The following is a 165,303-nucleotide window of genomic DNA, read 5'->3' on the forward strand; positions in this document are numbered from 1 at the left end:
CGAGGGTCACCGTTTCGCGGGCATTCTCATTTGAGGCACCGAGGGTGTTTCGCGGGCACTTTAGATGAGTCTCGTCGGTCTCTTCCCAAAGAAAGCAAGCGTGCTTATGATCGTAGGCACAGGTCCATCCCGTCTTTGCCGGACCTCTGAATGAGGAGGAGCCAGACGTGTCGATCGAAGACAATGAGCCGTTGACGGCCAACGATGCCGACCGGATCGAGCAGCAGCAAACGGTCGGTGAGGATTCCACTGACGACGTGAGCGAGCAGCCGCTCGAGGCCGGAGCCCGCGAAGCGAACGAGGCCGACGTCGTCGAACAGGCGCAGTCCGTTTACGGCGAGGATGATTATCCGCGCGGACCCGTAGGAGAAGAACCCGTCTGACAGCATGCATGCGTTCGGGACTGTCGCTCCCGGGCAGGCACACAACCGACGATCCAGAAACCGGGTGGTGACAGAAGCTACTGGTGGGTAACACATGACGGTATGATGAAGTGCTCAACCGTTCCGGCCCCCGCCGGGCGCCTTCTCTCTGCACCGGCTGTCATCCTGTGATCGTCCCGGTCCATGTTCGCAAAGGATGATGGTTTTCTTGGAGGCTTTTCCCGGAGCGCACAAGCCCCTGTACGAGGTGAAGGCCAACCTCTTCAAAGGGATGGCGCATCCCGTGCGCGTGCGTGTTCTCGAGATTCTTTCCGCTTCGCCGGATGTTTCGGTGACTGATCTGATCGACGATATGGGCGTTGAGGCGTCCCGCCTTTCGCAGCATCTTTCCGTCCTGCGGACCCATCACCTCGTGGTGTCCGAGCGGCGCGGAAGCCAAGTCTTCTACAGCCTGGCGTACCCGCGCGTTGCAGACCTGCTGGCCACAGCGAAGATGCTGCTGGGCGAGGTTCTGGAGTCCACGCAGCAGCAACTGCGCACCTCTGAATGGGCTACGCCGTCAGAACCGGTCGATGAGAAAGAAGCGCAACCGGCTCCTAGGCGGTAGCGCGGCGCCGTACCTGCCGCACCCGCGGCACTCGTGCGGACGGGTCGGAGCGGTCATGAATATGCCCCATGGCTGCGTGCTCACGGACGGCGGTGATTGCTGTGACTGCCTCGCCCTTTTGCCCGTAGCCGGCAGAGGTGACGAGGACGCCGCCGCGATCATCCACGAGTCGAAAGCGGTACAGCTTGTCGGCGTCCCTGAAGATTTCGAAGTTCCCGGCCACGGTTTCCTCTCCTGGTGCTGAGGCGCAACACCGCGCCTGAGGACTTTAGGATTTCATCAATTCGTAATATAGGGAAGCCGTGTGACGCCGGGGGACGCGAGATCCCAACTTTTTTATAGGTTCAGCGCTCAGGAGTGGCCCAGCCGAGCCGGGACAGCCAGTTCGCGCAGAGGGAACTCCACTCCTCAGGTCCCGCTTCACCCCGCGCGAGTCCCAGCCCGTGTCGGCCGTGGGGGAAAACATGAACCTCCGCCGGCACGCCGTGCTTTACCAGGGCGCGGGCATAGGCAAAGGTGTTCTCAACCGGCACCGCACCGTCGTCGGCCGTGTGCCAAAGAAAAGCCGGCGGCGTAGCTTCGGTGACATTCAGTTCAGGTGACAGTGATCGAAGCATGTCCGACGACGGCGCCTGGCCCAGCAGGTTATCAATGCTTCCCTGATGAACGGCGTCCGTGAACGACACCACCGGGTAGCAGAGGATGGACAGATCCGGAACGGCGGCGCGGACGTCCAATGTCGGATCCTCGCACGACGCGGCGGTGGATAGCGTGGCGGCGAGATGCCCGCCGGCGGAAAACCCGAGCACTCCTACCCGTTCGCTGTCCACGGCAAGGCCGTGCCCGCCGTCCCGGATCCAGAGCATTGCCTCCTTGGCATCGGTCAGCGGTGCCGGGTGTTGGTGCGGCGCGACCCGATACCGCAGCACAAAGGCGTGAATGCCTAGCCCGGCCAGCCACTCACCGACCGGTTCCCCTTCATGATCCGACGTCTTGCCGTACCCGCCTCCGGGCAGAACCAGCACAGCCGGTCGCGGGGTGCTGCGGCCGGTGTCAACGGCAGGGATGACGGTCAGATTCGCGGGAGCAGGCATAGGTTCACCGTACCCATCCGGCGTTCCTGATCACCCACCCGGCGAAATATACGACGCGACGGCGCCCGCCAGCGACGCTCCGATCTCCTCGGGGCTGCGCTTGACGCCCTTGACCGCGAAAGAGTGGTCGGCGTCGGGCAGGTACTGCAGGGTTGCGCGCTTCCCGAGTTTCGCGACCACTGCGTCAAGGAGCTCCTTTTGCGCGAAAGGGTCATTGCTGCCCTGGAGGAACAGCATCGGAGCCTCGACGCGGGCGAGGTGTTCGTCGCGGATCTTCTCGGGTTTGCCCGGCGGGTGCAGCGGGTAACCAAGGAAGACGAGCCCCGCGGCGTCCATGCCTTCCGCAACGGCCATCGATGCCATCCGTCCGCCGAAGGACTTCCCGCACGCCCACACGGGTTCCCCATCGGAGCGCTCCTGTGCATGCCGGATAACTTCGCGCCAGGCTGCAATTGCTTTTGGAGGGCGGTCCGGGAAGCGCCGACCCTGCTCCATGTAGGGGAAATTGAACCGGAGCGCGGCAAATCCCATGTCATTCAGCGCATCACTGAAACCCGTGAGGAACGGGTGATTCATCCCTGCGCCCGCTCCATGGGCGATGGCGATGGTAGCGGCAGGGTTGTCCAGCCGCGTGTATGCGCAGGAGAAGCCGGCGTCGTCAACGTGCAGTGTGGAGTGCTCGGGGGAAGCCATCTGCCCATCATGCCCCAGCGGCGCCGCGCCCACTGGTCGACCATACTGGTAGCCATGGGAACGCCGATCACCCGCGACCACCTGTTGAAGCTGCGCCTGGCACACCACTTTCCCATGAACGACGACGGTGCAACCGCCAGTGTGGTTGGCACCGTCAGCAGAATGCTCGCGATGCAGGCGCAGGAATTCGGGCAGGCTCTGTGGGCCATTGGATCACGCGCTCGGAACGCATCCCGGACAGACGTTCTCGCCGTTCTGGACAGTGCCGAGGTGGTGCGCTCCTACCCCATCCGCGGCACATTGCATTTTGTCCGGCCGGCCGACCTTCGCTGGATGCTGAGCCTGACTGCCGAACGAATGATCAGGTCCGCCGCACGCCGCCTGGGCGAGCTTGAGTTGGACCAGTACACGCTGGATAGCGCGCGGGATCTGGCGCTGGAGGTCCTGGCCGGCGGCATGGCCCTGGAGCGCAACGATTTCCTCGAGACGCTCAACCGGGCAGGGATTTCGACCGCAAACCAGCGGGGCTATCACATCATCTGGTACCTCGCGCAGAAAAGCATCATCTGCTGGGGGCCGCCGCAGGGAACGCAGCAGGCACTGGTGCTCCTGGACGAGTGGGCGCCGGAAACCGGCCGGCCGGATCGGGAAGAAGCACTTCGGCGGTTTGTTCTGGGTTACTTCACCGGGCACGGCCCTGCAACGGTGCAGGATTTCGTCTGGTGGTCAAAGCTCACCGTTGCTGATGCCAAGCGGGGGTTGGCCCTTGCCCGCAGCGAACTCACGGAGTACGTCTACGACGGTGTGAGCTACTGGGCTTCACCTGCCGCGGCCGATGTGCAGCAGGTCCAGGACGGGCTGCTTCTGGCGGGGTATGACGAGTACGTGCTGGGCTACGCGGACCGGTCTCCGACCCTTCCAGCCGAATACGCCTCCCGCATCATGGTGAGCAACAATGGCGTGTTTCGGGCCGCTCTTGTGATGGACGGCCGCGTTGTGGGGACGTGGCGAAAGAACACCAGCGCGCGTACGGCCGTCATCGAGCCTTTCGCTGAGTCCGGAATCAGTGACGCCCATGCCTTCGGCAGCGCCATCCGCGCGCATGATCGATTCCTCGCTTCCTAGGTCCTTCTACTCGGAGCCGAGATTGGTAACCCGCACCAGCCGCCAGCCGTCCCAGCGGGGATCGCTACAGATATCGAAGACCAGGATGGGGGACACCGGGCCGGTCTGCGCCTGAAACCGCCAGTACTGCAGCGTCATCATGCTGCCCTGTCCAATGAACCCCGCGGGGCCGGGCTCCCACCAACTCCGCGAACTGCTCCAGTGCATGGGCTCACCCAGCACCTGCCAGATGCTTCCGTTCCAGCGGAGGGCGAGCGGCTGGCCACGGGACGTGAAGCGGACGTCCGCCTCCTCGTTGAGGGACCGAGACCCAGGCTGAACCTCGTCGATATGTTGCGCCGTCATTACCCTTCACCTTCCGCAGTGCCGGGTTTAAAGCTAGAACATATCTTCGATTAGGTCACTCCGTTAAACGAAATCCGGACCAGAGAGACGAAAGCCCTCTGGCCCGGACCGCTGTTCCTGCTGAGGCTCAGCTCTCCTGTTCGCGCCGGTTCAACTCCAGGTTGACCTCCTCGAGGCGAGCCTCGGTTTCGGGCTCCGGCAGGCCTTCCGCATACTCGGCCTCAAGCTCTCGGTGAATCCGACTGTTGAGCACTTCCACTTCGACGTCTTGCAGGGCGGTCAGGTCTTCCGGGAACGGATCTTCCGGCGAAATCTTGTGGTTGGATTCCATGGGTCACTTTCGGGCTCATTGCGGTTCTCTCCGAAGTGTAGCCGTGCAGTTGATTTTTGTGCGAGAACGTATGACGGAACCCGCAACACCCGGGTCCACCGGTAGACGCCGAGACCGGCGGGAGGGCGGCCAACCGGGTCAAAACGCGTCCTCTCGCTCTGATTCACGCTGACCGTCAACTTCCCACCGCCGTCAGCAGATCCTTCTCCTCCACGAGCGGCACGGAGAGCGACTTGTACCCGTGCTCCTCGAAGAGGACCGTGACGACGTCATTCTCGTATCCCATGACCACCCCATCGCCCCACTCATCGTGCCGGACGGTGCTTTGCAGCGGGAACGGCTGGTGTTCGGGGCTGTCGTCCTGCTCGGCAGACCTGCCGGAATCGCAGTTGTCGCAGGCATCGCACAGGCACTCCCGCTCCTCCCCGAAATAACCGAGCAGGAACTTCCGCCGGCAGCCCCGCTGCTCCGCGTACTGCCTCGCCATCTCTACACGTGACCGGTCCATTTCCTGCCGCCGCTTCTGATGGTCGACGACGTCGGCAATCACCTGGTCAGCATCGGCCGCCATGGCGCGGTACTTCCCGCCGCGCTCGCGGACGGCGCCCACCTCGAGCAACTGGTTCAGAAGCCCGGAAAGCTTCCGCTGCGTCAGCCCGGTGGCCTCCCGGACACCGGCGGCGTCCAGCGCACCGTCCGACGACCGGAAGGCAGCGAGCAACTCGCGCAAGCTGTCCTCCCGCACGCTTTTCGCGGCAAAGAACCGTCGGATACCAAGGTCCTCAGGCCGATAGTGAAGCACGACGGCGGCAGGCTCACCGTCCCGACCGGCACGCCCCACCTCCTGGTAGTAACTGTCCAGGGAGTCCGGAATGTCGGCGTGCACCACGAATCGCACGTCCGGCTTGTCGATCCCCATCCCGAACGCCGTGGTGGCGACCACTACGTCCAGTTCGCCGGCATGGAACGCTTCGTGCAGCGCCGTGCGCTCGGACTTCTTTCGCCCCGAGTGGTAGGCGTCCGCCCTCAACCCAGCCTCCCGCAACTGCTCGGCGTACAGGTCCGTCTGCTTGCGGGTTGCCGTGTATAGCAGCCCCTGGCCCTCCAGAGACATCACCTGCTCCACTACGGCGAGCTGCTTGTCCCGCTCGGATTCGTGCTGCTCGACGCTGAGGTGCAGGTTTGGCCGGTCGAAACCCTCAGCGATCACGAGGGCGTCTTTCAGCCTGAGCCGCTCCAGGATCTCCTGCCGCACCGGCGGAGAAGCAGTTGCGGTCAGCGCGATGACCGGCCGCTTCAGGCGCTCCACGAACGAGCCCAACTGAAGGTAATCGGGCCGGAAGTCGTGCCCCCACGCGGACACGCAGTGTGCCTCGTCGATCACGAGGAAGGACACGTCCAGCGCCTTGAGCCGTGCGGTCACCTCCTCCCGCGCCAGTTGCTCGGGGGCGAGGAACAGGAATTTGGCGCGGCGCTCCTCGTCGGCGTCCTCCGCGGCGGCCCAGGCCTCGTCGACCTCAGCGTCCGTAGCGGTTGAATTCAGGACGTAGGCACGGACCTCGCCGAGCGCCTCATTGATGGCCTCGACCTGGTCTCGCTGAAGGGAAATCAGCGGTGAAACGACGACGGCGACTCCCGGGGCGGCCATGGCCGCCACCTGATAGATGGCCGACTTTCCATAGCCGGTGGGAAGCACGCAGAGGAGGTTCCTGCCGTCGTCGGCCGCGTCCAGCGCCCTGCGTTGTCCGGGAAGGAGCGAGTCCCAGCCGAAAAGCTCCCGGGCGGTGGCGTCCAGCTTCGCGTTCATTCCGCGGCCGCCGTAATGAGTGCAAGCAGGGCCGAGTACAGAACCATGCCGGCCAGGAACCAGGGAAAGCTCGACCCCCGATTCGACGGCAGTTCCTCCTTGAAGACGTTCAGCAGCACTGAGCCTCCCAGTAGTGCGGTGAGAATAGCGACAACCACGGTGCTCGTCGGAGCGAACAGGGCAGACAGCAGCCAGCCGACCAAAAGCGCGCCGGCCAGGACAACGCGCCCGCTGGCGGCGAACCGGTGCGGGTAATGCTCCTCAAGATGGCGGTCAGTGAGCACGAAGTGCAGTCCCATGGCGATGGTGAACAGGACGGCGAAGAGCAGGCCGGTTTCAAGACGCAGGGCCATGGTGTAGGTGATGAGGGCGTTATAGAACGCGAACGCACCGAGGTGCACCCAGTAGACACCGCCGGAATCGGGTCGCCTGTTGGTTCGCCGGGAGGTTGCCAGGCGGTCCAGGCCGTAGAAGACGGTGAAGCCGGTGAGCGCGACGACGAAGATCCCGAGGTCGAAGAGCGGCGTGACCTCGATGGTGTCCTCGAGGAGTTCACCGATTGCCTCATTGCCCTCCGCAATTTCCGGTAGCAGGTGAAGGAAGACGTACGCGACCGCCAGTCCGCCGGCGAAGGATCCCGTTACGCTTTCCGGGACGAACGGCAGTTTCCGGATGCGCGGAGCGGCAAGATGCAGTCCCGCGAGTACAAGCGCGATCACGAGCGAACCGATCAGCGCCGTGGTCACTGCGCTACCTCGCTTCCGGCTCCGGCTTACGCTTGCCGCGGCCGGTCACCAGCGTGCTGATGAGATACAGGACGACGCCGACACCGATCAGGATCGCGGCCCGCAGCCAGATCTCGCCGGACTGCTGGGTGAGCAGCAGGATGCAGGAGGCCACGCCGAGGATGGGGATCACTATTGGAATGCGGAAGTGCTTGTGTTCCACCCGGTCCCGGCGGAGAACCAGTACGGCAACGTTGGTGCTGATGAAGACGAACAAGAGTAGCAGCACCACGGTCTCGGCCAGCGACGCCAGGGTTCCAGTGAGGGTCAGAACCATGGCGACCGCCGTCGTCACGACAATGGCCACCCACGGCGTGCGGCGGTTGGGCAGCACCTTGCCGAGCACCGGGGGAAGGAGGCCTTCCTCAGCCATGCCGAAGGTCAGCCGGCTCGCCATGATCATGGTTAGCAGCGCGCCGTTGGCGACGGCGATGAGGGCGATCAGGCTGAACAGCCACGGCGGGATGCCGAAGCCGGTGGCGGTCACCACGTCGAGCAGGGGAGCGGTGGAACCGGCGAGTTCATCCGCGGGCAGGGCGGCTGCGGATACCAGTCCGATCAGGAGGTAGACGGCGCCTGCGGTGGCAAGGGCACCGAAAAGGGCTTTCGGGTAGACGCGGGCCGGATTTTGCACTTCCTCGGCGACGTTCGCGGATACCTCGAAGCCCACGAACGAGTAATACGCAATGAGCGAGGCTCCGAGGACGGCAACGGCAGGATTCGCGTTGGGCGGGAACTGGGAGATCTGCCCGGGATTCCCGCCACCCTGGCCGAGGAACACGGCCACCAGCACGATGACGAGCACGAGTCCGGACACCTCGATGATGGTCATTACCACGTTGGAGCGAACCGACTCCTTGATACCGCGCGCGTTGAGCAGGGCAAGCAGGGCGAGGAACACCACGGCCGCCCAGGTGGGCGGTACGGCGATGAAAGCGGAGAGGTAGTCGCCGGTGAACGTGAGCGCCAGCCCGGCGGCGCTGGTGACGCCGGCCGCGAGCATGCAGAATCCCACGATGAACGAGATGAAGGGAGTCTTGTAAGCCCGCTGGGCGAAGACGGCGGCGCCGCCTGCCTTGGGATACTTGGTCACCAGTTCCGCATAGGAGCCGGCAGTCAGCAGCGCGAGCGCGAGGGCTACGATCAGCGGCACCCAGATGGCTCCGCCCACCTCGGCCGCAATCACACCTACGAGCGCGTAGATTCCCGCGCCGAGTACGTCACCGAGGATGAACAGGTAAAGCAGCTTGCCGGAGATGCCCTGCCGGAGCTTTGATTGTGGCGCAGTTTCGGTGGTCATTCTTTCCATCCTGGTGGTCGATGGCCTGCTGGGCCTGGGCGCGGAGCCGCGCTCAGGTGGGCTCGGAGCCCGCCGGTGGAAGGTCGGGGTTCAGTGGCTCAAGCCTCGGGTCCTCCGCCGTCCATACCTGCAGGACTGCCCAGGTAACGGCCGCGATCGGAACTGACAGCACTGCTCCGATGATGCCCGCGAGGATGGTTCCGGCCGTCAGTGCGAGCAGGATCACCAGTGCGTGGAGGCGCAGCGACTTGCCCATCACGATGGGCTGAAGAAGGTCGCCCTCCAGCTGATTGACTGCGACGACGACACCAACCACGATAAGCGCGACGATCGGCCCGTTGGCCACCAGTGCAACGAGGGCAGCCAGGACGCCGGCGAGGGTCGCTCCCACCAGCGGGATGAACGCGCCGATGAACACGATCATGGCGAGCGGCAGGGCAAGCGGTACGCCGAGGATGAGCAGTGCGATGCCGATGGCCACAGTGTCCACGAGGGCAACGATCGCCGTTCCGCGGACGTAGCTGCCGAGCACCTCGAGGGTCCGCGCACCTGAACGGCGAAGTTTCTGCTCGCGCTCGCCCTTGAACGGCCGGAGGAAGAATTCCCAGATCTTCTTGCCGTCCTTCAGGAAGAAGAAGAGGATCACGGCCATCAGGGTGGCGCCGGTGAGGAATTCGGCCACCACGGAGACGCCGGAAATGGCGCCCGAGCGGAACTGCGCGCTGGTTGCGTAATCGATGATGGCGGTTCGTGCCTGGTCCAGCTGCTCCGGTGCAATGGGGAAAGGTCCGCTGGTGAGGAACGCCTGCAGTTCATCGAGGCCCTCGGTGGCGGCGGTGACCAGTTCGTCAGCCTGGCTTCGGACGGAGAACACAATGATGGTGATGATGCCGCCGAGCGCAATCAACAGCGCAAGGAACGCGATGGCTGTGGCAAGCGCGCCAGGTACCCCCCGCCGTCGCAGCAGGTTCACGAACGGGCCGATGGCTGCCGCGAGGATCAGCGCGATGATGATCGGTATCACGAGCAGACGGATCTGGAGGAGCCCGTAGATCGCGACCACCGCAAGGGTGAGAATCAGGAGAATTTGTGCGGCCCGGGACGCTGTCCGGCCGAGGCCGTCCGTCCAGGGACCGGATCGGGTGCTGTGCAGGTGGGAGCCGGCCATGTGTTTCCCTTCGCCGTGGATGATCGATATGCCGTGGGCAACTAATTGCTAAGCATACTGTGCATTATTCGGCAGGTGCCCGCTGCGGTGCATCAGCTGTTCGTCCCCAGTGCTCCTGGAGAGTCGCGTGTCGACCGTTGACCTTGACGTTGCGTCAACCTATACCGTGAGGACAGCAGATCGGGAGGAGCGCATGGACAGGTCGATACAGGACGTAGCGAGGCTGGTGGGAACCACGAGCCGCACCCTGCGGCACTACGACCGGATGGGTCTGCTGCCGCCGTCCCGGTTGGGCAGCAACGGCTACCGCTATTACGACGACGGCGCCCTGGTCCGGCTGCAGCGCATCCTCCTGCTGCGTGACCTTGGGCTCGGACTGCCGGCGATTGCGGACGTGCTCAACAGGGAAATGGAGCCCGCCCGAGCGCTGCAGAAGCACCTCGAGCTGCTGAGGCAGGAGCAGGAGCGGCTGGCGCGGCAGATCGCGTCGGTTTCAATGACCATCGAACAACTGGAAGGAGGTGAACAACTCATGGCTGAAAACATGTTCGACGGCTTCGACCACACGCAATACAAGGATGAGGTGGAGCAACGGTGGGGTGCAGAGGCATACGCTTCCGGCGACCGCTGGTGGACCGGAATGACCGACACCGAACGCAGCGGGTGGAAGGCCCGCACGGCGCAGCTCGGCGCTGACTGGACCGCTGCTGCGGAGCAGGGCATCGCGGCGAACAGCGATGCCGCCCAGGAGCTGGCACGGCGTCACTACGAATGGCTGTCCGGCGTGCCCGGCCTGCCGTCGTCGGGCGGCCGGCCCTCGAAGGAGTACTTCCTGGGCCTCGGTGACATGTACGTCGCGGACGATCGTTTCGCGGCGAACTACGGCGGCCGGGAGGGCGCAGCATTTGTGCGGGACGCGATGAAGTTCTTCGCTGACCGTCACCTCTAGGAAGCGACGGTACGACGACGGCGCGCGCGTGGCGTCGTCGTCGTTCCTGGTTTTGCGGGGGAGCGGAGGCGTCAGGAGGATGTCGGCGTGTGCTGTTCGGCGACACTGAGGAAGGCGAGCGCTGCGGGCGTGAGGTCTTTCGAGCGGCTCAGCAATGCCACATCGAGTCGCCCGCACCCGCACGGTGAAAAAGGTTTCCAGCGTCACCAAGTCCAACGCCCAGCAGTACGGCATGGTCCTTTAGGACGAAACCTTCAAGCGGGTAGCGCTGGAATACCCGGACGTCGAAACCGAAAGCGTTCTGGTTGACGCAATGAGCGCCAAGTTCGCACTGCGGCCCGAGGAGCTCTCCGTTGTTGTGGCGTCGAACCTGAACGCAGACATCCTGTCCGACCTCGGGTCCGCATTGGCGGGCAGCCTTGGCCTGGCAGCGAGCGCAAACCTGAACCCCGAGCGCCGGTTTCCCTCAATGTTCGAGCCGGTACACGGCTCTGCGCCCGATATCGCCGGTGAGGGGATCAGCAACCCGATCGGTGCGATCGCCAGCGCAGCGCTGATGCTGGACCACTTCGGGCTGCACGAGGAAGCGCGCCGCGTTGAAGCTGCGATCGAGCAGACTACTGGTGCGGGGCACATCACCCGCGACATCGGTGGAAGCGCCTCCACCGACGAAGTGACCGAGGCAATAGTGAGAGCTCTTACCCGCACGCTCGCCTCCCTGTAGCTTCGGCCGATTGATGGGCGATGACTGTGGGGTGTCGTCGCCCATCCGCGTTTTTAGTGTCCGAAGAATTGCGAACGTGCAGGAGCCAAGATTGTCGACGAAAGCGCGGGTGCTCATCGCGCCTGACAAGTTCAAGGGAAGCCTCACCGCAACCGAGGTAGCAGCAGCCGTGGCAGCGGGTATCAAGGGCGGACCGGGCGGTGAATCCGTTGAGTGTACGCTTCTTCCCCTAGCGGACGGTGGAGACGGAAGCGTGGGTGCAGCTGTAGCCAGCGGATTCCGGCTGTATCGCTTCGCCGTCGCGGGACCAACTGGGGAGCCAGTCGTCGCTGACGTGGCGTTTGACGGAGAGACCGCTGTGGTCGAGGTCGCCAATTCATGCGGCATCGCGCTCCTTGACGAAGGGGAACTGGCGCCCCTGGACGCTTCAAGCCGAGGCTTCGGGGAAGCGATAGTTCAGGTATCGGCGCTCAAGCCTCGACGCATTGCGGAGGTACAGCAATTGGACGCAGGATTGACTCACTTCGTTCAAGTTTTGCGCGAGGCTGGCGTGAAGGGCGCGCATTCGCTGGCTGCTCGAGAGGGCGTAGGCAGCGCAGGAGGTATTGGATTCGCCTGCCTGCTTTTGGGAGCCGCGCAAACGTCCGGCGCGGATTTTTTCCTTGACCTGCTGAATTTCGATTCCCGGAGACCCCACAGTCTACATTTCGTCTACAATGTGGGTATGGCCACATCAGACACAACAACCGTCCGGGTTCGCAGGCCGGACTCTGAGCGCCTGCATTCCCTTGCCAAGGCCCGGCAGACTGCCGTCATCGACGTGTTGCACGCAGCAATTGATGCTCTTGAACGGCAGGAATTCCTGCGCGGGGTCAATGAGGACTATCAGCGTCTGCAAGAAGACCCTGAGCGCTGGGAAGAGTATCTGGCCGAGAGGCGCGAGTGGGACACTCTCGCTTGATCTGGCGAGGAGAGATTCACGACGTAGACCTTGGCCAACCAGTCGGCCACGAACCAGCTTTTCGCAGGCCTGCCGTCGTCGTGTCGGTTGACATCGTAAACAACGGTCCAGGCGAACTGGTCGTGGTTGTTCCGGTAACTTCGAGGGCTTTTGGCCTTCGCAGCCATGTCGAACTTGACCCTGGTCGCAGCGGACTTGAGCACACGTCCTACGCCCGATGCGACCAGTTGCGCGTTGTGTCAACCACCCGGTTATCTTCTCGCCGGGGGATGGTTGATCCCGATCGCCTGCGCTCCATCGATCAAGCCCTGCGGTTCGTTCTCGACCTGTGATCACCGCGGCACTCACCGAGCACCGTCGTCGTTCATTTGTCGTAGGCAATCCGTAAGGTGCAGGTATGACAATTTCCGCTGCCACTGACCGCAACTGGTCCGATGAGGCGATCCGCCGCGTCGAGGCTGAGGGCAACCGCTCAGCTGATACTCATCTGCTTGCGCTGCCGCTGCCAGGGGACTGGGGCATCGACGTGTACCTGAAGGACGAGTCGACGCACCGGACCGGAAGCCTGAAACACCGGCTGGCGCGCTCACTGTTTCTCTTCGGGCTGGTCAACGGCTGGATCCGCGAGGGCGCCACCATTGTGGAGGCCTCGAGCGGGTCCACTGCGGTCTCCGAGGCATACTTTGCGCAGCTGCTGGGACTGCCGTTCGTCGCGGTGATGACCAGCTCCACCAGTCCCGAGAAAATTGCCCTGATTGAGCAGTACGGCGGAACCTGCCACTTCGTTGAGGACGCCTCGGAAGTGTATGCAGCCGCTGAAAGCATCGCGGCTGAAACCGGCGGCCATTACATGGACCAGTTCACCTACGCCGAACGAGCTACGGACTGGCGCGGCAACAACAACATAGCCGAGTCAATTTTCCGGCAGATGGAGCACGAGCGGTCCCCGGTGCCGGACTGGGTGGTGGTTGGCGCAGGTACCGGCGGAACCAGCGCCACCATCGGCAGGTACCTCCGGTACAACCGGTATCCCACCCGGCTTGCCGTCGTCGATCCGGAAAACTCTGCGTTCTACCCCACGTGGGCCGGAGGTATCGCCGCCGTCGGCAAGCCGTCGCGGATCGAAGGGATAGGGCGGCCCCGCCCGGAACCCAGCTTCATTCCTTCAGTCATTGACGCCATGATCCAGGTGCCCGACGCCGCTTCGGTCGCCGCTTCCCGCCACCTCCTGTCGGTCACCGGAATCGCCGCCGGGCCCTCAACCGGAACCAATCTGTGGGGAGTGTGGCAGTTGGTCGCGCAGCTGAGGGCAGCGGGCCGGCAGGGCAGCATCGTCTCTCTCCTGTGTGACTCCGGCGAGCGGTACGCCTGTTCCTATAACGACGACGCCTGGCTGGCTGAGCGCGGACTGGATCCCGCGCCTGCGCTCGCCGTACTGGAGGAGTTCTTCGAGACGGGGGAGTGGCCGGCGGCTTGACCATTGCTGATGTGTCCGGTTGCCGGTAGTTTCTGGGTAGCTCTAGATGGGGGAGGGCGCAACGGTGAGGAGTATCAGGTGAATCAGTTACTGAGGGTCCAAAATTTCGGTGTTTCCAGCGACGGCTTCGGGTCCGGTGAGGGCCAGAGCCTGGAAAGACCGTTCGGGCACGCGGATCCGGGTGCGATGTTCGCATGGGCAGGAGCAACGGCAAGCTGGACGAACCGCACCGACCCAGGCGGAACACGCGGCCTCGATGACTACTTCACCCGTGATTTTACGAACAACATCGGGGCCGAGATCATGGGCCGCAACAAGTTCAGTCCGCACCGTGGCCCCTGGGAGAACGAGGACTGGCAGGGCTGGTGGGGTGACGAGCCACCTTTCCACACTCCTGTTTTTGTGATGACCCATCACGAGCGGCCGTCCTTCGCGCTCGCAGACACCACGTTTCACTTCATCAACGCGGACCCGGCAACCGTGCTGACCGAAGCACATAGCGGTGTCACCGATTGAACTTGGCGCGGGATCGCGTTTGTGGGGGTCACCTGAGGAGCTGCTTGACCGCTTCCACCTCGAGATTGTTCGCAGTGCCAGCGGAGTGACACATCACCTGTTCTGGCGGCGCAGAGCCGCCGGCACCCAACGCTAGTTCGTACCTCCGCCAAGCACGTCCACATGCACATGGTCGAGGTGGCGCAGAATCTCGTTACTGGGGTCCGGGGAATCGTAGTCGTGCCATTGCCCGCGGGAGGTGCGCGCTCCAGAACCGGTCGTCAAAGATGACGTATTGGATGTCGAGGTCCTCGGCCTGAGCTACGAGCCAGTGAGCCAGTATCCACCCCTCACGCCGGTTCTCCTCGATGACTGGGCGGAAGAAGACGTCAATGGCCCGGCCGTCATAGTGAGTCGAGTCCGCCCCGTGCCCCTGGCCCACTCCGCCCGGAGCGAATCCGCCCAGGCTCTGGTCACCGAACACCTCCGCCATCGCTGTACGCACCTGTTCGGCTCTCGGTGTGAGGCCGGTGGCCGTCAACTGCTGTTCCGCTAGGTCACTGGCAGCTGAGCCCCGGCAGCTCAGGCTCGGTCCAGCGTCCTCCGACGGTCCGTCAGCAAGCCGCTGCAACACCGCCTCGTCGATACCGGAGGTGTCCGGGGCCTCCAGCCCACGGGCCAGGAGCGCTACGGCCGTCGTGGCCAGCTGCGCTTCATTCCGGCTGAGCACGACTTCTCCCTCCGCGGTCTCGACCGTGCACTCCGAGAGTCCTGGCAAAGAACCGCCTCCCGCGCGCAGGGCGCCGAGCAGGCCCGGCCCGAGGAGCACCGCGGCCGACGCGAACAGCCCAAGCAACAGGAACCCCACGAGAAGTCTGCGGCGCGTGCGGCCATTCGTCTCATCCGTTGTCATCACAGAACTTAACCTGAGCTTTGGGTCGGGAGTTCCCACCCGCTGTTCGCCGGCGGCTCACAGGTTGCTCACCGTCCGCGTCTGCCGGTTCAGCCGTTCCGGTTCCGCACACCGGAACCGTTCTACGGTTGTACCCTGAAAATCTCAGGAAAACGCAGGAGCGGGAATGTCGACGGACGAAAACTCTCTGGCACGGGAGGCCGCGGATGCCGCGGAAGAGGTGTCAGACCATAAGGCGCTGGACGTCGCCGCCCGCTTCGGATTCGGCGTTCTCGCCGTGGTGCATATCCTGATCGGAATCATCGCGCTGCAGATCGCATTCGGGGGGAACGGCGAGGCCGAACCAACCGGCGCGCTGGAACGCCTTGCCGGCGGAACGGCCGGCCCATGGACCATGTGGGCGTGTGCCATCGGCTGCTTCGGACTCGCCGCCTGGCAGCTGAGCGAAGCCACGTTACGTGCACGGCACCTTCCGACCGGCGAGCAGCTATCGAAGACCATCTCCTCAGGATCGCTGAGCATCATCTACGGCAGCATGTCCTTCACGTTCGCCCGGTTCGCCTTCGGTGGGGAGGTGGATTCGAGCGAGTCCACTCGGGACTTCACTGCTTCGATGATGGGTTCCCCCTTCGGCATCTTCGTGATCCTCGCGGTGGGCGGGACTGTGTTCGGGATCGGTGTCTATTTTGTCTTCAAGGGGATGCTGCGGAAGTTCCGTCCCGAGCTACGGCACTTTGAAGACACTCACCGGGGGGCTCTCATCGAGGTTCTTGGTGTGATCGGGCATGTTGCCAAGGGGATTGCCCTCATCCTCGTGGGCGTTCTGTTCTTTGCCGCCGTGATTACGCATGACGCCACCCGCTCGACGGGACTCGACGGCAGCCTGAAGGCACTGACGGATTACCCCTTCGGTACTCCACTGCTCGTTACCGTTGCAGTGGGCCTGATCTGTTACGGAATCTTCGCGTTGGTGCGTTCCAAATTCGGGCGCATGTGAGCGGCTCTGGACAGTTGAGCGGCGCGCTATGAGGTTCGGGTGTAGGAAAGTATTCAGCAGTATAGTATTTCGCTATACATTCGAAGATTTTGTTAGATTCGAGGCTCATGGATCCGGTCTATAACCCCTATTCTCCGGGCGCCGGCCGAAAACCTGCAGCATTGGTGGGCCGGGACCAGCCCAGGTCTGATTGGAACGTCGCCTTGGACCGCGTCGAAATAGGTCGGTCAGCTCAACCTTTCGTCCTGTACGGCTTGCGTGGTGTAGGTAAGACTGTACTTCTGTCGGACTTTCGCCGGTCTGCCCAGAGGCGCGGGTGGCTGGTGGCGCAAGTGGAGGCCGGAGCGGACAAGTCGCTGCGTGAGGCTTTGGGCGAGGCGCTCCATGCGCCACTCGCTGATCTCGCTCGCCCCAATGCCGGGCGCCGTCTGCTGAAGGCGCTGAGGACGGCCTTGAGCTTCAAAGCATCGTATGACGCGACGGGGACTTGGAATTTTGGGCTCGATTTATCTGACACTGCCGGCGGAGGTGCTGATACAGGGGTTCTCGAGACGGACCTTCGGAAGCTCATACACGACCTGAGTGACGCGGCAGAAGAGGAGAACGTTGGCCTCGCGATATTGATCGATGAAGCGCAAGACCTCGAACAAGCAGAACGCGTGGCAATCTGCGCCATTGCCCACGCAGCAGCACAGGATGATTGGCCGGTTCTCTTTGCTCTAGCTGGTCTGCCAAGTCTCCCGCGTGTCTTGGCGGAAGCGAAGTCCTATGCCGAGCGCTTCAACTACGAAAAAATCGAAGAACTTCGTGGAGACGTTGCTGTGGAAGCTCTGACGAGACCTTCAGCGGACGATGGGATTGACTGGGAAAGGGCGGCCGTCGAGTTGATCGTCGACGAAAGTGCCGGGTATCCCTACTTTCTTCAGCAATTCGGTCAGGACACCTGGAACGCGGCAGAAGGCCCCAACATCACCTACGCTGATGCCCGTGTCGGTGCAGCCAGAGGTAGAGCGGCTCTTGACAGCGGATTCTTCCGCGCGCGGTGGGACCGCGCTACGAGAGCCGAACAAAGTTATCTGCGCGCAATGGCAGAGGACGGCGACGAAGGTAGCTCCTCAGGTGAGATTGCGTCGAGATTAGGGCGAAGTGCTGCAAGCTTCGGCCCCATTAGGGCTAGCCTGATCGCGAAAGGACTCGTATATGCTCCCGAGCACGGCGTCATAGCTTTCACGGTCCCCGGGATGGCTGCATTCATCACAAGGCAGGCGGCGCTGTAGCCTTCCTGATTACCTGTGTGCAAGCCAATCAGGTAGCGCTTTCACGCATGAGGCGGGGTCTGAAATTGGCTAATCGAGAACCGGAATGAGGTGAGCGGACGTAATGCGCCCCACAGGCAAGGACGTTGCCCGCCGAGCGGGAGTGTCGCCCAAGACAGTCTCCAACGTGCTCACCGGCGTCGTCTCCGTGACCCCGCGGACCCGTGCACGCGTGGAGCAGGCAATGCAGGAGCTTAACTACGTTCCCAACCACTCCGCGCGGAGCCTGCGGAACGGCCGGTCAGGGCTCATCGGCCTGGCGCTTCCGGACCTCAGCACACCCTACTCAGCGGATCTTGCGCACCACATCGTGGAAGCCGCCCATGAGCGGGGCTGGGGGGTGCAAATCGAGGAAACCGGCCACGATCCGCAGCGGGAGGTCGAGCTGATGTCGCAAGCAAGAACCAACATTATCGACGGGCTCATCCTCAACCCGGTGGTCCTCGACGAGAGCGCGGTGAAAGTGGGGGTTGCGTTGCCGCCCGTCGTGCTCCTTGGCGAGGTGAACCAGCACCTCACTGACCGCGTCTGGGTTGACGGCGTCACTGCCGCTAGTGACATGACGAAACTCCTCGCGGCCAAGGGTGCCCGCCGAATCGCAGTGCTCGGGGCTACGGGTGAGCGTAGATCCGCTACTGCCATCACGCGCACAGAGGGGTATCGCGCAGGGCTCGCCGAGCTTGGATTTCCGCGGGATACCGCCCTGGAAATCGTGTGTGATGACTGGACTCCGCGGGGAAGCGCCGAAGCGCTCGCCGCGTACCTGGACCAGCACGATCTGCCCGATGCAATCTTCTGCTTCACCGATTCGCTGGCCATCGGAGCCCTGAACGCGCTGTCCTCGAAGGGCATCCGAGTGCCGGACGACGTCATGGTGGCCGGTTTTGACGACATAGATGACGGAGAATTCGCCAACCCGCCGCTGACCACCGTCTCCTTCGACCGGAGGGAAGTGGCCGAGCGGGCCCTCGACATGCTTGCCCGCCGGATAGCCAATCGCGACCGCACGCCAGAGACTGTGACGGTGGACTACCGCATCATCGAGCGCGCCAGCACCCACGATCGCATCAGCAGGAAGAACTAGGATCCGGGCTTCTTCAGTCATGTGGTGCTGACTCCATCCGGTATCCGGCCAACCCTTGCCAACAACTTTCCATCGATGTAAATTTGTGCCTCAAGTCATCTGTATTCCATCGATGTAAACCCGAGCAGCACCCTGATCGAACCAATGGAGGATCGATTCATGCCCAATGAGATCGCCCGGATACTCCCGCCGTCGGGATGGCGCAGCCCGAACAGACGACAATTCCTGACCGGTGCCGCCCTGCTCGGTGGGGCCGCCGCCACCGGCACCCTCGCCGGTTGTGGCGGACCGGCAGCCGCCGGTGAGGAAACCCTGCGCTTCTGGCACCTGCTCTCCGGCGGGGACGGGGTCAAGATGCAGGCGATGATCGATCGCGTGAACGCAGAGAGCCCCGATTTCGACGTCGTTCCCACCGTTCTCGCCTGGGGCACGCCCTACTACACCAAGCTGGCCATGGCTTCGGCGGGCGGACGTCCCCCGGAACTGGCCATCATGCACGCCTCGCGCATCCCGGGCTACGCACCCGGCGGCCTGCTGGACGCGTGGGACCTCGATGAGCTTGCGAAGCGCGACGTCAGCAAGGAAACTTTCGCGGACCGCGTCTGGGCCAGCGGCGAGCTTGACGGCGACATCTTCTCGATCGCCCTCGACTCGCATCCGTTCATTGCCATGTACAACACGGACGTCGCCGGCGAGGCCGGGCTGCTGGGCAGCGACGGCCTTCTGACGGAGATTACCGACCCGGAGCGTTTCCTTGAAGCGATGCGCGAAATGCAGGCGGTCACCGGCGGCCACGGCCTGTCCTACGGCTACATCAACGACGGAGCGCAGATGTGGCGCCTCTTCTACACGCTCTACCGGCAGCACGGCGCCGAAATGGCGCTGAACTCCGGCCAGCCCGCGGACGTCGACCGCGACGTCGCAATCGATTGCCTGACGTACATCACCTCGCTGCTGGACGACACGATCTGCGCAAGCGGCGCCGACATCAATAACGCCATCGCTGAATTCGCGACGGGTGGCTCTGGCATGCTCTTCAGCGGTGTCTGGGAACTGCCCACCATGCAGGACGCCGGCATCGCCTTCGACGCCATGACCATTCCGACGCTCTTCGGAACGCCTGCTGCGTATGCGGACTCGCATGCCTTTGTGCTGCCGCACCAGAACGACGTCGACGAAGCGCGTCGCGCGGCCGCCTATGACTTCGTTGCCAACATCCTCAAAGGTTCACTGTCCTGGGCTGAGGCAGGTCACATCCCCGCCTACCAGCCGGTGGTGAACTCCGAGGAGTACCGCAGCCTTGAACCGCAGGTGCACTACGCCAATGCCGCAGAAATCATCAACTACGACCCGCGGGCCTGGTTCACCGGTTCCGGGTCGGACTTCCAGACCTTCTTCGCCGCGAATGTGCAGAACGTCTTCCTCGGCAGGGAAGCGCCCGACGTCGGCTGGGACGCCTTCGTTGACCGGCTGAACACCATCCTGTCCAAGCCCAATCCCGTCTGACCCGGACCGACGAAGGAGTCGAACAATGAGCACCACTGTGACCGGGCGCAGAAGCCCGAACTCCAGCAAGAACAACCTTCATGGTTGGGCGTTCTCCGCGCCTTTCCTGATCTTCTTCCTCATGTTCCTGGTGTGGCCCATCATCCATGGGCTCTACATGAGCTTCACCGGGCAGACCCTCACCGGCGCCAACAACGGCTTTGTAGGCTTCGCAAACTACGGTGAGGCTTTCGGCGATCCGGATATGTGGCGGTCGCTCGGAAACACGATCTACTTCACGGTGATCTCGACCATCCCGCTGGTGCTCATCGCGCTGGTCATGGCCGGCCTTGTCAACATGAACCTTCCCGCGCAGTGGCTGTGGCGGTTCTCGTTTTTCGTCCCGTTCCTGCTGGCCTCCACGGTGGTCTCGCAGTTCTTCCTGTGGATGTACAACCCGCAGCTCGGCCTGATCAACGACGCCCTCAGCACCTTCGGCATAGCACCGGTCCCTTGGCTGAATGATCCGAACGTTGCCATGTGGTCGATTGTCATCGCCACCGTGTGGTGGACCGTGGGGTTCAACTTCCTGCTGTACCTGGCCGCGATGCAAAACATCCCGCAGCAGCACTATGAAGCAGCGTCCCTGGACGGCGCGGGCGGATGGCGCCAGTTCTTCTCAATCACGCTGCCGCAGCTTGGCCCCACCACTGTGTTGATCGTGATCCTGCAGGTACTCGCCTCGCTGAAGGTATTCGACCAGATCTACCAGATCACCGCGGGCGGCCCGGGCGGCTCGACCCGGTCACTGGTCCAGTACGTCTTCGAGACCGGCTTCACCGGTTACCGGCTGGGTTACTCGGCAGCCATCTCCTTCATCTTCTTTGCCCTGATCCTGCTGGTCTCAGTGAGCCAGATCTTCTTCAACCGAAACAGGAGCGCGTAGTTATGGCCACTGCAGTACTCGACCACAGCTCCACCGGCGACCTCGGCAGCGAGCGGCCGCAGAACCGACGGAAGATCTCCACCGGCAAGGTGCTCGCCACTGTTGTCACCGCTGTCCTTGCCGTGATCTGGCTGATTCCCTTCGCCTGGGCCGCGGTCACAGCGCTCAAGAGCGAAACGGAAGCGGCGGCCGCGCCGATCACCTGGCTGCCGGCGTCGGGCTTCACCCTCGATGCCTTCACCGAAGTACTCAGCGCGGGAAATCTTCCCACCTGGACGTGGAACTCGCTGTTCACCTCAGCGTGCATCACTGTGATCACACTGGTGATCTCGGCGCTGTGCGCCTACGCCCTCTCACGCATCGATTTCAAGGGCCGCAAGCTGCTGATGGGCGTCATTGTCGGTTCGATCATCATCCCGCCGCCGGTCCTGATCATCCCGCTCTTCTACCAGATGCTTGCGCTGAACCTCATCGACACCTACTGGGCGATCATCCTCCCGCAGGTGCTCCACCCCGCGATGGTCTACGTCCTGAAGAAGTTTTTCGACCAGATTCCCCGCGAGCTCGAGGAAGCCGCCGTCATGGACGGCGCCGGACGGGTTCGGGTCTTCCTGCAGATTGTGCTGCCGCTTTCGAAGCCCATCATGTCCGCGGTGGCGATCTTCGTGTTCATCAACGCCTGGAACAACTTCCTCTGGCCGTTCATCGCCACCAATGAAACCTCGCTGCTCACGCTGCCCGTCGGGCTGCAGACCATCGAGAGCGCCTTCGGCATCCAGTACGCGCAGAACATGGCCTCCGCGCTGCTCGCGGCGCTTCCGCTGATCATCGTGTTCCTGTTCTTCCAGCGCCAGATCATCCGCGGCGTCGCAACCACCGGCCTGGCCGGAACCTAGACAATCCCAGCAGTCCACCCAAGAACCATCAGGAGAAAAATGTCACGCGCACGCATCGTCATCGACAGGGACTTCACCGTAGGGGAGGTGCCCCGCCGGCTGTTCGGCTCCTTCGTCGAGCACATGGGCCGGTGTGTCTACACCGGTATCTACGAGCCTGGCCACCCTGAGGCCGATGACTCCGGCTTCCGCCAGGACGTCATGAAACTCGTCAAGGAACTCGGTGCCACTGTGGTCCGTTACCCGGGCGGCAATTTCGTGTCCGGCTACAACTGGGAAGACGGCGTGGGACCGGTGGAGACCCGCCCGCGCCGGCTCGACGGCGCCTGGCACACCCTGGAGACCAACGCTTTCGGCCTGCACGAGTTTGTCGACTGGTCCCGTCAGGCCGGCGTCGAAATCATGGAGGCGATCAACCTGGGTACCCGCGGGGTGGACGCTGCCCGCGAGCTGGTGGAGTACGCCAACCACCCCGGCGGCACGTACCTGTCGGACCTGCGGGCCAAGAACGGTCACAAGGACCCCTTCGACATCAAGCTCTGGTGCCTGGGCAACGAGATGGACGGGCCGTGGCAGATCGGCCACAAGACGGCGGACGAGTACGGCCGCCTCGCGCAGGAGGCAGCAAAGGCCATGCGCTTCGTCGACCCGTCGCTTGAGCTCGTTGCCTGCGGCAGCTCCAACTCCGGCATGCCCACCTTCGGCGCGTGGGAGCAGACCGTCCTTACCCACACCTACGACGAGGTGGACTACATCTCGCTGCACGCCTACTACCAGGAGCAGGACGGCGACGCCGGCAGCTTCCTCGCCAGCGCACGGGACATGGACCACTTCATCGAGTCAGTCGTGGCCACCGCGGATGCCGTTCGCGCCAAGGGCAAGCACAGCAAGCACATCAATCTTTCCTTCGACGAGTGGAACGTCTGGTACACCCGGCCCGAGGACGTCGACAGTCCCAACCAGGTCGGCAAGCACGGCTGGCGCGAGCACCCCCGCGTGATCGAGGACGAGTACAACGTGACGGACGCCGTCGTCGTCGGTACGTTCCTCAACTCACTGCTGCGGCACGGTGACCGCGTGAAGATCGCCAACCAGGCGCAGCTGGTGAACGTGATTGCACCGATCATGAGCGAGGAGAACGGGCCGGCCTGGCGCCAGACCATCTTCTGGCCGTTCGCGCGGATGGCCGAGCTCGCGACGGGGCAGATCCTGCAGACGCGGGTCGAGTCGGACAAGTACGAGAACGCACGCTTCGGAGACACGGATCTCGTGGACGTTTCCGCGACGTGGAACGAGGAAACCGGACGTGCTGCGTTCTTCTTCGCCAACCGGTCGCTTGAGGAGGCAGCTGACGTCGAGGTGGCGCTTCGCGGGCTGGACGCGGTGCGTGTGACGCGTGCCGAGGTACTCGAGATCCCCGAGGGTTCCGACCGCTTCACCACCAACAACCTCGAGCGCGGCGAACACGTGGGGCTGAAGCCGCTCGACGACGTGAAGGCCTCCGGCGGTGAGCTGCGGCTGAACCTGCCCGCGCTGTCCTGGGCCGTCGTCGAGATCGAGACCCGCACGAGCTGACCAGGAGGCATCTTCCGTATGATCACCGCCAGTAGCCAGGACGGCACGTACCCGCGGCCGCAGCTTGTGCGCGAACACCATCATCCACTCGACGTCGCCTGCGGTTTCGCGTACGACGACGACAACCTTGGCCTGCGTGAAGGCTGGCACTCCCGGGCGGATGTCTTCGACCGGAAAATCCAGCTGCCGTTTGCGCCTGAGACGCCGGATTCAGGGATCGGAGATACCGGCTACCACCCGGTGGTCTGGTACCGCATTCCGGTGCCGTCGCTGGCGGAGGCCGGACTCCCGGTGCAGGGGGAGCGCGTGCTGCTCCACTTCGGCGCGGTGGACTATTCGGCGGATGTCTGGGTGAATGGCACCCACGTGACCCATCACGACGGCGGCCAGACGCCTTTCAGCGCGGACATTACTGAGGCGCTGGCGGGCGAGGGCGAGCAGGTGATCGTGCTGCGTGCGGAGGACGATCCGCTGGACGTGTCCATCCCGCGGGGCAAGCAGGACTGGGAACGTGAGCCCCACGACATCTGGTATCACCGGACCACGGGAATCTGGCGGACCGTCTGGTTGGAGGCGGTGCCGGAGCAACACGTGGTCTCGGTGGCCTGGATTCCGGACGTGCAGCGTGGTGCATTCGGCGTGGAGGTCGAGTTGAGCCGGCGGCCGGACGGTGCGGTTCCGCTCGAGGTGGTGCTCTCGCTGGAGGGCTCCGAACTGGCCCGGCAGACCGTGGCGGTGACGGACCGGCGCGCATCGTTCGAGGTTTCGCTGCCTGCCCAGCGCAACGGTCAGGCGCATGAGCGGCTGCTGTGGTCACCGTCGTCGCCGGTTCTCATCGACGCGACGCTGACGCTGGGAGGCGGGTCCGACGTCGTCGCCTCCTACTGCGGACTACGCTCCACCGGCGTGGGACGGGGGCAGTTCCTGTTGAATGACCGGCCCACCTACGTGCGGTCGGTGCTGGAACAGGGGTACTGGCCGACGTCGCACTTCACGGCGCCGTCGCCCGCCGCGCTGCGAGAGGAAGTGGAACTCATCCTCTCCCTCGGCTTCAACGCCGCCCGCATCCACCAGAAAGTGGAAGACCCGCGCTTCCTCTACTGGTGCGACCGGTTGGGCCTCCTGATCTGGGGCGAAACCGCCGGCGCGTATGAATTCAGTACGACGGCGGTGCAGCGCCTGGTCTCGGAGTGGACGGACATTGTGCTCCGCGACCGCTCGCACCCTTCCGTGGTGACGTGGGTGCCGCTGAACGAGTCGTGGGGCGTGCAGCACGGGGCTCATGATCCGGCGCAGCAGGCGTTCGGGTTGGCGTTGGTGAACCTGACGCGTTCCCTCGATCCGACCCGGCCGGTGATTTCCAATGACGGGTGGGAGCACACCGATTCCGATCTGTGGACGATTCACGATTACGAGGCGTCCGGTGAGGTGCTTCGTGCCCGGTATGGGTCCCGGGAAACGGTGGAGGAGTTGATCTGCGGCTTCGGGCCGGCAGGACGGCTGATCTCGGTGCTTCGGGAGGAGCCCGGGGACAAGCCCGTGATGCTGACGGAGTTCGGGGGAGTGTCCTACGCCCCGGGAACACCGTTCGAGGACAGTTGGGGGTATTCGGCGGCATCGAGCGCGGATGACTTCGCGGCGCGGGTCGGCGAGATTGTCTCCGCGGTGCGGGCGTCGCCGTCGTTGGTTGGGTTCTGTTACACCCAGTTGACCGACACGCGCCAAGAAACCAACGGGCTGTGCGATGAGGATCGTAAGCCGAAGCTGCCGGTCGAGGACCTGCGGCGGATCATTTCGGGGTCCTGACCCCCGCCAGGCGGAGGATCACGCGCAGGCCGTCGTCGTCGCCCTTCCAAAGGCGGGCAAGCAACTCCGGCCCGGTGCGCCGGATGACTGCGCGGAGAACAACGGCGACAACGATCACGTCGTCGACGTATCCCAGTACGGGGACGAAATCCGGCACGAGATCAATCGGCAGGATGAGGTACCCCAGCACCACGAGGACGAGCACTCGGGCGGAAGCGGGTACTTCGGCGCTCGTCAGCAGGGAACGGAAGAGGCGAAGCAGGTCGGGAAGCAGGCGCAGAGCGCTGCGCATGCTGACTGTTTCGGGATTCCTGCGCGCATAGAGATAGAGGAGGACAAGCGCCACCGCGTAGACGAGGAGGAGCCCTGCCAGGATCGCGACAACCGGTTCCCACCACACGCTGCCAACCCTATGCGCCACATGTCTGTTCGGCAGCATAACCACCGGTTAGGGTTAGCGAATGGGGAAATCCGGGGGACATACACCTATCCGTTTGGTTGCCGTGGCAGCGTGGGCCGTCGCGGGGCTATTGCTGAGCTCGTGCTCGGCCGTCTCCGCTGCGGTGGGCGAGGAGTCGAAGGACACCGGCGGAGGTCATCGCCAATACCCCGAAGCCCACTCCACCACCGCTTGATCTGGGGCTTGATCCTGCAGACATCATCCAGCAGGGAACCGGCGATTCAGGCAGCCTGAACACCTGGGGCTGGCCGGGCACCGTTGTGCCTCCCGGTGACTACCTTGTGCACGTTCAGTGTCGCGGGACTGAAAGCCTTACCTTCACTTTCGGCACGACCGCCGGGCACGACCTCATGACGCCCTTCGCCTGCAGCAAACCCATCCCGTTCTTGGTCTCAGCGCCGGGCGAGGGATACGGCTTCACGCTGAACACCAACCCGGCCGATGCCGCCGGCGTCGAGTACATCTTCGCGGTAACCGAACAGCAAAAGTAGCTAGCTGACACCCGGATAGAGTAGGTGGGGTGGATATAGACACTCTTCTGAATGCCCTTCTGGTGCTCGTCTTCGTGCTGATCGGCGGTGTATTCGCTGGAACCGAAATGGCAATCGTCAACCTGCGTGAAGGCCAGATCAAGCGCATCGAAGAGTCCGGAGCCAGTGGCGCCAAGACAGCAAAACTGGTCCGCAATCCGAACCTGTTCCTGTCGGCCGTCCAGATCGGCGTCACTCTGGCCGGGTTCTTTTCTTCGGCGTACGGGGCATCGACCCTCGCGCCCGACGTGGCACCGGTCCTGGAGGACATCGGAGTGCCTAGCGGGACCGCTGACACCCTCGCGCTCATCGGTATGACACTGGTCATCGCCTACCTGTCCCTGGTTCTCGGCGAGCTTGCCCCCAAACGCCTGGCGATGCAGCGCGCCGTCGGCTTCACCAAGGTGCTCGCTCCACCGCTCAACATGTTCGCCCGTCTGATGCGTCCAGTGATCTGGCTGCTGTCGGTTTCAACCAACTTCGTAGTGAAGCTGGTCGGCGGGGACCCGAATGCCACGACCGAGGAATACACCGCCGCCGAACTGCGGCAGCTCGTTCAGGACACCCCGGACCTGCACAAGGAACACCGACAGATCCTCTCGGATGCTTTCAGCGCAGGGGAGCGCCTGATTGAAGAGGTTAAGAGACCACGCACCGACGTCGAGTTCCTTCCTGAAACCATGGCATTGAGGGACGCCGCGGCGGCAGTTCGAAACCTGCCCTACACCCGCTATCCCGTGTATCGGGAGTCCATTGACGACGTCGTCGGTTTCATTCACATCCGTGACCTCCTTACCCACGAGGGGGCAGGAGGCGACTCGATTGCCGAGCTCGCGCGCCCAATCCTCGCCGTGCCCGGCTCCAACCGGATCCTGCCGACTCTCACGCGGATGCGCAGGGAAGGCCACCACATCGCGCTCGTCGTCGACGAGTACGGGGGCACCGACGGCATTGCCACGCTCGAGGACCTGCTTGAGGAACTGGTTGGTGAGATCTACGACGAGTACGACGACGACCGCACGGCAGCTTCCCCTGAGCAGACGCTTGACGGCGGTGGTGTCCTGGAGCTCGAGGGCGGCGTGATCATCGAAGAAGCTTCTGAGCGGCTCGGCGTGGAACTTCCCGACGACGGACAGTATGAGACCCTCGCCGGTCTGGTGCTTGACCGGCTTGGCCGGATGCCGATCAGGGGTGACAGCGTAGAGATCGAGGGTCTTCGCTTCGAAGTGGTAGCGATGGCGAGCCACCGGATTGAGGGTGTCCGGGTCACTCGCATCGACGGGCACAACGCCTCAGGCGACGAGGCGTAGCGGCTCGCTAAGGCACCCCCACCGCTGTGCGGACGTTGCGGCGTACCGGCACCGTGAGCACTGCGAGGCTCGCAATCACCAGCGCGACACCGATCCACCCCCACGCGGGCAACCTTTCGCCCACGATGACGACGGCAAGCATCGCCGCGACCACCGGCTCGGCCAGCGACAGTGTGGTTGCCGTGCTTGCCTTGACCCGGGCGAGGCCCAGACCGAAGAACACGTAGCCGAGGAACATCGGCACCAGCGCCATGTAAAGGCCGACGCTGAAGTTGTTCCACGACTCGAGCAGCGGCGTACCGGTCACGAAAAGTACCGGCATCAGCAGCACCCCGCCCACGCCGAAGATCGCGCCCATGGCGACCCGTGAAGGTACTCCGCGCTGCATAGGCGCTCCGCCTTGCATGGTGCGGTGCGCCGCCCACGAGTAGAGCGCATAGGTGACACCGGCGAGCAGCCCGAGCAAAACGCCGACGGCGGTATCGCCCGCCACCGCACCCCGCGCCGGCTCCACCAAGGAAAGCAGAACTACTCCCACAAGCCCGACGCCAGCGCCCACCACCCAGCGCCGGGTAAGGCGGTGTTTGTCGAGCACGCGCTCGATGACCGCCGACGCGATAGGCGCCGAGCCAATGGAAATGACGGTACCCACCGCGACCCCGGCCAGCCGCATGGAGCTGTAGAAGGCGAGCGGGTAGATCGCCACGGACAGGCCGCCGACTGCGATGGTGAGCCACCGGCGTCGTAATTCGTGGCGGGCGTGGACCAGCGCCGGTCCGGCCAGGGCTGCCTGAAGAAGGCCGCCGACTCCCATCGCGGCTGCGCCGATCGCGAGCGGCCCCACCGTCGGCGCGAAGCTGGCGACAGTTCCGGTGGTACCCCACAACACCGCGGCAATCAGCACGAAAACAGCGCCCATACCGGCGCCCGGATGGTGGGTCACAGCTGCTCGCACGGCGTCATGGAACAAGCGTATCCACGCGGACGCGGTGCCGTGCAGTGGAACCGCGCGCGCCGCTGCCGCGCACCGCGCGGTGCGGCATAAGGGAGTACCGGCTCAGCGAAAGGCAATAATGAGTCAATGACCAGTGGAACAAAACACGAACATTCGTTGTGGCGTCGTTTATGTGGAGTTCCACTCATCGTCACTGTTTCCTGCGCGCTTCTAATGGTGGTTACCGCTCTCGCAGCGGGTCTGCCTGTTCGGGATCCCGACGGTTTTCTGGGGCCCAGTTATGTGCGATTGCCCCTGATTGCCCTCGTCTTCGTAGTCATCGATGTGGTGCCGCGGGTCGCGCTCAAACGTCCGGCACCCCGGGACGTCTTTGGACTGGTGGCTAGTGTCCTCAGAGAGCGCTGGAGCGGACCCCGTGTGGCAGTCACGGCCGCGGGGCTGGCGGTGTTTTACCTGTCGTACGTCGCGTACCGGAATTTCAAGAGCTTCCTGCCGTTCCTGCAGGAGCGCAGGGAGGACGCACTGCTGCTGGGTACCGACCGCTGGCTGACCGGCGGACAGTACCCCGGGGACATCCTCCAGACGATCCTCGGAACCGGGGCCAGCGCCGCTGTCCTGTCCGCTGTGTACATGTTCTACATGCTCTTCGTTCCGCTGTCCCTCGCCGCTGCCCTGATCTGGTTCGACAACCTCTCCCTGGGCGCCTGGTACGTCACTGCCCTCAGTTTCAACTGGCTTCTCGGCGCTGTCAGCTACTACACGCTGCCCTCACTGGGACCGATCTACGTGCATCCCGAGACCTTCGCAGACCTACCCGATACTGCCGTCGAAGGTTTGCAGGAGGCATTGTGGCGCCACCGGGTTGAAGTACTGGCAGACCCGCATGCAACACACGAAGTGCACGGGATTGCCGCGTTTGCTTCGCTGCACGTCTCCGTAGTCTTCACCGCTGCATTGGTTGCGCACTTGGCGCGCCTGCCCAGGCTGGTGCGCTGGTATCTGTGGGCGTTCGTTGCACTGACGTCGATAGCTACGGTCTATTTCGGTTGGCACTACGTCATCGACGTTCCTGCGGGTCTTGCTATCGGCGCGCTCTCAGTGTGGCTGGCGGCGCTCGCCGTCGGCCGGACCAAGGCCGCACGGTTCCAACTGACCGGTTCCACGACGCTCCCGGCAGCGGCCGCGCGCCGCGGTTAGCGCCTGGCTCGTGACGAGACCTTGGCACGCAAAACGCGCCGGTAATTGACAGGATCGTTGGGACGTCCGCGTCCCCACGATCCTGCCGGTTACCGGCACTTCTGCGGATGTGACCGGTGGTTTAGCCGCGCCGGTCTGCGTCCCAGATCCCCAGCCGCCCGCACATTCCGAATGCTCGCGGCTCAGATCGCGGCACGGCGCGTACGACGGTGGCATCCCCCAGATGCGAAGCGTCACCTTCCGCGAGGGACGCCAGTTGCGAGCGGGTGATCTCGACATCCGCAAGCACTGTGTCCGTCCACAGTTTCGTCCACTCCTCGACCCGGGGCTGCACGAGCGCCGCAGCGGCAGCGTAGAAAGCCTCGAGCGGACCGCGGTCGCCGTTCTCCAGCGCAGCCAGCAGGTTCGAATAGCCCTCGATGGCCAAATCACGACGACGGCGGGCCGCCTCTCCGCGCTCCGCCTCGCTGCCCTCGGGCAACGTGACCGCGGTGCGGTACCTCTCCGGGTCCTCTACGATTTCGAGCGGAAACGTCAGCACAGCGTCGCCGGCTTCGGGTAGCCCGGAGTTCTGCATGACGGTGAGGATGTGCAGGTCGCCGGAGTTGACGAGCCGGTGCACCGTGCCCGGGCTGAACCACAGCACCGAGCCGGCACTCAACGAATCGCGCGCGTAGCCCTCCGACGAGAGCGTGTGCACCTCACCCGTTCCGCCGACCACCACATACCCCTCGTTCGACACTGTGTGCAGGTGCGGCGTTCCGCCGTGGTGCCCGTCAGCGGTCTCCCACTCGTACACCCGCAGGTCGCTCATGCCGACCGATCCCGGAAAGAGGGGGTCGCGCAACGGAACGCTCACAGGGAGGCGCCCTTCGCGATCCGCTCGACGTCGTCGCGATCGCAGATCCGGTCCACAAAGACGTACCGGTGCTGCAGCCGCAGCGACTCGCCGGGCGCGAGCGTGATCTCCTCGTCAAAGGCGGGAGAAGGGGCCAGCGCCGCGAACGGCTCGCTGCGTACGAACCACTTCAATGGAACCGACGACGACGACGACGACGTCCCGGCCAGCGCCACGATTGTGGCACCGCCGTCGAGCTCGTCATTCTGCCCGGCAAGGGCGATCCAGGGCGCAGAAGTGCCCATCATCGCTTCGCCCTCGGCGCCGTCGGGTCCGAGGATCGAGCAGCCCGTCCAGCTGCGCGGGCCGCGCCAGAAGAACCCGGTGTATCCGGCGTTGGGGCGGCCGTGGGTGGTGGGGCTGCCAAGCTCCAGCGACCGGTCGGAGATATTGGTCAGTTCGGTGGTGAAGTCCAGCTGCCAGGACTGCTCCTGCACATCAACGTTCGAAAAGACGGTCTCGCGCTGCTCCGAGAGCCAGCGTTCGCCGGCGGAGTTGCGCCAGGTCAGGGTTTCGCCCAGCGAGATCCGGTCCTGGGCTGCGGATAGTCCAGCGAAATCGTCGTGCTCGATGGTGCCGAGGTTGTCCCGCCACTGGTAGTCCGTCTCCGGGGAAAACGTTGGCCCGCCCCAGAAGTTCTGCCCCGAAACGTGCGACCACGTCATCTGCAGGCCCTTGTGCCAGCGGTGATCCCAGGGGCGGAACCCGGTGAGCGGCGCACCGCTCAGGGTTCGCAGGGGGTGCAGGTACGGCTTCGGCGCTTCCGAGCGGGTGGCCGGCGGGATGAATACATACGTCGCCAGATCAACGGCTCCGCAGGAAATCACCAGCTCGCTGTTGGAGGGACGTCTGAGCTGCAGTTCAGGCACCGACTGTCTCCTTCACGTTGGCCGATCCACCATGCTCTGAACCATCTGTCACGCCATTCATGGACCAGTAGAACGGATTGTCCCGGGTCAGCTCGCTGCGCTTCACCCGTCGGCCCGTGATCGCCGACTGGTACAGGCCCGCAACCAGTTCAAGTACGCGCCGTCCGTCATGACCGGAAGCCGCGGGGCGCTCGCCGCGCTCAAGGGAGGACACGAGTTCCTCCAGCTGCACCGCGTGGGAGCTGGCAAGGTTCTGGGTGGGCGCCCACGAGCTCACAGTGCCCGCGTCGACGTGCGGCGCGGGCGTCCACTTCCAGTGCGAATTGTCATACCCGTACAGGTGCTCGACCTCCACGGTTGCATCGGCGAAGTCGAAGCGCAGATAGCTGGTCTCGCGGGGCGAGAGAACGCTGTTCACTACGGAGACAATGGCGCCGCTTTCGAAGGTGACGTGAGCAAAGGAGACGTCCTCCGTTTCAACGTTGTGGTGCAGCGTCGACATCGTGGCGTTGATTTCGGTCCAGTTCCCCAGCAGGGATAGCAGCAGGTCCATCTGGTGGATGCCGTGACCCATGGCGGGCCCGCCGCCTTCCGTTTCCCACTTGCCCCGCCACGCGACGTCGTAATAGGCGGCGTCCCGGTACCAAAGGGTGTGGCAGATGCCCACCAACGGCGCACCCAGGTCGCCTGCCGCGATCTGCGTCCGAAGCGTGCGCGCCGCCGATCCGAAGCGGTGCTGGAAAACGTAGGACGCGAACGGGCCGTTGTCAGCCTCGTGCTCGAGGATGGCGTCGTACTCTGCCAGCGAGAGTGTCGGCGGCTTCTCGCACCAAACCGATGCTCCGGCGTCGAGCGAGCGGATCACCGCGTCAGTGTGCGATCCGGGCGGCGTGCACACCACCACGAGGTCGGGCTGCACCTCTTCGAGCATCCCGGCAATGGAGGAGCCGGAGTGCGGGGCGCCCCACTCAAGCGCTACCTCGCGCGCCCTGTCGGCGTCCATGTCAACGATCGCTGCGATGTCGACCCGGTCGCCGAGTCCGCGCAGGCCGGGCAGGTGCTGCCCCTGCGCAATGCCTCCGGCTCCAACGACGGCGGTGCGGAGAGGTTTGGTGCGAACTGTCACTGGAGATCCTTTGCTAGGTCAGTGCTGTTTCGGTTTGTCGTGCGGGTTCATAATTTTGGGTTTGTGCTGTGCTCCGAACGGCGGCGCGGAGGTCGGCGAGCGTTGCGCCGGTACCGGGTGCTCCGGCCCCGGGTGCACCGTCGGAACGCGCCTGCACCAGCACATTGCCGAGCGCCGTTGCCTCCACCGGCCCCGCCACCACGGGCAGCCCGGTTGCGTCCGCCGTGAGCTGGCACAGCAGCCGGTTCTGCGAACCGCCGCCCACAATGTGCACGACGTTGATGGGCCGGCCGCTCAGTTCGGCCGCCTGTGCGAGCGTGCGTGCGTACACCTCTGCGAGGCTGTCGAGGATGCAGCGGACAACGGCGGCCTCGGAGTCAAGCGCTTCGCCCGCCGCAGCCCGGACGCGGTCCGGCATGTTGTCGGGGGCGATGAAGTCGTCGGAATCGGCGTCGATTCGAGGACCGCCGGCAGGCAGTGCGGCAGCCTCCGCAAGAACCCGCTCGAGGGTCACGGATGGCCCCCAGACACGCAGGCACTCCTGCAGCAGCCAAAGTCCGCCGCAGTTGCGCAGGTAGCGGATGGTGCCGTCGACGCCGCGTTCGTTCGTGAAGTTTGCTGCCCTGCTCGCCGGAGTCAGGATCGGTTCGGGCAATTCCACCCCCACCAGAGACCACGTGCCGGAGGAAATGTAGGCGAAGTTGGCAACACCGGCGGGCACCGCCGCCACCGCGGACGCTGTGTCGTGGGAGCCTACGGCGACGACGCTTGTCTCCGGATCCAGCCCCGTCCGTTCAGCAATGGACGGCAGCAGCGCACCCAGCGTTTCACCCGGTTCGATCAGGGTGGGAAAGAGCTTGCGGTCAATGTCGAGGGCCTCGAAGAGCTCGCCCGAGAAGTTGCCGGTCGAAGCGTCCAAGACCCCGGTGGTCGAGGCGTTCGTGATCTCGGTCCGGCGTTCCCCGGTGAGCCAGAAGCCCAGCAGGTCCGGAATCAGCAGTGCCTGAACGTTCTCCAGGGACGGCTCGGCCGCCAGTTGGTAGACCGTGTTGAACGGGAGGAACTGCAGGCCGGTGGTTGCATACAGCCGCTCGAACGGAACGACTCCGTGCACCTGATCGACAACCCCAGCCGTGCGCGAGTCACGGTAACTGTGCGGCTGGGAGGCCAGCGCGCCGTCGTCGTGCACTAATCCGTAGTCCACAGCCCAGGTGTCCACGCCGATGCTGACCACACGCTCACCGTTCGCGTCGGCCTGTTTCCGGGCGAGGGTGAGACCATGCAGCACCTCCTCGAAGAGGGCGTCGATATCCCAGCGCAGGGCGCCGTCGATCTCCTGCACGCCGTTGGGGAAGCGGTGCACCACTTCGAGGGACGGGCCCTCGGCGCTCATCCGGCCGAGGATGACCCGGCCGGATGATGCGCCGATATCGATGGCTGCGTAGACCGCAGGCTTCGGACTCATCGGCTGGACTTAGCGGAGGAAGGCGGCGGCTACGCCGGCGTCGACGGGCACGTGCAGGCCGGTGGTGTGGGACAGTTCGGCGGAGGTGAGGACGACGGCGGCGTTGGCCACGTTCTCGGGGAGCACTTCGCGCTTGAGGAGGGTCCGCTGCGCGTAGTACTCGCCGAGCTTTTCCTCGTCGACACCGTAGACCGCGGCGCGCTTGGCTCCCCAGCCGCCGGCGAAGATGCCGGAGCCGCGGACCACGCCGTCGGGGTTGATGCCGTTGACGCGGACGCCGTGCTCGCCGAGTTCAGCGGCCAGCAGGCGCACCTGGTGGGCCTGATCGGCCTTGGTAGCGGAGTACGCGATGTTGTTCGGGCCGGCGAAGACGGAGTTCTTCGAGGAAATGTAGATGATGTCCCCGCCCATCTCCTGGTCGATGAGGACCTTCGCGGCGGCCTTGGAAACCAGGAACGAGCCCTTGGCCATGACGTTGTGCTGCAGGTCCCAATCCTTCTCAGTGGTTTCCAGCAGCGGCTTGGAGATGGACAGGCCGGCGTTGTTGACCACGAGGTCCAGCCCGCCGAAGGCCAGGACGGCGGCGTTGATTGCTTCCTGGACCTGCTCGGGGCTGGTGACGTCGGCCTGGATGCCGATGGCGATGTCGGGGCCGCCGAGTTCCTCGGCGACCTTCTCGGCGTTCTCGAGGTTCAGATCGGCGATGACCACGCACGCACCCTCCGCTGCGAGGCGGGTGGCGATGGCCTTGCCGATACCGGAGGCGGCACCGGTTACCAGCGCGATGCGGGTGGCGTGCGACTTCGGCTTGGGCATCCGCGCGAGCTTGGCCTCTTCCAGCGCCCAGTACTCGATGCGGAACTTCTCCGACTCATCGATCGGGGCGTAGGTGGAGATCGCCTCCGCACCGCGCATTACGTTGATCGCGTTGATGTAGAACTCACCGGCGACGCGGGCGGTCTGCTTGTTGGCACCGTAGGAGAACATTCCGACGCCGGGAACCAGCACGATGGCCGGGTCCGCTCCGCGCATCGCCGGGGAATCCGCGTCGGCGTGGCGCTCGTAGTAGCCGCGGTAGTCCTCGCGGTATTCCTTATGCAGTTCCTTCAGGCGGGCGATGGAGTCCTCGATGGAGGCGTCGGCGGGCAGGTCCAGCACCAGGGGCTTGACCTTGGTGCGCAGGAAATGATCCGGGCAGGAGGTTCCCAAAGCCGCCAGGCGCGGGTGTTCAGCTGCGCTCAAAAAGTCCAGGACGACGTCGTCGTCGGTGAAGTGACCGACCTGCGCGCGGTCGGTGGAGGCCAGGCCGCGGATCGCCGGGGCGAGAGCGGCGGCCTTGGCGCGGCGCTCCTCCGCCGAGAGTGCGGCGTAGCCGTCGAGGGGCTCACCGAAGGGGTTGGGGGCACCGTTCTCGGCAAGGTAACGCTCGGCGGTTTCGATGATCCACAGCGAGTTGTTCTCGGCCTCGTCGGAGGTTTCACCCCACGCGGTGATGCCGTGTCCGCCGAGGATGGTGCCCACGGCCTGCGGGTTTTCTGCCTTGATGGCGGCGATGTCCAGGCCGAGCTGGAAGCCGGGGCGGCGCCAGGGCACCCACACCACTTTGTCGCCGAAGATCTTCTCGGTGAGTGCTTCGCCGTCCACCGCTGTGGCGATCGCGATGCCGGAGTCGGGGTGGAGGTGGTCAACGTGTGCGGCGTCGACGAGGCCGTGCATGGCGGTGTCGATCGAGGGGGCAGCACCGCCCTTGCCGTGCAGCGTGTAATCGAACGCGGCGACCATCTCGTCCTCGCGGTCGAGGCCGGGGTAGACGTTGGTCAGTGCACGGAGCCGGTCCAGGCGCAGCACGGCCAGGCCCTGCTCCTTGAGGGTGCCGAGGTCACCGCCGGAGCCCTTCACCCAGAGCAGCTCGACATTCTCGCCGGTGACCGGGTCGGTGTCACTGCCCTTGGCGGACGTGTTGCCGCCGGCGTAGTTCGTGTTGCGCTTGTCCGCACCGAGCCGGTTCGACCGCTCAATGAGAGCCTGGACTGTGCTGTTTACGTTGCTCACTGCGTTCTCCATGATTATGCGCCCCATCCTGCCTGCTGCCCGCCCTCGCGGTCCGTATTGATCTTCTCCTGGTAGCCGCTGGCCGCGTAGGCAGCCATGGGGTCCGCGGGGAGTCCGCGGGATTCACGCCACTGTGCAAGTGCCGGACGGACGTCGGTGTAGAAGGCGTCCATGAAGAGCGCGTGCGCGCCGAGGACGTCGCCTGCTTCCTGGGCCTTGGTCAGAGCGTTCCGGTCAACGAGCAGCGCGCGGGCGGTCATCTCCTGCACGTTGAGGACCGAGCGGATCTGGCCGGGGATCTTCTCTTCGAGGTTGTGGCACTGGTCCAGCATGAGGGCAACGTTGCTGGCCGGGTCGAGTGCGCCGCCGCGGGCCACCTCGTACATGATGCGAAATAGCTGGAATGGATCTGCCGCCCCGACGATCAGGTCATCATCGGCGTAGAAGCGCGAGTTGAAGTCGAACGACCCGAGCTTGCCCAGGCGGATAAGCTGCGCCACGATGAACTCGATGTTGGTGCCGGGGGCATGGTGGCCGGTGTCCAGGCAGACCAGCGCCTTCTCACCGAGTGCCAGTGTGTGGGCGTAGGAGGTACCCCAGTCAGGAACGTCCGTGTGGTAGAAAGCCGGCTCGAAGAACTTGTACTCCAGCACCATGCGCTGATCATCACCCAGGCGCTCGTAGACCTTCTGCAGTGAGTCATGCAGCCAGTCCTGGCGTGAGCGCATGTCGCCCTGGCCGGGGTAGTTGGTGCCGTCAGCCAACCAGATCTTCAGGTCCTGGGAGCCGGTGACGTTCATGACGTCAATACACTCGAACATGTGATCCAGCGCCTTGTTCCGCACAGCGGCATCGCTGTGGGTGAGGGACCCGAACTTGTAGATGTCGTCCTGGAAGGTGTTGCTGTTGATCGTTCCCAGCCTGACGCCGAGGCCCTGCGCGTACTCGGACAGCTCGCCGTAGTTCTCGACCTTGTCCCAGGGAATGTGCAATGCCACCGACGGCGCCAGGCCGGTCAGTTCATTGACCTTCGCGGCATCCGCGATCTTCTCCTGCACAGTGCGCGGAGTGCCCGGAGTCTGGAACACCTTGAAACGGGTTCCGGAATTGCCGTAGGCCCAGGACGGCACCTCAATAGCGAGGTTCTCCAGGGATGGCGTAATGCGGCTCAGGTCAACCATTACTTCTCTCCATCTACCGCAACTGGCCCCAAAGCCGGCGCGCGTCGTCGTTGTTTTGCACCGACTCTTGCCGCGGCCCCGAAGGGTGGTGGCGGAGAGCCAGACATGAATCGCAAAGTTGAATCGATTCATTAGCACGTTTCAAAGGTATCCTTGGCGGATAAGTGGTGTCAAGCACTTTCAGGAAGACCGCACATTTACGGACACCCCTTGCCCAGAGCCCACCACTTCCATGAAACGAGGGTCCTCCCGGATGGTCAGTATCAAGGACGTTGCCGACCAAGCGCAGGTTGCCGTCGGCACGGTGTCCAATGTGCTCAACAATCCCGATCGCGTGGCCGAAAAGACCCGCGAGCGGGTACTCAGCGTGATCTCGGAGCTCGGTTTCGTGCGCAACGACGCTGCCCGCCAGCTGCGCGCCGGGCTCAGCCGCACCATCGGCCTGATCGTCCTCGACGTGAGCAACCCTTTCTTCTCCTCGCTGGCGCGCGCCGCCGAAGACCGGGCAGCGGAGTCGGACAGCACGGTGCTGTTGGGGGATAGCGGACACGACGCCGACCGTGAAAGCCGCTACCTCGACGTGTTCGAGCAGCAGCGGGTTAAAGGCGTCCTGATCTCTCCTGTCGGCAACGTCGATGCCAAACTCGAGCAGCTGCGTGCGCATGGCGTGCCGGTTGTTCTTGTGGACCGCGTAGATCCGCAGCGCCGCGTGAGCTCCGTGTCCGTGGACGATGTTGCGGGCGGTTACATGGCTGTGAAGCACATGCTCTCGCGTGGACGGCGCCGGATCGCGTTCGTGGGCGCATCCACCGACATCCAGCAGGTCGCGGATCGTCTGGCCGGAGCCCGGCAGGCTGTGGCGGAGTACCCGGATGCGCAGCTTGAGGTAGTCGAGTCAGCCGCAATGACGGTCCTTGCGGGGCGGGCTGCCGGGGAACTGCTCGCCGAACGCGGCCGGCAAGGGCTGCCGGACGGTATCTTTTGCGCCAATGACCTGCTGGCCATCGGCGTTATGCAGGCAGTGCTGCTCATCCGCGGCTTGCGCATCCCGGAGGATCTCGCGCTGATCGGTTATGACGACATCGACTTCGCTCAGTCCGCCGTCGTCCCGCTGTCCACAGTGCGGCGGCCAACTGAGCTGATGGGGCGAACCGCCGTCGAACTCCTGCTTGAGGCAATTGACCGGACAGCCCCGGAGAGCCGCCAGGTCATCTTCCAGCCGGAGCTGGTCAGCCGGGGGAGCACGCTCTAGGTGCATTCCCGGCAGGGCTGCGTCAACGCCTGACTATAGAACCGGCTCTCCGACCTCGTGCATCATCTGGTCGAAGCCGTCCGGGAAGGCGGCAGCGATACTCGCTGCTGCCGCCGGAACCACCCTGCACATAGGGCCCGGTTCTAGGATGCCAACATCTGCGAGATGTTGTAGCCGCTTCACAAGGTGTGGCCGGGCCATCGCCATGAAGATGTCCTCAGTTCCAGGCCCATCTTCATCCTGGAAAAAGGCCAGCGGGACAGGGTCAGGTGTCACGCCCTTTAGCAGAACGGCAATTTGGGAAGCCGAGATGAGCGGCTGGACTGGCGACCACATTTCCTCGCCCAGGACGCATACGCGGACGTATGCGGTGAGAAAGTTGCGGCGCGCCGTCACCTTTTGCTCGTCGGTCCCGAGGAACCAATTCTGTACGGCGTGGCCGGGCCGCACTGTGGCTGATCCCAAAGTCAAATAGCCGATCCCTGTGAGGGTCGCCCAGATCGCATTGAGGATCGGCACCTCATGCATTGACCTGACGGTAATGCCACCACCGGTCTGGCGATGTTCCTCCAAGCCGGGGAGGGTATTCTCACGCTTCGTGTTCTGCAAACCCCGCGCCTTTACACCCACGCAGTGAGCAGCCGACTGGATGTCCTTGAGTCGGAGCGCGCCTGTGGACGTGGCTTCCTTTGATTCCCCGAGCCAGAGCAACAGTTGCTCCGTCCGCTGAATGATCGAGACCTGAGACAGCACGGCGAGCTCCTCGCCGGAAGAGAAGCGAGGAAGGTGCTTCTCCACTTCCTGCATTGATACTGCTGGAAGTTCGTCGTCAGATTCGACCCCGTCATCTGTGCTGGAGAGAAGCGCGTGAACCTCGTCGTAGTCCTCGGGTGTGCCGGTCCAGCGACCGGTCTCGCTGAGGAAGTCAGCGTAAAGGTGCATTCCCTCCAACAACACCTCTAGCAGCGGCTCCGGCATGCCGTATTCCTCTGCCAATTTGATTACCGCCCCGATTGACTCGGCTGAAAATGAGGTGGCGTAGCAAAATCCCGAAACCTCATGGATCATCGACAGTGCGTTGCGGACGATGCCGAGAACCGGCAGGGATTGCTCGGCTGGCGAACCGACAGTTTCCTCGAACCAGTGTGCAAAGGCGGGGGTAAGAGAATCGAGTTCTCTGTCAACCCTGACCAGATCAAGCGGCGTAGGCGGCTGGGTGGTTCTGTGCTTCTTCGATGCCTTTGAAGTCTTACGTGAACGGTTCGGTCCCTTGGGCTTCCTCGTCACGTGGGGCCTCCCTGGATAATCGCGAATTGGTGATGGCTCGTGTCCCTCTAACTACCCTAGTTCTCTCCGCAGGATAAGTGGTCCAGTGGTAGCATTCATGAAACGATTCAGACCCGCTCGACGAGGAGAACCATGGAACGCGTCTGCTTCCAGCTGCAGTTGAAGCCCGACCGCATCGACGAATACAAGGAGCGCCATGCGGCTGTCTGGCCGGACATGCTCCGAGCCCTCAAGGACACCGGTTGGAACAACTACTCGCTCTTCCTCCGACCGGATGGCCTCCTGATCGGGTACGTCGAGTCGGATGACCTTGCTGCAGCCCAACGCGCCATGGCCGAGACCGAGGTCAACGCCCGCTGGCAGGCCGAGATGGGAGAGTTCTTCGTGGAGCTCGACGGCCGGCCGGACGAGGGCTTCGTGCAGATCGAAGAGGTCTTTCACCTGGAGGATCAGCTCAAGGGCCACGCCGAATGACGCGACCCCTCCGCGCCGCCATCCTCGGAACCGGCGCCGTGGCGCACCTGCATGCGGAGGCGCTGTCGAGGATCGATGGCGTCACCGCGGTCGCATCCGCTGACCCCAGCGAGGAACGGGTCCGCGACTTCAACGCCCGGCACGGCATCGCAGCCGGGTACGGCACGCTGGGGGAGCTGCTCGCGAAGGAGGCTGTCGACGTCGTGCATATCTGCACGCCGCCGGCAGGACACGCGGACCAGACCAAAGCAGCGTTCGACGCCGGTGCTCATGTCATTGCCGAGAAGCCGCCCGCGCTGTCCCTTGCTGAGGTGGATGCCATGCAGTCGGCGGCCGTTGCGGCGGACCGTCAGCTCGCAGTCGTCTTCCAGCAGCGCACCGGCACGGCCGCGACCCACATCCGGTACTTGCTGCGTTCCGGCGAGCTGGGACGACCACTGACCGCCGTCTGCCATACGCACTGGTACCGGGGCCCAGAGTACTTTGACGTGCCCTGGCGCGGGACCTGGGAGACCGAGGGCGGCGGCACCACGCTGAGCCACGGGATCCACCAGATCGACCTGCTCTCCTACCTGCTCGGCGAGTGGAGCTCTGCCTCGGGCCAGCTGTTCCGGCTTGACCGGGACGTGGAGACGGAGGACACCTCGTGCGGCCTCGTCGTTTTCGAGGGAGGAACGGTTGCCTCGGTGTTCACCACGGTGCTGGCACCGCGGGAGTCGAGCCTGATCCGCATCGATACCGAACACGCCACCATCGAGCTCGAGCACCTTTACGGCCACAACCACGCGAGCTGGAAGCTGACGCCGGCGCGGCATGTCAGCGCTGAGCGCGCGGAATCGTGGGCACTGCCGTCCTCCGAAGTGCCGAGTGGGCATGACGCGCTGCTGTCCGAGGTCTACGGATTGTTGCTGGCGGGAGCCGACGTGCCGCCGGTCGCCGCCGACCCGGCACGGGCCATCGAAATTGTTGCAGCGCTCTACGCGTCCGCCGAACGTGGCAGGCCGGTGACCCGCGGCGAACTTGCTGCCCCTGATTTCCGCGGCAGCATGCGAGCCCCGGTAACGGACCTGCGTCCCGGGCGGTGAGCGCTCCGCTACTGTCGGACCCGCTCGGCGGACCGACTGATCCGATGGTCATCCGCAACGAGCAGACCGGACAGTGGTGGATGTTCTACACCCAGCGGCGCCCGGCAGATCCGGGCGCAGGCGTCGAGTGGGTTCACGGCAGCCGGATTGGCGTCGCAGTGTCCGACGACGGCGCCCGCTGGCTCTACCGCGGCGTGGTTGACGGTCTTGATCCGGAGGATGCTCCCGGTGGGAACACCCACTGGGCGCCCGAAGTGGTCTGGGACGGCAGTCGATACTCCATGTACCTCACGTGGATCCGGGGTGTGCCCTCGAGGTGGGCCGGGCATGAGCGGCGCATCGCGCATCTGGTCAGCGATGACCTCGAGCGCTGGGAGCACCGCGGATTCCTTGAACTGAGCTCGGACTACGTGATCGACGCCGCCGTGGCACGCACGCCCGATGGTCTCCTTCGCCTCTGGTACAAGGACGAGGCGGACGGCTCCACCACCTGGGCTGGGGCCAGTGCCGACGGGCACAGCTGGACCGTCGAAGGGCAGGTCATCGGCGGTGCGCCCCACGAGGGTCCGAACGTCTTCGAGCTGGGCGGATTCTTGTGGATGATCGTGGACGAGTGGCGGGGCCAGCGCGTCTATCGGTCCGATGACGGTGTTTCCTGGTCAGCGCAGGGGTTGATCCTTGACGCGCCCGGAGCGCATCCGGAGGATCGGCAGGTAGGCAGGCATGCCGACGTCGTCGTTCGCGGGATTGAAGCCGTCGCCTTTTACTTCACGCACCCCGGATGGGACGGAAGCAACGACGTCGAAGGGCAGGCCGGCGCGCTGCGTCGGTCGGAGGTGCATCGGGCGAGGCTGTGGGTTGAGGCCGGCGTGCTGCGCTGCGACCGGGACGTGCCGCTCGACGAGCCGCTTACGGCCGGGTCGTAGCGCGCTACCGCTGCGCGTTCCCTTCCACCCCCGTTGCATCGAGTGGGCGCTGACGACGGCGTCGCACGCCGTTTGTGGTCATGCGCGCCCACTCGATGAGTGCGCGTCCGCGCTCACCCGACCGCCTCGCTGATGCCTTCAAACCCGAATCACATCAACCTTGGAAAAACCTTGACCGGTCGCGAACCTTCGCCTAGCGTTGAGAAAGCGTTTTCCGTTGAAAGGATTCAAAGATGAACCCGCGCTTTCGCGTCATCCCAGTACCCGCAACGCTGGCACTCAGTGCAGCCCTGATCGCCGGAGGTGGCGGCCTTCCCGCCGCTGCTGCTCCGGCGCCCGATGCCCAGATTGGCATCCAGCTCGAATACCTGGACCGCGGCCTCGTCGCGGCAGCAACCTCGGAGGGAACCTTCCTCAGCTGGCGCCTCCTCGCCACCGAGGTCACCGGCTCAAACGAGACCGGCCAGACCGGCGCGGACTTCGCCGTCTACCGCAACGGCGAGAAGGTCGCCACGGTCACCGACAGCACCAACTACCTCGACCCCGTCGCTACGGAAGGCGCCACCTACTCCGTTGCCGCCGTCGTCGACGGTGTGGAACTGCAGCGCAGCGCGGAAGTCAGCCCGTGGGCGCAGGGCCACACTGACATTCCCCTGCAGAAGCCGGCCAACGGCGTCACCCCGGCAGGGGAGAGCTACACGTATTCGGCCAGCGACATGAGCCTCGGCGACGCCGATGGTGACGGCGACTATGAGTACGTCGTGAAGTGGGAGCCGTCCAATTCGAAGGACGTTTCGCAGGTCGGCTACACCGGCAACACCTACATCGACACGTACACGATGGACGGCACGCTCCTGCACCGCATCGACCTCGGCGTGAATATCCGCTCCGGTGCCCACTACACGCAGTTCATGGTCTACGACTTCGACGGCGACGGCCGCACCGAGATGATGATGAAGACCGCGCCGGGCACCACAGTCACTCAGTACACCGACGGTGTAGCCGGCGAGCCAGAGTACATCACCATGCCTGCCGACGACGTGGCCGCCGGATACAGCAACGAAGATGATTACCGGAAGAGCTCGGCCGATTACTACGAGCACGTGGTGGACATGTTCGCCACTTGGCACGAGCACCCCGAGGTGGTCGCGGGCAACTGGCCCGCCACGCTGGAGGAAGCGTTCGGTATCGAGCAGCGGTTCGAGTATCCGCTCTCGGACGCAGATGCGCGCTCCATGGCTGACTACTTCATCGACGAGTACGCGCCTTCGCGCAGCACCAGGAACAATCTCCGCGCGTTCGAGGGCTTTATCCTCAGCGGCCCCGAGTACCTGACCGTGTTCGACGGCGCCACGGGCAACGAGCTCCAGACTGTGGACTACGAGCCGGGACGGCACGACGACGGCCTCATGTGGGGCGATTACGCCATGTCCCGCATTGAGCCCGGCAACCGGGTGGACCGCTTCCTCGCCGGCGTCGCGTACCTGGACGGCCAGCGCCCGTCAGCCGTCTTTGCCCGCGGCTACTACACGCGCTCCACCATCGCCGCCTACAACTGGGACGGCGAAAACCTCTCGAAGGTGTGGAACGTGGACAGCGGCTGGACTCCTATGACCAACCCGTTCAACGACGGCCCGCATGGCCGCCTCGGCACCGACCCCGAGTTCGGCTCCATCACCACGCAGGGCTTCCACTCGCTCAGCGCGGCGGACGTCGATGGCGACGGCAAGCAGGAAATCGTCTACGGCTCGGCAACAATCGACGACGACGGTTCCCTCCTCTACAGCTCCTTCGACACGATGCCCGAGGGCAGCGCAACGCCGGGCGTCGAGGCAGGTCTCGGCCACGGGGACGCCATGCACGTCACGGACATTGATCCGAACCGTCCCGGCCAGGAAATCTGGACTGTCCACGAGGGCGGACAGTGGGCGCCCTACGGCTCAGCTATGCGCGATGCCGCGACCGGTGAAGTGCTGTTCGGGGCGTACTCCGGTAAGGACACGGGCCGCGGCATGATCGGCGATGTGCGCTCCGATGTCGAAGGCATCGAGGTCTGGGCGAGCATGCCGGGTGGATCCGACGGATCTGGCCTCCTGGACTCGACGGGTGGAACCGTCGACTCCAAAACTCCCGGCACCAACATGAGCATCAAATGGGCCGCGGATATGACCACGCAGCTCGTCAACCGTTCCGGCAACGGATCACCCACCATTGACGACTGGACCCGCGGCACCCTGCTGAGCGCTGAAGGCACCCAGACCAACAACGGCACCAAGGGCAACCCTGCCCTCGTAGCAGATGCGTTCGGTGACTGGCGGGAGGAACTGTTCGTCCGCACGGCCGATAGCTCCGCCATCCGCGTGTACCTGAGTACCGAGGTTACGAGCCACAAGCTCACCACCCTGATGCATGATCCCCAGTACCGCGCGGAGGTGGCCCGCCAGAACACCGCCTACAACCAGCCGTCCTACACGAGCTACTACTTCGCCTCGGACATGAACTTCGCCGAAGTACCGGTCCCTGATGCCTGGACTCCGGGTCTCATCGGATACCTGACGGTGACGCTTGAGTCGTTCGTCGCCAGTGGTGAGGTCGCCGGACCGGTTGCGAAGCAGCTTGAGGCAGCACTCGCCCAGGCCCAGCAGGGGGTTGAGCACGGCGGCGTCGCGAAGGTCGGCAAGGCAATGGACCGCTTCACGAAATTCCTGAACCAGGGCAAGAAGCCCGACGTCGTGACGGACTCGGCACGGGCCGTGCTCGAGAACGGCGTACAGACGGTCCTCGGCATGGTCCGGTAACCGCCGGCGCCTGCGAGCTGGAGCAATCCGGACACTAGGTCGAGCAGCCCGGACAGAATGGAGCGGAATACCGAATAGTGCCCCATTTTGTCCGGGCTGCTCTGCGTCGAAGTGCCGGAGTAGGGGCTGCACCCCTCAGACGTCGTTGCGGGTGAACGCGGCGGCCCGGACGACGTCGTCATTTTCCAATCCGGCGCCCAACGCACCACCCACGGTCGCCAGCGCTGCGGTGAGGAGGCTGAGCTGCGCGTACTCGGCAAGCCCCACGGAACTGCCGATGACGGCGGCGAACACCCCCGCGTCCACGAGCATCACCGCTGCCAGGAAAGAGAGGACAAAGAGCGCCGCGAAGAAGGTGACGACGCCGATTATCACGGTCGCCGTCGTCGCAATGTTGAAAAGGGTGACCTGCTCCCGCTCAACGCGGCGCCGCGGCCGCTCCCAGAGATCGGCCCCGATCATCAGGGTCAGCGTGACGGCTCCGACCGCGAGCAGGGTGAGCAGAGTGAGCCGAACCGGACCGTAGGCCGTCGCCAGCAGCCAGAGGTCGCTCGTCGCGAGGGTCACAACGCCGGCTGCGGCCGCCGCTGTCAACGCCCGGGAGAGCGTAACCGCCAGGCGCCACGGCCGGTTGGCGAGAATGAGTCCGAGCAGCACGCGGGCGTTCCCGGCAACCACGCGGCCGGTGAACTGGATGGGGTTTTCGTCAGCAAGGTCGGGCACGTCGTCTGCCATTTCGCGGGCGCGCCGGGCGCGGTCTTCAGGCTCGTCGTCCTCGTCCCAACCGGCCAGCGGACCGACCAGCCGGGCCACCGCCGTCGTAATACTCTCCCGGCGGCCGACCGCACGGAGCGCCGGCAGCGCCACGAGCCCCACCCTGTGGACCGGGCTGATCTGCGTGAGTACCGGCTTGCGCCCGCTTCGCAGAGCAAGATCACTGACGACGACGGCGAGATCCCAGTCTTCATCCAGCAGTCGGTCGCGGGCGGTTTCCATCAGTTCTGACGGTGCGCGTCCGTCGAGGGTTTCTGTTGTCACCGACACTCGCCACGCCACTCCCGGATACGACTCGCCGAGCAGACGCGGCAGGGCGTCGGCCAGTTCCTTGACCGATGCCGGGTCGAGTGACGGGGGAATGACGACGCCGAGCGTCAGCTCAGGAACATGGCCGGGCTGCGGCGGGGGAGTATCGGGCACTGCTCAATGATCCACGTTTCGCGCGTTTCGTGCAGGTTCAGTCAGTTAGCAGGCATCCGAACCCGCCGTAGCTACCCAAGCTTTCCGGATTAGGCCGAAGCGAACACCTCGCGCTGGAACCGGATGTGCTCAGCGGCCTGGACCGCGCCGCCGTTCTCGTGCCCGTTGTAGGGGAAGACGTTCATCGATTTCGGTCCGGCGTAGGAGTTGTACGCGGCGTATACGCAGGACGGCGGGCAAACGTCGTCGAGCAGGCCCACCGAGAAGAGCGCCGGCATGGTGGCGCGGGCGGCGAAGTTGACGCCGTCGAAATAGCTGATCGTGTTGAAGATCTCCTTCTCACGCCCGCGCTGGACCCCGAGGTAGCGCACCAGCTCGCTGTACGGTGCCGTGTTGACGATCTCGGTTGCATGCCGGACGTGGGAAAGGAACGGCACGTCCACGATTGCGGCCAGCGGCGCGTGCTCGAGGAAGGTGGGGGACAGGGCTGCGGAAGCCAACGCGATCGCCCCGCCCTGGCTGCCCCCTGAAATGAGCAACCGCGACGGGTCAACGAACGGGTGCGCCTGTGCCGCCTCGACGGCGCGCACTGCATCGGCGAACAGGCGCCGGTAGTAGTAGGTTTCGGGGGAGTCGATGCCGAGCGTCAGGTGACCGCCGAAGTGGGGTCCCCCCACACCCGGATCGGGCGTGTCGCCGCTCTTGTGCCCGGCACCCTGCCCGCGAAGATCCATGACGAAATGCGCGACGCCGGTGCTTGGGATGGCAGTCCAGTCGCCGAGCAGGCTCCTGCCTCCGCCATAGCCAATGTAGGTGACGACGGTGGGCAGCGGACCTGCGGCTGAGCGGGGCCGCAACATCCACCCTTTGATTGGATGGCCACCGTAGCCAGCGAAGGTGACGTCTTCGGTGACCAGTTCGGAATAACCGGCGTCGACCTCGTCGAAACGGGCATCGAGCGCGAAGGCCGCGGTCTCAGCGAGCGTTTTCTCCCAGAACGCATCGAAATCTGCGGGTTCGGCGCGATCGGGTGCGTACTGCTCGAGTTCGCGGAGGGGGAGGTCAAACTGCGGCATTTGAGGAATTCCTTCGCTCATCGTGTCTCGGAAGTATCACAGCTCACATTATTCTAGGAGTAGGCCTTGCGCATTGAGACGATTCAATTTACTCTCGATGGAGAGCGCTTTCCCGTGATGTACACCACTGTACCAGCGGCCCAAAGAGCTTCACCTCAAATCTGAGCCGTTCCCAGGAGGACAAAGATGTTCAATAAACTCTCACGACGCGCCGGGTCCGGCGTAGCGGTCACTGTTGCAGCAGCTCTCATGCTGACTGCCTGTGGCGGCAATGGCGGCGGCGAAGCCGGCGGCACCCCTGACCCGAACGAGGAAGTCACCCTCAACTTCACCTGGTGGGGTAACGAGGACCGCGCCGAGCGTTACAACGAGGCTATTGCGCTCTTCGAAGAAGAGAACCCCAATATCGACGTCAACGGCACCTTCATGGACTTCCCCGCCTACTGGGAGAAGCGCCAGACCGAAGCAGCCGGCGGCGGCCTGCCGGACGTCATGCAGTTCGACTACAGCTACCTGCGCCAGTACGGCCAGAACGGCCTGCTTTTGGATTTGACCGAGTACGAGGGCAATGGCCTGACCACCGACAGCATCGACGAAACGCTGCTGGCCACCGGCAAGCTTGAGGACCAGACCCTCGCGGTTCCCACCGGCTACAACGCCTGGTCGCTCTTTGAGAACCCGGCAGTCATCGAGCAGGCGGGCGCAGAAGGCTACGAGGGCGGCACGTCCTGGGAGGACTACGACGCCTACATGGCTAGCGTCACCGAAGCGTCGGGCGGCGAGGTTTACGGCGGCACTGACTACACCGGTCGCATCCAGAACTTTGAGCTGCAGCTGCGCCAGGAAGGCCGCGAGCTCTTCACCGAAGAGGGCGAGATCAACTTCACCCAGGAGGAGCTCGCTGAATTCTGGAGCAGCGCGCAGGACGTTCGTGACAACGCCACGATCCCTGCCCGCCAGCTCGAGGAAGTCGCTCCGAAGTCCGGCTTCGGTGCCAACCTCACCGCAAGCGAAATGACCTGGTCAAACTTCATGGGCGGCTACCTGGCAGACACCGGTGCTGAGGACCTCACCATCCTTGCTCCGCCCACCGATGATCCCTCAGTCAAGGATCTCTACCAGAAGCCGTCCATGCTGCACGCGGTTGGCGCTCAGACCGAGCACCCTGAAGCAGCAGTCGCCTTCGTTGAGTTCCTGATCAACAGCCCGGAGGTCGGGGAGATCTTCGGCGCAACTCTGGGCGTCCCCGCCTCAGAGACCGCACTCGAAGGTGCCGCGCTCGAAGGCCCGGAGCTCGAGGTCAAGGAATACCTGGACTCGGTTGCAGACCGCATTGGTGATCCCCCCGCCGCACCGGTTGTTGGCTACGGCGCGCTGGAGAACACCTTCCTGACGTTGGGCACCTCGATCGGCCTGGGCGCCATCACTCCTGAAGATGCCGCACAGCAGTTCTTCGACGAGGTCGCCGTTACGCTCGGCAGCTGAACCAACCGCACTTATTAGGAGCAGTTCATGACCACGGGATCGGCGCACGCGCCAACACAAACCCGCACTACCGCCGAACCCGGCACCCGTCCGGCGGGCAACCGCCGGACGGGTGGGCAGCCCAAGCGCAAACGCAGCAGGGACACGCTCGCCGGTTACGCTTTCCTCTCCCCATGGCTGCTTGGGCTCTTGGCACTCACCCTGGGGCCCATGCTGTATTCGCTCTACTTGGCCTTCACGGACTACAACCTCTTCACGGCCCCCGAGTGGTCGGGGTTAGCTAACTTCGAACGCATGGCAGGCGACACCGTCTTCTGGAGTTCCGTACAGATCACGCTGATTTACGTCCTCGTCGGAACCCCCATCAAACTGGCGGCCGCTCTCGGCGTGGCCATGCTGCTCAACTTCAAGTCGCGGGGCACCGGTTTCTTCCGCTCCGCCTTCTACGCACCAAGCCTCATCGGTGCCTCCGTTTCAATCGCTATCGTCTGGCGGGCAATGTTCTCCGCCGACGGTCCGGTCGACAGCGGACTGAGCCTGTTCGGCATCAACCTCGGCGGCTGGGTCGGTGTGCCGGCCCTCATCATGCCGATGATGATCCTGCTGGCCGTCTGGCAGTTTGGTGCACCTATGGTCATCTTCCTGGCAGGTTTGAAGCAGGTCCCCACCGAGCTTTATGAAGCGGCGTCCGTTGACGGTGCTAGAGCATGGCGCAAGTTCATCAGCGTTACGCTCCCCATGCTTTCGCCGGTGATCTTCTTCAATCTGCTGCTTGAAATGATCGGCGCGTTCCAGATCTTCGCCTCGGCCTACATCATCGGCTCAGGAACCGGCGGACCTGCCGGCGCCACCAACTTCTACACCGTCTACCTCTACACCCGCGCGTTCACGAACAACCAGATGGGTTACGCCTCGGCGATGGCTTGGGTTCTCTTGATCGCCGTCGGCATCCTCGCGTTCATCCTTTTCCGCACCTCCAAGAGCTGGGTGCACTACGGAGGTGACTCAAAGTGACCACGATCGAAACAAACCCCACCGCGGTACCGCCGGTCCAGCCGACTCGAAAGCGCCGCCAACCCCGGCGAAAGACGGCGGCTACGGTGGCCTGGATCATCGGCATCGTGCTGCTGACCGCAGTCGTGCTTTATCCGCTCCTGTGGATGATCTCGGCTTCGTTGAAACCGAGCGCGGAATTCGGATCGAACCAGAGTTTCCTGCCCGAGAACCCGACCTTCGATAACTTCGTGAAGGTCATGGAGGGCGTCGCAGGTATCCCGACCTGGAGGTTCTTCTGGAACTCCACGATTTTGGGTATCGGTGCGGTGATCGGTACGGTCATCTCGTCTTCGATGGCTGCGTATGCCTTTGCCCGCCTCGACTTCAAGGGCCGGCCGCTGTTCTTCACCATGATGATCGGGACGCTCCTGCTCCCGTTCCACGTGCTGATCATCCCGCAGTACATCGTTTTCCGGAACCTCGGCATGGTGGACACGTTTCTCCCTCTGCTCGTCGGCAAATTCCTGGCCACCGAGGCATTCTTCGTGTTCCTGATGGTGCAGTTCATCCGCAACCTGCCCAAGGAACTCGACGAAGCAGCACGCATTGACGGGTGTGGTCACTGGCGGATTTTCTGGTCCATCACCATTCCGCTGATCAAACCGGCGCTCATCACCTCCTCGATCTTCGCGTTCATCTGGAGCTGGAACGACTTCCTCGGCCCGCTGCTGTACTTGAACTCGCCGGAAAACTACCCGCTGCCGCTTGCACTGCGAGTGTTCAATGACCAAACCAGCGGTTCCGACTATGGTGCCACCGTGGCCATCTCCGTTCTCGCACTACTGCCGGTGATGCTGTTCTTCATCATCTTCCAGCGCTTCCTCGTGGCCGGTGTGGCCACCCAGGGCCTCAAGGGATGACAGCCCGCAGCGTCCGCAAACGGCGTGAGCAGCGTCAGCTGCAGAACGATACTGACGGCACCCAGCTCAAGTGGCCGGGTGCCGAGGGGAAGTTCGCGCTGTTCGCGGAAGTGCTGTGGATAGGGGTTCTCACTGTCGCCGGCGGACTGCTGCTGATCACGCTGCCGGCGGCGATTGCAGCCTCCAATCGGCACCTCCACCGCTACCTGCTGGCCGAGCGTTCCACGCTCGGCCGGTGGTGGTCGGACTTCCTGTCCGCCCTCCGCACTGGTTGGGTAGTCGGATTAACGACGACGGCGCTCGCCTTGGTCCTGCTCTTCAACCTCCTTCTTGCCGGCACCCAGGTGCTGCCCGGCTGGCAGGCGGTGTTCGTCGTCGGGCTGGTGGCTCTGGCCGCCTTCGCGCTGGCGCTGCTGCAGTCAGCGGTCCGCTGGACGCCCGAGAAGGGCTGGTGGCAGGCGGTGCGGGATGGGGTGCAGGCTTTCGCCTCGGACCCGGGCGCGATTGTCCCGCTGCTCGTCGCACTGGCGCTGACCGTCATTGTGACGTGGCAGCTGCCGCCGCTGATTGTGCCCGGAATGGGCTGCCTTGTTTTTGCTGTGCTCGTTGTGAAGGAACGCGAGCGCAAGCGCTAGATTCAAAACACTCCCGAAAGGAACACCGTGCACTACGGCGGCGATTACAACCCTGAGCAGTGGCCCGAATCCGTTTGGCCCGAGGACGTTGAACGGATGAAAGAAGCCGGGGTCACCATGGTCAGCCTCGGCATCTTCGCGTGGGCGCGCATCCAGCCCGCGGAGAACGTTCACGACTTCGAGTGGCTTGACCGCGTAATCAATCTGCTGCACGGTGCCGGTATCGCCGTCGACCTCGCAACCGCGACGGCATCGCCCCCGCCGTGGATGACGGTCGCCTACCCGGACATCCTCGCCGCAGACGAAAACGGCGCACCGTACTGGCACGGCAGCCGGCAGCATTACGCGCCCTCGTCGCCGTCGTACCGCCGCCTTGCCTCCGCACTGGTGCAGCGCCTCGCCGAGCGGTACGTGGACCATCCGGCGGTAGTCCTGTGGCACGTTAACAACGAATACGGCTGCCACCTCAACCTGGACTACTCCGACTCCGCCCGCGACGCGTTCCGCGTGTGGCTGGAACGGAAGTACGGCACGCTTGAAGCCTTGAACACCGCTTGGGGCACCTGGTTCTGGGCGCAGCACTACGAGTCCTTCGACCACATCTTCCCGCCGCGCAAGGCCCCCTATAGCCACAACCCCGGCCAGCTGCTCGACTTCCGCCGCTTCACCTCGGACATGCTGCTCGAGTGCTACCGGATGGAGCGGGACATCATCCGCGCCGCCGGAGCCACCCAGCCCGTCACCACGAATTTCATGGGTGCCTTCAAGCCCGCCAATTACTGGGAATGGGCCGCGGAGATGGACGTCATCTCGGACGACTGCTACCCGGACCCCAACGAGGCCGAGAGCTTCCGCGCCGGGGCCTTCCAGCGCGACCTGATCCGCTCGTTCAAACCGGATACTCCGTGGCTGCTCATGGAACAGTCCACGAACGCGCTTAACTGGCGGCCCACCAACGCGCCGAAGGCCCCCGGGCAGATGCAGGCGCTGTCCATGCAGAGCGTCGGCCGCGGTGCCGACGGTATCCTTTTCTTCCAGTGGCGGCAGTCCCGTGCGGGCGCCGAGAAGTTCCACTCAGCGATGCTGCCGCACGCCGGCACCTCCACACGGACGTGGCGCGAGGTCGTTCAGTTGGGCGAGGAGCTTGGGTCTCTTCCCACTCTGCCTGCGGGCTCGAAGGACGCCTGCGTGGCCATCGTCTTCGACTGGGAGAACTGGTGGGCCATCGAAAACCCGGACCACCCGGTTGTCCTTGACTACGTCGAGTGCGTGCAGCGCTGGTACAACGCCATCCACCGCCAGCATGTGCAGGTCGACTTCGTGCAATCGACCTCCGATCTGGCGCAGTACGCCGTAGTCGTCGCGCCGCAGCTGTACCTGCTTAAGGAAGACGGGGCTGCGAACCTTACGGGCTTCGTCGAGGACGGCGGGCACCTGCTGGTCACTGCGTTCAGCGACGTTGTCGACGAGCATGACCGCTTCCGCGAAGGCGGGTACCTCACCCAGTTGGGTCCGGTGCTTGGTGTCACGCTGGAGGAATTCGGGGCACTGGTACCCCCTCACGCCGCCGGTCCCGGTCAGCGCACCGCCCCTATCGCGTTCGATTCTGAAACCTTTGACGGCCTGTACCTGGCGGAGGAGATCGCCGCCGTCGACGCCGAGGTGCTCGCTTCCTTCAGCGGCGGGCGGACTGAGGGTCTCCCGGCTTTGACGTCCCGTGCCGCCGGCGCGGGCCGCGCCTACTACCTCGCTACCGTGCCCGACGACGACGGCGCACGCCTCGTGAGTGCGCACGTGTTTGCAAGCGCCGGCGTCGTGCCCGTGCTCGAAGGGCTGCCCGAGATGGTGGAGGTAGCGCAGCGAGGCGACGTGGTGACGCTGATTAACCACGGTGCTGACGCCGTCGCAATCGAGGTGTCGGGGACAGATCTGCTGAGCGGTGAGGCTGTGGACAAGGTGCATCTGGAGTCATTCGGGTACGCGCTGGTGCGTCAGGCGTAGGTTTCCTGTGGATCCGTAGGGTCACCGCGGGGCTACGCTGTATCCATGTCGCGAACACGGGTTCGAGCGGGCGCCGTTGCGGCTGTCCTGCTGACGGCGGGTTGCGGCTGGATACCGCAGCCCAAGCCGGGCACTGAGTCCGGTCCAGACGGCGAACTTCTGGTGGTGTCGCGGACCGGACCTGGTGATGCGGTTATGCAGGCCCTGTTTGAAGGGACTCTCTTCCTCAACGAGAATGGCTGCGTTGCCGGCCGTACCCTCGACGGCTACGAAGTTGGCATGCTTTTCCCGCAGGGAAGCCACTTCGAGTCGGGTGACGGACTATTGATCCAATCCGAAGACCACCAGTTGGCGCTGGACGTGCCGGTGGCTCTCGGTGGCGGGTTCACCTCTTTGGATGAGGGCCGGCTCTCGGATGTACCCGACGGGTGCAAGTACGAGGAGACGTTCATGGTCCAAACGTTCGGCACGGCTGGTTCGTACATCACGCCGTCGCACTCGCCGAACTGATCACCTCACCCACTCTGCGGATCCGTTGGATCGGCGCATGCGCGACTCCCTGGACAGCTAGCCGCGATGCGGGCCCGCTGCCTGGGAGCACCTAACCTAGTGAGGACGAACACGAAGGAGTGGACTTAACCATGACGAGCGCCAGCCCCCAGGACCAGCCAGGCAATGCCCGGATGCTTCCCGACGAGGGCCATGTGTCGGCGGCCGTGGCCGATGCGGTGGCGGAGCGGGCCGGCCACCTGTTCGGGCTGATGGGCAACGGCAATGCTCACTTCATCAGCAGACTCACCCGACGCGGTTTCGCGTTCACGTCCGCGCGGCACGAATCCGCAACCGTTGCCATGGCAGACGCCTATCACCGGGCAACCGGCGGAGTGGCCGCAGCAACCACCACGTACGGCGCAGGCTTCACGAATGCCTATACAACCCTGGCCGAGGCACGTATCGCACGCATCCCCCTGGTCCTCGTCGTCGGAGATGCACCGGCGGCCGGCCGGCGAAATTTCGATGTCGATCAGACGAAGGCAGCAGAAGCGGTCGGGGTAACCACCCTGGTCGCCCACCCCGGCAACGCCGCCGAGATCACCCACCGCGCCTTTGATCTCGCGGTCCAGACGGTGCAGCCCGTCATCGTCGCCATCCCGTATGACGTCGCCACGGCGCCGCTTACCGATCCTGAGCCCCTCGAGCCGCTGCCCGGCAAGGCGGTGTGGCCGCCGGAGGAGACGGACCTTGACCGGGTGGCCGATCTGCTCGCCTCGGCCAAGCGGCCGGTCGTAATTGCCGGACGGGGGGTGGTTCTCGCCGACGCCGCGGCGCCGCTCAAGGAAATCGGCGACCGGCTCGGCGCCCTCTTCATGACCTCCGTCATGGCGATCAACGCCTTCGACAGCGAGTGGGACCTGGGAGTCGCCGGAGGCTTCACTCGCCGTCACCGTCTCGAAGTGGCCCGGCAGGCCGACGTCGTTCTGGTGGTCGGCGCCAGCATGAACATCTTCCAGACGCGCTACGGAACCCTGTTCCCAGAGGGCACCCGCATCATCCGGGTGGACAACGAGCCCGATGAGAAGCATCCAATCGTCGTGGACTATATCCGCTCCGACATCCGTCCTTTCCTCGACGGGTTGCTCAAGCGCGTGGAACCGCCTGCAAGCACCTGGCGCCAGGAGATCCCCGAGGTCGCCGAGGCGGAGTTCCGTTCCTCCCATCCCATCGAAGACCCCGTCGAGTTCGGGCCCGACGGCCGTCTCAACCCCCGGGCCGTGGTCGCTGCGCTGGAGGACATCCTCCCGGCCGAGCGCTCGGTGGTCATGGACGGCGGGCATTTCATCGGGTGGGCGCCGATGTACCTATCCGTACCCGATCCGCATGCCATGATCCTCGTCGGCACAGCGTTCCAGTCCATCGGCATGGGTTTCGGGTCCGCTGCGGGAGTCTCGGTGGCACGACCGGACCGCACCACCGTTCTGGTCAGCGGCGACGGCGGCGGCCTCATGGGCCTGGCGGACTTCGAGACCTTCCTCCGCGCCACCCGCCGCGGCGTGCTGATCGTCCTGAACGACTCCGCCTACGGCGCCGAGCTGCACCAGTATGCCGCCAAAGGCTTGCACAACCAGGCGATGCTTATCGACGAAGTGGATTTTGCCGCCGTCGGGTGTGCCCTCGGTGCCAAGGGCGCCAAGGCGCACACGCTAGCCGACCTGAAAGAACTCACAGCCTGGTTGGCAACCGGCGACGACGGCGTGTTCGTCCTCGACGTCGCGATCTCCCAGCAGGTGGTCGCCGAGTTCATGGCGGAGTCCGTGGCGATCAAGAAGTAGCCGGGTGCGTGAGCGGGCGGCTCGACCAGGGACCGCCCGCCCACTTATCCAAGGAACTACTATCTAACCAACGACGACGGCGCTCACCTCACCCTGCGCGGCGGTCACCTCGTACGTTGTCGATGAACCGTCGGGGGAGGGCACGCGCACCTTGGCGCGATGCCCCTCCTCGACTGCGAAGGCGCTGAACTCGACGTTCGCTGCCCAGTCGTAATCCGGCCGGTTCGAAACGGTGCCCATCGGCAGGACAGTTCCGGGCCGGACAAAGACCGGCGCTTCCATCACGGAGAAGGACCGGGTGTGCCAGCGGGGGCCGTCAAGGGTGTCACCGGACTCGAGATGCGTCCACGTTCCCTCCGGAAGGTAGAAGGAATGCTCGCCGCCTGGCTCAAGGACCGGTGCAACCAGCAGGTTGCCGCCGAGCATGTACTGCCTGTCCAGATGCGCGCACCCGGGATCGCCGGGAAACTCCAGGAACATGGGACGCATCACCGGGGTCCCGGAGGCATACGCTTCCTCAGCCGCGCCGGCCAGGTACGGCATCAGGCTCATCTTCAACTCGGTGAAGTGGCGCAGCACATCGACGGACTCTTCGTCCACCAGCCACGGCACCCGGTAGGAGTTGGACCCGTGCAGACGCGAGTGCGATGACAGCAGGCCGAAAGCGATCCAGCGCTTGAACATCTCCGGCTCCGGCGTGCCCTCGAACCCGCCGATGTCATGGCTCCAGAAGGCGAAGCCCGAGGACGCCAGGGAAAGTCCTCCGCGAAGGGACTCGGACATTGCGGCAAAGGTCGATTCACAGTCCCCGCCCCAGTGGACGGGCAGCTTCTGGCCGCCGGTGGTTGCCGACCTCGCGAACAGGACCGCTTCACCCTCGCCCAACTCCTTCTCGAGGAGCTGGAACACCGCTTCGTTGTACAGCTGGGTGTAGTAGTTGTGCATCCGCTGCGGGTCGGAGCCGTCATGCCAGACGACGTCGGTGGGGATGCGCTCGCCGAAGTCGGTCTTGAATGAGTCGACGCCCTGCCCGAGCAGCGTGCGGAGCTTGTCCTGGTACCAGAGGACGGCGTCGGGATTGGTGAAGTCCACCAGCCCCATACCTGCCTGCCAAAGGTCCCACTGCCACACCGAACCGTCGGCCCGCTGCACCAGATAGCCAAGCTCCTGGCCCTCGCGGAACAGATGGGACCGCTGCGCAATGTACGGGTTGATCCACACGCACACCTTGAGCCCGCGCTCGTGCAGGCGCCGGAGCATGCCCTCCGGGTCGGGGAACGTCGCCGGGTCCCAAACGAAGTCGCTCCAGTGGAAGGCGCGCATCCAGTGGCAGTCGAAGTGGAACACGGAGAGCGGCAGATTTCGCTCCGCCATCCCGTCGATGAAGGACATGACGGTGTCCTCGTCGTAATCCGTGGTGAACGAGGTGGAAAGCCACAATCCGTAGGACCACGCGGGTATCCGCGCCGGCCTTCCGGTCAGTTCCGTGTACCGGCGCAGGATGTCCTTGGGGGAGGGCCCGTAGATGACGAAGTACTGGAGCTTTTGGCCCTCCACGCTGAACTGGGCACGGGAGACAACCTCCGATCCGATCTCGAACGAAACCCGCTCGGGATGATTCACGAACACCCCGTACCCGGAGTTGGTCAGGAAGAACGGCACGTTCTTGTAGGCGAGGTCGCTGGAGGTTCCGCCGTCCTCGTTCCACACGTCCACCGACTGGCCGTTCTTCACGAACGCTCCGAAGCGCTCGCCGAGCCCGTACACATTGGTGCCCACGCCCAGGGTGAGCTGTTCGTGCACAAAGGAGCGGCCGGCGTCGTCGGTAATGAAACCGACGCTCCGCGGCACTGAACTGGTCAGCAGCTTTCCGTCACCTGTGAAATCGACCGTCCAGTCGCCGCTCAGACTGACGGACGCGGTGAGCGCACCGGAGGTCAGGGTGGCGTGCGTTTCGCCGACGGACACGTCGACGGCGGGGTGCGCGTCCTGCAGTTCGAACCGCGGCTTGGGATTGAGCGCGCCCTGGAAGTGCTCGATGGTCACGCCGATGATGCCCTCCAGCGGCGATGTGAAGGTGACCGTCAGCTGCGGGCAGTTCAGCGCGTCTCCACGGGCGTTGATTCGCTGGGTCGGCGCGTAGATTTCGAGGCCGGAATCGGTGGCCACGGCGTCGGAAATGTCCCGCGGATGCAGGGCGGTGAGGCCCTTGCGGTACATCCAGTAACCGTCAGTGAATTTCATGCTGTTCCTTCGATGTGGTGCGTGAGAGGAGTGTGTGGGTGTCGAAGCGCTTCTCTGGCTGAGGGTTGAACTTCGGGATGGACAGTGATCGAACGCTGTCGAAGCTAGGATGTAGTCCGTGGCCACCATGAATGATGTTGCCCGGGAAGCCGGGGTATCGCTGAGCACCGTCTCGTACGTGCTGAGCGGAAAGCGAACCATTTCCGACGAGACGAGGCTGGCCGTCCAGGACGCCATCCGGAAGCTGAACTACAGTCCGCATTCCGGCGCGCGAGCGCTCGCGTCCAATCGATCCAACGTGCTGGGCCTGATGGCGCCGCTGCGTGCGGACGTGAATGTCAGCGTGGTCATGCAGTTCGTCGCAGCCGTGGTCACCACCGCTCGCACCTATAACCAGGACGTTCTCCTCCTGACCCAGGACGACGCCGGCGGGTTGGAGCGCGTCACATCGCAATCCATGGTGGATGGGCTTCTGATGATGGACATCGAAGCGCGTGATCCCCGTATTCCGCTGCTTGCCAAGCTGCGCAAGCCGGCCGTCCTGATCGGTCTGCCGGATGATCCGCAGGGGCTCAGCTGCGTCGACTTTGATTTTGCGGCCGCCTCCCGCACCGCGGTGCGGCATCTGGTGGACCTGAACCACCGCAGTATCGGCTTCATCGGATCCCCCCAGGCGTCCCTCGAACGTCACGCCACCTACGCCGATCGAGCCCGCAAGGGCTTCACCGAGGCCTGCGATGCCGCCGGTGTCAGCTCCACGCTGCGTGCCTGTGAGGCATCCATGCCGGCCCTCACCGAGGCGCTCAATGCAGTGCTCGACGACGACGGCGCCCCCGGCGTGACTGCCCTCGTGGTGCATAACGAGGGGCTGCTTCCGCTGCTCCACGAGGCACTGGGCACCCGCGGGCTGCGCATTCCCGAGGACATCTCTGTGGTGGTGATCGCGCCCGAGGACGTGGCGCTCGCCGCTGCCAGGCCGTGGACCGCTGTCTCCATTCCCGCACATGACATTGGCCGCGCCGCGGTGGAGATGGTCATGGACCGGCTCAACTCGGACAAACCGGTGGAGGTGCGGCTGATCGTTCCGAAGCTGGTGCAGCGGGAGACGTCGAGTACGCGCTGAGCTGGGGACTGCCGTCATCCCTTCACCGCGCCGATCATGACGCCCTTGGTGAAGTGCTTCTGCACGAACGGGTAGACCATCAGGATCGGCACCATGGCGATCACGATGACCGCCATCTGCAGAGCGAGCGAGGGCGCCACGCCCTGGCCGACGTCGATCTGGCCCGGCACTGAGACACCCTGCAGTACGTAGGAGCGCAGGACCACCTGCAGCGGGTTCTTGGAGCTGTCATTGATGTAGAGCACCGCGTTGAAGAAGGCGTTCCAGTAGCCGACGCCGTAGAACAGCGCGATCACGGCCGTCACCGCCTTGGACATCGGGAGCACGATCTGGCCGAGAATGCGCCACTCGCTGGCGCCGTCGATCCGTGCGCTGTCCAGGATTCCGCGGTCGATGCCCATGAAGAATCCGCGCAGGATGATGATGTTGAAGACCGAGACTGCACTCGGCAGAATCAGCGCCCAGTAGGAGTTGATGAGGCCGAGGCCGGAAACCAGCAGGTAGGACGGGATCATCCCGGCGCTGAAGAACATCGTGATCAGCAGGGTGAACAGTATCGGCGTATGGGCGAAGGAGCCCGGCCGTGAGAGTCCGTAGGCGCACAGGATCGACACCACCATACTGAGCAGCGTTCCGGTGACGGTGACGCCGACACTGACCAGCACGGCACGGGTCACCACTCCGCCGTTCAGGATCTGGCGGTACGCATCGAGCGAGAATTCACCCGGGATGAGGACGAGGCCGCCCGCCTGGGTGATGGTGCCCTGAGACGAGACGCTGGTGAGCAGGATGGTGTAGAGGGGGCCGAGGACTGCGAGCACCACGAGGCACAGCAGCACGGCTTTGCCTGCCTTCGCTGCAAGTCCCGGTTCTTCTTCCCAGGCCGGTCGTGAAGGGCCTGTGCGGCGGGGCCGGGCCGGCTTGATGATTGTTGTCATGACTTGGAGTACACCCCGTTTTCACCGAAGAGATGGGCCACCTTGTTGGCGGCGAGAATGAGCCCGAGCGAGATGACGCCCTTGATGAGCCCGGCGGCAGCTGCGTAGCTCCAGTCGCCGTTCTGGATGCCGGTGTAGTAGACGAAGGTGTCCAGCACCTCGGCAGCCTCGGCGCCCACGGCGTCGCGCTGCAGGATCATCTGCTCGAACCCGACGGTCAGCGCATCGCCGAGCCGGAGGATGAGCAGCAGGACGATGACCGACCGAAGCCCGGGGAGCGTCACGTGCCACATGCGGCGCCACCGGTTGGCACCGTCGACGGCGGCGGCCTCGTACTGTTCCGGATCGATGGCAGCCAGGGCAGCGAGGAAGACGATGATTCCCCACCCGGCGTCCTTCCAGACGGCCTGCGACGTGATGAGGAACAGGAACGTGTCCGGGTTGGTCATGATGTCCATGCCGCTCCACCCGTTGGCGCGGAGCATCTGGCTCAGGAGCCCGGCGCCGCCCAGCAGCTGCTGGAAGACCGACACCACGAGTACCCACGAAAAGAAGTGCGGGAGGTAGACGATCGCCTGGATCGTGGCGCGCATCGCCGGCCGAAGCAGGGAGTTGAGCAGGAGAGCCAGCGCGATCGGAACGGGGAAGAAGAACACGAGCTGGAATCCCGTAATCACCAGGGTGTTGCGCACGGCGTTCCAGAAGTTGGGATCACCGAAAACCCGCGCGAAGTTCTCCAGGCCTACCCAGGGGCTGGCCGGGATGCCGATGAACGGCGAGTAGCTCTGGAAGGCGACCACGTTGCCGAGCAACGGGATGTAGGCGAAAACAACCAGGAGCACGACGACGGGAAGCGCCATCAGGACCAGCGAACGGTCACGGCGGAACCGGGCTTTCAGACCCTGCTTGCGCCGGACCGGCGGCGGGGCAGGCGGGCTTGCGATGTCGTCGTGCTTGTGTGCAGCCAGCTGGGCGCGGCGGATGGACTCTGTGGTGGTCATGGCCGTGCTTACGCGGTCAGGAAGCCGGCGTAAAACTCGCGGAGCTTTTCGCCGCCGTTCTGCTTCCAGGTGGCGATCTCTGAATCGAGGTCCTTCAGGCTCTTGCGGCCGCGGGCGATGTCCTTGGCGAGGTCGTCGAACGGTGCGCCGAGGGAGCCGTACTGCGGCGGCTCCTGGATCTGCATGCCGAAGAAGACGTCTTCCTGGACGAAGGGGGCCTGGCGTGCCTCCCACTCCGTCTTGGCCTGGACGAAACCGGGGTACTGGACCTGCGAGTTGACTGTGGGCGGGCTCACCAGGAACTGGTACGTGCTCGTGACTTCCGCGCGCCCGAGGTCAGTCATCTGCGGGATGTTCTGGTCATCGCGCTCGAAGTGTTTGCCCTCGACCCCGCTGGTGATGAGGAGGTTCTCCTCAGTGCCGAACGGTGCGGCCATGAAGTTTGCCAGTGCCAGCAGTTCTTCAACCCTGGCCGGGTCGTCGGTCTTCTTGATGAAACTGAAGATTCCGGCGGGCTGGCCGCTGAAGAGGACCGGATCACCGCCGTCGGGCGCGAAGAAGTCCATGGGCTGCATGTTGAAGTCAGGGTTGGTGGGCAGCACGCGGCCGAGTGCCTCGTGCCAGCCGCCGACGCCGTCGACCGTCATCAGCGTGGCGCCGGATTCGAAGCGCGGCTTTGCCTGCTGGGCGTTGCCCGCAACGGCGTCGGGGTGGACGGCTCCGGACTTGAAGAGCTTGATGATCCACTCCAGGGCGGCGCGGTATTCCTCTGTCTCGAACTTGTTCACCAGCGTGCCGTCCACGAGCTTCCATTTGGGAACGACCCCGTGCATCAGCTGGGCACCGTTCCAGACGTCCTCGGAACCCCAGCGGTTCTTCGAAGGGTCGGTGATCTCCTTGGCGATGGCGATGTACTCATCTGCTGTCTTCGGCTGTTCGAGGCCCATTTCCTCGAACAGGTCCGTGCGGTAGAAGAACGCATCATTGACCAGTGGGGTGGGCATGGGCAGTCCGTAGAGGCCGCCCTCGAAGCAGCTGTACTTCCACGCCGCCGTCGGAATGTTGGCCAGGTTGGGGTACTTCTCGACCTTGTCACCCGCAAGATAGGGGGAAAGGTCCGTGAACAGGCCCTTGGCTGCCTGCCCGAAACGCGGCGGGATGTTCCAGGACGGGATGACCACCCAGTCGGGAACGTCGCGCGGTGAGGCGAGGACGGTCTGGATCTTGTCGCCGTAGGTATTGCCGTCATTGGCCTGGAATTCGACGGTGGCGCCGAGGCGCTCGTTCACCGCCTGGTAGTACGCGTTATCCGGCAGGCCGCGGGGAATGGCCCACCACGCGGGCGACATTGCCGTGTAGGCGCCGCCGCTTCCGGGAGGCTTCGGAACGGACTTGACCAGTTTGGTGGGGATGGTCGTGAAGCCCGGCGTGGACCCGTTGACGCCCGGAATGTCGGGCTGAACCAGGTTCATCGGGATGTACTTGGGCACAAGCTTGGCGACGGCGTCCGCCAGCCCGCCGGCCGTCGTCGCCTGTGGAACGGATGCGCTTGTGCTGCACGCGGTCAGCAGTGTGGGGGAGGCGGCGAGGAAGGCGGCTCCGCCCAGCAGGCCGAGGAAAGACCGGCGGCCCAGGGGCTTGCGGCTTTCAGTAACCGGGTTGAAGCCGTGGGAATGGTTTGGCATGGTGCACTCCTTCGTGTCCAGGCGCGCCAATGGGGCGCTGTGGTGGTTTGCAATGCGAATTGGTGGCGCGTCGGCTGGGCTGAATCAGTCGAAGCGCTTCGATTGATCCAACCGTAGGGCATCTTCCGTCTCGAGACAAGAGGAAATTGTGTTGCGTATCACAGCGGTTGCTGTCAGCATGGTGGTCGAGAAGCGCTGTGCAAGCGCTTAAACAATCCTCCCAGTGATCGGAACTCCTTCGTGACCGAAACCCGTCTGGCCATCCGCACCGCGCAGGGCATACTCGCCACACTGTCCCAGGCTCAGAAGATTTCGCTGCTTCACCAGCATTCGCCCGCCGTTCCCGACGCCGGTCTGGCCTACTTCCACACGGGCGCGGAGGCAGCGCACGGCGTCGCCTGGCTCGGTGATGCGACGGTTTTTCCGCAGACCGTCGGCCTCGCAGCCACCTGGGACGAGGACCTGCTGCGGCGGGTTGGGCGGGCGGTCGGCGTCGAGATGCGGGCAAAGAAGGCCGCCGATCCGACCGTGAGCCTGAACGTCTGGGCGCCCGTGGTCAATCCGCTCCGGCACCCGCTGTGGGGCCGGAATGAGGAGGGTTTTTCGGAGGATTCCGGGCTCACCGCTTCGCTGGCCACGGCCTACTGTGAAGGGCTGAAGGGTGATTCCGCCGAGCAGTGGCTGACCGTCCCCACGCTGAAGCACTTCCTCGGCTACAACAACGAGCGCGACCGGAACGTCACTTCCAGCCAGCTGCCGCCGCGCGTCCTGCATGAATACGAACTGCCCGCCTACCGACAGCCCATCGAATCGGGTGCCGCGGGCGCGGTCATGCTGTCCTACAACCTGGTCAACGGGCGGCCCGCACACGTCTCCGATCTGGTGGCCGAACACCTGCGCACGTGGCGCAATGGCGACTCACTCGCTGTCGTGACGGACGCCGGCGCACCGTCCTCCCTGTTCTCGGCGGAGAAGTATTTCGACGACGGCGCTTCTGCCTACGCAGCTGCCCTGCGTGCCGGCGTCGACAGTTTCACGGACGACGGCGACGACTCCGCGCCGTCCATTGCCTACCTTGAGGAGGCGCTGGACCGCGGGCTCATCTCTGTCGCGGATATCGATGCAGCGGTCCTTCGCCTGCTCACGCTGCGTGAACGTACGGGCGAGTTCGAGTACGACGGCGGCGTGTATGGGTCGATCCCTGCGGATGAGCTTCTGACTCCCGAGCACGCTGCCCTTGCCCGGGAGGCGGCTCGGAAGTCCGTAGTGGTTCTCCGCAATGCCCCGGTTGATGCGTCAGTTGATGTCTCGGTTGACGCCTCAGTTCATGCGGGGCCGGTCCTTCCCTTGGGCGACGCGCCTGGAACCATCGCCGTCATTGGATCCCTAGGGTCCCACGTGCTCAGCGACTGGTACAGCGGAACACTCGTGAATCCCGTGAGTATCGCGGCCGGCATCGAGGAGCGGTACGGAAGCGTCGTCGCAGAGGAAGGTGTGGACCTCGTTGCGCTTCGGAGTACCCGCACCAACCGGTATTTAGGCGTGCCGGATGGATCGGCGGCTTTGACGGCTTCGACGGGGTCTCCGGGACCGGCCGAATCTCTGGTGCTCAAGAATTGGGGGAACGGCGAGTACACGCTGCGCTCCTCTGTGAGTGGACGCTTCATATCGGGGGAGAGCGGGTACCTCCGTGCAACGTCGGAGCGGGTCGGCGGTTGGGTGGTTCAAGAGACGTTCGCGCTGCACCCCTCGGTTGACGGCTCGGTCGCCCTGCGGCACGTCGGGTCCGGGAAATGGGTTCGGGTAGAGGAAGGAACGGGTAGCGCCGTTCTCGTTACAGGATCCGAGCAGGACGCCGACCGCTTCACTCTGCGGACCCTCCGGTCCGGTACCGAAGCGGCACGCAAGGCTGCGGCGTCGGCGGATGTCGCCGTCGTCGTTGTCGGTAATGATCCGCATCTGGGCGGGCGGGAGACGATCGACCGAACCACGCTTGACCTGCCGCAGAGCGAACAGGAGCTGATCCGGGTGGTGCGGGAGGCGAATCCGCGAACCGTGCTGGTGATCGTCTCGTCCTACCCGTATGCACTTGGCGAGCTGGCGGAGGTGCCGGCAATCGTGTGGTCTTGTCACGGAGGGCAGGAGCTCGGGCGCGGTGTGGCGGACGTGCTGAGCGGTGACCATGAGCCTTCCGGGCGGCTGCCGCAGACCTGGTGGGCGCGCGATGCAGACCTCGCGGACATCCTCGACTACGACATCATCGGCTCCCGGTCCACCTATTCCTACAGCACTGCTGAACCTCTCTATCCGCTGGGGCATGGGCTGGGGTATGCGGCGGTGGAGTACGAGTCGGCTTCGTATGGTGACGGCGTGCTTGCGGTGTCCGTGCGGAATGCCGGTGGGCGGGCGGCGCATGAAGTGGTGCAGGTGTATGGCACATCGGACCTGCCCGGCTACCCGCGGCGGCGGCTGATTGCTCATGCACGAGTGTCGCTGAAGCCGGGGGAGCGGACCGTCGTTTCGATCCCGGTGGCCGAGGAGAAACTTGCAGTCTTCAGCCCGGCTGCGGGGCGAATGCTGGTGGAGCCGGGAAGCTATGCCCTGCTAATTGGCCGTTCCGCGGAAGATTTGCCGCTTGCGGTTGCCCTCGAGGTGGGTGGATCGGGTAGTCCTGCGCGGACGCGTGGCTCCTGGATCCGGGCGGAGCTGTTCGATGAGTCCGTCAATGCCCTGCTGGTGCCGGAGTCGCCGCTACAGGGGACTGCCGTGACCGTCGCCGATTCCGCGCTTTTGCGGGCAACTCTGACGTATCGCGGATGGGGTGGCTCAGCGCCGGCGTCGGTATCGGTGCGAGTTGTGCGGCGTGCAGGTGGTGCGCTGCGGATTCAGGTACCCGGAGCGGCTGGGACCTGGCATGACTGGGGTGCTGTATCTGTTGCGGCTGGCCACGCGGGGGACCTGGAGATTCCTCTTCCCGGGCGTTTCGATGAGATGCCCGCGGTGGTCCGGCTGGTGCTTGAAGGATCGGTTACGGTCAGCGAAATTTTGGTTTCTGAGCCCTGATCCGGCTCTGGCTACTGCCTGGCTACGCTCCGGTTTCTCCAGCATCGGCTGCTTCAGCTGCGGTTACTTCAGCTGCGGTTATTTCTCCGGGCTACTTCGTCCGGTTGCTTCAATCCCGGTTACTTTTCCGCGCGCTACTTCTCCTCCGGCGCGGCCGGTCCCTCGTGTTCCTCGTTGCGGCCTTCGTTGCGTTCGGCCGAACGGCGCTGCAGGAACCGCCGTGCCGGCCCTGCCCAGGACAGAAGGAGCAGGACTGTGAAGAGGTGATTGGCGAGCCCGCCGAGCACCTGAAACGGAATGATCTGCACGAGTGCCGTGACAACCAGCACGGCCAGCAGAACGTTCTTGATGATCTTGAGTGCCTGCGGTTTCAAGGGTCGCGGCCATTCGATCATTGCCGTTACGTCGTCATGCCTGTGCGCGCGTTGCATCGGTCCCCTCTCCTGTCCCTAAGGCTATCGCGCCGGCGCACGGTGTGCTGCCCGTGCGACGTGACGCGTGACGGTGCGGCGTGTAACCCGCAGAAACTGCCCGGAGGTGCAGGATCGCCGATTCGACCCTGCACCTCCGGGCAGTTTTTCCGACGACGCCGGTTGACTCACGTCACACCCAACCCCTACTATTTCATTAGACAGAAAGTTACTTCCACAATACGGAATAACGAATAAGGCGAAAGAACATAAAGGGATCGATGATGACCTACACCGTGAACTGCTCCATCCTCCTCACCGAGCTGCCGCTGCTGGAGCGGCCGTCCGCTGCGAAGAAGGCCGGCTTCGACGCCGTCGAGTTCTGGTGGCCGTTCGATACCTCCACCCCGTCGGAAGCGGATGTCACAGCCTTCGAAAACGCGATCACCGACGCCGGCGTTCAGCTCACCGGCCTCAACTTCAACGCCGGCAACATGCCGGGCGGCGACCGCGGACTCGTGTCCTGGCCGGAGCGGCAGGATGACTTCCGGGCCAACGTTCCCGTCGTCGTCGGGATCGGTGAGCGTCTGGGCTGCAAGGCTTTCAATGCGCTGTATGGCAACCGAATTGATGGTGTGAGCCCCGAGGAACAGGACGCCGTCGCCGTCGAGAATCTGGCGTTCGCGGCTGACGCGGTAGCTGCAATCGGCGGCATTGTCCTTCTGGAGCCGGTAAGCGGCGCCGAGAGATATCCGCTGCTCACGGCACAGGACGCTTTGAACGTGATCGCGAAGACCGGCAAGAGCAACATCAAGCTCCTCGCTGACTTCTACCACCTGGCCGTCAACGGCGACGACGTAGCGCAGGTCATTGAGAACCACGCCAGGGACTTCGGCCACATCCAAATCGCCGATGCCCCCGGCCGCGGAGCTCCCGGCAGCGGGGACCTCCCGCTCGGAGAGTGGATCACCCGCAGCCGTGAACTCGGGTATGAGGGCGACATCGGGCTCGAGTACAAGGAATCGGCGGGCACCGCCTTCAACTGGACCATCCGCCAACACGCCTCCCGCTAGTCCCCACCCGCTCCCTAACCTCGCAAGCTCGGCCAGGGAACCCGGCGGGCGTGGGCCCATCACCCGCTCCCTAACCTCGCAAGCTCGGCCAGGGAACCCGGCGGGCGTGGGCCCATCACCCGCTCCCTAACCTCGCAAGCTCGGCCAGGGAACCCGCCGGGCGTGGGCCCACCCACCACTGAACAGACTTCGAAGGACATACAGAATGAGCAACGTCACAGTCATCGGACTTGGCATTATGGGCCTGCCCATGGCCATCAACCTCGTCAAGGCCGGCCACACAGTTACCGGCTTCAACCGCAGCTCCGACAAGATGGACAAGTTGGTGGCGGAGGGCGGTTCAGCGGCAACCAGCATCGCTGACGCCGTCAAGGATGCCGACGTCGTCATCACCATGGTTCCGGACTCACCTGATGTCGAGGGCGTGGTGAGCGGGGACGACGGCGTCCTCGCCAACGCGAAAAAGGGCGCCCTCTGGATCGATGCCAGCAGCATCCGCCCGGACGTCGCGGTTGAGCTCTCCAGGCAGGCGCGCGACGCCGGTCTGAAGCCGCTGGACGCACCGGTTTCCGGCGGCGAGCAGGGCGCCATCGACGCCGTCCTCTCGATCATGGTTGGCGGAGAGAAGGAAGACTTCGACGCCGCACAGGACGTGCTGACCGCCGTCGGCAAGACCATCGTCCACGTCGGCCCGTCGGGCTCCGGCCACACCGTCAAGGCTGCCAACCAGCTCATTGTCGCCGTCAACATCGGCGTCCTGTCTGAAGCGATCGTTTTCCTTGAGGCCTACGGCGTTGACACCGACGCCGCCCTCAAGGTCCTTGGCGGCGGCCTCGCCGGCTCCAAGGTGCTCGACCAGAAGGGACAGAAGATGCTCGACCGCAACTTCGACCCCGGCTTCCGACTAGCCCTCCACCACAAGGATCTCGGCATTGTCACCTCAGCCGCCCGCGAAGCAGGCGTGGCCACCCCACTGGGTGCCGTCGTCGCGCAGTTGGTTGCCTCGCTCGTCAACACGGGCGACGGCGGCCTGGATCACTCCGGCCTCTTCAAGCTGATCAACCAGCTGTCCGGCAAATAACCCACACCCTTCCCGTTCATTTGGCAGGACACGCCCCGAAAGACACCTCATAAGGGGTGTGTCCTGACAACTCAACGGATCTGAAACTCACGTAGTAGGAGCACACCATGCCTAAAATGCGCGCTGTCGACGCAGCCGTTGCGATCCTGGAGAAGGAGGGCGCCACCACGGCGTTCGGCCTGCCCGGAGCAGCAATCAACCCCTTCTATTCCGCGATGCGCACCCACGGCGGCATCCACCACATCCTTGCCCGCCACGTTGAGGGCGCCTCGCACATGGCCGAAGGTTTCACGCGTGCCAAACCGGGCAACATCGGCGTCTGCATCGGCACCTCCGGCCCCGCCGGAACCGACATGATCACCGGGCTCTATTCGGCCATGGCGGACTCCATCCCCATCCTCTGCATCACCGGCCAGGCACCCGTGGCCAAGCTGTACAAGGAAGATTTCCAGGCCGTCGACATCGCCTCAATCGCCGGACCGGTGACCAAGATGGCCGTTACCGTCATGGAAGCGGGCCAGGTTCCCGGCACGTTCCAGAAGGCGTTCTACGAAATGCGGACCGGGCGCCCCGGGCCCGTGCTGATCGACCTGCCGATCGACGTCCAGCAAACCGAGATCGAGTTCGACCCCGACACCTACGAGCCCCTCCAGGTCCACAAGCCCGCCGCCACGCGCAAGCAGCTGGAGAAGGCCCTTGACATGCTGACGGCGGCCGAAAAGCCCCTCATCGTGGCCGGCGGCGGCATCATCAACGCCAACGCCTCCGAGCAGCTGGTGGAACTCGCAGAGTTGCTGAACATCCCCGTGATCCCCACGCTCATGGGTTGGGGAACCATTCCCGACGACCACGAGCTGATGGCGGGCATGGTCGGCCTGCAGACCTCGCACCGCTACGGCAACGCCACCATGCTGGAGTCGGACTTCGTGATCGGCATCGGCAACCGCTGGGCCAACCGCCACACCGGCGCCCTCGACGTCTACACCAAGGGACGCAAGTTCGTACACATCGACATCGAGCCCACGCAGATCGGCCGCGTGTTCTCGCCCGACTTCGGCATAGTGTCCGACGCCGGTGCCGCCCTGAGCGGCCTGGTCGCCATTGCGCGCGAACGCAAGGCGCAGCAGGGCCTTCCGGACTGGAACGCCTGGGTCAAGGACTGTGCCCAGCGGAAGTCCACCATGCAGCGCAAGACCAACTTCGACAACGTGCCGGTCAAGCCGCAGCGCGTGTACCAGGAGATGAACAGCGCTTTCGGCCGGGATACCCGCTACGTGTCGACCATCGGCCTTTCCCAAATCGCCGGCGCGCAGTTCCTGCACGTCTACGAGGCCCGCAACTGGATCAACTGCGGCCAGGCCGGCCCGCTGGGTTGGACTGCACCGGCAGCTATCGGTGTGGCCCAGGCGAGTCCGGGGGAGACCGTCGTCGCGCTTTCCGGCGACTACGATTTCCAGTTCATGATCGAAGAACTGGCAGTCGGCGCGCAGTTCCAGCTGCCGTACATCCACGTGGTGGTGAACAACTCCTACCTCGGCCTGATCCGCCAGGCCCAGCGCGGGTTCGAGATGGACTACCACGTATCCCTCGCCTTCGAGAACGTGAATGCACCCGAGCTCGACGGCTACGGCGTGGACCACATCAAGGTCGCTGAGGGCCTGGGCTGCAAGGCGATCCGCGTCCGTGAGGCCGATGATCTGCAGGCTGCTTTCGAGAAGGCCCGAGCGCTCATGCAGGAGTACCGCGTGCCCGTGGTCGTGGAGGTCATCCTCGAACGCGTCACCAACATCTCCATGGGAGCAGCCGGAATCGACGCGATCAACGAGTTCGAGGACCTCGCCGAATCGTCCGACGACGCCCCCACGGCCATCTCCCTGCTCGTCTAGAGGGCTGGTTCAATAGCGTCATGCGAATCGTCATTGCACCGGACAAGTTCAAGGGATCGCTCACGGCTCCCGAGGTCGCAGAACGGCTGCGTGCCGGGCTGCTGACCGCGGACCCGGGGCTGACCGTGGATACTGTCCCAGTGGCCGACGGCGGTGAGGGCACCCTCGATGCTGCCCTCGCCGCCGGATTCGACCGCCACATCGCCACGGTCTCCGGACCGACGGGTGAACCGCTCGAGGCTCCGGTCGCCATCCGCGATTCCACGGCGGTGATCGAGATGGCCCTCGCGTCCGGGCTCGCGGTTCTTCCCGGGGGAGTGCTGCAGGCCCGCGACGCGACGAGTTCCGGCACCGGCGAACTGATCCGCTATGCACTCGATTCCGGCTGCACCAAAATTGTGCTGGGCGTCGGCGGCAGCGCGAACACAGACGGCGGCGCCGGGATGCTTACCGGCCTCGGCGCCGCTTTGCTCGATACAACAGACAGCGCGCTTCCCTCTGGCGGCGCGGCATTGACTGACCTGGCCAGGATTGACCTATCCGACCTGGACCCGCGGCTTGCGACGACGACGTTCACGCTCGCGTCCGACGTCGACAATCCCCTTCTCGGCCCCAACGGCGCTGCCGCTGTTTTCGGCCCACAGAAGGGAGCAACGCCCGACGACGTCGCTCACCTGGACGGTGCGCTGGCCCGGTTCGTTGAGGTGCTTGAGAAGGAACTCGGGTCGCGCGCCCGTGTCCCGGCCGCTGCGCCGGGCGCAGGAGCCGCGGGCGGTGTCGGCTACGCAGCCCTTGCGGTACTGAACGCAGAGCGAAGGCCGGGCATCGACGTCGTACTGGAGCACACCGGACTGGCCCGCAAGCTGGACGGTGCTGATCTGGTGATCACCGGTGAAGGCAGTCTGGATGAGCAGAGTCTCGGCGGGAAGACGCCGCTGGGCGTGGTGAAAGCGGCCGGGGACATCCCGGTGATTGCCGTGTGTGGACGAACGACGCTCACCCATGAACAGGTCACAGCGGCAGGGTTTCAGAGCGTGTACGCGCTGACCGACCTGGAGCCCGACGTCGGCAAGTGCATCGCGAACGCCGGGGAACTGCTTGAGCAGGTAGGGCAGAGTATCGCCGCCTCCATTGGTGTGGGCGTCGGACAACAGGAAGCCAAGGGGTAGGGAAACGCATGAGTAACGAAACATATGACCTCGTCATCCGCGGCGAGCGCGTCCTGACGACGGCGGGAATCGCCGCCCGGGAAGTCGGCGTCCGGAACGGCGTCATTGTGGCGATGGAGCCGCTGGGCAATGGCCTCGACGGCGCCACGGTGGTCGAACTCGGTCCCGATGAGACGCTGATCCCGGGGCTGGTTGATTCTCATGTGCACGTCAACGAACCCGGCCGGACGGAGTGGGAGGGCTTTGCCTCAGCCACGAAGGCAGCTGCGGCGGGAGGAGTCACCACCATCATCGACATGCCGCTGAACAGCATCCCACCCACGGTCAACGTGGACGCGCTTGAGCAGAAACGGGCAGTAGCGGAAACTCAGTCCTTCGTTGACGTGGGCTTTTGGGGCGGCGCGATTCCCGGCAACACAGCGGATTTGCGTCCGCTCCATGACGAGGGCGTCTTCGGGTTCAAGTGCTTCCTGCTCCACTCCGGTGTGGACGAGTTCCCACACCTCGAGGCCGATGAGATGGAAACTGACATGGCGGAGTTGAAAACCTTCGATTCCCTCATGATCGTTCACGCCGAGGACTCGCGTTCCATTGACCGTGCACCGTCCGCCGAGGGGGATCAGTACTCGAAGTTCCTCGCATCCCGCCCGCGCGGGGCGGAGAACGTCGCCATCGCCGAGGTCATCGAACGGGCCCGCTGGACCGGTGCGCGTGCGCACATCCTGCACCTGTCGTCGTCGGACGCACTGCCCATGATTGCAACGGCCAAGCGCGACGGCGTGCACCTCACTGTTGAGACGTGCCCGCACTACCTCACGCTGCTGTCGGAGGAAATCCCGAACGGTGCCACGGCGTTCAAGTGCTGCCCGCCGATACGTGAGGCGTCCAACCGCGAGCTCCTGTGGCAGGGGCTTATTGACGGGACGATCGACTGCATTGTGTCCGACCATTCGCCGTCCACCCTGGACCTCAAGGATCTCGAAAACGGCGACTTCGGCGTGGCGTGGGGCGGCGTTTCCTCGCTGCAATTGGGTCTCTCGCTGATCTGGTCGGAGGCGCGGAAGCGAGGCATCCCGCTCGAGCAGGTTGTGGAGTGGATGTCAGCCCGTCCCGCCGGATTGGCCCGCCTGCAGCGCAAAGGAAAGCTCGCACTCGGGTACGACGCCGATTTCTCCATCTTCGCGGCGGATGACACCTTCGTGGTCGACGTGAACAAGCTCCACCACAAGAACCCCATCTCGCCGTACGCGGGAAAGGCGCTCTCCGGCGTCGTCCGTTCCACCTACCTGCGCGGTGAGGTGCTGGACCTTGAGAAGCCGACGGGGCGCCTGCTCCGCCGCGGAGCCGCCTGACCCACTTACAATTCGCATCGAGTGGGCGCCTATAACCACATGTGGTGCCGGGGGCCGTTCCAGGCGCCCACTCGATGCAAACAGACTCCGGAAGGGTGCTAGCACGTCCGTCCGGGAACGAGGAAGGCCCTCCCTTTTCGCCAAGGGAGGGCCTTCTGCATCGCCGGGATGACCAAGAGTCAGACGACGCTCAGCTGCTCACGCAGGCGCGCAACGTGGCCCTTCGCGTCGACGCCGTACTCGGCATGCTGAACCCTGCCGTCCGCGCCCACGACGACGGTAGACCGGATAATGCCGACGACGGTTTCACCGTTGCGTTCCTTCTCCCCGTACGCGCCCCAGGCCTTTGCGACTTCGTTGTCGACATCCGAAAGCAGCGGGAACGCCAGACCGTGGTTGCTGCTGAAGGACGCGAGCTCCTCCGGAGTGTCAGGTGAAACGCCTACAACGCTGAAGCCGGCGCCCTGGAGCGACGCGAGGTTGTCGCGGAAGTCGCACGCCTCGGTGGTGCAGCCGGGCGTCTCCGCCTTGGGGTAGAAGTACACAACTACGCTGCGGTCGCGGAACTCGGCGAGGCCCACGGGCTGTCCGTCGGCATCGGGGAGGGTGAACGAGGGAGCCGGGTCTCCGATTGCGAGTTCGTTCTTCATGCTTTCCTCTTTCGTCTGGGTTGACAGTTTCGTCTAGTGATAATTCGCTACTGTATTGTGGAAAGCTTAGTAACCGGGACGGCGCCGGTCAAAAGCCTATTTTGGTCGTAGTGTTTACTGATCCACATGGCCGGGCGGTGGATTACGACGACGCCGGTTGCGTAAGGTTCTAGGTATGGCCCCCCTTCGTAATAGCCGCGCTGCTGCGCTTCCCGCCAAGTTGTCCCGTTCCTGGCTGCTCGCCTCTGCGGCGTCGGAGGAAAACTTTGCGCCGGCGCTCGCCTCGGAGGCGGATTCGGTTGTCTTCGATATCGAGGATGCGGTGCCCGCCGAGTCCAAGCCTGAAGCGCGCGAACGGGTTGTCGAAGCACTCTCCACCGGCATGACGGCCTGGGTGCGGGTCAACGGTATCGAAACGGATTACTGGGCTGACGATCTTGCTGCCCTCTCCAAGGCGCCGGGCCTGCGCGGTGTCATGCTTGCCATGACCGAGAAGCCGGAGCAGGTCACCCACACCGCCATGCGCCTGCAGGCGGGTACGCCGGTGCTCGCGCTGGTCGAATCCGCGCTCGGCATCGAGAATGCAACGGCGATTGCCAGCGCTCCCGGTACGTTCCGGTTGGCCTTCGGTGTCGGCGACTTCCGCCGCGACACCGGCGCCTCTGACGATCCGATGGCGCTCGCCTACGCCCGCGCCAAGCTCGTGGTCGCTTCCCGCGTGGGGCAACTGCCCGGCCCGATCGACGGACCGACGGTGGGCGCCCTGGGCGACGATCTGTTGGAGGCGTGCAAGGTCACCGCCTCGATGGGTATGACCGGGAAGCTCTGCCTGCGGCCCGACGCCGCCGACACCATCAATCATGGCCTCTCGCCGAGCGAGTCCGAGATCCAGTGGGCTCACGAACTCCTCGACGCCCACGCGTCCGGCGCAGTCGTGGGCGACGGCTCCTACCTGCCGCGCCTTGCCCGTGCCCAGAAGATTTCCTCGTTGGCCGACTCCTACGGACTCTGGAACGCCTGACCCACCCCGCACCAAGTCCCTCCAGCACAAAGAGCGACGGCGACCGCTCGCCGAATGGTGAGGGTCGCCGTCGTCGTAATGGCAGTTTGAGATCAGCGCCGGCGGTACCGGTTGACCATGGGGCAATCGAAGGGATCGCGCGCGGCGAGCCCTACCCGGTTGAGGTAGGAGACAACCGCACCGTAGGACGCCGCGACACCAACCTCGGTGTAGGGGACCTTGAGGCGTTCGCAGTGTTCGCGCACGATTACCGCTGCCTTGCGCAGGTGTGGGCGCGGCATGTCCGGGAAGAGGTGGTGCTCAATCTGGTAGTTCAGGCCGCCGAAAGCGTTGTTGACGAAGTTGCCGCCGCGGATGTTGCGTGAGGTGAGAACCTGCTTCTGGAAAAAGTCCAGCTTGCTGTCGCGCGGGATGACCGGCATGCCCTTGTGGTTCGGCGCGAACGAGGCGCCCATGTAGATACCGAAGACCGCCATCTGCACGCCGATAAACGCAAACGCCATGCCGACGGGCAGGAACCAGAACAGCACGCCGAGGTAGAGGCCGAAACGCACCGCGAGGAGCGCAAGCTCAACCCAGCGGCCCTGGACGGCACCGGGGCGGAACAGTGTGGCGATGGAACGGGCGTGAAGGTTCAGGCCCTCGAACGTGAGGAGCGGGAAGAACAGGTAGCCCTGGCGGCGGGTGATCCATGCCTGGATGCCCTTGGCCTTGGCTGCATCTTCCTCGATGAAGGAGATCGTGTCGATTTCAATATCCGGGTCCTTGCCCACCACGTTCGGGTCATTGTGGTGGCGCGAGTGCTTGTTCATCCACCACTGGTAGCTGATTCCGACGACGCCGGCAGCCAGGATGCGCCCGGACCAGTCGTTGGCGCCGCGGGAGGCGAAGATCTGGCGGTGGGATGCCTCGTGTGCCAGGAACGCGATCTGCGTCAGGACAATGCCCAGGACGCCCGCGATCAGGAGCTGAAACCAGGTGTCACCGAGGAGGGCGAAGCCTGTCCAGGCGGCGCCCAGCGCGAGCCCGAGGAGCACCATGACTGAGATATAGAAGCCGCGCTTACGCGTCAGCAGGCCTTCTTTGCGCACCTGCTTGAGGAGCGTGGAGTAGGAGGCAACGACGTCGTTCGGTTTGGAAACACGGACGGAGCGTGCGGGTGAAGTGATGGTCATAAAAATCCCTGAGTCGAAATCGACTTCCCAGCCGCGAAAGGGTCCCCATTTCCCCGAAGATCCTCCAATGCTACAGGCGCTGCCTGATGGTGCGCTGAAAGTATGCAGTCTGCTGACTATTTCATCGGCGAGATAAAAAAGCCGGCTTGCTCCCTGACCTACCGAAACCGACGGTGGCCAGGCAGCAAGCCGGCGAATCTGTGGGAGGGCTACTCCACTACGGGGATGGACTGTGCCTTCAGGGCGTCAACCGTCTGGTCTTCACCGCGCTGGAGCGCCTCCATCAGGGTGGACTCTCCGCCGATCGCAGCACCGAAGCCGTCCGAGACGTCCGTGTAGGTCTGGGTCATGGTGGGTCCCCAGGTGAATTCGGGGTCAACGTTCTCGGAGGCTTCGGCGAAAACGTCATAGACAGCCTGTCCGCCGAAGAACTCGGACGCACCGGCGAAGGCCTCCAGGTCGGCACCCGCGCTCGCTGCCGGGTACAGTCCGCCGAGCTCGTTCGCCAGCGCCAGCGCCTCAGGATCGGTATTTAGCCACAGTGCGAACTGTGAGGCTTCGTATGGGTGGTCGGATCCCTTCAGGACCGCTGTGGAGGAGCCGCCCCAGTTGCCGGCAGCGCTCTGGCCTGCGTCCCACTGCGGCATGGGAGCAACAGCCCAGTTGCCGGCGGTATCCGGCGCGCCGCTCTGCAGCGTCGAGGTGCCCCAGACCGCGGAAACCCAGGTCCACTGGTCGCCCTCGTTGAAGGACGCGTTCCATTCGTCGGAGAACGAGGGGAGGGTGGACACGAGGTCATCCTCGAGCAGCCCCTGCCAGTACTCGGCCACCTGCGTCGACTCTTCGCCGGTGAGGTTGACCTCCCAGCCGTCGTCCTCGCTGCTGAACCACTCGCCACCAGCCTGCCAGACGAGGCCGGCGAACCAGTTCACGTCCGAGCGAGGGAAGTTGGTGATGTAGGCGCCTTCCTCCCGAATCTGCTCGGCGGCGGTTGCGTACTCTTCCCAGGTGGTCGGAACCTCTATCCCGGCCTGCTCGAAGAGGTCCGCCCGGTAGAAGAGCGCCATGGGTCCGCTGTCCTGCGGGATGGCGTAGACCGCGTCCTCCTCACCGAAGGTCACCTGGTTCCAGGTCCAGTCGATGAACTGGTCGCCGGCGTCGCCGATACCTTCACAGGCCGCGATGTTCTCGAGCCCGTCCTGGACACGGAAGTTGGGGAGGGCGTCGTACTCGATCTGGCCGAGGTCCGGCGCGTTGCCTGCCTGCAGCTGGTTGAAGAAGTTCTGGTACGTGCCGGAGTTGCCGTTGGGGCCGGTCTGGACGGTCACCTGGACGTCCGGATTCTCCTCGTTCCATAGCTCCACCACCTGGTCCATGCCCGGAACCCACGTGGTGAAGGTCAGCTCCACGGGCTCGGTGGAGGGCTCGCACGCTGCTGCCTCGGGAGCGCCGGAGCTGTCGCCTCCGCCGGCGCAGCCCGCGAGGGCCAGAGCGGAGACCATGACGACGGCGGCGGTGGTCTTTCCGTGATGCATACGCATTCTGTTTTTCCTTTGTGTATGGACGGTGCCGGTGACGGGCGTCTCCGGCAGTTTCTTGGGGTCTGGGTTACTTGACGCTTCCCGCACCGAGTCCGCTGCTCCAGAAGCGTTGCAGCCCGAGGAAAGCGATGATGAGGGGAAGGATGGAGACGAGTGCGCCGATGATCACGAACGTGCGCAGCTCCGGGATCTGGCTGATCTGGCTGTTCCACGCGTACAGACCGAGCGTCACCGGGAAGAGGGCCTGGTCACGCAGCATGATCAGCGGGAGGAAGAAGTTGTTCCAGATGGTGACGAACTGGAACAGGAAGATGGTCACCAGCGCCGGCGCCATCAGGCGGCTGGAAACGGTGAAGAAGGTCCGCACTTCACCGGAGCCGTCCAGCCGGGCTGCCTCGAGGAGTTCCCCGGGAACCGAGGCTGCGGCATAGATCCGCGCGAGGTAGACACCGAAGGGGCTGACGAGGCTGGGCAGGAAGACCGCCCAGTAGGTGTTGGTCAAGTTCACTTCGCTGAAGATCAGGAACAGCGGCAGGGCCAGCGCTGTGGCCGGTACCAGTACTCCGCTGAGGACCACGTTGAAGATGGCTTCCCGGCCCTTGAACTCGTACTTGGACAGCGCGTAGCCGCACATCGCCGCAATGATGGTGCCGAGGAACGCGCCGACCCCCGCGTAAAGGGCGCTGTTCAGGAGCCACTTGACGAAGAGCCCGTTCTCATACTGGAACAATCCGGTGATGTTGCTGAAGAACGTGGTGAAGGAGTCCGGAGTGAACCACAGTGCGGCTGATCCGGTGATGTCACCGCCGGACTTCGTGGAGGTGACCAGCAGCCACCAGATCGGGGTCAGGAAGTAGAGGGTGAAGACGCCCATGATGAGCATGGCGGCGCTGCGGGACATGATGCTTTGCCGCGGTCCCCGGGAACGGGACTTCTCCGGAGCGGACAGGGGAACGGCTGCCGTGGTCATTGGGATACCTTCCGCTGGGTTGCCTTCAGGAAGACGAAGGAGAGGATGAAGGTGGCGATTGCGAGGACAACCGAGAACGCAGCGGCCAGGTTGTAGTTGGGGATCGACGCCGTGGTGTAGACCGCGAGGTTCGGTGTGTAGGTGCTGCTGATTGCCGAGCTGAAGCTGCGCAGGGTCTGCGGTTCCGCGAGGAGCTGCAGCGTGCCGATGATGGAGAACACGCCCGTGAGGATGATCGCCGGAGTCACCAGCGGGATCTTGATCCGCCAGGCGATCTGGGCATTCGAGGCGCCGTCAAGCCGCGCGGCCTCATAGATTTCGGTGGGGATGGCGAGCAGCGATGCGTAGATGATGAGCATGTTGTAGCCCACGTACACCCAGGTCACGATGTTGGCGATGGACCACAGGACCAGGGAGCCGTCGAGGAAGTTGATTTCCGAGGTGACCGCACTGAACGGTGAGAGCGAAGGCGAGTACAGGAATCCCCACATGATCGCCGCGATGACGCCCGGCACCGCGTACGGGGCGAAGAACGCCAGCCGGAAGAACTTCTTGCCCTTGAGCAGCGGCGAATCGAGCAGGAGCGCAAACAGCAGCGCCATGCCCAGCATGATGGGTACCTGCACCACACCGAAGAGCAGTACCCGGCCCACGGAGGCCCAGAACGCCTGGTCCTGGAACACGATCGCGTACTGGCTGAGCCCGCCGAAAACCTGCTGGGGTGCGCCGAACGTGCCCTCGCGTTCGACGGTGAGGAGCGACTGGATGATCGCGAAGATGATCGGCGCCGCGTAGAAGAGGACAAAGAGCACGGCGAACGGCGCCACGAAGACGACTACCGCCTTGCGCGTGCTTCGCCGCTTGTTCGAAATGTGCCGCGAACTTCCGGCGGTGCCGGGCGGCGTCTGGGCCTGGTCCAGGGTAGCCATCAGGAGGCCTCCTTGCCTGTTGATACGGTGCTGCCTGTTGATACGGTGCTGCCTGTTGAATGGGTGCGTACAACGCGGACGGTGCCCGCCGGAACGACGACGACGTCGGCAACTTCCGTGCCGATAACCAGTTCAGTTCCGGTGATCCGGTGCTTGTAGTCCTGCGTGGTGTGGTTGAGAACGAAGAGATAGCGCTGGTCTTCGGAAACCCGCTCGACGATCTCCACGCCGCGCGTCCCGGAGGCCGGAATCCCGGCGGCGCGGGCGGCGTCGCTGATCACTTCCAGCAGGGTTTCCTTGCCGAGCGACGTACCCAGGTACCAGGCGGTGCCGTTCCCGAAGGAGTTGCGGGTGACGGCGGCGGTCCCGGCGAGGTGGCCGTCGGTGATGGTTAGAACGGCTTCAGCGCCCGTGGTGCGAAGGGCTTCGCTCCAAAGTGCCGCCGTCGTGCCGTTTGAAAGCTGCAGTTTCTCGCCGGCGGCCAGCGGGTGGAACTCCTCGACCGAGATACCGAGCAGGTCCCGGAAGGCGCCGGGGTAGCCTCCGGGCCGCACCCTCTCGTTCTCGTCGACGATGCCGCTGAAGAAGGAGACGACGGCGGTGCCGCCCCGGCGGACGTAATCGGTGAGCCGGCGGGCGTCGTCGTCGGTAACGAGGTAGAGCGCAGGGACGAGCACGAGGTCGTAACCGGTGAAGTCGCCGTCCGGCGGCAGGAAATCGGCGGTGATGCCGGCGTCCCACAGGGCGCCGTAGAGCGCATGCACCTGGTCCAGGTAGCGGAGGTCGGAGGAAGGGTGGGAGTCGGAATCGCAGGCCCACCAGGCCTCCCAGCTGAAGACCACGGCTGCTTTCGCTGTAACGGTGCTGCCGGCGACTTCACGCAACCGGCCCAGTGTCTGGCCCAGTTCGGTTACTTCGCGCCAGATTTTTGAGTCGGTTCCGGCGTGGGGAAGCATTGCCGAGTGGAACTTCTCGCTTCCCTGCAGGGACGCGCGCCACTGGAAGAAGCACAGGCCGTCGGCACCGCGGGCGAGGTGGGAAAGGGAGTTGCGCAGCAGCTCGCCGGGCACCTTGGCAATGTTCCTGGGCTGCCAGTTGACCGCGCTGGTGGCGTGTTCCATCAGGATCCAGGGCCGGTTCTGTGCCAGGCCGCGGGTGAGGTCGGCGGCGAGTGCGATCTCCTGCACCGGGTCATCGAGCCGGTGATCCGGGTAGTGGTCGTTGGCGATGAGGTCCATTTCCGGTGCCCACTGCCAGTAGTTCTGGGTGCGGATGTGCGCTGTGACCATGAAGTTGGTCGTGACGGGGAGGGTGCTGTGTGCGCGGAGAGTGTCGGCCTCGGCCCGGTAGTACCCGAGGAGCTCGTCGGAGCTGAAGCGGTTAAAGTCCACGACCTGCGTGGGGTTGGGGGTGGCGTGCGGGGTGCGCGGTGGGAGCACCTGTTCCCATGCCGAGTACCGCTGGCTCCAGAATGCGGTGCCCCACGCGGCGTTGAGTGCATCCAGCGTGGGGTAGCGGGCCTGCAGCCAGCGCCGGAAAGACGTGGCCGAAGCGTCGCAGTAGCACAGCGCATTGTGGCAGCCGAGTTCGTTGGACACGTGCCAGAGGCGTACCGCGGGGTGCGCGCCGTACCTTCGGGCGACTTCCTCAACCAGCCTCAGTGCGTGAGACCGGAAGGCAGGGGAGCTGGGGCACCAGGCCTGGCGCCCGCCCGGCCAACGGGTGTCGCCATCCACGGTGACAGGCAGGATTTCGGGGTGGGCGCTGGTGAGCCACGGCGGTGGGGAAGCGGTGCCGGTTCCCAGGTTGACGCCGATGCCGTTCTTGTGGAGAAGGTCCAGAACGGCGTCGAGCCGGTCGAACTGGAAAGTCTCGGCGTCGGGCTGAAGCTCTGCCCAACCGAAGATGTTCACGGCCACCAGATTGACCCCGACCTCGCGCATCAGCAGCACGTCTTCGGCCCACGTGGCCTCATCCCACTGCTCCGGGTTGTAATCGCAGCCGAATACCAGGCCGCCCTCGGGGGCTAACTGGGCGATCGGCGAGGTGTTGGTCGGCACGTAAGGTCCTTGACTGTTTGTCGTTACTTCTGTGAACGTTCCCAGAAAGCGTGAAACGCGATATTCTGCGCAATCTGGGAACGTTCACAGAGTAGTCTGCGTCACACGGGCATGTCAACGTTTAGTTCGGATTCGCCGGTTCGTCAGCTCCGTTACAGTATCGGTATGGACTCCACTCGCGTGCGCCGTCGGCGGGCGACAATCAATGATGTTGCCTCCGCGGCGGGTCTGTCCCGGGGGACGGTTTCACGGGTTGTGAACGGAGAAAAGTACGTCTCGCCCGAGGCAAAAATGGCGGTGGAGTCGGCTATTGCTCAGGTGGGTTACGTGCGCAATTCGGCGGCGCGGAACCTCGTGCGGCAGGAGTCCCGGGCAATCGGCCTCATCATCCACGAGCCGCACTCCCTGTTGTTCGAAGACCCCAACATCGGGTCGATCCTCCTCGGTGCCAACTCCGTGCTTTCTGCCGCGGACTATCAACTGGTTTCCCTGATCATCGACACGGCACGTGACAGTCAGCGGGTGGCGGACTATCTACGCGGGGGACTGGTGGACGGGGCCGTCATCATCTCTGCACGGACCTCCGATCCCATTGCGACGGCGGTGCGCAACCTGAAGATTCCGGCCGCCTTCGTCGGCCATCCGCCGGGAACACCCGACATCCCGTACGTGGGAATCGACAACGTGGCAGCCGCCCGGGCAATTGTTCACCGGTTGCTGGACACCGGCCGGACCAGGGTGGGCATGATCGCGTGCGCGCTGGACCGCGACTCCGGCCAGGATCGGCTTGAGGGCTTCCGGACTGCGCTTGGGCCGGCATTCGACCCGGACCTCGTTCTCGAGTTCCCGCTTTACACCTATGCTGCCGGTGCTGACGGCATGGCCGAACTCCTGCGTAGACGGCCGGATCTCGACGGCGTTTTTGCCGCCTCTGACGCGGTGGCCGCCGGTGCCATGGCCACCCTGCAGGAGCAGGGCAGGCGGGTGCCGGACGACGTCGGGATAGTGGGCTTCGATGACAGCAGCTGGGCACTGCGCTGCAAGCCACAGCTGTCCACAGTCAAGCAACCGGCAGACCTGCTGGGACGCGCGGCGGCAGAGCTTGTCCTCGCCCAGATCGAGGGCAAGGAGGCCGAGGTGCGGATGTTGAGCACCTCGGTGGTGTGGCGCGAATCGGCATAAAAAAGGCAGCCTCCGCCAGCTGCGCCAGATAACCTTCCGACAACAGCGCCAGCTCCGCAGTTCCAACCGCTCTCCGGCTGTGTGATGCTATGTCTCAGCGGCTGGGCAAAGGTGCCCACCGTGTGGAAGGGGACCGGATCGTGTTGGTGGGCGTGAAGCGGGAAACCCGTGCGGGCGAGCGCCGCGTGGCGGCGACTCCCGCCTCAGTTCGCCAACTCGCCAAGCTCGGCCTGAATGTTGCCGTTGAGTCTGGTGCCGGTATTTCCGCAGGGCACGACGACGACGCCTACCGGGAAGCCGGCGCGGAAGTCCTTCCTCAGCTCATCGATGCCGATGTCCTGTGCCATGTCGCGCCACTGACCCCGGATGAAGCCCGCGCCCTCAAGCCGGGCACGATCACCGTCGGTTTCGCGTCCCCTGCCGCCGAATTGCCGACGGTGAAGGCGCTTGCGGAAGCAGGAGTCACCGCGTTCGCACTCGAGCTCATCCCGAGAATTTCCCGTGCGCAGTCGATGGATGCGCTATCTTCCCAGTCCCTCGTTGCCGGCTATCGTGCTGTCCTTGAGGCGGCGATCCGGTTCCCCCGCTTCTTCCCCCTCTACATGACTGCTGCGGGCACCGTACCGCCTGCCCGCGTGCTGGTCCTCGGTGCCGGAGTGGCCGGGCTGCAGGCAATCGGGACGGCAAAGCGGCTGGGCGCCCGGGTATCCGCGTACGACGTCCGCCCCGCCTCCGCGGATGAGGTGACCTCGCTCGGCGGGACCTTCGTTCACCTCGACCTTGACGCCATCGAAGGCTCCGGTGGATATGCCCGGGAGATGAGTGCTGACCGGGCTACACGCCAGCGTGAACTCCTCGCGCCTTATGTTGCCGCAGCGGATGTCCTGATCACCACGGCGGCAGTACCCGGACGGCCGGCGCCGCTGCTGGTGACCACCGCCATGGTTCGGGCGATGCAGGGCGGCGCCGTCGTCGTCGACCTGGCCGCCGAAACCGGTGGAAATGTGGAGGGCGTCAGGGCAGGGCATGACGTTCCGGTACAGGGCGCCGGCGGGACGGTCACCCTGGTGGGCATGAAGGACGCCGCGTCGGCGATGGCGGCCGATGCCTCCCGGCTGTTCGCCGCCAACGTCGCGAACCTCGTCGAGCTCATGACCGCCGACGGGCGCGTGCTCCCTGACTTCACCGACGACGTCGTTGCCGGAGCCTGCCTTACGCACGAGGGCAAAGTGATGCACCAGCCCACAGCGGCTGCGCTGGAAGGAGTCTCCTGATGGACCTGCCATCGCTGCTCACAGTTGTGGTGCTCGCCGTGTTTGTTGGCTTCGAAGTGGTCTCCAAGGTGACGAGCACCCTTCACACACCGCTCATGTCCGGCGCCAACGCGATCCACGGAATCATCCTCATCGGCGCGATTCTCGTTGCCGGTCAGGCCACCGAGCTCCTGCCGCTGGGTCTGGCACTGTTCGCGGTGCTGCTCGCCACGGTCAACCTTGTGGGTGGATTCGTGGTGACCGACCGCATGCTGCACATGTTCCGTGGCCGCAACCAGCCCGGCACGTCCGACCGGAAGCACGACGCATGAACCTCCTTCCGGCGGAAGCCACCGCGCTGCTGTACCTGGTTGTGGCCGTGTGCTTCATCCTTGCGCTCAAGGGCCTGAGCTCCCCACGCACTGCCCGCCGCGGCAACCTTATCGGCGCCGCTGGAGCTGCGCTCGCCGTCGTCACCGTCTTTCTCTCCGTCCGCCTGGAGAACGTGCTCGCCATTCTTGTTGCCGTTGTCGTGGGGGCGCTGATTGCCGCGCCCATTGCGCGGCGCGTCCAGATGACGCAGATGCCCCAGCTCGTTGCGCTGTTCAACGGCGTCGGCGGTGGTGCGGCAGCGTTGGTGGCCATCCTTGAACTGACAGCGCACGACGACGCGTGGGTGCGCGCCGCCGTCGTCTTCACTCTCGTGGTGGGCGCGGTGTCATTCGCCGGCTCGGGGGTGACGGTGGCGAAGTTGCAGGAGTTGATGACGACGCGACCGGTCATCTTTGGCGGCATGCGCTGGGTGATGACGGCCGTCGTCGTACTTCTCCTGGTTGCGGCCGCACTGGTGACGGTGACGGGGGACCTGGTGTGGGCGACCGTCCTGCTGCTGCTCGGACTGGCGGGCGGCGTGCTGCTGGTCCTGCCGGTGGGCGGGGCGGATGTGCCGATCGTGATTTCCCTGCTCAACGCATTCACCGGGCTCGCTGTGGCGGCGTCCGGCGTGGTACTCGACAACGTGCTGTTGCTGGTGGCGGGAACGCTGGTCGGCGCGAGCGGCACCATCCTGACCCGTGCGATGGCCGCGGCGATGGGTCGGGGTGTCGCGGGAATCCTGTTCGGCGCGTTCCGTGGGGGTTCCACGGCCGGGGCAGGGACCGTGAGCGAGCGCCCGGTGCGCTCCTCCGGGCCGGAGGATGTGGCGGTCATGCTCGGGTTTGCTCAGCGTGTGGTGATCGTCCCGGGCTATGGCCTGGCGGTCTCGCAGGGGCAGCACACGATCGCCGAGCTTGCGGATGCGCTGGAAGCCCGGGGAGTGGAGGTGTCTTTCGCAATCCACCCGGTGGCCGGGCGCATGCCGGGGCACATGAACGTGCTGCTGGCGGAGGCCAACGTGCCGTATGAGTCGCTGCGGGAGATGGCCGAGGTGAATCCGGAGTTGCGGAACATGGACGTGGCCCTGGTGGTGGGCGCAAATGATGTCGTGAATCCGGCAGCCAAGACCTCACCGGGCTCGCCAATCTACGGGATGCCGATTCTCGAGGTCGCTGATTCCCAGCAGGTGGTGTTCCTCAAGCGGTCAATGCGGCCGGGGTTCGCGGGGATCGAGAATGAGTTGCTGTACTCGCCGAAGACCACCCTGCTGTTCGGCGATGCGAAGGATTCGCTGACCCGTGTCCTCGGGGCAGTGAAGGCGTTGTGACGGTAGCGGCTCGCGAAGCGGCCGCGGCACTCGCGCCCGGCACCCGGCCCGCGCACGCTCCCGGCCCGGCACTGCGCACACGGCCCGGCACTGGGCACACGGTCCGGCACACGGCACAGAAACGGCCCCTAGGTGCAGGACCGCCGATTCGAATCGGCGGCCCCGCACTTCCGGGCCGTTTCTGTGCGGGGGTGAACGCCCCGCGTCGTGCTTGAGTTACCGGCGCACGCTGCGGTTGCGGCGGCCGGACATGCTCTCGGCAACACCGATCAGCAGTACGGATGCAATAACCGCCACGACGAAACCGAGAATGTTCAGCTCGAAGATGTCGCCGGTGCCGAGCAGGTTGGCGATGACGCCGCCAATCACCGAGCCGGCAAGCCCCAGCAGCAGGGTCGCGAGCAGTCCGAGGTTTTGCTTGCCCGGCTTGATGAGCCGGGCGAGTGCCCCGATGATCAATCCGGCGATGATGAAACCAATCATGATGCCTCCTATAAGTGAGTGTTTCCTCCGAGAACACTAAGCCTGCTTTGTAGTGGGAGCAACTCGCAGCGGTTGCACGGTCGGCCATCGCAGAGAAACTGCCCGGAGGCGCAGGGTCGCCGGTTCGAACCGGCGAGCCTGCACCCAGGGGCAGTTTCTGTGCGAGGCAGGACGCCCTACCGCTAACCCGCCGCCGGACCCGTACTTCCGCGCCGCCGAACCTCCGGCTGGAACGTGGTGTGCGAAGGTTCCAAGTCGCCGTCCCCCAGGAGCCGCCGCATCTCATGCCAGGCCTGCTCGCCGATGTCGTTGATCGGCACCGCCGCCGTGGTGAGCGGGGGAGTGGTGTAGTTGGCGAACGGGATGTCATCGAACCCGGTGACGCTGATTTCCCCGGGAACGTCGATGCCCCGCTCGTGCAGGCCGCTCAGCAGCCCCATGGCAACGAGATCGTTGAAGGCCAGTACTCCAGTCGCGCCGCTCTCGAGGACACCGTCCACCGAGCCATGCCCGGCCTCGAAACTGGAACCCGCCGGGAGGATGGAAAGTTCAACTTCCGGATGGTCCACCCGAAATTTCTCGAGCCCCTGCAGACGGGCCTGGTTGGATGCGCTTCGCTCCGGCCCTTCGAGGAACGCAAGCTTCGTGTGCCCGAACTCGACAAGATGCGCAGCCAGGTCCTGCACTCCCTGCCCGTAATCGACCACCAGGCTGGGAGTCTGGGTGTCCGCCGTCGAACGGTTGACGAGCACCAGCGGACGCAGTGACGGAAGAAGCGCTTCCAGCTCAGCCTCATTCATGCGCGGTGCGCAGAGCACGACGCCGTCACACCGCCGTCGTGCTTCGCCCGCCAAAATTGATTCTTCGCTGGAAACCTCCGACGAGTCGGCGATGAGGACGCGATAGCCGTCCTGCGCGGCGGCGCGGCTGACGCCACGGAGCATGCCTTGAAAGGTTGGGTTGGCGAGATCCGGCACGACGACGCCGATCGTGTCGGTCTTGCCCAGCGCGAGGCTGCGGCCCACCGCGTTGGGCTGGTAGTTCAGCTCAGCAGCCGCGGTGCGCACCCTGGCCGCAATTTCCGGGTCCACCGAGAAGTTGCCGTTCATGACGCGGGATACCGAAGCCAGTGAGACTCCTGCCCGCTGTGCGACGTCGGTGATGCCTACCCTGCGGTTGGCTGCTTTCCTGGCCATAGGTTTCCTCATCCGGGTGGGAATCGGCGTCCCCGCAGCAAATGGTTGACGGGTGTGCCGGTGTGTTGATACAAAGCATATAACCTATTTCAGAAAACGTTTTCTCACAGCGACGGTGCAGCATCTTCCGCTGATGCCGCATCCGAAGGAGCCCCATGAGCACCGCCCCCAATACTCTTCCTGCAGAGCAGCAGGCCGATTCGAAGCCGGAGCAACGCGAACGCGCCCGAGTGGTTCTGATCGGTACCGGATCGCGTGCCGAGATGTACGTGCAGGCAGCGCTCGGCGATCACTCGTCCTCGGTGGAGCTCGTGGCCATCAGCGACACCAATCCGGGGCGGGTTCAGTACTACCTCGCCCGTGCCGTCGAACTCTCACCGGCGACGGCGGTGACGCAGTTCCAGCCTCAAGACCTGACCCGGTTCATCCGCGACAACCGCATTGACCGCGTCATCGTGACCACGCCCGATTACACGCACGCCGATTACATCGTTGAGGCGCTGGAAGCAGGTGCCGATGTCGTCGTAGAGAAGCCGCTCACCATCGACGCGGAGGGCTGCCACCGGATCTCCGACGCGATCGACCGCACCGGCCGCGACGTCGTCGTCACCTTCAACTACCGGTATTCGCCCCGTAACAGCGCGCTGAAGGAGATCATCCAGAGCGGCGCGATCGGTTCGGTCACTTCGATCGACTTCAGCTGGATGCTCGACACCGTCCACGGCGCCGACTACTTCCGCCGCTGGCACCGGCAGAAGGAGAACTCCGGCGGGCTCCTGATCCACAAGGCGTCCCACCACTTTGACCTGGTCAACTGGTGGATCGACGACGTCCCCGAACGCGTCTTCGCCAGCGGCGGGCTCCGTTTTTACGGCGACCGCAACGCTGCGGGCCGAGGGCTGACGGACCGGCCGGAGCGCGGAACCACCGACTCCGCCGCGGGGGATCCGTTTGCCCTTGACCTGCGCGAGGATGAGCGGCTCAACGCGCTCTACTACGCCAACGAACACCACGACGGCTACCAGCGCGACCAGGACGTTTTCGCCCCGGGCATCACCATCGAGGACAACCTTGCCCTCGTGGTTGACTACGCCGGCGGCCCGACTCTCAGCTACTCCCTCAACGCGCACAGCCCTTGGGAGGGCTACCGCGTGGCAGTGAACGGCACACAGGGCCGCGTGGAGCTCGAAGTCGTGGAACGCGCCGCGGTGTCCAACAGCACCGAACAGAAGAACGTCGTCGATCCCAGTGCCACCCCGGTGGAGGAAGACGACGCCGTCCGCGTCAACGGAGAACGCCTCATCCTGCAGCGCCACTGGGAAGCTGCCGTGGAAGTGCCGATCGTGAACGGAGAGGGCGGCCACGGCGGCGGTGATGCGCTGCTGCTTACCGACCTGTTCGAAGGGCCGGGGGAGGACCCATTGGGAAGGCCGTCGGGATACCTGGACGGACTACGCGCCGTCGCTGTCGGCATTGCGGGGAACGCCTCGCTCGAATCGTCGCTCCCGGTTCGCATCAGCGAACTCGGCCTCGGCGCGGATCTCACCGAACGCACCGAACTCACCGACCGCGCCGAAAGCAACGACCGCACCGAAAGCAAGGAGAATCGCCGTGGCTGAGCGGGCGCAGACCACAGTCCTCATCACGGGCGGATCCGGCAGGCTGGGCCGCAGTGTGGTGACCGGCCTCGCAGAGGCAGGGTACGACGTCGTCTCCGTGGACCGCGCGCCGGTTCCCGACGGTGTGTTTCCCCACCAGGTGCGTCAGGAGTCGGTTGACCTGTTGGAACCGGGCGTTGCCCGCCGTGTGATTGAGGAGCACCGGCCCGACGTCGTCATTCACCTTGCCGCGATTGCCGTTCCGTTCAGTGCGCCGGAGGATGTCATCCTGCAGACCAACGGTCAGTTGGCGCTGCAGGTGATGGGTGCGGCCACCGACCTCGGGGTCGGCAGGATCATCACCGCTTCCAGCCCAACGGTGCTCGGCTACGGATCCCCGGCCGGCTGGATGCCGGAGGCCTTCCCCCTCGACGAGCAGACGACGCCGAAACCGTGGCACGCGTACGCCCTTTCCAAACTTCTCGCCGAGCAGACAATGCGTATGTTCGCCGCAGCGCAGGGTGAGCGGATCCGCTACGCCGCGTTTCGGCCCTGCTACGTTATTTCGCCGGAGGAATGGGCGGGGGCGCCGACGCAGCAGGGGAACACCGTCGTCGAACGGCTGGACGATCCGTCGCTGGCCGCGTCGGCAATCTTCAACTACGTTGACGCCCGCGATGTGGCGGATTTCCTGGACGTGCTGATGCAGTCCATGGATCGGATCCCCAACGCCGAGACCTTCTTTGTGGGCGCAGCCGACGCGATGGCCCGCGAACCGCTGTCCGAACTCATTCCGCGCTATCTGCCAGCGGTGGGTGCGCTCGCCGCCGGTCTGCACGGCACCAGCCCGGCGTTTTCGATTGAGAAGGCGCGGAGGCTGCTCGGGTGGGAGCCGAAGCGCAGCTGGCGCACCGAACTTCCCGAGGAAGATTCCCGCGACCAGCAGTTAGCCTCCGCAATCCAGGAAGCCAGGTAGATCATGCAGTTCAATGGAGTGCTGTTTTTTCCCGTTACGCCGTTCACGCCGTCCGGCTCGGTCGACACCGCGAAACTTCGCGAACACATCGAGTCGCGGCTGAGTTTCGGGCCCGGGGGTGTCTTTCCGGCCTGCGGTACCGGAGAGTTCCACGCGCTCGATATCGACGAGATCCGCGCCGTCGTCACCACTGCGGTGAGCGCAGTCAACGGGCAGGTCCCGGTGGTAGCCGGCGCGGGCGGCCCGCTGGGCCACGCCCGTGCCGCGGCGCGAGTCGCAGAGGAGGCGGGGGCTGATGCCCTGCTCGTGCTGCCGCCCTACCTCGTCAAGGGCCCGGCCGACGGACTGGTGGCGTATGTCGAGGAGGTGGCTGCGGCATCCAGCCTACCGGTCATCATCTACCACCGGGCCAACGGCGCCTTCACCGCCGACGCCGTTGCCCGCCTGGCGGCGAATCCGAAGGTGGTCGGGTTCAAGGACGGCGTGGGCGACGTCGGGCTTGCGCAGGAAATCGTGTCAGCCGTAGCCGCCACAGGCCGCACCGACTTCCTGTTCTTCAACGGGTTGCTCACGGCCGAGCTCAGCCAGGGCGCATACCGGGGGCTCGGGATTCCGCTCTACTCCTCCGCCGCGTTCGCCATGGCGCCCGAGATCGCCATCGCGTACTACCGGGCCTATATCGACAACGACGAGGCAGCACGGCACCGCCTGCTCGAGGGCTTCTACGCACCGCTCGTGCGGTTGCGCGACCAGACGCCGGGCTTCGGTGTCTCGCTGATCAAGGCCGGCCTGCGGCTGGACGGGCTCGACGTCGGCTCTGTCCGCCCGCCGTTGGTCGATCCGACCGAGAGCCAGTTGGTGGAACTCAAAGCCATCCTTGCTGCCGGCCGTGAGCTTGTGGGCGAATGACCGCGAAAATCACCGGCCTTTCCGCGCGCCTTATTACGGTGCCGCTGCAGCGCCCCTGGGGCCCCGACGTACCGGAAAACCATTTCATTGCGACGACGGTGACAACCGATGACGGCGGTATGGGCTACGGCTTCTCGTGGACACCGACCATTGGGCCGCAGGCAGTGCTGGCGCTGCTGGAGAATGACATCGCGCCGTTCGTGGCAGGACTGCCGGCGCGAGCGGAAGAAATCTGGGACGCACTGTGGGTTCGGCTTCACGAAGCGGGCGGGGGAGGGCTGACCACCATCGCGATGGCCGGCGTCGACCTTGCCCTCTGGGATTTGGCCGGACGGCAGGCGGGTTGCTCGGTACCGGACCTGTTGGGCCGGCGTCGTGAGACTGTGCCTGTATACGGGTCCGGGGTGAACCTGCACTACAGCCTTGATGAACTCATTGAGCAGACCCAGCGCTGGGTCGCCGAGGGCAGGCAGGCCGTCAAAGTGAAGGTGGGGAAACCCGATCTCCGCGAGGACGCCGAGCGGATCGCCGCCGTGCGGGAGGTAATCGGCCCCGACCGTGCGCTCATGATCGACGCCAACCAGCGGTGGGACCTGCCCACCACCCTGCGCGCTCTCGACCGGCTCGGCGAATACGGCCTGCACTGGCTCGAGGAGCCCATCCGTGCTGATGATTTGTCCGCTTACCGGCGGTTGCGGCGCTCCTCTCCGGTGCCGATCGCACTGGGCGAGAACGTGCACACCATCTACCGGTTCCGGGACTTCATCGAAGCCGACGCGGTGGACATCATCCAGCCCAACATTGTCCGTGTCGGCGGGATCACGCCGTTCCGGCGCATCGTTGAGCTGGCGCGGGCCAACAGCATCGCGGTGGCGCCGCACCTGCTTCCGGAACTTTCGGGGCAGCTTGCCTCCACGCTCGCCGAGACCGCCTGGGTGGAAGCGGTCGACGGCGCCACCCTGGCTGAGCTGGGCGTCCTCGCCGGACCGTCACCGGTGAGCATCACGGAGCACGGGCTCACGGTGACCGGTCAGCCGGGGCTGGGGTTGGAGCTCCGCGCCCCCCGTTGAGTTGGCAGGACACGCCCCTAATGAAGAGTCTTTCGGGGCGTGTCCTGCCAACTCACGGGGCGTGGCGGAGTGCCCGGTCGGCTGATGCGAGGAGCAGGTCCACCAGGGCGATGAGTTCGTCCAGAGCCGCTGCCGGGTCCTCGTCCGGGAGGCTTCCTCGCCGTGGCGGCTGACCCCTTTCAATGCCGGCGACGACGTCGGCCGCAAGCTTCCAGCGCAGCGCGATCGCGGCGTCGAACCCCAGACGCACCTCCTCGAACGTGATATTGCCCGCCTCTGCCCGGAGGGCTTCGGCATAGGTCACCAGGGCATCGTCGACGATCGGCATCACGACGCCGGCCAGAGCGTCACCCCGCCGGACGGAGGCGAAGAGAAGTGACGCCAGGTCCGCTCCAACCGGACCGGCGCCGACGGATTCCCAGTCGATCAGCACGGTCCGACCGGCCGAGGAGAAAACGTTCGCGCCAACCGCATCATGGTGGCAGAGGGTATGCGGAAGAGTCTTAAGGATTTCGCGGTAGCGGGACTGCCTGAAGACGAGTTGCTCGGCGGCGGCCATCCGGTCACCGAGGCGGGAGACCGCGCCGGGGTCGCCGCGACGCAGCGTGGCCAGACCCTGTTCGACGGCTTCGGGCTGGCTATGGCGGTCGATCCATCCAGTGAAGTGCCAGGGCTCGGAGAGTTCGCGGCCGGCCCACCGGCCTCCCATGCCGCCCAGGTTACGCGCAGCGGCGAGGATCGTCTCCGCGTCCAGCGGCCGGGATCCCTCATGGCGAATCTCCTCAAGCCACAGGGTCATCCCTCCATCCGGATCGAGTAGCTTCCCGTGGAGTCGCGGTGTGCCGATCCCGAGAGCGACATCGTCGAGCACTCCGGAGGCGTACGCATCAAACTCGCGCCTGCCGTTATCCAGCAAGTATGGGGAGGCCAGAAGAGGTCCTTCAGTACGCTTCTCGATCATGGACCACTGAATGCGCTTGCCGTCGACGATTGCGGTCCCCTGAAGCCGGCTCACCGTCCGGTGCGCGAGGAAAGCGTCGTAATCCAGATCGGTCCGTTTTACATCGGCCAGTTCGGTAACGCGGCCGCCCACAGCGTCGGCGACGGCTGATTGCAGCGATTCGTGCAGCACATCGTTCACGTTCCACAGACTAGCGTTGGGCGTTGGGTATGAAGTGCAGGGGTCAGGCCCACCCTTCCAAATTCAGCGGCAAGCGAGGCTCGATGGTGCCGCTATCCAGCGTCACGATGCTGGTGTGCGCTGAAGTAAGCCAAGACCCTAGGGGATGAGATTCTCGGCACGATAACGGTCGAAGAGGGAGACGAACGCCTCGAGCGTCCGCCGGTAGCCGGTGAAGCCGGCGTCCCGGCTCTTGCCCATGTCGGTGACCACCTCGATATCGCGGCCCAGATCACCGTCCGTGTGCCACCACGAGGCCATGCGGTCCAACCGTGGTTCTGCCAGTCCATGCAGCCGGGCGAGCTCTGACCACTGATCCTCCCGGCCCGCCATAGCCTCCTCAAGGGGCCGTGGTGCCTGGCTATACCCTTCCCACTCGACGCCGAAGTAGGCCGCGAGCTTCGGCCACATCCACCGCCACCGGAAGACGTCCCCATTGACGATGTTGAAGGCCTCGTCTGCCGCGCCGGGCGTGGTGGCGGCCCACACCATGTGCTCTGCGAGGAGCCCGGCATCGGTCATGTCGGTCAAGCCGTTCCACTGGGTTTCTGAACCCGGAAAGACGAACGGTTCACCTCGTTCCCTGCAGAGCGTCGCCTGCGTCGCGAGCGTCAGTCCCATGTTCATGGCATTGCCCACGGCATGACCAATCACGGTGTGTGCACGGTGCACGGACCAGGTGAACCCCTGCTTCGCGGCCGCCGCGAACAGTTCATCCTCCTGCGCATAGTAGAAGTTCCGGACGGGCAGGCGGGGTTCCTCCTCATGGAACGGCGTGTCTGCCATCTGCCCCGCAGCGTAGGCCTCGAAGGGGCCGAGGTAGTGCTTGAGGCCGGTCATCAGGGCCACGTGCGCCACGTCCTTGTCCTGAAGCGCACTCAGCAGGTCACGCACCATCCCGGCGTTGACCGCGATGTTCTCCTCTTCGGTATCCTGCCTCGACCAAGCGGTGAAAAAGACATGCGTGGGCTGCTCCGGAACGAGAACCGCAGACAGGGACTCGAGCGAAGTCAGGTCCGCTGACAGCCAGCGCACGCCCTCGCGATCAGCTCCTGGCCTTCGGGACAGTGCCAGGACAGACCATCCCTCGCTCGTAAGCTTCTCGACAAGCGCCGAGCCGGCGATGCCCGTCGCGCCCACCACCAGTGCCGTCCGGGCTGCGCTGTCTGCTGTCTGGTCCTCGGGGAATGTCATACAGGCGACAAGACCCGGCGCCGGATGAATATTCCTAGATCTCCAGCGTCATTGGCCTCAGCAGGCCGTTCACCTCGACCGTCGGCCAGCGCTCGTCGACACTCAGCACCCGGATCCCTTCGGCAGTCAGCAGTACCGTGTCCTCAATCTTCACGCCCGGACCCGATGGGTTCCAGGTGAACGCCTGATTCAGGACCACCTCGTCGTCCGTGGACCCAGTCACGCGGGGATCCCTGCCCGCATATCCCGCGGGGCCGCCCTGATGGTGCAGCCGCCACTGATCCGCGCCGAACCCATGCGCTTCGTAGGAACCGCGGATAACGTCGAAGATACCGTCGAGCCGGGCGCCAGGAACGGTCGCTCGGAAGATGTCGGCCTCGACCGCCGCGATCCGCGCCTCGGCATCGCGCTCGGCAGCCGTCGATCCGTCAAAACGAACCCACCGCGTAACGTTCGCCACCATGCCGTTACGCCGGGCGCACACCACGGCCATGGCGCGCCGCCCCAGCGGAGCCGACGTCGGCAGCGGGTGGCGGAAGGCCGAGCGTTCCCGGCCGTTGCAGAGCAGGACCAGCGGCTCCGCGCCCATCGCAACCACCCGTGCGGCCAGCTCGGCGGCAACATTGCGCTCGGTTGTATGCGGCCGCGCAGCCGACAGCACATCGGTCATCGCCCTCGCCACCTCGCGGTTGAGCTCCGTGTACTGCTCCGTCTCCACCGGAAGAAGGGCCTGCCGTGCTTCGCGCAGCTCCCGCCGCACGCTTGCCTCGTCGAGTGGCTCGGAGGGGGAGAGCCGGCGGGCCACGTCGTGCATCGATCCGTGCCAGGCGACGGGATGAACGACGACGTCGGCAGGCAGCTCCTCGCGGATCAGCCGGTCCGCTTCGTTATTGAAGGTGACCAGGTGGTCGCGTTCGCGGTCGACCAGCAGCATCGCAACCGGATCGCCGGCGAGACTGATGTGCAGGCGGCTTCCGCCCAGGTACCAGGTCATCGCTGTGTTTGTGGTCAGCAGCAGCGAATCGCGGCCGGCGCGGTCGAGGATGTCCAGGACCCGGTTGCGCTTGATGGCGCGTTCGTCAGCGAGATCCGCTACCGGATCCGCAAGGGACTCGAGTCCGGGGGCTGAAGTGGTGGTCATGGGTGCCTTTCTTGTGCCGCGAAGGCGCGGATGGCGTCGGGTGTCAGAGTGCCGTCGGCAATGAGGACGGTGACTGAGCGGGTCAGGGGAGCGTCCCGGGTGGTTGCTGCGGGACGGTCCCAGGCAAGTGCCAATCCAACACCCGGGTAGCCTTCGGAGCGTACAAACCAGGGATCGATCGCGTTGTCATTGGGTAGGAAGAGCAGCGTAGCTGGCCGGCCGCCGAAGCTGCCCTGCCAGCACAGCCAGTCAGACACGGTGCCGTGAACGCCCGCCTCACCGGAAGCGTCCGCCGTCGTAATAGAGGCGCCGTCACACGTGGGAAGGCGCCAGAAGAAGCCGCCGTAACCGCCGCCTGCCCGCCCGTTCGATCCGGGGCTTCCGATGAGAACTTCACCGTCACCTACGGGTGTCAGGGAGAAGTCGACGGTGAGTGCCCAAACGGCGTCATTCACCGTGCCCCAGCTGATACGGCGGACTTCATCGAGCAGAGCGGCGCCGTCGGGGCCGGTCCAGCGCAGCGTCTCGTTCAGGGAGTCGCCATGCTGCGTGATTCCGGTCCGGGAGATCCGGCCGTGGTCGGGGCGCCAGACGTAGCCCTGCTCCTCGCGGCGGTAGGTCCGGCCGCCCCAGATGTTCACGCCGTCGACGTCCTGTACCGCAACACCTGCGCCGAGGTGCCAGACGTGGTCAGCCGGGAAATGGTCGGTCACGGCCACGCCGGCGAGCGTTGTGACCGGGTGCAGGTAGGGGCGCGGTGAGAGGAAGGGGGAGACGGCGGTGCCGTCCCGATAGGAGCCGACCTCACGGCCGTCCAGTACAAGCGGTAACGACGACGACGCCGGCCGCGCCCAGCCCGGGTCCAGTTCAGACAGGGTCGCCTGGGCGAGGCAGGCCCGCTGCAGGAGGTCCTCGATGCCGTTCACTATGGGGTGGGCTTCGTCGCCGTCGCCGATCCAGGTGACGTACGAGGGATCAATGGGATGTGGCGGCGGGGCCAGCCGGACGGCGTCGAGCACCCGCATGAATGCGCCGGCGGAGGAAAGGGGGCTGAGCAGCGGAGTGCCGGTCGTGCGGTGTTCGAGCAGATTCTCGAGCAGGTTGGCGCGGCCGAAACGCTCGGTGTCTGTGCCCTGTGCCGTGGTGACGGCCAACTCGTCCTCGGTGTAGTACAGGACGGCCGCTCCCTGTGTGCCGTGGAGGGTGACGCTGGGTCGCGTCTGCTCCGCGGCACACAGGGTGAGTGCGAGTGTCACCACCGTGCCGGATGCTGTGTGCACCCGGATGGTGGACGTGTCATCGCACTCGATGTCGTGGGCCCGGTAGAGGTCCGTTTCGACGGTAGCCACGTCGGACGCCTTCCTTGCACCGGCCACACGAAGGGCGGTTGCAACCGCATGGGCGAGCGGATTGGTGGCCACGCCGTCGACCACGTCCACTCCGTCCAGCGTCCGCTTCCCCGCCCAGCGGGAGCGTCCGAAGTAGCCCCGGGTCCGCACCCACGTACCCAGCGCACTGACGCCCCTAACCGAACCCAGCGTTCCCGATGCCACGAGATCGTCGAGCCGGTCAAGCGCTGCCGAGCCCAGGCTTTGAAACCCGGTCTGCACGGCAACGCCTGCCTTGTCTGCGGCGGCTAGGAGCGAGTGGTACTGCTCCATCGACGCCACCGGAGGTTTCTCCACGTACACATCCGCCCCGGCCGCGATCGCCGCGTGGGCGAGCGGGGCATGGGCCTGGATGGGGGTGGCAATAACGACGACGTCGGGCGTCGTCCCCGCTGCGAGCAGGTCCTCCAGATTCGCGAACACGCCCACCCCGGCACCCAGCGTCCCGTCCTCGGGCGGACGGGGGTCCGCCACGGCAACCAGCCGTGCGGCGCCGTCGTCCTCCAACCGGCGAAGGTTGTCGAGGTGCCGGGCACCATACCCATGGACACCGACCAGGGCCACGCGGGCAACGCGGACGGAGCCCTCGCGATCGGAATCAACGCGGGATTGGTCGTTGCCTTCCGGAAGATCGAATGGGTGCGGTGCGGGGTCGAGCATGTTCATTTCCGTTTCTGGATGATCAGCCTGCGCTGATCATCCCTTCGATTTCTGCGGTCATTTGTTCGGTGGCCTGCTCGGGAGTCAGCTTGTCGAACAGGACCTCGGAAACGTAGCGCTTGACCATGTCCTGGACGCCGCCGGCTCCCACGGGGGAGGGCAGCGGCGGTTCGGCCATGTCGGGACGGATCTCGTCGAGGAAATCCACCACTGTCTGGTCGTTCTCGTCCAGTTCCGGGGCGATTGCCGCAGCCATGTCCGGGTTGGCGGGTACTCCGCGGTCAACGAGCATCTTCTTGGCGGCATCCGGGTTGTTTGCCAGGTAGTTCACGAACTCCGCGGCGGCTTCCTGGTCATCGGACTGGCTTGAGATCGACCAGTACATTGATGCCTTGTAGTACATGCCGTTCTCGTCGGCCGACCCGCTGTCCGACGGTACGCGCAGCATGGTCACGTCACTGCCGCTGGCGGTGCGGAGGGCCGAAAGCTGGTTGGACCAGTACCAGCCCATCGCTGCCCGGTTGGTGGCGAAACCGCCGGCTTCGAAGGAGCCTGACATTTCCTCGGTGTAGCGGGCGGCGCTCGGGCCGCCGCCGTCGCGTACCTCGAGGAGATGCTCAAACCACGCTGTGGCGTTCTCCGGCGAGTAGCCTACGGTGCCCGGTTCGTCGTCGTTATACAGGTTTTCACCGTGCTGGCGGAGCCAGATTCTCAGGTCGACGTCCTGTGCGCCGTAGTCGGTGCCGACAATGTCGCCGCCCAACTTCTCGCTCAGCTCGGCGGAAATGCGGTAGTAGTCGTCCCAGGTCCAGGTGCTGTCATCCGGGAGTTCCATCCCGGCCTGCTCGAAGAGGTCCCTGTTGGCCATGAGCACGTAGGCATTCTGCCCGGTGCTGAGGCCGTACAGGCCCTCCTCGTAGCGGCCAAGGTTCAGGGAGGCGTCGTCGAACTTGGAGGTGTCAAGGCCTTCGAGTGTGCTGAGGTCGGCAAGCGCGCCGCGGCCGGCATATTCCTGGAGATACTTTTCGTCCATGGTGATGACGTCCGGGGCGTCGCGACCGGCGGTGGTGGTTGCGAGCTTGTCCCAGTAGCCGCCGAAGTCGGAGTACTCACCCTCGATGGTGATGCCCTCGTTCTCCGCTTCGAACATGTCGATGATATCCTGGTTCGCCACATGGCGGGGATCAGAGCCCCACCAGGAGAAGCGGAGGTTTCCGTCACCGGCAGCGGCGCTGTCACCGCCGCCGCCGTTCCCGCAGGCCCCCAGTGACACGGTGAGCACTACGGCGGCAGCCGCAGCCGTAAGAGTTCGCGTGGAGCGAGAGAAGTTCTTCATTGAATCTCTTTCTGTCTTATCGGATGGATATCTGTTCGCTTGAATGGTGCGTGGTCAACCTGCGCTGATCATGCCTTCGATTTCAGCGGTCAGCTGCTCGGTTGCTTCCTCGGGGGTGAGGTTGTCGAACAGGACCTCACCGACGTAGCGGACGATGGTCTCCTGGACGGTTCCTGCGCCGATGGGCGAGGGCTTCGGCGAGTCGGAAACCTCGGGCTCGATCTCCTCGAGGAAGGAGACAACCGTCTGCTGGGACTCATCGAGCTTCGGTTCGATGGCCGCAGCCATGTCCGGGTTGGCAGGAACACCGCGGTCCACGAGCATCTTCTCGGCGGCGGCCGGATCGTTGGCCAGGAAGTTCACGAAGTCGGCTGCGGCTGCCTGGTCATCAGACTGGCTGGAGACGGACCAGTACATGGAGGCCTTGTAGTACATGCCGTTGTCCTCGGCATTGCCGGACGGGGACGGTACCCGGAGGATGCGGATGTCGTCTCCGGTGGCGGCGCGCAGGGCGCCGAGCTGGTTGGACCAGTACCATCCCATGGCGGTCTTCTTCGTCGGGAAGTTCTCTGCCTCGAAGGTTCCGGCAGCGGCTTCGGTGAATTGCGCCGCGCTGACTCCGCCGCCGGTGTCACGGACATGGAGCAGATGCTCGAACCAGGAGAGCAGGTTCTCCGGCGAGTAGCCCACGGTGCCCGGCTCATCCTCGCTGTACAGCTTCTCGCCGTTCTGGCGCAGCCAGATGCGCAGGTCACCGTCGAGTGCGCCGTAGTCGGTTCCCGCAACCTCGCCCAGGTTCTCGCTGATCGTGGCCGAGATTTCGTAGTAGTCATCCCAGGTCCAGGTGCTGTCATCCGGGATTTCCACGCCGGCTTCGGCGAAGAGGTCCGCGTTGACCATGACCGAGTAGGCGTTCTGGCCGGTGCTCAGCCCGTACACGCCGTCCTCGTAACGCCCGAGGTCAAGCGCCGCTTCGGGGAACTTGGACAGGTCGAGATTCTCGAGTTCGGTGAGGTCCGTCAGCGCGCCGCGGCCCGCATACTCCATGATGTATTTCTCGTCCATGGTGATGACGTCCGGCGCATCCCGGCCCGCCGTCGTCGTCGCCAGCTTGTCCCAGTAACCGGAGAAGTCGGAGAATTCGCCGGCTACGGTGACGCCCTCGTTGTTCGACTCGTAGATGTCGATGATTTCCTGAGTTGCCTCGTGGCGTGGGTCCGAGCCCCACCAGGAGAAACGGAGGTTGCCGTCGCCGGCAGATTCACTGCCGCCGTTTCCGCAGGCTCCCATCGACAAGCCAAGGACGACGGCGAGGGAGGCTGCGGTAAGGGTGCGGGCAGGACGCGAGAACTTCTTCATTGAATCTCTTTCCAATCTTTTAGCTGTTGTCTGGTGACGTGAGCGGTCTATTTGATGCCTGTGGTGGCGATGCCCTTGACCAGGTACTTCTGGCCGAACAGGAAGACCAGGAAGACGGGCAGGAGGGAAACGATGGACATGGCAAACATCGAGCCCCAGGAGGAGGTGGCGGTGCTGTCCACGAAGGAGCGCAAGGCAACCGGCACCGTGTACATCTCGGGGTCGGTCAGGTAGATCAGCTGGCTGAAGAAGTCGTTCCAGGTCCAGATGAAGGTGAAGATGGTGGTGGTTGCGAGTGCGGGCATCATCAGCGGAAGGATGATTCTGGTGAAGATCCGCACATGGCCGCAGCCGTCAATGCGCGCGGCTTCATCCAGTTCCTTCGGCAAACCGCGGATGAACTGCACCATGAGGAACACGAAGAACGCGTCCGTGGCGAGCAGCTTGGGGAGCACCAGCGGAATGAAGGTGTTCACCCAGCCCAGCTCGGAGAAGATGATGTACTGCGGCACGATGATCACGTGGATCGGCAGCATGATCGTCATGAGCATGATCGCGAACAGCAGATTACGACGGCGGAACTTCAGCCGGGCAAACGCGTAGGCCGCCATGGAGCAGGACACGAGGTTTCCGATGATCGAGCCGATCACCACGATCATCGAGTTGATCATGTAGTGCCCGAACGGTGACTGGAGTGCGTTCCAGCCTTCCGTGTAGTTGCTGACCTCGAAGCTGGTGAGCCAGAGGCCGGCCTCGCGGAAAATTACGTCATTCGGCCGCAGCGAACTCACCAGCATCCACAGCAGCGGGTAGAGCATGATGATGCCGAAGGCGATGAGCACGAGGTGCTTGAGCAGCCGGCGCCCGGCGCTTCCGCCCAACTCCTCGCTGTTCCGGTTCTTTCGGCGGGTCGGCGGCGCGGCAGGGGTCTGCTTCAACCCCGCGGCGGGGGCTGTGCTGGTCTGGGGCGCGATATTAGTCGTCATAGAACACCCACCATTTCGAGGCGATGAAGTTGATGAAGGTGAAGGCCGCGATGATGAGCAGCAGCAGCCAGGCCATGGCCGAGGCGTAGCCCATATTGAAGTTGCCGAAGCCTTGCTGGTAGAGGTACAGCGTGAAGAACATGGTCGAGTCCGCGGGTCCGCCGGTGCCGCCAGAGACGACGAACGCCTGGGTGAAGGACTGGAACGCTCCGATGATCTGCAACACCAGGTTGAAGAAGATGATCGGGGTGAGCAGCGGGGCCGTGATGGTGGTGAACTGCCGCACCTTCGAGGCGCCGTCCATGGCCGCTGCCTCGTAGTACATGGTGGGAATCTGGCGGAGACCGGCCAGGAAGATCACCATCGGTGCGCCGAACGTCCAGACATTGAGCACCATCAGCGTGCCCAGCGCCGTGGACGGGTCAGCGATCCAGCCCATGCCCTCGATGCCCACCAGCGCCAGGAGCTGGTTGATGAGCCCGGAGGTGCCGAAGATCTGCCGCCACAGCACCGCGATGGCAACGGAGCCACCGAGCAGGGAGGGCAGGTAGTAGATGGAGCGGTAAAAGCTGAGGCCGCGCATCCCGCGGTCCAGGATCAGTGCAAGCGCCAGTGCCGCAATGAGCTGGAGAGGGACCGAGACAAAGACGTAGAGGAAGGTGACACCGAGTGAGTTCTGGAGACGGGTGTCCTCGAACATCCGGGAATAGTTCTCCAGGCCGGTCCATTCGGGCGGCTGGAGCAGGTTGTAATCCGTGAAGGAAAGGTAGAGCGACGCCGCCATGGGGCCAATGGTGATGAGCACCAGACCCACCAGCCAGGGAGCGAGGAACAGGTAGGAGACCCGCTCCTCCTTCTTCTCCGCAGCGGTGAGCTTCCGCTTCTTTCCTCGCGGCTCTTTCTTCAGCCGCGACACTTCAGTCAAAGCTGACATCGCCGGTCCTTTCCGCGGAGTGGCGGGGGCGTTCCGGCGCCGCCGCGTGCGCGTCGTTCGGAAGCTTCATGGGGAACCTTCTGTCGGGTTGTAGGGCATCTGTCTCGGGTGCGAGAAAACGCTTTCTCGGGATTCCACTTGACCCTAGTGTGTGATGCGCCACACGTCAAGGAAAACGTTTTCTGGCGGGAAACTCGGGCGTCATATCACCCCGACGTGTCGGGTTAGTGCTGCAGCGAAACCGCCAGATAGCTAATAAACTCGCGCAGCATTTCCGGGGTAACCACATGGCCGGCGTCGTACCAGGATCCGGTGTAGCGACCCGGTTCAGAAGTGGTCAGCGCCGCGAGCAACGCGTCGGCGTCGTGCATGCCGTCGCTGGTGAACAGCGGATCGTGACGGCCGTACTGCACGAGGTAGCGGCACGCGGTGTTGATCGCCGCAAGCTCCGGCCAGTCGAACGTCCCCGCAAGCCCCGGAGTGGCGAGCAGCCACGAGTGGGTATCGGCGTGGGAGGGAAAGAGGCCCTCGAAGGTGGTCATCATGCAGCAGACGACGGCGGCACGCACCTCCGGTGCCAGCGCGGACAGTACCAGCGCCCTGCCTCCTCCACCGGAGAAACCGCCGACGCCGACCCTTCCGTTCTCGACGCCGGGCAGGTTACGCAGGACTTCCAGCGCCGCCAGATCCTCGAGAGCCACCATTCCGGCGTAACTCGTGCCGAGGAGGCCTGCGATCTTGGCAAGAGTGTGTTCGTGAAGGGCCGCAGCGGCGTTGTACTCCATGGCGGGTGTTGGTTGCGCACCTTCTTCCCGCCACAGCGCTCGCCGTGCTGCCAGTCCCTCGGCTACGCGGGCGGGCGGCGGGTCCAGGACGAATCTCCTGCTGCCCCAGGTGAAGGAATCGTGTACCAGGACTGCGAAACCGGCGCGCGCCAGGTCGTTGGCGACGGCGTGGCCCGAGTAGAGGTTCTGCTGGACGGCTGTTACCTCGGCGCTGGTTTCGCCGTTGTTTTCGTCACCGGCATCGATCAGCCGTTCAGCTCCGAGCCACTTGTTGCCGCCGTGGCAGTGGAGCCAAAGCACGCCGGGGAGCTCATGCTGGGCCCTCACGGGCTTCAGCAGGTAACCCTTGGTGGGCGGGCCGTACGGCAGCTCCCACCCAAGCTCCTGCAGTTCGACGCCGTCGATCACGCTTGTGCGGTGCACAGTGACGGGCGGTGTAGGGACGGGCCCGGGTACGCCGAGGGCCTGAGCCAGTTCCGCGCTCGCAGCATTGTGCCCCGGATGCTTGCCGAGGCGCCGGACGGCATCGGGCCAGTCCTCGAAGCCGGCGATCGGGTTGGGCAGAGACGTCATGCGCTATCCGCCGAGAAGGATCCGGGCCAGTCCTGCAGGCGAATCCGGTCGATCTGTCGAACGTCGCCCAGCGTCCCCCACTCGTTCCGGCCCAGTCGCGACAGCGGCTTGAGGAGGTCCGCCCGGGGGTGGTCGCCGTCGAGCACGTGTTCAGAGATAGCGGCGTGCACCACCTCGCCCAGGACCAGTGTGCAGTTGCCGACAGGAACGAGACTGCGCAGGCGGCATTCCAAGGCGATGGGCGATTCATGGACGCGTGGAGTGTTGATAAAAGTGCTCGGCTCGCGCTGCAGGCCGGCGGCGTCGAACTCGCTGACCTCGGGTCCGAAGGCGGTGGCCGTAGCGTTGATGCGCTCGAAGAGATTTTCAGGAGTGAAGTTCACGGTGAACTCGCGGGTCGCCCGGATGTTGCGGAGGCTGTCCTTTTCGCCCACGGAGGTGAACTGGATGATCGGCGGGTCAGTCGACGCAACCGTGAAGAACGAGTGCGGGGCGAGGTTATCCACGCCGTCTCCTGACGTGGAGGCCACCCAGGCGATGGGGCGAGGCACCACCGTGGCGGTCAACAGTTTGTAGAACGCGGCGGCCGGATGTTGGTCGCGATAAAAGTCCCTGCGCATGTATCGAGCGTAAGGTGCGCCGGCGTCACACCGCGAAGCATCCCACCGGATCGGGGCTTCCGCTGGCAGGCGGGCTCAACTGGGAAAGCCCGCTCCATCGGGAAGGGGTTGTTCACTGGGAAGGCGGGTTCCACTGGGAAGGTCGGGATCCAAGGAACGTCGGACCTTCCCAGCGGAACCTGTCTTTGAAAGAGAGGTGCGGTTGCCGTCGGCTTTGTGCCGACCTACTGCCGCGAAGCGAGTAGCTCGTCGAGGCGCTCGTACCCCTCGGACATCCCATCTTCCATGCCGGATTGAGCCATGCCGTCACGTGCTTCCTGGGTGGGATACACCGAGTGGCCGATCAGCTTGCAACGCCCACCGCCCAGGTCCTCGAAGGTCAGGGACTCAATGCTGACAACGTCGGGATAGCCGAGAAACTCGAAGGTCTGGATGGCGAACTCGTTGTCCCGCACGGTGTGAAAGACGCCGCTGAAGTCGTAGCGCTCACCGTCCGGTCCGATATGGGTGTAGCGGTAGCTGCCGCCGGTGCGGAAATCATAGTGGTCGATTTCGGCCTTCATTCCACGCGGGCCGAGCCAATTCGCGATCATCGCGGGGTCTCTGTGCGCCTCGAAGACGGCCTCAACCGGGAAGTCGAACTCCCGCTCGACGTCGATGTACGGTACGCCTTCCGGCACGGAAAGCTTGAGTGGGTTGCTCATGATTGATCCTTGGGTGCGCGGCCACTGCTGGCCTTGAATTCGAGTAAATCATCGAGTGCGCGGAACTGGCTTTCACGGACGAGCCTGTACTGGTCAATCCACGCGGTGAGCGCCTCCAGCCGTGCAGGGTTCAAGTGCACTGGGCGGCGCTGTGCATCACGTGAGCGGGTCACCAGTTCAGCCTGTTCAAGAACCTGAATGTGCCTGGAGACTGCCTGCTTGGTGATGTTGAACGGTGCAGCCAATTCGTTGACCGTTGCCGGGCCACGGCTGAGTTGAGCGATGATGCTGCGGCGCGCGGGGTCTGCCAGGGCCATGAAGGCCCGGTCAAGCCCTTCGGCATCCGCACTCATTGTCAATCAGACCCTTTATCAACGAATTGGTTGATAACAACTCTAGGCTCGGTGTTTCGGGGAGTCAAGGATTTGCTTCTACACATTCAGAGGGCGACGAAGGGCGCGGTGCCGGTACTCAAGTCAGTCGGGCCCCTGCAACTCCACCTTGGGAAGTTCCTAGAATGGTGGTGGGGGTTCGGGCAGGGTTGTGTAGGTTTGCTCGCCGGGTGAGGTGACGTTGGGTGTGCCCTCGTCGTCGTGTCCGACTGGCCAGATGCCTTCGGTTTTGAGCATGTGGTGGAGTTTGCATCTGGGTTTGAGGTTATCCAGTGCGGTTTTCCCGCCGTGTGCCCAGGGTGTGACGTGGTCGATTTCGCAGGACCAGGATGATCGGTTGCAGCCGGGATGGATGCAGGTGGGGTTGGTGATCCGGACCCAGTCCTGCAGGTGTTTGGGTGGCCGGTATTTGTTCCTGCCGACACTGAGTACTGCACCGGTTTCGGGGTGGACCAGGATTCGGGTGAAACTCGGGGCGTGTGCGGCGAGGTTCCGGGCGGTTTCAGGGTCGATCGGACCGTACCCTTCCAACAACCCGTTCTCGCAACCCGCCAAATTCGGTGCGTTACTGTCTGGGTTAGGCGCCATCCCAGCGGGTTCCGCCATGCCGGCGTCCTCGCGCTGCTGTTGCCAGTCTTTTCGTTGGTGTCCGAGGAGGGTCATGACGGGGACGGTGATGAACACGGAAGCGCCGACCCCGCGGTACCCGGTGCCCCGCTTGGGGTTGCCGGTGCAGGTGTGGGTGAGGACATCAGCGAACACATCGGCACGGAGTTGGGACAGGGTGCGTCCCTCGTCCGGGCCCTGAAGCGAACGTGCCGCTGCGTCGACCCGGTTGAAGATCCCGTGCGCCTGCTCCGCGGGCAGGTACGCGCTGAGCCAGGCCATGCCGTCCTGCTCGGGCTGAACCTCAACATGGCGGTCTTTCACCGCCCGGGCTTTGCGGTCGATGATCGACTCCGGGTGCAATTCCTCCCGCAACCGGCGGCAGCGGCGGGTGAGCTTCGGGCGGGTCAGGTCACCGGCGGTTTCCAGGACCGTCTCTTCAAACCCGGCGACAGCCTCTGCCGGGATGGATACGGACTCGTCCACGATCACTGAGGCCTGGGTCGGGCTGATCCTGCCCGCATCGAGTGCTTCCCACGTTTCGGGTAGTTCCCCGGTGAGCCGCAGCGCTTCATCGAGCATCCGCTGCGCGGTCCGTCCAGGTACACGCAGTACTGGGGCGATTTCCTGTGCCGCCAACATGAGGGACAGCTGCGGGTCGGACCCACGATGCCCAGGATTGGCTTGGGCGTCGCCGTTCCACTCGTGGATGCGGTGGAAGACCTCGGCGATCAGCAGGGCCTGCCTGGAGGCAACCCAGGACGCCAGACGGTCAGCAGCACGGAGTAGCTCGAGGGTGTCAGGAAGGATCCGATACGACTCCGTGGACGGCACATCCTGCAAACGCCTCGCAAGGTCCGCAGCCGTGACGGCTGCCCACGCAGCACGGGCGCGCTCAGCGGCTTCGGGATCATCAAACTCGTCATCCCACTCCAGGCAGAACAGCTCGGTCAGCGGCCGCTCCATCACCGGCAGATCCGCCCCAGCATAAGCGGCAGCAAGGACCCGCTCATACTCATCCGCAGCACTCAACCCACCAGCAACCCCACCAATCTGCACAGTCTCCGCGGCCCCGATTCCCATACAAAACACTCAACCACCCGCGTCTGACATTTTCGGATCGAGGACATATTCGGGGAGGGTTTCAGCGCCTGAGCAGTGCTTCGAGATTCAGCGGAGCTGTTCCAGTCAGGTCCTGCACCGCCGTCGTCGTGCGTTCCAACTGACCGGAGGCGATCGCCGTGTAGGTGCTCACCCAGGCGTCCAGCTGCCAGGCCGGCACGCCGTAATGGGCGCGTGAGGCATAGGCCTCCTCCACGGTCTCTTCCTCGTACCGTGTTTCGCGACCGGTCACACGCGTGATGACCGCAGCGGCCTCACCGAGAGAGAGGGCTTCGGGGCCGGTAAGATCATAAGTGCGTCCCACGTGCGCGTGCGGATCTTGAAGCACGACGACGGCGGCGCGTGCCACATCGGCCCGCGCCACTGCTGCCACACGGCCGTTGCCTGCCGGTCCGCGCAGCACGCCTTCGTCACCTGCGAAGAGCGGCAGAACATCCAGGTAGAAGTTGTCACGAAGGAGCGTGTAGCTCATCCCGGAGTTGCGGATGTGCTCCTCCGTTGCCCAGTGATCCCGCCCCAACGTGAAGGTCGCGTCCGGCGCAGCGGCAAGGAAGGAGGTGTAGATGACGTGCTGCACGCCGGCTTCCGCTGCTGCGTCTAGAAAGGTGCGGTGCTGGTCCACGCGGTTCTCGGCTTCAGCGCCGGACACCATAAAGAGGATTTCACTCCCGCGCAGGGCGTCAACGGCCCGCGCCCGGTTCGAGTAGTCGGCGGAAGCGATGCTCGCTCCCGGAAGAATGGGCGCCCGTGCGGGATCACGCACGACGAGTTGCTGTTCGTGTCCTGCGTGGGACAGGAGGCGGGCTACTTCGCCGCCAACGTGTCCGGTTGAGCCGGTAACCGCGATTCGGGGAGTCATGCTGGGTTGAGCGCGCGGGTCGGCTCCAATATTCCAAGTTCACCGCAACTTCCCCCCGCCGACATGTGGAGGACGAGCCGGCGTCGTCCGTCATCCCTACCGTGGAGCAGTGTCCAGGCTGTTTGTCGCGATTGGCGATTCCTTCACAGAGGGAGTGGGGGACTGGGACTCCCGCTATCCCAATGGTGTGCGTGGTTGGGCCGACCGCGTGGCGAAACAGCTGAGTAAACAGGACCCCCGCTGGCGCTACGCCAACCTCGCGATCCGCAGCAAGCGGCTCCAACAGATCATTGACGAGCAGCTCCAGCCCGCGCTCGACCTTCGCCCTACCGTGGTCAGCGTCTACGCCGGCGGCAACGACATCCTCGAACTGCGCACCAGCATCACACCGCTGATGGAAAGCTACGAGGACATGGTGTCCCGCATCGCAGCCGCCGGCGCCCGACCGCTTCTCTTCACCGGATTCGACGTCCGGCTGCATCCGGTCCTTGAACCGATGCGCCGCCGGAACTGGACCTACAACGACCACGTTCGGCGGATCGCGGACACCTATGGTGCATTGCTAGTGGATTACTGGTGCTTCGATGAGTACCACGACCAGCGACTCTGGGACATTGACCGACTTCACATGTCTCCGGCAGGGCACAAGAACATGGCTGCCCACGTGCTGCGGGTATTGGGCATCGACCACACGCTCTCCGCCAAACCCCTGCGGCCCGCGCAACAGCTCACCGTGGCGGAACTCCTGCGCAAGGAGTCAGCATGGTGGGGCGAGTGGGTCATCCCGATGTTCGGACGGCGCCTGCGCAATGTCACGCTTGGCGACCACCTTGAACCCCGCTGGCCGGAGCCCATCCGGCCAGCGGACGGGCTCAAGCGCCTGGCCGCCGAGCGGTTCAACGCTTCAGCGGGTCATGCCCCCAGTTCATGAGGGAAAAGCGCCACTTCGAATGCTCGACGTCGGAAGATGGCTTCTGCGCGAGATGTCGGTGAACATAGCCAACAACTTTGCGCATGTGCTCGACGTCGGAGTCGGTCAGATCGGCCTTCTTCGTCGACAGGAGTTCGATAATGCGACGCCCGGACGCATGGCCTACAGACTCGCCGCCGTTGTCCTTTTGCCCGACCTCCTGCGACTCGTCCGTGTCCAGCCACTTCTTCAGCTCGGATGCCGTCATGTTGACGGCCTCCTTCCAGTCATCCCAGACTTCGTCAACGCCGGTGCTGTCTGCCATGCCTTCTCCTACCCTCGTACACTTGATTCACTATGGGTTTAATCAACAAGTACCGCACTCCGATCGTCTGGCTCGTCGTCATCGCCATGGTGGCCTCTATCGGAGCCGGCTTCTTCGTCACTATTTTCTAGGCGCTTTCTGCTCAATTGCAGGAGCATCAATCACCAGAGCCGGCCTGCGTCGGGCATCTGGATCCGCAACCAGCGGTAACCGTAAGCGGGCAGTTCGACCTTCATCTCGTCACCGGCCTGGATGTCCGTCATGGTGTTCTGCAGCAGGTCCGTCAGGATCCCGCCGCCGTCGGGCACATCGTTTTCCTTCAGCGTGACGGAAACTGTGGTTGGTTCATCCGCGAAATTGTGAAACAGGAACAGCGAATGGTCTTCCCAGTCACAGCGGTGCGCCAGAACAGCAGGATTCGGCGTATCGATCAGGGAGAAGGTACCCCACCCAAGTTCGGGGCACTCACGGTAACGGCGGATCAGCGTTCCCATGAAGCTCAGCAGAGACGACGGGTCACGGCGCCCATCAACCACGTTCACGTTCGTCGGACCGAATTCACCCTCCACCAAGGGCGCCACGAGCTTGTCCGGCGGCGCGGCTGAGAAGCCGGCGCTGTCCTCGTGCGTCCACTGCATGGGCGTGCGGACAGCCAGCCGGCCCTCCGCCGCGAGGTGCTCGCCCATGCCGATCTCCTCGCCGTAGAAGAGAACCGGCGTGCCCGGTAGCGAGAACAGCAGCGAATACACCATGCGGATGCGCTGCTGGTCTCCGCCCAGCATGGGAGGAAGCCGCCGCTTGAGGCCCCGGCCGTAGACCTGCATGTTCCTCTCGGGACCGAAGGCGTCGAACACCTCCTGACGCTCGGAGTCCAGCAGTTTGTCCAGGGTCAGCTCGTCATGGTTCCGGACGAAAGTAGCCCACTGGCTATCCGGATCGATCGAAGGCCTGTCAGTAAGTGTGCGGGACAACGGGCGCGCATCGCCGCGCGCCAGGGAGAGGTACATCTGCTGCATCGTCACGAAATCGAACTGCATGGTGAGTTCGTCCGCCGCATCGCCGAAGAACTCGACCTGCTGCTCGTACGGCAGGTTGACTTCTCCCAGCAGCACAGCATCTCCAGCTCGTCGTGAGAGGAACCGGCGCAGATTCTTCAGGTAGTCATGCGGGTCTCCTGCCGGGCTGTCGAGACCGCGTGTCTCCAGGAAGAAGGGCACCGCGTCAACGCGGAACCCGGATAGCCCGAGTTCGAGCCAGAAGCCGACGGCCTTGGCGATCTCGTCACGAACCATCGGGTGAGCGACGTTCAGGTCCGGCTGATGTGAGTAGAAGCGGTGCAGGTACCACTCGCCGGTGCCCTCGTCCTTGCTCCAGATGGAGTTTTCCTTGTCGGGGAACACCACTTCACTGGAGGTATCCGGAGGCGGGTCTGACCGCCAGACGTAGAAGTCGCGGTACGGATTGTCCTTCGAGGACCGCGCCTCCTTGAACCAGGGGTGCTGGTCCGACGTGTGGTTGACCACCAGGTCAGCGATGACACGCATCCCGCGGTCTTTCGCGGTCCGGATCAACTCAACGAAATCACCCAGCGTGCCAAGCCGCTCGTCCACACCGTAGAAGTCGACGATGTCGTACCCGTCGTCCCGCTGCGGGGAAGGATAGAAAGGCATGAGCCAGATGCAGGTGACTCCAAGCTCCGCCAGGTAGTCCATCCGCTGGGCTGCGCCCGCGAAGTCACCTACCCCGTCGCCGTCGGAATCACAGAACGTCTCGATGTCCAGGCAGTAGACCACTGCGTTTTTCCACCAGAGATCTGAGGTATCGGTGATGCGCATCAGCGGACCTCGGGCAGAACGTGCTCGGCGAACGCCTCGATGAACGGCTTCTGTTCGATCCCCACATAGTGCAGGTAGAGCTCATCGAATCCGAGATCCGCGAACTCCCGCAAGCGTTGGGCATGAACCGCAAGATCGGCTGAGATCTGCACGGTGCTACGAAGCTTCTCCTCGGTGAGATCTTTGGTGCTCTCCTCGAAGTCGGAGGGGCGTGCGAGGTCCCACGTCGTTGGTGGAGTCAGGCAATTCGCGCCCCACTGGGATCGCGCAACTTCAACAGCCTCCTCCTCCGTCGGAGCCCAGGAGAGGTGTACCTGCAGAATCAGCTTGCCCTGCCCGCCGTTGTCCCGGTACGCGTTGATCATTTCTGTCAGCTTCTCGTGCGGCTGGTTCACGGTCACCAGCCCGTCAGCCCAGCGGGCGCTCCGCGCAGCGGTTTCCACGCTCACCGCAGGAGCGATCAGCGGCGGCTTGACGTCCGGCACGTCCCACAGGCGGGCCTGCTCTGCGGTGACCAGACCGCGGTGGGTGACCTCCTCGCCGTCGTGCATTCGCCGGATGATGTCAACGCATTCTTCGAGGCGCTCCTGCCGGTCAGCCTTCGAAGGCCAGGGATCGCCCGTGATGTGCTCGTTGAGATTTTCTCCACTGCCGACGGCGGCCCAGAACCGGCCCGGAAACATGGACGCCAGGGTGCCGCTTGCCTGAGCGATGATGGCAGGGTGGTAGCGCTGGCCGGGAGCGGTCACGACGCCGTAGCGCAGGCTGGTGGTCGCAAGCGCAGCTCCCAGCCAGGACCAGGCGAAGCCGGAGTGGCCCTGCGTGGAAGACCACGGCTCGAAGTGGTCCGAGCACATTGCGGCGTCGAAACCAGCCTGTTCCGCCAGTTGGACATCGGCGAGGAGTTGTCCCGGCGCGATCTGTTCGTGGGAAGCGTGAAATCCGATGACGGGCATGCGCGGACCTTTCCGTGGGCGGCTCTTGAACGGCTGAGCCGGTCCGTCCTAGTGTGATCAGCAGGCTTAGCAATATGTGATGAGCCTAGCTGTACTGCAGACGGCCCCTCAAGGGTGCTACCAAACTTCCCACGTACCAGGAGGATCGCATGAGTGATCAGTACACCTTTCAGAATCCGGTGACACGGTTCCCGGAGATTTCGCCGCCGAAGCAGGACCAGTCAGAGCCGGGACTGGATCGCGATCTTGAGCCGCAAAGCGACAGGGGTGAAGAGTCGTACCGCGGCACAGGCCGCCTGGAGGGCAGGAAGGCCCTCATTACGGGTGCAGATTCCGGCATCGGCGCAGCGGTGGCAATTGCCTTCGCGCGGGAAGGCGCCGACGTCGCGCTCTCCTACCTTCCGGAGGAGGAGGCGGACGCCGATGAAATTGTCCGTTTGATCGAGGAGTGCGGTCGCACGGCGGTCAAGCTGCCCGGAGACATCAAGGACGGCGGGTTCTGCAAGGAGCTCGTGACGAAGGCGGTGGAGGGTCTGGGCGGCCTCGACATCCTCGTCAACAATGCGGGCAAGCAGATCGCGGTGGAGCGGCTTGAGGACCTGGACGATGAACAGCTTGACCACACGTTCAAGACGAACATCTACTCGTTCTTCCGTATCACCAGGGAAGCTCTCAAGCACTTGCCGGCCGGAGCGAGCATCATCAACACCACCTCAATCCAGGCGTACAACCCGTCGCCGACCCTCCTCGACTACGCGAGCACCAAGGCGGCGATCAACAACTTCACCAAGGGACTTGCGCAGCAGCTGGCACCGCGCGGTATCCGGGTGAACGCCGTCGCGCCCGGTCCGTTCTGGACGCCGCTGCAGGTGTCCGATGGGCAGCCGAAGGACGCGCTGCCGGAATTCGGTAAGTCCACGCCGCTGGGACGGGCCGGTCAGCCAACCGAACTGGCGCCCGCTTACGTGTTCCTTGCTTCGCCTGAATCGAGCTACGTGATAGGCGAAACCCTGAACGTCAACGGCGGAAGCCCGACGCCGTGATCTGCGGGTAACGGGGGTGATTGTTCACGGGCAATTACGCATCGGGAAAGCGCCCGGGTGATTCCCGGGCGGGGCCGCCTCAGTCGGGGAAACGGGGCGGTCCCGCTCGGGGGGCTCTGACATTGTCAGTGCCGGCAGGAGGAGCCCGGTGGTCTCGTCCGTCTCAGTCCTGCCCTCTGATCATGGAGGGCGGACCTTGGAGAATTCTTGTTGAATACTCCTGCACGGGATACTCCCAGTACAGCTTCCAGGCGTGGAACACCCACAGTCCCGGCAAGTACCGGGACCTGCTCTTCGGAATCGGCTCTGAAGAGTTTGGTCACGTCGAAATGCTCGCAACCATGATCGCCCAGTTGCTGGAGAAGGCGCCTCTCGGCATCACCGACGACGCCGTCCAGTCGGATCCGGCGATTGCCGCCGTCGTTGGTGGTACCGATATGCAGCAGGCGATCGTTGCGGGCGCCGGTGCCCGCCCGGTGGACAGTATGGGCAACCCCTGGCAGGGCAGTTACATCACCGCTAGCGGCAATTTGCTGGCGGACTTCACCGCCAATGCCAACGCCGAGATGCAGGGCAGGCTGCAGGTTGCCCGGCTCTATCACATGACGGATGACCACGGTGTGCGGGACATGCTCTCCTTCCTCCTTGCGCGTGACACGATGCACCAGAACCAGTGGTTGGCCGCGGCTCGCGAGCTTCAGGAAGAAGGGTCGGAGAACCTTCCCGTGCCGAGCAACTTCCCGCTCAAGAAGGAGGAGCGAAGCGTCGCGTACCAGTACCAGAACTTCTCGGACGGTAAGGCGGCATCCGAGGGTTCCTGGGCATCAGGGCCCACCCCCGACGGGCTTGGCGAGTTCTCGTACCACGAGGGTCCCACTACGTCGGCGCCCATGCCGCCGCCCACCCACCCCGATTCGCGGTTCTACGGAACAACGGAGCTGCCGAACAAGATGGAAAAGATGGCCGGCAGCGTGCAGGACAAGCTGCACAAGGAGTAGCCTCCACACCGAGTTGGAACAGGGAGACAGCCTGCCGCATTCGCCGCGGCGGGCTGTCGCCGCGTTCAACTCCCGGTTCACCTCCGCGAGACACCCGAAGGACGCCCGAGAAGAACAGTAGGCTTAGCACCATGTGGTTGATGGGCACGACGACGTCGGGCCACCGGGTAGGAGAGGGTTGCCATGAAGAGTCCTGACGCACGTGGAATTGGAAGCAAGGCGTTGCTGGAGTTGCTTCTGCAGGCGCCGAATGCCGAGGGTATCGACGCTCTGCACAGCGCAGTACGGAGCGGCCTCGACGATTCGCCCGGGATACTGGCGGATGACGATCTGCAACTGACGCTCCTATGCCTCTACGAACTCCACTACGGCGGCATCGATGGCGCTCACCCCGAGTGGGAGTGGGAGCCGGGACTGATCGCTATCCGCAGGGACATCGAGCGGAACTTCGAAGGGGCCCTGCGCGCCGTCGTCGAGCTTCCCTCACTGGAACCGCGAGACAGCGACGGCGTGGCAGCGGTTCTCTTCGAGCTCGCCGCAGCTGATACCGGTCCGAGCGTTTCACGGTTCGTTGCGAAGAGAGCCACTCTGGAGCAGGCCCAGGAATTCCTCATTCACAAGTCCATCTATCAGCTGAAGGAAGCCGACCCGCACACCTGGGCCATCCCGCGCCTGAGCGGACGGGCCAAGGCGGCGATGGTCGAGATCCAGGCTGACGAGTACGGCGGAGGTCGCCCCGACCGCATGCACTCCGCGCTGTTTGCACGCACCATGCGCGGCCTGGGTCTCGATGACAGCTACGGGCACTACGTTGACGCTGTCCCCGCCCTCACTCTCGCGTCGATCAACATGATGTCCATGTTCGGGCTGAACCGCAGGCTGCGCGGCGCCATCGTGGGCCACCTTGCTGCCTATGAGATGACGTCTTCCCAGCCCAACCGCCTGTACGGGAACGGGTTCCGGCGGCTCGGCTTCGATGAGGAGGTCACCTGGTACTTCGACGAGCATGTCGAGGCCGACGCCGTCCACGAGCAGATCGCCGGACGTGACCTGGCGGGCGGTCTGGTGGAAGCCGAGCCGGAGCTGCTGGAGGACGTCTACTTCGGAGCGGCAGCGGCGCTGACGCTGGACGGCATGCTCGGAGAGCACATCATCGCTGCGTGGGAGAAAGGTGAGTCGTCGCTGCGCGCAACTGTACCTACGCCGGCATGACCCGACCGGCGGCAACCTACATCCTGCCCCTGCGGTGGACCGAGGATGTCGGAATCGCGTCACTGGCGGAGTACCTCGCTGAGGTGGCGCAGTGGGCCGAGGTATTGGTCATCGACGGGTCACCGGACCAGCTGTTCGCAAGCCACGCAGCAGCATTGCCGCCCGCGGTGCGTCACCTGAAACCACGGTTCACCTGCCGCAACGGCAAGGTGTCGGGAGTCCTCACCGGCCTCGCCGAGGCCTCCTGCGAGCGGATCATCATCGCCGACGACGACGTCCGTTACGAGGCGGAAGCATTCCGGCGCGTGGTCAGCCTGCTGGACGGGGCCGACGTCGTCCGCCCTCAGAACTACTTCCTGTCCCTGCCCTGGCATGCTAGTTGGGACACAGGCAGGACCCTGCTGAACCGGGCGCTCCGGTCGGACTTCCCCGGCACTCTCGGCGTACGCCGCTCCATTCTGGAGGCGACGGGCGGCTACGACGGCGATGTGTTGTTCGAGAACCTCGAGCTTCTGCGCACGGTGGCTGCGGCGGGTGGGACGGAGGTGCGGGCGGATGACCTGTTCGTCGGCCGTCTTCCGCCCAGCGTTGCCCACTTCCGCCGCCAGCGGATCCGGCAGGCCTACGATGACTTCGCCCAACCGCCGCGGCTGCTGCTGGAGCTGTCGCTGCTTCCCGCTCTGATCCTGCTCGCGGGCCGCTATGGTGCGCTTGCCTTTCCGGGGGCTGCCGCCGTCGTCGTCGGTCTGGCAGAAGCAGGACGACGACGGCGGGGCGGCAGGCTGGTCTTTCCCGCTACCTCCGCGCTCTGGGCGCCGGTGTGGGTGACTGAGCGGATGCTGACCGTCTGGGTGGCGCTTGCCTACCGGATGACCGGTGGAGTCCCTTACTACGGCTCAAAGTTGGCGAAGGCAGGTAACCCGGTACGGGTGCTGAAGCGCAGGCATGGCGAAGGAAGTGCGCACAAACAGCCATAGTTGCCGACTGGATTGCCGTGCACATACGACGAGTGGGAGCAGCCATGCGGCCGCTCCCACTCGTCATGCGCAATAGCGGATTGCTCTACCGGTTGTTGTCGATAGCGTCGTAGTCCGTGCGGTCGATCTTGCGGTGGTAGCGCATGCCGGCCAGTCCGCCCAGAATTGCGCCAATCAGTGCGGCCAGCAGGGCGACGACCACGGCGATGATGCCGGCGGTAGTCAACGTGCCTTCGTTCAGCGGCAGGCGGGGGAAGCTGTTCAGGTTAGCCAGCACGTCGAACTGCGATCCGAAGATAAGGCCAAGGATGGCCACGAGGATCGCGATGATGATTGCCCAGAGCCACACGGCAACACCTTGCTTGGCTCCGTTGAAGCGCGCCATCCGTCCTGCAACATATCCGCCGCAGTAGTAGGCGAGCAGCAGGATCACGAGCAGGATGATCGCGCTTGTAATCCCCACCGTCTGTGGATCCTGCGATGCCTGGTTGGTGGCTTCGTTCAGGTCGGTGTTCGTCGAGAGGCCGAATGCTGCGCCGGCCGCGGCGACCAGTGCAGTGAGCAGGACTGCCATTCCGGTAGCTGTTAGCCAACCGAAGAAGGCGGCGCCGAACTTCATGCCGCCGAAGGTCTCCTTCTCACGCTGGTGGAGGGCATCCCGCTCGGCTCCGACCGGAACCGGCGCTACATCACGATCGCGGTCACGATCATGGTCACGATTGTCGTCAGGGTCGAGGTCGCGACCGCGCCGGCCGTGGTCATTGGAGTCGCTGGTGTGCGATACGGGAACCGCAGCAGTTCTCTGCGAGCGGTCGTCAGCGCCGTCGTTGTTGCGGTCGACATTGAGCGCGCGGGTCTCGGTGTCAGAGGGGCCTGCGTCGTTTCTTCGGAAGTTTCCGTCATCCGGTGTCGCGGAGCCGTCTGCATGCTTCGGACGGTAGTCCCGATCGTTGTTCCCTGTTTCTGGTGTACTCATGGTGCCTCCTGATTTCAGGGCCCTAAGGCGACTTAATAAGCAACCTTAGTATTCCGGTGTTGTGGGGACAAGAGCGCCACACCGTGCGGTGGCATGCTTGGAGGCATGGACTGGGAAATTATCGTGACCGTCATCTGCGGGTTGGCCATCGCCGTCGGAGTGGCGGGGGTGGTCATTCCGATCCTGCCGGGCAGCATTCTCATTATCGTTTCGCTGCTGGTGTGGGCGTTCACGGTGACGAGCGGGCCGGGTTGGACGGCGCTCGCGGTGGGTGGGGTGTGCGCATTGGCCGGGCTTCTCGCCGGCACCATCCTCACAGGGCGAAAGCTGCGTCAGCGTAAGATTCCCGGACGGTCCATCACTGTCGGCCTGGTGCTCGGCGTCGTGGGTATGTTCGTGATTCCGGTGGTGGGGCTGATCGTTGGGTTCGTCGCCGGCCTGCTGCTCAGCGAGGCTGCCCGCTTACGCGACGTCAGGGCAGCGGTGTCTTCCAGTGTTGAGGCGCTGAAGGCTCTGGGGCTGGGGATTGTGGTGGAACTGGTGCTGGCCTGTGCGGCGGGCAGCGCATGGGTTATTGCTGTGTGGGCTCACTTCGCCATGCGCTGACCCGCCTCAAGCTTTGCTTACCGCCTGTAGCCGCGGTTCTTTCCACGGTTGTACTTGGCATTGGTGCGGCCCTGCTGACGCTTTCCCAGCAGTTTGGACGCAATGACCGGTGCAAGCATCCAGAGGATCTTCTTCAACATAAGGTTCCGCCTTTCGTGGACTGAATCTCCATGGTAAGCACACTGATCAATTCTGTGTTGGTTCGAAGGTGACGAATTCCCCCAGGGCCGCCAGCTGCGCGAGCCGGCATTCCGGTTTGAGGTACATCATGTGGCCAGCCTCGTGATAGTGGTGGAAAATCCGTTCCCGTGCCTGCTCAGTGAGGGTCATGTGGGCGAACACGTACTCGGCCGCGAAGTGCGGAGTGGCGCCGTCCTGATACCCGTAATCCACGTGGACACGAAGCGCAGGATTGTGCACCATCAGCCGCTCGAGTACATCGCTGACGTCAACGGGTGCCCCTTCAAAGGTCCGGTAACTCCAGGGCTGAACCCGCGCGGTGAGGATCTCGTAGGGGAGGTCATTCTCATACCCGAGTTCGGCTCGTACGTAATGGTTGATTGCAGCCGCGAACGGCCCAGTGATTGCGCGCATGCTCGGATCGTCAGTCGAGGTGGACGATTGCAGGTTTGCAGGGGGAGCAGTGAACCGTCCGTCGATCCTGCCCACCACGAGCCCCTCGGCCCGCAGAAGTTCGGCGGCGAATTCGTGGTATGCCCAGCGCAAGTTGGTGCGGCGGATGAAACCCTCATCAAGGGTGGTGAGGGCGCTCAGGCGGCTGACGACGTCGTCGTACTCCGTGGCTGTGAGTCGGGCGCCCTGAGAGAGGGCATAACCGAAGTCCCGTGCGGCGAAGTTTTCTGCTTCCCGCACCACGTCGGCCAGTTCCCTGCCCGGATGCCGGCCGTGATAGTGGGCGATGGCCGCGTAGGTGGGCAGATGGAGCGCATACGGAGTGTCGCTGCCCGGGAAGAAGCGAAGCGTAGACATGTTCAGCACCGTCGAGATGAGGCCGAGGCCATTGACGGCCATCCCATAGGCGTCGAACAGCCGGCCCGCGACGGCGACCGCCCGAAGGGTTCCATAGGACTCGCCGACGAGGTACTTGGGGGAGAGCCACCGGTTGTTGCGCGTGGTCCAGAGGCGGATCACCTCGGCAACAAGATCGCGGTCCTCAACGAAAGCGTGGAACTCGTCGGTTTTCTCGCCCTCGATCACCCGGGAGAAACCGGTGCTTACCGGATCAATCAGGACGAGGTCGCTGTGTTCGAGCAGGGTTTCGGGGTTGTCCACGAGCCCGAAAGGCGGGGGAGTCAAGGCGCCGACGTCGCCCGAGTCCACCAATCGTGGACCGAGCAGGCCAAGGTGCAGCCAGACGGACGAGGAGCCAGGTCCGCCGTTGAACGCGAAGGTTACCGGCCGGTCCGAGGTGCTGTTGTCCTGGGTATACGCAACGACGAAGATCTCAGCCTTCGGCTTGAACCCTTCGGATTTGCCGTCTTTGGTTTCTTCGCGGCGCAGAACGAGTCGGCCGGTGGTTGTGGTGTAGGCCAGGCCGGAGGGCATGGTGTGCTGCCGGGAGACGAAGTCGTCGCTGACTTCCTTGACTGCGGCGGGCTCGGTCTTCTCGGTGGTGGTGTCTTCAGTTGCAAATTCTTCAGCCATACGTTGAGCCTAGCGGTGGTTACGCGAGGCAACTACCCCCGCTTCGAGGATTGCATGGCCGGCTCAACGTCCGCACTCCACGACTGGTGCTGCTCGGGCGGGGCGAAGAAGAGCGCGGCAATCAGACCGATCACCACGACGGTGGCGGGCAGCAGCAGGGACTGGCCCATCGCAGCCGCGTACCCGGCGGCTTGCTCTGGTGCGTTCACCGCATCATTGGCAACGAGCCGTGCCTGCATGATTGCTGCGATGCCCGCGCTGCCGATCACGGCTCCTACCTGCCGCGTGGTGTTGTAGACCCCCGAGCCGGCACCAGCGAGCGATGGCGCAAGGTTGCGGGTGGCGGTCAGCGAGACCGGAGCCCAGATCCCCGCGCTGGCCAGACCGATGAGCGCGAGCGGAAGTAGTAACAGCCAGAATGGAGTGTCCGGTGTGAGCAGCGACGCCAACCAATAGAGCGCCACAGCCATCCCGGCGAATCCGAAAATTGCCATGTACTTCGGGTTGCCGCGCTGCACGAGCTTCCCGACGAACGGAGCGAGCGCTCCGGAGATGATGGCCATGGGTGTAAGCAGCATGGCGGCCTCGGTGGGCGAGAGGTTTCGGACATTTTGCGCGTACAGCATGAGCGGCAGGCTGATGGTCGTGATGGTGAACCCCATGGCCGAGATTGCCGTGTTGGCCAAAGAGAAGTTGCGATCCCGAAAGAGCTTCAGCGGTACGAGCGGTTCCTTGCGGTTGAAGCGCTGCCAGACGAGGAAAGCGGTGAAAAGCACAGCCCCCGTGATGATGAGCGACCACACGGAGATTGGGCCGGCGATGGACCCCCAGTTGTAGCTCTCGCCTTCCTGAAGGCCGAAGACCAGGCAGAACATTCCGGCTGCGCTGAGGACCACGCCGAGCAGGTCGAAGGAGTGGTTGGTGGTGGTCAGGTTCGGAACCAGCCGGTAGGCGAGCACCAGCCCGACGACGCCGACCGGTACATTGACGAAGAAGATCCACTCCCAGCCGAGCGAGTCGACAAGAACCCCGCCGAGGATGGGGCCGACGAGCGTTGCGATACCCGCAACGGAACCCCAGAGTCCCATAGCCGACCCGCGCCGGTCCGGCGGAAAGATGCGGGTGATGACGGACATGGTTTGCGGTGTCATCAGGGCTGCGCCGAGTCCCTGGAGAACACGGGCAAGAATAAGTAGCTCAATGGTGCCGGCGAGCCCGCACAGGGCGCTGGACACGGTGAAGACAGCGAGGCCGGCGAGGTAGACCCGGCGCGGGCCGAACCGGTCACCCAGCCTTCCGGTGATCAGGAGCGGCACGGCGTAGGCAAGGAGATACGCGCTGGTAACCCAGATGGCGGCGTCGATGTCCGCTTGCAACCCGGCCATGATGGCAGGCGTGGCTACAGACACGATGGTGGAGTCAACGAGGATCATGAAAAACCCGATGACGAGCGACCATAGCGCGGGCCAGGCCCGGATCTCCGGAGCGGAAGATTGCATTGTCTGAGGGTACAACCGGCCGCTGACATTTGGTTCTACGCCCGGTTGCTGCGGTATCTTGGTTGCTGCGGGGCTTTAGCTCAGTTGGTAGAGCGTTTCGTTCGCAATGAAAAGGTCAGGGGTTCGATTCCCCTAAGCTCCACTCTCCCCGCATAACGGCGCGTTTCTTCAACTTCGGCGGCTCGGTAGCCAGCTTCGCATGCCGGGAGCCGTTCGTGTTGCTGGAGTCGGCTAATAGGTTGAACGCCCGTCAGCGCGAACTCGTCCTGCACGGTCCGGGTGCTCTTGGCTGAGGACTAATCCCTAGACTACGAGGTTGCTTGTGAAGCCGATGCTTCTTGCAGCGTTGGCGACATCTGCCGCGATGGCAGGAGAATTTAATGGAACCGAGAACTCCGGACTCGAAGGCATCGCCCGGTTGTTCCACAAAGCGATGACTCGTCGTCCACCGACCATCGCGGAGGGAGCCAGCACGCCGTCGAGATCGGGCCATGCTGCATGGATGGCCCGCGCCCACGCGCCGGTCCGGCGCTTCTCCTGCAGTGCGACCTGCGCGGAGGCGCCAGCGCGGGTCAGCCAGGGGCCGGTAAGATCAGCCAAACTAACATCGGCGGCGGTCCGGATGGCCGTGACATACGGCGCATGGCGGTCGACATCGACGAAGCGGGTGAGCTGGAAGACCTCACCGAGGCAGGTGTCCACGCTCTCACCCAGGTAGGCAGCGCCCAGAGGTGCGTAATCTCCAGCTGGCTCGGGATGCGGGTCCCAGCGCGAGCTTGGTACAGGCCCCCAGGTGCGAAGGCCGTTCCACGGTGTGGGGTGGGGTGAACTCGTGAAGTGGATTCGCCACAGCACCGTTCCTTGACCGAGCGTGTGAGTCTCACAGCCGATGCGGTGGAGATCGTCTACGCCCGGCGGGTACTGACTCGGCATCAGTGTCCGGCCGCCAGGTCCTCCGCCAGATCAACCACGTGATCCACCAACCCACCCCCGAGGAGCCATTCCCGGGGCGACACTGCTGCTCCGTTCAGCACCAGATCTGGCTGCGGTGTGGTGAAGAAACCGGCCACAGATTGCGGGTGCATATCTTCTGGGAGGACTGTCAGTACCCGACCGATGGAAGGCAGTGCTGCTTGGCCGGTGAACTGCCAGAGCGGGAATCGTAGCTTGCCGCCGATGGTGACGGCATGCAGCTTGTTCTCACGGCGGTAATGCCGAACCGTGGATGCGTCGACTTTGAGGCGCTTTGCGACTTCCTCGGCTGTCAGCGCATCAGCCTCGAGCTGCACCTGCGCAACGACATTCTCAACCGAGGGCAGAGCGGACGTGCCCGAATTTGCGATGCCGGAATGCTGCTCCCAGAAGCTCTTATCCTGAGACGACAAACCGACGGTTGCCGTTGGGCGCTCCATGCGCCGCAGGGCGACCACCAGGTCCCCCTCGCTGAAGGAGGGTCGACGGGACTCCATCCACTGCGCGACCGTCGTAGGTTCGGCCGAACGACGCTTCGATTTCGAGCTGGTCTGCATGACTGCCTCCTACTTCCCACAGTCTACTCGAATCAGATTGATTGTGGCAGAGTCGCGAGTTGGGGCCCGTTGCAAAGACCCGGCCCCGCCGCCTCACTCTTCTTTCCCGCTCCAAGGAAACAGCAAGCCCAGCCTCGCATCCTTGAGGCAGGAGCAGCCGTGTGTACGAGCACGAAAGCTCCTTTGCCGGGCGGGGCCGCCCACCCCAGGAGCCGCCCCGCCCCGCTCAACCTTTCAGCGGCTGGCATCGGGGGCACCACCAGGTCCGGCGGCGTCCCGGATCGCCGGGCACTTCGGCACGCACAAGGATGGTTGTGCCACAGCGCAAGCAGGGTCTGTTTGCCCGTCCGGCCACCCAGTGCTGCTCTCCCTTGCGGGTGTTGCCGGTGGTGACCTGGTGGGCCCCAGGCTGTGTGGCGGAGAAGCGCAGGCAGCGCGCCCCGAGGGCAACCAGGGCCGGCACATCGATGGCACCGATCGCCGTATCCGGGTGAACGCCGCGCAGGAAGCAGAGTTCGCTAGCCCACAGGTTGCCGAAGCCAGCCACGTTGCGCTGGTCGAGCAGGGCCGCCGCCACGCGCTGCCCAGGATCATCGGAGAGGCGCCGGGCGGCCTCCTTGGCCGACCAATCATCCCGTAGCGGGTCGGGCCCGAGGTGACCGATGACGTCGCCCTCCGCCCGCGTGAAAAGCAAGTCGACCACTGGCAGGTTCAACCCGTACGCGGTCGGCCCATCGTCGGTCTCAAGGATGACGCGCACCTCGGGAAGAAGTCTCCGTGGAAGCCGCTTGCCAAGAGCTGTGATCGTCCACGAGCCCTGCATCTTCAGATGCGTGTGCAGGGTTAGGCCGGAATCGAGCCGGGTCAAGAGGTGCTTGCCGTGAGTGTCGTGCTCGATCACCCGCACACCGTCCAGGGCGTCTGTGGCATGTGCGGGAACTCGGAGATCGCCGCGCTTGAGTGCACGGCCGTCGAGAGCTTTCCGCAGCCGTGCCGCGAGCCGGAAGACACTGTCGCCTTCAGGCATGCCGCCCGCTCATTTCTTCGCGTCCTCCGCGGGTTCGATCAGGTGTGGCCGGGATGTCCGTCATCTGCGCCACATTCCAGGACCGACGCAGCTCGGTCCGGGCCTTTCGGATCTCAAAGGAGCTGACCAGATCGGTCTTGTTTCCTGCCAATACGGAGCGTCCGCACATGCGATCGATTGTGCCTCATCGGGCCCCAGGGTGTTCCCGGTGCATCAGGCGTCGAAGTAGGTGTTCGCTGATCCTCCGGAGACGTTTTGGACGATGCGTTCAGCGATCTCGCGTAGCTTCACGTTCTGCTGGCTGGAGGCACGATGCAGTATTTCAATTGCTTCTTCTTGGGTGCACCGGTTCTGCGCCATGATGATGCCGGCGGCCAAGTCGATGGTGGTCCGGGACCTCATGGCAGCTTCGAGGTCGTTCGCGCGGTCGGTTTGCGCGGCCACCCGAACGGCCAGCTGCAGCGCCTTCGCGGCCTGCGCGGCGTACGCTTCCGCTGTCTCCACAACGTCGGGCGTGAATGTGTTCGGCTCCTGCGCGTAGAAGTTCAGGGCTGCACCTCCTCTGGCGCCGATGAACAATGGCACTCCCAGCATGGAATAGAAGCCCTCGTCTTTCACGGCACTGAAGTAGGCCGGCCAACGGTCGTCGGTGCGCACGTCGGTGATGACTGTGGTCTGCTGCGTGGCGATGGCGTTCAGGCAGGGACCCTCGTCGTAGCCGTACTGGATCTCATCCAGCTTGCGGGCGGCCTCGCTGCTGCTGGCTACCGTGGTGGGCCTCTTCTGGCGGACGAGCGTGACACCGCAATGCACCAGGACGTCCGCGCCGAGAATCTTGGAGGAAAAGATGGCGAGATCATGCAAAAACCTGTCGGTGTCGTCGCTGCTGATGAGCAGGTCCTGCAGGTGCTCTGCCATCGGCCTACCCACGTTCACTGAGTCCATCGGTCCACTATAAAACCGGTGCAATACAGATCCGCGTTTTCGCGTGCTGGCGCACCGTCCTGGTGTTTGATGCCTGCTCGTGTCTCGTCAGTGGCTGATGAATGGCATTTCGTGAACGTAGGTACGGTCATCAATCTGGGTGAGAATGAAATCGGCGAGGTCATCCCGGCTGACCTGCGTGCTCGCATTCACTCCGACCCAGCCCACACGGTAGGAACCGGTGCCCGGCGACTCGGTCAGGCGGGGGCCTCGTACTACCGTCCAGTCCAGTCCGCTCGCTTCGAGCACCTTCAGATGGCCTTCAGCATCGGCAAGCACCCGCCCGGACAGTACCTTCAACAGTAGCCGGATGACCCGATCCGGGAGTTTCGGCTCGTCCTTGCCTACCGCTTTAAGCCCTCCACCGGACAAGCTGATAATGCGCCGGACACCGTGGCGTTGCATCGCCTCCACAACGTTTCGGGTTCCGTCGGTCTGCAGTGTCGCCGGTGAACCTTTCACCTGCCCGAACAGGCTCAGTACCGCGTCTGATCCCTGCACGGTCGCTTCGACGCCACGTGTGTCGAGGACGTCGCCTTCAATTATGGTCAGCCGTTCGTTGTGCACGTCGATCTTGCTGGGATTCCTAGCAAGCGCCCGCACCGTATATCCAGCCTCGAGGGCTCGGTGTAGTACACGGCGGCCGGTCTTGCCGGTACCACCGAACAGCGCGATAGTCGTCATTACCGGTACTTTAGTCGGCAATGCGTGGTCGTCCTAGGGACAGAATTCGGGCAGCGATCCTGCAGCGGCCACAGGGACCCGACCATCGCTCCCGCCTTTGCGGCACTCGTGCGGGAACTACTTGCCAGCATTTAGCCAGTTGGGGGAGCAGCCGAACAAGCATCATCGTGAGTCTCTGAATCGTACTCAAGCTTCAGGAAGAGCCAGCCCTCGGAGCTTGGGTGCGCCTCGTCGGTGGATCGCCTCGGAACGATGGAGACATCGAAGATGGTCGGCGGCTCGTGAAAGAATTGGCTGCCGTGACGGACCTCCCATTTTCCACTGCGCCAGCAGGAGCCGATGGCGCGTCGGATAGCTACGGCCCCTTCGCCTACCTCAGCGCGCCCAACGCGCAGCTGTACCGGCGTGTGATGCGTGTGTTGATGTCCGAGAAGGAGCGGTTTACTGTTCACGTGCGCCCGGAACAAATATGGAAGGCACTCGGAAACGATGGCGGAGAACCAGTCGAGGAAAGTGCGGTCACCGAAGCGCTGGAGCGGCTGTCCCAGTCCACCTGGGCCAACGTGCTCGCCTTTCCCGACTCGACCAGGGTCACGGCGCTGGAGGACTTCTACCGACGCCGGATGCTCTATCAGCTGTCGCGGCAGGGCGAGGCCGCGGAGCGGGCATTGGCTCAGTACGACGCGGCGTTGGGCACCCGAGGCGCGCTCCAGTCGGTGGCCCTTGAGGACATCGCGGTGCTGCTCACCAACCTTCGGGACGTCGTTGCTAACCAGAGGGCGGACGAGGCGGTAGATGCGGCGCTGACCCACCAGACCCTGCGCAGTCTTCGCGAGCGTTTCGTCGAACTGGCGGAGAACGCCGTGGCGTTCATGGGCTCGATGCAGCGCACCATTGACCTCCACGACGCAGACGTGGAGGCATTCCTGGCGTACAAAGAGGAGCTTATCGCCTACCTGGAGCGGTTCATTCACGATCTACTCACCCGCGGCGCCTTGATCGTCGAGCTGCTGGGCAGCATCCCGGAGGAGGGGGTGCGGTTCCTCGCGGACACCGCCGCCGAACGTGAGGCTATCGATGCGGCACCGGCCGAAGTCGACACGGCACGTGCCGCGGCGCGGGAGACCTGGTTGCGGCAGTGGTCGGGGCTGAGCGACTGGTTCATCGGCACACCCATGCGGGAGAGCGAGGCCAAGCTGCTGCGGGCTCGTGCGCGGGCGTCCATCCCGGCACTGCTCGCGGTGGTGCGCGCCCTGCACGAGAAGTCCGGCGGGCGAACCGACCGGACCCAGGACTTCCTGACCCTGGCGAGGTGGTTCGCTACCCTTCCCACCGACGCGGACCGTCACCGGTTGTGGCGCTCGGCCTTCGCCCTGACCCCTGTGCGCCACCTCAGCGTCACGGCAGCGACCGAGGACGCCTGGGCTGCTGCGGAGCTGGGAAGCACAACGCCATGGGCGGACGCGCCGGCACTGGAGATCAGCCCCCAGCTGCGCCGGAGCGGATCGTACGAGCGCCGGGGAAAGGCCGTCCGGGTCACCGATCGAACCGAAGCAAAGCGGATGCTGGTTGAAAACGCCCGGCACGAGGCGGAGCAGACGGCGGCTGCGCGTCGCCGGATCCTCACCGACGGCCCCAGGCCCCTCTCTGCCTTCGGGGAATTGGACCCCGATGCCTTCCGGTTGTTCCTCGGGCTGCTCGGTGACGCACTGGCCGCGATGGGTCCCGAGACGAGCACGGCACAGGTCCATACCTCCGACGGTGAGCTCACGGTCACGCTCACCAGGATCGCGGGAGCGGGGTCCATGGTGATCAACACACCCGACGGGGAGCTGTCCGGACCCGATTATCTCGTCGACATCGCATCCGCGGTCGATGTCCCGGAGCCGCTCCCTGAACTCGATCAGCCGGCGGAGGCCTACGCATGAGCCGGGTCGTCCTCGCTCCGCACATTTCGGGGGCATTGGAAGTCCGGGAGGCGGAGGGGCGCGCCCGGGTCCTGCGGGCGCTGCTGACGCGCCCGGTCCTGCGGGCACAGGCCGACGGCGAGCTTTTCCGGCTGGCTCGGCGCCATGCCGACACCCTCCGGGTGTGGTTCGACCGGGAGGCGGGCTGGCGTCTGATCGTCGAGTCGCAGACCGTGCGGCTGCTGACCTCTTACGTCCCCCAAGGCACGACGGCGATCGCCGTCGCCGAGCGGCATCCGGCCCGCGGACGCAAAGGAGACCCGCCGTTCACCCGGCGCCGGTACGTCTTGCTCTGTCTGGCGCTGGCTGTGCTGGAGCGGTCCGATCCGCAGATCTCGCTTGGTCGGTTGGCGGAGGATGTCGTTCTAACCGCCCGTCAGCCGGGCCTAAACGGGGTGGCGTTCACCCTGAGCGGCCGCGAGGAGCGATCCGACCTCGTTGCGGCGATCCGCCTGCTGCTGGGCCACGGGGTGCTGGTGCGGGTAGCAGGCGACGAGGAGTCGTACGTCTCGGCGGGCGGGGATGCCCTGTACGACGTCGATCGTCGGGTTCTGGCCACCATGCTGTCCACCAGCCACGGACCCGGTCTGGTCGGTGCTGCATTGGGTCCGGCCCCGGCGATCCACCAGATCGAGGAAGCGCTGCACGAGCCGCCACCGGCTTATACCGATGAGGAGTCCATCAGGCGTCTGCGTCACGCGGTCTCGCGGCGCCTGCTGTGCGATCCCGTGGTCTACTACGACGAGCTTCCCGACGACGAGCGCAGCTACCTCATCGGCCAGCGTGTCCAGCTGACCCGGCGCCTGGCCGACGCCACTGGGCTGGTGCCCGAACTGCGGGCCGAAGGTGTTGCCCTCGTGGACCCGGACGATCAGCTCAGCGATGTGCGTATGCCTGAGCAGGGAACCGACGGCCATGCCACGCTGCTGCTCGCCGAGCAGCTGGCCGCAACCGGCGCCGCCGACGTGGCAACATTGCGTCAGCGGGTAGTAACGCTTGCCAGGGACCATGCTGCTTTCTGGCGCAGGACAGCCCAGGAGCCGGGCGCGGAGAACGCAATCGTCACGGACGCACTCAACCGTCTGGTCGGTCTCGGCCTGGTGCGGGTCGACGGCGAAGGTCCGGCTGCCGTCGTCCACCCGTTGCCGGCGCTGCGACGGTTCGCCGTGGCCGCCCCTACCATCAGAACAGGAGAGCCCGATGAGCAGCCTCAACGAAGTCGAGGAGCACCCCTGCGCGCACGGTGCCGAGGCTGAGCAGAAGGAGGAGTTCGACGGCGCGCTGCCGCGTCCCACCAATGAGCGCTGGCAACCCCTGCGGCTCGGCCTGGTTGACCTGTTCTATTACGACGACGAACAGTTCTGGTTCCACGACGGGCGGCTGCTCCTGCGGGGCAACAACGGGACGGGGAAATCGAAGGTACTGGCGCTGACGTTGCCCTTCCTGTTGGACGGCTCGATTGCGCCGCGGCGCGTGGAACCGGACGCAGACCCAAAGAAGCGCATGGAGTGGAACCTGCTGTTGGGTGGCGCCCATCAGAACGCGGAGCGGACCGGCTACTCGTGGGTCGAATTCGGGCGCGTGGACGCCGACGGCACTGAGTACTTCACTACGCTGGGTATTGGCCTCAAAGCTGCGGCAGGCCGCGGCATCGTCAAGACCTGGTACTTCACTAGCACGCGGCGTATCGGAGACCTCCGTCTGCTGGATGGCAACCGTGCGGTGTTAAGCCAGGAGCGACTGCGGGACGAGCTGACGTCTACCGCGTCCGGTCACGTCCACTCCACACGGGAGGCTTACCGGCGGGCGGTGGATGAGGCGATGTTCAGGCTGGGGGAGGAGCGGTACGCCGCCCTGATCGACCTGCTGATCCAGTTGCGCCAGCCGCAGCTGTCCAAGAAGCCGGATGAGAAGGCCCTCTCGACGGCGCTGACCGAAGCCCTCGCACCGCTGGACCAGGCCGTCGTTGCCGATGTCGCCGAATCCTTCCGGTCGCTGGAGGACGAACGCGCCGGGATCTCAGAGGCCAAGGAGACGCTCGGCGCGGCGCAGGGTTTCCTACGGCACTACCGAATCTACGCTCAGGTTTCGTCCCGGCGACACACCACGGCGGTGCGGCTGGCCAACTCGGCGTACGAGCAGACCGGTCGTGACCTGCGCGAGGCGGAGGAAGGGCTGGCTGCCGCCGGGAACGAGGTCGAGCGGCTCGCCGGACTTCAGGAAAAGACCGAGGAACTGCAGAGTACGCTGCAGGGGCAGGAGGAGGCGCTGCGGACCAGTCCGGAAATGCGCGACGCCGACCGCCTCGATACCGCGTCCCGTGAAGCAACGGACAGGGAGCGCCGGGCCGCCGACGCCGGGAAAGAGGCGGAACGAGCTGCCACCACGGCCACAAAAGACACCGAGGCCGAGATCGTCGCGCTTCGCCGGTATGAGGAGGCGGCTGCCGAGGCCGGGCGGCATGAGTCCCGGGCGGCCGGACTGGCGGCAGCGGCAGGACTCCAGGCGGAGCACCCGAGACTCATGAGCGATGCCGACGCGGCGGGCCGGGCGCTGAGTCGTCGGCGGGAGCAGGTGAAGCATGTCCGTCGCCTGCTGGACGCGGCCGCGCGGGCGGAGGCAGCAGCCGAGCGTGAGCGACAGCTGCTCGACCGAGCTCAGACTGACGCCGCAGGCAGGGCGGAGGAGCTGGGTGCCGCGCACGAAACCGTCGAGACCTCCGTGGCCGCCTATCGCGACGGGATACGGGAGCACCTGGCGGCTCTGACAGCCGTCGTACTGGACCGCGGGGCAGATGAGCTGACCGAACTCGCCGAGGGCTGGGGCCATAGCATGTCCGGCGAATCGCCCGTTCGGTCGGCGGTTGAGGCCGCGGCCTCAACCGCGCTCGACCGGCTTGCCGCCGAGCGCGCTGGGGCTGATCACGAGGCGATGCGGCTGGCCGAGGAGGTTAGAGAGATCGGCGATGAGATCGTCGATCTGGAGGCGGGCCGCGATCCAGTGCCACCGCCGGCGCCGGGTCGGGATCACAAGGGCCGGGAAGGCCGCAAGGGCGCGCCGCTGTGGTGGCTGATGGACTTCGCTGATTCGTTGCCGGACACCGAGCGGGCCGGGGTCGAGGCGGCCTTGCAATCAGCCGGACTGCTGGACGCCTGGATCTTCCCGGACGGCACCGTGGCGACCGACAACGACGTCGTACTCGGCGCCACGGGACCGGAGGTGGCCGACTCCCTGGCGGCGGTGCTGATCCCGGCCGGAGCAGATAGTCCGGTCGGTGCCGATGCGGTGCGGGCCGTCCTCGGCCGGATAGGGTGGGGCGAGGACTCGGGGGCCTCGGTCTGGCTGGACGGCAGTGGACGTTGGGGAGCCGGGCCGGTTCGAGGCTCCTGGTCCAAGCAGCGTGCCGAGTTTCTCGGCGCCAGTGCGCGCGAGGCCCACCGCCGAGAGATGATTGCGCGGCTTCACGCACGGGCGGAGGAGCTCGATGGCGAACTCGGGACGGCACAGGCACGGATCGCGGCCGCTGATGCTCGGGCCCAGCGAGTGCGTGAGGAGCGTACCGGCTACCCGACCCTGCTTGAGCGGGACCTTAACACCGCGCACGATCGCGTCGCCACGGCGCAGCAGGAGCTGGAGCGCGCAGAGCGCAAAGCCGCAGCGGCGCAGGAGAGCTGGGAGCGTGCTGCCGACGCGGCCAATGACGCTGTCCAGGAGCTCACCGATCAGAGTGCGGAGCTCGGGGTGGGCGCGGCGGCCGGCGAGACCGACGACGCCTTGGCCACCATTACATCCTACGAGGTGGCACTGGTGGAGACCCGGCGCGCAGCGCGCGCCGTAGACGATGCGGTGGACGCCCGCGATCAGGCGGCCGAGCGCGCCGCCGAGGCGATCGAGCTGCGGAAACGGCGCGAGTCCGAGCACCGGGAGCTACGAACGCAGGCGGCTGGTCTTCGGGCGAGGTACGAGGCGCTGTACGCCACAGTCGGTGCCTCGGTAGCCGAGCTTCAAACCCGACTGGGCGAGACTACAAATGCGCTGGGCCGAGTGGTGAAGGAGCTTAAGGAGATCGCGAAGCTCCAGCTCGCTGCGGCGGCGAGTCACGGGAGCATGGAGGAGAGCGTGCGTGACCTTCGGCGGCGACGCGGGGAGGACTCGGCGGCTCGCGAAGAGCGGATCGATGCCCTACGCGAGTTCGTCCGGACGGGACTGCTGCGGGTTGCACTTCCGGATCTCGCCGTTCCAGCCGAAAATGTGCCCGAGGAGTGGAACCTCACCACGGCGCTGAGCTTGTCTCGGAGCGCTGAGCAGCAGCTGAACGAGGTCGATGAGTCCCCCGAAGCCTGGGCACGCGCCCAGCAGCGGGTGTCCAGCGCATCAACGGAGCTGAGTGCCCAGATGAGCCGACACGGGCACACCGCATTCGTCGAGCAGCGCGGCGATGTGCTGGTGGTGAGAGTGCGTTACCTCCACGATGAGGTCGATATCGACCGGTTGGCGGACCGATTGTCCGAAGACGTCGCGGACCGCGAGCGGCTGCTCAATGCACGGGAGCGCGAGATCCTCGAGAACCACCTCGTCAGCGAGGTGGCCGGCCATCTACACGAGTTGCTGCACACCGCTGAGGAGCAGATCGACCGGATGAATCGCGAGCTGGCCCAACGCAAGACCTCTACGGGTATGCAGTTGCGTGTCAGGTGGCGTGAGCGCGGCGACGGGCCGGCCGGCCTTGCAGCGGCCAGGGCTCTGATGGTCCGTTCCGACGCCACCTGGACGCCGGATGACCGTTCCGCGATCGGCGACTTCCTGCAGGCGCAGATCGCGGACGTCCGTCAGAGCGACCCGACCGGTGGTTGGCAGGAGCACCTGGAGCAGGCCCTCGATTACCGGCAGTGGCACAGCTTTGTCGTCGAGCGGTGGCAGAACGGACAGTGGCGATCGGCGTCCGGTCCGGCATCGGGCGGGGAGAGGGCGCTGGCGGTGTCGATACCGCTCTTCGCCGCCGCTTCGGCGCACTACAACTCCGCTGGCCCGCACGCACCGCGTCTCATCCTGCTCGACGAGGCCTTCGCCGGCGTGGATGACGACTCTCGGGCGAAGTCGCTGGGGCTTCTGGCGACCTTCGACCTCGACGTCGTGATGACCAGCGAACGCGAATGGGGCTGCTATCCCCAGGTGCCCGGACTCGCGATCGCGCAACTGTCCCGGGTGGAGGGAGTCGACGCCGTCGGTGTCACCCGTTGGCGATGGGACGGCCGACGGAGGCAACGTGGTGCAGAGGTTGACGCAGGGGCACGGGCCGGCGGCGATTCCCCGGTCTCTTCGGATGATGCGACGTTGTTTGAATGATCGAGCGACAATCGTCAGGTCGGCTGGCGGACGGAGACAGGGAAGCGCTGAACCGGCTGTTGGGCGTTCCCGGAATGGCGTGGTTCGTCGCGAGGGTCCGAGGGCGGATTCTCGCCGCCGGGGACGAGCCCCTCAGCGGCGTCGTTCAGTTGAACGAGCCGACCGCCGAGCAGCGAGCCGGGGCCATGCGACTTGTGGGGCGGGCCAAGCGAGCCGGTTCGACGCTGCGGGTGGATCTCGCGGACGCCGAGGAAATCCTACGCCGCGGTCCGTGGCCCGCCGGCCTCGCCGACGCCGTCGAGACCCTGACCGGTCCGGTCGTGGATCGCAGGGCCGAACGGGCGCGGGAAGCTGCAGAGTGGGTCGCGGCTCGAGATGGCCTCGCCCCCGTGGCTGTCCGGTTCCCGGGGCTTATCGATTGGTGGAATGAGTGGTGCGCAGCCGGTGGACTCAAGCGAGCCGCACGGGCAGAGGCTGTCCGCAACTCCGGTACTCCATCGCCTGTGGTCGGCGCTGACCTGGTGAGCAAGTTGGCCGCCGTGCTGGAGATCCTGCCGGCGTCCGGGGAGCCAATTGCCCTCCTTTCCCGGCGGGCGGTGGGTGATGCTCATGGTTTGGACGCTTCCCGGCCGCTCGGCCGGCTCGCAGCCACCGTGGCCCGGGCAGCCTTCATGCCGGACGTGGCGATCGCCGATGGAGAGTTCGCGCCGCCCCGCGATGCCTGGGCTGCCGCGGGTGTGGTGCTTTCTAACCTGGCATCGACCGTCTTGTGCCTGGGAGTCCCTGGAATATCTCCGACGGGTGCCGGGACATGCGGTCAGTCACCGCGAGCTGCGACTGCGACCTCATTGGAGGCTATGCGGGCTGCCCGCATGCCCGTGCTCCTGACTCTCGAACAAGTGCGCTCCGGCGGGGTACGCGCCGCCCCGCGCGGCAGCGTCATCCACATCTGTGAGAATCCGACCGTCGTCGAAGTTGTAGCCGGGCGCTGGGCGCAAAGCACGGCAGGTGCGTCCGGTGTGGACAGTCCCGTGCTTGTGTGCACCTCGGGCCAACCGAGCACGGCGGTAGTTGAACTGTTGAAAAGACTTGCCGGGGACGGCGCGGAGTGTCGATACCACGGTGACTTCGACTGGGCGGGCCTGCGGATAGCACGATATCTGAGCGAACAAGTGGCATGGGTGCCGTGGCGCTTTTCGGCCGCCGACTATCGTGAGGCTGCTGAAAGCGGAATGCCCTCGCGACGCTTGTTGGGAAATTCAGCTGAATCTCCGTGGGATCCGGAGCTGGCAATCGCCATGACCGAATGTGGCCTCGCCGTGGAGGAGGAGGCAGTGACGAACCTGTTGGCACAGGACGTGTTGGTTGAAAAGGTCTCCTGACTATGGCCAGCGACCGGCGGATGCCGTCTCACCCCAGCAGCATCGGCTGATCAAACTGAACTTTTCGACGATCAAGAAAAAGAACAAAACACCGCTGGCGCTGCACGAACCTCGTGCAGCGCCAGCGGTGTTTGTGGAGCAGTTACGGTGTGTTTGAGCTGTCCTGCACATTGGACTTGGCGTCCTGTGCGCGGCCCTTGACGTCCGATGCTGCGCTGGTGCCTTCTTCCTTGACCGTGTTGGCCGAGTCAGTTGCGGTCTCCTTGACGGAGTCCATAGCCTCCTGCGCCGGCTCCTTCATGTCCTGAGCAACCTGCTTGGCGGCGTCGGTCGCTTCCGAGACGAGAGGCTGCGCTTTCTCCTTGACGGCCTGCGCTGCTTCCTTTTCCTTCTCGCTCGCCGGAATGAGCGACGATACGAGAAGGCCGGCGCCGAACGCGATCAACCCGGCGGCGAGGGGGTTGCCCTGCGTTTTCGAGGTGACGCGCTGCGGTGCGTCATGAAGGGCGTCGCCCGCCTGGTGCGCGGAGTCCTTCATCGACTGGGTAGCGCCGTGTGCGCCGCCCTTCGCGGAGTGGCCGGCGTCGTGCGCCGAACCCATCACGCTGTCCTTTGCCGAATGAGCTGATCCCATCACGCTGTCCTTCACGTCGCTGAGCTTGCTCTTGACCTTGTCCGTCTGCCGGTGGGCGATGTTTGACGGGCTCACCTTGTCGGCGACGGCGTCAACATCGGTGCCCAACTCGCGACGGGTGCGTTCAATGTCCGCGCGGATTTCATCAGGTGTCTGGTTCATGGCGTGTGCTCTCCTGGTTTCAACGTAGGCGGAATTTCCTTGGCTGTCTCAGCTGTCTGCGGCATGCCCTTGATCGACTTCATCTCCTTCTTGCCCTTCAGCGCGAGGACTGCGGCGATGATGCCCCAGATCACGGCAACGATCACCGATGCCCAACCGAGGCTTTCAATGAGATCCGCAAGACCCCACATCAGTGCAAGGGAGAGAAAGAGAAGTAGGAAGTGCCCGGCAACGGCTGCGCCGCCGAACATCCCCGCACCCTTGCCGGCGCGCGTTCCTGACTCACGCAGTTCCGCCTTGGCGAGTTCAAGCTCCTGGCGTATCAGTGTCGACAGGTCGCTGGTGACCTCGCTGAGCAGTTGCCCGAGGGACGCGCTGGAACCGGTGTCATTATCCGGGCCAGGCGGCGGCGGTTGCGCCGCATGCGATCCGTGGAGGTTTTGTTCAGTCATTAGCGGAAGTCCCTCCCTGATTCAGTGCCGGTTCCGCCAGGCCCACTGAGCGGAGTGGTGGGGGTGACGGTCGGCGTCGTTGTTGGAGGGGCCACCGGCGGGGTGTCGATGCCGGCGCCGTACGGAGGCACATCGGTTCCGTATTCATCCGGAACCGGCGGGTAGGTTGCTACGTGCTGTCCACCTGTGCCGGACCCTGCGGGGCTGCCTGTCGACGGCGAACCGCTCGTTTCCGAACCGCCCTGCAGTCCGCGGGCCAACCGACCGGCGAGGAGGCCGGCGCCGGCTGCGACCAGCAGAAAGGTGCCGGGGCGACGTCGGGCGAAGCCGGTGACCTCGTCGAGCAGCGATCCCGGATCCCGGCCCTCAAGCCACGAAGCTGCGCTACCGGTTCGGTCTGACACCTGCTGCACCAGTTGCTGTGCGGTGCCGCCCTCGGAATTGTTCGCCATCGAGCGAAGTTCGTCACTGAGGGAGCGCAACCCTTCGGTAACGCGCTGCTGCTGGGTGTTGGCCTGGCTCTTCAGGTTGGATCCGACCTCGCCGACCAGGTTCTTGGCCTGCGTGCCGGCCTCGTGGGCCACGTTCTTCGCTTCCGACCCTGCAGTATGTGCAACGCCCTTGGCTGCGTCCGCGCCCTGCCGCCCTACATCCTTGGCTTCATCCTTTGCAGCAGACTTAGTGGACTGTCCGGAGGACGAGGTGCTCGGCGCGCCCGGCGTTGAAGTAACCAGCGGGTCTTCTGACCAGTTCTGTGTGCTCATAATGACTCCTTTATTGATGTGGAGGACTTCTGGAAGGTAAGCCATCGCATCTACACAATAAGCATGCTTAGCATATGATCACAAGACCGCAACGAAAACTCTCGTTCAACTATCTCGCTCGCTGGGACCTGCGTAGACAGCCAGCTTAGTATCTCCGGGCGAGAGTCGGCTAGGGCCTCAAGCGCAACCAGGGAGACGCAATGACTTCATCATCGGCATCAGCACGGAACGACGACGTCAGTATCGTCGTCTGCCCGGATGGCCCCCTGCTGGTGAGGGGGGAAGTTCCAATCGTGACTCCAGCGGGGGAACCGGTACCCCGTCGTCGTAAGACTGTTGCGCTGTGCCGCTGTGGCGCCTCGATCATCAAGCCGTACTGCGACGGCACCCACAAACTCATTAACTTTCGCACTGAACCGGAGGAGCCGGACGCGCCGGAGGGCCAGTAGTAGGACAAACGGAAAAGCCGCCGGTACCGCTTGTTGAGCGGTACCGGCGGCCTTTCCAGTGGTACGTAGTTAGATCACTGCCCCAAGGGGAGCGGTGTCAGCAACCGCCATTGCGGTCGACATATGAGTCGATTCGCTTGACGAAGGCAGCCATCGCTTCTCGGGTGATCGGTTCAAGCGGACGGAACGTGCCATCCGGCCAACCGGTTGAGATATTCATCTGCTTCATCCAGGACATCTCAAGCGCAAAGGAATCTGCGCGGGTGACGTCGGTGAAGCTTCTGGTTGAAGGCATGCTGTAGGAGGCAGCCGAGCCGATGGCGCAGAACTGGCTCGCATAGCGGTGGAGGAATGCTGCCATCGCATCGCGGTTGATCGGCTGGTCAGGCCGGTATCTGCCATCTGTCCATCCGGTGGAAAGCCCGGAGGACTCCATCCAGGCAATCTGGGGGTAGAAGGGGTGCGAGGTCGGTACGTCCCTGAACGGGCTCTTCGCAGGTGGCTTGTAGCCCTTCACCCCGGCGAGGCGGTACAGGAATGCTGCCATCGCGTCACGATTCATCGCTGTGAAGGGGCGGTAGGTGCCGTCCGGCCAGCCGGTTGTCAGCTTGTTCGCCGCCAGCCATTCAATGTCTGCCCGGAAGCCCGAGCCGCGGAGATCGGTGAAGGGCAGTCCGGCATCAATGGTTACCGACGCTGCGGAGTTTGAAACCGAATTGATGGTCACAGTGGTACCTGAGTGTGTGCGGAAGACGCTTCCTGCCTGCCACGCGGTATTGGGGGCGTAGTAGCCGCCATAGGGTCGGGTGTTGGGCATCAGCGCTATCGAAGACGCCGGAGTAAGTCCGCCGCTCTGCACAACCTTCACACCGCGGTTGCCGCCTACAGCCAGGTTCTTGTCGAACCCAACTGGTGTGCGGAGTTCCAGGTAGTAGATTTCACGGCTACGGGGGTCAGTGAATTTCACCGCGCGCTTCGCTGCGGTTCCGGCCCACGGCCGTAATGTGTAGGTCTTCCGCCCGGTGGCCGTGCCGACATTCAAAATTTCGTCGCCGCGGCCAAAACCACCGTAGTCCCAGAAGCTTGAGCTGATGGCGGGGGTGTCGAACCAGCGGGATATGCCCATGAGGTCGGACGTGTCACCGTATTGGCGGATCGAGCAATCTGATCCGAAGTATGGCGTATCGGGTGCCCCGCTCGAGCACTGCAGCGAGTCAGCGTGCATGAGACCGAGCACGTGGCCAAACTCGTGGGTGACGACGTTCGTGCTGAAGTTGGTGATCTGCGGCATAAGAATGCGCCCGCTGGTTCCGTTGCTGCTCCAGCCGTATCCCAGGTAACCCTCTTTCAGGACGGAGGGAATGAAGACAACCAGGGCGGTGTACGGGCTGTAGGACCAGCGAAGCTCCGACGTCACCTTATTCATGATCTGGTCGTAGGAATCTGTGGTCCTGGCCGCTGACCTGTGATTGACGGACTCGGCGGCCACGGACATGGAGAGCCGGCCGTTGGACATGCTCTTCCAGTAGCTGCTCGACACTGCGATGGCGTTCCGAGCTGAAGAAAGAGGCACCGTAGCACTGCTGTCCGCCAGGTCGACAGTCACCAGACGGACCTTGATATCACCGCGGCGGGACAGAGTGCCGCCGGCGCCGAGCGGCGACATGGCGGCCCCGTCGGTCGTTGCGCCGTCGGAACGACCGAGGTCCAGCTCGTCGCCCTCGAACGTGTGATCGGGCTGCGTGGGGATGCCGTTCGGGAAAAGTTCGCTCAGATCAGCCGATGCAGTTTCTGTCTGACCGGTTTCAGCCGGTGCCACCTCGGCCGGTGCAACGACCTGGGGTTCCGGGCTCTGCGCCGGTTCCTGGGTTGCGACCGGAGACGGCTGAACGCTCTGCGCCGACGCCGGCTGAACTCCGACAGAGAGGCTGGCCGCCAGGAGCAGCACGCCGGTGAGCGCAGCTGTAGAACGCTGAAATGAAAGCATGAAAGTCCTTGGTGGTACGAGTGTGAGGTGGGGCCGGCGCCGCCGTGTCCCCCTACGGCGGCGCCGTGCTGTCTGAGACCGTCAGCCCTAAAGCCCCGCACCAATTATAGGTTTAGCTTTCTCCGGTAAATCGCGGGGAATTCACAAAGGATTGTCCAAGGAAGCTCAGTTTTTCCGCAGGATGACCGCAAGAAAAATAATCTGCGATGAATTGCAATCAATTTGTAATTGCCCGCTGCAATTACTCCACCAAGAATCGAACGAAATCAGGAAGCGCTGCGTGCAGTGTGGGCAGCCTCTGCGTGGCCCGGCTGGCGCGGATCCAGCCGTACGGCGACGGCGGCCTCCGACATGGCCTTCGGGCGGTTAAGCGCCATCTGGGCTAGGGCCAGCAGGAAAACGGGAAAGGAGAGTAGTACGAAGGTGAAGAGGGCGTACATGGCGATGATGGCGTGGATGGGCGAGTTGAACAGGCTGGCTACGAAGGCTGCACTGCCGAGCCAGGTCCACAGCCAAAACAGCACGACGGCGTAAATCACTGTCCGGGCGCGCCGGTATTTCAACGGATAATGCACCCGCCGCCGTTTCATTTTATTTTGACCCCCAGGTCTCACGGATCCCGCGCCCCGCGAGTTCTCTTCCTGATAATAAGCCCCCGGGAAAGTTTTTGTCGCCTGGGCGCTGCTTTGACCGAAATCAAGGCAGCGCCCAGGCGACAGGGAACTACAGGAACCGGACGTGATCCGGGGTCAGGTCCTCGACTCGTGTGACTCCGAGCAGCTGCATCGTGCGGGTGATTTCCTTCGCCAGAATCGCGATGGTGCGGTCCACGCCGGGTCGCCCTCCAGCCATGAGTCCGTACAGGTAGGCTCGGCCGATCAGCGTGAAGTCAGCTCCCAGGGCGAGGGCTGCCACGATGTCGCCACCGCTCATGATTCCCGTGTCGAGCATGATGGACGTCTTGCCCTTCAGCTCGGCAGCAACGTCGGGAAGCAGTCGGAGGGGGATAGGGGCGCGGTCGAGCTGGCGGCCGCCGTGGTTGGACAGCACTATGCCGTCGGCACCGTGGTCCACCACCTTTTTGGCGTCGTCCAGCGTCTGGATGCCCTTGACCACCAGGTTGCCCTTCCAGACCTGGCGCAGCCAGTCCAGGTCGTCGAAGGTCAGGGTGGGATCGAACATTGAATTGATCAGGTCAGCGACGGTGCCGGAATAGCGGTTGAGCGAGGCAAACGCCAGCGGCTCGTGGGTCAGGAAGTTGAACCACCAGGCCGGCCGGTAGGACGCATCGATGACCGTCTTCAAAGTCAGTGCCGGCGGAATAGTCATACCGTTGCGGACATCGCGCAGGCGCGCGCCGGCGACAGCGGTATCCACCGTGACCATCAATGTGTCATTTCCGGCCGCTGCTGCACGTTCGATGAGTTCCATCGAACGCTCCCGGTCGGTCCACAGGTACAGCTGGAACCAGTTCCGCCCCGTCGGCGCCGCCCGGGCTACGTCCTCGATGGATGCCGTTCCCATGGTGGAGAGGGTGTAGGGAATGCCGGCGGCTTCCGCAGCCTGCGAGCCCGCGTACTCGCCCTCCGACTGCATCATCCGGGTGAAGCCGGTGGGAGCAATGCCGAACGGCAGGGCGGATTCCTTGCCGAGCACCGTGACGGAAGTATCCACCTTCTCGACGTTCCGCAGGATCCCTGGCCGGAACTCAAGGTCAAGGAAAGCTTCGCGCGCCCGCCGCAGGGTGATCTCCGCTTCCGCGGCGCCGTCCGTGTAGTCGAAGGGCGCGGTTGGAGTTTTCCGCTTGGCGATGGCGCGAAGGTCACCGATGGTATTGGCGCGGTTCAGCCGGGCACCCTGGCTGAACTCCGGCTTCTTGAACTGCATGAGCGGAGCGAGATCAGCAACTTTGGGGATCCGGCGCTTCAGCGCTTCGGGCGTGTGGGACATGGGTCTGCCTTCAGTCGAGATGTGGTCTGACCACAGTACCGACTTGTGGTCAGACCACGCAAGATAAGCTTGTCTCATGCGTACCCACCAGCTCGTGCAGTCATGGCTTGAGGACCAACTCGCAGCCGGGCAGCTCGCAGTAGGAGACCGGCTCCCCGGTGAACGCACCGTAGCGGAGCAGCTCGGTATTTCCCGGGCGTCAGCCCGTGAGGGCATCCGGGTCCTTGAGGCGATGGGCATTGTTCGCGCCGGCGTCGGCTCAGGACCGGGGGCAGGCACGGTTATCACGGCCAATCCAGGTGCCGCGCTCGGTTCGGCGCTTCGCCTGCACATGGCAACATCGCACCTGCCGATTGGGGACATTGTCCAGACGCGGCTATTGCTGGAGACCTGGGCGGCCGCTCACGCCGATGCGGCGGCGCCGGCGATGAGCGACGCCGCGGCGCTGCTTGACGCCATGGACGCCTCAGCCCACGACGAAAAGGAATTCCTGCGGCTCGATGCACTCTTTCACGTGGCGCTCGCCGAGGCGGCAGGAAACGTGCTCATCGGCGCGATGATGTCATCCCTCAGGGAGTCGATTGAGGGCTACACACTACGCCTCACCCGCACCCTGCCGGATTGGACGGCCACGTCTAAGCGCCTTCGCACGGAGCATCGCAGTATCCACGATGCGATCCTGAACGACGACGGCGCCCTCGCCGCGAAAATCGTCGCCAGCCACATTGAGGGCTTCTACGACGAGGCGGGGTTCTAGCTTTCGATCCCCTGGTCCTGGACCGCGTGGAGTCCGCTTCGGTCCCGGACCTGGCGTTGGGGATCGGCCAGTTCCTCGATTGCTGCCCGAAGATGCGAGCGCAGCTCAGGAGACAGCAACGCTTCGTCGGACACGAGGGTGCGCTCTATATCGCGACCTTTTTCGAGGGTTTCGCGACCCTTCTGAGTGATCCGCACGGTCTGGCTCCGCCGGTCGTCATCGCCCCGCGTCCGTTCGATATGCCCTCTGGATTCAAGCCGATTGAGTGTCTTTCCGATCGTTTGCGCCTGCACGTGCACAAGTTCCGCGAGCTGGGCCTGCCGTAGCGGGCCATGGGCTGCCAGCACGGCCAGCGCTGTGAACCCGGCGTGGGTGATGTCCAGCTCGGCAAGACGCTGGTTCCAGGATTGTTCGACCAGCCGCGCAGCAGTTGTAAGGAGTCTGCCTGTGGACCAGGCTGCAAGATCGGGCATTCGTTTCGCCTTCCCTGTGGAACCGTTTATCCATCAAATGATCAGCTTACTTATTATCTGTATGGATCAACCGTGCAACTCGGGGATGCTACCTGTCAACCTAAGGAAGCGGAACGAAAGGCTCTCAGGACTGCTTCCGACGCATCGGCAGCATAGCGACCGGCGTCCTTCATGGCGGCTTTAATGGAGGGAGCCACGTCGGCCAGACTGCGCGCCTGCACCACTCCGTGGGCCGCCAGATCGGCCTCCGATAACGTAATGCGCCCGGCCACCGCAAGCACCGGGAGGCCGAGGCCTTTTGCGCGATCAGCCAGGCCAAGCGGGGCCTTCCCGAATTCGGATTGCGCGTCAAGCGAACCCTCGCCGGTGAGTATCAGATCGGCGCGCTGCAGCTTGTGCTCCAACCCCGTGAGATCCGCGACCAGATTGAACCCGGGTTCCAGCGAGGCGTTCGAGCAGGCGAGGAAGGCCGAGGGAAACCCGCCGGCAGCTCCGGCGCCGGGCCGCTGGACATCCACGCCGGTGGTCGCCTTCAGGAGCGCTGCCCAACGGGCAAGTGCGGCGTCGAGCGCGTCCCGCAGGCCGGCGTCAGCCCCCTTCTGGGCGCCGAAAACCTGCGCCGCGCCGTCGGGGCCGTACAGCGGATTCTGTACGTCGACCGCAATGCGAAGCTGAACGTTCTGAAGCCGCGGGTCCAGTCCGGAAAGGTCCAGTGCTGCCGCCCGGGCCAGCGCCAGTCCGCCCAGCGGAAGCCCCGCTCCGTCGTCGTCAAGGATCTTCGCTCCGAGGGCGCGCAGGGCGCCCGAGCCGCCGTCACTCATGGCGGAGCCGCCCACTCCAAGCACAATCTCGGTGGCACCGGCGTCGAGCGCGGCCTTGACGAGTTCACCACTGCCATAGCAATGCGCCCTGCCTGCCGTGTCGGGAGTCGGTGTGATGAATTCCAGCCCGCTGGCACGCGCAGTTTCGATCACGGCGGTGGATCCGGTGAGTGCCCAGGGGGCGGTCACGGTGTCGGTGAGCGGTCCGCGCACCCTTGCCTCGTGCCGGACGCCGCCGGCCGCGAGCACAGCCTCGAGCGTTCCCTCGCCGCCGTCCGCGATCGGTTGCAGCATGATGTCGGCGTCGGGCATCACACGGCGGACGCCGGCCGCCATGGCCTCGGCAGCCTCAGCGCCGGTCAGAGTGCCCTTGAACTTGTCGGGTGCAATGAGGATCCTCATGATGCTGGGTTAACCTCCTGCCGATTCACGGACGATGACCTCACCCAGGACCGGTGCCGGCAGTTCCTGGTCAGGGTTCAGGGCGAGGTTTGCGGCCTCCTCGCCCAACTGCTCGAGCGGCAGGTGGACTGTGGTCAGGGCGGGAAAGTAGTCGCGAAGCGTCGGGATGTCGTCGAATCCGGTTACGAGCGCATCCGCCGGCACCGAGGCGCCAAGGGATCGCAGGCCCGCAATGGCGCCGATTGCCATGACGTCGTTCACCGCGAGCAGGCACACCCCGCGTTCGCCTTTGAGCTCCTGCCAGCAGCGCTGGGCGGCTTCGAAGCCACCTTCCCGGTCGAAGGCGCTATTGACGACGGCGGCAGGCGCCAGCCCGGCTGCATCCAGTGCTGCGGTGAAACCCGTGACGCGGTCGCGGGCGGTGTTCAGGACTGCGGGACCTGCCAGGATGGCGAACCGTGTGACCCCGAGTGAGACAAGTTTCGTGACCAGGGCGGCCGCGCCGTCGGAATTGCCCACCGGCACGGTCAGCCCTGCGCCGGGTTGACCGCCGATGGTCACCACCCGTCCGCCGTTCTGCTGATACCGATCGAGCTCGTGTTCGAGCTCCGGGTCGGCCTGCGCACGGCGGGAGCCGGCCAGGATGATGGCGTCGGTGCGGTGGGAAGCAAAGGCGCTGACGGCGTCGTGCTCGGCGCTTTCGGAGGGATCAGTGCTGGCCAGCAGCACCTGCCGCCGGTAGTTCCGGGCCGCGTGCTGCACGCCGCGGGCGATCGAGGAAAAGTAAGGGTCGGAGATGTCATGGACAACCAGGCCCACCAGTCCGGTGGAAGAGCGGGCGAGGGCTTGCGCCTGCGCGTTCGGAACGTACCCCAGCTCGAGCGCAGCGGCACGCACGCGCTCGGAAATCTCTTCAGCCGGTCGGCGTGAGGAGCCGTTCAGCACCCGGGATGCGGTAGCCAGGGAAACGCCGGCGTGGCGGGCAACTCCGGACAGGGTTACAGCAGCCACCGGGCTCCTTCGGTTGATCGGCTCCCGTCGAGTGCGCGAATAACGGCCCTTCGAAAGGGCCGAAGCCTCATGGTGTGCGCACTCAATCGGGGAGGGGGTTGACGTGGTCTCGATCACCACTCTATATTGGAAAGCGCTTTCCACCAACATTCTTCACCCTTCGGGAGTACAACGTGACAGAGACCAAGACCATCCGCATCGCGATGAATGGCATCACCGGCCGGATGGGTTACCGGCAGCACCTGCTGCGCTCCATCCTTCCCATCCGCGAGCAGGGTGGCGTCACCCTCGCTGACGGATCGAAGGTGCAGGTTGAGCCCATCCTCGTAGGACGCAATGAAGCGAAGATCCGGGACCTCGCCCAGCAGCATAAGGTCGAGCACTGGACCACCGACCTGGAGGGGATCATCGCTGATCCCACCGTGGACGTCGTCTTCGATGCCTCCATGACCTCGCTGCGCGCCGCGACCCTCAAGAAGGCCATGGCCGCCGGCAAGCACATCTACACCGAGAAGCCGACGGCGGAGACCCTCGCCGAGGCCGTGGAGCTGGCACGCATTGCGCAGGACGCCGGCATCACCGCCGGTGTTGTCCACGACAAGCTGTACCTGCCGGGCCTCGTGAAGCTTCGCCGCCTCGTCGATGAAGGCTTCTTCGGCCGCATCCTCTCCCTGCGCGGCGAGTTCGGCTACTGGGTCTTCGAAGGCGAACACCAGGCGGCCCAGCGCCCGTCGTGGAACTACCGCAAGGAAGACGGCGGCGGCATGACCACTGACATGTTCTGCCACTGGAACTACGTGCTCGAGGGCATCATCGGCAAGGTCAAGACCGTCAACGCCAACACCGTCACCCACATCCCCGCCCGCTGGGACGAGCAGGGCAAGGAATACAAGGCAACGGCCGACGACGCCGCTTACGGCATCTTCGAACTGGAAACTTCCGCCGGCGATCCGGTGCTTGCTCAGATCAACTCGTCCTGGGCCGTGCGCGTCTACCGCGACGAGCTCGTCGAGTTCCAGATCGACGGTACGCACGGCTCCGCCGTCGCCGGGCTGAACAAGTGCGTTGCCCAGCAGCGCGCCCACACCCCCAAGCCCGTGTGGAACCCGGACCTTCCCGTCACCGAGTCCTTCCGCGACCAGTGGCAGGAAGTTCCCGCCAACGCAGAACTCGACAACGGCTTCAAGCTGCAGTGGGAAGAGTTCCTCCGCGATGTGTCGGCCGGCCGCGAGCACCGCTTCGGTCTGCTTTCCGCAGCACGCGGCGTCCAGCTCGCTGAGCTCGGCCTGCAGTCCTCCGCGGAGCGCCGTACCCTCGACATTCCGGAGATCACGCTATGACCTCGCTTTACCTCCCCACCGCAGCCGGACCGCTCGAGCGTTACGAACTTGCCGCCGCCACTGCCTGGGCTCGGCCGACGGCACCGCTCACCGCCCGGCACGCGTACGCAGCCGCGCACGTAATTCCCGAGGTCACCGCGGACAACACCCCGGGTGCGCCCGCGGTCCTCGACTGGGACACCACGCTCGCGTACCGGCGGGAGCTGTGGTCCTACGGCCTCGGTGTTGCCGACGCGATGGACACAGCCCAGCGCGGCATGGGCCTGGACTGGCCGGCCACGCAGGAACTGATCCGCCGCTCCGGTTCGGAGGCGGCCGCCGTCGTCAGCTCAAACGCTGACGCAACGCGCGGCAAGACCGTCCGTGACCTGCTCGCATGCGGTGCCGGCACTGATCAGCTGGACCTGGCAAGCCTGCCCTCGGGCAGGGCCGGGTTGAACGCCGTGGTCGAGGCCTACCGCGAGCAGATCAAGGTGGTGTCCGACGCCGGCGCAAAGGTCATCCTGATGGCCTCCCGTGCGCTCGCAGCCGTGGCGCAGAGCCCCGCCGACTACGAGTACGTCTACGGAATCCTGCTGGCGGAGGCCGACGAGCCCGTCATCCTGCACTGGCTCGGCACCATGTTCGACCCTGCGCTGGACGGCTACTGGGGCAGCAACGACGTCGACACGGCGACCGGTGTTTTCCTCAACCTCATCCGCAGCCAGCCTGACAAGGTGGACGGCGTCAAGGTGTCCCTGCTCGATGCCTCCCACGAGACCGCCCTGCGTGCAGCCCTCCCGGCGAGCGTCCGGCTCTACACCGGCGATGACTTCAACTACCCGGAACTCATCCACGGCGACGGAACGCATTTCTCGGACGCGCTGCTGGGCATCTTCGCGGCGATCTACCCCGCCGCATCGGCAGCCTTGCAGGCGTACGACGACGGCGAGGCGGACCGTGGGCGCGCCGTCCTGGATTCCACCCGGGATCTCGGAAAGCACATCTTCAGCGCGCCGACGTTCTACTACAAGACCGGGGTTGCGTTCCTGTCCTGGGTCAACGGGCACCAGCCCGGGTTCCAGATGGTGGGTGGCCTGCACTCTGGCCGATCCGTGCTGCATCTGGCCGACACGTTCCGCCTGGCGGACAAGGCCGGACTGCTCGCTGACCCGGATGTTGCCGCCCACCGGTTCGAGTGGCTGCTTGCCAGCTACGGGGTGGGCGCATGAGCCGCCTTTCGTTAAGCACAGCGACCACGAAGAACATCACGCTCGCGGAGGCGGTCACGTTGTCCGCCGACGCCGGGCTGACGCATATCGGGCTCTGGCGGGACCGCGTTGCGGAGGCCGGCCCGGACAAGGCGGCCCGGCTCGTTTCCGAAGCCGGACTGTCCGTCTCAAGTTTATGCCGCGGCGGATTCCTCACCGCCGCCGACGAAGCGGGCCAGGCAGCCGCCCTTGCCGACAACACGCAGGCGATCGTCGAAGCGGCGACGCTGGGCACGCGTGAATTGATCATGGTGGTGGGCGGACTGCCCGCAGCTGCCGGTCTCATCGGCGGCACCGCCGTCGATCCTTCGGCGCCGGGTGCCAAGGACGTTGCGGCTGCACGCCAGCGCGTTGCCGACCGCATTGCCGAGCTGGTTCCCGTCGCCCAGGAGCACAATGTGCGCCTGGTGCTCGAGCCCCTGCACCCGATGTACGCGGCGGACCGCGCGGTGCTCTCGACGCTGGGCCAGGCGCTGGACCTCGCGGCACCGTTCCCGGCGGAGACCGTCGGCGTCGTCGTCGATACCTACCATGTGTGGTGGGACCCTGCGCTGGAGTCCTCGGTCCAGCGTGCCGGTGTCGAAGGTCGTATCGCCTCCTACCAGGTGTGCGACTGGAATCTGCCGATCGCGGCCGATGCGCTGCTGTCCCGCGGGTACATGGGTGACGGTTACATCGACTTCGAGACGATCACCCGCTGGGTTGCTGCGACCGGGTATGCAGGACCCGTCGAGGTGGAGATCTTCAATCAGGAGATCTGGAATTCGCCGGCTGCTTCGGTGCTGGCGACGGTGAAGGAGCGCTACGAGTCGCTCGTGGAGCCGTACCTGTAGGCACTGGGCCTCACTGGGGGCAAACGCGCCGGAAAGGTGCACGCTCGTGGTGTCGACCCTCCACGATCCTGTACCTTTCCGGCGCTTCTGTCTGTGACTAGGCTGGGGCGCATGAGTGGAAGCGACGTGCTGGTTGAGGCCTTCGGGCGAATTCCCGATGCGGTAACCCGGGCGGTGGACGGGCTCGACGCCGGTCAGCTCGCCTACCGGCCGAGTCTCGGCGACGGCTCAGGCGGCTCAGGAGGCTCAGGCGGTTCAGGAGCGCCGGGGAACAGCGTCGCCTGGCTGGTCTGGCACCTCACCCGTGTGCTGGACAATCACCTGGCCGACGCCGCGGAGCGCGATGAGTTGTGGCTGGCCGACGGGTGGGCTGAAAAGTTCGGTCTGGATTTGCCGCGGGAGGATACCGGGTACGGCCATTCAGCGGAGGATGTCGACAAGGTCCGCGTGGACTCCGCCGAACTGCTCGTCGAGTACCACCGCGCGGTTCACGACCGCAGCATGGGCTTTGTCGAGAACCTCAACGAGACGGACCTGAATCGCATCATCGACACCTCGTGGGATCCGCCGGTCACTCTTCGGGTGCGGTTGGTCAGCGTCGTCGAGGACTGCCTGCAGCACGCGGGCCAGGCTGCCTACGTGCGCGGGCTGTTGGTGTGATCCTCAAAGACGCCGAGTAGGGGCAGGGTCGCCGGTTCGAAGCGGCGATCCTGCCCTCAACCGGCGATTCCGGAGCCAGCCAACCTCAGAGCCCCGTCACCCGCAGCGTGATGTTGAGCCGCCCGTCCAGTCCCAATGCCGGATCGGCTGTTCCCGGAAACGTCTTCATCACCCCGTGGTACGCCAGCCGCGACTCGCCGCCGAATACAAACAGGTCACCGGACTCAAGGCGAACGTCAGTCCAGGGCTTGTTCCGGCTCTCCGTGTTCCCGAACCGGAATACGCAACTGTCCCCGATGCTCAGCGACACGACCGGCGCGAGCGACTTCTCTTCCCTGTCCTGATGCATGCCCATCTTCGCCGAGGCGTCATAGAAGTTGATCAGCGCCGCGTCCGGTTCGTAGGCCGCGTCCCGCTCACCGTAGGCGGCTTCGACGGCGTCGCGCCCCAACTCGGCCAGCCACGAAGGGAACCCGGCGACCTGTCCGCCGCCGACGTCGTCCGCTGTTCTGGTGTAGCGGTAGGGCACCCAGTGCCAGCCGAGGCAGACCGTCTGGACCGACATTCGGGATCCGTTCGGCATTCGGGTGTGCCGCATGGGCACCGGTCCGGCGGCCCAGCCGCGGCATGCGGCAATAAGTTCGCGCTGGCGATCGAGGCTGAGCCAGTCGGGAACATGCACGGCTCCGGAAGCGACGACGGCGGTATCACGAGGCAGTAGGGAAGCCATGGGTTCATTCTCGCCGATTCCATTGTGCGTGTCCGTCCGAGGAGGCGTTGTCCATCTGGCGGACCCGTCCGGTGCTCCGCAGCCGCGCGGTCGGGCTACTGCTCCTCACGCAGGTAGTGCAGCTGCGCCGCCACCGACTGCTCGGCGGCACGGCGCACAGACGGATCGACCTCCGCATACACGCGGTCAGTGACAGAGCCGACGTCGGCGCTCGCCGCTGAGAGTCCCAACGTCAGCAGTGCAGCGCGGACCTGCTCAAGCCTGCCCAGACGGTGCGCCCGGTAGTCGCGGACGGCTTCCCCGAGATTTGGGAGCGTCGGTCCGTGTGCCGGCAGAACCGTTGCCTCGCCCAGCGACTCGAGCACATCGAGGGAGCGGAGATAGTCGCCGAGCGTTCCGTCGGGGTAGCTGAGCACGGTAGTGCCCCGGCCAAGAATGGTGTCTCCGGTAAGGACAGAGCCGTTGGGTCCGTCGTCGGGCAGATGGAAGCATGCCGAATCGGCGGTGTGCCCAGGAGTAGCGAGGACGTTGATTCGCACCCCGGCTGCAGAAAGAACCTCACCGTCCCGCAGCGGGTCGCCACCATGACAATAGGCAGGGTCGAAGGCGCGAACCGGTGCCCCCGTCATCTCATGAAAACGGGTGCTTGCCTCGGTGTGGTCCCGGTGATGATGGGTGATGAGCACCAGCTCCACCGGCCCGGAAGACTGCAGCGCGGCAAGGTGTGCCTCGTCGAGCGGACCGGGGTCGACCACCACGACCCCATCCGAGCCCTTCGCAGCAAGGACATAGGAGTTCGTGCCGTCCAGGCTCATCGGCCCCGGGTTTGGCGCAAGCCGGTAGCGTGTGAGCGGCCCGCTTCGGCTCAGGCCGCCGCCTTGCTGTGGCACCGGCTAGCGGACTGTCTCGCGGACCTCGCCGTAGGGAACTTCGGGGGAGACCTCGGCCTGTGTATCGGGGCCAAGGTTGGTAGTGATCAGCACGCCGTGCTCACCCCCGGCCACCGACTGCTTGAGGACGGGCATCAGCGCCGCCGCCGTGCTGTCGTCAAGGCCGGCGAGGTAGGCGCGATAGGACTCGGGGAGGTCTGAGTAATCCGTCATGGTCCCCAAGCTACGCCCACGTGCCTTCTGCAACAACCGGCGGACTTCGTCATCGGAAACCTGCGGGAAGGCCTCATAGGCGCTTCCGACGGCGGAGAGGTTGGTGCCCGGCCAGGGACTGATCAGCTCGTCCACCAGTTCGCCGACGGAATCAGCTGCGGATGACAGGAAGACCGGGGCCGCGGCGATAACCCGGTCCGCTCCCTGCGCACGGACGGCCGTGATGGCGGCGCGCATTGTTGCTCCGGTTGCGACGCCGTCGTCGACGATCACCACGCAGCGCCCTGCAACGGACAGCGGTTCCTGGCCCTCGCGGTAGAGAGCTTCGCGGCGAGCGAGCTCCTCCTCTTCGCGGGCAGCAACGGCCGCGAATGCACCCTCAGGGTCCCGGACCTCATCCAGCACATGGGGGTTGCGCACAGTCTCGATGCGCCCGCCGATGGAGGCGATGGCGCCCATGGCCAATTCGGGATAGTCGGGGACGCCGATCTTGCGCACCATGACGACGTCGAGGGGCGCCCGATGCACGTCTGCCACCACCGCAGCTACGGGAACACCGCCGCGCGGAAGCGCGAGAATAAGCGGTTCGATCGCTGCAAGAACGGGTTCCAGTGCGGCTGCAAGGGAGCGGCCGGCGTCCTCGCGGTCTGAATAACGGGCGGGTTCTTTCAGCGTGATCTGCATCTTGTTACCTTGTCAGCTGAGGGGGTCTTTTCTTCCAGCTCAGAGGATGATAGACCGTAAGTAACCTTAGCATTTCGAGTCAGACGAAACCGGCAACGACGAGAAAGAGGTACGTCATGGCAGAGCGGGGAAACACCACCCACGGTCCCCACGTGGACGATCAGATGAAACACGAAACGCAGGGACTCGTGCAGGGCGGCCATCCGACCCGGGCCGAGGATTGGCGTGAAACCGAAACCATCGACGACGGCGTGGACCTCGAAGCCGGAAACGCCCCGAATTCTGATTCCGGCAGTGAACCAGCAACCGGGGCGGACGCGTCCGGTTCGGAGGAGCCGCTCACCGAATCGGTCGAAGACAAGGTCAGCAACTACGACGAGGAGGCGCAGTGACCAGTACCCTGCACATGTTTGCAGACCTCTATCGGAAGCCCGGTCCGTGGGTGACCGTTTATACAGATGCCAGCACCGGAACCGTGGACTCGCTCCATGCCGACGACGTCCGGCCGGATAACATCGCCACCGTCCTTGAGGGGGCGGGAGCCTCCAAGGAGGACCGCAAGGCTGTCGCTGAAGCGCTCCGCCAATCGGCGAAAGGCCTGCCCGACCCCGTGGCCCGGCTGATCATCGTGGCGAACGGGGAGGTGGAACTCGATGAGTTCCTGCCCGGGCCGCTCGCCCTGCCGGAGTTCACTTCCGTGAACGAGGTGCCGAACCTGTGCCCGCTGCTGTGGCATCGCCCGGACGATTTCGCTTACGTGGTGGCCGAAGTGGGTCGCGACGGCGGTGAAATCCACCTTCGCCACGCGAACAGCCTGAACGACGACGAGATGACTCATATCGAGGGCGACACCGAGAATCTCAAGAAGGTACCGAGCGGCGGATGGTCGCAGGGCCGCTACCAGCACCGGACCGAAAACATCTGGAAGGCGAACGCCGCTGACATCGCGGGCGAGATCGACCGTGTGGTTCGGAGTTGCCGCGCCCGGCTGCTGGTAGTCGCCGGTGACATCCGCGCACGGAACCTTGTGGCCGAACAACTGAGCGAGCAGTCCAAGGAGGTCCTCTCCGTTGTTGAAAGCCACAGCCGCACGGAAGGAGCGGACAAGGAAGCCTACGCGCAGGAAATCAGCAAACGGGTCGCAGAGTGCATTGCGCGCCGCCAGACCCAATTGCTCGAGCGTCTGAACAACCAGAAGGCGCGGGCGAATCCGGAGTCGACGGAGGGCATCGGGTCAGTGGTGCACGCGCTGCAGCAGGCGCAGGTCGACACACTGCTCCTTGAGAGCGAGGGCCTCAACGGGCACCGGCTGCTGGCCCTGGGATCGGAGCCGTGGACAGCTGAGGTCGACGGCGAGACGGCGGGCGCACCTGTGCTCGGGGAGGTGCCGGCGCCGTCGTCGTTGTTGCGGGCAGCGGTGCTGACCGACGCTGAAGTGGCGCTGTTCCCCTCGGGCGCGCTCGACGGCGGGCCGGTGGCGGCCCTGCTGCGCTGGCCGGTTGGCCCTACGGTGCCTGCAGCCCGCTGATGGGGGAGCGGCTGGTAGCCGATACCGTCGTCGAGCGTTTGAGCGCGTGGGGCGTCGACCGGGTATTCGGCTACAGCGGCGACGGAATCAACCCGGTGCTCGGCGCGCTCCGGCGCGCCGGGTCGCCGGACTTCATTCAGGCGCGCCACGAGGAGAACGCCGCCTTCATGGCGGTCGGCCACGCCAAGTACACGGGGCGCGTCGGCGTCATGCTCGCCACCCAGGGGCCCGGCGCCGTGCACCTGCTCAACGGGCTGTACGACGCGCGGATGGACAGCGTTCCGGTAGTCGCCATCGTGGGGCAACAGAGCCAGACGGTACTCGGCTCCGCCTACCAGCAGGAGATTGACCTGCAGAGCCTGTTCAAGGACGTCGCCTCGGGCTTCCGGCAGCAGGTGAACAGTCCTGACCAGGCTCCCATGGTGATCGACCGGGCGTTCAAGGCCGCCCTTGCCACCCGGTCTCCCGCCGTCGTCATCCTGCCCCACGACGTGCAGCAGGAGCCGGCGCCGGAACTGGAGCATGAACACGGGGTAATCCCCTCCGCACCGCTCTGGAGCCCGGGAACAGTGGTGCCGCAGCAGCAGGACGTGCACGACGCCGCCGCCCTCCTGAATGCCGGATCGAAGCTTGCGCTGCTGGTCGGGCAGGGCGCACGGGGCGCTCAGGCAGAGGTGGCAGAGCTGGCAGAGAAGCTGGGCGCCGCCGTCGTCACCAGCCTGCTCGGGAAACCCTATGTGGACGAGACCCTGCCCTGGGCGGCGGGCACCATGGGGCATCTGGGAACGAGCGCCAGCGGCTGGGCGATGGCGAACTGCGACACGCTGCTGATCGTCGGATCGAATGACCCCTGGACGGAGTTTTACCCGCCGCCGGGGTCGGCGCGCGCGGTACAGATCGACAGTGACGCCAAGGCGATCGGAAACCGGTACCCGGTGGAAGTGGCTGTCACGGGCGACTCCGCTGAGTCGCTCCGGGCGCTCCTGCCTCTGGTTGAGCGGCGCATCGGCTGGCGTGCCGACGTCGAGCGCCATGTCGACGCCTGGCGGAGTTTAAGCGAGGCCCGCGCCATGACCGCCGCCAAACCGCTGAATCCGGAGCGCGCTGTCCGGGAGCTCAACGAACGCCTTCCGGAAAACGCCCAACTGGCTATCGACGTCGGCAGTTGCGTGTACTGGTACGCACGGCAACTGCACCTGCCGCCGGGTGTGCCGGCGCATCTGTCGAGCACGCTCGCAAGCATGGGCTGCGGGCTTCCGTACGGTCTGGCGGCGAAGCTTTCCGCGCCGGACCGACCGCTGGTGGTCCTCACGGGCGATGGCGGCATGCAGATGACAGGAATCGCTGAGCTGATCACCGTCAGCCGGCTCTGGAAGGCCTGGGAGAACCCGGTCTTCGCCATCTGCATCCTCAACAACCTCGACCTGGCCGAAGTCAGCTGGGAGCAGCGGGAAACCGAATCGGAGCCGCGTTTCGAGGACAGTCAGACATTGCCTGACGTTGATTACTCCGGGTACGCCAAACTGCTCGGCCTGGACGGGATGCGGGTGGAGAACGCGGACGACGTCGGCACCGCCTGGGATCGAGCGCTCGCCGCCGACCGCCCGTTTGTGCTCGACATCCGTACGGACGCGGACGTGCCGCTGCTTCCATTTCTCCCCGACGGACGGCTCGGATACCGGTCGCGGCATCTGCCGCACCGGCCCGACGATCCTGCCGGGGCTCACTCCTACGCCTGCGAAAGTGCTCAATGGTCCAACTCCTCAGTTCGGGACTAGGCGGTGACCGACTCAGAGGCGGCCGCCGGTGCCGGCTTGCGTACGGCGAACCGCTTCAGTGCCACTACTGCAAGTGCCGAGACAACCATGCCTACGAGGATCGATACAACAAACATAGCGACATTGCCGATCGCGAAGAATACAAAGATTCCGCCGTGCGGTGCCTGGGAGGTGACTCCCGTGCCCATGATGAGGGCGCCGGTGGCAGCGGCTCCCAGCATGCTTGCGGGGATGACGCGCAGTGGGTCGGCTGCAGCGAAGGGGATGGCGCCCTCAGAGATGAACGCGGACCCGAGGAGCCACGCCGCCTTGCCGTTTTCACGCTCGGCGAGGGAGAAACGACGCCGGTCGATAACTGTTGCCAGGGCCATGGCCAGCGGCGGGACCATTCCGGCTGCCATGACGGCCGCCATGATCTGCCACGGAGCCTGATTGTCCACCGAGCCTGCACCGAGGCCTGCCACCGCGAAGGCATAGGCCACCTTGTTGATGGGACCGCCCAGGTCGATCGCCATCATGAGACCGAGGATGATACCGAGAAGCACAGCTCCGGTGCCGGTGAGACCGGACAGCCAGTCGTTGAGAGCGACAGTGAGGGCGGCGATCGGACCGCCCAGGACCAGGATCATGAGACCGGAGGCGACGATGGACGCCACCAGCGGGATGATGACCACCGGCATCAGGCCGCGCAGCCAGCGCGGGACGGACAGCTTGCCGATCTTCATCGCGACGTAGCCGGCCAGGAGGCCGCCGACAATCGCGCCGAGGAAGCCGGCGCCCATGAAGCCGGCGACGGCACCCGCTACGAAGCCCGGCGCTATACCCGGGCGGTCAGCAAGGGCGTAGGCGATGTACCCGGCAAGGGCGGGCACCAGGAAGCCCATCGAGAGGGAGCCGATCTTGAAGAACACGGCACCGAGGTATGCACCGAGCGCACCCTGCGCCGTCTCGGGGAATTCCGCGGGAAGATTCCAGAGGCTGTTGTTGACCACCATGTCGTCGGCGAACCCGGTGATGTCGTATCCGCCGAGAAGGAAGCCCAGGGCGATGAGGAGTCCGCCGCCTGCGACGAAGGGAATCATGTAGCTGACGCCGGTGAGCAGCGCGCGCTTGAGTTGTCCTCCGACACCCTCGCTTGGGCCGTCGTCATCAGACCCCGGCGTAGAGGAATCAGCCACGCGGCGGGCATTGGGGTTGTCCGCAGCAGCGAGCGCTTCCTCGACCATGACGCCGGGTTCGTCGATGCCGCGCTTGACCGGCGCATTGATGACCGGCTTACCGGCGAAGCGGTGCTTGTCACGGACATCCACGTCGACGGCGAAGATCACGGCATCAGCCGCTGCAATCACTGACGGGTCAAGGGGGGTGGAAGCCGAAGATCCCTGGGTTTCGACCTGGAGATCGATGCCCTTCTCCTTGGCGGCCGCCACCAGCGAGTCTGCCGCCATGTAGGTGTGGGCGATGCCGGTGGGGCACGCCGTCACGGCGACCAGCCGTTTGGTTCGGGCTGCGTCCGGAGAGGTGTTGGTTCCAGCGTCGGCGGCCGGCGGCGTGACCGATGTGGCGCCACCCTCGTGCTTGGCCGGTGCCGGTTCAAGCGCTTCCTCCACCAGTGCAACGATTTCCTGCTCGGAAGCAGCTGAGCGCAGCGAGGCGGTGAAGTCCTTCTTGATCAGGGAGCGGGCGAGCTTCGACAGGAGCTTGAGGTGCTGTTGGTCGGCGCCTTCCGGAGCAGCGATGAAGAACACCAGGTCTGCCGGTCCGTCCTTGGCGCCGAAGTCGACCTTCGGTTCCAGCCTGGCCATTGCCAGCGTGGGTTCGAGTACGGCAGTTGAGCGGCAGTGCGGGATGGCGATGCCGCCGGGGATCCCCGTGGCCGTCTTCTCCTCGCGGGCCAGCGCGTCAGCGAAAAGCCCTTCCACCTGGCTGGCGCGTCCCTGCGCCACGACGAGTTCGGCGAGTCGGCGGATAACTCCGGCGCGGTCGCTGCCCAGGGACTTGTCGAGGACGACAAGTTCGGGCGTAATCATTGCGGACATGGGGATTCCTTCGGAGGTTATGGGTGGAGGGGGGTGTTCGCTGGGGAAAGTGCCCGGACGGTGACGACGTCCGGTGTGGTTTGTTGCAGGGTGGGGACTGTGGAACCGGGCAGGGAGGCGGCAGCCGAGCCGTGGGCAACCGCCTGGCGAAGGCAGTCGGGAGCGCGGGCGCCGCTGGTCTGGGCCAGGAGGTACCCCGCGAGGGCGGAATCGCCGGCGCCTACGGTTGAGATTGCGGTGATCGGTGGGTGCTGGGCGTGCCACGCGCCGTCGGCGGAAACCAGTAGGGCGCCCTTGGCGCCAAGGGTCGCAAGCACCGTACCGACGCCGCGGGCGAGCAGCCGGGTGGCTGCTTCGACGGCGAGATCCTGCTGGTCTTCGAGCTCGTCCTTCTGGCCGAGGCCGGTGAGCTGGGAGAGCTCCTCGGCGTTCGGCTTGAGCAGGTCCGGAGCCGCATTGCCGTCGATCGCGGCAATGAGCGCGGATTCGGATGCATCAAGCGCGATCCGGGGAGCGCGGTCGCCGTGGCGTGCCCGAACAGCTCGAACCACTGCTGCGTAGTAGTCCGGCGCCAGCCCCGGCGGCAGGGATCCTGCCAGAACCAGCCAGCTTGCGCTCATCGACAGGTTCACCACCAGGTCAATGAGCGAGTCGGCTTCCCGCTGGTCCAGTGCCGGGCCGGGTTCATTGATCTTGGTGGTGGTGCCGTCCGGCTCAGTAATGGTGACGTTGCTTCGCAGCGCTGCTGTGATCGGCAGGTTACGGTAGGGGACGCCGGCGGCATGGAGACCGGTGAGGACAGGGTCATCAGCATGGCCCGGGAGGATCGCGAGAGCCTCGGCTCCTCCTGCAGAAAGCGCACGGCAGACGTTGACGCCCTTGCCGCCGGATTCCTGGTGATTGGCGGTTGCGCGCTGCACCACGCCGCGGGCGAGCGGGGTGGCCAACTCGATCGTGCGGTCAAGGCTGGGGTTGGCCGTGAGCGTGATGATCATGCGACCACCAGCTCGACGTCCGCCTCGGCGAGTGCGCGAGTGAGCGCGGCGTCCGGCTGGACGTCAGTGATGAGAGCATCAATCTCGGTGAGATCCGCGAAACCGACGAGTGTTTCCGCATTGAGTTTGGATGCGTCGGCCAGCACGACGACGCGGCGCGCTGACCGAACGATTGCTGACTTCACGGAAGCCTCCTCCGGGTCCGGCGTGCTGAGTCCGAATTCGGGGTGCACTCCGTTGGTGCCGATGAAGACGACGTCGGGGCGGAGGCCGCCATACCTGCTTACGGTGCCGCTGCCAACACACGCGCTGGTCAGGCTGCGCACGCGCCCGCCGATGAACTCGAGCTGCAGGGAGGAGCCGATGAGAGTGGAAGCCACCGGTACTGAGTGCGTGATGATGAGGAGCTGGTCTAAAGACTCCTGAGCTAGGAGCGCGGCAAGGCTGCCGGTGGTGGTTCCGCCGTCGAGGACGATGGAGCCCTCAGCTGGAACCATCCCCAGGGCCGCCTTGGCAATTCGGATCTTCTCCGCCTGGTTGCGGCCTTCACGACTGGTCAGGCTGAGTTCGCTGGTGCTTGCGGTGTTGGCCGGGACCGCTCCGCCGTGGACACGGCGCAGTATTCCGTCGTTCTCCAGCAGAGCGAGGTCCCGCCGCACGGTTTCCTTCGTGATGTTGAACCGATCGGCCAGTTGAGCGACCGATACCCGACCCTCTGACGCAACCAGCGCCGCGATCCTGTTGTAGCGTTCCTCGGCAAACATCGCGCCCCTTCGCTCGTGACTGGCATCACACCAATTTCTGTTTAGGTGACTCTATCTTTGCTTGTATTTGCTTGTCAATGGGAAACGGAAGGAAAAGAAGATGTCCGTGAGTGGGGGTTAAACGGCAAAGCCACCTGACCGGAAGGGTCAGGTGGCTTTGGGGCGTGCCGGGCTGCGCGTCAGCCCGGGTGTGTAGCCAGGATTAGATGCCGCCGTCGCGGGTTTCGTTCCGTGTGATCCGCTCCCCGGTGCTGGGATCCTGGACCGTGCGTGATTCACTGACGCGCTTCTGGTTCCGCGGTGCATTCATGACGAGCGAGATGATAAGCCCGAGGACGCCGACGCCCATCAGGATGTAGCCCACCAGGGTGAGGTCTACAAAGCTGACCAGATTGTCTGCGACGGCGAAAGCCAAAATTGCACCAAGTGCAATGAGGACGATGGAGGAACCGATTCTCATACCAACTACTCCTTGATTTGACCCGCTTCAGGAAATTAGCGCGCTATGTAATGAGCATACTGGCATTGGCTTCCGGTGGTGGGAGCCGTACCGGCCGAAATGTGCCCCTTGCTTTCGTGCCCAAGCTGCTGCTGGTGAAGTTTTGATTACGGGGGGTTGCAAAGTCCCCATGCGGGAGTTTAATGGATGCACCAGCAGGACTATTGGCTATTACTAAGCGAACTTATGAAGTAGGGTGGTGTGCAGTTGCACTCCGGTGCATCGTCGGAATCGACAAACTCGTTGCGCAGTTGGAAGTTCGATAAAGGAGCACTTCATGAATTTTCTGGCATTTCTTCTTCTCGGTCTTATTGCGGGCGCCATCGCCAAACTGATCCTGCCTGGCCGGCAGGGCGGCGGTTGGATCATGACGCTTATCCTCGGCGTGATCGGCGCCCTTTTGGGAGGCTTCCTGGGTAACCTCCTCTTCAACGTCAGTGTGGATGAGTTCTTCTCTATCTCCTCGTGGCTGCTGGCCATTGGCGGCGCGATCATCGTTCTCCTCATCTACGGAGCAATCACCAAGAATCGTTCGCACGCTTAATTCGGGCGACTCGACTAAAACGCCCCGTCGGCCCTATCCGGCGGGGCGTTTTACGTGGCTGTCAGGCCCCTCACCCAGACTTGAACAACGTGACGGAAGGATCAGCAATGGGACCCTTTAATCCCGCGGGAAAATTTGCGAGCGGAGCAGTATTCGATCGCGACGGTCGGCCGAAACCGGGTATTCAACGCGCGGTGGAACGTGCCATCGACATTCAGCGGCCGTTGGTTCTCGCTAACCTGCGCAGGCTGCGCAAGAAAGACCCGTCCGCCACCGCCGCCGAGTTGAACGCGAAGCTGGAGCGGGACTATCTCGTTGCAATTACAACGGCCGGCGCTGCGGTGGGTGGCACCGCCGTCGTACCTGCAATCGGCACAGTTGTTTCGCTGGGCCTCTCGGCCGCTGCCACGATCGGTTTCCTGGAAGCCACGGCGCTCTATGCGCAGTCAGTAGCGGAGCTTCACGGCATTTCCACCGAAGACCCCGAACGGACACGCACCCTGGTCATGGCCATCCTCATGGGAGATGAAGGCTCGGCGCTGATCCAGGCAACCATCGGCTCCTCGGCGGGGGGCGTGACCCGTCACTGGGGCAACGTGGTTGGAGGATCGATGTCCTCGTCAGCAGTGCGCGGCATCGGTGCCAGCATCCGGAAGCGTTTCCTGAAGCGCATGCTCGCCCGGCAGGGCGGCGCGCTGCTCGGACGGGCGCTGCCGTTTGGAGTGGGTGCAGCCGTCGGCGGTGTAGCCAACCACAAGATGGGGCGCACGGTCATCGACGCCACCCGGGAAGCTTTCGGTCCGCCACCCACGGTCATCCCCGGCGAACTCCTCACCGAACTTGAGAAGCTCCCGGCACCGGAGAGCGACGGAAAGATCTGAGAATCAACCGAACAGTGCGTGCGCCAGCGCGAAGATTGCCAAGCCTGCCAGCGAGCCGACCACAGTGCCGTTGATCCGGATGAACTGAAGGTCCTTGCCCACCTGGAGTTCGATCTTCCGCGACGTTTCCTCGGCGTCCCAGCGCTCAACCGTCTCGGAGATGATGCCGGCAATGTCACTGCGGTAGGTCCGAACCAGGTAACCGGCGCCGTCGGAAACCCACCGGTTGATTTTCCCGGCGAGGTCCTCGTCGGTGGTAAGGCGCCGCCCGAAGTCCCGCACGGCAGCCTTGAAGTTGCGGGTCAGCTCGCTGTCCGGGTCGTTGACCGCCTCCAGCAGTGCTGTCTTGACGGTGGACCAGGCGCGCGCCGCGACGTCGTGAACGCGCGGGTCATCCAGAATGCCGGCCTTGATCTCCTCAGCCTTGGCAATGATCACCGGATCATGCTGCAGGTCCTGCGCGAGGTCCTTGAGGTACTTGTCGATGGAAAGCCGGACGTCGTGCTGGGGATCCGCCTGGACCGCGCGCACAAACTTGAGGAACTCAACATAAACCTTGTCTCCCACGAGTCCGTCCACGAAGTGGGGAACCCAGGTGGGGGAGCGCTGGGACACGACGCGGGAGACGACGTCGTAATTGGTGTCCACCCACTCGGCCGCACGGTCCACCAGCAGGTCCACGAGGCGGTGGTGATGGCCCTCCTCGAAGATGCGGGCGGCCATGCGACCAACCGGCGGGCCCCACGGAGGGTCAACCACGTGCTTGCGCACCATTGATTCGATGACCTTCTGGACGGCGTCGTCATCGAGTACCGTGAAGGCGCCGCGGATCAGGGCGGCGCCCTCCACTGCAACCCGGTCGGCGCCCTCGGGGCGGGCGAGCCAGGAGCCCGCGCGCTGTGCGAGGCCGAGGGAGGACAGCTTCTGCTGCACTACGGACTCCGAGAGGAAGTTCTCCTCGACGAACTGCCCGAGCGACGTGCCGATCTGATCCTTCTTGCGGGGAATGATCGCCGTATGGGGAATCTTCAGACCCATCGGGTACTTGAACAGGGCCGTCACCGCGAACCAGTCCGCCAGTGCACCCACCATTCCGCCCTCTGCGGCTGCACGCACATACTGCAGCCACGGATACTGGTCCTGCAGCGCGAACGCAACCAGGAAGATCACCGCCATGAGGGCAAGCAGGCCCGTAGCAACGGTCTTCATCCGCCTCAGACCCGCCGCGCGCTCCGTATCGGTCAACGCAATGCTCACTTAGTCCTCCGCATCGATGCTGAATTTCCCATCTAACCAGCCGTCCCTTAGGACAGTCACCCCGCCGATTCGCTAGCGTAAGGCCTGTGGCAGAACAACAAGCGGTGAAGCACGTGGTTTTCGCACATCGCGGCGCAAGCGGGCAGTACGCCGAACACACGCGCGCCGCCTTTCTGCAGGCGCTCGCCGAGGGAACAGACGGCGTCGAATGCGATGTCCACCTCACCGAAGATCTTGAACTGGTGTGCATTCATGACACCACACTCGACCGCACCTCCAGTGGAACGGGCGATGTGGGAGACCACACGATGCGTCAGTTGCGCGAGCTGGACTTCGCGTCGTGGAAGGGAGCCAATATCCCGCCCGAGTATGGCGGTGTGGCCGACCAGCTCCTGACCCTCGAGGACCTGGTGGATCTGCTGCGCGCGGATGGGCGCCAACTGGAGCTGGCGATCGAGCTGAAGCACCCAAGCCCCTTCGGTCTCAAGCTGGAGGAAAAGCTCATAGCCTTCCTGATGCGGGAGGGCTACGATCCGGAGACCTCCCGCCTGGCCAACCTGCACATCAGCTTCATGAGTTTCAATCCTGACTCGGTACGGCATCTCCTGGAGCGTGTCCCTGCCGACGTCGTCTGTCAGCTTGTGGCCGACGTCCAGCCCAAAGATGTGCGGGAGACACTCGGACCGCTCACGGCCGCCGCCGTGATGAACCTGCTCCGGCGTGCGCTGCACGAGGGTGAGCGCATCATTGCAAGCGGAGCGGTGGGAATCGCGGGGCCGGGCATCAAATACGTGCGCGCACATCCCGAGCGGGTGAAACGATGGCTGGCTGCCGGGCTGCGGCTTCGGGTGTGGACGGTCGATAACGACGACGACGTCGACCTCCTTCGCGAGCTTGGCGTCCAGGAAATCACCACCAACCGGCCGGCGCAGGTTCTTCGGCGGCTGAACAGGGCCCCCGGACCAGACCAGTGTGATTGAGTTAACGCATGGCTATGCCGATTGAGGACTATGCGCTGATTTCCGATCTCCACACCGGCGCGCTCGTTTCCCGGGGAGGAAGCGTTGACTGGCTCTGTTACCCGCGGTTCGACTCGGCGTCTGTCTTCGCAGCCCTTTTGGGCAACGAGAACCACGGGCGGTGGCTGGTAGCCCCGGCCCACGCTGCCGGTATTGCGGACCTGGTGGAGTGGAAGTACATCGACTCAACATTCGTGTTGCAGTCCCGCTGGCGGACCGAGGCGGGCGAAGTCCTCGTGACCGACTACATGCCTATCCATGATCGCCGTGCCTCCCTGGCACGCCGTATCGAGGGCGTCAGCGGATCGGTGCCGATGCGCCAGGAACTCGTGGTGCGTTTTGGATACGGCGAAGTCCTGCCATGGGTGCGGCGCACCCACGAAGAGGGCGGACCGGGCATCCTGGCAATGGCCGGTCCTGACGCCCTGCTCCTCCGCGGCACCCACCTTCCGCGAGCTGCCGACCACCGCCACGCAGGCGAATTCACCGTCGAAGCCGGTGAGACTGTGGATCTTGAGCTGGTGTGGTACCCCTCGCATCGTCCGCAGCCCACACCACTGGACTTCGACATCACGCTCAAGACAACCATCGACTACTGGCAGAACTGGGCGGAAAGCTGCGAGAAGCAGGGGGAGTACGACGAAATCGTCAAGCGCTCGCTCCTGGTGCTGCGTGCGCTGACACACGAAGATACCGGCGGCATCGTTGCGGCTCCCACGACCTCCCTGCCCGAGGCTTTCGGCGGCGAACGAAACTGGGATTACCGGTTCTGCTGGCTTCGTGATGCGGCCCTGACGCTTGAAGCCATGATGACCCACGGCTACGAGGATGAAGCTTCCGGGTGGCGGAACTGGCTCCTGCGCGCCGTCGCGGGCGATCCTGAAGATCTGCAGATCATGTACAGCGTCTCAGGGGAACGCAACCTGCCGGAAAAGGTTCTCGGCCACCTTCCCGGCTACGCCGACTCAGCCCCCGTCCGCGTGGGTAACGGGGCTGTGAGCCAGTACCAGGCCGACGTCGTCGGTGAAGTAATGGTGGCCCTGGAGAAGCTGCGTAAGCGCGGCGTGCAGGAAGACGAGTTTTCCTGGCCGCTGCAGCATGCGCTGCTGGGCTTCCTGGAGAAACACCTGAACGCCAAGGATCACGGCATCTGGGAGATGCGCGGCGAGCCCGCGTACTTCACCCATTCACGGGTGATGATGTGGGCTGCGTTCGATCGCGGCGCCCGCGCAGTCCGGGAGCATGGGCTCAAGGGTGAGGCGGACCGCTGGGAAGAGCTGCGCGATCAGCTCCGCACGGAGATCCTGGAGCAGGGGTTCGACCGCGAAACCAATTCCTTCACGCAGTTCTACGGAAGCGCGCTGGTGGATGCGTCGTTGTTGCAGTTGCCGCAGGTCGGGTTCGTTGGCTATGACGATCCAATGATGCTCGGTACGGTGTCGCGGATGGAGGAACAGCTCCTCGATGCTCACGGACTGCTGCTCCGATACCGCACCGAGTCTGCGATCGACGGTCTGGCGCCGGGGGAGCACCCGTTCCTCGCCTGCTCATTCTGGCTTGTCGAGCAGTACGCGCACACCGGCCGCCTGGATGACGCCAGAAGCCTCATGGATCAGTTGGTCGGTTACGCCAATCAGCTGGGCCTGCTGTCCGAGGAGTACGACGCCGAGAACAACCGGATGGCCGGAAACTTCCCGCAGGCGTTCTCCCACCTTGCGCTGGTGCGGGCCGCCGACGCGATCCACGAGGCCCAGCAGGTCTCCCCCGCGCGTTGAGTTGGCAGGACACGCCCCTTATGGAAGCTCATAAGGGGCGTGTCCTGACGAATGAACGATGGGTGGTTAGGGCTTGAGTACCACCTTGATGCAACCGTCCTGCTTCTTTTGGAAGGTTTCGTAAGCCGCCGGCCCCTCATCCAGAGAAACTTCGTGCGTCTTGAGGTCCATGACGCCCAAAGGATCCGAGGGGTCCTCCACGATGGGAAGCAGCTCGTCGGTCCATCGACGGACGTTGCACTGACCCATGCGCGTCTGAATCTGCTTGTCGAACATGGTCAGTAGCGGCATGGGGCTCGCGGTTCCGCCGTACACGCCGCTCAGGGACACTGTTCCGCCCCGCCGTACTGAGTCAATTGCAGCGTGAAGCACGCTGAGCCGGTCCACCCCGGCCGTTTCCATGGCCTTCCTGGCCAGCGCGTCGGGCAGTAGCCCGACGGCGTGCTGCGCGAAGGCCCCGACGGGGGAATGGTGCGCCTCCATGCCGACGGCGTCGACAACGGCGTCCGGTCCGCGGCCGCTGGTCATCTCGCGGAGGACATCGCCCACGTCCTTCGTGAAATCAATGGTCTCGATGCCATGGCGTTCGGCCATCGCGCGGCGCTCGGGCACAGGTTCAACGGCGATGACGCGCTGGCCAAGGTGCTTGCCGATCCTGCTCGCGAACTGCCCAACAGGGCCCAGGCCGAAGACGGCCAGCGTGCCGCCGCTGGGCACGTCCGCGTACTGGACACCCTGCCAGGCGGTGGGCAGGATGTCGGACAGGTAGAGATACCGCTCGTCGGGAAGTTCGGTTCCTACTTTGACCGGTCCGTAGTCGGCGTGCGGCACGCGCAGATATTCCGCCTGTCCGCCCGGGACCGAACCGTAGAGTTCGGAGAACCCGAACAGGGCGGCACCTGACCCCTGGTCATGGACCTGCGTCGTCTCACACTGCGACTGCAGCCCGCTATTGCACATCCAGCAGTGCCCGCAGGAGATATTGAAGGGGATGACCACGCGGTCGCCGGGCTTGAGGTTGGTCACGCTGCTGCCGACGGCCTCCACGATTCCCATGGGCTCGTGCCCGAGGACGTCACCCTTGTGCATGTAGGGCCCCAACACCTCATACAGGTGGAGATCCGATCCGCAGATGGCTGTCGAGGTGATGCGGACAATGGCGTCGGACGGGTCCTCAATACGTGGATCCGGGACTTCCTCAACGCTCACGGACCGCTTTCCCTGCCAGGTAAGTGCCTTCATCGATACTCCTCGGTTCGTTAAGGATGAGCTGATAAGTATGCTGACCTTCTTCAGTATTGCGGCCATGGCCCTCGAAGTGAAGCGCCCGCTGAATTCGGCATACGCTTGGCCGGTGGAGTTTTCGAGATCCCCGGCTGTGCGGGTTGGACTGTCGATTGCCGTGGCGACCGGCTTGTATGGCGTCTCTTTTGGAGCGCTTTCGGTGGCTTCCGGGCTCGATCTCCTGCAGACGATGGCCCTCAGCCTCCTGCTGTTCAGCGGGGGGTCCCAGTTCGCCTTCATCGGGGTGGTGGGCGGCGGCGGAACCGGAGCGGCGGCCATGTCGGCGGCCTCCCTGCTAGGTATCCGCAATGCTGTCTACGGGATGCAGATGAACGCGCTGCTCCGGCCGAGTGGTCTTCGCAAACTAGCGGCGGCACAGGTGACCATCGACGAGTCGACCGCTACCGCCACGGGGCAGAGCGAGCGTCAGGAGCAGACACGGGGGTTCTGGGTGGCCGGGCTCGGTACATACGTTTTGTGGAATGCTTTCACGCTGGTCGGCGCACTGTTGGGCAATGCGCTAGGAGATCCGGCGCAGTGGGGGCTGGACGGAGCAGCCGTCGCCGCATTCCTGGGCCTATTATGGCCGCGGCTGAAGGCACGCGAACCGGCCGCGATCGCCGTCGTCTGCGCGCTCGTCACGCTCCTCGCGGTTCCGTTCGCTCCGCCCGGAGTGCCGATCCTGGTGGCCGCCGCCGTGGCAGCCCTGCTCGGCTGGTTCAGCTTCGGGCCCTCCCGGGAAGGTCTTGAACCCGACCTCGAGCCCTACCCCACGAAAGGACGGCCGTGAATCTCTGGGGTTGGATCCTGATCGCCTGCGCGGTCAGCTATGTCACGAAGCTCGCCGGCTACCTGGTTCCCGCGCGCCTCATGGAGAACCCGCGGACGACCCGCGTCGCCGGAACGCTGACAATCGGGCTCCTGGCATCGCTGACCGCCGTCAATACCTTCTCCAGCGGTCAGTCGCTGGTGCTGGACGCGCGCCTTGCCGCCCTCGTGGCGGCCGCTGTGGCGCTGTTGCTCCGGGCGCCGTTCCTCGTCGTCGTACTGGTGGGGGCGGGTGCTGCGGCCCTGGCGCGACTGCTCGGCGCGTCCTGACCCCATGAGTTCGCAGGACACACCCCTTTTGAGCGCGGCAAAGTCATATGGTCGAAGCAACGCTCTGATTGATGGAGCGTTTGATGGTCAAGTTGTTTCCTGTGAATGCGCGT

The 165,303-nt window shown here is 64.7% G+C and carries 151 protein-coding genes, 1 tRNA gene and 1 pseudogene; 74 read left to right on the forward strand and 79 right to left on the reverse strand.

All coding sequences use genetic code 11. The features are described from left to right. Positions 1–167 precede the first annotated feature (167 nt). Both Q0877_RS07605 and Q0877_RS07610 read left to right on the forward strand, forming a co-directional pair. The gene (locus tag Q0877_RS07605) at positions 168–383 is read left to right on the forward strand and encodes a hypothetical protein (protein WP_299166793.1); all 216 of its coding nucleotides are present in this window, start codon (positions 168–170) and stop codon (positions 381–383) included. A 208-nt stretch (positions 384–591) separates the two neighbouring features. Continuing rightward, positions 592–990, forward strand: a complete 399-nt coding sequence (locus tag Q0877_RS07610; RefSeq protein WP_299166794.1) for a metalloregulator ArsR/SmtB family transcription factor — start codon at positions 592–594, stop codon at positions 988–990. Here the strand turns inward: Q0877_RS07610 and Q0877_RS07615 are convergent. The 3 genes from Q0877_RS07615 to Q0877_RS07625 all read right to left on the reverse strand — a co-directional run bounded on the left by Q0877_RS07615 (position 980) and on the right by Q0877_RS07625 (position 2,777). Further along, complete coding sequence (locus Q0877_RS07615; RefSeq protein ID WP_299166795.1) at positions 980–1,213, reverse strand: DUF1508 domain-containing protein; 234 nt, start codon at positions 1,211–1,213, stop codon at positions 980–982. The genes Q0877_RS07610 and Q0877_RS07615 overlap by 11 nt on opposite strands. Before the next feature lie 121 nt (positions 1,214–1,334). Further along, on the reverse strand, positions 1,335–2,084 hold the full coding sequence (locus tag Q0877_RS07620) for an alpha/beta hydrolase (protein WP_299166796.1): 750 nt from the start codon (positions 2,082–2,084) through the stop codon (positions 1,335–1,337). 30 nt (positions 2,085–2,114) lie between these two features. Continuing rightward, on the reverse strand, positions 2,115–2,777 hold the full coding sequence (locus tag Q0877_RS07625) for an alpha/beta family hydrolase (RefSeq protein ID WP_299166797.1): 663 nt from the start codon (positions 2,775–2,777) through the stop codon (positions 2,115–2,117). Positions 2,778–2,831: 54 nt separating this feature from the next. Here Q0877_RS07625 and Q0877_RS07630 point away from each other — a divergent pair, with 54 nt between their 5' ends. Next, positions 2,832–3,902: a winged helix DNA-binding domain-containing protein gene (locus tag Q0877_RS07630; RefSeq protein WP_299166798.1), complete on the forward strand. Its 1,071-nt coding sequence runs from the start codon at positions 2,832–2,834 to the stop codon at positions 3,900–3,902. Positions 3,903–3,908: 6 nt separating this feature from the next. On the opposite strand, the gene Q0877_RS07635 is transcribed toward Q0877_RS07630, so the two are convergent. From Q0877_RS07635 to Q0877_RS07660, 6 genes are all read right to left on the reverse strand, one after another. Then, entirely contained in the window at positions 3,909–4,247 is a 339-nt protein-coding gene (locus Q0877_RS07635) for a hypothetical protein (protein ID WP_299166799.1), read from the reverse strand. Between the two features lie 127 nt (positions 4,248–4,374). Further along, positions 4,375–4,578, reverse strand: coding sequence for a hypothetical protein (locus Q0877_RS07640; RefSeq protein ID WP_299166800.1), 204 nt, complete (start codon positions 4,576–4,578; stop codon positions 4,375–4,377). A gap of 175 nt (positions 4,579–4,753) precedes the next feature. Then, entirely contained in the window at positions 4,754–6,385 is a 1,632-nt protein-coding gene (locus Q0877_RS07645; protein WP_299166801.1) for an ATP-dependent DNA helicase RecQ, read from the reverse strand. Continuing rightward, a complete protein-coding gene (locus Q0877_RS07650; RefSeq protein WP_299166802.1) occupies positions 6,382–7,131 on the reverse strand; it encodes a hypothetical protein in 750 nt (249 codons plus the stop codon). The genes Q0877_RS07645 and Q0877_RS07650 overlap by 4 nt, the downstream gene beginning before the upstream one ends. Before the next feature lie 4 nt (positions 7,132–7,135). Next, positions 7,136–8,470, reverse strand: coding sequence for an APC family permease (locus Q0877_RS07655; RefSeq protein WP_299166803.1), 1,335 nt, complete (start codon positions 8,468–8,470; stop codon positions 7,136–7,138). A gap of 52 nt (positions 8,471–8,522) precedes the next feature. Further along, positions 8,523–9,638, reverse strand: a complete 1,116-nt coding sequence (locus Q0877_RS07660; RefSeq protein ID WP_299166804.1) for an AI-2E family transporter — start codon at positions 9,636–9,638, stop codon at positions 8,523–8,525. Positions 9,639–9,831: 193 nt separating this feature from the next. Between Q0877_RS07660 and Q0877_RS07665 the strand changes: the two genes are divergently transcribed. The 6 genes and pseudogenes from Q0877_RS07665 (at position 9,832) to Q0877_RS07690 (ending at position 14,265) form a co-directional block, all read left to right on the forward strand. Next, entirely contained in the window at positions 9,832–10,587 is a 756-nt protein-coding gene (locus Q0877_RS07665) for a MerR family transcriptional regulator (RefSeq protein WP_299166805.1), read from the forward strand. A gap of 166 nt (positions 10,588–10,753) precedes the next feature. Next, positions 10,754–11,311: pseudogene (locus tag Q0877_RS07670) on the forward strand (isocitrate/isopropylmalate family dehydrogenase); the annotation flags it as partial. Positions 11,312–11,402: 91 nt separating this feature from the next. After that, positions 11,403–12,272, forward strand: a complete 870-nt coding sequence (locus tag Q0877_RS07675; protein ID WP_299166806.1) for a glycerate kinase — start codon at positions 11,403–11,405, stop codon at positions 12,270–12,272. Next, complete coding sequence (locus tag Q0877_RS07680) at positions 12,254–12,604, forward strand: type II toxin-antitoxin system PemK/MazF family toxin (protein ID WP_299166807.1); 351 nt, start codon at positions 12,254–12,256, stop codon at positions 12,602–12,604. The genes Q0877_RS07675 and Q0877_RS07680 overlap by 19 nt, the downstream gene beginning before the upstream one ends. 65 nt (positions 12,605–12,669) lie before the next feature. Further along, positions 12,670–13,749, forward strand: coding sequence for a PLP-dependent cysteine synthase family protein (locus tag Q0877_RS07685; protein WP_299166808.1), 1,080 nt, complete (start codon positions 12,670–12,672; stop codon positions 13,747–13,749). A gap of 78 nt (positions 13,750–13,827) precedes the next feature. Next, entirely contained in the window at positions 13,828–14,265 is a 438-nt protein-coding gene (locus Q0877_RS07690) for a hypothetical protein (RefSeq protein ID WP_367182148.1), read from the forward strand. A gap of 193 nt (positions 14,266–14,458) precedes the next feature. Here Q0877_RS07690 and Q0877_RS07695 read toward each other — a convergent pair whose 3' ends face one another. Then, positions 14,459–15,157: a hypothetical protein gene (locus tag Q0877_RS07695; RefSeq protein ID WP_299166809.1), complete on the reverse strand. Its 699-nt coding sequence runs from the start codon at positions 15,155–15,157 to the stop codon at positions 14,459–14,461. Positions 15,158–15,323: 166 nt separating this feature from the next. Between Q0877_RS07695 and Q0877_RS07700 the strand changes: the two genes are divergently transcribed. From Q0877_RS07700 to Q0877_RS07735, 8 genes are all read left to right on the forward strand, one after another. Continuing rightward, positions 15,324–16,154, forward strand: coding sequence for a DUF1206 domain-containing protein (locus Q0877_RS07700; protein ID WP_299166810.1), 831 nt, complete (start codon positions 15,324–15,326; stop codon positions 16,152–16,154). Positions 16,155–16,261: 107 nt separating this feature from the next. Next, positions 16,262–17,431, forward strand: coding sequence for an ATP-binding protein (locus tag Q0877_RS07705; protein WP_299166811.1), 1,170 nt, complete (start codon positions 16,262–16,264; stop codon positions 17,429–17,431). A 103-nt stretch (positions 17,432–17,534) separates the two neighbouring features. Then, positions 17,535–18,554, forward strand: coding sequence for a LacI family DNA-binding transcriptional regulator (locus Q0877_RS07710; protein WP_299166812.1), 1,020 nt, complete (start codon positions 17,535–17,537; stop codon positions 18,552–18,554). 159 nt (positions 18,555–18,713) lie between these two features. Next, complete coding sequence (locus tag Q0877_RS07715) at positions 18,714–20,060, forward strand: extracellular solute-binding protein (protein WP_299166813.1); 1,347 nt, start codon at positions 18,714–18,716, stop codon at positions 20,058–20,060. Positions 20,061–20,085: 25 nt separating this feature from the next. Beyond that, positions 20,086–20,985 carry a carbohydrate ABC transporter permease gene (locus tag Q0877_RS07720; RefSeq protein ID WP_299166814.1) on the forward strand — a complete coding sequence of 300 codons (900 nt, stop codon included), beginning with the start codon at positions 20,086–20,088 and terminating at the stop codon, positions 20,983–20,985. Between the two features lie 2 nt (positions 20,986–20,987). Beyond that, positions 20,988–21,881 carry a carbohydrate ABC transporter permease gene (locus Q0877_RS07725; RefSeq protein WP_299166815.1) on the forward strand — a complete coding sequence of 298 codons (894 nt, stop codon included), beginning with the start codon at positions 20,988–20,990 and terminating at the stop codon, positions 21,879–21,881. 39 nt (positions 21,882–21,920) lie between these two features. Then, positions 21,921–23,456, forward strand: coding sequence for an alpha-N-arabinofuranosidase (locus tag Q0877_RS07730; protein WP_299166816.1), 1,536 nt, complete (start codon positions 21,921–21,923; stop codon positions 23,454–23,456). Positions 23,457–23,474: 18 nt separating this feature from the next. Further along, positions 23,475–25,262, forward strand: a complete 1,788-nt coding sequence (locus tag Q0877_RS07735; RefSeq protein WP_299166817.1) for a glycoside hydrolase family 2 protein — start codon at positions 23,475–23,477, stop codon at positions 25,260–25,262. On the opposite strand, the gene Q0877_RS07740 is transcribed toward Q0877_RS07735, so the two are convergent. Then, the gene (locus Q0877_RS07740; protein ID WP_299166818.1) at positions 25,246–25,662 is read right to left on the reverse strand and encodes a YkvA family protein; all 417 of its coding nucleotides are present in this window, start codon (positions 25,660–25,662) and stop codon (positions 25,246–25,248) included. The genes Q0877_RS07735 and Q0877_RS07740 overlap by 17 nt on opposite strands. 410 nt (positions 25,663–26,072) lie before the next feature. On the opposite strand from Q0877_RS07740, the gene Q0877_RS07745 reads away from it, so the two are divergent. Both Q0877_RS07745 and Q0877_RS07750 read left to right on the forward strand, forming a co-directional pair. Then, positions 26,073–26,213 carry a hypothetical protein gene (locus tag Q0877_RS07745; RefSeq protein WP_299166819.1) on the forward strand — a complete coding sequence of 47 codons (141 nt, stop codon included), beginning with the start codon at positions 26,073–26,075 and terminating at the stop codon, positions 26,211–26,213. Between the two features lie 29 nt (positions 26,214–26,242). Beyond that, positions 26,243–27,562: a hemolysin family protein gene (locus Q0877_RS07750; protein ID WP_299166820.1), complete on the forward strand. Its 1,320-nt coding sequence runs from the start codon at positions 26,243–26,245 to the stop codon at positions 27,560–27,562. A 7-nt stretch (positions 27,563–27,569) separates the two neighbouring features. Here the strand turns inward: Q0877_RS07750 and Q0877_RS07755 are convergent, their stop codons facing one another. After that, positions 27,570–28,517 (reverse strand): DMT family transporter, encoded by a 948-nt coding sequence (locus Q0877_RS07755; protein WP_367182149.1) that lies wholly within the window; start codon positions 28,515–28,517, stop codon positions 27,570–27,572. Positions 28,518–28,643: 126 nt separating this feature from the next. On the opposite strand from Q0877_RS07755, the gene Q0877_RS07760 reads away from it, so the two are divergent. Further along, the gene (locus Q0877_RS07760) at positions 28,644–29,714 is read left to right on the forward strand and encodes a phosphatase PAP2 family protein (protein ID WP_299166821.1); all 1,071 of its coding nucleotides are present in this window, start codon (positions 28,644–28,646) and stop codon (positions 29,712–29,714) included. 121 nt (positions 29,715–29,835) lie between these two features. On the opposite strand, the gene Q0877_RS07765 is transcribed toward Q0877_RS07760, so the two are convergent. From Q0877_RS07765 to rhaI, 6 genes are read right to left on the reverse strand one after another with little or no spacing between them, the layout of a single operon-like run. Next, positions 29,836–30,573 (reverse strand): cupin domain-containing protein, encoded by a 738-nt coding sequence (locus tag Q0877_RS07765; protein WP_299166822.1) that lies wholly within the window; start codon positions 30,571–30,573, stop codon positions 29,836–29,838. Further along, the gene (locus Q0877_RS07770; RefSeq protein WP_299166823.1) at positions 30,570–31,481 is read right to left on the reverse strand and encodes a PmoA family protein; all 912 of its coding nucleotides are present in this window, start codon (positions 31,479–31,481) and stop codon (positions 30,570–30,572) included. Before Q0877_RS07770 ends, Q0877_RS07765 begins: the two co-directional genes overlap by 4 nt. Continuing rightward, entirely contained in the window at positions 31,474–32,607 is a 1,134-nt protein-coding gene (locus tag Q0877_RS07775) for a Gfo/Idh/MocA family protein (RefSeq protein WP_299166824.1), read from the reverse strand. Before Q0877_RS07775 ends, Q0877_RS07770 begins: the two co-directional genes overlap by 8 nt. 13 nt (positions 32,608–32,620) lie before the next feature. Next, positions 32,621–34,072, reverse strand: coding sequence for a rhamnulokinase family protein (locus Q0877_RS07780; RefSeq protein ID WP_299166825.1), 1,452 nt, complete (start codon positions 34,070–34,072; stop codon positions 32,621–32,623). 9 nt (positions 34,073–34,081) lie between these two features. After that, positions 34,082–36,124, reverse strand: a complete 2,043-nt coding sequence (locus tag Q0877_RS07785) for a bifunctional aldolase/short-chain dehydrogenase (RefSeq protein ID WP_299166826.1) — start codon at positions 36,122–36,124, stop codon at positions 34,082–34,084. Between the two features lie 14 nt (positions 36,125–36,138). Continuing rightward, positions 36,139–37,305 (reverse strand): L-rhamnose isomerase, encoded by a 1,167-nt coding sequence (gene rhaI, locus Q0877_RS07790; protein ID WP_299166827.1) that lies wholly within the window; start codon positions 37,303–37,305, stop codon positions 36,139–36,141. 253 nt (positions 37,306–37,558) lie between these two features. Between rhaI and Q0877_RS07795 the strand changes: the two genes are divergently transcribed. After that, positions 37,559–38,557: a LacI family DNA-binding transcriptional regulator gene (locus Q0877_RS07795; protein ID WP_299166828.1), complete on the forward strand. Its 999-nt coding sequence runs from the start codon at positions 37,559–37,561 to the stop codon at positions 38,555–38,557. Positions 38,558–38,590: 33 nt separating this feature from the next. On the opposite strand, the gene Q0877_RS07800 is transcribed toward Q0877_RS07795, so the two are convergent. Continuing rightward, a complete protein-coding gene (locus Q0877_RS07800; RefSeq protein WP_299166829.1) occupies positions 38,591–39,844 on the reverse strand; it encodes a hypothetical protein in 1,254 nt (417 codons plus the stop codon). 132 nt (positions 39,845–39,976) lie between these two features. Here Q0877_RS07800 and Q0877_RS07805 point away from each other — a divergent pair, with 132 nt between their 5' ends. From Q0877_RS07805 to Q0877_RS07820, 4 genes are all read left to right on the forward strand, one after another. Then, complete coding sequence (locus tag Q0877_RS07805) at positions 39,977–40,318, forward strand: L-rhamnose mutarotase (RefSeq protein WP_299166831.1); 342 nt, start codon at positions 39,977–39,979, stop codon at positions 40,316–40,318. After that, the gene (locus Q0877_RS07810; RefSeq protein ID WP_299166832.1) at positions 40,315–41,403 is read left to right on the forward strand and encodes a Gfo/Idh/MocA family protein; all 1,089 of its coding nucleotides are present in this window, start codon (positions 40,315–40,317) and stop codon (positions 41,401–41,403) included. The genes Q0877_RS07805 and Q0877_RS07810 overlap by 4 nt, the downstream gene beginning before the upstream one ends. Further along, on the forward strand, positions 41,400–42,329 hold the full coding sequence (locus tag Q0877_RS07815) for a hypothetical protein (RefSeq protein ID WP_299166833.1): 930 nt from the start codon (positions 41,400–41,402) through the stop codon (positions 42,327–42,329). Before Q0877_RS07810 ends, Q0877_RS07815 begins: the two co-directional genes overlap by 4 nt. A gap of 233 nt (positions 42,330–42,562) precedes the next feature. After that, positions 42,563–45,127, forward strand: a complete 2,565-nt coding sequence (locus tag Q0877_RS07820) for a rhamnogalacturonan lyase (RefSeq protein WP_299166834.1) — start codon at positions 42,563–42,565, stop codon at positions 45,125–45,127. 135 nt (positions 45,128–45,262) lie between these two features. Here Q0877_RS07820 and Q0877_RS07825 read toward each other — a convergent pair whose 3' ends face one another. Both Q0877_RS07825 and Q0877_RS07830 read right to left on the reverse strand, forming a co-directional pair. Beyond that, the gene (locus Q0877_RS07825) at positions 45,263–46,324 is read right to left on the reverse strand and encodes a hypothetical protein (protein ID WP_299166835.1); all 1,062 of its coding nucleotides are present in this window, start codon (positions 46,322–46,324) and stop codon (positions 45,263–45,265) included. A gap of 89 nt (positions 46,325–46,413) precedes the next feature. Further along, positions 46,414–47,400: an acetylxylan esterase gene (locus Q0877_RS07830; RefSeq protein WP_299166836.1), complete on the reverse strand. Its 987-nt coding sequence runs from the start codon at positions 47,398–47,400 to the stop codon at positions 46,414–46,416. A 186-nt stretch (positions 47,401–47,586) separates the two neighbouring features. Between Q0877_RS07830 and Q0877_RS07835 the strand changes: the two genes are divergently transcribed. The 7 genes from Q0877_RS07835 to Q0877_RS07865 all read left to right on the forward strand — a co-directional run bounded on the left by Q0877_RS07835 (position 47,587) and on the right by Q0877_RS07865 (position 55,767). After that, entirely contained in the window at positions 47,587–48,885 is a 1,299-nt protein-coding gene (locus Q0877_RS07835) for an ABC transporter substrate-binding protein (RefSeq protein WP_299166837.1), read from the forward strand. A 27-nt stretch (positions 48,886–48,912) separates the two neighbouring features. Continuing rightward, on the forward strand, positions 48,913–49,899 hold the full coding sequence (locus tag Q0877_RS07840; protein ID WP_299166838.1) for a carbohydrate ABC transporter permease: 987 nt from the start codon (positions 48,913–48,915) through the stop codon (positions 49,897–49,899). Then, positions 49,896–50,801 (forward strand): carbohydrate ABC transporter permease, encoded by a 906-nt coding sequence (locus Q0877_RS07845; protein ID WP_299166839.1) that lies wholly within the window; start codon positions 49,896–49,898, stop codon positions 50,799–50,801. The genes Q0877_RS07840 and Q0877_RS07845 overlap by 4 nt, the downstream gene beginning before the upstream one ends. Continuing rightward, positions 50,798–51,436, forward strand: a complete 639-nt coding sequence (locus tag Q0877_RS07850; protein ID WP_299166840.1) for a hypothetical protein — start codon at positions 50,798–50,800, stop codon at positions 51,434–51,436. The genes Q0877_RS07845 and Q0877_RS07850 overlap by 4 nt, the downstream gene beginning before the upstream one ends. 27 nt (positions 51,437–51,463) lie before the next feature. Beyond that, positions 51,464–53,437 carry a beta-galactosidase gene (locus Q0877_RS07855; protein ID WP_299166841.1) on the forward strand — a complete coding sequence of 658 codons (1,974 nt, stop codon included), beginning with the start codon at positions 51,464–51,466 and terminating at the stop codon, positions 53,435–53,437. Positions 53,438–53,482: 45 nt separating this feature from the next. Beyond that, positions 53,483–53,947 (forward strand): hypothetical protein, encoded by a 465-nt coding sequence (locus Q0877_RS07860; protein WP_299166842.1) that lies wholly within the window; start codon positions 53,483–53,485, stop codon positions 53,945–53,947. Between the two features lie 131 nt (positions 53,948–54,078). Then, positions 54,079–55,767, forward strand: a complete 1,689-nt coding sequence (locus Q0877_RS07865; RefSeq protein ID WP_299166843.1) for a thiamine pyrophosphate-binding protein — start codon at positions 54,079–54,081, stop codon at positions 55,765–55,767. 63 nt (positions 55,768–55,830) lie between these two features. On the opposite strand, the gene yicI is transcribed toward Q0877_RS07865, so the two are convergent. Further along, the gene (yicI, locus tag Q0877_RS07870) at positions 55,831–58,011 is read right to left on the reverse strand and encodes an alpha-xylosidase (protein ID WP_299166844.1); all 2,181 of its coding nucleotides are present in this window, start codon (positions 58,009–58,011) and stop codon (positions 55,831–55,833) included. 127 nt (positions 58,012–58,138) lie between these two features. Here yicI and Q0877_RS07875 point away from each other — a divergent pair, with 127 nt between their 5' ends. Beyond that, positions 58,139–59,134, forward strand: a complete 996-nt coding sequence (locus tag Q0877_RS07875; RefSeq protein ID WP_367182156.1) for a LacI family DNA-binding transcriptional regulator — start codon at positions 58,139–58,141, stop codon at positions 59,132–59,134. 14 nt (positions 59,135–59,148) lie between these two features. Here the strand turns inward: Q0877_RS07875 and Q0877_RS07880 are convergent, their stop codons facing one another. From Q0877_RS07880 to Q0877_RS07890, 3 genes are read right to left on the reverse strand one after another with little or no spacing between them, the layout of a single operon-like run. After that, positions 59,149–60,072, reverse strand: coding sequence for a carbohydrate ABC transporter permease (locus tag Q0877_RS07880; protein ID WP_299166846.1), 924 nt, complete (start codon positions 60,070–60,072; stop codon positions 59,149–59,151). Then, positions 60,069–61,073: a sugar ABC transporter permease gene (locus Q0877_RS07885; RefSeq protein WP_299166847.1), complete on the reverse strand. Its 1,005-nt coding sequence runs from the start codon at positions 61,071–61,073 to the stop codon at positions 60,069–60,071. Before Q0877_RS07885 ends, Q0877_RS07880 begins: the two co-directional genes overlap by 4 nt. Before the next feature lie 8 nt (positions 61,074–61,081). Further along, entirely contained in the window at positions 61,082–62,758 is a 1,677-nt protein-coding gene (locus tag Q0877_RS07890) for an extracellular solute-binding protein (protein WP_299166848.1), read from the reverse strand. A gap of 240 nt (positions 62,759–62,998) precedes the next feature. On the opposite strand from Q0877_RS07890, the gene Q0877_RS07895 reads away from it, so the two are divergent. Further along, positions 62,999–65,821 (forward strand): glycoside hydrolase family 3 C-terminal domain-containing protein, encoded by a 2,823-nt coding sequence (locus Q0877_RS07895; RefSeq protein ID WP_299166849.1) that lies wholly within the window; start codon positions 62,999–63,001, stop codon positions 65,819–65,821. Positions 65,822–65,955: 134 nt separating this feature from the next. Here the strand turns inward: Q0877_RS07895 and Q0877_RS07900 are convergent, their stop codons facing one another. Further along, a complete protein-coding gene (locus tag Q0877_RS07900) occupies positions 65,956–66,252 on the reverse strand; it encodes a hypothetical protein (RefSeq protein WP_299166850.1) in 297 nt (98 codons plus the stop codon). Between the two features lie 263 nt (positions 66,253–66,515). Between Q0877_RS07900 and Q0877_RS07905 the strand changes: the two genes are divergently transcribed. From Q0877_RS07905 to allB, 5 genes are all read left to right on the forward strand, one after another. Beyond that, on the forward strand, positions 66,516–67,304 hold the full coding sequence (locus Q0877_RS07905) for a hydroxypyruvate isomerase family protein (RefSeq protein ID WP_299166945.1): 789 nt from the start codon (positions 66,516–66,518) through the stop codon (positions 67,302–67,304). 178 nt (positions 67,305–67,482) lie between these two features. Then, entirely contained in the window at positions 67,483–68,385 is a 903-nt protein-coding gene (locus Q0877_RS07910) for a 2-hydroxy-3-oxopropionate reductase (protein WP_299166946.1), read from the forward strand. Positions 68,386–68,492: 107 nt separating this feature from the next. Next, positions 68,493–70,271 (forward strand): glyoxylate carboligase, encoded by a 1,779-nt coding sequence (gene gcl / locus Q0877_RS07915; RefSeq protein WP_299166851.1) that lies wholly within the window; start codon positions 68,493–68,495, stop codon positions 70,269–70,271. 20 nt (positions 70,272–70,291) lie between these two features. After that, a complete protein-coding gene (locus tag Q0877_RS07920) occupies positions 70,292–71,440 on the forward strand; it encodes a glycerate kinase (RefSeq protein WP_299166852.1) in 1,149 nt (382 codons plus the stop codon). A gap of 8 nt (positions 71,441–71,448) precedes the next feature. Further along, a complete protein-coding gene (allB, locus tag Q0877_RS07925; RefSeq protein WP_299166853.1) occupies positions 71,449–72,792 on the forward strand; it encodes an allantoinase AllB in 1,344 nt (447 codons plus the stop codon). A gap of 179 nt (positions 72,793–72,971) precedes the next feature. On the opposite strand, the gene bcp is transcribed toward allB, so the two are convergent. Further along, on the reverse strand, positions 72,972–73,442 hold the full coding sequence (gene bcp / locus Q0877_RS07930) for a thioredoxin-dependent thiol peroxidase (protein ID WP_299166854.1): 471 nt from the start codon (positions 73,440–73,442) through the stop codon (positions 72,972–72,974). 175 nt (positions 73,443–73,617) lie between these two features. On the opposite strand from bcp, the gene Q0877_RS07935 reads away from it, so the two are divergent. After that, positions 73,618–74,463 (forward strand): CoA ester lyase, encoded by an 846-nt coding sequence (locus Q0877_RS07935; RefSeq protein WP_299166855.1) that lies wholly within the window; start codon positions 73,618–73,620, stop codon positions 74,461–74,463. A gap of 92 nt (positions 74,464–74,555) precedes the next feature. Here Q0877_RS07935 and Q0877_RS07940 read toward each other — a convergent pair whose 3' ends face one another. The 5 genes from Q0877_RS07940 to Q0877_RS07960 form a co-directional block, all read right to left on the reverse strand. Beyond that, a complete protein-coding gene (locus Q0877_RS07940; protein ID WP_299166856.1) occupies positions 74,556–75,638 on the reverse strand; it encodes an acyl-CoA desaturase in 1,083 nt (360 codons plus the stop codon). A gap of 209 nt (positions 75,639–75,847) precedes the next feature. Then, on the reverse strand, positions 75,848–77,179 hold the full coding sequence (locus Q0877_RS07945) for an ABC transporter substrate-binding protein (protein ID WP_299166857.1): 1,332 nt from the start codon (positions 77,177–77,179) through the stop codon (positions 75,848–75,850). Positions 77,180–77,246: 67 nt separating this feature from the next. Further along, entirely contained in the window at positions 77,247–78,149 is a 903-nt protein-coding gene (locus tag Q0877_RS07950; protein ID WP_299166858.1) for a carbohydrate ABC transporter permease, read from the reverse strand. Continuing rightward, on the reverse strand, positions 78,146–79,078 hold the full coding sequence (locus Q0877_RS07955; protein ID WP_299166859.1) for a carbohydrate ABC transporter permease: 933 nt from the start codon (positions 79,076–79,078) through the stop codon (positions 78,146–78,148). Before Q0877_RS07955 ends, Q0877_RS07950 begins: the two co-directional genes overlap by 4 nt. After that, positions 79,078–81,138: a beta-galactosidase gene (locus Q0877_RS07960; protein WP_299166860.1), complete on the reverse strand. Its 2,061-nt coding sequence runs from the start codon at positions 81,136–81,138 to the stop codon at positions 79,078–79,080. The genes Q0877_RS07955 and Q0877_RS07960 overlap by 1 nt, the downstream gene beginning before the upstream one ends. A gap of 165 nt (positions 81,139–81,303) precedes the next feature. On the opposite strand from Q0877_RS07960, the gene Q0877_RS07965 reads away from it, so the two are divergent. The 4 genes from Q0877_RS07965 (at position 81,304) to Q0877_RS07980 (ending at position 85,275) form a co-directional block, all read left to right on the forward strand. After that, entirely contained in the window at positions 81,304–82,320 is a 1,017-nt protein-coding gene (locus tag Q0877_RS07965) for a LacI family DNA-binding transcriptional regulator (protein WP_299166861.1), read from the forward strand. Between the two features lie 140 nt (positions 82,321–82,460). Next, a complete protein-coding gene (locus Q0877_RS07970; protein WP_299166947.1) occupies positions 82,461–83,594 on the forward strand; it encodes a Re/Si-specific NAD(P)(+) transhydrogenase subunit alpha in 1,134 nt (377 codons plus the stop codon). After that, entirely contained in the window at positions 83,594–83,905 is a 312-nt protein-coding gene (locus Q0877_RS07975; RefSeq protein ID WP_299166862.1) for an NAD(P) transhydrogenase subunit alpha, read from the forward strand. The genes Q0877_RS07970 and Q0877_RS07975 overlap by 1 nt, the downstream gene beginning before the upstream one ends. Next, entirely contained in the window at positions 83,902–85,275 is a 1,374-nt protein-coding gene (locus Q0877_RS07980; RefSeq protein WP_299166863.1) for an NAD(P)(+) transhydrogenase (Re/Si-specific) subunit beta, read from the forward strand. The genes Q0877_RS07975 and Q0877_RS07980 overlap by 4 nt, the downstream gene beginning before the upstream one ends. A 216-nt stretch (positions 85,276–85,491) precedes the next feature. Here the strand turns inward: Q0877_RS07980 and Q0877_RS07985 are convergent, their stop codons facing one another. Together Q0877_RS07985 and Q0877_RS07990 are read right to left on the reverse strand one after the other, a co-directional pair. After that, on the reverse strand, positions 85,492–85,758 hold the full coding sequence (locus tag Q0877_RS07985) for a GlsB/YeaQ/YmgE family stress response membrane protein (RefSeq protein WP_299166864.1): 267 nt from the start codon (positions 85,756–85,758) through the stop codon (positions 85,492–85,494). A 182-nt stretch (positions 85,759–85,940) separates the two neighbouring features. Further along, positions 85,941–86,954: a LacI family DNA-binding transcriptional regulator gene (locus tag Q0877_RS07990; RefSeq protein WP_299166865.1), complete on the reverse strand. Its 1,014-nt coding sequence runs from the start codon at positions 86,952–86,954 to the stop codon at positions 85,941–85,943. Positions 86,955–87,109: 155 nt separating this feature from the next. On the opposite strand from Q0877_RS07990, the gene Q0877_RS07995 reads away from it, so the two are divergent. From Q0877_RS07995 to Q0877_RS08010, 4 genes are read left to right on the forward strand one after another with little or no spacing between them, the layout of a single operon-like run. Beyond that, positions 87,110–88,573, forward strand: a complete 1,464-nt coding sequence (locus Q0877_RS07995; RefSeq protein ID WP_299166866.1) for a Gfo/Idh/MocA family protein — start codon at positions 87,110–87,112, stop codon at positions 88,571–88,573. After that, positions 88,566–89,528, forward strand: coding sequence for an NAD(P)-dependent oxidoreductase (locus Q0877_RS08000; RefSeq protein WP_299166867.1), 963 nt, complete (start codon positions 88,566–88,568; stop codon positions 89,526–89,528). Before Q0877_RS07995 ends, Q0877_RS08000 begins: the two co-directional genes overlap by 8 nt. A gap of 3 nt (positions 89,529–89,531) precedes the next feature. Beyond that, positions 89,532–90,437 (forward strand): 5-dehydro-4-deoxyglucarate dehydratase, encoded by a 906-nt coding sequence (locus tag Q0877_RS08005; RefSeq protein WP_299166868.1) that lies wholly within the window; start codon positions 89,532–89,534, stop codon positions 90,435–90,437. Further along, positions 90,434–91,507, forward strand: coding sequence for a mandelate racemase/muconate lactonizing enzyme family protein (locus tag Q0877_RS08010; RefSeq protein WP_299166869.1), 1,074 nt, complete (start codon positions 90,434–90,436; stop codon positions 91,505–91,507). Before Q0877_RS08005 ends, Q0877_RS08010 begins: the two co-directional genes overlap by 4 nt. A 52-nt stretch (positions 91,508–91,559) precedes the next feature. Here Q0877_RS08010 and Q0877_RS08015 read toward each other — a convergent pair whose 3' ends face one another. From Q0877_RS08015 to Q0877_RS08080, 14 genes are all read right to left on the reverse strand, one after another. Next, positions 91,560–92,648 carry a phosphotransferase family protein gene (locus Q0877_RS08015; protein ID WP_299166870.1) on the reverse strand — a complete coding sequence of 363 codons (1,089 nt, stop codon included), beginning with the start codon at positions 92,646–92,648 and terminating at the stop codon, positions 91,560–91,562. 138 nt (positions 92,649–92,786) lie between these two features. Further along, complete coding sequence (locus Q0877_RS08020; RefSeq protein WP_299166871.1) at positions 92,787–93,881, reverse strand: SDR family oxidoreductase; 1,095 nt, start codon at positions 93,879–93,881, stop codon at positions 92,787–92,789. A gap of 34 nt (positions 93,882–93,915) precedes the next feature. Continuing rightward, positions 93,916–95,022, reverse strand: a complete 1,107-nt coding sequence (locus tag Q0877_RS08025) for a Xaa-Pro peptidase family protein (RefSeq protein WP_299166872.1) — start codon at positions 95,020–95,022, stop codon at positions 93,916–93,918. Next, a complete protein-coding gene (locus Q0877_RS08030) occupies positions 95,019–97,070 on the reverse strand; it encodes a DUF6807 family protein (RefSeq protein WP_299166873.1) in 2,052 nt (683 codons plus the stop codon). The genes Q0877_RS08025 and Q0877_RS08030 overlap by 4 nt, the downstream gene beginning before the upstream one ends. A gap of 22 nt (positions 97,071–97,092) precedes the next feature. Next, a complete protein-coding gene (locus tag Q0877_RS08035) occupies positions 97,093–98,406 on the reverse strand; it encodes an ABC transporter substrate-binding protein (RefSeq protein WP_299166874.1) in 1,314 nt (437 codons plus the stop codon). A 54-nt stretch (positions 98,407–98,460) separates the two neighbouring features. Continuing rightward, positions 98,461–99,765, reverse strand: a complete 1,305-nt coding sequence (locus tag Q0877_RS08040) for an ABC transporter substrate-binding protein (RefSeq protein ID WP_299166875.1) — start codon at positions 99,763–99,765, stop codon at positions 98,461–98,463. Positions 99,766–99,812: 47 nt separating this feature from the next. After that, entirely contained in the window at positions 99,813–100,751 is a 939-nt protein-coding gene (locus Q0877_RS08045) for a carbohydrate ABC transporter permease (RefSeq protein ID WP_299166876.1), read from the reverse strand. Continuing rightward, positions 100,741–101,685: a carbohydrate ABC transporter permease gene (locus tag Q0877_RS08050; protein ID WP_299166877.1), complete on the reverse strand. Its 945-nt coding sequence runs from the start codon at positions 101,683–101,685 to the stop codon at positions 100,741–100,743. The genes Q0877_RS08045 and Q0877_RS08050 overlap by 11 nt, the downstream gene beginning before the upstream one ends. Before the next feature lie 224 nt (positions 101,686–101,909). Continuing rightward, a complete protein-coding gene (locus Q0877_RS08055; protein ID WP_299166878.1) occupies positions 101,910–103,043 on the reverse strand; it encodes a dienelactone hydrolase family protein in 1,134 nt (377 codons plus the stop codon). Next, positions 103,040–103,663 (reverse strand): flavin reductase family protein, encoded by a 624-nt coding sequence (locus Q0877_RS08060; RefSeq protein WP_299166879.1) that lies wholly within the window; start codon positions 103,661–103,663, stop codon positions 103,040–103,042. Before Q0877_RS08060 ends, Q0877_RS08055 begins: the two co-directional genes overlap by 4 nt. 224 nt (positions 103,664–103,887) lie before the next feature. Beyond that, positions 103,888–104,367, reverse strand: coding sequence for an SRPBCC family protein (locus Q0877_RS08065; protein WP_299166880.1), 480 nt, complete (start codon positions 104,365–104,367; stop codon positions 103,888–103,890). Continuing rightward, complete coding sequence (locus Q0877_RS08070) at positions 104,364–104,720, reverse strand: helix-turn-helix transcriptional regulator (RefSeq protein ID WP_299166881.1); 357 nt, start codon at positions 104,718–104,720, stop codon at positions 104,364–104,366. Before Q0877_RS08070 ends, Q0877_RS08065 begins: the two co-directional genes overlap by 4 nt. A 159-nt stretch (positions 104,721–104,879) precedes the next feature. Beyond that, positions 104,880–106,448, reverse strand: coding sequence for an HNH endonuclease signature motif containing protein (locus Q0877_RS08075; RefSeq protein WP_299166882.1), 1,569 nt, complete (start codon positions 106,446–106,448; stop codon positions 104,880–104,882). A gap of 61 nt (positions 106,449–106,509) precedes the next feature. After that, a complete protein-coding gene (locus tag Q0877_RS08080) occupies positions 106,510–107,346 on the reverse strand; it encodes an SDR family oxidoreductase (RefSeq protein ID WP_299166883.1) in 837 nt (278 codons plus the stop codon). Positions 107,347–107,455: 109 nt separating this feature from the next. On the opposite strand from Q0877_RS08080, the gene Q0877_RS08085 reads away from it, so the two are divergent. Next, the gene (locus tag Q0877_RS08085) at positions 107,456–108,277 is read left to right on the forward strand and encodes an SGNH/GDSL hydrolase family protein (protein ID WP_367182152.1); all 822 of its coding nucleotides are present in this window, start codon (positions 107,456–107,458) and stop codon (positions 108,275–108,277) included. Here the strand turns inward: Q0877_RS08085 and Q0877_RS08090 are convergent. From Q0877_RS08090 to Q0877_RS08100, 3 genes are all read right to left on the reverse strand, one after another. Then, positions 108,243–108,581, reverse strand: coding sequence for a DUF3140 domain-containing protein (locus Q0877_RS08090; protein WP_299166884.1), 339 nt, complete (start codon positions 108,579–108,581; stop codon positions 108,243–108,245). The genes Q0877_RS08085 and Q0877_RS08090 overlap by 35 nt on opposite strands. A gap of 161 nt (positions 108,582–108,742) precedes the next feature. Further along, positions 108,743–110,416 (reverse strand): alpha-amylase family protein, encoded by a 1,674-nt coding sequence (locus Q0877_RS08095; RefSeq protein WP_299166885.1) that lies wholly within the window; start codon positions 110,414–110,416, stop codon positions 108,743–108,745. Further along, on the reverse strand, positions 110,416–111,372 hold the full coding sequence (locus tag Q0877_RS08100) for a TIGR03885 family FMN-dependent LLM class oxidoreductase (protein ID WP_299166886.1): 957 nt from the start codon (positions 111,370–111,372) through the stop codon (positions 110,416–110,418). Before Q0877_RS08100 ends, Q0877_RS08095 begins: the two co-directional genes overlap by 1 nt. 149 nt (positions 111,373–111,521) lie before the next feature. On the opposite strand from Q0877_RS08100, the gene Q0877_RS08105 reads away from it, so the two are divergent. From Q0877_RS08105 to Q0877_RS08120, 4 genes are all read left to right on the forward strand, one after another. Further along, complete coding sequence (locus Q0877_RS08105; protein WP_299166887.1) at positions 111,522–112,415, forward strand: SDR family oxidoreductase; 894 nt, start codon at positions 111,522–111,524, stop codon at positions 112,413–112,415. A 182-nt stretch (positions 112,416–112,597) separates the two neighbouring features. Next, entirely contained in the window at positions 112,598–113,413 is an 816-nt protein-coding gene (locus Q0877_RS08110; protein ID WP_299166888.1) for a manganese catalase family protein, read from the forward strand. A gap of 183 nt (positions 113,414–113,596) precedes the next feature. Next, complete coding sequence (locus tag Q0877_RS08115) at positions 113,597–114,625, forward strand: iron-containing redox enzyme family protein (RefSeq protein WP_299166889.1); 1,029 nt, start codon at positions 113,597–113,599, stop codon at positions 114,623–114,625. Next, complete coding sequence (locus Q0877_RS08120) at positions 114,622–115,602, forward strand: glycosyltransferase family 2 protein (RefSeq protein WP_299166890.1); 981 nt, start codon at positions 114,622–114,624, stop codon at positions 115,600–115,602. Before Q0877_RS08115 ends, Q0877_RS08120 begins: the two co-directional genes overlap by 4 nt. An 85-nt stretch (positions 115,603–115,687) precedes the next feature. Here the strand turns inward: Q0877_RS08120 and Q0877_RS08125 are convergent, their stop codons facing one another. Next, the gene (locus Q0877_RS08125; RefSeq protein WP_299166891.1) at positions 115,688–116,578 is read right to left on the reverse strand and encodes a hypothetical protein; all 891 of its coding nucleotides are present in this window, start codon (positions 116,576–116,578) and stop codon (positions 115,688–115,690) included. 105 nt (positions 116,579–116,683) lie between these two features. On the opposite strand from Q0877_RS08125, the gene Q0877_RS08130 reads away from it, so the two are divergent. Continuing rightward, complete coding sequence (locus Q0877_RS08130) at positions 116,684–117,184, forward strand: DUF456 domain-containing protein (RefSeq protein WP_299166892.1); 501 nt, start codon at positions 116,684–116,686, stop codon at positions 117,182–117,184. A gap of 17 nt (positions 117,185–117,201) precedes the next feature. Here the strand turns inward: Q0877_RS08130 and Q0877_RS08135 are convergent, their stop codons facing one another. Genes Q0877_RS08135 through Q0877_RS08145 form a run of 3 tightly spaced genes read right to left on the reverse strand, consistent with a single transcriptional unit; the run spans position 117,202 to position 120,348 of the window. After that, a complete protein-coding gene (locus tag Q0877_RS08135) occupies positions 117,202–117,324 on the reverse strand; it encodes a hypothetical protein (RefSeq protein ID WP_299166893.1) in 123 nt (40 codons plus the stop codon). A 46-nt stretch (positions 117,325–117,370) separates the two neighbouring features. Further along, a complete protein-coding gene (locus Q0877_RS08140; RefSeq protein ID WP_299166894.1) occupies positions 117,371–118,849 on the reverse strand; it encodes a S10 family peptidase in 1,479 nt (492 codons plus the stop codon). A 32-nt stretch (positions 118,850–118,881) separates the two neighbouring features. Continuing rightward, a complete protein-coding gene (locus tag Q0877_RS08145; RefSeq protein WP_299166895.1) occupies positions 118,882–120,348 on the reverse strand; it encodes a DHA2 family efflux MFS transporter permease subunit in 1,467 nt (488 codons plus the stop codon). Positions 120,349–120,417: 69 nt separating this feature from the next. Here Q0877_RS08145 and Q0877_RS08150 point away from each other — a divergent pair. Then, a tRNA-Ala gene (locus tag Q0877_RS08150) sits at positions 120,418–120,490 on the forward strand. A 161-nt stretch (positions 120,491–120,651) separates the two neighbouring features. On the opposite strand, the gene Q0877_RS08155 is transcribed toward Q0877_RS08150, so the two are convergent. From Q0877_RS08155 to Q0877_RS08180, 6 genes are all read right to left on the reverse strand, one after another. Further along, positions 120,652–121,203, reverse strand: coding sequence for an RES family NAD+ phosphorylase (locus Q0877_RS08155; RefSeq protein WP_299166896.1), 552 nt, complete (start codon positions 121,201–121,203; stop codon positions 120,652–120,654). 77 nt (positions 121,204–121,280) lie between these two features. Next, entirely contained in the window at positions 121,281–121,877 is a 597-nt protein-coding gene (locus Q0877_RS08160; protein WP_299166897.1) for a helix-turn-helix domain-containing protein, read from the reverse strand. Positions 121,878–122,103: 226 nt separating this feature from the next. Continuing rightward, positions 122,104–122,904, reverse strand: coding sequence for a DNA-formamidopyrimidine glycosylase family protein (locus Q0877_RS08165; protein WP_299166898.1), 801 nt, complete (start codon positions 122,902–122,904; stop codon positions 122,104–122,106). After that, entirely contained in the window at positions 122,897–123,073 is a 177-nt protein-coding gene (locus Q0877_RS08170) for a hypothetical protein (RefSeq protein ID WP_299166900.1), read from the reverse strand. Before Q0877_RS08170 ends, Q0877_RS08165 begins: the two co-directional genes overlap by 8 nt. 44 nt (positions 123,074–123,117) lie before the next feature. Next, positions 123,118–123,849: a GAF and ANTAR domain-containing protein gene (locus Q0877_RS08175; protein WP_299166902.1), complete on the reverse strand. Its 732-nt coding sequence runs from the start codon at positions 123,847–123,849 to the stop codon at positions 123,118–123,120. Positions 123,850–123,936: 87 nt separating this feature from the next. Then, entirely contained in the window at positions 123,937–124,572 is a 636-nt protein-coding gene (locus tag Q0877_RS08180) for an NAD(P)-dependent oxidoreductase (RefSeq protein ID WP_299166903.1), read from the reverse strand. Between the two features lie 299 nt (positions 124,573–124,871). On the opposite strand from Q0877_RS08180, the gene Q0877_RS08185 reads away from it, so the two are divergent. From Q0877_RS08185 to Q0877_RS08200, 4 genes are read left to right on the forward strand one after another with little or no spacing between them, the layout of a single operon-like run. After that, a complete protein-coding gene (locus Q0877_RS08185; RefSeq protein WP_299166905.1) occupies positions 124,872–126,500 on the forward strand; it encodes a TIGR02677 family protein in 1,629 nt (542 codons plus the stop codon). Continuing rightward, the gene (locus Q0877_RS08190; protein ID WP_299166907.1) at positions 126,497–127,795 is read left to right on the forward strand and encodes a TIGR02678 family protein; all 1,299 of its coding nucleotides are present in this window, start codon (positions 126,497–126,499) and stop codon (positions 127,793–127,795) included. The genes Q0877_RS08185 and Q0877_RS08190 overlap by 4 nt, the downstream gene beginning before the upstream one ends. Next, complete coding sequence (locus Q0877_RS08195; protein ID WP_299166908.1) at positions 127,740–131,885, forward strand: TIGR02680 family protein; 4,146 nt, start codon at positions 127,740–127,742, stop codon at positions 131,883–131,885. Before Q0877_RS08190 ends, Q0877_RS08195 begins: the two co-directional genes overlap by 56 nt. Continuing rightward, the gene (locus Q0877_RS08200; RefSeq protein ID WP_299166909.1) at positions 131,882–133,267 is read left to right on the forward strand and encodes a TIGR02679 family protein; all 1,386 of its coding nucleotides are present in this window, start codon (positions 131,882–131,884) and stop codon (positions 133,265–133,267) included. Before Q0877_RS08195 ends, Q0877_RS08200 begins: the two co-directional genes overlap by 4 nt. Positions 133,268–133,409: 142 nt before the next feature. Here Q0877_RS08200 and Q0877_RS08205 read toward each other — a convergent pair whose 3' ends face one another. From Q0877_RS08205 to Q0877_RS08215, 3 genes are read right to left on the reverse strand one after another with little or no spacing between them, the layout of a single operon-like run. Next, on the reverse strand, positions 133,410–134,063 hold the full coding sequence (locus Q0877_RS08205; RefSeq protein WP_299166910.1) for a DUF3618 domain-containing protein: 654 nt from the start codon (positions 134,061–134,063) through the stop codon (positions 133,410–133,412). Next, positions 134,060–134,515, reverse strand: coding sequence for a phage holin family protein (locus tag Q0877_RS08210; protein ID WP_299166911.1), 456 nt, complete (start codon positions 134,513–134,515; stop codon positions 134,060–134,062). The genes Q0877_RS08205 and Q0877_RS08210 overlap by 4 nt, the downstream gene beginning before the upstream one ends. After that, entirely contained in the window at positions 134,515–135,279 is a 765-nt protein-coding gene (locus Q0877_RS08215) for a hypothetical protein (protein ID WP_299166912.1), read from the reverse strand. The genes Q0877_RS08210 and Q0877_RS08215 overlap by 1 nt, the downstream gene beginning before the upstream one ends. A gap of 200 nt (positions 135,280–135,479) precedes the next feature. On the opposite strand from Q0877_RS08215, the gene Q0877_RS08220 reads away from it, so the two are divergent. Next, positions 135,480–135,728, forward strand: coding sequence for a CDGSH iron-sulfur domain-containing protein (locus Q0877_RS08220; protein ID WP_299166913.1), 249 nt, complete (start codon positions 135,480–135,482; stop codon positions 135,726–135,728). 97 nt (positions 135,729–135,825) lie between these two features. On the opposite strand, the gene Q0877_RS08225 is transcribed toward Q0877_RS08220, so the two are convergent. The 3 genes from Q0877_RS08225 to Q0877_RS08235 form a co-directional block, all read right to left on the reverse strand. Next, positions 135,826–137,715, reverse strand: coding sequence for an S-layer homology domain-containing protein (locus Q0877_RS08225; protein ID WP_299166914.1), 1,890 nt, complete (start codon positions 137,713–137,715; stop codon positions 135,826–135,828). A 266-nt stretch (positions 137,716–137,981) separates the two neighbouring features. After that, positions 137,982–138,290 carry a hypothetical protein gene (locus Q0877_RS08230; RefSeq protein ID WP_299166915.1) on the reverse strand — a complete coding sequence of 103 codons (309 nt, stop codon included), beginning with the start codon at positions 138,288–138,290 and terminating at the stop codon, positions 137,982–137,984. Positions 138,291–138,438: 148 nt separating this feature from the next. Beyond that, complete coding sequence (locus tag Q0877_RS08235) at positions 138,439–139,665, reverse strand: alpha-hydroxy acid oxidase (RefSeq protein ID WP_299166916.1); 1,227 nt, start codon at positions 139,663–139,665, stop codon at positions 138,439–138,441. A gap of 76 nt (positions 139,666–139,741) precedes the next feature. Here Q0877_RS08235 and Q0877_RS08240 point away from each other — a divergent pair, with 76 nt between their 5' ends. Next, positions 139,742–140,422 (forward strand): FadR/GntR family transcriptional regulator, encoded by a 681-nt coding sequence (locus Q0877_RS08240; protein ID WP_299166917.1) that lies wholly within the window; start codon positions 139,742–139,744, stop codon positions 140,420–140,422. Here Q0877_RS08240 and Q0877_RS08245 read toward each other — a convergent pair. From Q0877_RS08245 to Q0877_RS08255, 3 genes are all read right to left on the reverse strand, one after another. After that, complete coding sequence (locus Q0877_RS08245) at positions 140,419–140,895, reverse strand: MarR family winged helix-turn-helix transcriptional regulator (protein ID WP_299166918.1); 477 nt, start codon at positions 140,893–140,895, stop codon at positions 140,419–140,421. The genes Q0877_RS08240 and Q0877_RS08245 overlap by 4 nt on opposite strands. 95 nt (positions 140,896–140,990) lie before the next feature. Further along, on the reverse strand, positions 140,991–142,118 hold the full coding sequence (locus Q0877_RS08250; RefSeq protein ID WP_299166919.1) for a glycerate kinase: 1,128 nt from the start codon (positions 142,116–142,118) through the stop codon (positions 140,991–140,993). Positions 142,119–142,127: 9 nt separating this feature from the next. Further along, positions 142,128–143,129, reverse strand: coding sequence for a LacI family DNA-binding transcriptional regulator (locus Q0877_RS08255; protein ID WP_299166920.1), 1,002 nt, complete (start codon positions 143,127–143,129; stop codon positions 142,128–142,130). Between the two features lie 203 nt (positions 143,130–143,332). Here Q0877_RS08255 and Q0877_RS08260 point away from each other — a divergent pair, with 203 nt between their 5' ends. The 4 genes from Q0877_RS08260 to Q0877_RS08275 all read left to right on the forward strand — a co-directional run bounded on the left by Q0877_RS08260 (position 143,333) and on the right by Q0877_RS08275 (position 147,212). Next, the gene (locus tag Q0877_RS08260; RefSeq protein WP_299166950.1) at positions 143,333–144,469 is read left to right on the forward strand and encodes a Gfo/Idh/MocA family protein; all 1,137 of its coding nucleotides are present in this window, start codon (positions 143,333–143,335) and stop codon (positions 144,467–144,469) included. Then, positions 144,466–145,680, forward strand: a complete 1,215-nt coding sequence (locus Q0877_RS08265) for a dihydrodipicolinate synthase family protein (RefSeq protein ID WP_299166921.1) — start codon at positions 144,466–144,468, stop codon at positions 145,678–145,680. Before Q0877_RS08260 ends, Q0877_RS08265 begins: the two co-directional genes overlap by 4 nt. Beyond that, the gene (locus Q0877_RS08270; protein WP_299166922.1) at positions 145,677–146,552 is read left to right on the forward strand and encodes a sugar phosphate isomerase/epimerase; all 876 of its coding nucleotides are present in this window, start codon (positions 145,677–145,679) and stop codon (positions 146,550–146,552) included. Before Q0877_RS08265 ends, Q0877_RS08270 begins: the two co-directional genes overlap by 4 nt. 111 nt (positions 146,553–146,663) lie before the next feature. After that, positions 146,664–147,212 (forward strand): mycothiol transferase, encoded by a 549-nt coding sequence (locus Q0877_RS08275; protein WP_299166924.1) that lies wholly within the window; start codon positions 146,664–146,666, stop codon positions 147,210–147,212. 85 nt (positions 147,213–147,297) lie between these two features. Here Q0877_RS08275 and Q0877_RS08280 read toward each other — a convergent pair whose 3' ends face one another. The 3 genes from Q0877_RS08280 to Q0877_RS08290 form a co-directional block, all read right to left on the reverse strand. Continuing rightward, a complete protein-coding gene (locus tag Q0877_RS08280; protein WP_299166925.1) occupies positions 147,298–147,942 on the reverse strand; it encodes an alpha-ketoglutarate-dependent dioxygenase AlkB in 645 nt (214 codons plus the stop codon). A gap of 95 nt (positions 147,943–148,037) precedes the next feature. After that, a complete protein-coding gene (locus Q0877_RS08285; RefSeq protein ID WP_299166926.1) occupies positions 148,038–148,832 on the reverse strand; it encodes an MBL fold metallo-hydrolase in 795 nt (264 codons plus the stop codon). A gap of 3 nt (positions 148,833–148,835) precedes the next feature. Continuing rightward, complete coding sequence (locus Q0877_RS08290) at positions 148,836–149,729, reverse strand: phosphoribosyltransferase (RefSeq protein ID WP_299166927.1); 894 nt, start codon at positions 149,727–149,729, stop codon at positions 148,836–148,838. Between the two features lie 116 nt (positions 149,730–149,845). Between Q0877_RS08290 and Q0877_RS08295 the strand changes: the two genes are divergently transcribed. The 3 genes from Q0877_RS08295 to Q0877_RS08305 are packed head-to-tail and all read left to right on the forward strand — an operon-like array spanning position 149,846 to position 153,035. Further along, positions 149,846–150,121, forward strand: coding sequence for a hypothetical protein (locus Q0877_RS08295; RefSeq protein ID WP_299166928.1), 276 nt, complete (start codon positions 149,846–149,848; stop codon positions 150,119–150,121). Next, on the forward strand, positions 150,118–151,257 hold the full coding sequence (locus tag Q0877_RS08300) for a Vms1/Ankzf1 family peptidyl-tRNA hydrolase (RefSeq protein WP_299166929.1): 1,140 nt from the start codon (positions 150,118–150,120) through the stop codon (positions 151,255–151,257). Before Q0877_RS08295 ends, Q0877_RS08300 begins: the two co-directional genes overlap by 4 nt. Continuing rightward, positions 151,257–153,035, forward strand: a complete 1,779-nt coding sequence (locus tag Q0877_RS08305; RefSeq protein WP_299166931.1) for a thiamine pyrophosphate-requiring protein — start codon at positions 151,257–151,259, stop codon at positions 153,033–153,035. The genes Q0877_RS08300 and Q0877_RS08305 overlap by 1 nt, the downstream gene beginning before the upstream one ends. Here Q0877_RS08305 and Q0877_RS08310 read toward each other — a convergent pair. The 4 genes from Q0877_RS08310 to Q0877_RS08325 all read right to left on the reverse strand — a co-directional run bounded on the left by Q0877_RS08310 (position 153,032) and on the right by Q0877_RS08325 (position 157,293). Beyond that, complete coding sequence (locus tag Q0877_RS08310; protein WP_299166932.1) at positions 153,032–155,074, reverse strand: fructose-specific PTS transporter subunit EIIC; 2,043 nt, start codon at positions 155,072–155,074, stop codon at positions 153,032–153,034. The two genes, Q0877_RS08305 and Q0877_RS08310, sit on opposite strands and share 4 nt — an antisense overlap. A gap of 17 nt (positions 155,075–155,091) precedes the next feature. Continuing rightward, the gene (locus Q0877_RS08315; RefSeq protein ID WP_299166934.1) at positions 155,092–156,069 is read right to left on the reverse strand and encodes a 1-phosphofructokinase family hexose kinase; all 978 of its coding nucleotides are present in this window, start codon (positions 156,067–156,069) and stop codon (positions 155,092–155,094) included. Beyond that, positions 156,066–156,833, reverse strand: a complete 768-nt coding sequence (locus Q0877_RS08320) for a DeoR/GlpR family DNA-binding transcription regulator (protein WP_299166936.1) — start codon at positions 156,831–156,833, stop codon at positions 156,066–156,068. Before Q0877_RS08320 ends, Q0877_RS08315 begins: the two co-directional genes overlap by 4 nt. Before the next feature lie 202 nt (positions 156,834–157,035). Then, positions 157,036–157,293, reverse strand: a complete 258-nt coding sequence (locus Q0877_RS08325) for a DUF6458 family protein (RefSeq protein ID WP_299166937.1) — start codon at positions 157,291–157,293, stop codon at positions 157,036–157,038. Positions 157,294–157,609: 316 nt separating this feature from the next. Here Q0877_RS08325 and Q0877_RS08330 point away from each other — a divergent pair, with 316 nt between their 5' ends. Beyond that, the gene (locus tag Q0877_RS08330) at positions 157,610–157,876 is read left to right on the forward strand and encodes a GlsB/YeaQ/YmgE family stress response membrane protein (protein WP_299166938.1); all 267 of its coding nucleotides are present in this window, start codon (positions 157,610–157,612) and stop codon (positions 157,874–157,876) included. 107 nt (positions 157,877–157,983) lie between these two features. Continuing rightward, positions 157,984–158,757 (forward strand): hypothetical protein, encoded by a 774-nt coding sequence (locus Q0877_RS08335; RefSeq protein WP_299166939.1) that lies wholly within the window; start codon positions 157,984–157,986, stop codon positions 158,755–158,757. 3 nt (positions 158,758–158,760) lie between these two features. Here Q0877_RS08335 and Q0877_RS08340 read toward each other — a convergent pair whose 3' ends face one another. Then, positions 158,761–159,966: a DUF445 domain-containing protein gene (locus Q0877_RS08340; RefSeq protein ID WP_299166951.1), complete on the reverse strand. Its 1,206-nt coding sequence runs from the start codon at positions 159,964–159,966 to the stop codon at positions 158,761–158,763. Between the two features lie 134 nt (positions 159,967–160,100). On the opposite strand from Q0877_RS08340, the gene Q0877_RS08345 reads away from it, so the two are divergent. Both Q0877_RS08345 and Q0877_RS08350 read left to right on the forward strand, forming a co-directional pair. Then, positions 160,101–160,994: a glycerophosphodiester phosphodiesterase family protein gene (locus Q0877_RS08345; RefSeq protein ID WP_299166940.1), complete on the forward strand. Its 894-nt coding sequence runs from the start codon at positions 160,101–160,103 to the stop codon at positions 160,992–160,994. An 8-nt stretch (positions 160,995–161,002) separates the two neighbouring features. Next, a complete protein-coding gene (locus Q0877_RS08350; RefSeq protein ID WP_299166941.1) occupies positions 161,003–162,808 on the forward strand; it encodes a glycoside hydrolase family 15 protein in 1,806 nt (601 codons plus the stop codon). 66 nt (positions 162,809–162,874) lie between these two features. Here Q0877_RS08350 and Q0877_RS08355 read toward each other — a convergent pair whose 3' ends face one another. Next, positions 162,875–164,050, reverse strand: a complete 1,176-nt coding sequence (locus Q0877_RS08355; protein ID WP_299166942.1) for a zinc-dependent alcohol dehydrogenase — start codon at positions 164,048–164,050, stop codon at positions 162,875–162,877. 64 nt (positions 164,051–164,114) lie between these two features. Between Q0877_RS08355 and Q0877_RS08360 the strand changes: the two genes are divergently transcribed. Further along, positions 164,115–164,882 carry an AzlC family ABC transporter permease gene (locus Q0877_RS08360; RefSeq protein WP_299166952.1) on the forward strand — a complete coding sequence of 256 codons (768 nt, stop codon included), beginning with the start codon at positions 164,115–164,117 and terminating at the stop codon, positions 164,880–164,882. Further along, positions 164,879–165,190: an AzlD domain-containing protein gene (locus Q0877_RS08365; protein ID WP_299166943.1), complete on the forward strand. Its 312-nt coding sequence runs from the start codon at positions 164,879–164,881 to the stop codon at positions 165,188–165,190. Before Q0877_RS08360 ends, Q0877_RS08365 begins: the two co-directional genes overlap by 4 nt. Positions 165,191–165,303: the final 113 nt, after the last annotated feature.

The sequence above is a fragment of the uncultured Arthrobacter sp. genome (genome assembly GCF_947495145.1).
GTDB lineage: Bacteria > Actinomycetota > Actinomycetes > Actinomycetales > Micrococcaceae > Arthrobacter_D.

Excerpts from the sequence above, each read along its gene's own strand:
- Q0877_RS07620 (WP_299166796.1), bottom strand. The coding sequence starts at position 2,084 with ATGCCTGCTCCCGCGAATCTGACCGTCATCCCTGCCGTTGACACCGGC.
- Q0877_RS07625 (WP_299166797.1), bottom strand. The coding sequence starts at position 2,777 with ATGGCTTCCCCCGAGCACTCCACACTGCACGTTGACGACGCCGGCTTC.
- Q0877_RS07630 (WP_299166798.1), top strand. The coding sequence starts at position 2,832 with ATGGGAACGCCGATCACCCGCGACCACCTGTTGAAGCTGCGCCTGGCA.
- Q0877_RS07635 (WP_299166799.1), bottom strand. The coding sequence starts at position 4,247 with ATGACGGCGCAACATATCGACGAGGTTCAGCCTGGGTCTCGGTCCCTC.
- Q0877_RS07640 (WP_299166800.1), bottom strand. The coding sequence starts at position 4,578 with ATGGAATCCAACCACAAGATTTCGCCGGAAGATCCGTTCCCGGAAGAC.
- Q0877_RS07645 (WP_299166801.1), bottom strand. The coding sequence starts at position 6,385 with ATGAACGCGAAGCTGGACGCCACCGCCCGGGAGCTTTTCGGCTGGGAC.
- Q0877_RS07655 (WP_299166803.1), bottom strand. The coding sequence starts at position 8,470 with ATGACCACCGAAACTGCGCCACAATCAAAGCTCCGGCAGGGCATCTCC.
- Q0877_RS07660 (WP_299166804.1), bottom strand. The coding sequence starts at position 9,638 with ATGGCCGGCTCCCACCTGCACAGCACCCGATCCGGTCCCTGGACGGAC.
- Q0877_RS07665 (WP_299166805.1), top strand. The coding sequence starts at position 9,832 with ATGGACAGGTCGATACAGGACGTAGCGAGGCTGGTGGGAACCACGAGC.
- Q0877_RS07685 (WP_299166808.1), top strand. The coding sequence starts at position 12,670 with ATGACAATTTCCGCTGCCACTGACCGCAACTGGTCCGATGAGGCGATC.
- Q0877_RS07695 (WP_299166809.1), bottom strand. The coding sequence starts at position 15,157 with ATGACAACGGATGAGACGAATGGCCGCACGCGCCGCAGACTTCTCGTG.
- Q0877_RS07700 (WP_299166810.1), top strand. The coding sequence starts at position 15,324 with ATGTCGACGGACGAAAACTCTCTGGCACGGGAGGCCGCGGATGCCGCG.
- Q0877_RS07705 (WP_299166811.1), top strand. The coding sequence starts at position 16,262 with ATGGATCCGGTCTATAACCCCTATTCTCCGGGCGCCGGCCGAAAACCT.
- Q0877_RS07710 (WP_299166812.1), top strand. The coding sequence starts at position 17,535 with ATGCGCCCCACAGGCAAGGACGTTGCCCGCCGAGCGGGAGTGTCGCCC.
- Q0877_RS07715 (WP_299166813.1), top strand. The coding sequence starts at position 18,714 with ATGCCCAATGAGATCGCCCGGATACTCCCGCCGTCGGGATGGCGCAGC.
- Q0877_RS07720 (WP_299166814.1), top strand. The coding sequence starts at position 20,086 with ATGAGCACCACTGTGACCGGGCGCAGAAGCCCGAACTCCAGCAAGAAC.
- Q0877_RS07725 (WP_299166815.1), top strand. The coding sequence starts at position 20,988 with ATGGCCACTGCAGTACTCGACCACAGCTCCACCGGCGACCTCGGCAGC.
- Q0877_RS07730 (WP_299166816.1), top strand. The coding sequence starts at position 21,921 with ATGTCACGCGCACGCATCGTCATCGACAGGGACTTCACCGTAGGGGAG.
- Q0877_RS07735 (WP_299166817.1), top strand. The coding sequence starts at position 23,475 with ATGATCACCGCCAGTAGCCAGGACGGCACGTACCCGCGGCCGCAGCTT.
- Q0877_RS07745 (WP_299166819.1), top strand. The coding sequence starts at position 26,073 with ATGACGCCCTTCGCCTGCAGCAAACCCATCCCGTTCTTGGTCTCAGCG.
- Q0877_RS07760 (WP_299166821.1), top strand. The coding sequence starts at position 28,644 with ATGACCAGTGGAACAAAACACGAACATTCGTTGTGGCGTCGTTTATGT.
- Q0877_RS07780 (WP_299166825.1), bottom strand. The coding sequence starts at position 34,072 with ATGAGTCCGAAGCCTGCGGTCTACGCAGCCATCGATATCGGCGCATCA.
- rhaI (WP_299166827.1), bottom strand. The coding sequence starts at position 37,305 with ATGGTTGACCTGAGCCGCATTACGCCATCCCTGGAGAACCTCGCTATT.
- Q0877_RS07795 (WP_299166828.1), top strand. The coding sequence starts at position 37,559 with ATGGTCAGTATCAAGGACGTTGCCGACCAAGCGCAGGTTGCCGTCGGC.
- Q0877_RS07805 (WP_299166831.1), top strand. The coding sequence starts at position 39,977 with ATGGAACGCGTCTGCTTCCAGCTGCAGTTGAAGCCCGACCGCATCGAC.
- Q0877_RS07810 (WP_299166832.1), top strand. The coding sequence starts at position 40,315 with ATGACGCGACCCCTCCGCGCCGCCATCCTCGGAACCGGCGCCGTGGCG.
- Q0877_RS07820 (WP_299166834.1), top strand. The coding sequence starts at position 42,563 with ATGAACCCGCGCTTTCGCGTCATCCCAGTACCCGCAACGCTGGCACTC.
- Q0877_RS07830 (WP_299166836.1), bottom strand. The coding sequence starts at position 47,400 with ATGCCGCAGTTTGACCTCCCCCTCCGCGAACTCGAGCAGTACGCACCC.
- Q0877_RS07835 (WP_299166837.1), top strand. The coding sequence starts at position 47,587 with ATGTTCAATAAACTCTCACGACGCGCCGGGTCCGGCGTAGCGGTCACT.
- Q0877_RS07840 (WP_299166838.1), top strand. The coding sequence starts at position 48,913 with ATGACCACGGGATCGGCGCACGCGCCAACACAAACCCGCACTACCGCC.
- Q0877_RS07850 (WP_299166840.1), top strand. The coding sequence starts at position 50,798 with ATGACAGCCCGCAGCGTCCGCAAACGGCGTGAGCAGCGTCAGCTGCAG.
- Q0877_RS07860 (WP_299166842.1), top strand. The coding sequence starts at position 53,483 with ATGTCGCGAACACGGGTTCGAGCGGGCGCCGTTGCGGCTGTCCTGCTG.
- Q0877_RS07865 (WP_299166843.1), top strand. The coding sequence starts at position 54,079 with ATGACGAGCGCCAGCCCCCAGGACCAGCCAGGCAATGCCCGGATGCTT.
- yicI (WP_299166844.1), bottom strand. The coding sequence starts at position 58,011 with ATGAAATTCACTGACGGTTACTGGATGTACCGCAAGGGCCTCACCGCC.
- Q0877_RS07875 (WP_367182156.1), top strand. The coding sequence starts at position 58,139 with ATGAATGATGTTGCCCGGGAAGCCGGGGTATCGCTGAGCACCGTCTCG.
- Q0877_RS07880 (WP_299166846.1), bottom strand. The coding sequence starts at position 60,072 with ATGACAACAATCATCAAGCCGGCCCGGCCCCGCCGCACAGGCCCTTCA.
- Q0877_RS07885 (WP_299166847.1), bottom strand. The coding sequence starts at position 61,073 with ATGACCACCACAGAGTCCATCCGCCGCGCCCAGCTGGCTGCACACAAG.
- Q0877_RS07890 (WP_299166848.1), bottom strand. The coding sequence starts at position 62,758 with ATGCCAAACCATTCCCACGGCTTCAACCCGGTTACTGAAAGCCGCAAG.
- Q0877_RS07900 (WP_299166850.1), bottom strand. The coding sequence starts at position 66,252 with ATGCAACGCGCGCACAGGCATGACGACGTAACGGCAATGATCGAATGG.
- Q0877_RS07905 (WP_299166945.1), top strand. The coding sequence starts at position 66,516 with ATGACCTACACCGTGAACTGCTCCATCCTCCTCACCGAGCTGCCGCTG.
- gcl (WP_299166851.1), top strand. The coding sequence starts at position 68,493 with ATGCCTAAAATGCGCGCTGTCGACGCAGCCGTTGCGATCCTGGAGAAG.
- Q0877_RS07920 (WP_299166852.1), top strand. The coding sequence starts at position 70,292 with ATGCGAATCGTCATTGCACCGGACAAGTTCAAGGGATCGCTCACGGCT.
- allB (WP_299166853.1), top strand. The coding sequence starts at position 71,449 with ATGAGTAACGAAACATATGACCTCGTCATCCGCGGCGAGCGCGTCCTG.
- bcp (WP_299166854.1), bottom strand. The coding sequence starts at position 73,442 with ATGAAGAACGAACTCGCAATCGGAGACCCGGCTCCCTCGTTCACCCTC.
- Q0877_RS07935 (WP_299166855.1), top strand. The coding sequence starts at position 73,618 with ATGGCCCCCCTTCGTAATAGCCGCGCTGCTGCGCTTCCCGCCAAGTTG.
- Q0877_RS07940 (WP_299166856.1), bottom strand. The coding sequence starts at position 75,638 with ATGACCATCACTTCACCCGCACGCTCCGTCCGTGTTTCCAAACCGAAC.
- Q0877_RS07945 (WP_299166857.1), bottom strand. The coding sequence starts at position 77,179 with ATGCGTATGCATCACGGAAAGACCACCGCCGCCGTCGTCATGGTCTCC.
- Q0877_RS07950 (WP_299166858.1), bottom strand. The coding sequence starts at position 78,149 with ATGACCACGGCAGCCGTTCCCCTGTCCGCTCCGGAGAAGTCCCGTTCC.
- Q0877_RS07955 (WP_299166859.1), bottom strand. The coding sequence starts at position 79,078 with ATGGCTACCCTGGACCAGGCCCAGACGCCGCCCGGCACCGCCGGAAGT.
- Q0877_RS07965 (WP_299166861.1), top strand. The coding sequence starts at position 81,304 with ATGGACTCCACTCGCGTGCGCCGTCGGCGGGCGACAATCAATGATGTT.
- Q0877_RS07975 (WP_299166862.1), top strand. The coding sequence starts at position 83,594 with ATGGACCTGCCATCGCTGCTCACAGTTGTGGTGCTCGCCGTGTTTGTT.
- Q0877_RS07980 (WP_299166863.1), top strand. The coding sequence starts at position 83,902 with ATGAACCTCCTTCCGGCGGAAGCCACCGCGCTGCTGTACCTGGTTGTG.
- Q0877_RS07985 (WP_299166864.1), bottom strand. The coding sequence starts at position 85,758 with ATGATTGGTTTCATCATCGCCGGATTGATCATCGGGGCACTCGCCCGG.
- Q0877_RS07990 (WP_299166865.1), bottom strand. The coding sequence starts at position 86,954 with ATGGCCAGGAAAGCAGCCAACCGCAGGGTAGGCATCACCGACGTCGCA.
- Q0877_RS07995 (WP_299166866.1), top strand. The coding sequence starts at position 87,110 with ATGAGCACCGCCCCCAATACTCTTCCTGCAGAGCAGCAGGCCGATTCG.
- Q0877_RS08005 (WP_299166868.1), top strand. The coding sequence starts at position 89,532 with ATGCAGTTCAATGGAGTGCTGTTTTTTCCCGTTACGCCGTTCACGCCG.
- Q0877_RS08010 (WP_299166869.1), top strand. The coding sequence starts at position 90,434 with ATGACCGCGAAAATCACCGGCCTTTCCGCGCGCCTTATTACGGTGCCG.
- Q0877_RS08020 (WP_299166871.1), bottom strand. The coding sequence starts at position 93,881 with ATGACATTCCCCGAGGACCAGACAGCAGACAGCGCAGCCCGGACGGCA.
- Q0877_RS08025 (WP_299166872.1), bottom strand. The coding sequence starts at position 95,022 with ATGACCACCACTTCAGCCCCCGGACTCGAGTCCCTTGCGGATCCGGTA.
- Q0877_RS08030 (WP_299166873.1), bottom strand. The coding sequence starts at position 97,070 with ATGCTCGACCCCGCACCGCACCCATTCGATCTTCCGGAAGGCAACGAC.
- Q0877_RS08035 (WP_299166874.1), bottom strand. The coding sequence starts at position 98,406 with ATGAAGAACTTCTCTCGCTCCACGCGAACTCTTACGGCTGCGGCTGCC.
- Q0877_RS08040 (WP_299166875.1), bottom strand. The coding sequence starts at position 99,765 with ATGAAGAAGTTCTCGCGTCCTGCCCGCACCCTTACCGCAGCCTCCCTC.
- Q0877_RS08045 (WP_299166876.1), bottom strand. The coding sequence starts at position 100,751 with ATGACGACTAATATCGCGCCCCAGACCAGCACAGCCCCCGCCGCGGGG.
- Q0877_RS08050 (WP_299166877.1), bottom strand. The coding sequence starts at position 101,685 with ATGTCAGCTTTGACTGAAGTGTCGCGGCTGAAGAAAGAGCCGCGAGGA.
- Q0877_RS08055 (WP_299166878.1), bottom strand. The coding sequence starts at position 103,043 with ATGACGTCTCTGCCCAACCCGATCGCCGGCTTCGAGGACTGGCCCGAT.
- Q0877_RS08060 (WP_299166879.1), bottom strand. The coding sequence starts at position 103,663 with ATGCGCAGGGACTTTTATCGCGACCAACATCCGGCCGCCGCGTTCTAC.
- Q0877_RS08065 (WP_299166880.1), bottom strand. The coding sequence starts at position 104,367 with ATGAGCAACCCACTCAAGCTTTCCGTGCCGGAAGGCGTACCGTACATC.
- Q0877_RS08070 (WP_299166881.1), bottom strand. The coding sequence starts at position 104,720 with ATGAGTGCGGATGCCGAAGGGCTTGACCGGGCCTTCATGGCCCTGGCA.
- Q0877_RS08075 (WP_299166882.1), bottom strand. The coding sequence starts at position 106,448 with ATGGGAATCGGGGCCGCGGAGACTGTGCAGATTGGTGGGGTTGCTGGT.
- Q0877_RS08080 (WP_299166883.1), bottom strand. The coding sequence starts at position 107,346 with ATGACTCCCCGAATCGCGGTTACCGGCTCAACCGGACACGTTGGCGGC.
- Q0877_RS08090 (WP_299166884.1), bottom strand. The coding sequence starts at position 108,581 with ATGGCAGACAGCACCGGCGTTGACGAAGTCTGGGATGACTGGAAGGAG.
- Q0877_RS08095 (WP_299166885.1), bottom strand. The coding sequence starts at position 110,416 with ATGCGCATCACCGATACCTCAGATCTCTGGTGGAAAAACGCAGTGGTC.
- Q0877_RS08100 (WP_299166886.1), bottom strand. The coding sequence starts at position 111,372 with ATGCCCGTCATCGGATTTCACGCTTCCCACGAACAGATCGCGCCGGGA.
- Q0877_RS08105 (WP_299166887.1), top strand. The coding sequence starts at position 111,522 with ATGAGTGATCAGTACACCTTTCAGAATCCGGTGACACGGTTCCCGGAG.
- Q0877_RS08110 (WP_299166888.1), top strand. The coding sequence starts at position 112,598 with ATGGAGGGCGGACCTTGGAGAATTCTTGTTGAATACTCCTGCACGGGA.
- Q0877_RS08115 (WP_299166889.1), top strand. The coding sequence starts at position 113,597 with ATGAAGAGTCCTGACGCACGTGGAATTGGAAGCAAGGCGTTGCTGGAG.
- Q0877_RS08120 (WP_299166890.1), top strand. The coding sequence starts at position 114,622 with ATGACCCGACCGGCGGCAACCTACATCCTGCCCCTGCGGTGGACCGAG.
- Q0877_RS08125 (WP_299166891.1), bottom strand. The coding sequence starts at position 116,578 with ATGAGTACACCAGAAACAGGGAACAACGATCGGGACTACCGTCCGAAG.
- Q0877_RS08130 (WP_299166892.1), top strand. The coding sequence starts at position 116,684 with ATGGACTGGGAAATTATCGTGACCGTCATCTGCGGGTTGGCCATCGCC.
- Q0877_RS08135 (WP_299166893.1), bottom strand. The coding sequence starts at position 117,324 with ATGTTGAAGAAGATCCTCTGGATGCTTGCACCGGTCATTGCGTCCAAA.
- Q0877_RS08140 (WP_299166894.1), bottom strand. The coding sequence starts at position 118,849 with ATGGCTGAAGAATTTGCAACTGAAGACACCACCACCGAGAAGACCGAG.
- Q0877_RS08145 (WP_299166895.1), bottom strand. The coding sequence starts at position 120,348 with ATGCAATCTTCCGCTCCGGAGATCCGGGCCTGGCCCGCGCTATGGTCG.
- Q0877_RS08160 (WP_299166897.1), bottom strand. The coding sequence starts at position 121,877 with ATGCAGACCAGCTCGAAATCGAAGCGTCGTTCGGCCGAACCTACGACG.
- Q0877_RS08165 (WP_299166898.1), bottom strand. The coding sequence starts at position 122,904 with ATGCCTGAAGGCGACAGTGTCTTCCGGCTCGCGGCACGGCTGCGGAAA.
- Q0877_RS08170 (WP_299166900.1), bottom strand. The coding sequence starts at position 123,073 with ATGTGCGGACGCTCCGTATTGGCAGGAAACAAGACCGATCTGGTCAGC.
- Q0877_RS08175 (WP_299166902.1), bottom strand. The coding sequence starts at position 123,849 with ATGGACTCAGTGAACGTGGGTAGGCCGATGGCAGAGCACCTGCAGGAC.
- Q0877_RS08180 (WP_299166903.1), bottom strand. The coding sequence starts at position 124,572 with ATGACGACTATCGCGCTGTTCGGTGGTACCGGCAAGACCGGCCGCCGT.
- Q0877_RS08190 (WP_299166907.1), top strand. The coding sequence starts at position 126,497 with ATGAGCCGGGTCGTCCTCGCTCCGCACATTTCGGGGGCATTGGAAGTC.
- Q0877_RS08195 (WP_299166908.1), top strand. The coding sequence starts at position 127,740 with ATGAGCAGCCTCAACGAAGTCGAGGAGCACCCCTGCGCGCACGGTGCC.
- Q0877_RS08200 (WP_299166909.1), top strand. The coding sequence starts at position 131,882 with ATGATCGAGCGACAATCGTCAGGTCGGCTGGCGGACGGAGACAGGGAA.
- Q0877_RS08205 (WP_299166910.1), bottom strand. The coding sequence starts at position 134,063 with ATGAACCAGACACCTGATGAAATCCGCGCGGACATTGAACGCACCCGT.
- Q0877_RS08210 (WP_299166911.1), bottom strand. The coding sequence starts at position 134,515 with ATGACTGAACAAAACCTCCACGGATCGCATGCGGCGCAACCGCCGCCG.
- Q0877_RS08215 (WP_299166912.1), bottom strand. The coding sequence starts at position 135,279 with ATGAGCACACAGAACTGGTCAGAAGACCCGCTGGTTACTTCAACGCCG.
- Q0877_RS08220 (WP_299166913.1), top strand. The coding sequence starts at position 135,480 with ATGACTTCATCATCGGCATCAGCACGGAACGACGACGTCAGTATCGTC.
- Q0877_RS08225 (WP_299166914.1), bottom strand. The coding sequence starts at position 137,715 with ATGCTTTCATTTCAGCGTTCTACAGCTGCGCTCACCGGCGTGCTGCTC.
- Q0877_RS08235 (WP_299166916.1), bottom strand. The coding sequence starts at position 139,665 with ATGTCCCACACGCCCGAAGCGCTGAAGCGCCGGATCCCCAAAGTTGCT.
- Q0877_RS08240 (WP_299166917.1), top strand. The coding sequence starts at position 139,742 with ATGCGTACCCACCAGCTCGTGCAGTCATGGCTTGAGGACCAACTCGCA.
- Q0877_RS08245 (WP_299166918.1), bottom strand. The coding sequence starts at position 140,895 with ATGCCCGATCTTGCAGCCTGGTCCACAGGCAGACTCCTTACAACTGCT.
- Q0877_RS08250 (WP_299166919.1), bottom strand. The coding sequence starts at position 142,118 with ATGAGGATCCTCATTGCACCCGACAAGTTCAAGGGCACTCTGACCGGC.
- Q0877_RS08260 (WP_299166950.1), top strand. The coding sequence starts at position 143,333 with ATGAATGGCATCACCGGCCGGATGGGTTACCGGCAGCACCTGCTGCGC.
- Q0877_RS08265 (WP_299166921.1), top strand. The coding sequence starts at position 144,466 with ATGACCTCGCTTTACCTCCCCACCGCAGCCGGACCGCTCGAGCGTTAC.
- Q0877_RS08270 (WP_299166922.1), top strand. The coding sequence starts at position 145,677 with ATGAGCCGCCTTTCGTTAAGCACAGCGACCACGAAGAACATCACGCTC.
- Q0877_RS08275 (WP_299166924.1), top strand. The coding sequence starts at position 146,664 with ATGAGTGGAAGCGACGTGCTGGTTGAGGCCTTCGGGCGAATTCCCGAT.
- Q0877_RS08280 (WP_299166925.1), bottom strand. The coding sequence starts at position 147,942 with ATGGCTTCCCTACTGCCTCGTGATACCGCCGTCGTCGCTTCCGGAGCC.
- Q0877_RS08290 (WP_299166927.1), bottom strand. The coding sequence starts at position 149,729 with ATGCAGATCACGCTGAAAGAACCCGCCCGTTATTCAGACCGCGAGGAC.
- Q0877_RS08295 (WP_299166928.1), top strand. The coding sequence starts at position 149,846 with ATGGCAGAGCGGGGAAACACCACCCACGGTCCCCACGTGGACGATCAG.
- Q0877_RS08305 (WP_299166931.1), top strand. The coding sequence starts at position 151,257 with ATGGGGGAGCGGCTGGTAGCCGATACCGTCGTCGAGCGTTTGAGCGCG.
- Q0877_RS08310 (WP_299166932.1), bottom strand. The coding sequence starts at position 155,074 with ATGTCCGCAATGATTACGCCCGAACTTGTCGTCCTCGACAAGTCCCTG.
- Q0877_RS08315 (WP_299166934.1), bottom strand. The coding sequence starts at position 156,069 with ATGATCATCACGCTCACGGCCAACCCCAGCCTTGACCGCACGATCGAG.
- Q0877_RS08320 (WP_299166936.1), bottom strand. The coding sequence starts at position 156,833 with ATGTTTGCCGAGGAACGCTACAACAGGATCGCGGCGCTGGTTGCGTCA.
- Q0877_RS08325 (WP_299166937.1), bottom strand. The coding sequence starts at position 157,293 with ATGAGAATCGGTTCCTCCATCGTCCTCATTGCACTTGGTGCAATTTTG.
- Q0877_RS08330 (WP_299166938.1), top strand. The coding sequence starts at position 157,610 with ATGAATTTTCTGGCATTTCTTCTTCTCGGTCTTATTGCGGGCGCCATC.
- Q0877_RS08335 (WP_299166939.1), top strand. The coding sequence starts at position 157,984 with ATGGGACCCTTTAATCCCGCGGGAAAATTTGCGAGCGGAGCAGTATTC.
- Q0877_RS08340 (WP_299166951.1), bottom strand. The coding sequence starts at position 159,966 with ATGAAGACCGTTGCTACGGGCCTGCTTGCCCTCATGGCGGTGATCTTC.
- Q0877_RS08350 (WP_299166941.1), top strand. The coding sequence starts at position 161,003 with ATGGCTATGCCGATTGAGGACTATGCGCTGATTTCCGATCTCCACACC.
- Q0877_RS08355 (WP_299166942.1), bottom strand. The coding sequence starts at position 164,050 with ATGAAGGCACTTACCTGGCAGGGAAAGCGGTCCGTGAGCGTTGAGGAA.
- Q0877_RS08360 (WP_299166952.1), top strand. The coding sequence starts at position 164,115 with ATGGCCCTCGAAGTGAAGCGCCCGCTGAATTCGGCATACGCTTGGCCG.